The organism is Herbidospora mongoliensis, from assembly GCF_001570545.1.
GTDB lineage: Bacteria > Actinomycetota > Actinomycetes > Streptosporangiales > Streptosporangiaceae > Herbidospora > Herbidospora mongoliensis.
The window spans coordinates 1-171,251 of sequence record NZ_BBXD01000026.1; the positions used below are offsets into that span (position 1 = coordinate 1).

General features: G+C 66.0%; 149 protein-coding genes, 4 tRNA genes, 1 rRNA gene and 6 pseudogenes. 77 read left to right on the top strand and 83 right to left on the bottom strand.

Annotated elements, in window-relative coordinates:
• Both AW272_RS36130 and AW272_RS36135 read left to right on the top strand, forming a co-directional pair.
• Positions 1-649: IS630 family transposase (locus AW272_RS36130; protein WP_157519120.1), on the top strand; the 649-nt coding region annotated here is incomplete at its 5' end.
• Between the two features lie 350 nt (positions 650-999).
• Positions 1,000-1,878 (top strand): recombinase family protein, encoded by an 879-nt coding sequence (locus AW272_RS36135; RefSeq protein WP_245657897.1) that lies wholly within the window; start codon positions 1,000-1,002, stop codon positions 1,876-1,878.
• A gap of 357 nt (positions 1,879-2,235) precedes the next feature.
• Here the strand turns inward: AW272_RS36135 and AW272_RS42765 are convergent, their stop codons facing one another.
• On the bottom strand, positions 2,236-2,526 hold the full coding sequence (locus tag AW272_RS42765) for a hypothetical protein (RefSeq protein ID WP_066374635.1): 291 nt from the start codon (positions 2,524-2,526) through the stop codon (positions 2,236-2,238).
• 186 nt (positions 2,527-2,712) lie between these two features.
• Here AW272_RS42765 and AW272_RS36145 point away from each other — a divergent pair, with 186 nt between their 5' ends.
• From AW272_RS36145 to AW272_RS36155, 9 genes are all read left to right on the top strand, one after another.
• Positions 2,713-3,150 (top strand): NUDIX hydrolase, encoded by a 438-nt coding sequence (locus AW272_RS36145; RefSeq protein ID WP_066374637.1) that lies wholly within the window; start codon positions 2,713-2,715, stop codon positions 3,148-3,150.
• A 24-nt stretch (positions 3,151-3,174) separates the two neighbouring features.
• Positions 3,175-3,558, top strand: coding sequence for a hypothetical protein (locus tag AW272_RS42770; protein WP_157519122.1), 384 nt, complete (start codon positions 3,175-3,177; stop codon positions 3,556-3,558).
• Entirely contained in the window at positions 3,555-4,727 is a 1,173-nt protein-coding gene (locus AW272_RS42775) for a hypothetical protein (RefSeq protein ID WP_157519124.1), read from the top strand. The genes AW272_RS42770 and AW272_RS42775 overlap by 4 nt, the downstream gene beginning before the upstream one ends.
• Positions 4,728-4,738: 11 nt before the next feature.
• Complete coding sequence (locus AW272_RS41365) at positions 4,739-5,497, top strand: MBL fold metallo-hydrolase (protein WP_218011173.1); 759 nt, start codon at positions 4,739-4,741, stop codon at positions 5,495-5,497.
• Between the two features lie 367 nt (positions 5,498-5,864).
• Entirely contained in the window at positions 5,865-6,185 is a 321-nt protein-coding gene (locus AW272_RS42780) for a hypothetical protein (RefSeq protein ID WP_157519126.1), read from the top strand.
• Positions 6,186-7,241: 1,056 nt separating this feature from the next.
• A complete protein-coding gene (locus AW272_RS46155) occupies positions 7,242-8,132 on the top strand; it encodes a sugar-transfer associated ATP-grasp domain-containing protein (protein ID WP_369408823.1) in 891 nt (296 codons plus the stop codon).
• Between the two features lie 182 nt (positions 8,133-8,314).
• Positions 8,315-8,698 (top strand): GNAT family N-acetyltransferase, encoded by a 384-nt coding sequence (locus AW272_RS46160; RefSeq protein WP_369408817.1) that lies wholly within the window; start codon positions 8,315-8,317, stop codon positions 8,696-8,698.
• A gap of 358 nt (positions 8,699-9,056) precedes the next feature.
• Entirely contained in the window at positions 9,057-9,503 is a 447-nt protein-coding gene (locus AW272_RS36150; protein ID WP_218011174.1) for a hypothetical protein, read from the top strand.
• A gap of 76 nt (positions 9,504-9,579) precedes the next feature.
• On the top strand, positions 9,580-10,677 hold the full coding sequence (locus AW272_RS36155; protein WP_066374638.1) for an integrase core domain-containing protein: 1,098 nt from the start codon (positions 9,580-9,582) through the stop codon (positions 10,675-10,677).
• 45 nt (positions 10,678-10,722) lie between these two features.
• Here the strand turns inward: AW272_RS36155 and AW272_RS46165 are convergent.
• Together AW272_RS46165 and AW272_RS36165 are read right to left on the bottom strand one after the other, a co-directional pair.
• Positions 10,723-11,136, bottom strand: a pseudogene (locus tag AW272_RS46165) (trypsin-like peptidase domain-containing protein); the annotation flags it as partial.
• A gap of 53 nt (positions 11,137-11,189) precedes the next feature.
• Positions 11,190-11,534 carry a CU044_2847 family protein gene (locus tag AW272_RS36165; RefSeq protein ID WP_066374642.1) on the bottom strand — a complete coding sequence of 115 codons (345 nt, stop codon included), beginning with the start codon at positions 11,532-11,534 and terminating at the stop codon, positions 11,190-11,192.
• Positions 11,535-12,102: 568 nt separating this feature from the next.
• Here AW272_RS36165 and AW272_RS36175 point away from each other — a divergent pair.
• A complete protein-coding gene (locus AW272_RS36175; RefSeq protein WP_066374646.1) occupies positions 12,103-14,604 on the top strand; it encodes a helicase C-terminal domain-containing protein in 2,502 nt (833 codons plus the stop codon).
• 137 nt (positions 14,605-14,741) lie between these two features.
• Here the strand turns inward: AW272_RS36175 and AW272_RS42790 are convergent, their stop codons facing one another.
• Complete coding sequence (locus tag AW272_RS42790; RefSeq protein WP_157519130.1) at positions 14,742-14,918, bottom strand: hypothetical protein; 177 nt, start codon at positions 14,916-14,918, stop codon at positions 14,742-14,744.
• Positions 14,919-14,975: 57 nt separating this feature from the next.
• On the opposite strand from AW272_RS42790, the gene AW272_RS36180 reads away from it, so the two are divergent.
• Positions 14,976-16,076 carry an integrase core domain-containing protein gene (locus tag AW272_RS36180; protein WP_066374648.1) on the top strand — a complete coding sequence of 367 codons (1,101 nt, stop codon included), beginning with the start codon at positions 14,976-14,978 and terminating at the stop codon, positions 16,074-16,076.
• A 371-nt stretch (positions 16,077-16,447) separates the two neighbouring features.
• On the opposite strand, the gene AW272_RS42795 is transcribed toward AW272_RS36180, so the two are convergent.
• From AW272_RS42795 to AW272_RS44605, 3 genes are all read right to left on the bottom strand, one after another.
• A complete protein-coding gene (locus tag AW272_RS42795; RefSeq protein WP_157519132.1) occupies positions 16,448-17,731 on the bottom strand; it encodes a hypothetical protein in 1,284 nt (427 codons plus the stop codon).
• A 335-nt stretch (positions 17,732-18,066) separates the two neighbouring features.
• Positions 18,067-18,837 (bottom strand): transposase family protein, encoded by a 771-nt coding sequence (locus tag AW272_RS36185; RefSeq protein ID WP_066374650.1) that lies wholly within the window; start codon positions 18,835-18,837, stop codon positions 18,067-18,069.
• A 103-nt stretch (positions 18,838-18,940) separates the two neighbouring features.
• Entirely contained in the window at positions 18,941-19,198 is a 258-nt protein-coding gene (locus tag AW272_RS44605) for a hypothetical protein (RefSeq protein WP_218011175.1), read from the bottom strand.
• 137 nt (positions 19,199-19,335) lie between these two features.
• Between AW272_RS44605 and AW272_RS36190 the strand changes: the two genes are divergently transcribed.
• Together AW272_RS36190 and AW272_RS36195 are read left to right on the top strand one after the other, a co-directional pair.
• Positions 19,336-20,019 carry an integrase core domain-containing protein gene (locus AW272_RS36190; RefSeq protein ID WP_218011176.1) on the top strand — a complete coding sequence of 228 codons (684 nt, stop codon included), beginning with the start codon at positions 19,336-19,338 and terminating at the stop codon, positions 20,017-20,019.
• Positions 20,020-20,564: 545 nt separating this feature from the next.
• The gene (locus AW272_RS36195) at positions 20,565-21,233 is read left to right on the top strand and encodes a hypothetical protein (protein ID WP_157519134.1); all 669 of its coding nucleotides are present in this window, start codon (positions 20,565-20,567) and stop codon (positions 21,231-21,233) included.
• 78 nt (positions 21,234-21,311) lie between these two features.
• On the opposite strand, the gene AW272_RS46340 is transcribed toward AW272_RS36195, so the two are convergent.
• Complete coding sequence (locus AW272_RS46340; RefSeq protein ID WP_439649181.1) at positions 21,312-21,785, bottom strand: alpha/beta hydrolase domain-containing protein; 474 nt, start codon at positions 21,783-21,785, stop codon at positions 21,312-21,314.
• Entirely contained in the window at positions 21,670-22,122 is a 453-nt protein-coding gene (locus AW272_RS46345) for an alpha/beta hydrolase domain-containing protein (RefSeq protein ID WP_157519138.1), read from the bottom strand. The genes AW272_RS46340 and AW272_RS46345 overlap by 116 nt, the downstream gene beginning before the upstream one ends.
• Positions 22,123-22,208: 86 nt before the next feature.
• On the opposite strand from AW272_RS46345, the gene AW272_RS36210 reads away from it, so the two are divergent.
• Positions 22,209-23,309 carry a helix-turn-helix domain-containing protein gene (locus tag AW272_RS36210; protein ID WP_066374661.1) on the top strand — a complete coding sequence of 367 codons (1,101 nt, stop codon included), beginning with the start codon at positions 22,209-22,211 and terminating at the stop codon, positions 23,307-23,309.
• Positions 23,310-23,503: 194 nt separating this feature from the next.
• Positions 23,504-23,787: pseudogene (locus tag AW272_RS41380) on the top strand (IS30 family transposase); the annotation flags it as partial.
• Between the two features lie 39 nt (positions 23,788-23,826).
• Here AW272_RS41380 and AW272_RS46175 read toward each other — a convergent pair.
• The 4 genes and pseudogenes from AW272_RS46175 to AW272_RS36225 form a co-directional block, all read right to left on the bottom strand.
• Positions 23,827-24,063 (bottom strand): annotated as a pseudogene (locus AW272_RS46175) (transposase); the annotation flags it as partial.
• A gap of 172 nt (positions 24,064-24,235) precedes the next feature.
• Positions 24,236-29,542: a DEAD/DEAH box helicase gene (locus AW272_RS36215; protein WP_066374662.1), complete on the bottom strand. Its 5,307-nt coding sequence runs from the start codon at positions 29,540-29,542 to the stop codon at positions 24,236-24,238.
• Positions 29,542-33,447 (bottom strand): Eco57I restriction-modification methylase domain-containing protein, encoded by a 3,906-nt coding sequence (locus tag AW272_RS36220; RefSeq protein WP_066374663.1) that lies wholly within the window; start codon positions 33,445-33,447, stop codon positions 29,542-29,544. The genes AW272_RS36215 and AW272_RS36220 overlap by 1 nt, the downstream gene beginning before the upstream one ends.
• Positions 33,444-36,299, bottom strand: coding sequence for a helicase-related protein (locus AW272_RS36225; protein ID WP_066374664.1), 2,856 nt, complete (start codon positions 36,297-36,299; stop codon positions 33,444-33,446). The genes AW272_RS36220 and AW272_RS36225 overlap by 4 nt, the downstream gene beginning before the upstream one ends.
• Positions 36,300-36,618: 319 nt before the next feature.
• Here AW272_RS36225 and AW272_RS36230 point away from each other — a divergent pair, with 319 nt between their 5' ends.
• The gene (locus AW272_RS36230; protein WP_066374665.1) at positions 36,619-37,095 is read left to right on the top strand and encodes a hypothetical protein; all 477 of its coding nucleotides are present in this window, start codon (positions 36,619-36,621) and stop codon (positions 37,093-37,095) included.
• 109 nt (positions 37,096-37,204) lie between these two features.
• On the opposite strand, the gene AW272_RS36235 is transcribed toward AW272_RS36230, so the two are convergent.
• On the bottom strand, positions 37,205-38,140 hold the full coding sequence (locus AW272_RS36235) for a hypothetical protein (RefSeq protein WP_157519140.1): 936 nt from the start codon (positions 38,138-38,140) through the stop codon (positions 37,205-37,207).
• A gap of 15 nt (positions 38,141-38,155) precedes the next feature.
• Here AW272_RS36235 and AW272_RS42805 point away from each other — a divergent pair, with 15 nt between their 5' ends.
• Together AW272_RS42805 and AW272_RS36245 are read left to right on the top strand one after the other, a co-directional pair.
• Positions 38,156-38,935, top strand: a complete 780-nt coding sequence (locus AW272_RS42805; RefSeq protein ID WP_157519142.1) for a hypothetical protein — start codon at positions 38,156-38,158, stop codon at positions 38,933-38,935.
• Positions 38,932-39,567 carry a hypothetical protein gene (locus tag AW272_RS36245; protein WP_066374670.1) on the top strand — a complete coding sequence of 212 codons (636 nt, stop codon included), beginning with the start codon at positions 38,932-38,934 and terminating at the stop codon, positions 39,565-39,567. Before AW272_RS42805 ends, AW272_RS36245 begins: the two co-directional genes overlap by 4 nt.
• Here AW272_RS36245 and AW272_RS36250 read toward each other — a convergent pair.
• A complete protein-coding gene (locus AW272_RS36250; RefSeq protein WP_218011178.1) occupies positions 39,564-41,558 on the bottom strand; it encodes a B12-binding domain-containing radical SAM protein in 1,995 nt (664 codons plus the stop codon). The two genes, AW272_RS36245 and AW272_RS36250, sit on opposite strands and share 4 nt — an antisense overlap.
• A gap of 196 nt (positions 41,559-41,754) precedes the next feature.
• Here AW272_RS36250 and istA point away from each other — a divergent pair, with 196 nt between their 5' ends.
• Positions 41,755-43,401 (top strand): IS21 family transposase, encoded by a 1,647-nt coding sequence (gene istA, locus AW272_RS36255; RefSeq protein ID WP_066374671.1) that lies wholly within the window; start codon positions 41,755-41,757, stop codon positions 43,399-43,401.
• Positions 43,398-44,180, top strand: coding sequence for an IS21-like element helper ATPase IstB (gene istB / locus AW272_RS36260; RefSeq protein WP_066374672.1), 783 nt, complete (start codon positions 43,398-43,400; stop codon positions 44,178-44,180). The genes istA and istB overlap by 4 nt, the downstream gene beginning before the upstream one ends.
• Before the next feature lie 310 nt (positions 44,181-44,490).
• Here istB and AW272_RS36265 read toward each other — a convergent pair whose 3' ends face one another.
• The 8 genes from AW272_RS36265 to AW272_RS36295 form a co-directional block, all read right to left on the bottom strand.
• Positions 44,491-45,231 carry an endonuclease/exonuclease/phosphatase family protein gene (locus AW272_RS36265; RefSeq protein ID WP_169807698.1) on the bottom strand — a complete coding sequence of 247 codons (741 nt, stop codon included), beginning with the start codon at positions 45,229-45,231 and terminating at the stop codon, positions 44,491-44,493.
• Entirely contained in the window at positions 45,152-46,414 is a 1,263-nt protein-coding gene (locus tag AW272_RS41390) for an aldo/keto reductase (RefSeq protein ID WP_218011179.1), read from the bottom strand. Before AW272_RS41390 ends, AW272_RS36265 begins: the two co-directional genes overlap by 80 nt.
• A complete protein-coding gene (locus tag AW272_RS36270; RefSeq protein ID WP_066374676.1) occupies positions 46,411-47,355 on the bottom strand; it encodes a GNAT family N-acetyltransferase in 945 nt (314 codons plus the stop codon). Before AW272_RS36270 ends, AW272_RS41390 begins: the two co-directional genes overlap by 4 nt.
• Positions 47,352-48,005 (bottom strand): class I SAM-dependent methyltransferase, encoded by a 654-nt coding sequence (locus AW272_RS36275; protein ID WP_157519144.1) that lies wholly within the window; start codon positions 48,003-48,005, stop codon positions 47,352-47,354. The genes AW272_RS36270 and AW272_RS36275 overlap by 4 nt, the downstream gene beginning before the upstream one ends.
• A gap of 149 nt (positions 48,006-48,154) precedes the next feature.
• Complete coding sequence (locus AW272_RS36280) at positions 48,155-48,931, bottom strand: methyltransferase (protein ID WP_066374681.1); 777 nt, start codon at positions 48,929-48,931, stop codon at positions 48,155-48,157.
• Positions 48,928-49,566: a hypothetical protein gene (locus AW272_RS36285; RefSeq protein WP_066374684.1), complete on the bottom strand. Its 639-nt coding sequence runs from the start codon at positions 49,564-49,566 to the stop codon at positions 48,928-48,930. The genes AW272_RS36280 and AW272_RS36285 overlap by 4 nt, the downstream gene beginning before the upstream one ends.
• Positions 49,563-51,065, bottom strand: a complete 1,503-nt coding sequence (locus AW272_RS36290; RefSeq protein WP_157519146.1) for a Rossmann-fold NAD(P)-binding domain-containing protein — start codon at positions 51,063-51,065, stop codon at positions 49,563-49,565. Before AW272_RS36290 ends, AW272_RS36285 begins: the two co-directional genes overlap by 4 nt.
• A 530-nt stretch (positions 51,066-51,595) precedes the next feature.
• Positions 51,596-51,856 (bottom strand): HAD family hydrolase, encoded by a 261-nt coding sequence (locus AW272_RS36295; protein WP_218011180.1) that lies wholly within the window; start codon positions 51,854-51,856, stop codon positions 51,596-51,598.
• 160 nt (positions 51,857-52,016) lie between these two features.
• Here AW272_RS36295 and AW272_RS36300 point away from each other — a divergent pair, with 160 nt between their 5' ends.
• Entirely contained in the window at positions 52,017-52,886 is an 870-nt protein-coding gene (locus tag AW272_RS36300) for an IS5 family transposase (RefSeq protein ID WP_066374689.1), read from the top strand.
• On the top strand, positions 52,883-53,299 hold the full coding sequence (locus AW272_RS36305; protein WP_083959062.1) for a hypothetical protein: 417 nt from the start codon (positions 52,883-52,885) through the stop codon (positions 53,297-53,299). The genes AW272_RS36300 and AW272_RS36305 overlap by 4 nt, the downstream gene beginning before the upstream one ends.
• Before the next feature lie 2,038 nt (positions 53,300-55,337).
• Here the strand turns inward: AW272_RS36305 and AW272_RS36315 are convergent.
• The 6 genes from AW272_RS36315 to AW272_RS36335 all read right to left on the bottom strand — a co-directional run bounded on the left by AW272_RS36315 (position 55,338) and on the right by AW272_RS36335 (position 59,039).
• Positions 55,338-55,709 (bottom strand): STAS domain-containing protein, encoded by a 372-nt coding sequence (locus AW272_RS36315; protein ID WP_169807702.1) that lies wholly within the window; start codon positions 55,707-55,709, stop codon positions 55,338-55,340.
• Between the two features lie 24 nt (positions 55,710-55,733).
• Positions 55,734-56,021: an alpha/beta fold hydrolase gene (locus AW272_RS36320; RefSeq protein WP_066374692.1), complete on the bottom strand. Its 288-nt coding sequence runs from the start codon at positions 56,019-56,021 to the stop codon at positions 55,734-55,736.
• 39 nt (positions 56,022-56,060) lie between these two features.
• Positions 56,061-56,186, bottom strand: a complete 126-nt coding sequence (locus AW272_RS45810) for a hypothetical protein (protein WP_275527341.1) — start codon at positions 56,184-56,186, stop codon at positions 56,061-56,063.
• Between the two features lie 398 nt (positions 56,187-56,584).
• Complete coding sequence (locus AW272_RS36325) at positions 56,585-57,340, bottom strand: FAD:protein FMN transferase (RefSeq protein ID WP_218011182.1); 756 nt, start codon at positions 57,338-57,340, stop codon at positions 56,585-56,587.
• Positions 57,333-57,764, bottom strand: coding sequence for an FMN-binding protein (locus AW272_RS36330; protein WP_218011183.1), 432 nt, complete (start codon positions 57,762-57,764; stop codon positions 57,333-57,335). Before AW272_RS36330 ends, AW272_RS36325 begins: the two co-directional genes overlap by 8 nt.
• A 12-nt stretch (positions 57,765-57,776) precedes the next feature.
• Positions 57,777-59,039, bottom strand: a complete 1,263-nt coding sequence (locus tag AW272_RS36335; protein WP_245657906.1) for a ferredoxin reductase family protein — start codon at positions 59,037-59,039, stop codon at positions 57,777-57,779.
• A gap of 234 nt (positions 59,040-59,273) precedes the next feature.
• Between AW272_RS36335 and AW272_RS36340 the strand changes: the two genes are divergently transcribed.
• The 4 genes from AW272_RS36340 to AW272_RS36355 all read left to right on the top strand — a co-directional run bounded on the left by AW272_RS36340 (position 59,274) and on the right by AW272_RS36355 (position 64,012).
• Entirely contained in the window at positions 59,274-60,005 is a 732-nt protein-coding gene (locus AW272_RS36340; protein WP_066374694.1) for a response regulator transcription factor, read from the top strand.
• Positions 60,002-61,462 (top strand): sensor histidine kinase, encoded by a 1,461-nt coding sequence (locus AW272_RS36345; protein WP_066374697.1) that lies wholly within the window; start codon positions 60,002-60,004, stop codon positions 61,460-61,462. Before AW272_RS36340 ends, AW272_RS36345 begins: the two co-directional genes overlap by 4 nt.
• A 134-nt stretch (positions 61,463-61,596) precedes the next feature.
• Positions 61,597-62,889: a Dyp-type peroxidase gene (locus AW272_RS36350; protein ID WP_066374704.1), complete on the top strand. Its 1,293-nt coding sequence runs from the start codon at positions 61,597-61,599 to the stop codon at positions 62,887-62,889.
• A gap of 76 nt (positions 62,890-62,965) precedes the next feature.
• Positions 62,966-64,012, top strand: coding sequence for a YVTN family beta-propeller repeat protein (locus AW272_RS36355; RefSeq protein WP_083959064.1), 1,047 nt, complete (start codon positions 62,966-62,968; stop codon positions 64,010-64,012).
• A gap of 229 nt (positions 64,013-64,241) precedes the next feature.
• On the opposite strand, the gene AW272_RS36360 is transcribed toward AW272_RS36355, so the two are convergent.
• Both AW272_RS36360 and AW272_RS36365 read right to left on the bottom strand, forming a co-directional pair.
• Positions 64,242-64,595 carry a DoxX family protein gene (locus tag AW272_RS36360; protein ID WP_066374906.1) on the bottom strand — a complete coding sequence of 118 codons (354 nt, stop codon included), beginning with the start codon at positions 64,593-64,595 and terminating at the stop codon, positions 64,242-64,244.
• 86 nt (positions 64,596-64,681) lie between these two features.
• Positions 64,682-65,341, bottom strand: coding sequence for an FMN-dependent NADH-azoreductase (locus tag AW272_RS36365; protein WP_066374708.1), 660 nt, complete (start codon positions 65,339-65,341; stop codon positions 64,682-64,684).
• A gap of 122 nt (positions 65,342-65,463) precedes the next feature.
• Here AW272_RS36365 and AW272_RS36370 point away from each other — a divergent pair, with 122 nt between their 5' ends.
• Positions 65,464-65,838: a winged helix-turn-helix transcriptional regulator gene (locus AW272_RS36370; RefSeq protein ID WP_066374710.1), complete on the top strand. Its 375-nt coding sequence runs from the start codon at positions 65,464-65,466 to the stop codon at positions 65,836-65,838.
• A 58-nt stretch (positions 65,839-65,896) separates the two neighbouring features.
• Here AW272_RS36370 and AW272_RS36375 read toward each other — a convergent pair whose 3' ends face one another.
• A complete protein-coding gene (locus tag AW272_RS36375) occupies positions 65,897-66,112 on the bottom strand; it encodes a MerR family transcriptional regulator (protein WP_245657898.1) in 216 nt (71 codons plus the stop codon).
• A 155-nt stretch (positions 66,113-66,267) separates the two neighbouring features.
• Here AW272_RS36375 and AW272_RS36380 point away from each other — a divergent pair, with 155 nt between their 5' ends.
• On the top strand, positions 66,268-67,746 hold the full coding sequence (locus AW272_RS36380) for a catalase (protein WP_439649180.1): 1,479 nt from the start codon (positions 66,268-66,270) through the stop codon (positions 67,744-67,746).
• Between the two features lie 95 nt (positions 67,747-67,841).
• Here the strand turns inward: AW272_RS36380 and AW272_RS36385 are convergent, their stop codons facing one another.
• Positions 67,842-69,248 carry a multicopper oxidase family protein gene (locus AW272_RS36385; RefSeq protein WP_157519152.1) on the bottom strand — a complete coding sequence of 469 codons (1,407 nt, stop codon included), beginning with the start codon at positions 69,246-69,248 and terminating at the stop codon, positions 67,842-67,844.
• 305 nt (positions 69,249-69,553) lie between these two features.
• Here AW272_RS36385 and AW272_RS36390 point away from each other — a divergent pair, with 305 nt between their 5' ends.
• Complete coding sequence (locus AW272_RS36390; RefSeq protein WP_066374716.1) at positions 69,554-70,138, top strand: Dps family protein; 585 nt, start codon at positions 69,554-69,556, stop codon at positions 70,136-70,138.
• A gap of 5 nt (positions 70,139-70,143) precedes the next feature.
• On the opposite strand, the gene AW272_RS36395 is transcribed toward AW272_RS36390, so the two are convergent.
• Positions 70,144-71,094 (bottom strand): NAD(P)-dependent oxidoreductase, encoded by a 951-nt coding sequence (locus AW272_RS36395; protein ID WP_275527344.1) that lies wholly within the window; start codon positions 71,092-71,094, stop codon positions 70,144-70,146.
• Positions 71,095-71,407: 313 nt separating this feature from the next.
• On the opposite strand from AW272_RS36395, the gene AW272_RS42810 reads away from it, so the two are divergent.
• The gene (locus tag AW272_RS42810; protein ID WP_157519154.1) at positions 71,408-71,710 is read left to right on the top strand and encodes a hypothetical protein; all 303 of its coding nucleotides are present in this window, start codon (positions 71,408-71,410) and stop codon (positions 71,708-71,710) included.
• 325 nt (positions 71,711-72,035) lie between these two features.
• On the opposite strand, the gene AW272_RS36400 is transcribed toward AW272_RS42810, so the two are convergent.
• Together AW272_RS36400 and AW272_RS36405 are read right to left on the bottom strand one after the other, a co-directional pair.
• On the bottom strand, positions 72,036-72,911 hold the full coding sequence (locus tag AW272_RS36400) for an LLM class flavin-dependent oxidoreductase (RefSeq protein WP_066374718.1): 876 nt from the start codon (positions 72,909-72,911) through the stop codon (positions 72,036-72,038).
• Positions 72,912-73,068: 157 nt separating this feature from the next.
• Entirely contained in the window at positions 73,069-73,515 is a 447-nt protein-coding gene (locus AW272_RS36405) for a hypothetical protein (RefSeq protein WP_157519156.1), read from the bottom strand.
• Between the two features lie 787 nt (positions 73,516-74,302).
• Between AW272_RS36405 and AW272_RS42815 the strand changes: the two genes are divergently transcribed.
• The 3 genes from AW272_RS42815 to AW272_RS36415 all read left to right on the top strand — a co-directional run bounded on the left by AW272_RS42815 (position 74,303) and on the right by AW272_RS36415 (position 77,519).
• Positions 74,303-74,449 carry a hypothetical protein gene (locus AW272_RS42815; protein WP_157519158.1) on the top strand — a complete coding sequence of 49 codons (147 nt, stop codon included), beginning with the start codon at positions 74,303-74,305 and terminating at the stop codon, positions 74,447-74,449.
• 27 nt (positions 74,450-74,476) lie between these two features.
• Positions 74,477-76,213: a serine/threonine-protein kinase gene (locus tag AW272_RS36410; protein ID WP_157519160.1), complete on the top strand. Its 1,737-nt coding sequence runs from the start codon at positions 74,477-74,479 to the stop codon at positions 76,211-76,213.
• Positions 76,214-76,793: 580 nt separating this feature from the next.
• Positions 76,794-77,519 carry a DUF4839 domain-containing protein gene (locus AW272_RS36415; RefSeq protein WP_066374722.1) on the top strand — a complete coding sequence of 242 codons (726 nt, stop codon included), beginning with the start codon at positions 76,794-76,796 and terminating at the stop codon, positions 77,517-77,519.
• A gap of 172 nt (positions 77,520-77,691) precedes the next feature.
• Here the strand turns inward: AW272_RS36415 and AW272_RS42820 are convergent.
• A pseudogene (locus tag AW272_RS42820) lies at positions 77,692-77,940 on the bottom strand (transposase family protein); the annotation flags it as partial.
• Between the two features lie 30 nt (positions 77,941-77,970).
• Here AW272_RS42820 and AW272_RS36425 point away from each other — a divergent pair.
• The 4 genes from AW272_RS36425 (at position 77,971) to AW272_RS45410 (ending at position 83,878) form a co-directional block, all read left to right on the top strand.
• Positions 77,971-78,504 (top strand): site-specific integrase, encoded by a 534-nt coding sequence (locus AW272_RS36425; protein ID WP_066374723.1) that lies wholly within the window; start codon positions 77,971-77,973, stop codon positions 78,502-78,504.
• 551 nt (positions 78,505-79,055) lie between these two features.
• Positions 79,056-80,048: a hypothetical protein gene (locus tag AW272_RS42825; protein WP_157519164.1), complete on the top strand. Its 993-nt coding sequence runs from the start codon at positions 79,056-79,058 to the stop codon at positions 80,046-80,048.
• A gap of 1,386 nt (positions 80,049-81,434) precedes the next feature.
• Entirely contained in the window at positions 81,435-83,264 is a 1,830-nt protein-coding gene (locus tag AW272_RS41400) for an Eco57I restriction-modification methylase domain-containing protein (RefSeq protein WP_157519166.1), read from the top strand.
• A gap of 458 nt (positions 83,265-83,722) precedes the next feature.
• Positions 83,723-83,878 (top strand): hypothetical protein, encoded by a 156-nt coding sequence (locus AW272_RS45410; protein WP_245657899.1) that lies wholly within the window; start codon positions 83,723-83,725, stop codon positions 83,876-83,878.
• A gap of 222 nt (positions 83,879-84,100) precedes the next feature.
• Here the strand turns inward: AW272_RS45410 and AW272_RS41405 are convergent, their stop codons facing one another.
• The 4 genes from AW272_RS41405 to AW272_RS36450 form a co-directional block, all read right to left on the bottom strand.
• Positions 84,101-85,573, bottom strand: a complete 1,473-nt coding sequence (locus tag AW272_RS41405) for a DEAD/DEAH box helicase (RefSeq protein WP_169807704.1) — start codon at positions 85,571-85,573, stop codon at positions 84,101-84,103.
• A 404-nt stretch (positions 85,574-85,977) separates the two neighbouring features.
• Complete coding sequence (locus AW272_RS36440) at positions 85,978-87,390, bottom strand: ParB N-terminal domain-containing protein (protein ID WP_066374725.1); 1,413 nt, start codon at positions 87,388-87,390, stop codon at positions 85,978-85,980.
• Between the two features lie 678 nt (positions 87,391-88,068).
• Positions 88,069-88,635 (bottom strand): GNAT family N-acetyltransferase, encoded by a 567-nt coding sequence (locus tag AW272_RS42835; protein WP_169807705.1) that lies wholly within the window; start codon positions 88,633-88,635, stop codon positions 88,069-88,071.
• Between the two features lie 61 nt (positions 88,636-88,696).
• Positions 88,697-89,314, bottom strand: coding sequence for a flavoprotein (locus tag AW272_RS36450; RefSeq protein WP_245657900.1), 618 nt, complete (start codon positions 89,312-89,314; stop codon positions 88,697-88,699).
• A 232-nt stretch (positions 89,315-89,546) separates the two neighbouring features.
• Between AW272_RS36450 and AW272_RS36455 the strand changes: the two genes are divergently transcribed.
• The 8 genes from AW272_RS36455 (at position 89,547) to AW272_RS36490 (ending at position 99,283) form a co-directional block, all read left to right on the top strand.
• Entirely contained in the window at positions 89,547-89,810 is a 264-nt protein-coding gene (locus tag AW272_RS36455; protein WP_066374727.1) for a hypothetical protein, read from the top strand.
• Positions 89,794-90,309 (top strand): DUF6879 family protein, encoded by a 516-nt coding sequence (locus tag AW272_RS36460; RefSeq protein ID WP_245657901.1) that lies wholly within the window; start codon positions 89,794-89,796, stop codon positions 90,307-90,309. Before AW272_RS36455 ends, AW272_RS36460 begins: the two co-directional genes overlap by 17 nt.
• Positions 90,310-90,319: 10 nt before the next feature.
• Positions 90,320-91,168: a helix-turn-helix domain-containing protein gene (locus AW272_RS36465; protein WP_066374730.1), complete on the top strand. Its 849-nt coding sequence runs from the start codon at positions 90,320-90,322 to the stop codon at positions 91,166-91,168.
• 219 nt (positions 91,169-91,387) lie between these two features.
• Entirely contained in the window at positions 91,388-91,558 is a 171-nt protein-coding gene (locus tag AW272_RS36470) for an FxLD family lanthipeptide (protein WP_218011185.1), read from the top strand.
• Positions 91,559-91,778: 220 nt separating this feature from the next.
• Positions 91,779-94,769 carry a lantibiotic dehydratase gene (locus AW272_RS36475; RefSeq protein ID WP_218011186.1) on the top strand — a complete coding sequence of 997 codons (2,991 nt, stop codon included), beginning with the start codon at positions 91,779-91,781 and terminating at the stop codon, positions 94,767-94,769.
• Entirely contained in the window at positions 94,766-96,046 is a 1,281-nt protein-coding gene (locus AW272_RS36480; protein WP_066374733.1) for a lanthionine synthetase C family protein, read from the top strand. The genes AW272_RS36475 and AW272_RS36480 overlap by 4 nt, the downstream gene beginning before the upstream one ends.
• Before the next feature lie 29 nt (positions 96,047-96,075).
• Positions 96,076-98,151 carry a methyltransferase, FxLD system gene (gene fxlM / locus AW272_RS36485; RefSeq protein WP_066374735.1) on the top strand — a complete coding sequence of 692 codons (2,076 nt, stop codon included), beginning with the start codon at positions 96,076-96,078 and terminating at the stop codon, positions 98,149-98,151.
• Positions 98,152-98,224: 73 nt separating this feature from the next.
• Positions 98,225-99,283, top strand: coding sequence for a hypothetical protein (locus AW272_RS36490; RefSeq protein WP_218011188.1), 1,059 nt, complete (start codon positions 98,225-98,227; stop codon positions 99,281-99,283).
• Between the two features lie 271 nt (positions 99,284-99,554).
• On the opposite strand, the gene AW272_RS36495 is transcribed toward AW272_RS36490, so the two are convergent.
• Positions 99,555-100,106: an HAD family hydrolase gene (locus AW272_RS36495; protein ID WP_066374741.1), complete on the bottom strand. Its 552-nt coding sequence runs from the start codon at positions 100,104-100,106 to the stop codon at positions 99,555-99,557.
• Positions 100,107-100,802: 696 nt separating this feature from the next.
• On the bottom strand, positions 100,803-101,435 hold the full coding sequence (locus AW272_RS36505; protein ID WP_066374743.1) for an ATP-binding protein: 633 nt from the start codon (positions 101,433-101,435) through the stop codon (positions 100,803-100,805).
• Positions 101,436-101,903: 468 nt separating this feature from the next.
• On the opposite strand from AW272_RS36505, the gene AW272_RS36510 reads away from it, so the two are divergent.
• The 5 genes and pseudogenes from AW272_RS36510 (at position 101,904) to AW272_RS36525 (ending at position 105,720) form a co-directional block, all read left to right on the top strand.
• A complete protein-coding gene (locus AW272_RS36510) occupies positions 101,904-102,455 on the top strand; it encodes a UTRA domain-containing protein (protein ID WP_066374745.1) in 552 nt (183 codons plus the stop codon).
• An 8-nt stretch (positions 102,456-102,463) separates the two neighbouring features.
• A pseudogene (locus AW272_RS46185) lies at positions 102,464-102,874 on the top strand (EamA family transporter); the annotation flags it as partial.
• Positions 102,875-103,013: 139 nt separating this feature from the next.
• Complete coding sequence (locus tag AW272_RS45415; RefSeq protein WP_066374747.1) at positions 103,014-103,574, top strand: hypothetical protein; 561 nt, start codon at positions 103,014-103,016, stop codon at positions 103,572-103,574.
• 299 nt (positions 103,575-103,873) lie between these two features.
• Complete coding sequence (locus AW272_RS36520) at positions 103,874-104,134, top strand: helix-turn-helix transcriptional regulator (protein WP_369408820.1); 261 nt, start codon at positions 103,874-103,876, stop codon at positions 104,132-104,134.
• Positions 104,135-104,139: 5 nt separating this feature from the next.
• Complete coding sequence (locus tag AW272_RS36525) at positions 104,140-105,720, top strand: site-specific integrase (protein ID WP_245657902.1); 1,581 nt, start codon at positions 104,140-104,142, stop codon at positions 105,718-105,720.
• Between the two features lie 275 nt (positions 105,721-105,995).
• Here AW272_RS36525 and AW272_RS36530 read toward each other — a convergent pair whose 3' ends face one another.
• A complete protein-coding gene (locus AW272_RS36530; protein WP_218011189.1) occupies positions 105,996-106,565 on the bottom strand; it encodes an ImmA/IrrE family metallo-endopeptidase in 570 nt (189 codons plus the stop codon).
• Between the two features lie 30 nt (positions 106,566-106,595).
• Positions 106,596-106,973, bottom strand: a complete 378-nt coding sequence (locus AW272_RS36535; protein ID WP_066374751.1) for a helix-turn-helix domain-containing protein — start codon at positions 106,971-106,973, stop codon at positions 106,596-106,598.
• Positions 106,974-107,110: 137 nt separating this feature from the next.
• Between AW272_RS36535 and AW272_RS36540 the strand changes: the two genes are divergently transcribed.
• From AW272_RS36540 to AW272_RS36550, 3 genes are read left to right on the top strand one after another with little or no spacing between them, the layout of a single operon-like run.
• Entirely contained in the window at positions 107,111-107,371 is a 261-nt protein-coding gene (locus AW272_RS36540) for a multiubiquitin domain-containing protein (protein ID WP_066374754.1), read from the top strand.
• The gene (locus AW272_RS36545) at positions 107,346-108,515 is read left to right on the top strand and encodes a ThiF family adenylyltransferase (RefSeq protein WP_066374763.1); all 1,170 of its coding nucleotides are present in this window, start codon (positions 107,346-107,348) and stop codon (positions 108,513-108,515) included. The genes AW272_RS36540 and AW272_RS36545 overlap by 26 nt, the downstream gene beginning before the upstream one ends.
• Positions 108,512-108,904: a ubiquitination-like system serine protease family protein gene (locus AW272_RS36550; protein WP_066374766.1), complete on the top strand. Its 393-nt coding sequence runs from the start codon at positions 108,512-108,514 to the stop codon at positions 108,902-108,904. The genes AW272_RS36545 and AW272_RS36550 overlap by 4 nt, the downstream gene beginning before the upstream one ends.
• Positions 108,905-109,037: 133 nt before the next feature.
• Here AW272_RS36550 and AW272_RS36555 read toward each other — a convergent pair whose 3' ends face one another.
• From AW272_RS36555 to AW272_RS36570, 5 genes are all read right to left on the bottom strand, one after another.
• Positions 109,038-110,078 (bottom strand): hypothetical protein, encoded by a 1,041-nt coding sequence (locus AW272_RS36555; protein ID WP_066374770.1) that lies wholly within the window; start codon positions 110,076-110,078, stop codon positions 109,038-109,040.
• Between the two features lie 49 nt (positions 110,079-110,127).
• The gene (locus AW272_RS42840) at positions 110,128-110,829 is read right to left on the bottom strand and encodes a hypothetical protein (RefSeq protein WP_157519172.1); all 702 of its coding nucleotides are present in this window, start codon (positions 110,827-110,829) and stop codon (positions 110,128-110,130) included.
• A 169-nt stretch (positions 110,830-110,998) separates the two neighbouring features.
• Positions 110,999-111,355, bottom strand: coding sequence for a hypothetical protein (locus tag AW272_RS36560; RefSeq protein ID WP_066374774.1), 357 nt, complete (start codon positions 111,353-111,355; stop codon positions 110,999-111,001).
• Between the two features lie 308 nt (positions 111,356-111,663).
• A tRNA-Lys gene (locus AW272_RS36565) sits at positions 111,664-111,738 on the bottom strand.
• 70 nt (positions 111,739-111,808) lie between these two features.
• Positions 111,809-112,960, bottom strand: coding sequence for an acyl-CoA dehydrogenase family protein (locus tag AW272_RS36570; protein WP_066374776.1), 1,152 nt, complete (start codon positions 112,958-112,960; stop codon positions 111,809-111,811).
• Positions 112,961-113,045: 85 nt separating this feature from the next.
• Here AW272_RS36570 and AW272_RS36575 point away from each other — a divergent pair, with 85 nt between their 5' ends.
• Complete coding sequence (locus tag AW272_RS36575) at positions 113,046-113,444, top strand: PspC domain-containing protein (protein WP_245657903.1); 399 nt, start codon at positions 113,046-113,048, stop codon at positions 113,442-113,444.
• On the opposite strand, the gene AW272_RS36580 is transcribed toward AW272_RS36575, so the two are convergent.
• Positions 113,445-114,731, bottom strand: a complete 1,287-nt coding sequence (locus AW272_RS36580) for an MFS transporter (protein WP_066374782.1) — start codon at positions 114,729-114,731, stop codon at positions 113,445-113,447.
• A gap of 91 nt (positions 114,732-114,822) precedes the next feature.
• Positions 114,823-115,164 (bottom strand): metallopeptidase family protein, encoded by a 342-nt coding sequence (locus tag AW272_RS36585; RefSeq protein WP_066374786.1) that lies wholly within the window; start codon positions 115,162-115,164, stop codon positions 114,823-114,825.
• 73 nt (positions 115,165-115,237) lie between these two features.
• Here AW272_RS36585 and AW272_RS36590 point away from each other — a divergent pair, with 73 nt between their 5' ends.
• The 4 genes from AW272_RS36590 (at position 115,238) to AW272_RS36605 (ending at position 117,154) form a co-directional block, all read left to right on the top strand.
• Positions 115,238-116,806 carry a metallophosphoesterase family protein gene (locus tag AW272_RS36590; RefSeq protein WP_245657904.1) on the top strand — a complete coding sequence of 523 codons (1,569 nt, stop codon included), beginning with the start codon at positions 115,238-115,240 and terminating at the stop codon, positions 116,804-116,806.
• Positions 116,807-116,826: 20 nt separating this feature from the next.
• Positions 116,827-116,899 (top strand) — tRNA-Glu (locus AW272_RS36595).
• A gap of 102 nt (positions 116,900-117,001) precedes the next feature.
• Positions 117,002-117,076, top strand: a tRNA-Asp gene (locus AW272_RS36600).
• Between the two features lie 4 nt (positions 117,077-117,080).
• Positions 117,081-117,154, top strand: a tRNA-Phe gene (locus AW272_RS36605).
• Between the two features lie 80 nt (positions 117,155-117,234).
• On the opposite strand, the gene AW272_RS36610 is transcribed toward AW272_RS36605, so the two are convergent.
• From AW272_RS36610 to AW272_RS36635, 7 genes are all read right to left on the bottom strand, one after another.
• Entirely contained in the window at positions 117,235-117,675 is a 441-nt protein-coding gene (locus AW272_RS36610) for a hypothetical protein (RefSeq protein WP_066374790.1), read from the bottom strand.
• Between the two features lie 168 nt (positions 117,676-117,843).
• Entirely contained in the window at positions 117,844-121,617 is a 3,774-nt protein-coding gene (locus AW272_RS36615; RefSeq protein ID WP_066374792.1) for an nSTAND1 domain-containing NTPase, read from the bottom strand.
• 71 nt (positions 121,618-121,688) lie between these two features.
• Complete coding sequence (locus tag AW272_RS36620) at positions 121,689-122,432, bottom strand: neutral zinc metallopeptidase (RefSeq protein WP_066374794.1); 744 nt, start codon at positions 122,430-122,432, stop codon at positions 121,689-121,691.
• Positions 122,432-123,184 (bottom strand): neutral zinc metallopeptidase, encoded by a 753-nt coding sequence (locus AW272_RS36625; protein WP_066374795.1) that lies wholly within the window; start codon positions 123,182-123,184, stop codon positions 122,432-122,434. The genes AW272_RS36620 and AW272_RS36625 overlap by 1 nt, the downstream gene beginning before the upstream one ends.
• Before the next feature lie 10 nt (positions 123,185-123,194).
• Positions 123,195-124,010, bottom strand: coding sequence for an FAD-binding oxidoreductase (locus AW272_RS36630; protein WP_157519174.1), 816 nt, complete (start codon positions 124,008-124,010; stop codon positions 123,195-123,197).
• 14 nt (positions 124,011-124,024) lie between these two features.
• A complete protein-coding gene (locus AW272_RS45815) occupies positions 124,025-124,156 on the bottom strand; it encodes a hypothetical protein (RefSeq protein WP_275527342.1) in 132 nt (43 codons plus the stop codon).
• A gap of 82 nt (positions 124,157-124,238) precedes the next feature.
• A complete protein-coding gene (locus tag AW272_RS36635; RefSeq protein WP_066374805.1) occupies positions 124,239-124,874 on the bottom strand; it encodes an alpha/beta fold hydrolase in 636 nt (211 codons plus the stop codon).
• A 23-nt stretch (positions 124,875-124,897) separates the two neighbouring features.
• Here AW272_RS36635 and AW272_RS36640 point away from each other — a divergent pair, with 23 nt between their 5' ends.
• Positions 124,898-126,580, top strand: coding sequence for a polysaccharide lyase 8 family protein (locus AW272_RS36640; RefSeq protein ID WP_066374807.1), 1,683 nt, complete (start codon positions 124,898-124,900; stop codon positions 126,578-126,580).
• 66 nt (positions 126,581-126,646) lie between these two features.
• On the top strand, positions 126,647-127,420 hold the full coding sequence (locus tag AW272_RS36645; RefSeq protein WP_066374810.1) for an SDR family NAD(P)-dependent oxidoreductase: 774 nt from the start codon (positions 126,647-126,649) through the stop codon (positions 127,418-127,420).
• Here AW272_RS36645 and AW272_RS36650 read toward each other — a convergent pair.
• Positions 127,417-127,887, bottom strand: coding sequence for a hypothetical protein (locus AW272_RS36650; RefSeq protein ID WP_157519176.1), 471 nt, complete (start codon positions 127,885-127,887; stop codon positions 127,417-127,419). The genes AW272_RS36645 and AW272_RS36650 overlap by 4 nt on opposite strands.
• 278 nt (positions 127,888-128,165) lie before the next feature.
• On the opposite strand from AW272_RS36650, the gene AW272_RS36655 reads away from it, so the two are divergent.
• The 3 genes and pseudogenes from AW272_RS36655 (at position 128,166) to AW272_RS36660 (ending at position 130,234) form a co-directional block, all read left to right on the top strand.
• A complete protein-coding gene (locus AW272_RS36655) occupies positions 128,166-128,885 on the top strand; it encodes a GAF and ANTAR domain-containing protein (RefSeq protein ID WP_066374814.1) in 720 nt (239 codons plus the stop codon).
• Between the two features lie 19 nt (positions 128,886-128,904).
• Positions 128,905-129,135, top strand: a pseudogene (locus AW272_RS46190) (STAS domain-containing protein); the annotation flags it as partial.
• Positions 129,136-129,169: 34 nt separating this feature from the next.
• Positions 129,170-130,234, top strand: a complete 1,065-nt coding sequence (locus AW272_RS36660) for a quinone-dependent dihydroorotate dehydrogenase (RefSeq protein ID WP_066374821.1) — start codon at positions 129,170-129,172, stop codon at positions 130,232-130,234.
• On the opposite strand, the gene AW272_RS36665 is transcribed toward AW272_RS36660, so the two are convergent.
• The 6 genes from AW272_RS36665 to AW272_RS36690 all read right to left on the bottom strand — a co-directional run bounded on the left by AW272_RS36665 (position 130,205) and on the right by AW272_RS36690 (position 135,728).
• Complete coding sequence (locus tag AW272_RS36665) at positions 130,205-131,722, bottom strand: beta-N-acetylhexosaminidase (protein ID WP_066374823.1); 1,518 nt, start codon at positions 131,720-131,722, stop codon at positions 130,205-130,207. The two genes, AW272_RS36660 and AW272_RS36665, sit on opposite strands and share 30 nt — an antisense overlap.
• A 15-nt stretch (positions 131,723-131,737) precedes the next feature.
• On the bottom strand, positions 131,738-132,553 hold the full coding sequence (locus tag AW272_RS36670; RefSeq protein ID WP_066374826.1) for an N-acetylmuramoyl-L-alanine amidase: 816 nt from the start codon (positions 132,551-132,553) through the stop codon (positions 131,738-131,740).
• A 95-nt stretch (positions 132,554-132,648) separates the two neighbouring features.
• The gene (locus AW272_RS36675) at positions 132,649-132,894 is read right to left on the bottom strand and encodes a hypothetical protein (RefSeq protein WP_066374828.1); all 246 of its coding nucleotides are present in this window, start codon (positions 132,892-132,894) and stop codon (positions 132,649-132,651) included.
• 79 nt (positions 132,895-132,973) lie between these two features.
• Positions 132,974-134,071: a LacI family DNA-binding transcriptional regulator gene (locus tag AW272_RS36680; RefSeq protein ID WP_066374830.1), complete on the bottom strand. Its 1,098-nt coding sequence runs from the start codon at positions 134,069-134,071 to the stop codon at positions 132,974-132,976.
• Between the two features lie 244 nt (positions 134,072-134,315).
• The gene (gene bldC, locus AW272_RS36685; RefSeq protein WP_013133571.1) at positions 134,316-134,519 is read right to left on the bottom strand and encodes a developmental transcriptional regulator BldC; all 204 of its coding nucleotides are present in this window, start codon (positions 134,517-134,519) and stop codon (positions 134,316-134,318) included.
• A gap of 321 nt (positions 134,520-134,840) precedes the next feature.
• Positions 134,841-135,728, bottom strand: a complete 888-nt coding sequence (locus AW272_RS36690) for a DUF8083 family protein (RefSeq protein WP_369408822.1) — start codon at positions 135,726-135,728, stop codon at positions 134,841-134,843.
• A gap of 107 nt (positions 135,729-135,835) precedes the next feature.
• Between AW272_RS36690 and AW272_RS36695 the strand changes: the two genes are divergently transcribed.
• Both AW272_RS36695 and AW272_RS36700 read left to right on the top strand, forming a co-directional pair.
• Positions 135,836-136,921: a Leu/Phe/Val dehydrogenase gene (locus AW272_RS36695; RefSeq protein ID WP_066374831.1), complete on the top strand. Its 1,086-nt coding sequence runs from the start codon at positions 135,836-135,838 to the stop codon at positions 136,919-136,921.
• A 151-nt stretch (positions 136,922-137,072) separates the two neighbouring features.
• Positions 137,073-137,318, top strand: a complete 246-nt coding sequence (locus AW272_RS36700) for a DUF3073 domain-containing protein (RefSeq protein WP_066374832.1) — start codon at positions 137,073-137,075, stop codon at positions 137,316-137,318.
• 338 nt (positions 137,319-137,656) lie between these two features.
• Here the strand turns inward: AW272_RS36700 and purM are convergent, their stop codons facing one another.
• Both purM and purF read right to left on the bottom strand, forming a co-directional pair.
• A complete protein-coding gene (purM, locus tag AW272_RS36705) occupies positions 137,657-138,682 on the bottom strand; it encodes a phosphoribosylformylglycinamidine cyclo-ligase (RefSeq protein WP_066374834.1) in 1,026 nt (341 codons plus the stop codon).
• Positions 138,679-140,115 (bottom strand): amidophosphoribosyltransferase, encoded by a 1,437-nt coding sequence (gene purF / locus AW272_RS36710; RefSeq protein ID WP_066374836.1) that lies wholly within the window; start codon positions 140,113-140,115, stop codon positions 138,679-138,681. Before purF ends, purM begins: the two co-directional genes overlap by 4 nt.
• A 128-nt stretch (positions 140,116-140,243) precedes the next feature.
• On the opposite strand from purF, the gene AW272_RS36715 reads away from it, so the two are divergent.
• Positions 140,244-140,963 carry a DUF4190 domain-containing protein gene (locus tag AW272_RS36715; RefSeq protein WP_157519178.1) on the top strand — a complete coding sequence of 240 codons (720 nt, stop codon included), beginning with the start codon at positions 140,244-140,246 and terminating at the stop codon, positions 140,961-140,963.
• Here the strand turns inward: AW272_RS36715 and AW272_RS36720 are convergent.
• Complete coding sequence (locus tag AW272_RS36720) at positions 140,960-141,400, bottom strand: sterol carrier family protein (protein WP_066374840.1); 441 nt, start codon at positions 141,398-141,400, stop codon at positions 140,960-140,962. The genes AW272_RS36715 and AW272_RS36720 overlap by 4 nt on opposite strands.
• 141 nt (positions 141,401-141,541) lie before the next feature.
• Here AW272_RS36720 and AW272_RS36725 point away from each other — a divergent pair, with 141 nt between their 5' ends.
• Entirely contained in the window at positions 141,542-143,641 is a 2,100-nt protein-coding gene (locus tag AW272_RS36725; RefSeq protein WP_066374841.1) for a PhoX family protein, read from the top strand.
• On the opposite strand, the gene AW272_RS36730 is transcribed toward AW272_RS36725, so the two are convergent.
• Entirely contained in the window at positions 143,638-145,041 is a 1,404-nt protein-coding gene (locus AW272_RS36730; RefSeq protein ID WP_083959076.1) for an MFS transporter, read from the bottom strand. The two genes, AW272_RS36725 and AW272_RS36730, sit on opposite strands and share 4 nt — an antisense overlap.
• Before the next feature lie 87 nt (positions 145,042-145,128).
• On the opposite strand from AW272_RS36730, the gene AW272_RS36735 reads away from it, so the two are divergent.
• On the top strand, positions 145,129-145,809 hold the full coding sequence (locus AW272_RS36735) for a TetR/AcrR family transcriptional regulator (protein WP_066374842.1): 681 nt from the start codon (positions 145,129-145,131) through the stop codon (positions 145,807-145,809).
• On the opposite strand, the gene AW272_RS36740 is transcribed toward AW272_RS36735, so the two are convergent.
• The 7 genes from AW272_RS36740 to purS all read right to left on the bottom strand — a co-directional run bounded on the left by AW272_RS36740 (position 145,748) and on the right by purS (position 154,124).
• Positions 145,748-147,133, bottom strand: coding sequence for an MFS transporter (locus AW272_RS36740; protein ID WP_066374845.1), 1,386 nt, complete (start codon positions 147,131-147,133; stop codon positions 145,748-145,750). The two genes, AW272_RS36735 and AW272_RS36740, sit on opposite strands and share 62 nt — an antisense overlap.
• A complete protein-coding gene (locus tag AW272_RS36745; RefSeq protein WP_066374853.1) occupies positions 147,130-147,795 on the bottom strand; it encodes a Crp/Fnr family transcriptional regulator in 666 nt (221 codons plus the stop codon). Before AW272_RS36745 ends, AW272_RS36740 begins: the two co-directional genes overlap by 4 nt.
• Positions 147,796-147,824: 29 nt before the next feature.
• Positions 147,825-149,918: an adenylate/guanylate cyclase domain-containing protein gene (locus AW272_RS36750; RefSeq protein ID WP_066374858.1), complete on the bottom strand. Its 2,094-nt coding sequence runs from the start codon at positions 149,916-149,918 to the stop codon at positions 147,825-147,827.
• Between the two features lie 302 nt (positions 149,919-150,220).
• Positions 150,221-152,428 (bottom strand): phosphoribosylformylglycinamidine synthase subunit PurL, encoded by a 2,208-nt coding sequence (purL, locus tag AW272_RS36755; RefSeq protein ID WP_066374932.1) that lies wholly within the window; start codon positions 152,426-152,428, stop codon positions 150,221-150,223.
• A gap of 44 nt (positions 152,429-152,472) precedes the next feature.
• Positions 152,473-153,147 (bottom strand): phosphoribosylformylglycinamidine synthase subunit PurQ, encoded by a 675-nt coding sequence (gene purQ, locus AW272_RS36760; protein WP_066374859.1) that lies wholly within the window; start codon positions 153,145-153,147, stop codon positions 152,473-152,475.
• 109 nt (positions 153,148-153,256) lie between these two features.
• Positions 153,257-153,706 (bottom strand): ATP-binding protein, encoded by a 450-nt coding sequence (locus AW272_RS36765; protein WP_066374863.1) that lies wholly within the window; start codon positions 153,704-153,706, stop codon positions 153,257-153,259.
• 172 nt (positions 153,707-153,878) lie between these two features.
• Complete coding sequence (gene purS, locus AW272_RS36770; RefSeq protein WP_066374865.1) at positions 153,879-154,124, bottom strand: phosphoribosylformylglycinamidine synthase subunit PurS; 246 nt, start codon at positions 154,122-154,124, stop codon at positions 153,879-153,881.
• A 250-nt stretch (positions 154,125-154,374) separates the two neighbouring features.
• On the opposite strand from purS, the gene pdhA reads away from it, so the two are divergent.
• The 5 genes from pdhA (at position 154,375) to AW272_RS36795 (ending at position 158,986) form a co-directional block, all read left to right on the top strand.
• On the top strand, positions 154,375-155,457 hold the full coding sequence (gene pdhA / locus AW272_RS36775; protein WP_066374866.1) for a pyruvate dehydrogenase (acetyl-transferring) E1 component subunit alpha: 1,083 nt from the start codon (positions 154,375-154,377) through the stop codon (positions 155,455-155,457).
• Positions 155,454-156,428: an alpha-ketoacid dehydrogenase subunit beta gene (locus AW272_RS36780; protein WP_083959078.1), complete on the top strand. Its 975-nt coding sequence runs from the start codon at positions 155,454-155,456 to the stop codon at positions 156,426-156,428. The genes pdhA and AW272_RS36780 overlap by 4 nt, the downstream gene beginning before the upstream one ends.
• 11 nt (positions 156,429-156,439) lie before the next feature.
• Entirely contained in the window at positions 156,440-157,744 is a 1,305-nt protein-coding gene (locus AW272_RS36785; RefSeq protein ID WP_066374867.1) for a dihydrolipoamide acetyltransferase family protein, read from the top strand.
• A 212-nt stretch (positions 157,745-157,956) separates the two neighbouring features.
• Positions 157,957-158,679, top strand: coding sequence for a hypothetical protein (locus AW272_RS36790; RefSeq protein ID WP_066374868.1), 723 nt, complete (start codon positions 157,957-157,959; stop codon positions 158,677-158,679).
• 10 nt (positions 158,680-158,689) lie between these two features.
• A complete protein-coding gene (locus AW272_RS36795) occupies positions 158,690-158,986 on the top strand; it encodes a Dabb family protein (RefSeq protein WP_066374872.1) in 297 nt (98 codons plus the stop codon).
• Here AW272_RS36795 and AW272_RS36800 read toward each other — a convergent pair.
• From AW272_RS36800 to AW272_RS42845, 4 genes are all read right to left on the bottom strand, one after another.
• A complete protein-coding gene (locus tag AW272_RS36800; RefSeq protein ID WP_066374874.1) occupies positions 158,983-160,812 on the bottom strand; it encodes an acyl-CoA dehydrogenase in 1,830 nt (609 codons plus the stop codon). The two genes, AW272_RS36795 and AW272_RS36800, sit on opposite strands and share 4 nt — an antisense overlap.
• Positions 160,813-160,956: 144 nt before the next feature.
• Complete coding sequence (locus tag AW272_RS36805; RefSeq protein ID WP_066374881.1) at positions 160,957-161,403, bottom strand: hypothetical protein; 447 nt, start codon at positions 161,401-161,403, stop codon at positions 160,957-160,959.
• A 94-nt stretch (positions 161,404-161,497) separates the two neighbouring features.
• A complete protein-coding gene (locus tag AW272_RS36810; RefSeq protein WP_066374883.1) occupies positions 161,498-163,510 on the bottom strand; it encodes a molybdopterin-containing oxidoreductase family protein in 2,013 nt (670 codons plus the stop codon).
• A 4-nt stretch (positions 163,511-163,514) separates the two neighbouring features.
• Positions 163,515-164,792 carry a M20/M25/M40 family metallo-hydrolase gene (locus AW272_RS42845; RefSeq protein WP_169807707.1) on the bottom strand — a complete coding sequence of 426 codons (1,278 nt, stop codon included), beginning with the start codon at positions 164,790-164,792 and terminating at the stop codon, positions 163,515-163,517.
• Positions 164,793-165,030: 238 nt separating this feature from the next.
• On the opposite strand from AW272_RS42845, the gene AW272_RS36820 reads away from it, so the two are divergent.
• The gene (locus tag AW272_RS36820) at positions 165,031-167,406 is read left to right on the top strand and encodes a lysylphosphatidylglycerol synthase transmembrane domain-containing protein (protein ID WP_245657905.1); all 2,376 of its coding nucleotides are present in this window, start codon (positions 165,031-165,033) and stop codon (positions 167,404-167,406) included.
• Here the strand turns inward: AW272_RS36820 and mgrA are convergent.
• Both mgrA and AW272_RS36830 read right to left on the bottom strand, forming a co-directional pair.
• Positions 167,403-168,428 (bottom strand): L-glyceraldehyde 3-phosphate reductase, encoded by a 1,026-nt coding sequence (mgrA, locus tag AW272_RS36825; RefSeq protein WP_066374886.1) that lies wholly within the window; start codon positions 168,426-168,428, stop codon positions 167,403-167,405. The genes AW272_RS36820 and mgrA overlap by 4 nt on opposite strands.
• Positions 168,425-170,476, bottom strand: a complete 2,052-nt coding sequence (locus AW272_RS36830; RefSeq protein ID WP_066374888.1) for a S9 family peptidase — start codon at positions 170,474-170,476, stop codon at positions 168,425-168,427. Before AW272_RS36830 ends, mgrA begins: the two co-directional genes overlap by 4 nt.
• 455 nt (positions 170,477-170,931) lie before the next feature.
• Between AW272_RS36830 and AW272_RS36835 the strand changes: the two genes are divergently transcribed.
• Positions 170,932-171,251, top strand: a 16S ribosomal RNA gene (locus AW272_RS36835); the annotation flags it as partial.

The following is a 171,251-nucleotide window of genomic DNA, read 5'->3' on the forward strand; positions in this document are numbered from 1 at the left end:
GATCTCCACCGATCCGCTGCTGATCGACAAGATCCGGGACGTCGTCGGCCTCTACCTCGCCCCGCCGGCGAACGCGGTGGTGTTCTCCGTGGACGAGAAACCTCAGATCCAGGCCCTGTCGCGGACCGCGCCGGTGCTGCCGATGCTGCCCGGCGTCCCCGAGCGCCGCAGCCACGACTACAAACGTCACGGCACCATCGACCTGTTCGCCGCTCTCAACACCGCGACCGGCCAGGTGATCGGGAAGCTGTCGGCCCGGCACCGGGCCGAGGACATCCGCGACTTTTTGGCCGAGATTGACCGGCGCACCGAACCCGCTCTGGACATCCACGTGATCTGCGACAACCTGTCCGCGCACAAGACGCCGGCGATCCGCCGCTGGCTGCTGGACCATCCCCGCTTCCAGCTGCACTTCACCCCGACCTATTCCTCCTGGATCAACCAGGTCGAACGATGGTTCGCCGAACTCCAGCGGCGTTGCCTCCAACGCGGGGTCTTCTGTTCTGTGGACGAGTTGACCACCGCGCTGGAGAACTGGATCGAGGTGTGGAACGCCCACGCCCGGCCCTTCACCTGGACCGCGACCGCAGACCAGATCATCGACCGAATATGCCGCTACTGCTCAAAAATCTCCGGACCGGCTCACTAGTTGCGCTGTTACGTGAGCGCGAGGACGTCACTCGGCTGCTGGACCTTGTGATCACTGGTGATGGCTACGCAGCACCAGCGTTAATCGATGCCCTCAAGATGTCTGGCCGGGTTGAGGAGTGGGAGCGAGTGAGGCTGTTCGGGTTGCCAGCTCCAGAATGAGTCTGTTTGAAGCGCGGCCATCAGTACGTACCTGTTGTGCAGTTCGTCGGCTCTGGGGTAGCCGCCGTGTTTCATAGACGACGGCCTATGAAACACGGCGGCCGGGCGCGATCATCCAGGGCCAATGACGTTTCATGTGTCGTTGCAAATGACTCGACCACTGAAACGTATACATGAAACACTTCGGGGGTGAACGACGACGACTTCCGGCGCGTGGAAGCAAAAGACTGTCCGATGTCGGCCTGCGCTGCCCCCGCCGGGTCGCCATGCCGGACAAGCAAGGGCAAAGTGGCCGTGCAGTACCACGCGGCACGTTTCCGGCTGGTGCCCCATCTGGCCAAGGCGCTCAACGTTGCCACCCCCGCTGTCCGTAAGCCGGGGTCGGGATGGATCGAGCTTCCCCGCCCTGCGGCGGCCGGCGTCGAACCGGTCGGGCACATCCGGATCGGGTATGCCCGCGCATCGACCGTCCGGCAGTCCCTGGACACCCAGCTCGACTCGCTCGCAGCGATCGGCGTGACCCGGATCTTCCAGGAGAAGATCTCCACGCGCGCCCGCCAGCGGCCCGAGCTCGACAAGGCGATCGCCTTGGCCCGGGAGCTGCGGGCCTCGGGGGTGGCGGTCACGATGGTCGCCCACGAGCACAAGCGCCTGGGCCGGGGACTGGAACTGGCCGAGCTCGCCGAGCAGCTCAAGGCCTACGACGTTGGGCTGGAGTTCCTGACCGGAGAACTGCAAGGGTCACACGACCCGAGCGGGGTGGTGTTCACCGTGCTGGTCGCCCTGTCGGGGATGGAACGTGAATACATCCGGGACCGGACCCTGGAAGGCCACGAGTCGGCCCGCACCCGCGGGAAGACCATCGGCGGCGCCGGCGTCACCGACGACACCATGCTGTCCATGGCCCTGCTCCTGCGCGGACAAGAGCTGAGCCTGCGCGACATCGCCGCCAAACTCGTCATCACCAAAGGCAAAAAGAATGGCCGGCGCCCCTCCCCAGCGACGGTCATGCGAATGCTCCGGGAACACGATGAGACGACCGCTGCCGCCAACAAAACGAGCAGTTGACCAAACCCCGCCCCGGTGAAAATCAGGGCACCTTTCGTGCCGGGCCCGGACCGTGCTGCTGTCCAGCACGGTCCGTGATTCCGCCATCATCGCCATCCGTGGAATCCCGGTGTGGCAACTCCACTCCAGGAGTGTTCTGTGGGTGGCTTTCCCGCCGGAAACGGCCGAGCCGGATCACCGGGCTCGGCCGTTTCCCTTCCTGACGCCTGACAAGCAAACCGCTTTTAGTTACGGATCCGCCCCCCCTGGCACCGACCACCGCCCCCGGTCCGCGCCGCACCCGGCGCCAGTCACCCGTGCCCGGCCCCCACCGTCACGGATCATCGGCCACCGGACCGAAGGCCATGGAGCCCACTGTCAGTTGTGCACGGAGAACGTCAGGATGGTGCGGTCGTCAGGTTGCCCGTCCGCATCGTTCTGCACTCGGATCTGCCTGGCGGCGGCCTGTCCTGGCCAGAGCCGGAACATGCCGATGTTCCCCTGGCCCTTCCTCTGCGCGAGTACGAACAGTTCTACAACCGGCACCGCGCCCATCAATCCCTTGCCCAGGCGGCCCCGCTGCGTGCCGTCCCGGATCCGATCATCGATCAGGAGCGGATTGAGATCTTGACCATCCGTCGGTGGGACCGGCTCGGCGGAATCCTCCACGAGTACTCACATGCTAGTTGAACTGCATGGATGGAATTTCGGCAGGGACAGCGTTGTGGGGAAAGCGCTATCGCAGAGCGGCGGTGCCACCAGTACAGGACCGATTTCGGGGTTGATGCGGCTCGCTTAGGACCTCACACTGAGTGGAGTGGAGAAGGCGACTCATTACCAGAAGGAAACCTATCGATGCCGAATCACGAAATTCCTCTACATGTAGTCAGCGTTACCGGAATTGTAGTAAGGGATGACGGCATGATCCTAGCAACTCGAAGGGAGGACGACGGAAGTTGGGTCCCGCCAGGCGGGATCCTTGAATGGGGAGAGGGCTTTGAGGAAGGAGTTATTCGTGAGGTCCTCGAGGAGACTGGTGTCACTGTGAGCCCCATCCGCGTGACCGGAATCTATAAGAACCTCGACAGGTTCACTATTTCGATAGCATTCTTGTGCAGTGTGAGAAGTTATGGAGAGCACAGCTCCGACGAGACGGCTGATATGGGATGGTTCACTGTGTATGATTCTCAGGCTATGATGCCGCCGATCCGAGCGATCCGCGTTACGGATGCACTAAGAAATGGCGGACTCGTTGTTCGGTCTTACAGAAATACTCAAGCAGATTTCGACTAAAACCGAAGCGGAGAGAAGGGCATCATGCGCTTATATCTGCGAACACTCCGCATCCCCGCATTAGTCATGATTGGTATCACCATTGTAGTCTTCCTCTTAACTAGGCGATCGTCAATCGTGGAAGACGGTACCTTTTTGGGGCTGCTATCGCAATTTGATGGCACAGCTACCACGGTCTTCGTCGCTTTGGCGACCCTTCGATCCAGTTCTGACGAGAAGATTAAGGCTGCTTACGCCCTACGCCGTTCCATACAGATTCGTTTCGCGGGAATATTTGCGCTAATCTCATTTGTGATCGCCACCACTTCTGTGCATTACAAATTTCTCGGCGCCTGGGCGCTGGCTCTGAACGTAGCTACGGTAGCCGCCATCGCATGGGGGCTTGTAGGGGCTCGAATGGAATCATGACCCTTAGACTTGAGTACGATCTCACGCTTACCCCTCCAACCCATGTAGATCGCGTGGTGGAGACAGTTCGTACGGGGTTGCTGGCGCACCGTACAAATAAGTTTGCGGAACTCGAAATGACCTACCGGACGCGTTCGGGTGCGGACGGTCTCGCGCTGTCATTAAGCGTGAATATCGAACTACCCGATTTCGGTATGATGGAACGTGGCGCTGCTGGCCTTGCAGCCTTTCTCGGCGGCACAAGTTTCCGAGATCCGGAGATACGAAGCGCGACTCTGAGCACCTTCAGCCTGAGCCGCGACGATTCATCTTTCCCAGGCCCCCTACACGGAATAAGCCTGCTTGCAACCTCAGCCTGGACTTCGCCATTGCTTTCAGTTCCGATCCCTAAGTCCATCGCACGCAACTCCTGGGCTGACGTTAGCCGGACTCTGATTGACAGCGGAGTTCAGGTTCTTACCGATCTTAGTCTGAACCTCACAGACAACGAGATGGCCTCTCGCGTGGCCGCTGTGTCAGAGGCAGCAGATCCGCAGAGGCCGGTTGCAATCTTTTTGAATGCGACGACCCGCCTCGAATACACATTGCGGCTCGCCGAAAAAATCGTGACCACCCTCCAACCGAGAGCGCCAAATATTCGCATCGGAGTTCGTATCTGCCCCGTCGCAATGGGTTTCTCGGTTTTCGAGTACCTGCGAACTTGGAACTTACCGATTTTTGCGTATACGCTTACAGCATATCCAGCCGGACACGCCGCTTGGAGCCAAGCTGCTTACGCATCCATGGTCAATGCAATTGGAGGAGATATTGTTAATGTTGGGCTCTTGAGTCTGACCGCACTACACAGAGGGACCCTGCACGAGACAATTATGCCGTTACTCAATAAGGGAAACCTCGCCAGGGCCAGCTTGCCCGCACTGACAGGAGGCATTGAGCCGAGGGTTGCTTATGAGTATGCAAGGATCCTCCAACATCCTTTCGTGCTTCACACCATGACGCCAGTGTTTCGGGATGGTATAGACAGGAAAAGCCTTAGAAGGCGCGTTCAGGCAATAAAGGAGGCAGCCGTCGCCGGTAGGCAGTCATTTAATATAGAGGAGCTGTTTGCGGCAAGAAGTCCAATCGTGAAAAATTGGCAAGAGATTGAAGAAATTGATTCTCGAAGATGAAAGGAAATAGAGTGGATATCGTCCATGTCCTCGGTTCCGGATCGGCGAAGCCGACTGCAAATCGCATCAACTCATCATATTTGATCGAGACGGCGTGTCTTTCGCTTATCGACTGTAGTGGCAGCCCATCTCACGAGATATTGCGTCGCGGCCTCGACATCACCGTACTTCGGCACGTCTACCTGACCCACGGTCATGCCGACCATATCTATGGCCTTCCTAGCCTGATCCATTCTCTATGGATGCTTGGCCTATTCCGTGAGGAGCCTCTCGCCATCTATGGCTCACCTAAGACTCTTGAGGTGGGTAGAGCGCTACTGGCCCCTTTCGGCCTCGAAGAACGGAAGAACGCAGTCCGCATTCAATGGAACCCTGTAAACGCCTGGTCAGCTACCGACCTGAACTCTCAATACGGTCCGCCGGTTACAAGCTTTCCAGTTACCCACGGGAACGATGAGGCGGTTGGGTACCGACTCGCAGACACGATCTTCACGGGAGATGCCGTATGCGATGACCTTCTAGCGTCAGCCGTTGACGAAACGGCTAGATCGATCATCATTGACTGTGGCGGCGGGCTCAGCAGTACGCCGGGTCATGCAGGAGCCGACGACATTGCAGATTTTCTGCGGCGTCGTCCCCATCTTGTTTCGGCCCACCTCACCCATGTGGGGTTCTCGTCCGATGAGGAGGAGCTGGTGCTAGAAAAGTTCCTGGATTGCCTTGCCAGCGTTCGTTTGCTCTCTGATGGTGATCAGTTTGAGCTTAGCTGAAAGCACCAGATGTCTCCTTCCAGTTCCGGTTTTCTGCAGCATGGGCGGTTCTGGGTCGACGCATCTCAGAAGTGCATTGACTGGGTTAGGCCTTACTGTACATAACAAACCTGACATCGTATTCCACCGCCACTGGGTGAAACAGGGCTCGGACGCACGAATCAAGGAATTCGCAAGAAGAACAGGCGGCGTGCAGCTGAGTGAACGTCCCGGCCTTCACCATGTACGCGAATATCTCGATCTAGTCGCCAGTACTCCGAATACAACGGCCGTGTTGAGCACGTGGGCAGAGCAGCATCTGCTTCGTTTATGTGGTCGACGTCGCATAATCTTTCTTCTCCGAGAACCAACTGCAGCCTATCGATCTATGTGCGAGTTATCACGTCATGGCGATGTTGCAGCTCAGTATGGCGGGCCAAATTCCTGGTTTGCCTATTTCTATGCGGAGCGCTGGCGAAAAACTGCAGATGAGTATCTGGCTTTGAGTGAAGCCGGCTGGAAAGTCTCTCTATGGCCTTATGAAGATTTCCCCATGCATGCCGGACGGGATGGATTTTATGGAATTGCCAGAGATTGGCACCCATCCCCACCCCGCGTCCGGCCAATGCTGGATAGCGAAACTATAGACATCATTAAAACGATTACGAATGATGTGCGTCGCAGGCTGGGTTTTCAACCTTGGATCTAGCCTGCGGCCAGAAGGTCGCGCAAACTTGACTAAGCCGAGCCAAGCGCCATTGCATAAAGGGAACTGATATGGAGCCACAGGTAGTAGGCGAGGTTACACTTGGCCATAGGAACGCATTTGAAACGGGTGTCGTCATATACGGGCCGGCATCTATCGGGGATGAAAATTTCTTTGGCGCTTACGCCGCGATAGGCGGGATCTCCCGACAGTCGTACAGATTGAGCAGGGAAAGAGGCTTGGGCAGAGTTGAAATTGGCTCCGGCAACTATTTTGGAGAACGCGTTGTAATACATAGGCCAGTAGGTGAGTGTACCGACGTGGGCGACTTTAATTCGATTGGTGCTGGAACCCATATCGCGCACGACTCCCGAATAGGATCACATGTAACGGTATCGGTTAACTGCGCCCTCGGCGGCTATTCTGTAATGCTCGCCTGGAGCGGTCTAGGTATTGGCTGCGTGGTTCACCCTCGCACCGTAATGGGCCATTGGTCTTTCGCGGGGATGGCTGCGGCAGTTACGCGGAACGTGGGAATAGGCGAGCTTGTAGTTGGAAACCCCGCTTGCTTTTTACGGTACAACTTTGAGGCTTTCGCTAGAAGCGGACTCAGCGCCCGCGACGTCATTCATCTTCGAGAGTTTCTCGAAGATGGAATTCCCCCCTCCTCGGATTTTCTTCACCGTGCGGTGAGTGAATATAGATCAATGGAGGCAGGGGCTGTGCGTAATCGCGTCCTGCGCTCATGGGCGGATCTGCTAAGCGAGGTTCCGTATGATCCACCGTAGGGCGATCTCCGGTTTAGCTCGGATGTTTTGTTGCCATATGCATCAAAACGAGTTGGATCCGGTCGCAGTTCCATCAATGGCTGATCTAATGACACTTACTAAGGCTCTCGGCGCCGGAGGGCGGGTCATCAGATCCGTGTTCTTCGGGTTCAAGGCGGGAGTAGACGTCTGGATCTCCAGAGCTAGTTTCGCTGCCGATCACAAACTTCGCGACGCCTTGCTGCTTGCTCTGCGTACGGGCTGCGATTCGCGGGACATTGCCGCCTTGAAGATGTGCGGGAAAGACGATTTATCGCTTCTGTATGACGTAGTTCCACGCAGTAGACGTGCGGAGCATCGGGACTGGAACAATTGCCGGATCGGCGCAGCGATGCTTAATGATAAAGCTATCTGTAATGAACGAGCCCGAGGGGCGGGAATCAAAGTTCCCACTCAAGTCTCCCTCGATGGGTCAATAGTCGTCAGGTCTACAAATAGATCAAATCTTCTGGAATTCAGCCACCCAGCAGTGACTCCTAATACGTTGTGGATGTTAAAGGATCGACAGGGCCTGCAAGGCGATGCCGTTTGGGCAGGAAAGGCGTGCACTCCGCTGGTCGCCCGAGAACTTGGGGATGATGTCCTTGCAAGGATGCTGGAGCATCTTGGGAGGAGTGGCCGACTAGTGGCAGAAGAATTCCTGCGCCCGGAACGCTACTTCTCCGATGCCGGCGACACTGCATTGCCCACAGTTCGCGTTGTTACATCAAAGCTAGGCACGACAACTGCAGTCGTCGGGCTGGTCCTTTTTCGCGGCGCGTCCGGTTCACTCACATCACATCGAAAGCATGGTGGGAAGTTATATGTTATCAACGATAGTGGTGCATGTAGTGAAGGGTTGGACAAATTCGGGAAAAGGTGGGAGGCGTGCGGATTTGAGTTTAGCTCGCCTCAATTGGATGATATTCGGGTCATGTGCCTGAGAGCACATGAGCTATTTTCGTGTGTCGGGTCGATTGGCTGGGACGTAGGAATTTCAAATCAAGGCATGTTTCTACTAGAGGGCAATCCGAATTGGGGCATGAATGTGCCTCAACTGCTACCCGGGAGAAGCATGCTTCAAGACTTTACTAGTTCTCGGTTCCGTGACACCTGGACGATTTCCCGTATCCGGCGGAGGTAATTGGGTTGCTCATCAAAGGGTGCGGAGGAGAATATGCGGCCGCAGCGCTTGAACTAGCCGGACCGGTCGGCCTACGTCTTATTCGCATAGAATCGCTTCCCGGGTCACCCAATGACCCGATCTATAGCTTTCTAAGGCGATGTACGCTAAAGAGCCTGAGCGGGCTTTCGAGTTCTGGCCTAGTGGCAGAGCACCGGGTATTTTTCTTCGCTATCCATCGGAACGAAATAGTCGGTTGCACGTCGTATGTCGAGGGACGCAATACTAGGTATCTGGACCATTCAGGCTCCATGCGCACAGTAGAAGGAGTCTATCTATGCTCCTCGGAGGTGCTACCCCGATTTCGGGGGTTTGGAATAGGTGGTCTTCTCTATCGGCGACGCCTTAGAGAGTGTCAAATATCCTGGCCCTCCGCCGTCTTGGAAGTATTAGGAACTGGTTCCCCGCGCTCAGTCCACCATTTGGCGATGCCTGGATTTAGTTGGCATTTGTCTCGAGGTTTCCATGTCATTGGTCACAGCTGCGATGAGGATCTCGGTCCAGTACTCAGATGGGCTAGTTCATGACGTTCATGGGCTCTGTTCCTGGAGTTCAACTCGGTGGCAGTGGCAGCAGTTGGCAGAGACTCTTCGCATGGATGTGTTTGTCGTACGCGGGCGCGTAGCGGCAAGTCAGCAATTAGACGAACGGTCAAGGCTGCGTGATTGATGCACGCGACAAGTTGACAGCAACAGCATCTCAGCCTCGAGCGCAATTATCGACGAGTGGCTGGCGGCCAAGTGGGGCAAACTCTCACTGGTCCGCGTTCCGGCCTAGAACTGTGTGTCTGCCGATTATTCCATCCGTCCAGGTCACGGCCTTGCAGGCAGGCTTCGATTCCTGAAGAGGAACAGTGCGGCAGGATGACCGGTCATGCTCCTTCGTTTGGCCTACCTGACCGTCACGAACACCTTCGCGGCGCTGCGGTTACTGCCGATGGGAGATCGGGAAAAGGACATCGAGATCCTCGCCCTGCGTCACCAGATCGTCGTTCTCGAACGGCAACTCAGCGTCGGCGCGCGGGTGAGGTTCGCTCCTGTGTTCCTCGCCGCTCTCCTGGCGCCGCTGCCCCGAGACGTCCTGCGCCGGCTGATGCTTCTCATCCGGCCGGACACCGTCGTGCGGTGGCACCGCGATCTGATGAAACGGCGTTATGCTCGTGCCTGCGCGCCGAGACGGCGTGGACGCCCGCCAACCGTCCGCTCTATCCGCGTCCTTGTCCTGCGCCTGGTCGGGGAGAACCCCTCCTGGGGCTACCGGAGGGTCCAAGGAGAGCTCGCCACACTCGGCATCACTGCGCCTGCCGATAATTGCATCCGTGCAGGTCGGTGAGGTTTGTCTGGTTCCTCTGGGCCAGCGCGTGTCCTGGCCTGGAGCAAAGGGGCCAAACGCAGCAGGATGATCGTTTGTGTTCCTTCGTCTGGCCTATCTCACCATCACGAACGCCTTCGCCGCGCTACGGCTGCTTCCGATGAGCGATCGCGACAAAGACGCCGAGATTCTTGTCCTGCGCCACCAGATCACCGTCCTTGAACGGCAGCTCGGCGCCGACAAGGTGAGATTCGCTGCGGAGGATCGAGCCTTCTTGGCTGGACTCCTGACACCGTTGCCTCGCGAGGTTGTGCGCCGGCTACGGCTGCTTGTTCGACCAGACACCATCCTGCGCTGGCACCGCGACCTGGTGAAACAGCGTCACGCGCGCACCTGCCGGCCGAAGCGGGCTGGACGTCCGCCCACGGTCCGCTCTATCCGCGCTCTCATTCTGCGTCTGGTGAAGGAGAACCCGTCCTGGGGATATCGGCGGGTGCACGGCGAACTCGTCACCCTTCGCATCAAGATCGCCCCTTCTACCGTGTGGGAAATCCTCAAACAGGAAGGCATCGACCCCGCCCCTGACCGCGCATCCACGACGTGGGCCGATTTTCTGCGCTCCCAAGCGGGTGCGCTACTGGCCTGCGACTTCATCGAGACCGTCACCCTGAACGGCCAGCGCCAGTACATCCTGGCCGTCATCGACCACGCCACCAGGCGCGTCCGCGTGCTGGGCACCACGGCCCACCCGACCGCCACCTGGGTCATCCAGACGATCAAGAACCTCGTCATGGATCTGGAGGACGCGGGCGGCCGGGCACGTTACCTGATCAGAGACCGCGACGGGAAGTTCCCCGTCCTGATCGACGAGATCCTCGCCGATGCCGGCATCCAGACTGTGCTCACCGGCGTCCGCGTGCCCCGCATGAACTCCATCATGGAACGGTGGGTGCAATCGTGCCGCCACGAACTCCTGGACCGCTGCCTGCTCTGGAACGAACGCCACCTGCGTCACGCCCTACGCGAGTACGAGGAGTTTTACAACCAGCACCGAGCCCACCAAGCCCTTGCACAGGCGACTCCACTGCGGGCCGTCCCGGTTCCGATCACCGACCCCGAACGAATCACCAACCTGAACATTCGCCGACGAGACAGACTCAGCGGAATCCTCCACGAATACCAACATGCCGCTTGAACTGCATGGATGAGGTTTTCGGCAGGCGCACAGCTCGTTCTCCTTGAACTGCCACAGGCGCCAGTCACCGAAGGTATGCCACCCGCTCATGCGCCCTTCCACCGCGGTGGGACGCAGCCCTTCGTTCAGGATCGCGGAGTGCCCGAACGCCACGAGCCGCGCGCTGTCCACCGGCACCGCCTCCGACAGGCGAACGCACGGGTGTCCCTTCGCGTTCTTGTCCTCAACAGCGACCACGGCCAGATCCGGGAATGGCCACAGTGCTCCCTCGCCCGGGCCGTGTGGTTGTTGATCTGTCACGATCCCGTTCATTGTGTGCCCGGCCCACCGGACCTGAACCGAACTGCCCACGCCGCCGGGGACGACGTGAGCGCAGGTGAGGATGATTCCTGGAGCGATCCATGCTCCGGAGCCGCCCTCATCCGGAGCATCCTCCAGATCCCGGCCAAGCCGTACCATGCACTCGGCTGTCAGCTCATTCAGCTGTACCTGTGGGTCCGCCACGCCTGGGCCTAATCCTCGTCTTCGGCCGGTGCCGCCCCTACCGGCTCGATCGTGGTGCTGGTCTTCGACGTGCTCCAAGTCAGGCTTACCTTGAGGCTGGCCTTGCCGCCAGCCTCTGCCAGTATGCTGGTCAGCTTTCCTGACTTGAGGGTCAATTCGAGCCCGAACTCGACTTGTACTTGGTCGGGCAAAAGGTCGTCCACCGCGGCGCGAAGGCTCTTGGAGACTCCGTGGACGGTATCGCGCAGCTCATCGACATTTAGGCGGGGCATTGCGCCAGCGGTCACATTCGCGGGCCCATCCACCGCTACATGAGCCCAGATCACTTCACCACCGGGCAGCAGCACCTGCATGGCCTTACTTGTCATCGCACCCCGTCGCATGGGCCGGTAACCGGACGCTAATGAAATGTGGCAATTACACTACCGCCCACACATAACCGAGGTAACCCAAAGGCTTGTTTGCGTCCTCTCTGAATTGGGGTTGTTACGGACGTAGCCCTGCCGGCAATGCCGTCGAGTGAGCTTCATATTTCCGCAGAAGGAGGCCGCGGGGCTCGGCGCCCAAGACGCGTTCGCAGATGGGCAGCAGCGCGGCGAACGCATCCCGCGTCCCGACCGCATCCCCCGCCATCCCCGACCAGAGGGCGAGTTGGTGCCGGGTGGTCAGCGTGTCTGCCCTGGCGAACGCATTCTGCGACATGGCCACGTGACCTCGTCCTGGTGGTGGCATGAGCGGTGCGCTGGCCTCTTCTCTTACCACAACACCGTGGTTTGATGCGATAAGCGTCTGGCGCACTTGGACCAGATCGCCCGCGACATGATCGTCGTCGCGCAGGCGGCGGCGCGGGCGAGAGCGCCTGAGGTGCCAGCCCCCGCGAGAAGAAACGGGCAGCGAACCTACCGAGGGGTGGACAGCTAGGTGAGCATCAATTTCGGCGTGCTGAACAAGGGGCCAGGCCCCGAGCAAGCAGTGCAACCGCGGGACATCTTCAACGCACTGCCCAACAAGCCGCGCGGGATGGACTACCTCCGGGGTCCGCAGGACCAGGTCCTGCAGGAGTGGTGGAACCGGCGGCTAGCCCGGGATCTGGTCATCAAGATGAACACGGGCGGCGGGAAAACGGTCGTCGGGCTGTTGATCGCACAAAGCTCGCTGGCCGAAGGCACGGGCCCGGCCGCGTACCTGGTGCCCGATCACTACCTCGCCGACCAGGTGACGGCGGAGGCCCGGCGACTGGGCATCGCGGTCACGAACGACGCCAGAGACATGGACTATGCGCGCGGCCGGGCGATCCTGGTCGACGTGTTCCAACGACTCTTCAACGGCCGGTCGGTGTTCGGCGTGGACGGCAGCGCCGGCCGGGCCGCCGCAGTCCCGGCCCCAGGGGCAATCGTCATCGATGACGCGCACGCCTGCCTTGGTAAGGCCGAGCAGGCGTTCCGGCTGATCGTCCCGAGGGACAGCCCCGCCTACGACAAGCTCCTGGTCCTGTTCCAGGATGCGATCGAGCAGCAGTCACCCACCTCCTACCTGGACCTGGCCGACGAGCGTCCGCGCGCGGTCCAGATGGTTCCCTACTGGGCCTGGATCGACGGGCAACGCTCGGTCTTGGAGACGCTGCACCCACTCAGCAGCGAGGCGCCGTACATTTTCGCCTGGCCGCTGCTGGCCGACATCTTGCCCGACTGCCGTGCGGTCTTCACGGCCGACAGCCTTGAGATCGCGGCCCCCTGCGTCAACTCCGACGTCCTTCCCGGGTTCCGGCAGGCCGGGCGACGCATCTACCTGACCGCGACCCTCGCCGATGACGGCGTCCTCGTTACTGACTTCGGCGCCGACGCGGACGAGGTCGAGCACCCGATCGTCCCCGCCAACGCCGGCGACATCGGCGATCGCCTGATCCTGGTCCCGCAGCAGACGCACCCCGCCGCGTCCGAGGACAAGATCCGAGAAATCATCCTTGGCCTAGCCGGGACGCGGAACGTCGCCGTCATCGTGCCGAGTGATGCCCGGGCCGCGTACTGGCGGGAGGATGCCACGATGGTCCTGAACAAGGACAACCTGGCGGCCGGGGTGGAAGCGATGCGCGCGGACCCCGCCTCCGGCCTGTACGTACTCGTCAACCGGTACGACGGCGTCGACCTCCCCGGCGACGCCTGCCATGTGCTGGTGATCGATGGCCTGCCGGAGGCCTTAGGCGGGATCGAGCGGGCCGAGGCTGCCTACCTGTCGGGTACCCGCGTGCTGACCGCCAGACAGGTCCAACGGCTGGAACAGGGCATGGGGCGTGCCACCCGCTCGAACGAGGACTACTGCGTGGTGTTCTTGCTCGGGGCGCGGCTCGCCGAGCGGCTGCACGGCCGGGCTGCGCGCGCTGCCTTCTCCCCGGCGACCCGCGCGCAGATCGAGCTGTCGGAAGACGTGGAAGACCTCATCGGGGGAACCGACATCGGCACCCTGCGGCAGGCCGCCCAACAATGCCTGGACCGCGATCCCAACTGGCTCGCGGCAAGCAGAGGGCGGCTCGCCACCCTGCGGTACGGGGACGCCATCGTCACCACCTTCGCCAGGGCAACCCGCGCAGCCTTCGGGCACGCGGCCGCCAAGGACTACCGGGCCGCCGTCGCCGAGTTGCAGGAGGCCGTCAACGGCACCAGCGACCTGGCCGTCAGCGCCTACCTCAGGCAGCAGCTCGCTGCCTACCAGAACCATTTCGACCCGGCAGGAGCCCAGCAGACGCAGAAATCGGCGAACGCAGCCAACCGGAACCTGCTGCGCCCGCTGGAAGGCGTCAGGTATGAGAAGCTGTCCGCGCCCGCCTACGCGCAGGGGGCCGCAGCCGCCGCCCATCTCCAGAGGGCCTGCGGCTCCGGCAACGAACTGCTTATCAAGCTGAACGCGCTGATCGGCGACCTGGACTGGGGACCCCGCACCCGCGCCTTCGAACAGGCATGGGCGGACCTTGCACGCGTGATCGGCTTCGCGAGCCAGCAGCCCGAGCATGAGACCGGCCGCGGCCCGGACGGCCTGTGGGCCGTCGCCGGCGGGACCTTCTACGTCATCGAAGCCAAGAGCAGTGCCAAGAACGACCATCCGGTCTACAAGTCCAGCGCACGGCAGCTGTCCAACGCGATGGACTGGTTCACCGCCGAGTACACGACAGTCGCGACGGCAATGCCCGTCCTGATCCACCCCCGCGCGCAATTCGAGAGACAGGCAGCCGTCCCACATGGCTGCAGGGTGGTCACGACGCAGAAACTGACCCGTCTCCGCGACGCCTTCAGGAAGCTCGCAACCGAGCTTGCAGCCGACGACGCGTTCCGCGACCCCGTTCGGGTCGGCAAGCTCCTGACATCACACCACCTGACCGCCGACGCCTTCTTGAACGCCTACACCCAGCGGGCGATCCCGGCCCAATAGTTGCCCCTCCGCGCCAGCCAGGACGATGACGTCACCTTTGCTCCTGTGCGGCGGCCTCCGATCCTGACCCATGACCTGCAGACCTTGTCCCTAACTGATAGGGCCGCTCGTCCTCATCCCAGTCCGACATGTAGGCCTCAGGTTCCAAACCGGCTCGCGAGGATCTGCTGAGTGTCCTTCTCATCGAGGTAGCCGACGTGCACGACGCCGTCGCGGACGTCGATAAGCTGCCTGACCTGGTCCTGCGGCACCGTGATGCCACGGAGAACGGCCTGAACGCTGTTCCTGCCGACAATTCCATCCGTCCAGGTCACGGCCTTGCAGGCGGGCTTCGATTCCTGAAGAGGAACAGTGCGGCAGGATGACCGGTCATGGCCCTTCGCCTGGCCTACCTGACCGTCACGAACACCTTCGCGGCGCTGCGGTTACTGCCGATGGGAGATCGGGACAAGGACATCGAGATCCTCGCCCTGCGTCACCAGATCATCGTTCTCGAACGGCAGCTCGGCGTCGGCGCTCGGGTGAGGTTCGCTCCCGAGGACCGGGTCTTCCTCGCCGCTCTCCTGGCGCCGCTGCCCCGCGACGTCCTGCGCCGGCTGAGGCTTCTCATCCGGCCGGACACCGTCGTGCGGTGGCACCACGATCTGATGAAACGGCGTCATGCTCGTGCCTGCACGCCGAAACGGCGCGGGCGCCCGCCACCCGTCCGCTCCATCCGCGTCCTTGTCCTGCGCCTTGTCCGGGAGAACCCCTCCTGGGGCTACCGGAGGGTCCACGGAGAGCTCGCCACGCTCGGCATCTCGGTCGCGCCGTCCACGATCTGGGAGATTCTCAAGCAGGAAGGCATCGATCCGGCACCCGAGCGGGCGTCCACCACCTGGGCTGACTTCCTGCGCTCCCAAGCCGAGGCGCTGCTGGCCTGCGATTTCATCGAGACTGTCACCCTTGATGGGCGGCGTCAGTACGTCCTGGCCGTCATCGACCACGCCACCAGACGCATCCGTGTGCTCGGTGCCACCGCTCACCCGACCGCGCATGGGGTTGCGCAAGCGGTCAGGAACCTGGTGATGGATCTGGAAGACGCCGGCTGCCGGGCCCGCTACCTGATCCGCGACCGGGACGGGAAGTTCCCCGCGCTCATGGACGAGATCCTCGCCGAGGCCGGCATCCACACCGTGCTCACCGGTATCCGGATGCCGCGGATGAACGCGATCATGGAACGGTGGGTGCGGTCCTGCCGCCGCGAACTATTCGACCGCTGCCTGCTCTGGAACGAACACCAGCTGCGGCACGCGCTACGCGAGTACGAACAGTTCTACAACCGTCACCGAGCCCATCAAGCCCTCGCCCAGGCGGCCCCACTGCGTCCCGTTCCGGCTCCGATCATCGATCAGGAGCGGATCGCGAGCTTGACGATACGCTGGAGGGACCGGCTCGGCGGAATCCTCCACGAGTACTCACATGCCGCTTGAGCTGCACGGATGGAATTTTCGGCAGGCACACAGTCCTGCAAGAGTACGCCGATCACTACAACGCGCATCGCCCGCACCAGTCCCGTCAACAGCGGCCACCTGATCAAGACGAGCAAGTTGTGGTGCCGCTGGAAGGCCGGATTCAGCGCCGGAAGGTGCTCAGCGGAGCGATCAACGAGTACTACCGAGCCGCGTAACTGACCTTATGAAACGCCAGATCAGGCCATGTGTACGAGTTTTGAAGCGGTACAGGTCAGTATGCTCGCGTTGGAAGCCACTCTAATGATCATTTTTGTGGTCTCTGACAACTACGTCAACCAGCACCTCTGCTGTGATTCTTTGAGATGCCTTTCCTGACCCGCGACGGGCATCTACTCCGAAAGAGATAATTCGGCGGATGCCCGCAGTGTGTGATTCTGAGCGCGGGCGCGATCGGCAGCCCATACATACGTGGCAAAAGCAACTCCACCAGCCATAATATATGGTAACGAATGTAGCCCTGTGACGCCAACGGCAGCAGCACCCATGGCAGCAGTAGCCGCTGTCGCCAACCTGCGCGCGGGTCCGTCATACGCCGCCAGCCGAAGATTTACAAACGTCTCCTTGTATATATCCCGCTTGTATGCAATCCGCCTGATGGCATCCGCGTAGTACTCGAATGTGAGGGCGACAGCGCGTTGCGCACCCTCGTTCATCGGATTCGCATGCCAGTAGTCAGTGGCGGCGAAGTAGTCCTGACCCGACGGGCTTTCGCGCAACCTGACGAAAGCCTCAGTGTCCATGGTGAGGAGCACATGCCGAGGGGGTAGCCGGGCGGTGATTGTCAACTCGGCCGCGTCACTTGGCGAGTCCTCGCCCGCAGGTTCCAATGCGGCCAGCGTGGCAATACTGTACTCCGGATGGAAGTTCGGAAAATTCGGGCTTACTCCGAAAGAACGGGCTTGACTGTAAGCATAGCATTCATTCATCCAGAAACACAGCACCTGTAACGCAAGGTTCTCTTGCGAGCTTCGCGCGGCGGGAAATAATTGACTGATGTCATCAATCGGTCGGTCGTTTATTCCTACCGACTCGCCCAGAGCGGCCATGTAGTCGCCCCGCCGGAACCCGGTGGCCCGCTGTCCTCTGGCCTGATTAAGTGCCCCGTACCGCCACGGCCCCGTAATCTCCCAGATTCTTTGGACGAGTGGAGATGATAGAGGTGGCTGATCGCCGGGTGGCTGAAAGAACCTTACCAAATTCTCCTCGAATGACGCCCCAACACTGCTGGCCGGCCAAGGTATCGACCGAAAAAGCTCGCTGCGCCGCACTGCTGTATCGAGCCGCGAGGTAATGTGCTGAAGGTTCTCCTCGTATGGAAGCAGTCCTCGAATGCCGGTATCGCGAATTGTAGTGTAAGCCTGCGTGAATCCCGCGCAATCGATCTCCCGGAATGCGGGGATAATAATCCCCTGCGAAACGCCTGCTTCCAGTAGACTCGTCTGACCATTAAGCATCGCGCTGCGAAAATGTCCCATCAGCCCACGGGATATGAAGAAGAACACATCCGGGACAAGGACTGCCTTCTCGAACAGGATATTGTTCAGCAGGCTCTGTTCGAAATTGCTCTGCCAGGCCGCCGGGTCGACGAACGACTCGGCTTGCCGGTCGAGCACGGATAAATACACCGTCCCAGGCGGCAGGACAGAATTACGATCACCGGATCCCGACACGATGAACCTCGCTTTGGCGAGATATTAGGTAGCCTCGATGACATCACATCGGACTGGCTCGGGCAATACTCCGAACTTCGTTTCCGTGTTAAGAAACCGAGTGGAAGGAGCGATGTAGATCCATGGACGGTCTCTAACTGGCCGCAGAGATCAGTTCCGCGTCGGGTACCTGTGGGGTGCGGATACTCAGCCGTAGTGGTTTACCTGCGAGTTCGTGGCTCAAGCATGATGAGGTCTCGGGCATCCTGCTGACGGTGTTGTGGTCCTTTGAGCCCTTTTCATCCTGAGTGGCGATCGGTTTCGATGGCCTCCAGGGTGAGGACTGCCTGCACGATCGCGGTGGCGCGGTGCGGGCAGCAGCGGAGTTTGGCCAGGACTTTCCAGGTCTTCAACGTTGCGACCGCGCGTTCGCCCATGGCCCGGATGCGGGCGTGAGAGCGGTTGACGGCCTTCTGGCCAGAGGACAGCCGTGGCCGATACCGATGGCGCTTGAACGGGGTGCGGATGGTGCCGCCCGCGCCTTGGTAACCCTTGTCGGCGAGGACCTGCACGCCGGCGCTGGTCAGAGCGTCGATGAGGCCGATGGTCAGATCGTGCACGGCGCCGGGCAGAGCTGGGGAGGCCCAGACCAGCCGGCCGATGGGGTCGGCGAGAACCTGGACGTTCAAGCCGTGACGCCGGTGTTTCCCGGAGTAGTAGGGCTTTTGATCGGCGAGTCGGTCGATGGGGATGAGGGTTGCGTCCAGGATGGCGTAGGCAAGGCGGCCGGCTCGTGCGACGGCGGCGTGGAGATCCTCGGCCAGGGCGGCCAGGAGGTCGACGCTTTCTCGCACGTAGCGCCAGGCGGTGGCGGTGCCGATGGAGAACCCCGAGGCCAGCTGGGTGTAGGTGTCGCCGTTGCGCAGGTGGGCGAGTACCAGCAGGGCTTGCCGTCCGGCGCTCAGGCGCCGCCATCGGCAGCGGCGTTCGGCACGGCGGGCGCGGATCAGGTCGGCCAGGCGGGCCAGGGTGCGGTTCGACAGCGGAATCGCGGCACGGTAAGACAGCAACGAGGCTCCCGGTTGGGGCATCGGATCTTGGTCGACTGCTGTCTTATCGGGAGTCTCATCTCGACCTCAACCCTGGTTCCTGCGCCTCCCGTGACCAGCACCGTCACGATGGAAAAGGCTCTTTCTCTACCTCATCCTCGGGCGTGTCTTCCAGTTCCTGGTCCTGCTGGGTCGCGGTGATCGGGCCAAGGCGGCCGAGATCGTGGTGCTTCGTCATCAGCTGGCCGTATTGCGCCGTCAGGTGAACCGTCCCGATCTCCAGTCGGGAGATCGGGTCGTGCTCGCGGCTCTGTCGCGGCTGCTTCCCCGCTCGTCGTGGGATGTCTTCTTCGTCACCCCCGCGACCTTGCTGCGCTGGCACCGCGCCCTGGTGACACGCCGCTGGACCTACCGTCCAAACGCCCGGGTCGTCCCTCCACTCGTGCGGACATCCGGGAGGCGGTGTTGCGCCTAACGCGGGAGAATCCCACGTGGGGTTACCAGCGCATCAGCGGAGAGTTGACCGGCGTCGGCTTGCGGGTACCGCCCAGCACCGTACGCGACATCCTCAACAGAGCCGGACTCAGTCCGGCGCCACGTCGCACCGGCCCGAGTTGGAGTCAGTTCCTTAAGGCGCAGGCCGAGGGCATCTGGGCGTGCGATCTGTTTCACGTCGATACGATCTTCTTCAAGCGGCTCTACGTTCTGTTCTTCATTGAGCACGCCACCCGCGTGGTCCACGTCGCCGGCGTCACGGCGCATCCGACCGGCGCCTGGGTTGCTCAGCAGGGCCGCAATCTGGTCATGGGCCTGGGCGAACAGGCTGAGGCGATTAGATTCGTCATCTGCGACCGCGATGCGAAATTCACGGCGGTCTTCGACGAGGTGTTCACCTCACTTGGCGCCCGCGTCATCATGATGCCGGTGCGCGCCCCGCGGGCCAACGCGATAGCCGGGCGCTGGGTCGGCACCGTTCGAAGGGAATGCACCGATCGGCTGCTGGTCTACGACGAAGGCCATCTCCGCCAAGTCCTGCAGAGATACCAACGGCATGACAACCAGCACCGTCCTCATCGCTCACGAGGCCGTCGGCCACCTCAACCACCACATGACCGGGCTACACCCACCGATCTCGATCAGATACGCCTGCAACGCAGTGAGCTACTTGGCGGCCTGATCAACCAATACCGGCGGGCCGCATAGACGAAGTAGAGATAATCACAGGTCAGAGGCCATCTCCGGGTTTTCGCACCCCACAGGGCCAACGAGTCGCGCCGGCGCTGGCTGTGATCCCCGCGTCCGTCGTGCTGATATCGGCCGGGCTGATGAACGTCCAGATGGGCTTCGATGTCGGGACGTTGGGCGTCAACGTGCCCGGGCTGCTGTGGATCGTTTGGGGCGCCGCCCGCGGGGACACTGCCGCTGCTGCCAGGTGCCCGAGGAATTCGGCCAACCTGCCGAATCAGTGCGTGGGCTGTAGCTGTAACGCCTTTCGGACAATCGATCAAACTAAGTCGGCGCCGCCGGAAATGTGTATTTCTTGGGCACGGTTACACGCGTAAGTGCAGGTTGGGGTGTTTGCTGCTCGCCATCCATATGCGTGCTGCGCATACATCTTCCCGGCTAACGTTTTCTAGCGTACCGTCACGAACGGGGGACAGTGAACACTATGGCCCGGGTGCTCCTGTGGGGATTGTGCGCGTGGAGTTGCGGGGAAGCCTTACCCATCAGGCTGGGGGATTCATCACATGTTAGATTTCGTGTTCGGTGTCGGACAACCACTGTCGATCGGCATGGGTGTCGTGGCGGCCATAGATGCCGTGCGATACCACCCGCAGCTCTGGGAATCGGTCAACCGCAGCCAGAAACTGCGATTCCTGGTATTTCTGTCGCCTGTTCTCTCGTTCCTCCTCCTGCCGGTAGGGGCCGGGTTCACGCTCTACTACTTCGTTAAGGTTCGACCGCAACTCGTTCGCGCCGCACGTTGGCGTCCGCATCTTCGACGTGCTACCGGCTTCGGCATGACCTGGAGAGAGCTGTCACTCTGGAACAAAGTCAATGTGGTGCTCAGCTCTGTGATCGCCTGCGTACTTAGCTTCCTCACGTTCACTGGACAGTCCGGCAGCAACGACGACGTCCCCCTATGGGGCTGGATATTGATCACTCCGATTCTTTTCGTCGCCTTTTTCTTCGCCGCATATCTTGGATTGTGGTTCGCCCAGATATTCCTACCACTCTGGCTGCTGAGCCCCGAGCGACCGTTGATCGAGAATGCTGGCACGGGGGCGGCGAACGAGAGAAGGCGGGCGGCCCAGGATGACCAGGTCCGGATGGAGCAACAGCGTCGGCAGCAGCAGTGGCAAGCCGAGCAACAGCGTCAGCAGCGCGAGCGCCGCAACCGCCCACCTGGTTGGTGACGATCCCACGGGACTACGGGTGCCTCGGTTATTGATCAGGGAACTTGTTCGAGCCGGTTGATCGCCAGCTCGTCGGTATCATCCATGAGGCGCCGCGACGCCGGGCGGAACTTGCCTGCTCAGACAATCACCTCGTTGTCCCGGTGGATGCCTGGACGGAGGCTGCTCCGATATCCACGGTAGTCGCCTCTTCAGGTTCTGGACCGCGTCGGCCGGCTGCAGATAACCCTTGTGGACGTTCGACGCGTCCGCCTTGATCACGCCGGCCACGTACGCGGCCTTGCTGCGGTAGAGCCGCTTGAGCTGGGCCTCCTCGAACGGGATGTGCGTGCCGAACAGCACGCAGAACGTCTGGCCGGTCTTCTCTCCCGTGTTCAGAGCCGTCGGGGCGGTGACCTGTGACAGGCGGATGCCGCCCTCGGCCAGGCCCAGCTCGTTACGTGCCTTCGTCCCGTCGGCGTTGAACAGCAGCGGGGGCGCGGTGGGCGGCGGGGTGCCCGTCGTCACCCAGCGGGACAGGTGCGCGTACGCGGCGGCGAGCACGTGTTGCAGCGGCACGCGGCTGAACGGAGGCCGGGTCACACGTGTACTCGGGTGCCGCGCCCAGGTCGCGGGTGAGCAGCGGGCGGCGGTACTCCTGGCCGGCCCAGCCGGAGTGCGCGGCGCCGGCCACCTCCCAGCGGCGGAACCTGTCGCTGTCGGGCGGGCGGACGGGGGTGCGCACGTCCGTCTCTGACATCACCTGGAACACCGGCTCGGCGCCCGCGCGGGTGGGGGCCTGGCCGACGATGTTCGCGTAGCCGTCGAAGACGGGCTCGATCTGGGGGAGTACGGCGTCGTAGTAGACCGTCATGCGGCCCGCCGACTGTGCGCCTGCCGATAATTCCATCCGTCCAGGTCGCGGCCTCGCAGTACTTCTCTCCGAAGGCGGGCTTCGATTCCTGACGAGGAGCCTGTGCGGCAGGATGACCGGTCGTGCTCTTTCGCCTGGCCTATCTCGCTGTCACGAATACCTTCGCGGCGCTGCGGTTGCTGCCGATGGGAGATCGGGACAAGGACGTGGAGATTCTCGCCCTGCGTCATCAGATCGCTGTCCTCGAACGGCAGCTCGGCATCGGAGCCAGGGCGCGGTTCGTGCCTGAGGACCGGGCCTTCCTGGCCGCTCTCCTGGCGCCGTTGCCCAGTGACGTGCTGCGTCGGCTGCGTCTCCTCGTCCGGCCGGACACTGTCATGCGGTGGCACCGTGATCTGATGAATCGGCGTCATGCTCGTGCCTGCGTGCCGAAGCGGCGCGGGCGTCCGCCAACCGTCCGTTCCATCCGCGCCCTTGTCCTGCGCTTAGTCCAGGAGAACCCGTCCTGGGGCTACCGGAGAGTGCACGGAGAACTCACCACCCTCGGTATCACGGTCGCGCCGTCCACGGTCTGGGAGATCCTCAAGCGGGAGGGCATCGATCCGGCACCTGAGCGGGCGTCCAGCACGTGGGCCGACTTTCTGCGCTCCCAGGCTGAGGCTTTGCTGGCCTGCGATTTCATCGAGACTGTCACTCTTGATGGGCGGCGTCAGTACATCCTGGCCGTCATCGACCACGCCACCAGACGCGTCCGCGTGCTCGGTACCACCGCGCACCCGACCGCGAGCTGGGTCGCCCAGGCCGTCAGGAACCTGGTGATGGATCTGGAGGACGCCGGTTGCCGGGCCCGCTACTTGATTCGCGATCGAGACGGGAAGTTCCCGGCGCTCATGGACGAGATTCTCGCTGAGGCCGGCATTCAGACCGTGCTCACCGGTATCCGGATGCCGAGGAGGAACGCGATCATGGAGCGGTGGGTGCGGTTCTGCCGCTGCGAACTTCTTGACCGCTGCCTGCTGTGGAACGAATGCCATCTCCGGCACGCCCTGCGCGAGTATGAACAGTTTTACAACCGGCACCGCGCCCATCAATCCCTTGCCCAGGCGGCCCCGCTGCGTGCCGTCCCGGCTCCGATCACCGATCCAGAGCGGATCGCGAGCTTGACGATACGTCGGCGGGACCGGCTCGGTGGAATCCTCCACGAGTACTCACATGCCGCTTGAGCTGCACGGATGGAATTTTCGGCAGGCACAAAGCCCTTGCGCAGGCGACTCCACTGCGGGCCGTCCCGGTGCCGATCACTGACCCCGAACGAATCACCAACCTGAATATACGCCGACGAGACAGACTCGGCGGAATCCTCCACGAATACCAACATGCCGCTTGAACTGCACGGATGAGGTTTTCGGCAGGCGCACTGCTCCGCACTCTGACCTGGGACCGCGGCATGGAACTCGCCGGCCACCGATTGCTGACCGAAGCGACCGGCGTCGACGTCTTCTTCGCGGCACCGCGCAGCCCCTGGCAGCGAGGCACAAACGAGAACACGAACAAACTGATCCGGCAATACCTACCGAAAGGCATCGATCTGAGCCTGTACAGCCAAACCGACCTCGACGCACTGGCCGCCCGACTGAACAACCGCCCCGCAAATGCCTCGGCTACCGAACCCCCGCCCAATGCGTTGCCTTGACTCTTTGAATCTAAGGCGGCTTTTTTCAGGAAACTGTTCTCTTCCCGGAGTTTGCGGTTCTCCCGCTCCCGCTCCAGCTCCCGCTCGCTCTTCCTCCCGTCCGCCGGAGACGAGCCGGGTTCAACATCACCGTATTCACGCCGCCAGGCTCTCACCCAGTTATGAAGCGTCGTGTCATTGATACCGAGTTCCCTCGCCACATGCGTCACCGGACGGTCCCCGCCCAGCACCATGCGGACGGCCTCGTCCTTGAACTCCCGCGAATACGGGCCCTTACGCCGCACCAACTCCTACGTCCTTCCGGTCGCCCCAACCCTAGTTGGGGAGCTGTCCGGAATCTCTAGGGCACCCCACAAGGTGCTTCTCGGACCGCTGAGTACGGCCTCGCGTGAGGCCGTTCATCGATCGTCATGATTCTGGGCGGATACGGTCACGGGCTTCGGCGCGGCTTGCCATTCAGTGATCAAGTCGTGATTTCAGCGCGTTGATGCCATTCTCAAGATCGTTATGTCGAATTACCAAGATGCTGTATCCGGCGTCCTTCAACGAGGCGCGCCGAGCGACGTCGAGGCGAGATTGCAGGGGTGCGTCATGGATCCCACCGTCAAGGAAGACGGCGAGGTGCACACCTTCCCCTTCGTAATAGAGGTCAGCCGACGCGATGGGGTTCTCCGGGGGCAGACCCTTGTGCGCGGCGGTCGGTGCAGGCACCCCCGCAGCTCTGATCGCGGCGACCATCTTCTCCTCTGTCTTGGAGTCGAACGCGGTCACTACCTCAGACCAGTCGGCCCCGATCGGCTCAGTGGCTAGGTCGATCCGTTGCAGGATCGACAGAAAGAATGGGAATGCCAGGTTGCGGTCCAGGACGTCGTGGTGCCACTGGTTGTAAAAGCTGCGGAGGCACTCGTAGCACGACGTGTGGCAGGCGTCGGCTTGGGGATGCCCGTCTCGGTTGACGTGCAGGATGTCCAACGCCCGCTCAGCGATGGCGAGCCACATGTCCGGGTCAATCATCCGGTCGAGTACGCCGATGCCGCCCTCGTCGACCTCGTACAGCAGGATCCGCCGTGCCTGCGGTGCGCCGGCTTGCGGGTAGACCTGTCCGGCGAGCTCGTTCTCCTCAATGCCGAACTGGGTGCCCATCGCCGCCTGCAGCGCGTACATCAGGCTGTACGCATGCGTATCCGCGTTGACACCTTCGGGGGCGACGACGTCCAGCAGCAGCATGTCATGCCGGTCGTCGTTGAACAGCACGACGTTCTCGATGAGGTTCTCGCTCTGGGGCAGGCACTCGCTGCCGGCTTTGTAGTGCTCGAGGTCCGGGTTCCACAACCGGCAACGCGCGCACAGGCTGAAGGGTTCTCCGCTGCGGACGAATCCAGTGTTGGCTTGGAGTACGAACCCGAGACGGGCCACGGTGAGCTCAGCCGACACGTCGTCCCCGGCTGTCATCGTGCCTCGCCGTACCCGGGTGTTGGGCAGCCGGTACGCGGCGATTACGTTGTACCCCTGCCGCAGCCGCTCCTCCGCGTCGGCTCCGACACTGTCGCGTTGGACGGCGTACTGGTCGGTGACGGGCATCGCGTTGCGGTAGATCCGCTGCTGGTCGGTGAGCGCCTGGCAGTTGGGGCACTTGCTGGTGGTGTCGACCGCGTCACGGTCGAGGTAGTAGCCGCAGCGGCACAGGAACACCTTCGAGGTGATGGCTTCGGCGTCCCGGCCGGATGACGCGCGGGTGACCTGGTAGCGGCGGCCGAGGTGGTAGATGGAGTTGCCGGGCGCGAACTCGCGCAGCGCGATGGACCTGGACCTGACCCGTGGGCGTTCACGGTCGCTGAACCGCAGCATGAGTGCCTTGCGCGGGAATGCGTAGCTGGGAAGGAACCCTCGCTGGGCGAGCCACGACAGGGGGTGGTAGTCGCCATCGCCAGTGCGGATCTTCCCTCGGATCGCTTCAACTGCCTCTCGGCGCCGTCTCTCCGACTTGTCCAGCGGTTGCTTGTCAGCCCGGGCGTTGAGCTCGTCGAGTTCGGCCTTCAGCTCGGCGGCGTAATCCACCAGTGATCCCATCGCGTCGTCCAACGCGGCCACGAATCCGTCGACGGCCTGGCCGACCAATTGAGGGGTTACGGCAGTCGCGTCGTCGAACACGTCCTGGAACGCCGCCGTCCCGGCCTCGATAAGCGGGTCCCTGTTGGCCCCAATGAACCTGTCGAGTGCGTCGCGCATGTCCGGGAGCAGTCCGCCGATGCCTTCGTCAATGCGCGTCCAGGTGTCGATCTCCCGCGGGAGGTCATCATGTTCACCTGCCCATGCGCCCAGAATGATCGCGTTCATGTGCGCCCGGATCAGGGCCTCATTATCAAGGAGGAATCGGGGCGCTGCGATCTTGCCGGCGATGATCCGCTCTGGCCGTTTGAAGAAGTACTGGTCGTGCGAGGCAGCCCGGCCCTGGGCAGAGCAGAACGTGACAACCGTGGCGGGTTGTGCGGCACGACCGGCGCGGCCTTGTCGTTGGGCGTAGTTCGCAGGGGACGGAGGGACATTGCGCATGTACACCGCGGAGAGGGTGCCGATGTCGACACCGAGTTCCATCGTGGGTGTGCACACGAGCACGTTCAGCGGGTCGGTCTGCTCGCGAAACCGGGTCTCGATGACCTTGCGGGCATCACCATCGAGGCTGCCGGTGTGTTCCTCCGCCTCGACCCGGGTGGTGTCGGCCAATGCGCCGATGTAGGCGCTGCGGAAGAAGTCGTCTCGACCGGTGCGATCCGGTTGGACGCGAGCCTTCACGCAACGGGGGCACGCCCGTTCACGGGACAGGATCCACCGGCCGGCGCAGCGGGTGCATCGGAACCCTTGCGGCTCCTCAGCGAACCAGTATCGGATCCGTTCCTCATCGACGGCCAGCCCGCCGCTGTCAGAGACGAGGTAGCCATACCGGGTCAGGCACTCCGCAGCCTGCCGGATGAGCCGCTTCGCCGCCGCGCTCCCGGTCGCGTCCACGGGCAGCCCAGCCTCGACCTTGACCCACCGGGTCAGCGCCGTAGTCTGGGGCGCGTCGCTGCCATCAGGCATCTGCTTGCCGGCGATGCGGCGGTACTGCGCTCGCGCCCTGGACTCCTTCTGCTCGTCGTACAGGGTGCGGCGGCGCGGCAGCTCTGGCCCGCCATGGAAGAACGCGGCCTCGCTGAGCTGTTCGAGGACGTCGCTGCGGAACCGGTCCGGGTCGGTGAACGCGGCGGCAGGGCCGTCCGTGCTCGCTGACACGATCGCGCGCTGGCGTCGCATCACGTCCAGGATCACCCGCAGCAGGTCCTCCACTAGGTCGGGATCGGTGCCGGCATAACTGCGGAGGAACGGGTCAAGCCGTTCGTCCGCGGCGACCGCCGGGGCAATCTTTCCGGGCGTGAAACCTGAGTAGTTGACGACGACCAGTCCGGTGTCCTCTAGGTTCGGCTGGGTCTTCCGCGGCCCGCCGCTGGTCTCCATCAGCACACCCGTCTTGAGATACCTGAGGTAGCGTCCCCTGGACTTGCTTGCTCCCTCGTGTGGGTCGAAACCTCCCCCGCCATCGGTATTTCGGGAGAACTTCGGAACCGTGCCGGTCGCCTTCATCTGCTCAAACGCGGCGTCCGCCATCTCGCCGGTGTCCAACGCGCCCTCGCGGGTAAGGGCGCCCTTGGCGGCGAGTCCGGAAATGATCGCGCGGCGCACATGGAACCGGCGGGACATCGACCGCATGTGCGCGGCCTGGAACGAGGAGTCCTGCTGATTGTCGGTGAACGCCATCACCTGTGGCTTGGCATGCCCTGGCCCAGTGTCCTGCCGATTCAACATGCCCTCGACGAGCACGTCCGTTGCAGTGGCCCTACCGACCGTGCCGACTTGGAAGAACTTGTTGTACTCCGAGTGCGACGCGTCATACCGGACACCGCAAGAGGGGCACAGCAGCATCGGGGCCGCTACCATCACCGCATCCCGGACCTGTGCGTGACCGCAGTTTCCGTCCCATTCGCCGCACCTGCCGCACACCCGCGACAGGCGGGGCACCGCGCCTTCGCGGCCTTTCTTCGGGGTCACCCCGTTCTTGTAGGTGTCTTTGGGGTCAATCGGTGCGGAATCCTGGTCCCACTCGTCGGTCATCACATAGACCGCGTCGCCGTCCTCGGCCGCGGCGAGGAAGTCCCGGGAAACGAGGTGCTGTCCAGCGTCCTCGGCGACGTAGAAGTCCTGGCCGCAGGACTGACAGAACACGACCGGGAACGCGGGCACCCCGGCGAGCTCATCATCGGCGCACCCCCCGCACGTCGATTCGCCCTGTTCGGACAGATGCGGCGGGTCCTCCGACACCAGGCATCGCGTGACCGGCAGGCCCTGGGAGAAGAACGCGTGCGCCTTCGGGGTGAGCAGGCCCACCGGGTCGCCCTTCGGGCCGGGCGTCTTCACCGCCGAGGCCAGCATCAGGGCCCCCTCGATCTCCGCCCAGGCCACGTCCGGGGACGCACCGGGACGGACCTGCTCCACGTACCGCTCCGTAAGTAGCTTCGCCGAAAGAACCCCACCCCACAGGGCACGCTCCAGCCACGCAACCGGCAGACATGACCGCACCGCGTCGACCGTTACCGGGCCACCCAACAAACCCGGTCCAAGCAGACCAGTTGTCTCCTCGTCGGTACCGGCAGCCGCTGCCTTGGCAACGACCTCCGGGGAAATCGGCGAAGCCGCGAGGAAAAGCCCGCCGGACGCAGGGTCATCTGTCTCGTACTGTCCGTAGGACTCCCGCACGACGTGCTTAGGCAGGAACGGCTCTCCAAACAGCTTGCCCGCGAACCCGGCGATGACCGCGCTGGCTTCCGCCGGGTCGCCTGAGTCGACGGTCGCTGACGTGCCGATACACCGCAGCGATCCCGCTGTGCCCGTCCGCGCCTTGAACCGGCGCACTAGCAGCGCCATGTCTGCGCCCTGGTGACCGGAGTAGGTGTGCATCTCATCGAGGACGAGGAACCTCAGCCGTCCGCCGCGGCTGAGGGTTTCGAAAAGGGTCGCGTCCTCACGCCGCACGAGCGCGTACTCGAGCATCTTGAAGTTCGTCAGCAAGATGTCGCACCCGCCGCCGTGCAAGGTGTCCCGGTCGATGACCTCGCTGTCATAGGGCGTGTCCCGGCCGGTGAGTTGTTTGAAGTCCTTCATCGCCCCCTCGGGGGTGGTCTTCAATGAGCCGGTGTAATTGCACACCGTCAGCCCCGAACCGGCCAACCGTGCCGCGATGTCCTCGTACTGGCTGTTCGCCAGCGCGTTCATAGGGTAGATGATCACCGCGACCGGGGACCGGAACGCCCCCTCATCACGGCCCGCAGCCAACATCAGGGCGGTCGAGACAATCGGCATGTAGAACGTGAAGGACTTACCCGACCCGGTGCCCGTGGTCACTGCCGTGTTGACCCCGGCCATGACCTGCCTGATCGCGCTCTCCTGGTGCACGAACGGCGACACCGGACCGCTGCCCACATCGCCATGCTTGCGGGTGAACACCGTAAGCACACCAGGGTCCAGGACACCCTCGTCGACCAGGGACTGCAGGGAACAGCCGTCCGCGAACGGCTTCGCCAACGTGAGAAACGGCTCCCGATACAGCAGTCGACCCTCACGCCGCTTGGCCTGCACCCAGTCCCGGATGGCGGGGTTCTTGTAGAACTGGAACGAGTCGACGTACCGCTCGTAGTCCCCGCGCAGCCCGGCCAACATCGCCAACGGGTGCATCAGCGCCCTCCACCGATCTCCTCGAACGCCTCGAGGCGGAGGCGCTTGCTGCGGTACTCGCCGAACTGTTTGGTCTCGATCTTCGCTAGCAGGGCGAAGTGGTCGAGCACCGTCTCGTATTCGGCCACACTTAGGCCGTATCCCTTCGCGACCAGCGCATCCGCCGATGCATCTAGATGATTACGACGATCTGGGTTCCAAGAGGAGATGGCAACATTGACCACCGCAGCCATGGAGCGGGACGTCACCGACAGTTCCTCCGCAATTGCGCTAGCCCGTTTATCGAGTTCGCTGACGGGCGGCGCTGCGCACTGCGACGGTATCCACGTGGTCAGACTGCCTCCCGGCATGTGAATGCGTACAAGGAAGTCAAAGGTCATTGAATTCAAGATCGCCAGAGTAGTGAAGGCTTGAGCCCGCTGCACAGCCAACATCGGTAGTTTGTGTGTTGCGGGGTATGCCGGGTAGAGGCAAGCGCGCATGATGCGCCGATCAGTCCAAGACCGTCCGATGTCCCGAAAGGCCAGGAGCGTTTCCCCTTCCCTAACGACATCAGCCAGCCGTTCTTGGGCAACCTTCTCATGCATCCAGTACCTGGGTTCGACCTCGAAGTCGGGGTTGGCGTGCTGTTGATCGGTTACCCAGGGGATGTGTGGTTTGCGGCCGTAACGGTCCTTGCCAACGAAGCCTTCGAAGGTGCGGGCGCGGTGGTCCCACCGGTTGGCCATCTGGCCTTCGTAGACGGGGAGGGCGACCCGTCCGTCGGGGTGCCGGTACCGCTTGTCCTTTCCAAGGGTGAACCCGTCGGCTTCTATCGCGGGGCCGCGCAGAAGCAGTCCCTTCTCCTTCGCCCCAGACGAGTGAAACAGTGTGGTGTAGCGCAGTCCCCAGGGGTTGGCTCCGTCCCCCTCGGCGAAGTCCAGGGTTCCGAAGCGATCGTGCAGCTCCAATGCAAGCCTGATCTCCGCCGCGTTGTCGGTGGACAGGAGGGTGTGCGTGCGCGGCGCGACAGCGCGCAGCTCGTCACGGGACCACGCACGCAACGGCCTTGACGCCGCCTCGGAGACACCGAAGTTGAGCAGCGACGCCTGGACCGGGTCTGCGGAGGCGGGGCCAAGGTGAATCATGCTGAATCGTTCCACGGCGGCAACTGCAGGGAAGACCCGTTTGCCGTTGCGTTCCTGGTTGACCATGTCGATCACTTGCCGCACGCGCCGCTGGTCGAGCAGCCGCTTCCAGACCGGGGACTGGGCGGCGTCGGTCGCGATGCCGCTCTTGACGATGAGGCCGACGTGGCTGCTGGATCGGGCGGCGAGCTCGGTGAACAACACGTATGTGTTCGCCTCGTTGCTGGTGCGCGTGTACCGGCCGCACGTCTTGGCGTAGTGCGCGAGACGGCCCTGAAGGGCCTGGTAGGTCTTCCACCGAGCGAACAGCTGCGGGTCGGACTTTTCCAGTTCAGCGATGGCCGTCTTACGGGTCTCGCTTGTCATGGCTGCGATCGCAGGCTTGTGCTGCTTGAAGAACGGCTGCTCTTCGCCCTTGAACTGCTCCCAGGGCGGGTTGCCCAGGACGAGGTCGAATCCTCCGGCGGCGTAGGCCTCCGGGAACGCCAGCGGCCAGTGCAGAGGGTTGATATCTGAGAGAAAGGCTTCGGCCGCCTTTGCCAGTTCCTCGTCGGGGTGCCCTTCTAGAGCGGCGGCGTACTCGACACTGGTGGGTGGCCGCTGGTCGATGTCAGTCCAGAAGAACGCGGCGGTCCACAGGTCCGCGGTCTTCTTCCACCAGGCATACTCATCGCTGGCCCGCCACGATCGGTACGCGGCGGCCTTGCGGCGTACATCGGCGGGGGTGTGCTCGTCGGCGTGCAACTCGTTGGGAAGTGTCAGGGTGAACGCGACATCGCCCTGCTGGAACAGGTCGGCGCCGGAGGCCGTGAACTGCTCGTTGCGGTGCAGCGCCTTGGTCAACATCGCCCGCTCCGCACCCTTGGCCTTCTGCACTTCGTACGCGCCGTTGGCAATGCTGGTGGGCACGTCGAGCAGGGGCCAGCCGACGAGGCTGTCACCACACACGATGTGGTGGTCGAGGAACGTCAACGGCTCGTCCGGCACGACGCAGTGGATCCACAGTGCCACCTTGGCGAGCTCCGCGGCGAACGGATCCTTCTCCGCCCCGTAGATGCACCGTTGCAGCACCTCGCGGCGGGCGTGCGCCAGGTCTGTGTCACGCGGCTCCTGAGGGGCGCTGCGCGCCTTGGCGACGGCGTACGCGATCCGGTCCAGTGCACCGATCAGGATGGCCGCGGATCCGCACGCCGGATCGATCACGCGCAGCCCCAGCAGCGCCCGAACCTGGTCGTCGGGATTATCGCCGGCCCTAGCGAGGGTGAGCTCGATCAGCGGGTCGAGCGACCGCGCAAGCAGCAGGTCGACCAGATCCGTGGGGGTGTAGTACGACGCGAGGTCGGAGCGTTCAATGCTCAGCGGCGCCAGGTACGCCTCACCCGGCCGCACGGTCCGCCCGTCGACGACGGTGGTGATGGACGCGATGGACAGGGTGTAGTCGAGCAGGGACTCGTACACCGCGCCGAGCTCCTCGACACCGAGGTTGCGATAGTCGACGTGCATGCGGACCTGGCCGGTCTGCACGGTGCTGAGCGCCTCGATCGCTTGGGTGAGGTGCAGGTTCGGCAGTCGGGCGCCGCTGGTGAGCGGTGTCTGGATCTGGTCAAAGAGGAACCCGTTGTACGGGTACACACCGAGTTTGGCGGCATCTTCCTCGTTGCTGAAGGCCCGGAACGTGGTCTTCAGCCCTTCCCACAGATCCATCCGACGCGGTTCAGCGTGGCCGTCGGTGGCGACCGCACGCAGCCGGGTGATGCTGTACGTCTCGTCGTAAAGCGGGCCAGCGTTGTTCAGCATGCCGCGCTGTTCCGCGAACAGCAGGAACAGCACCCGGTACAGCACGGTGAGGAGTTCGCGGTACAGGTGGCGACCGGTGTCCGGGTCGGCTTCCAGCCGGTGCCGCAGCCCGGGGTTGGCGTCAAGGAACCCGTTCGCGAGGACACTAATGGCCGCACGGACCTGCGGCTGCACCCGCTTTCCAGCCGCTACACCGGCGGACAGTGCTTTGGCGTGGAGCCGTTCCAGCAGGGTGTCCGGCGTATCGTCGGCGACCGGCCCCGTGCCACCAGACTCCTCGTCGCTGTCCTCACCGTTCAGATCCTCGTTGGTGGTTGCGGCTTCCGGTTGGAGGCGCTGGAACCGGGAGGCGTGGCACAGCCGCCAAAGCGCGAGAAAGTCTGGATAGCTGGCGGCTTCGAAGATCGCTATAAGGTCGAACTCGACATACCCGCGACTACGCGTGTGGTGGTAGTCGCGCAGCAGCCGCAGCATTCGCCCGTTGGTGAGGATGCCCCACCGAACCGAGGCGGCGTTCAGACACCCCTGCAGCTCTTCGTGGGGACTGCGTCTGCCCGCAACGCGGGCGTCGAGGTCAGCGGCGGCAGTGGTGTGGACCGGTGGCGCGTGCTCTCCCACCCACCCGAGATGGCTGATGTCCCACGCATTGCCGCCGGCGACGAGCCGGGACCGCTGGTACACCGGTTGGAAACCGAGCAAGTCGAGCAGCTTGAGGACGAGCCGGTCACGGATCCGTGACACATCCATCCCGTCACGCAGTTCGTCGGCGTACGCGGACCAGATTGCGACACCCGTCCGGAACGCCGCCTCTAAGTCGGAGGCGTACTGCGCCTTTGTCGGCGACTGTCCGGCACGGTCGTTGAACGTGGCCACATCGGCGAGGAACTTGGCGTCCCCCTCGACGTCGGGTTGGCGGAGGCTATCGGTGATGACGTCGCCGATCAGTCCGCCGCTGGTGTGGACGAGGCTGACGTCGGTCACCGGGTCACCTCCGGGTAGATGACGGTAACCGCGACCAGATCCAGCGAGGTGGGTTCGACCCGTTCTAGGCCGTGCGCCCACGCCGCGGATAGCTGGGCGTGCCGACGCGATAGTTCGGTGGCACGTTGCGCAGCGACGCGGTCGAGCCGCTCTCTAAGGTCCGAAGCATGAAGGATGTCGGTCGCGTCATCGAGGACGTCGTCACGGTGGCGGGTGCCGGACCCGGCGGGCGCGGCCATCACGGCCTCAGCGTCGAATGTGGTGTTCTCGCTGGTGCGGCACCCGATCGGGACGATCTCTTCGAGCAGCACAGGCGGTTCGGCCTTCGCAACGTACCGGAACAGAACGTGCAGGACAGCGGCGTGTCCCACCTGTGCTGTGGTCGTTCGGGCCGCGACCCTGCCGTGGCAGTCCGGGAGCTGTGCTCGATCCAGGGTGATGTCAATGAGCCGACGTAGCAACGGGTGGGCCAGGTCAACGACGTCGATCTCGGGGCGGTCGATCCCGATGGAAGGGTCGAACGTGAACTGGTACCCCGCCGAAGCGAGGTCGGCCACGGGCGCGGGTGGGTGGGCGAGCCGGAACATCGCCCCTTCCTCGGTGATGTCGGCGTGCATGTCACGAAGGCACCGCAGGGTGAAGTCGCGTACCTGCTCCGTGGTGCCGGTCAACGCTCGGGACTGGTTGAGCGCGTCCTCGATCGCTGTCAGTGAGATCCTGGTCTGGCCGTAGAACGACTCATCCCGCACCCGATCGAGCTTGTCCGTCTCCGTCAGCGATGTCTCCGCCATGCGGGCGAGCTCCTCGTCCAGGTCTCTGAGGTCACTTTCCGCTTCGTTGGTGAACAGGTCCACAAGGCTGAGCTGTTCGGAGCTGGACCGGGCGCTGAGCCTCCCGCGGTATGCGGCGTCAGGGTCGGACAGGTGGAGCAGGATGTCGGTGTTCGCCAGGAACGGGGGAACGAACCCGTAGTCGGCGCGCATCTGTTCGGACTTGCGAACGATCAGATACAGCAGGCTCGCGTCCAGCGGGTCGTCGAGGACGAGAGTCCGAATCCCGACGAACGGTTCGCGCTGTTGGAACCGGTCGATGCGGCCGTTGCGTTGCTCGAGCCGGTTGGGGTTCCACGGCAGCTCGTAGTGGACGAGTTCGGCACATGCGCGTTGCAGGTTGACGCCTTCGCTGATGCAATCCGTGGCGACGAGCACAGCCCGGTCGGCCCGCTCGAACGCGGCGAACACCTCGTTGCGTTGCGCAAGATTCAGGCCGCCGTGGATCTCGAACACCCGGGTCTCTGCTGGTAACCCGTTCTTGCCCTTCCCCACGGCCCGGATCAGGTTTGTCACCAGGTAGTCGAGGGTGTCCTTGTATTTGGTGAATACGAGCACGCGTTGCGCGCGCGGGTGGGCTGCCATGCGCTCTGGAAGAAGCCGCAGGAGCGCAACCAGTTTCGGGTCCTTCCCCGGGGTGACCTTCTTTGCGAGGTCAGCGATGACACGCAGCCTTGCTACCTCGATCTCCTCTGGGAGACCGACGGATGCGTTCAGGTGTGCCGCGTCGGCTTCATCGTCTTCGGTGAAGATGAGGTCGCTGGTCGTCTCCTCCGCGAGCTTCGTCGCGGTCGTTCTAGCATCAAGGGCCGCGCCGCGGGTGAGAGCGGAGAGTCGCTTGTCGATGCTGGACCGCAGCGCCGCAGGGCTGGACAGTAGTCGTTTCTGCAGATGCGCCGCGACCCAGCGGTCGACACTGCCCGTGGCGGCGTCGTACAGGTCACCGGCGTACGCCTTGAGCTCATTGAGCAGCGCGACCATGTCAGGAGAACGCCGGAGTTCGACAATCTGCTCGTCGGCACGGCGAACTGGGAATGGAGAGGGGACACCGCGCTCGCGATACCACTCCTCGATGTCGACGCGACGACGCTGGACCACATGGTGTTCGCGAGCGGCAGCACGTTGCACGCGCGGACCATGGACCCCGTCCTGGACCAGGGCCGGGTTGAGCATCCGGAACAGCGACGCGTACGAGTCGGTGTATCCGTTGTGGGGGGTGGCGGTCAGCAGCAGCAGGTGCCTGCTCCGCGCGGCTGCTTCTTGCACGAACCCGAACCGTTCCATGTCGGGTGTAGCCCGGCCGGGTTCGGTGTGCGGCTGGGCGGCGAGATGCGCCTCGTCCACGAGGACGAGATCCCAGCCGTGGGACAGGACTTCTTCGGTGCGCGTCTTGAGGTAGTCGATGCTCGCGATGACCACATCCTGGGTGGCCCACACGCTCTGGCCTGGCAATAGGCGCCGCTCCAGTGAGGGCAACAGGTGGCCGGCGACGATCGTGGCATCGATGTGGAACATCCTGTCCAGCGTGTCGCGCCACTGGTCACGCAGGTTCGCAGGCACCACGATCAGCACCCGTCGTGCGCGCCCGCGGGCAAGCAACTCAGAGAGGATCAAGCCAGCCTCAACGGTCTTGCCCGTGCCGACATCATCCGCGATCAACAGTCGCACTCGGTCCGACCCAAGCGCCATCAGTAGCGGGACGATCTGGAAGTCGGTAGGGATCGCCCGTGAACGTTGCAACCCCAGGATGGGGGCGGTGCCATGGAGTAGGGAGAAACGGTATGCGTCGAGCAGCAGGCGCTGCTGTTGCTCATCGCCGATCGCGTTCGGGTCCGGGAACGGCAACTCTCCGGACTCGACATGTTCGAGTTCGGAGTGGAAGCGCGTGGGCCGATTATCTCTCCCGTCGAGCGCGGTGGCACCGAAGACGGACCCGTCCTGGTAGTCGACCCGCCACAGGCGTTCCCGAAGTCGAACGACTCGTCCGGGCGTCAGCAATTGCACGTCGTCGGCCTGGGTCATCCCTATTTCTTCCTCGTCGGGGACGCTGACAAGGTATCGACTTTAGGTCACTTTCTGCGGAGTTTATTCCTTTCGATCGGATATCGGTACACCTTGGCGCAGCTTGTGCAAATAGTTAAGGCGTCCAGGCCCCCGGCCTTTTGCCATGGGTGACGTGGAACGGCTGAGCGGATGAACTCGCGAGGCCGTAGCCGCTGGGACGTTTTGGCAGTCCAACGAGGTCCAGGCCAAAGGAACGCTGCTCCCTCATTCGAAAATCGGACTGTAACTAATCCAAAAATCGGACTGTAACTTGGAATGCGGCAGGCGAACTGCGCTGGTGCTGCAGCGCTGCGGGATCGGCGAAGAGTTGTCCGCGGACGGCAAGAAGGTCACACACGTTGTGTGGACCGATATGACGACGAATCCGATCCGGAGGAATTGGACCAGCCAGTTCGCCACCTGGTTTCCCGACCTCACCAGCTTCTACCAAGTCGGGTCCGGAGCTGTGCACAGCGTGCCGTGGCACCTAGAAGAGGTCCTCGCGCTCGACGCCCGGAGCGTGTCGGGAACGAGCGTGCGCATTAATCCGATGAGCATGGGCGGCGCAGTCGATGTCGCGTTGGCCGGGTGCGGGAAGGCGATCGAGACGTTCGGCGCCTTCTGGGGCATGGACGTAGAGGACTTGATGGTGAAGAACGCGACGCGGCGCCGGGCATGTGTTGTCTACATGGAGAACTACGAGAAGGCACTTCAAGAAGTGCGCACCGCTCGCGAGGTCACCGGTCGGGGGAGCGTGGAGCGGACACAGGGTTAGACCGGCTCGCCAAGAAACACAGGCAACTCTCGCTCAGCAAGGTCTGCTCTGCCGGCCTGCGAGGCGCAGTCTCTCTGCCGATCACTCGACGAGGCCGAGCAGGGTCGTCTCACCGTTCATCAGGGAAAGGCTCCCCGATCGGCCACGGGTCTGTAAGGCCGAACCACTCCGTCGGCGTCTGCGCAGAATCGGTGAAATGGATTGCACCGCGGGCGTCGGACGTCGATCGCCGCCACATCGGGAGTGCGGGCACAGGATGCTCGGGGTCCGGGTGCTCCCAGATGGTGTGCTGCTTAGTGCCCACGGAGCCGGGATGCAGGTGCTTGACAACGAGCACCGCTGACACATGGCGGTGGTCCCAATGACCCCTAAACCAGTAGCCGTCGGGCTCGCGGACGAATGCCTCCACACGGGTCTCGCCGTCAAGGCCAGGGCCGATCAGCATGGCCTCGGTACCGTACAGGGCGTTCTCCACATCGTGGTCATCCCTGGTCATGCTGCTGGACGCCACAGCGACAACGTAGGGAGCAGCGAGCCGCCCATATGCGGAACCCTTGTCGCTCAGCGCGTTCTTGATCCCCTCCTTGTCCTGCACCACGAAGGCCCCTCCGCCACCGTAGATTCCAATCGGTCTCACGCCCTCTTTCCCTCGCCTCTCGGGCGGCTTCGGGAGCGCGTGGAACTGGATCCGCCATCCGCTGGCCTCGTAGGGCATGCCTGGGAAGTCGCGGCGGCTGTTCGCGTCACCATAGACGTCCGGGTCCAGCTCCCTTAGCCACCTCTCTAATTTGGAGCGCAGCGGGCGGGCACTAAGCGGGCCACCTCCCTGCTTCTCCACGTCGATCCACAGGTAGAAGTTGGGGCTGTCGATCTTGCCGAGCGACGCGTAGACAGTGTTGACCCTTGCGGCCGCGCCCACCTCGACATCGCTTGGGGACGCTGATCGAGCTTCGAAGTAGACCGCATTGCCATCCTTCTCCGCGAGGAAATCCGGTCGGCGACTGGTCCCGTCGACTTCCGGGTGGCAAGTCACGTCGTAGCCCATCCGAAGGAGGCTCTCGTGCAGGTACAGCTCGAAGAAAGCCCCATGGAACTGTCGGTTGTCCCTAGAACGCAGCCGACCCCTGACGTCCGCTTGGGCGTCTGGACAGAGCCGAGAGAACCAATTCTCGATCAGGTCCCGGATCTGGTCCCAGAAGGGGCCTGCCACGCGATCGTAAAACTGGAAATGGCTCTCACCAGGCCGCGCCGGAGACGGGTCGGTCCGCTCAACCGCCGAGAAGATGTTCACGTCGATCATCACACCCGGTCTGCCGGTTCCGGAGCAAGGCGGATTACCGCCAGCAGAGGATTTGCGACCAAATGGGCTCTTTCAGCCTCAATTGCCCTGACCACAGGGTCACTGCTGAGCCTGCTCGCGATCACGTCTGGCAACGTCGCGCTGTTCATCACCAGCAGCGTGATCGCAGGCGCCGGGCTCGGCTTGGCCTTCCTCGGCGGCGTGCGCGCCGTCAGTGAAGCCGCACGCGCACGCGAACGGGCCGGTGTGATGGCCGTCTTCTACTTGGCCTTCTCAATCTCCATCGTTGCTGCCGGCCTCGCCCAGACCTACTACGACGCCGACGACGTTGCCCTCGCTTTCTGCACGGCAATCGCCGTTCTGTCCATGATCGGCGCCTCGGCCAGCCTGCCCCCGGCGGCAATCCGGCCTCCACTCTTGATAGGCCGCTCTGACAGGCTGGCGCTGGATATGCCGTTCGTCGGCCTTGAGCTGGAGTCCCCATCAGATTTATGCACTCATGGGGCCAGCGATGATTGTGTGGCTAGTCTGGCTCGATGACCGATCAAACGATCTCTCCGAACGACCGGGAGACGGCACTTGATCTGGACGCCATTGTTGCTTCGGGATGGGCTGTTCCCGAGTCGTTTTCGGGAGATGAGTTCGCTCGCGCCAAGGCATTTTGGCTTGAACGTCGGGCCGCAGATGCCGAGCTACTGCGGGTTCGTGCCAAGGCATCCACTCTCGTAGAGTCCTGGACCGGATGTGTCCCGCGCGATGTCGGCTCCCTCGGTATCCAGCTCAACCTGGAAAGCAGTGATCTCGACCTCGGGATCGGCTACCCGGTTGCAGGCCGGGACGGTCTTATGGCGGCGCTCGCCCCACATGTGGTCTTCAAGGACGAGCGCCGGACCCGCTTCGACACCACCCGGCTGGTGTTCGCCTTCACCCTCGACGGCATCGAGATCGACCTATCCGCGCTGACGGAGGAGGACTTCGCCGTCGCGTGCCGCATGCTGAACCAGATCGACAGCGAGATGACCGAAGCCGAGCGGATCGCCCACACCTGGGTCAAGTACCAGCTACGCCGGGCGGGCAGGGCAGAGGACTATGCGAGCTGGAAGCTCGTCACCTACGCCCGCTTCTGCCCTGAGTTCAAGTGGGTGCCGATCGCCGAGCCAACCGTGGGCTAGGTTCCACACGGATCGGCGGCGTTGATCAGCTCCCACGTCGTGTCGGACGCCCACCGGCTGGACTCGTGGACGAGCCGATCAGCGGCTTGCGACGGGAGCGCCGTCACCACGTCCGGCAGTGTGGAGTCCATGCGCTGCCGGAGGTCGGCCAACCGTTCGTCGAGCATGGCGTCCAGCCCAGCGGTGAGCAGCGGGCGCTGCGAGAGGTCGGTGTTTCGGCCGATGAGGTCGATCATGCCGGTGAGGACCGCGAACGCGGCTTCCTTGATGACGGCCCTGGCTATACGGACCTGTCGTCGCGGCTCTCCATCGAGGATCTTCTCCAGGCTCTTCAGGGTGTAGTCCAGGGCGAAATTGCGGTCCACCCACAGTTGCGCCCGATGGGAACATTCGCCGATGCGCCAGTCGGCGAACTCCGCGTCGACCCGGCCCATGGATGGGCGGACCGCTCGGGTCAGCCCGGCGGCCTCGGCCTTGCGGGTGTAGGAGGCGCCGATCAGGCACTCCATCGACACGAGCATGTAGGAGATGCCGGAGTAGAAGGGCTTGGCGGTGCTGTGCTCGGCAACGAAGGCCGGGTCGACGACACCGTCGACGATCTGCTCAGCGCTCAGGTGCGGGAGCGGGCGTAGTAACAGGTCAGTTCGTCCCTGAAAAGCGTGTGTCGCCCGCAGCTCCTCTTCGGTCATCAGGTGATCGAAGGTGATGTACGTGTAGCGGGTCGGGATGCCGAGCGCCGACAGGGTGCGGATGGCCAGCGCGTTCTGTTCCGCGGTGGTCTCCTTGTGGAAGCGCTCCAGAATCGAGGTGACGCCGGACTCCACTCCGAACAGGCAGCGGCGCAGCCCGTTGCGGACCAGGGTCCGCCACATCGAGGCGCGTTCCACATGCCAGGCGCGGTTGTGGCGAGGATCGGTGACTTGATCGATGCGGCATGACGTCTCCCATCGGAAACCGGCTTTGGCCAGTTCGGTGGCGATGGCCAGGATGCGCGGGACGGCGTTCTCGTCGCGCCCGATGGCCTCCTCGTCGACCAGGTAGAGAGTGCGGGAGATCTCTGGGTGACGCGCGAATTCCTCGTTCAGGGCTCCGAGCATCCAGGGCAGGTCCTCGGGTGCCCCTCCCGCCCATACGCCTTTGTGGCCACGTGGGCAGAAGGAGCACGTGCTCGTGCATCCACGTGTCGTCTCCAGTTGCGCCACTCCCTGGTGGGCGAAGGTGGCTTGAAGCAGATCCAGTTCGGGGAAGAAATCTTGGGCGTCACGGTTGGGGACGGTGGGGGTCCGGCGGCGACCGATGGCCACTGCGCCGCCTCGGGGCGCGCCGACGAAGCCGATGCCGTGGATCTGGTCGCGGGCCAGGTCGCCGTGCCAGTGGGCGATGACGTCGCGGATGGTCGGTTCCCCGGCGCCGCGCGCGATGAGCAGCCGAGGGTAGCGCTCTAGGAGCAGGGCCTCGTTGCGGGCGGTCAGGCTGCCGCCGGCCAGGATCAGCGGCACCTTGTCCTGGACTTCGTCCAGCAGGTGGGTCATCAGGTCGTACTGGCCGAAGGTGGCCGAGACACCGAGGACATCCGGCTGCTGGACGCTGACGGCGGTGAGGATGTCCTCCAGGGTGACGCCGAGCTGCATGTCCATCAGGTCGACGTGGCCTGACAGGGTGGAACGGGCGGCGCGGGCCAGATCGGAGATGGCCAGCGGGAAGCGCGGCAGCGGGAAGTACTCAGGCCGGTACAGCGCGGCGAGCAGTATGCGTGGCCGGGTCAGCCGGTTGACGGCGTCCGGGGTCATGTCGGCGTGGCTGATCCAGTCGCCGGGCCTGTGCAGCTGCAGGTTCTCCGCGCTCCAGGCGGGCCAGGCACGAGTCTCGTGCGGCTGCCCGGACAGGTCGGCCAGCAGCCACTGGCCGGGCTGGTCGGTCCTCATGGCAAGAAGCCGCCGCTCCAGCGTGCCGGTGAGGACGACGTCTTGGGCGGGCACGATGCCGGTCACCGCCCTCCGAAGGGCGTTGGGCTGGCTACGCGGGATTGGCTATGACAGTTCGAAATGGCTCCACCTTGACGGCTTGAAGTGGCCCCACCTGAGCACGGCGTCAATCTGGTGGGCCAGGATGTCGGCTTGAATTGGCCCCACCCTTCTTCGCACGATGCGACGCTCCTTGTGCTAGGCCGCATCAAGGAGGTTCGCGGTGGCGCTCACCAAGGCCGAACTATTCGAGCAGATCCGCCGTGACTCCTGGCGTGAGGGCCTGTCGGTCCGGGCGCTGGCCCGTAAGTACGGTGTGCACCGGCGCCTGGTACGTGAGGCGCTGACCCGCGCGGAGCCCACCCCGAGAAGGACTCCCCAGCGGCGGTCGGCACAGCTGGAGCCCTTCAAGAAAGTCATCGACGAGTGGTTGCGCGCCGACCTGGACGCGCCACGCAAGCAGCGGCACACCTCAACGCGGATCCATCGCCGACTGGTGGACGAACAGGGCATGGGCGAGGTGTCCTACTCAGCGGTGCGTGACTACGTGGCCCGGCGCAAGCCCGAGATCTGGATCGAAGAAGGGCGTGGTCCGGCTCAGGTATTCATCCCCCAGCATCATCCGCCCGGCCGGGAGGCCGAGGTCGATTTCGGGGAGCTATGGGTCCGGCTGGCCGGGGTCATGACCGTGTGTTACCTATTCGCCTACCGCATGTCGTATTCGGGCAAGGCGGTGCACAAAGTGTTCGCCACCTGCGGCCAGGAAGCGTTCCTGGAAGGACACGTGCATGCCTTCACCACCCTGGGCGGCATCCCCACCGGTCACATCCGCTACGACAACCTGACCTCAGCGGTGAGCCGACTACTCTTCCACGGCCGGGCCAGGGTCGAAAACCCCCGCTGGCTGCTGTTTCGCTCCCACCACCAGTTCGAGGCGTTCTACTGCCAACGCGGCATCGACGGCGCGCATGAGAAGGGCGGCGTCGAAGGTCAGATCGGCTACTTTCGCCGCAACTACCTGGTGCCCGTTCCCGAGGTCGACTCGCTGGCGGAACTGAACGCCCGCATCGCCCTGGCCGAGCAGGCCGAGGACGCCCGGCGGATCGGCGCCCGAATCCGCACCATCGGCCAGGACTTCGCCAGCGAGGCGCCGCTCCTGCGGCCGCTGCCCGCGGATCGGTTCGAGATCGGGTTGCGGCTCAGTCCGCGGGTTGACCGCTACAGCCAAATCACCGTCCGCTGTTGCCGATACTCGGTTCCGGTCCATCTCATCGGCCAGCAGGTGAGAGTCGTGCTGCGAGCTTCTGAGCTGGTCATCTACGACCGGCATCAGGAGGTCGCCCGCTATGAGCGGCAGACCGCCAAAGGCGGCGAAACCCTCGTGCTGGACCACTACCTGGAGGCGTTGATGCGCAAGCCCGGAGCCATGAGCGGATCGACGGCGCTGCAACAAGCCCGAGCCAGCGGCGCTTTCACCGACGCCCATGAAGCGCTGTGGTCAGCAGCGCGCCGCGCGCTGGGTGAGCCCGCCGCGACCCGCGCCCTGATCGAGGTGTTACTGCTGCACCGACACATGGACGACGGCGACGTGGTGGCCGGGATCCGTGCGGCGCTGTCGGTCGGCGCCTTCGCGGTCGACATCGTCGCGGTCGAGGCCCGCAAAGCCGCCGACGCCCGCAGCGCCGGCCTTGCCTACGACCTGACCTCGACTCCCGCCGTCACCGTGGTGCCTGCCGAGACCGCTCAGGTCACCAGCTTGACCCTGCGCAGGCTGGCCGACCTGCCCGCCGATTCCCGCCCGCTTCCCACTGTCGACGCCTACGACCAGCTGTTACGTCATCGGCCGCAAACCAAGGAGAGCGCGTCATGACCCGAGCCCGAGGCATCACCGAACAGGCCGCCGACGCGGCTGTCGACACTGCCTGCCGGATGCTGCGCCTGCCCACCATCCGTGCTCAGTTCAACGAGTTGGCCGACCGAGCCGAACGTGACCAGCTCACCTATCGCGGTTTCCTTGCCGAACTGTTCATGGCCGAATGCGAGGAACGCGACCGAAGGCGAGCCGACCGGCGCATCCGCGCCGCCAACTTCCCTCGCTCCAAGTGGCTGAGCGACTTCGACTACGACGCCAACTCCAGCGTTCAGGCTGCCGTGATCAACACGCTCGCGACCTGCGAATGGGTCAAGAAAGGCGCCCCGTTGTGCTTGATCGGAGATTCGGGCACCGGCAAGTCCCACCTGCTCATCGGGTTGGGCTCCGCAGCCGCGATGGCCGGCCACCGGGTCCGTTACGTGCTGGCCTCCAAACTCGCCAACGAACTTGTCGAAGCCGCCGACGACCGCCAGTTGACCAAGACCATCGCGCGCTATGGCCGCGTCGACCTGCTCTGCATCGACGAACTCGGCTACATGGAACTCGACCGGCGCGGCGCTGAACTGCTGTTCCAGGTGCTGACCGAACGTGAGGAGAAAAGTAGCGTCGCGATCGCGTCCAATGAGAGCTTCTCCGGCTGGACCAAGACCTTCACCGACCCCCGGCTTTGCGCCGCGATCGTTGATCGGCTCACCTTCGGCGGCAACATCATCGAGACGGGCACCCAGTCTTACCGACTCGCACACACCAGAGCCCAGCAAGACAAACAAGCTTGAGCTCCGAACGCGGCTGCAAGGCGCCGAGAGTGGGGCCACTTCAAGCCGTCACGATTACTCGTGAAGATCGGCAACTGGGCCCACTCCAAACCGTCAGATGGGGCCAAATGAAACCGTCCTAGCCACGGGATCGCGGCCAGGGCTTGGCGCTGGTCGGTGCTTAGTGAAGTGAGTCGGCCGATGGCGTCCAGGAGTAGTTCGTGGCTTGCATCGGCGCCGATGGTGAGCATACGGACCTCCGCACGAAAAGAAGGGATGACGGCATGGCCCTGCGGCGTCGAGGACGCCGGGGCTATGGGGGAGTCGAGAGTTAGGTGGGAATGCTGATGACGGCCGTCATAGCCGCGTGGTCGCTGAGGCCCGAGGTGCGGGGCTGGTGGAGGTAGCCGCAGTCGAGCGCCGCGCTGATGGGTGAGCAGAAGATGTGGTCGAAGCGGTAGCCGTCGCCGCTGCGCCGCCCGTACCAGGAGTGATCGACCGTGTCAGGGTGGAGGTGCCGGAAGGCGTCGCCGTACCCGGCGGCGGTGAAGGCGGTGTAGAAGTCGTACTCCCAGGCGCCGAACACCTTGTGGTGGGGCTGGTGGCCCGGTTCCAGGACGTTGAGGTCGCCGGCGATGACGATCGGGCCGGTCACGGCGAGGTCGTCCGCCATCCTCGGCAGATGCGCTGTCACCGCTGCTTGGAAGGCGCGCTTGTCTTGGTTGCGGCGGGCTTGGGGGCCGCGGGAGGGCACGTACAGCCCGACCACGCCGATGGTGTGATCTCCGTCCAGGTGGAGACGGACGGCCGCGCAGCGATGCGGAAGATGTACCAGCTGGATCCCGGGGACAGGTTCCTGCTTGCCGATGCGTGAGGCGACAAGGGTCAGGTAATCCGGGCCGCCGTCGGTCACATGAACGGTGAACCCGTGCTCGCCCAAGGCTTGGGTGATGGCGTGTCCGCCCGGGGCGACCTCGGTCAGCACGATCACGTCAGTGTCCTGCTCGGCCAGCCAGTCGGCCTGCCGCCGGGAGCGGGCGGGGTTGGCGTGCTGGACGTTGAGGGTCAGCATCCGTACCAGGCCGGGTCGTGTCTCGTGCTCGGCACCGGGCAGGAGGCTGAGCTGCTGGCGGTCCTCGGCGCTGGACATGGGTTACCTCGTGATCTCGTCGGTGAAGACTGACCTCGCCCTGGGCGTCCAGACGTTCCTGCAGCTGGCCCATGACCACGCGGGCCTGGCTGATCACCTCTGAAGGCGGGCGGTCGCCCAGTGCCGACAGGTTCATCGTCACCTGTTCGGGGGTGGTGAATCCGACCAGCACGGCCGCGTGAGCATACCGATCGAGGCACGCCCACAGGGCGATATGAATGAGGTCTTCTCGGCGAGGGCCGACCACTTCCTGTAGTTCTTTCAGTCCTTCGGCGATGAGGGCAATGGCCGCAGGGGTGAACCATCGCTTCCGGGAGCGGTGGTCTCCCCTTCCGAACTGCGGCGGGGCGGCCGGGTCGTAGGCGCCGGTGAGCAGGCCCTGCGCGAGCGGCTTGTTGATCAGCACGCCGACCTCGTGCTCGGCGGCGAACGCGAAGATGCCCTCCGAGCGATCGGCAGGGGACAACAGGTGGTCGCGGACCGCGAGCACGTCAGGTTGCACGGCGGCGAACACCGCGCGGAACCGGGCGATCTTGTCGTCGCGCTGATCGGGCGTCGCGTTGAGGCGGTCGAGGGCGAAGCGGTGCGGGCCGCGCATCCCGACCGCACGGATCAGTCCTTCTCGCCGGAAGGTGTGCATGGCCTCGGCCGCGGGTTCCAGCCAGCGGTCGTCGTCGCCGAAGTTGGAGTGGTGCAGGAAATAGATGTCGAGATGGTCGGTGCGCAGGTTGTCCAGGGACTGCTCCAGCTGGCGGCGCATGTGCCGGGGATCGAACCCGTGCTGGGCCGTCCCGGCGAAGTAGCCGACCTTGGACACCAGGACGATCTCCTCGCGGGGGACCTGCGCGACCAGATCGCCGATCTGCCGTTCGGAGCGGCCGTGGCCGTAGACGTCGGCGGTGTCGAACAGGCGGGCGCCCACCTGCCAGGCGACCTCCAGACCGGCGGCGGATGCCTCAGCCGAAGCGCCGGTGGACCAGCCCATCGGCAGACCGAGGTTTTCGTCCGGGCCGCCGATGCCCCAGCAGCCCATGCCGACGGCGGGCACGGTGATGCCGGATCGGCCCAGCGTTCGCTGAGGCAGTAGGGCGGGTGGCAATGTCACGAGGACCTCCTAGTGGGGGGTGCCTGGTAGTAGCGAATCTGTCCTGTCGTGGTCATGCCGAGTGTGTGCAGGTCGGCCAGGAGGGAGGGTGCGCTGCTCGGGACGATGGCGCGCGCCACCACGGCGTGATGGCGAAGCCCGGCAGTCAGAGCGGCCGTGATCAGCGGCGGTGCCACGTCAGCACGGTCGGTGGCCGGGTCGACGAGCACATCAGCCAGCAGAGCCTCGGCGGGTTCTGCGGGGTCGTCGTGGGCCAGCGGATACATCAGGGCCGCCCCGTGGAGGTCGCCGCCGGGTCTGTCCACGATGAGCAGGCCGTCGGAGACGAACCGCTCGTCTGCGCTCCAGCGCCGGTAAGTGTCCTCAGCGACCTGCCATCCGTGATCGGGGTTAACTGCTTGATACAGGCGGCTCAGGGCGTCGGCGTCGAAGGCTTCGGCCCGTCGCACCCTCACCCAGTCACGGTCGGGAAGGTTCGACAGGGCGGTGAGATCGGCTTTCAGGAGGGCGGCGGTGGAGTGAGGTTGCCATCCGGCCTGCTCGAAGAATTCGCAGCCGTGCTTCCGTACCTCGGGGATCTCGGCGGTGAGCAGGATCGTCTCCCCGTCAGGTTGGCATGTGGCTGCCTGCTGTAGCAGCGCCGTACCCAGCCCGCGCTTCTGCCATTCGGGGGCGACAACGGGACCCCATAGGCGTGCCGGTAAGCCGGGACCCGCCTGGCGCAGTGCCGCGGCGGCGGCCAAGGTGCCGTCTGTGAGGCGGGCCAGGAGTACGGTCGTCGGCTGGGCGTTCCCGCTGGGGCGTAGTCGGGAACGCACGAGGGCCGGGGTCACCGGCCGCTGGTCGGGCCAGCCGCGCATGGCGGCGTATCCCAGGTCCGCGAGCTCCTCATCCAGGGGAGTCCCGGGCTGGTAGGCGATGGTGCTGATCGGCGGTGTCATGGGCGCCTCGGTTGGGTGGCTGCTATCCCGACGCAGAGGCTGCCACGTTCGGTTACGAAGGCCGGATGTAGAGCCAGCGCGGTCGTAGGCGGGGCGGCACGGGTGAAGAGGCGAACCTGGCCGAACCCACTGCGGAAGGCGTCGGCGACCTGGCCAGGGGAGGTGAACGGGCTGGGCCTCGACGGGCGGCGCAACCGTTGCCGGGCGAGTTGTATCCGTTCCGCTGATGTCGCGGGCCAGGTGGTGGCGGCCAGGGCTTGTCCGGCCCGGCCGAGAAGGTCGTATTCAAGGTGACCAGCAGGCCCGGCGATACGGGTGGTGTACAGCAGCAGGCCGTCCTCAGATAGCAGACCTGCAATGCGATCGATCACCGCCTCGCGGCTGGCGGGGGTGGGCAGTAGTGACAGCAGCCCGTCGGTGACGATCAGGTCGAAGGGCCCGGATATCCCGGAGAGTTCCGGCGCGTGGGATTGAAGGGTGGAAACCTGCTCGCCCGTTTCCTTCGCCCACGCGTTGATGAGGGTCAACGGGGTCGGGCAGGCGTCAGCCACCGTGATCTGCATGCCGGGCTGAAGCTCGGAGAGGGTCTGCGGCATGGTCTCATCCGAGGAGCCGCACACCAGGGCGTTCGATGGCTGCTTGCCGGCCATTGCGCGCTGGTAGAAGGCGGTTTGCCAGCGGGGGTTGCCCTTCAGACCGGCCAGTCGGAACAGCCGCCACGAGGCGTGGTAGCAGAAACAGTCCGGGGAGCAGCTCTTGCGGGCGGCCGTCCAAGCGCCCCTGATCGTGAGAGAGACGGTCATTGTTTGTGCCCGATGAGGTGGAACAGGCGGGCGATCTGCCGGTAGGGGTCACGGCATCCGGCCTGCCATTCGGCTTCCAGGACGTAGTCGAAACCTTCGCCGACCGGAGCGTCGCCCAGGTGGTCGGTGAACACCCGCACCCCATACCAGCAGGAGGTCGTCACACCAGCGTCGTCGAGGATCGCCTCGACCGAAGCGAGGGTGTCGGCCCGGCTGCTCACCCCGAGGTTGCCCTCGACGGACCCGGCTCCCATCACCGCGACCGCATCCGCCCATCGGCCTTCCAACCCGGCCCGCATGGCCAGGGCGTCCGCGTTCTTAGTCAGCAACGACATCAGACCGCCCGGCCGGAGCGCCGATGCGAGATCGTTCAAGAACGCGCGCGGGTCCTCGGCGTACATCAGCACGCCGTGGCAGCAGACGAGGTCGAAGCCGTCGCCAGCCAGATCCGTGGCCTGGTCGGCGGTGCCTTCGACCAGCGTGATCCGGTCGCGGACCTGCTCGCTTTCCGCTGCGAGCCGTTCGGCGGCCCGCTTGTGCATGCCCGGATCGGGGTCCAGCAGGGTCACCCGGTGCCCGGCCCGTGCGAGCAGGACGGCTTGGTGGCCGTCTCCGCCGCCGACGTCCAGAACCCGCTGTGAGTCGGTGGGTAGATGGGTGCGCAGGGCGCGGGCAACCAATGCGTGGCGGAGCGCGCCCCGCAACGTACCGGCGTGACGGGCGTAACCGGCCGACAGATCGGCGCCGGACGCCGACGTCCAACTGTTGCTCACGGATGTGTCTCCTTCGGCGAGAGCAGCGAATCGAACAGGTCCTGGTGCTGAAGCACCAGCCGAATCGACCAGTAGCGGGTCCGAAGCAACTCGTGCAGTGCCCGGACGGCCGGCGTGTCAGGAAGAGTTCCCTCGCGAGCGGCCCGGCGCAGCGCGATCAGCTGCGGTACTCGCGCCTCGACTCCGCCCAGATCGATCGGGGGACCATGGTCGAGCCATGAGCTGAACTGCTCCCTGGTCATGACCTCCCACACCACGACGTCCCCCCAAGACCCGTCCGGACCTGCTGCGGTAACCAGGTGGGGGATGCGGAGCAGCCGAGGCTTGGGCAATGGCGGCCGCACTGGGCTCGTCACGCACGCGGCTTCGCCGCCGCGACGACCTCTGACCGTGCTCAAGTGGCCGGAGAAGGCCAGCGCGAGACCGGTGTGGGCCAGCACGACACCGGCTGGGGCGACGGCCACGGCCTCGACCCACGATCGCCGGGCCAAGCCCAGGGCGAGGCGCACCGCAACAACCGGATCATGCTCCTCGTAGGAGACCCGCCGTTTCGCCCCGCCGGTGACGACACCCGGACTGAACAGGGCGCCGGCGTCTTGAGCGGAGAAGAGTCGCTCTCCCTGGGCAGTGATCATCGGCCCGACTCCGGACCGAACCGCGCGTAGTAGCGCTCGAGGAGGCCGCAGGACTCCAGGACTCGGTTGGAGGCCGTCACGTTGTGCCCGGCGGCGAAACCGTGATCAGGAGCCGCGAGGGTCGATGCGGCCACCAGGAGGCTGGCGAGGATCAGGTCGGAGTACATGTTCGGCAGCGACTCGGCGTGGTGGAAGTTGATGGGGAAGCCGTCGCCCACGAGCGTCACCCGTGCTCCCGACTGCAGGTGAAGCCGGGTTCCCAGCACGCCTTCGTCGGTGACCTGTCGCGCTTCCTGCTCCAGCTCCGCTACCGCGAACTCCCGGTTGCGTGAGGTCGTGGACACCAGATAGCAGTCCCGGCCGATTGCGGCGGCATGTTCACCCCGTAGTCCGGTCCGGCCCGTGCAGCCGACGACCAGCAGCGGGCGATGATCGCGCAGCAGCGTGCTGACGCAACGGCTGGTGAGGTATCCGCGTTCGTGTGCCGCGATCAGGCGAACCAACTGCCGGTCGTGTACGGCCACGCGCATGCGTCGTGATCTCAGCACGTCGGCGACATGTTCGCCGATCCGTCCGAACCCCACCACCAGAGCGGGCTGGCCTTCGAGTTTCTCCTCCGGCAGGAGCCGCAGAAGGTTACGGATCGCCGCGTCCGCGATGCCGTAGCACTCCACCGTCGCCTTCAAGCGGGACTCGGCTACTGAGAAGATCGGCGCTGGAATCCTCCCCTCCCACGGCTCCAGTCGAGTGATGCCCGAGATGGTCTGTTCCACTAGGCCGATGAAGTGCGAAAGCAAGTCGGGGCGCTGCTCCAGCAGGACCGGCAACGTGTAGCCCCCGTCATCGATCAGCAGACCTCGCAGGCCGAGCGCGGCGGCACGCCGGGTGTGATCATCCAGGGCGTTCGCTGCATCCGCCCACGGCCACACCGCGATGCCCTGCTTGGCCAGGTGGGCGTCCACCCGGTCGGTGTGCTGGTAGGGGTAACCCTTGTCCAACACGGTGATGGCCTGGGCAGGCACGCCCATCGCCAGCACCGCTTCCACCATCACCAAGAAGTCGGTCATGTGGTGCACGGTCAGTACCGGCGCCACCGACGACAGGCATCTCGGCGGCAGGAACCCCGGCAGTTCGCCCGTCAGCGGCATCTGACCGCGCAGCGCGTTCATCTCGGTCGTTGTGAACGGGATCCGCCGCACCGCTGCCAGAATCGCCTGCACCTGATCAGACGACAGGCCTGCTGTCTCCTCCGCTATCAGAGTCACGGTGTAAGTGCCCGCCGCGGATGCCTTCGGCTGGGCCGGCGCGCCGACCAGCAGACGGACGCATGCCTCGGTTCCCACGCGTAGGCGCAGGCCCACGCCATCGCGGGCCATTTCTCCGATGTCAGCAACCTTGGCGATCGCCTCGATCACCGCGTCACGCGCCATCATCAGATCCATGGCTTCACCACGGAACTCGGCCGATACGACGCGTTCTACGGGGATCATGAACGCCATCCCGTGCTCAACCGCACCAGGCCGGATTGCAAACCAGCCCGGAGCGTGCGCCTGCTGTCTTCGTTGACCAAGAAGCCGATCACCACGAGTGCTCCTCACTGGCTCGGAAGGTAGAACGATCGCTCACCCTTTGCTGCTCTCGGCGGATAGACGAGAGATCGCTTGCGCCCGCCGCTTCGATTTGGGGCCGTCAGGTGAAGGAGACTGGCGGCGTCCTCGGCGTGAAGGACGACACGGGGACGCCGCCAGTGAGGAGAACAGTTGTTCTGCACCTAGTGCTCTCCTCGTGTACGACTCAGGCTGCTCCCTCCTTGCCAGCCAAGCCGTACGTCGGATGGCGTGGTGCGTCGCACCACACCACGCCGTTGGTAACGAAGGTGGGAGATCACCTCGCTGTAAGCCACCGGACCAACCGTCAACGCCTGCGGGGGCACACGCGCGAACGGCTTCACCCCGGCCCACGGAACCTGGGTTGATCGGCCCGGCGGCAGCTCATCTGGATGCGGAACTGACTTGTTTGGCATCGGTCATCACACGGCCTCGCACTTCGAGGGCTGGGTGACGGGTACGGACTCGACTAGGTCCCCGAGGCCACTGATCAGCCGTGCACCGTGCGGTAGGATCTCGCCGGCCTCCAGCCCGAAGGGGCGGATCAGCGCCGCGAACATCCCATACCGGATCGGCTGCTGGCAGTCCTTGATCATGGACCGGCCGACAACGACTATTCGATCCGGCCGGCATACGGCTGCCGTGGTGATCATCTCGTAGAAGATCCCCTCCGGCTTTCTCAATCCCAGCTGCCCCGACTGCAGGAACACCGCGAAGTGTTCGTCGATCCCCGCAGCCTGAGAGGGTCTTTTGAGAGTGAGTGCGGCTTATGCGGCTTGCCGTGCTGGTGAGGGTTGTAGCAGCGCGTTGACGTCCGGCACCCGCAGAGCTGCTGTGGGCGGCATGGGGGTCGAGAAGAGTGACCGCAAGCCGTACCGCAGCGATCTGTCGGATGAGCGGTGGGCGTTGATCGAGCCGTTCATCTCGGCGTGGAAGGCGCGGCATCCGTCCGTTTCGGGCCATCAGGGCCGGTATCCGATGCGGGAGATCGTGAACGCGATCCTGTATCAGGAGCGGACGGGGGTTCAGTGGGAGTATCTGCCGCATGATCTGCCGCCGATGTCGGCGGTGTACTACTACTTCGCGGCGTGGCGGGATGACGGGCTGACCCAGACGATCCACGATCTGCTCCGCGGCCGGGTACGAGAGGCGGCGGGCCGCCGGGAGGAGCCGTCCGCGGTGGCGGTGGACTCCCAGACCGTGCACGCCGCGGCCGGGGTTCCGGCCGAGACGACCGGCCTGGATCCGGGCAAGAGGTCCCGGGGCCGCAAACGCGGGATCGCGACCGACGTGCTCGGCCTGGTCGTGGCGGTCGTCGTGACCGCCGCGAGCGTGCATGACAACGCCATCGGGATCGATCTGCTGGACCGGGTCGCGATCGACAACCCGTCGGTGCGGACGGCGTGGGTGGACGCGGGGTTCAAGAACGCCGTCGCCGACCACGGCCAGACCCTGGGCATCACCGTCCAGACGGTGGGGCGAGACCCGGGGACCAGGGGATTCGTGCCGATTCCGAAACGGTGGGTAGTCGAGCAGACCTTCGGCACCCTGATGCTGCACCGCCGGCTGGTCCGTGACTATGAGAAGACCACCGCCAGCAGCCAGGCCCACCTCCGTTGGGCCTGCACCGACCGGATGACCCGCCGTCTGACCGGCGCCACCGCCCGGTGGCGTGACCAGCCCGCCACCGAACCGGCCGTGCTGTCGGCGTGAACGACGTCCCGCCCCCGCTGCCCGAACCGCTGCTGGCGCACCTGACCGGCCTGCGCGACGCCGCGGCCGCCGAGATCGACCGGCTCACCACCGCCCTCGACCACGCCCGCCAGCAGCTCACCCGCCTGGACGTCACCCGGCAAACGCTGCTCGACCTTCTCCCGCCCGAGGCCCTGCCCGAGCCGGAACCCGAACCGCCCCAGCTCCCAACCGCCTACCAGGACCTTCTTACCGTCCTGGCCCGGCATCCGGACGGACTCACCGCCCGCGAAGCCTGCCTGGCCCTCGGCCTGCCCCACACCCGCAAGAACACCGTCGAAGGCGTCCGCGCCAAACTCAAACGCCTCGTCGGCCGGGACCTCGCCACCGAACCCAAACCGGGACTCTTCACCATCAAGGCGTCCAAGGACTAACGAAAGACCCTCTAAGAGGGTGAACGTACGAACAAGCACAACGAGCCGTTCCAGAAGAGGCCGCGGAACGGCTCCAGTCCTGAACGACGTTCTCCTCGGCATCAATGAGTTGACCAAGGCTCGGAGCTTGGGCGACCTGGTGAAGAAGAAGCGGGGCTCTCGAGCCCCGTTTTGGGGATGCTCTGTGGTCATCAGATGGGTCCGGCTTGACGTCGACCCGCTTAACGATCTTCACCGGGTGTGCGAACGTACCAATGAGCAACCGCCGAGCAACCACGGGCGATCTCGCCTCGCTACCGAGGCCCCAAACCGGGACAAAGCAACCGGTCAAATCGGGTCATACGTGGTGGGGCGCCAGGGATTCGAACCCTGAACCTACGGATTAAAAGTATACGGACTTAGTATCAGCCAATGCCGCAGGCTATCCATTTCTATTAGACCGCCCGGATTTGCCGTTGTCAAAGTCCCCGCTGGTAGTGCGCAATGCCGCCCCGTGTCGCGTACCAATGAGCAACCGCCGAGCAACCGTGAATTACCCGGTCGGGCTTTACCGAACCACGGTGGGGCGATCTCGACCCTGGCCTTTACTGTGGAACGAACACCACCTGCGGCGCACCCTGCGTGAGTATGAACGGTTCTACAACCGGCACCGCGCCCATCGCGTCCTTGCCCAGGCGGCCTCGCTGCGTCCCGTCCCGGATCCGATCACCGATCCAGAGCGGATCACGAGCTTGACCATCCGCCGACCAGACCGGCTCGGCGGAATCCTCCACGAGTACTCACATGTCGCTTGAACTGGATGGATGGAATTTTCGGCAGGGACACCTGCCGTCGCGAGCTTCTGGATCGATGCCTGCTCTGGAATGAACGCCACCTGCGGCACGCCCTGCACGAGTACGAGGCGTTCTACAACCGGCATCGGGCCCATCAAGCCCTGGATCAGGCGGCTCCGCTACGCGCCGTCCCGGATTCCACCACCGATCCGGCTGGAACCGCCCACCTGAACGTTCGCCGACGAGACCGGCTCGGTGGAGTCCTTCACGAATACTCGCGTGCCGCTTGAACTGCACGGACGGAGTTTTCGGCAGGCACAGTGCGAAGAATTGGCTGCAGCGGGTGCGGAATAGTGCTCCGAAGCTGTTTGCGCACTGGGTGCTGCGGTACTGATCCGACAGTAGAGACGGCACGAGCCGGATGACGGGAGACTGTCACGTCCGGATCTGTGAGGGCCGGGGGCTGCGATGCCCCCGGCTACTCGGCCAGGCACAGAGTCCACCAGCCCTATCGCCCTTGTCGGCGCTGCCCGTGGTGTCGGCCCTGGGGGCCGGTTCAGCCGTATCGGCACTGTCGCGGAGCCTGGGCTGCGCGCGAACGGCCGATGCCATCGATGCTTGGTCCATACAACCTTCCTGACAACCTGCTCCAAACGCCAACAGGGCCCCGGCGCCATGATGCGCCGGGGCCCGCGAGGTTCAACACCATCTACCGGCCCTGGGGCCGATCTGCCTGTTCCGCAGTGGCCGCCCAATGGGGGCGGGGCTGCGGGGATCGCGTATGCGTGACCGTAGACCACCTTCCAATTCGTGGGACTGCGGTACCCGTGTGGCGAACATCAGCCGACAACGGGCGATCCTGATGGCGTTCAACACTCCTTTCGCTCTTTGCTGGCGCTACTTCTTCGACCTCATGCATCACTTCTTGCCGCAGCTGCTCTGTCCACGGCCGGGACCCTTCACCTACTGCTGGTCCTGGCACGTCCGACGTTGTCTGTCGTTCACTACCTATGGCAGCGCGTCCACGGCCGGGGCCCTTCAATCTCTGCCGGCCCTGGCACGTCCGACCTTCTGCCCCTCTTCACTGCATCGTCTTTTCATCCAGCTATCCACGGTCGTCCGGGCAGTTCGTCGTGATGCCTACGTCCTGCTCTGCCCTCGTGGATCCGTTCCTTGCGATGTCAGGAAACCTACCCCTACTCACTGCGGATGTCTACCTCGGTCACTATAGATTTTCGGGGCCGGAGAGATGAAGTGCTGAGCCTTCACGCTGTCGGGAGCAGTTCGGCGACGGCGTGCTCGACGCTGTCGCGCAGCTCGAAATGGGCCAGCAGGCCGGTGCGGTGCAGCAACTGCCGCAGACCATGAGGGACGCCCGCCAACAGCAGCCGACCGGTGGCGGTGTCGCGGACGCGTTGGCGGGTGTGGGCCAGCACCCCCAGAGCGGTGGAGTCGTAGAAGGTCAGTCGCGAGAGCTCCAGTACCAGCCTGGGCCCCTCGCTCATGTCCCAGACCGCCTCCACGCGGCCGGCGAACGCGGGTGCGGTGATGAAGTCCAGGTGCCCGCCGACCTCCAGCACGCTGCAATGTCCGTGATGGGTCACCCGCACCCGCAACGTCTGTCCGCGATCCTCCACCTCAGCCTCCCGGGTCCCGATTAGTCACGATTGGCGGTGTCGGTAGGTGGATGCCCCCGCGATACCCCGAGGAAGGCCATAGATGCCCGTGGTCGCGGACGAAATGCCCACCAGCACGACCCCGTCGGCGTTCATGGCCGCCAGCACCTCGTCCAGCACCCGGCCATACCAGGAAAGCCGGTCCCGGCGCGGCCGGCGCGGGTCGCTGAGTCCGGGCTGACCCGGCAGATCTACTACAGTGGTCGCCCAGCGCGCCGACAGCGCCCGCAGCCATGGCAGAGTCACGGCGGCGTTGAAACCGGTCCCGGTCACCAGTACGACCTGCGGCCGTCAGGCTCCGGCGGAGGTGAGTCACACCTGGCCGACGCTGGTGTCCAAGGTCATGTTCGTGAGCGGGAAGTCCGCGCGGGCCAGGGCTTCGGAACACCATCGCCGCACCGCGTGCTGACCACCGGGATTCTTGTACACGGTCGGCATCGCGCCAGTGTGTGCGGCGGGCTCGTGGTTCGTCCAGCCCTGATCAACCTGCCTTTGTGGAAAGTCGCGTCTGTTCGGCGGCCGACCTGGTTGGTAGGTTGATCGCAGGTGAGCCGGGAAGCCTGGTCGGCGGTTCATTCGCCGACCCCGGAGGCCACGATGCGCGCCCGTGACCTGCTCACTGAGTTCCCCACCGTCACCCTCGACACCCTGGTCATCGACGCCGCCCATCTCCGGGTTTTCGCACCCCACACGCCAACGCGGTGTTCAGCGTGCACCCGCTCATTACTCATCGCAGGGCGGTTGATCTGTGGCTTTGCCGGCTGCGCCGTAGCCGGTTCGGTCCCCTTGAACATTGACAACTCCTGGCTGCCTTCCCTGAGCCCTCTCCGGTGATCTCACGCTCGTAGCGCGGGGAATCCGGGTGTCCACCAAGACTGCCCATCCTCGGTGACGGCGATGGCCTCGACGTCGTCGAGAGACGGGATCCATTCTCTGGCGTGAGCTCCCATGGCGAACGCGGCCGTCGCGTACGCGTCGATCTCCGTGAGGCGGGGTCCGATGAGCGTGACCGAGGCGAGCCCGGTGGCGGGTCCGCCGCTGCGGGGGTCGAGGATGTGCCGTCCGCGTTCGGTGGTCCCGGAGGTCGCGACGGCCAGGTCCCGTCCGGACACGACGGCGGTGAGTCCGCCGGGACGGAACGGGTCGGCGATGCCGATCCGCCAGGGTCTCCCCGGGGCCGATTCTCCGGCGACCTGCACGTCGCCGCCGCCGTTCACACTGTGGTCGCGCAGGCCGGCCGCCCACAGGCGTCGGGAGACCTGTTCCACGGCCCATCCTTTGACCATTCCGGACGGATCGAGCCTTCCGTCGATCTGGGTGGTGAACCAGCCTTGGCTGATCGCGGCCGTTTCGTCGCATCGCCGCAGGATCACGGCCACCTCAGGGTCACAGTCCGCCACGGTCAGTTCGCCACGGCCGAGCCTGCTGATCTGGGAGCCGGGCTTGTAGGTGGAGAAGACCTCGTCCACGTGGTGGAGCCAGAGCGCGGCCTCCCGGACGGTCCGCCGGGCCTGCGCGGTGGGAGCGCTGCGGATGTCCAGGGTGAACACGGTGCCCATGACGTGTTCGACGTGCCGGAAGTGGTCAGGCACCGGCTTTGTCCAAGGCGCTCTGCAGTGAGGAGATGTATCCCTCGCTGGTGTAGGTCGCACCGGAGACCACGTCGATGTGGGCGTTCTGGGCGGACATGGTCTCCTCAACCAGTTGCGGAACGGCGAACGAGGTGATCTGGCGGTCGCGGCCGTTGCCGGACGGCGCCAGCGGGACCTCGACGGCCGTGATGCGCGAGCCCGCCATGGTGATCGCGACCTGGACGGGACCGTATCTGGTGTCGATCAGGTCCCCGGTGACGGTCGTGGACGTGGGCACGGGCCCGTTGGCGGGCGTCGTCGCGCCGGGATCGGCGGACTGGTGGATCGGCTCGGCGATGGGCCGGGGGGCTTGATGGGGTTTGCCAGACAGGAGCAGGACCATGCCGGTCACGGTCACGAGGGTCGTCAGGAATGCGCGGAGCACGGGAATCTCCTCTCAGAGCTCGAACGATTCGTGGTGGATGCGCCTTCGGGGAACACCGGCCTCGCGGAGGGCCGGTAGCGCGGTCGCGGTCATGCCGGGTGGCCCGCAGAGGTAGACGTCGTGCGCGGCGAGGTCGGGGACCATCCGGCGGAGGGCTTCGGCGGTGAGCGGGACCGCGTGGCGGGCGGGCTGGTCGGTGACGTAGTGGACGGCGGTGCCGCGGGCTGCCGCGATGGCGTCGAGTTCTCCGCGCAGAGCCAGGTCCTCGGGCCGCCGGGCCCGGTAGATCAGGGTCAGCTCGCCCGGCATCGTCTCGAACAGCGCTCGCAGCGGGGTGATCCCGACCCCCGCCCCGAGGAGCAGTGCCTTGCGGCTGCGGCGTCGCGCCTGGGTGAACGCCCCGTAGGGTCCTTCGAACCAGATCCGGGTGCCGGGCCGCAGCGTGGCCAGAGCCCGGCTGTGTCCGCCCGCCTCCTTGACGGTGATCCGCATCTGGCCGGGGAGTACGGGCGCCGACAGGGAGTAGGGGTTGGCCGTCCACCACAGGCCGGGGGCCAGGAACCGCCACCGGAAGAACTGGCCGGGTTCGGCCCCGAGTTCGTCGAGCTGGTGCCCGGTGACGTACACCGAGACGACCCCCGGCGACTCCCGCGTGATCTGGGCGACCTGTGGCCGGTGCCGCAGGGATCGGCGGATCGGGGTGAGGAATCGGTACCAGACGAGCAGGGCGCCCACCCCGATGTACAGGGCGTACCAGGCGGTCCTGGCCAGTGGCTGGGCGACGAAGTCCGCGCCGAGGGCGAGTTGGTGGGAGAAGGCCAGGAACACGGCGAGATAGGTGCAGAGGTGCAGGTAGTACCAGGTCTCGTAGCGCATCCGTCTGCGGGCGGCGCGAGCAGAGACCACACCGATGCCGAGAAAGATCAGGAAACCCAGCGTCCCCTTGATCATCTCGGGGTAGTCGAACACCAGGGTGACGGTCTGGCTCACGACGCCCGTCCGGGCCGTCACCGAGTACCCCCAGATGATCAGCAACGTGTGGGCGAGGGCGAGTGAGACCACATACCGGCCGCCCATCGCATGCCAGCGGGCCAGCCGGTCGGCGCCCACTTCGCGTTCCAGGACGGGGACCCTGGCCACGAGCAGGAGCAGGATCGCCGTGGCGTAGCCGGCGAGCAGGCCGGTGATCCGGCCGGCGTTCGTGAGCCAGCCGTCCAGCCCGACCACCGATTCGGTGTCCTGCCACCACAGCGCGATCACCGAGGCGGCGCCCACGCCGATCAAGGTGAGAATCCCCTCAGGACTGAGCCTGGGCCGGAACCCCGTCTGCTGATGTGTCCGCCGATGTCCCGGTCTGCGGACGCGGCTCCGCTCGATCGCTGTCATCGGGTCCCCCTCACGTCGATGAGAGCGACTCTGGCAGCGCAACCTCTGCGTTCCCTCTGATATCAGCCCGTGTGAGCGTGTTCAGAGGAAACGCAGAGGTTCGGGCGGGATGCTGAGCAGACCATGACCATCCATCCGCAGGAACTCCACCGCCCGGACGGCGAACCCGTCCGGGTGCTGGTCGTCGATGACGAGCCGGACATCGCCGAGGTGCTCTGCCGCGCGGTCCGCCAGGAGGGCTGGCAGGTGCGGTCCGCCGGCCACGGCGAAGCCGCGGTGGGCATCGCCCGGACGTTCCGTCCCGACGCGGTCGTCCTCGACATCATGCTCCCCGACCTGGACGGTCTCCAGGTCCTGCGCAGGCTACGTGCCGTCTCCCCGGACGTGTGCGTGCTGTTCCTGACGGCCCGGGACTCCGTGGAGGACCGCATCGCCGGGATCACGGCGGGCGGCGACGACTACGTGACCAAGCCGTTCAGTCTCGAAGAGGTCCTGGCCAGGCTGCGCGGCCTGCTGCGACGGGCGGGGATGACCCGGGCCACCGACCCCGCCGGGTTGCTGACCGTCGGGGATCTCGTGATGGACGAGGACGCCCGCGAGGTCACCCGGGACGGACGTCCCGTCGACCTGACTCCCACCGAATTCGAACTCCTGCGCTATCTCATGCGCAACCCCCGCCGCGTCCTCAGCAAGGCCCAGATACTCGACCACGTCTGGAGCTACGACTTCGGCGGCCAGGCCCACGTGGTCGAGCTCTACATCAGCTATCTGCGCAGAAAGATCGACCTCGGCCGGGAACCGATGATCCACACGGCGCGCGGGGTCGGTTATGTCCTCAAGCCGGGGACGCCGTGAGAACCCTCCGGGGTCGGCTGACCACCGGTCTCGTCCTGCTGCTGGCCGTCGCCTGCCTGGCCGTCGGCGTCGCCACCTCCCTCCTGCTCCAGCGGTTTCTGATCGGCAGACTCGACCAGCAGATCATCGCGACCGGGGGCCGCTTCCCGGCCAGCCTGGGGCACCGGGTCCAGGACCGCGACGCCGACGATCGTTACCCCGACACTCGTGGACAGGCGCCGGGAACCTTCGGCGCGCGGATCCTCGGCTCGCAGGTCGTCCAGCAGGGACTGGTCCGGAACGGGCCGGATTCCGACGACACGGCGGTGCGGCTGTCGGCAGTGGACCGGCGTTCTCTGCTCGCCGTCCCGGTGGACGGCGAGGGTCACCAGATCGAGCTCTCGACGCTCGACGACTACCGGGTCGTCGCGGTCCGCGGCGAAGGCGGTGAGGTGCTCGTCACCGGTCTGCCCGTCCACCCGGTGGAGGAGACGGTGGAGCGGCTGGTCCTGGTGGAGGCGGTGGTGTTCGTCATCGTGCTGCTCATCAGCGGGATGGCTGGCGCGGGGTTGATCCGCCTGTCGCTGCGGCCACTGCGCCGCGTCGCGACGACAGCCGTGAAAGTCACCGAACTGCCGCTGTCCAGCGGCGCGGTCGACCTGAGTCAGCGGGTGCCCGATGTCGACCGGCGCACCGAGGTCGGTCAGGTGGGCACGGCCCTGAACCGGATGCTCGAACACGTGGAAGAGGCACTGGAACACCGTCACGCCAGCGAGGAACGACTGCGTCGATTCGCCGCCGACGCCAGCCACGAGCTGCGCACCCCGGTCGCGGCGGTCCGCGGTCACGCCGAACTCGCGCTCCGCAGCCGGGAACCGCTGCCCGAAGACGTGCGGCACGCGCTGACCCGGATCGAGGCCGAATCCGTGCGGATGGGAGACCTCGTCGACGAACTCCTGCTCCTGGCGCGGCTGGACGCCGGTCGGCCCCTGCTCGAAGAGGAGGTCGACCTGACCCGCGTGGTGCTGGACGGGACGAGCGACGCCCGGGCGACCGGGCCGGACCACCGCTGGGTGCTGGAACTCCCGGAACGGCCGGTGCTGATCGTGGGGGACGGCCGGCGGCTGCACCAGGTGCTGATGAACCTGCTCACCAACGCCAGCAGCCACACACCCGCCGGAACCACGGTGACCGTACGGATAACCCGCCACGGAACTTGGGTGCGGCTGGAGGTCGAGGACGATGGCCCGGGGATCCCCAAGCCGATGAGCGACGAGGTCTTCGAACGGTTCGCCCGCGCGGACAAGAGCAGGACCCGCGCCAGCGGAGGCAGCGGCCTCGGCCTGGCCATCGTCAAGGCGGTGGTGCAGGCCCACGGCGGTCACGTCGCGCTGGAGAGCACGCCCGGCCACACCCTCTTCCGAGTGGACCTCCCCGGCGACCGCAAGGGTTCTCACCTTCCCGGTGACCCTACTTGACCTGGACATATCTGGCCTTCTCGCTGGGTACGTTCCGGCTGGAAGCCGCAGCCTGGACACTGCTCGGAATCGCCTGTGGGCCATAACCGCTCGGTGGCGCGGCACAGTGCCGAGTTCATCGCCGGGGGGAATTCATGACGGACGCAGGGCGTCGTGTCCCACAAGACGGGGCGCACCGCGGGGAGTGTCCGGCCAGTGTCTTCGCGCGGCGCTCGTTCCTCCAGGGCACAGTGGCCGCGGGCGTCGCCGGAGCGGTGGGGCTGCTGGACGATGGCGCCATCGTCGACACGGTCGGCGACAGGAACGCCAGGACGGGTGTGATTCCGTTCCACGGCTACTATCAGGCGGGCATCGCCACGCCGCCGCAGCCGATCGGGACCTTCGCCTCCTTCGACGTGACGGCCGCCGGTCGCGATGAGCTCACCGACCTGTTCCGGACGCTGACCGCGCGGGCCCGCTTCCTGACCGGAGGCGGCACGCCACCGAAGCCGTCCCCGGATTCCGCGTCCCCGGACAACGGCATCCTGGGAGCCTCGGTCGTGCCGGATGATCTCACCGTGACCGTCGGCCTGGGCGCCGGCCTCTTCGACGACCGCTACGGATTGGGCGCGCGCAAGCCGGCTCAGCTCATCACCATGACGCCGTTCCTGCACGACGACCTGAACCCCGCGCTGTCCCAGGGCGACCTGCTGATCCAGCTGTGCGCCGGGCACCGGGACACGCTGGTGCACGCGATGCTCGACATCCTGGCGCACACCGGCGGCGCGATGAAGCTGCGCTGGCACATCGACGGCCAGCGCAATCCGCCCCGCCCCGTCGGCACACCCCGGGACTGGTTCGGTTTCAAGGACGGCATCTCCAACCCCGACACCACGAACGCCATCAAGATGAACCAGGAGGTCTGGGTCCAGCCGGGCACCACCGAGCCCGCCTGGTCGGCCGGCGGCACCTACCAGGTGCTGCGCCTGGTTCACTTCGACATCGAGAAATGGCAGCGGGTGCCGGTGGCCCAACAGGAGCGGATCTTCGGCCGCCGCAAGGCCAGTGGCGCCCCGATGTACGCCGTTTCCGACGACGCCCCCGACAGCCTCGATCCCATCTACACCAACGACCCGCAGGGGCTGATCACCCCGCTGGACTCCCATGTCCGGCTCGCCAATCCGCAGACCCCCGAGACGGCGGCCACGAGCTCCATCCTGCGCCGCAGCTACGACTACAACCGGACCGTCAACGAACGAGACGGTCTCGATCTGGGACACCTGTTCTGCTGCTTCCAGCGTGAACTCGACACCTACATCGCCATGCAGACACGGCTGGAAGGCGAAGCGCTGGTGCCCTACATCAGTCCGCGCGGTGGAGGCTACTTCTTCGCCCTGCCGGGCGTGCGCGACCCGCAGGACTACTACGCCCGCGGGCTCCTGGCCTGACCGCCGGCAGAGTCCGTTCAGGACGAGAGGCGGTCCGGGCCACCGGCCGAACCCCGCGAGTCATACAGGAGGCGCCATGCGTTTCTGCCGGCCACGCCGTATCGGCAGGAAGAGCCCGAAGCCGCACCGGACAGTACTGGGATTCAGCGCTGGAGTGCTGCTGGTCTCCGGTCTTCCCGCCGCGTCGGCCGGCCCGGTCCCGGCGTCATCCGCGGTCCTCCTCCCGGGCGTCGAGGGGCGCGTGTACGTCACCAACCAGCTCGACGACACCGTTTCCGTCATCGATGCCCGGACGAACAAGGTCGCCGCGACCGTACCGACCGGTTCGGCGCCCGAAGGCATCGCGGTCGCCCCGGACGGCGGGCACGTCTACATCGCCGAGAACGGTTCGGGAATGGTCTCGGTTCTCGACACCCGGACGAACACGATCGTCGCGAGCGCGCCGGTCGGGAAGGATCCCAGCGGTGTCGACCTGAGCCCGGACGGCAGGTTCCTCTACGTCGCCAACGGCGGTTCGAACAGCGTCTCCGTGCTCGACACCCGAACCAACCGGGTGACCGCCTCCATCCCGGTCGGCAGCTCCCCGGTGAGCGTGACCATCAGTGGCGACGGTGCCACAGCCTACGTCGCCAACTCCGGCTCGGGCAGCGTGTCGGTCATCGACACCCGGACCCGCCGGGTCGTCCGGGACCTGGCCGCGGGCCGCTCTCCCGTGGGCGTCTCCGTCACCCCGGACGGCGAGTCCGTCTATGTCGCCAACGAGTCGGCGGCGAGCGTCTCGATCATCGAAGCCCGTACAGGCACGGTGAAGGCCACCGTTCCGGTCGGCGAAGGCCCGTTCGACGTGGCACTCGGACCGGACGGCCGGTCGGCCTACGTCGCCGTGCTGGGCCCGGGGAACGTCTCGGTGCTCGACACCCGGACCCGCCGCGTCTCGGCGACCGTTTCCGTGGGCCCCCCGGGCACCGACCCGTTCAACGTGGCCGTCACCTCCGGCGCTGTCTACGTCACCGAGCAGGGAGCGGGCACCCTCACGGTCATCGACCCGAAAACGCTCAAGGTCGTCGCGACGATCCCGGTCGGCAACAGCCCCTACGGTGTGGCGGCCATGGTCGTCGCGTAGGGACGGTCTGCCTCGCCGCCAAGCCGCCTGTGCCTGTGAGGCTCATGCGAACTCCTTGAAGGCTGGGGCGGGCGACTGCGCGGTGGGGGACGAGGTACCCGTCCACGTGGCCCGAAAACGAGGCGAACAGGTGCCGCAAGCCCTGCGAGGCGACCCGGGAGCTGCGCGCGACCCTGGAGGCGCTGAGAGTGGTAGGGCTTGGGTCATTTACCTGGGCGACTGGCTTTGGTCACATTGAGGCTGCCCGCAGAAGCAGGGCTGCTACAGCGAGGACGAGGATCACCCCTGGGTTGACGATGCCTTTGACGTCGCTCTTGCGCAGATGGGTGCCGATGGCGCCGATGAAGTAGAGCACCAGGCCCACGGCCGCCGCGATGCCGAGCAGGCCGTACCACAGGCCGATGACCAGGCCCGCCGCGGCTGCGATCTCACACGCCGCCAAGAACGGGTACAGCCCCAAAGGCACGCCGAGTTGTTCGGTGAAGGTCTGCACGACGCGTTTCTGGCGAGTCAGCTTGGCCCATGCGGACGGCAGCAGGCCTAGCGCGAGCAGGACCGCGATGACTGCGTAGGCAACGAACATGGTCACTCCAAGTGATTGATCACGGCAATTGTTTGAGCGGGCGGGCGAGAAGGCCGCGGTTTGTCCACCCGGGGTGAGATGGGCCGTCAGGCGGTGTTCGCGCGCAGACGCTCGGCGAGGTGCTTGGCCTTGGTGACCGCGTCTTGGAGAGCCTTGGCGCGCGAGGCTTCTGCGAGCGGGATGAGCTGGGCCATCGCGGGGTTGGTGGCGGCGAGGGTCAACTCGGGGACGATGAAGTCGACCTCGACGCCGAGATACACGGTCAAAACGTCGCGCAGGTAGTTCTGGACGTATTCGAAGGGCTCACGCGGGGTCCCCGGCGAGTAGGAGCCGCCGCGGCTGGCGACGACGACGACCGGTTTGCCCTTGACGGTCGAGTCCTCGCCCGCCGTTCGCCTCGGCAGGATCACATGGTCCAGCCATGCCTTGAGGGTCGAGGGAATCGAGAAGTTGTACATCGGTGCGCCGATCAGCACGGCGTCCGCAAGCTCCAATTCCTCGACCAGCCTGATGCGCTCTGCGAAGGCGGCGGCCTGCTCTCGGCTGTGGTCGGTAGGCGCGGCGAATCCGGCGGTGGCGGCGATGCCGTCTAGGTGCGGAACAGGGTTGGCGGCCAGGTCGCGATAGATCACGACGTTTTCCGGGTGCTGCTCCTGCCAGGCCTTGTGGAAGGCCTGCGTGACCGCGCGTGAGGCGGATGCCGACAGCGGGAAGACGGACGTGTCCAGGTGGAGCAGGGTAGCCATGGGTGTCTCCTGTGACCAGCGGCCCGGATCATCCGCCCAGGCCGCAATTAGTATGTAACTATATTTCTCACAGTAGCTTACTTTTTCTCAGTAGCAAAGGATGTGGGTAGTACTATGGGTACATGGCTGATGAGGGGACTCCCGGTGAAGCGGGGTGCGGGCGGGTCGAGGATGGCATCGGGCCCGTCTTCCAGTTGCTGGGAAAGCGCTGGACGGGCATGATCGTGGCCGCGCTGCTGCGGGGTCCGGTGTACTTCGGCGAACTGCGCAGGTCCGTCCCCGGTGTGAGCGAACGCATGCTCTCCGACCGGCTCACCGAACTCGGCGCAGCAGGGCTGATCGTCCGCGAAGTCAATGAAGGGCCACCGCTGCGCGTCTCCTACCGGCTGACGGAGTCCGGTGCCGCGCTGGAGCCGGCGCTGAAGGAATTGGCGCGATGGGCCAACCAGCATCTGAAGGACAGCCGGCCGACGCAGACGACGAGCGTAGGCGCTTGAGGTGTGATCACCATGTCAGGCGGCTGGACTCAGGTGAATGTCCATGTCAGCGTCTGGGTCAGGATTTTCGCTTCGGCGCGGGCTCGTAGATCCGGCGTCGGGTGACCACGTCGGCCGGGTCGATCGACTCGGCGACCTCCTCCAGCGTGAAACCGAGCCGTTGGGCGGCCTTGATCACAGTCAGCAGGGTGACGGTCCCCGGCGGATAGGCGCGGTGCCCGCCCGGACTTCGCTGTGGTTCGGCGATCAGCCCGCGCCGTTCGTAACAGCGCAAGGTCAGCAGCGAATTCGCCGAAAGAACCGACGAGCCAGACACCGAGAACGACCCGTGCACATCCCCCTAAAAGATCTTCATCCATCGGAATTGGCGATTGCTTCTGGGTGCCGGAGCGGTTGCGACCATGTCGGGGAAGAGAAGATCAGGGGGAAATGGGAATGAGTGAGCAACCGCCGAACACGACCACTAATGCCGGTGTCCCCGTGGCCAGCGATGAGTACGCACTCACGGCCGGTCCCGCCGGCCCTGTGCTGCTGCAGGATGTCTACCTGAATGAGAAGCTGGCCCACTTCGTCCGCGAGCGTGTCCCCGATCGTGTTTATCACGTCAAGGGCGGCGGCGCCTTCGGCTATTTCGAGGTGACCGCTGACGTCACCCAGTGGACCAAGGCCGCCTTTCTCAACCAGGTCGGCAAACGCACACCGATGCTGGTGCGCTTCTCGTCGGTCGCGGGCGAAGAGGGCTACCCGGACTCCGACCGCGATGTGCGCGGCGTCGCCCTCAAGTTCTACACCGAAGAGGGCAACTACGACCTGGTCGGCAACAACACGCCGGTCTTCTTCGTGCGTGATCCCATGAAGTTCCCCGACTTCATCCACTCGCAGGAGCGAATGCCCGACAGCGGCCTGCGCAGCAACAATATGCAGTGGGATTTCTGGACGTTGTCGCCTGAGTCGGCGCACCAGGTGACGATCCTGATGAGCGACCGGGGCACGCCGCGCTCCTGGCGGCACATGCACGCCTTCAGCAGCAGCACGTACCTGTGGGAGAACGCCGGGGGCGAGAAGTTCTGGGTCAAGTATCACTTCAAGACCGAGCAGGGCATCCAGAACTTCACCGACGCCGAGGCCAGGGCCATGCGCGCGGAGGATCTCGACTGCCACCGGCGTGATCTGCGCGAGGCGATCGACCGCGGGGACTACCCGGCCTGGCGGCTGGAGATGCAGGTCATGCCGTGCCAGGACGCGGCCGACTACCGGTTCAACCCGTTCGACATCACCAAGGTCTGGCCGCACGAGGACTATCCGATGATCCCGGTCGGCCGGATGGTGCTCGACCGCAACCCCGACAACTTCTTCGCCCAGATCGTGCAGTCCGGGTTCGAGGTGTCGAACATGGTCCCGGGCATCGGGCCCAGTCCGGACAAGATGGTGCTGGGACGGATGTTCGCCTACGGCGACTCCAACCGCTACCGCACCGGCCCGAACTACGACCAGCTGCCGGTCAACCGGCCGCTCAGCGAGGTGCGCAACTACAACAAGGACGGCCCGATGCGCGTCCAGCACTCCGACGGCCAGCCGGTCTACGCGCCCAACAGCTACGGCGGCCCCCGGGCCGACGCGCACCGCTACCGCGATCCGGGCTGGTTCGTGGAGGCCGCCGAGATCATGCGCGCGGCCTACGTGGCGCACAAAGACGACGACGACTTCGTCCAGCCCGGCACGCTCTACCGTCAGGTGATGTCGCCGACCGACCGGGACCATCTGGTCGGCAACATCGTCTGGCACCTGAGCCAGGGGGTGGAGCGCTTCATCCAGGAACGCGCGGTCAACGACTACTGGAGCAAGGTCGACCCCGACCTCGGCAGGCGCATCGCCCGCGATCTGGGTCTGGCGACCCCCGCGCGGTAGAGGGCGCAGACGCAGGCGGGTCACGAACAAGTCCAGCGCGACCCGCCATCGTCGAAGCGTCGGCAAGAACCCATCCGCCTGGAGCTGATTCTCGGTTAGGGGACCACTTCGATGTTGGCCATCATGCCGTGGTCCTCATGATTGAGGATGTGGCAGTGGTAGGGATACTTTCCGAGGTAGTTGCGGAAGCGCATCCGGATGACGACCTCCCCGCGGAGCGGGAGCTGAACGGTGTCCTGCCAGCCGCGGGCGTTGTAAGGCTTGCCGTTGATGCTCATGACCTGGAAGTCGTTGACGTGGATGTGGAAGGTGTGTTCCTCGTCGGACGTGTTGTTCACCGTCCATTCCTCGGTGGTGTTGAGCCGGGCGCGGATGTCGATCCGGTCGGCGGCGAATTGTTTGCCGCCGATGTAGAACTGGGTTGAATCGCCGTTCTCGGAGAAGGTGATGGTGCGGCGGCGGTCGATCTTGTCCTTGGCGAGGTCGTCGACGGGGGCGAAGGTCGCGGGCAGAGCCGCAGGAGTCATGGGCTCGCCGGTGGAGACCAGGGTGGCCAGGGTCGTCTCCGGGTAGTCGTCGCCTGCCGGGCCGGTGGTGTACTCAAGGGTTCGCAACGTGCTGCGGCCCGCTGCGGGGCCCTGCACCAGGACGTCGAAGCGGCTTCCCGGCGGCATGACGATCGTGTCGGCGCCCCAGGGCTCGTTGACGGGGTTGGCGTCCTGCGCGATGACGAGGAAACGAGTCCCCGGCAGATTGACCTTGTAGGCGATGTCGGCACCGATGTTGGCCATCCGCCACAGTTGCGTCTCTCCGGGCCGGATGGTGATGACGGGGTCGATCTGCCCGTTGACGGTGCGCGTTGTCGGCGCGTTGCTGTCGATGCCGGCGGTCGGGATGGCGCCGTCGCGGACCTGGAAGTCCTTCAGGGCGATGAGGCGCTGGGTGATGTTCCGTAGCTCGGGCGGCAGGTAGTTTTCGAGTCCGTCGATGATGATGGCGCCTGACAGGCCGGCCAGCACTTGCGGTTCGCTGAACGGGTGGCCGTGGGAGTGGTACCAGTAGGTTCCCGGCGCCAGGTCCTTCGGCAGCCGGTAGCTGTAGTGGTAGGTCTGCCCGGGGTGGATGTGCAGGTAGATGTTGTCGGAGTTGCCGCGCGGTGAGACGTGCCAGCCGTGGGTGTGCAGGTTGGTGTGCTCGGGCAGCATGTTGACCAGGGTCAGATCGAGCTGGTCACCCGGCCGCAGCCGGATGGTGGGCGGCATGTACTCGCCGTTGTAGGTCAACGCCCGCACCTGTTTGCCGCCCAGGTCGACGGTGCGCATCTGGGCTACCAGCCGGATCTTCAGCGTCTTGTTCCGGCTGACCAACTGGCGAGGCTCGCGAAGCGCGGTCTGGGTCGTTTCGGTTCCGGTGGGGCTCACCGTGGCGACGGGGGTATCCGCAGGGGAGCCGCCGCAGCCGCTGATCGCGACGGCCGTGGCCACGAGCAGGCCGACCAGCATCCGTCCTCTGCCTGCCGGTCTTTTCGGCCGCGCAGTTGCCTTGAAGCCGATCGCGGACATGGGTCCCCCTCACACGAACGTCAAGGGGGGCTCAAATGCTATGGCTCCGGCGGTCGGCGCTCTGGGCCGACACGCAAGCGTGTCCCGATGGCGGAGAACAGGGCTGCGGATAGTTACTCGGGCTGGTATGGACAAAAAGTGCGGAAATGCTGAAACGCCTGTTTTGAACCCTTTGTGGTTGAAAATGGCGTAGCTGAGGGGAGGCTTCAGACGAACGATTCTTTGGCGCATCCGAGGAGATCCATATGGCCAAGCGCTCTTCCAAGCCCTGCAGCCAGCCGTGGCTGCACGTCGACGGTGCGCAGATCCAGGAGTTCGGCACCGTGCGGACGTTCCCGCTCGGGCTGTCCGCGCAGGCGCGCGAGTACTCCTGCCAGCGGCTCAATCAGATTCTCGCCGACACCCAGATCCTCTACAGCCTGTACATGAAGCACCACTGGCTGATGCGAGGCCCGACCTTCTACCAGCTCCATCTGCTGCTGGACAAGCACGCCGGCGAGCAACTGGAACTGGTGGACGCGCTGGCCGAGCGGGTGCAGACGCTGGGTGGCGTCGCCGTGGGGGACCCGCGCCACGTGGCTGAGATCACCGTCATCCCGCGCCCGCCGGACGGCTGCGAGGAGGTCCCGGCGATGCTGTCGCGCCTGGTCGAGGCGCACGAGACGATCCTGATCGCCTGCCACGACGCGGCCGCCCGCACCCAGGAGAAGGGCGACGACGGCACCAACGACCTGCTGGTCTCCGAGGTCATCCGCACGGGCGAGCTGCAGACCTGGTTCCTGATCGAGCACCTGGTCGACACCCCGCTGGTCGAGTCACCTCGCACCTGACGCGGTTACGCGAGGGGTTTGCCCAGTTGTTCGGCCACGGCGGCGATGTCCTCGCGGCCGTGGCCCGCGTCCACCACCTGCTGGAGCGCCTGCCGCAGCAGGCTGCCCAGACGGGAGGGGCCATCGCGCTCGTCGGCCAGCAGGGTGAGATCCTTGAGCGCGAGAGCGAGCGGGAATCCCGGCGGGTAGCTGTGGGCCTGGATCTCTTCGGCTTTCTGCATCGCGTACGGCATGCTCAGGGGTCCGCCGTCGAGCACCTGCAGCACCGAGGCGGGATCCACGTCCAGTTGCCGGCAGGCGAGCAGGGTGTCGGCCATAGCCACGACCGACGCCGCCATCCAACTGTTGACGATCAGCTTCACCCGGGAGGCCCGGCCCGCCGCGCCCACGTACAGAGTGCGCGTGCCGAGCACGTCCAGGACGGGCCGGATACGTTCGAGCGCGTCCTGGGCGCCGGAGACGATCAGCGTCAACGTGCCGTGCGCCGCCGGTTCACTGCTGCCCGAGACGGGGCAGTCGAGCATCGGCCGTCCGGCTTCGGCGGCCTGTCGTACCAGCCGGTCGGCCCAGGCGCCCCCGACGGTGCTCATCTGCAGCCAGACGGCGTCCTCGCGCATGGCGGGCAGGAAGCGGTCGGCCAGCGAGGCGACCACGTCGCCGGTGGGCACCATGGTGATGACCACGTCCGCCCCGGCGACGGCCTCCTCCGGACTGGCCGCCGCCGTCACGCCCACGGCGGTGAGCGCGTCGAGCTTGTCGACGGACCTGTCCCACGCGTGCACGTCGAGACCCTGGCCGGCCATGCGCCGCGCCATCGCCGAACCCATCAGCCCCGTCCCGATGACCGCGATCTGTACCTTCTCCATGACGATGCCTCCCACGAGGGACTTGCCCCGCCAGCGTTCACATGTCCGCCGCCAGAGGGCAAAGCCGGCCCCAGGATGCCTATAGGCAATTAGCCCGAAAGCGTGGCCTCACCGGAGAGGACGATTCGCTGACCGGCGCTCCGGCGCGGCAAGTCGTCACGACGCGTAATTGGTCGAATACCCTTGCTAGCCTCGACGCTCGTATACGAGGAGGTATCCGACGACATCTGGGCATGGGCGACCAGCACACCTACAGCCGTACGCGTGATGGTGCGGAGCGCCTCTGCCACACATGGGCCGGTCGTTCTCCGGCCGAGGCCCACTCAGGTATCCCATCCCACAACTCTTCGCGGAGCCAGGTGAGCGGCGTCCAGGAGACTCCAATCAAGCAGGACGTACAAAAATGATCATGATGCACCTTGCCGTCTTGGCTGTTGCCTCGACGATCGCCGCCAACTCGACTGCGGGCGCTATGACCGACATTCCCAACGGCAATGGCAACACCTACAACAGTGGCAATTACCGAGGCGACAAGGTGGGTGTGAACAGCGGTAACTTTTCTAACATCAGAAACTCCCCTAACAGTGGCAACGAATCTGTCAGCGGAAACAACGCACTCGGCCCTCAACGCATCGTCGTCAGACGCGTCATTGTTAGACGCGTTATCGCCAGACGCGTCATCAACAAACGCCTCAAGATCCATTAACGCCCCGATCCATGAGGTGTCCGGCTTCCATCCGGTGACGAAGCCGACCAGGCGCTCTACTCGGTCCGGGTCAGCGGTAGAGGATCTTCTTCTCGGCGCCACGTCAGCCACGCCGTCGATCGCACTGCCGATGTGGTCCGCGGTCCACACCTTGAGGTCCCCACCGGGTAAACGTCGAAGGTTCCCGGCCCGGAAGGCGTAGGAGGAGCCAGTTGCCTGCTCAGGTCCTCGACCCATACCGTTCGAACCCGATGTGACGCTGACCTGGCCGATCAGGCCCGCGCCGCCCGCGCGTCCTGCTGGGGCCTTAGGGCATCGTCTGTTTTCAAGTGCCGCTGAGCGCCTCGGCGAAGCGATCCACCTGGGTCACGTCCGAGGCCCAGCAGTAGAACATGACCTCGTCGGCGCCGACGTCCCCCATCCGGGTGGACGTGTCGCGGATCTGGCCCGGCGTGGTGAGCAGGCCCGCCGCCGCGCCCTCCGCGAAGCCAGCCGGCAGGTTCATGTACTGGGGGCCGCTGTAGTAGTCGTACAACCGGTCGCGTGCCTCCTTGATCAGGTGATCCGGCCCCAGGGCGGCGTTGACTTGGGCGACCAGCCGGGGGCGCCCCGTCCGTCCCTGCGCCTGCCACTCCCTCTCGGTGGCCCGGAACAGGTCCTCGGCGTCGGACAGGTGTGCCGCGCACAGGAAACCGTCGCCCACGCGGGCGGCGCGACGGATCCCGGCCGGGCTGAAGGCGCCGAACAACATTTCCGGGCCACCCCGGCGGCCGGGCTCGGGCCCGATCGGGCCGATCCCCTCGGCGTACGGCTCGCCCGACCAGACACGGCGCATCGCTTCCAGCATCTCGTCCAGCCGCGCCCCCCGCCGATGGACGTCCACACCCACGGCCGCGTAGTCGTCCCGGCGCGCCCCCAACCCGATGCCGAGCGTGAAGCGCCCTCCCGACATGCGGTCCAGGGTCGCGCACTGCTTGGCCAGCAGCGCCGGCTCGCGGAGCGGAGCCAGCAGCACCTCGGTCTGCAGGCGGATTCTGGCAGTCGCCCCCGCGAGCACGGACAGGGCCACCAAAGGCTCGGGATTGTCGTAGACGAGCCGGTCCAGCAAGGCGAGCGTGCTGAACGGTCCCTCCTCCGCACGCCGAGCCCACTCCAGCAGGGCCCCAGGTTCACTGATGGGCAGGCCGAGACCGACTTTCATGAGTCCCCCCGAGCGTTCTCACCGCCGGCGAGCCGCCGCCGGTTGCGCCGCGCACCCGTTCACCGTGCCCGCCGCGCCCCCGCTGACGCCTCGTGGCGCATCTCCGGCCACAACCTTTCCGCCTCCTTGGAGCGGTGGTCACCGAGTCAGGCCCTGTTCAGTTGGCGCCGACGACCTTGAAATCCTGGTTGACGAAGATGTGATGCGGCCAGTTGACGCCGACATTGTGGACCTGGTAAATGCCTTCGCTCACCTGCACAACACGGTTGACCACGCCCCCCTGATAGGTGGCCAGCGCAGCTTCCGCCGCCTTGATCGCTGTCGCTCCGCTGACGATCGTCCCCTCGCCCTCGGTGTAGTTCGCGGGGATCTGACCCTCCTCCTTCGGCGCGGACGGTGCACCGCGCTGGAAAGCGACCACCTGCGCCGGGGAGTAGGCCGAAGCTTGGCCCCCAACCGGTTGGACGATGACCTGCGTGGCCGTAATGGCCGTTCCATTGACCGTCCCGAGTACGAGGACGGGTTCGCCCGTCGCGACCGCACTGGCCGAGGTTGATGTCGTCCCCTTCTTGTATGTCGTGGAAGACGCCTCGGTAATGGTCACCTGTTGATCCCCCGACGTCGACAATGTGAAGCCCGACGTGGACACGCTGCTGACCGTGCCGACTGCTCCCCCTGCCGCCGATCCCGACCGGGCGTTGGAGCCCCCGCCCCCGGATCGGGGACCGCCGCTGGGGGCCGCGCCGTGCCCTGCGGGGGAGGAGGACGCGGCCGCCGTCGAGGGAGATGTGACTGTTGCCGAGGGGGATGCGCCGCAACCGGCGGACAATCCGATCACCGCAGACATCAGCGCAGCGGCGAGTTTGCGGGAGAACATTGAAACCACTTTCTGTCGTTCGATGGAAACGCGCCCAGCCTCGCAAGTCACGCTTCGGCTCCCCGCAGAAAAGGGTGAAGGCTTCCTGTGCAAGAGACGGCCCTGCTCAAGCCCATGATCGCGGGCGCGGTGATCAACCGTCGCTCTGCGATCCGGGCCTCGCATGAAGGGCGTCTCCAACTGAACGAGCGCACTTTGGCCATCGCCGGTCACGGGCCCAAGGGCTGCGCGAGGCGACCGGGCGAACGGGCCCCGACCTGGAGGAAGCGGCGAGGCTCGGATTGAGCGGTAGACGTTAACCCCGATCGACCTGTAGATACGCGCTTGTCTCCCCCCGTGACCGAAATCCCGCACCAGAGGATGACGACGAGCCCCAGCCCGGGGACTTCGCCTTCAATATTCACGCTTCTCTACCGAGGTCCACGCGGACACGGCGGCGGCGGGCGAGCCGCCTCTCACCCACCGATATAGGCGCATTGTCCGGTCTGGACCCGAACATCCTGTTACCCGACCGGTGATCGGCGACGACGGCATCGCGTCCGCCGACTTCGGGCCCATCTTCGCGGAGTTCGAAGCCGATATCGAACCGCGGGAGCGCTCCCATTCGCTGCCGGAAATGTTCCGATATCCCGTGCCGCAATACCCGCAGAGGCTAGCCTGAGCGCATTATCGGGCGATCATCCGAATCGTGCGGGGTGAAGCGGTGATGGTTCGGCGCGCGCTGGGATCTCACGAATTCGAGCACATCGGTGAATACCGGATCGTGTCCCTGCTGGGCGAGGGTGGCCAGGGTGCGGTTTACCTCGGGCAGTGTCCCGGCAGGGCCGATGTGGCGATCAAGGTGTTGCACGCGCGCTTCGCCGCCGACCCCGAAGTCAGGCGGCGGTTCCTGCGCGAGGCGGAGGTGGCCGCGAGCGTCGCCGCCTTCTGCACGGCCAGAGTGCTCGGCACCGGGTTCGCCGGTGAGCGCCCGTACATCGTCACCGAATACGTCCCCGGACCCTCACTCGACGAGCTGGTCAGGACCGGCGGGCCGCGGACCGGCGGCGGCCTGGAGCGGCTGGCGATCGCCACGCTGACCTCGCTGGCCTCCATCCATCGGGTCGGCATCGTGCACCGCGACTTCAAACCGGGCAACGTGGTGCTCGGCCCCGAAGGGCCGGTCGTGATCGACTTCGGCATCGCCCGCGCGCCCCACCACATGACCAGCAACACCCAGCTGGTCGGCACTCCCGCTTTCATGTCGCCCGAGCAGCTGACCGACAGGCCGCTGACAACGGCCTCCGACATGTTCTCGTGGGCTGGCACGATGGTCTTCGCCGCGACCGGCCGGATCGCCTTCCCCGGCCAGACCATCCCGGCGATCCTGCACGCCATCCTGTCCGGCCGGGCCGACATCTCGGGCGTACCCGATCCGCTCCGGCCGCTGGTGGCCGCCTGCTTGAGCAAGGACCCGGAGGCACGCCCGGCCGCAGGGCTGTTGCTGCGCCAGCTCACCGGCGACCACCCCGCGTCCACACCTCCGACAAGACAACCGGAAAGACCGCAGGCCGAAAATCGGCGCGGACGGCATGCGGCGGCCCAGCCGTCGCAGGCACCCCGCGGGGCGACGCTCGTCGAGGAGGCCGCCGGTCAGGTCGCCGGACTACCAACGCCGGAGCCCGATCTGCGGTCGACCCGGCCGTCCCGGTTCGTGGTGCCCAGGTCGCTGCGCGCGATGTCCCGCAGGTCAGCGCTCGCCCTGGCGGCCGCGGTGCTGCTCGTGGGGTCCGGAGCAGTGCTCGTGCCGTCCGTCTTCGGTGGTGGCGCGGCGGCCCGGCAGCCGCTCGATCTGGAGGCGTTCCCCCAGGTAGACTCCGCCGACCGGTTCGCCGCCGACACCTCGGGGAAGTACGTCACCTTCCAGCCGAACCCCGCAGAAGAGCTGCCCGTGACCAAGACCGGCGGCGGCGCTTTCGCCGGAACCGGACCGATCCCCTTCTTCGGCCTCGTCGCGGGACCTGACATGCCGTCCTCGGGCGAAACCGTCAGCGTCGTGACCGTCGGCACCTTCACCGAGGTCGGCGAAGCCGAGGACAGCCTCTTCGTCGGCTGGGTGAAGGACGGCGACAACTACGTGACCGCCTGGTACAACCACACCCGCAAAGACTCCGGGATCAACGTCCGGGTGGACGGCACGTTCCTCAGCACCCCCGGCGAGACCCTCCTGTCCCTCAAGAAGGGAGACCGCTTCGCGTTGCGGGTGTCCGATGCCACGGTCACCGCCTATGCCGAGATCAGCGGGGTGTGGCGTCGGCTGGGCTCCGCCACCATCGGCGACGTGCTGTCCGTCGCGCGGACTCGAGAGCAGTACCGGTACGGATTCGGCGTGCGAGGCTCCACCGGAACGATCAGCATCGGCGGACTGGAAGGGCGTAGCGCCTGAGGCGAGGCGACCCGCCGGTCCTACAGAACCCGGCACGTGTGGGCGGCCGCCAGGACGAGATAGGCGCTGGCCGTCTAGGTATCCCCATATTTCACGGCCTGCCTGCCAATGAATACAAAGAACAGCTCGATTGGCTTCTGCAGTATAGGAGGCAGGCGTCCAGTCGTACCCGAGGGAGAGGACGGTGAGCAGCGAGGAGATCGGGGCACGCGATTGGTCTACGGGTTGAGAGTTGCCGACCGGCTGATTCGAGTTCATCTAATGCGGCTCCGCAAGAATCACCTTCCCACCTGTGCACCTACGTCCCCACCAGCAGACCCGGTTCGATCCCATCGTGGTGGTGGTCGTTCCTGCCTATCTCAGATGCCAGCCTTCCGTACCATCCTGGCCAGCCATCCGGAGAAGTCCCGCACTTGTGGTCGAGAAGTTTCGCGCCCGCTGGGGCGTCTGGGTGAAACGGCGCCAGCGCAAGCCAGCGGACGTCCCTTTGGGTGATGTCGGTTATGCCGATTTCCTCACGGAGTCCCTATACTCGCGTGACAGTTGGTGTGGAACAGTCCAATTAGGGGCGTAGAGCCGCATGGCCGACGAGATCAAGTACGAGTACACGACCGTGCGGACAGTTCGCGGCACCGACGGCTTGGTGATCTCGAAGATGCGGAAGGACGGCTGGGAGTTCGTCAGCCAGACCCCGGGCACGCTTCGCTCCACCCTTGACTTCCGGCGGCCGAAGAAGCCGCAGCCGTGGTTCCTGATCGGTGCATTGGCTGCCGTCCTCGTGATACTCAGCGTCGCCATCGGAACCGCCGCCGCGCTCAGCGGTGGGGGCGAGAGTAGCGACGAGTCGGATAGGTCGACGGCTGCCATGAGCGAGGAGCCTTCCGTTACGTCGGCTCCGACCGTGGCCGCGTCGGGTGCCGCTGAGGTGATCACACCTCGGAACAATCCGGAGTTTGCGGCGCTATTGAAGGCGGACTCTTGCGATGACGCGAACCTGGACTTCGCGGCCAAGTACGAGGGCCGGACAATCGCGTTCAACGGCTCGATCGTCAACATGGCGCCCCACGGGGACTACGACACCCGCTACGACTTCCTCCTGGGCCCGGGCGACAAGGGACCGAACACGGGAATCGGCCCGGCCTTCAAATATGAGGACGTCAACGTCTTGGAACTGAAACTGACCGGCAAGAACGTCCCCGACACCATCGGCGTGGGCGACAAGTTCCGCTTCGTCGCCGAGGTGGGCGAATTCAACGCGGACCAGTGCCTCTTCTTCCTCGACCCGGTCTCGACGAGAGTTCGCTAGTCTCGCTGGCTCAACCGCCACAAGGTGCGGGACCTGACTTTCGTCAGGGGTGGTTCTGGCGGATCGTCGCATCTTTCCGTGCGGGCCAGCTCCATGGCCAGTTCCCGCTCACCGGTACCCACGCCCCCGATCGCGGCCGCGATCACCGCCCGGGTCCCGCACTGAGCTCTTTTCATCCTGAGTAGCGAGTGGTTTCGATGGTCTCCAGGGTGAGGATTGCCTGCACGATCGCGGTGGCCCGGTGCGGGCAGCAGCGCAGTTTGGTCAGGACTTTCCAGGTCTTCAACGTTGCGACCGCGCGTTCGCCCATGGCCCGGATGCGGGCGTGGGAGCGGTTGACGGCCTTCTGGCCAGATGACAGCCGCGGCCGATACCGGTGCCGCTTGAACGGGGTGCGGATGGTGCCGCCCGCGCCTTGGTAAGCCGGGGAGAACTCGCCGGCCTGCGCTGGGTGGATCTCAGCCTGGAGACCGCCGAACTCGCCGTCGTCCGGCAACTGGTGCAGGTCGGTGGAAGGCTGGTGTCCTTCCCGCCGAAGAGCCAGGCCAGCAGGCGCACGGTCGCGCTGGATCCGCAAACGGTCCGGCTACTGCGCCGCCACGAACGCGAGCAGCGAACGGAGGGAAGGTTCTGTGACGGTAGGGCGCAGGTCTTCACTCGGATGGACGGCAGCCCGGTGGCGCCGGACTACTTGACTTACCGGTTCCATAAGCTGGTTCGCGAGAGTGGGCTGCCACCGGTGCGGCTGCATGACCTGCGGCACGGCGCCGTGACGATGGCGCTGGCCGCGCACGTGGATCTGCCGGTGGTCCAAGACCAGGTGGGGCACGCCAGCATCGTGCTGACCGCTGACACCTACACCTCGGTGTTGCCGGAGCTGCAACATGAGGCCGCCAGGGCGACGGCGCGTCTGGTGATGTCAGCGGCCCGCGGAGCTGCCCGGAAGGTGCGGCGGGGGAGGCGCGGGTGGATGACCCAGGTATGACCCATCTGTGTCCCAGGCCATGATCGGGGGATCTTGGACCTGGGAGGATGCGCAGGTCACAGTGGTGGGGCGCCAGGGATTCGAACCCTGAACCTACGGATTAAAAGAAACCGCCGAGCAACCATGAACTACCCGGCTGGGCTTTACCGAATCGCGGGGACGTAACCCCGACCCCGGCGCGCACTTCAATCTGGTGCTGGACGGACTTACGACGGCCGTCGAGTGTTGTCTAAGCCTTGATCTTGAAAGCGCGTCTTTCAAGTGCACTGGGATTCGGCTTTGCAATGCCGCGTGAACTGCGGACCAGCCGGGCTCCAAGAAGCCCGGCCTCTGCGTTCGAGAGCAGTCGCCGCCTACGACTGCCTTAGGGGGCAGTACGGCATCTTCCCGCTCGATGTGGATCCGAGGACCCGTACCAACCTGCAGGAGCACGGTTTGAAGGCCGAGCTGGCAACAGCAAAGTACGCGAACGAGCTCCTGCATCGGGTGCGGAATCTCACGAAGAACGGCTTACCAGAGCAACTGGTCCCTTCCCATGGGACCCTATCCCTATGAGTTCTGCACCGCCTGCGCCTCGTCGATCTCGATCGAAGCCTCCGACCGTCAAGCGGAGCGTCTACTTCTACCGCGTTGACGCCGGCGCAGATGAATCTGGGATCGCGAGGAACATCGATGCGGAGTTGTCAGCAGGGCTGAAAGCAATAGATGACCTCCCCTTCGACACCGACCTCCGCCGCTACATGAGTCAGTCCGACGGTAGCAGTATTTGCGCTTGGATCGACGAGTTGTCGGGTGACGTGGCGAAAATCCGGCTGGGTACGATCCGCAGAAATGCTCTTCCTCAATCAGAAAGAGGAGGAACTCTTCGGCACCTAAATCTCGGGGACGACGAAGGGCTATGTGAGACGTCCCACATCTGCATATTCCCCGATGGCATTGTCGGTGTAGAGCACAACTTCTATGGACCGCGAGCCAAACGCCTCTCCACGTATATGACACATGTACTTTCCGATGCCGCACCTTCATTCGCTCTCGAAGCCTTGCTGCGAAATGACATCGCCGAGCAACTAGAGGGGGGTAAGTCTGTTCGAAAGTTGACGATCCGTGTCCGCAGGTCCTATGTGGCGGCCATTCGGGACGCGAATGAATCTCTTGGCAAAGCGCTGGATGCTGCAGCTTCCGGAAGTGACGCGGCAGTTGTGGGTTTGCTGCTCCAGCCCGAACCATACAAGCGTATGGATCTAAACTCCGAACTAATTCGCTTCTTGAGGAGGATGATTCGTAGGGACGATCTTCGTGAGCAAACGCAGGAACTCAAGGCGACGATAGTCGATGACGAGACCGGTCGCGCAGATGAGATCAACCTGCTCGAAGATCAGCTCATAAGTAGGAGAAAATTCCTCCGCCAAAATCAGCGGTCTCGAGTCCTTAACAGCGAGGACGCCTACCGTCAGATCGCCTTGGCTTACAGAGAGTTGCATCAAGATCTTTTGTCGGCCTCATCAGCTAGTGTCTTCTTTGAGGGTTCCAACCACGTCCCCTGAGAGGTGCACTTCGATGACGCGTCGGCGGTTTCCTCCTTTCGCCGTTGAACTCGTCACTTTCGCTCTCGTTTGCGTTATCTTTTATTGGGCTTCGCAATCGTCGGCTGTGGACAAGGCGATTTTCGACATCCTGAAAGATCGCCGTAAGGAAATATATGCAGCTGTGATCGGTCTCCATGGAGGCCTCCTTGGATTCATCATTGCCGCGATCACGATTGCCCTGAGCTTTGCGAGCTCCCCTCGATTTGAAATCTTGCGGCGCAGTAGACAGTGGCCACGTCTTTTTAACTCCTACACTCGGAGCATGAGATGGACCGCGATGACGACGATCCTTGCGCTCGGGGCCTTTCTCATTGACAGGGAAACTGCGGCAAATCGCATATTATTTATCCTTAGCTTTACAGCGATTGCATTTGCTGCTGCCGCGGTGAGCCATATGTTGTGGGTTACCGAGAAGACGGTGCAAGTAGCAATATCTGCAAGGACTAGAGATCCTGGAGCTTAGCCCAAAATAGGCAATTCTCCATAAGGTAGAACGACTGCGGTGCGGTCCCGGAACCTAGAGTTCTGCTACTTTCTCTGCGCGGTCCAATACCCAGCGTTAGACATCCTCCCGTCCGAAACTCGTACTGCGCGATAAGACGGAGTCGGATGTGTATCACCCGTACCCCCAGAGGCCCAGGAGTACGGCCGGCCCACCATCGGGCCTCCTCCATGGAGCCCCTCCTAGCGGTAGATGCCAGGTTTGAGTGCGGCACCTCAGGCGGGAAGGTCGGCGGGGAGTATCTAGAACTCCCTCAAGCAGAGGGACGGTCGTTGACAACGGATCTGGTCCACGAGCCAGCTGAGCGTTTAGCTAGACGCGGAAGATCCCAGCTCAGAGGGACCTACTTGGGTGAGCCGTTCCAGCTCCCGAAGCAAATCTCGCAGTCTTGAGCAGCCCGGTCGATCGCACAAGGCACAGCCGTGCATGCGGAGAGAACGAGTGCCTCCATAGAGCCGATAGAGGTTGCATTGCAGCCCATGGCGGCGACAGCATTCGTTATAGTGATCAACTCCTGTCGCTGCAGCAGGCCCCGTGTGGTCAGCCGGGTCCTGGACCCCGTTCGCACGTTCGCCTGGCGAACCTCCTGGTCGCCCTTGCAAAGTCTGAGGCACGCAGCGAAGAGGGGGCGACTGGAAGAGAACAAAAGCACGGGTTGAACAGATGGAATAACTAACCCTCGGGGGTCACTCCAGGGTTAGGAAATTGAGGCGTGTGATATTTAGATTGGCAGTCACGTTCAATTGAAAATTCAGTCAAGATCACCCCTATTGTGATACGATGTTACCGCAGAAATATATAGGAACCCCGTGCTACGGGACGAGGCAAGGCAAGGCGCTAGATTGTCGAGCGACGAGATTCCCCAGCATAACGCGGCAATTGGCTCTGTTCCTGCCCTACTTGCATGGTGTGTCGAGCAAGCAAAGTCGCTTGACGCGCTTGACGAAGAAGTGGTTCGTGGTGCTGAAAAGTACGAACGTAAAGTACTCAATGCCCTTGGGGGAGTTGCAAAATCCCTAGTTATTTATGGCGGCCTTGACACCAGCGGCTGGCCGCCAGAGATTAATAAGTGGATGGACCACGCCCCCCGTGTCGTTGACACACAGATTGCAGCTGCAATCGCGGATCGCATCCGATCTGGGGAGGATGTCCTTGGATCCCTCTACGGGCGAATCGTCGCAGGGAAGAATCGCCGGAAGCTAGGTACTTTTTTCACGCCGCGGGACATCATGAATTACATCGCTAATCTCATGATAGAGAATAATGTTAGGGCTAATGCGATTGCGGATCCCGGTGCCGGGGTCGGCGCCTTCAGCGAGGCTGCACTTGATCTATGGCCTGAAGCGGTGGTTCACGCTGTTGATGTTAATCTAGTTACTCTTGGCTTGCTGGCTGCCTCGCCTGATTCGTCGCGGCAGAATAGATCCAGCAATCTCCGTATCTGGAGGCAAGAATTCCTCGGATGGCTGCTTGGAGAGTGGGATAAGGAGCCTGGTCCTCGGCTTATCTTTGGAAATCCACCCTATACTCGCCATCAGTTGTTGAATATGGAAGAAAAGCAGGCTGCTGCGGTAGCGTCAGGAAGCCTTTCTCCGTCGGGAAGGTCGGGGCTATCTACCTACTTTCTTGCGGCATCTCTCAATTCACTTCGCCCCGATGATAGCCTTTGCCTTCTCTTGCCCGTTAACTGGCTAGAGGCAGACTATGCCCGCTCTGTCCGCCGTCACTTGTGGTACGAGACCAAGAGATCGGTCGACGTGCATTTGTTTCCGGAGAAAAAGGATGTTTTCCCCGGTGCCCAGGTATCGGCAATGGTCTTGTTTGTCGGCCCAAGAATGAGTAGTGAGTCCGACCAGCCGATTAGAATATATGAGGTAGAAGAGTCGAATGGCGCCTTCATGGCAGGTGTACCCATGGAGGAGAAGCGGATTGGGGATCCGCCTAACACGCTTATGCCAGCAGCATTTAGGCGTGCCGCCGGCAACTATGCGCCGAGCGAGGAAATGGTCACTCTGGGCGATGTTGCGACCGTTCGGCGAGGAGTGGCTACGGGGAATAACAAATTTTTCCTGCTAACAAATAAGCAAGTCGCTATATTGCCTGAAGGGTCATATACTCCTGCAATCGCGAGACTGCGAGAGATGGAAGAGGATTGTTTTACGAAGGAGCTCCACGATAAGCTTCAAGAGGAAGGTGAGCGTTGTTGGATGTTGCAGGTCAAGAAGGAGGATAGATCAAACGCGGCAGTAGATGCGCTTCTTTCGTCGGGTGAAGCAGAGCTTGTGCATACGGCGTATCTCTGCAAGACCCGACCTGTATGGTATGAGCTAGAGAGATTTCCAACCCCTCATCTTGTCCTTAGCCCGATGAGTAAAAAAGTCTTCCGCGTAATGGTTAACGCTATCGGAGCGATACCTACGAATACGCTTTATGGCATTCGGCTCTTCGATGCTGTTGACTCTGTTGAGAGTCGTCGACAATTGGCCGAGTGGCTTCGGGGCCCTGACGGCCAGGATGCGCTAACAGCGATTGCTCGCAGGCATGGCGATGGGCTCCTCAAGCTGGAACCTCGGGCACTTCTAGGCGTTAAGATTCCAAAACGCATTCTTCGATATTCTGAACAGAGTCATACTGATACCCGACCCAAACCTCTTCGAGTCACTTTGTGGTGAGAGGAGGGCTGGTGTAATTGACACTCCTGGGATGCTTTGGGTTTGCAGGCATTCGCTCGAGCATGAACAGGAGAGACCGATCAGAGCGGCGGGGGTAATCCTGGCGTCAACAGAGACGTAGGGATCAGGGCTAGGGCCTCCGTCCACCGTCCACCTTGATCTACGGGAAGATAGGGGCTGAGAGTAGCTGCTCGACACCATCCCAGAATTCTTATCTCATCGCCCAACGTAACTCTGGAGCAGGCGACCATAGACCATTCCGTAGGGTTGCTGCGACCTACGTCGTATTCGTTGCGCGTCAGGTAGAACCTGAACGAAGACAGGAGTTCTTCCGCCGTTTGGGTCTTAACCTCTAATCGGCGTATGCTCGATCCGTCCAGAGTCGGAGCCGTGATGTCGTAGCCAAAATAGTCAGATATAAGACTAACTCGCGTGCATTCCGTCGCGAGGTCCGGCCTGTGCAGCGTCTCGAACTCGCCTTGCAGTTCTATCAGAACAAATTCTTCTCCAGCAGCGCCGACATTGCTGCGATCAACTTTCCTGTTGCGCTCGGCAATCAAGCGCTCGATAGTCGCCGCAATGGTATCTTCATCGCGGGTGGCAGTGAGACTTGATAGCGCTGGCATCGGCAGAAGCTTGCCGTTCTCTAACCGAAGAAGGCCTGCGGCGATGAGAAGGCCTTCCCCCATTGTCAGGGTGGAAGGCGGAAATGTCTTTTGTGTAGCGGTCGTTCGATAGCTGCTTCGAGCATCTTCGTGTGCGTTGCCGGCGCTGTCGATGAACTTAGCGACCTGGATGGCCGCAGCAATTTGATAACGCGTTGGACTAGCTGTCATCTAGGACGCACCGCTCGCCAAATGAGTTAATACTTCTTGCAGGTCCAACTCGTCGTCGAGCTCCAGCCCGAAGTACTCATCGTCTGGTAGCGCCAGCGGTACAAGTCCGGGATCAGCCAGCATTTGTCCAAGCCGAACCATTTTTGCCCTGACGCGATTGTGGATACGCTCGTCGATGGTGCCCTCTGTGGTCAGTAGGTAGATCCGAGTCTCCGTGTCCTCGGCAAGGCCGAGACGATGGATACGGTCTAGCGACTGGAGATACTGACCAGCATTGAATGTTCGGTCGATATAAATAGCATCATGGCATTCATGATGCAGGCTGACGCCCTCAGCCATTGCTGCCGGGTTGGCTAGCAGAACCTTGCAATCAGAGTCCCGACGGAACCGCGTGAGTTCTCGTTCTCGAGTACGTACGCCAGGGTCCGCATCGTCGGCACTGGGGATGCCCCCGTAGACAATTGCTGGCTTTAGTCCCGCGAGTTGACGTTCCAATGCAAGTAGGTTCCCCGGAAAGTTCGACCAGACAAGTGTCTTACGGTTCTGTTGGGCATTGCGAAAGACGATCTTGCAGGCTTCTGCAATCTTTGGGGGTATCTCGTACTCTGAGTATGTTTCGATCATGCGACCCAGAGGGCTACCAGGCGGGATTGTCAGTGGCGGGAAACGGTATGCCCGGGACGGGTTTGCGCTACTTGCCAGCAATTGCGGGCTGGACGCTGCTTGAATGAGATACATTGTCACCTCACCCAGCCGAGCGAACATCTCGGCGTCCCTTCGGCCGAGGTCGACCAGTCCGGCATACCTCTGGACCATCGCGTCGTAAATGTCTTTCTGGACCGGCCCCATTTGTATAGGGGCGACCGGTACAAACGTGACGGGCGGCAACCTCAAGTCAGCCTTCGTGGTTCGCACGTAGAGCGGTTCAATGAAATTGTTCAAGGCGTTCATCGAGTCGGTTGTTGGCTCTGCTACAAGGGCTGCCCGAGGTGCTGACTTCGACGCCATACCGCCAGGCCAGAGGATGTCAATTAGAGCGACGAGATCGCGGGGATGGTTGGGCGCGGGGGTGCCAGTAAGAATGTCGCGGCGAGCGGCGAGCGGAGCCAATGCGAGTAGTCCGCGGCCCCACTCGCCCATACTTCCGCGCTTGGCCCGGTGCGCTTCGTCGATGACAAGATGAACGCTGTGGTCACCCATCCATGAAGCCAGATCCGGAAGGGCATTGCGTAGCTTCTGGTAGTTCACAATCACAACATCTGGGTTGTGTTCAAGGGGGCCAGTCCAGCGTGCGGTGGTCAGGGGTGGGTCGACCACTTGAAGCGCCTCCTCTTCCCATGCCTCGAAGGCAGATAGGGGCGCCACAACCAGAAGTTTGTCCACGCGTCCCGCGCCGCGTTCGCCCAGGTGAAGGGTGTAGGTTACGGTCGTCTTCCCCGCACCAGGTACAGAGAAGTTCGCGCCGTGGCGCATGTGCCAGAGCCTGTTTGCATCCCGGACTTGGAATGGCCGAAGCTCTCGTGTGAGCCGGTGGCCGCTTGCTTCCCAATCGGGTTCAGGGCGGGGGCGGTTCTTGGAGTCGAGCAGATTGGTAACGGCTTCTTGGTCGCTCCTGAGCCGTAGAAGTAGAGCTCTCACGTCATCGTCTGGGACGAGGCGTGCTCCTAGTCGGCGTAGATGCGCTTGGAGAGTGCCAGCTCTACTGACCAACTGGTCCGCGCCAACTAGCAGTGGTCGGCCCTGGCGAGGTAGCGACCCCGCAATGAGGATCGCGATCTGGGACCAAGCTGAGTCCGAGAGGTTCGTTCGTGTGACCGCAATGGCGCGTCCATCGTCGGCCATACGCATCGTCAGCACGGGTGTGGCGGTGTTCGCAGTCATGAGTGCCTGGCCGTAATCTGCTCCAGCGCTTCACGTGCTTCATCTATCTGAACTACGAGGTCGTCAAGGAGTGAGGTGACCCCTTCAGCGGCTTTGGCGAATTCGACTTGGTCTTGTACGTCGTAAATCGCCTTGTTTGCAGCGACCAGGGCTGCGTGGGCCTTCTCTATTAGTCTCGATGGTGCTTCCAATTTTTCGCCGGCGTCAATGCGCATGCTGCTGTCTTTTAGACCGGCATCGGTGGTGTCCCTGAGAACCTTGAGGATTTCGTTGCCGCTGTGCCTACTACCATCCGGCAACTCCACTACTCCTCGCGGGCCGGCATTTGTGGCTGCGATCGTGAGATTAAGCAAGGAACGAACCGCGTTCCCGGCAGGCTTGTCTTCTGAGGACCGTCCGAAGTCCAGCAGGTCCAGGCCGTCGCCTCCAGGGTCGGTCTTCGGCTCGAGTGCAGGCTTCGTATCGGTAGCCGCTGCAGCGATCTTGGTGCCTATCTCTCCGCCGTGCGTCAGCGCATTCATCAGATGCTTGTTCACCCATCCCTGGGTGGCCACGCGCAGATTATGGACTGATCCCATATCGAGTAAATGGAGATGGAGCCACTCGCGGATGTGGTCATCTCCTGCCTCTGGTCCCTCACGCTCATCGATCGCCTGAACGCGAGTGTCCAGTTCTCTCCAGTTCTGAAGTGCTCCCTTCTTGCGGCCACTGCCGAACGACTTGATCGGTATCGGCGGGTCAACCAACACTCGTGCACGATCCATGAGTGCAAGCAGGCGGAAGCGTAGTACGACATCTTTCGGATTCAGCCGTTGACGCTTTGCGATTTGCTGCTCGGTCATTTGACCTTCCTCATGGAGGGTTCGCAGCATCATGAGTTCGCTTACGAGGTCGTAATCATCCTTGTGATCACGCTGTTTCTGAACGACTGCCTCAAGGTCGTACAGTTCGCCGGGTCCGGTGTCGGACGGCAGTACAGCGACGCGGATGGCGTCGTTACGAAGTTCACCTTCCGCCAACAGTTCCCTCATGAGAACGCAGCGGGTGTTCGCGTTGATCAACACCCCGGACCGGGTGATGATGCCGGGCTCGTCCTGACCTTCCTCCCTCAGAGAGCGCTTAAGCTCTTCGGCGAATTTGTGTGACTCGCTCACAAGCTCCGCGATGAGCTTTTGGGCTGCCGGGCTCTCTGGGTCGGCGGCCACCGCTTCGCTTGAAGAGTGGTCGGCCAGCGCGGGCGCGATCCGGAAGCTTTTCGCGTTGAGGATCGGGACCGAGAGCGGAAGGGTTACCACCGGCAGGTTCGTACTCCCGCGGCTCAGCGGGAAGGGGCGCCGCTCGCCGTTTTCTAGCTGACCATGCGCCTCGAGAGCCTTCAGGATGTGCTGCCTGCGTGCGGCCTCAGTCATCGGCCATCCTCCACTTGTTGTGCATGCCACGACACATCCAGAAGGTTAGAGGGGCCCACCGACAGAATCCCTGTCTTTTGTGGCCATCCCTGGCATCACATGGCGTTTGGGTAGCTCATCGGTTCTTGCCACGCGGCTTACCTGGGCTTCTGTGAGGCTGGCAGGTGGAAAAGATTGCGCCCTGGTGCAGGTAGGCAGGGGTAAGAATGTTCTACGGGTGGCCCTGGCTCTGGTGAGTCAGGCAGCCGCGCCGCATGGGCTTGCTGTCGCTACAAGTGCCGAATCGCATCATGTATTGGATTTGGAGAGGCCTTAATGGGGGTTATTTGTTAAGCCCGAAATTATTGGATCTCCCGCCGGGTGCTTGGGCGCCAGCGAGTTCCGTCAGATGCTCATCGACGATTGCCGGACCCTGGGTAGGGGGTGCTAACGCGCCGTCGTTGGTTCCTGATCTTGCGCCGCTTGTAGCGCTCCTGGTCGACACCGCAGCGGCGCTATCCGCGCCGGGCTCGTGTCGGCTGGCTGGTTAGCGCGTTCGCGGCCGGTATGAGAAGTCCGGCGTCTTCGCAGGGGAGGAGTGCGTGATCGGGTTGGAGTATCCCGTGTCGGCAGCCAGTCCGGTTGCGCTTGGTCGACCCGGTGACCGAGAAGGGCGGACAAGCCTGGGGGTGGTGGCCCTTATCCGTCGATCTTGGGCATCGAATCCGAGATCATGATGTCGAATGACGGTGATGGGATCGGTGGGTCCATGACTTCATGTCCGACCTTTCGCCAGCCCCAGTGCCGATAGACAGCACGGGTCTCGGTCGCTGTCGGCCGGACGGCCAGGGTCGCACGCTCCGCGCCTGACCTGCTCAGAAGCTCGTCGTGCACCAGGCGGCCGATGCTGCGTCCGCGCCAGTCAGGAAGAACCCCGAAGTCGATGATCGCGAAGGTTCTCGCCCCGGTCTCAATGGCGAACTCCTCTTCGAGAGGCTCCTGTAGACCCTTCCACCACCGGGTCTCGGGCGGCAGCAGATGGCCGTAGCCGAACCCCACGTGCTCTCCGCTAACGTGCGCGAGCGTCAGCAGAAAGCCGGGCCGATTGAGCAGCTTTGGAAAGTTCGCTCGTTGGCCGGCGAACCCCGCATCGTCCGTATGGAAAGGCGGAAGCCGAAAAACTTGCTGGTAAAGCGCACTTACCGTAGGGCCGAAAGGAAGCGCGAGGCTTCCTGAAAGCGTTTGGGTTGCGATCCCGGCTGTCACGTCGCTGAGCGTAGGCGGAAGCTGAGTGGGTGGCGATAGGGCCTGGATCACGCCACTCGGCTCATCGGCCGCCGCCGATCCGATTCGTACAGATAGTGCGGATCCTGCCTATTTCGGAGTGCAGTTCCGACCAGGGGAACGAAGCTGCGCCCGGCTCGCCAGAGTTGGGCAGGGGCAGTCGCTCGACATCCCACACGAAGGAAACTCCGCAGGTGGTCAGGCGCTCCACGCTCGGCATGAACGCAGGGTGGCGGGCCAACGCGGTGTTGGGCCAGGGGGCCGCGACCAAAGGCAGTCCGAGGCCGATCGCCTCGTTCAGCAGCCCCAGAGCTAGGGTGTCACTGATTCCCAGCGCCCACTTATTGATCGTGTTGAAGGTCGCGGGTACTACGGCTATGGCATCGGCCAGCGGCAAGACCGGAGGCTCTTCGGGTCGCTCGTATTCCACCCGTACCGGATAGCCCGTCAGTTCAGCGAGAAGAGCGCGATCGACGAACCTCGCGCCTGACGGCGTGCTGATCACGCAGACCGTCCAGCCATCGGACTGCAACGACGTGACCAGATCTGGGAGCCCTCCGGCCGGGCGCCCTCCACAGCCGATCACATACAGAACGGGCTGTTTTCCCTCGGGCATGGTGTCAATCTCCCGGCCTGTTCGAGCCCTGTTGCTGTCGTCCATCAGTGCGGATTGTTCGATCGGGCTGCACCTCATGGCCAAGACCGGCTTCTTACGTCTGGCAGATGATCGACATCGCTCGCATGAGGGCGATCCGAACTCCACCAGTATCACCGCGCAGAAAGCGTCCTGACCGTCATGGACATATGCCTATTCCGCGCAGTGATTGACGAGCCAAGACGGGCTCGTCAATCGTCGTGCACATCCGTGCAACGCATGGCACCTGGAGGCAGCCGTGAAGCTAAAGTTTCTAGGGATCTACCCCAACACCCCGGACGACGGCTCACCGACCATCTGGCTGGACGAAGACACCGGGGACCTGGTGATCCAGTCGTACAAGGCCGACGAGGCGACCTTGCGGACCTGCCAGGAGGTCGGATCGGTGCCTGGGCACACGACCGACGTCCCCGAGCACGAGACCGTGATCCGTCTCCCGGCCAACATGCTCCAGTTCCTTCCTCGGCCCGACAGCGAGGTACACGGTGACAGCAATTCGTGAAGCGCTCGCGTCGGCCAGACGTTCAGCGGTGCACCTGGAGATGCGCGACAGCTACATGCTCGACGACCCCGCGTTCCTCGCGTGGCAGCGTGGAGAACGGTCCGACCCGAACGACCGGGCCTCATGGTGGCGGCCTTGGCTGGACGTTGTAGCCGAAGCCACCCAGCGCGGCGTGGTGATGAGACGAGCGCGGATCATCTCCGAGCCGATCCACCCGTACATCCGCTACGAGTACGACGGGACCTTCACCAACATCGCCGCCGGCGAGCAGGTCCGGTGGCTGCCGCGTCGACGCACCACCGACCTGCTGCTGCCCGGCGTGGATTTCTGGGCCTTCGACGACGAATTGGTGATCTTCAACCACTTCACCGGCGCCGGGCAATGGGCAGACCCCGGAATGGAGCTGTGCAACGACTTTCACGTGGCGAAGGGCTGCGCCGCGGCGTTCGAGGCCATCTGGGATCGAGCCATCCCGCACGACCAGTACCAGCCCGACTGAACCTCCGTCCATGCGCGCAGCGGCGTCATCGAGCGTCCAACGGGCGCGACAAGTTCTCGCAGACCGGCTCGCCGAACTACGCCGCGACGCCAATCTCACCGGGCGCGAACTGGCCGCCCGGTGCGGTTGGCACGCCTCGAAAGTCTCGCGCATCGAGAACGCGGTAACCCCGCCATCGGCGGAGGACATCCAGCTGTGGACTGCCCATTGCGGCGCTGACCAGCAGGCCCCGGATCTCATCGCGTCGCTGCGCGTGGTGGAGGGTATGTGGGTCGAGTGGCGCCGGATGGAGAGGGCCGGGCTGCGCCAGGCCCAGGAAGCCAGGCTGCCGCTGTACGAACGAACGCGTAACTTCCGGTCATACTCCTCATGGCTGATACCCGGCATGATCCAGACGCCGGCCTATACGGAAGCCGTCCTGCGGGCCGTCCAGCAGCGCCGTGGCCTTGTCGACGACGTCGACGAGGCGGTGGCCGCACGCGTCGAACGTCAGCGGATACTCCGCGAAGGCGATCACCGGTTCGCCATCTTGGTGGAGGAGTCCGTTCTCCGCGCAGGCATCGGCGGCACTGCGGTGATGGCCAGCCAGCTTGAGCACCTCCACGCGGTCAGCGCGCTGCCCAACGTCAGCCTCGGTGTGGTGCCCATGCGGTCAGATCGCAGCCGCTGGCCGGTCGAAGGTTTCTGGATCTACGACGCTGCTCAGGTGAACGTCGAGCTGGTGTCCGGCTACCTGACCATCACCCAGCCGAGCGAAATCGAGCTCTACGTCCAGGCATTCAGCGAGCTGGCAGCTCTGGCGCAGTATGGTGCCGCCGCCCGGTCTCTGATCGTCGCCGCCCGCAACGCGCTCGCGTAAATCGCCGTGCAACTTCATAGAAGATCGTTGAGCGCGAGGTGTCGTCGTCCCTAGCGTCTGAACAGGTGGCCGTCATGTGGAGGCCGGCGGGGAGCCGATAGCCGTCAGCGCATCGGCCGGTGACGTTGGTCGAATCTCACGTCGTCGGCGGCGCGGTTGATGGCCCGCCGTTCTGCACATTCCCTGGCAACCGTCGCCCCTACCGAAGGAGTGATCGGCATGGCAGCAGCAGCACCGACCGTGTTGGACGCACCGAAGCAGCAGGGTCGCCTCGACTCGGCGGCCTTCGAGCTGGACATCACCGTGATCGAGCAGGCGGACCTCGGCGGTCTGGTCCGGCTGACCGACGACGGGTGCGGCAGCACTTGCACGGCCTGTACCACCGGCTGAGCTGAACGACCTCGCGTCCGGGTGCTGGTCGGCGGCAGATGCTGGCCAGCACCGAATCTCGCTTCCGGAGGTGACTGTGCCCTCGGCATCGTTCAAGGTCGTAGGGGCCGCTCTGTTGCGAGCCTGCGCGCACGCGCCCTTCGCTCTGCCCGCATGGCCAGACATTGAGGAACCGTGGACAACAGCGAGCGTCCAGGCCGCGCAGACTTGGTTGCGGCAGGTGTGGGAGATCGGCCCGGTTGCCGAGGCCATCAGCCATGCCAGCCCCGATCTGGCCCGTGCGGTGCAAGAGCAGTATGCCGCCGACCCGGCCGAACTGGATGCCCGCCGGGTCCGCCGCAGCCTGCTCTCGGTGAGTCGATACCTGCTTCGCATGACCGGGCGCCCCACTCCGTTCGGGCTTGTCGCTGGCGTCGCCCCAGCAGAGTTCGGCCCGGCCACAGTTGCGGGAGCGACATGGGGCGATGCCCACCGGGCGGTAGCTCAACCGGCGGCCGGATGGCTGGCCGAGGTCATCGACCGGCTCGAAGCCACCCCCGATGTGCTGATCCGGCTCGATGTGACCACGAACTCCACTCTGACCAAACGCGGTGACGACGTGGTCGTTCCGCACCAGCCACGTTTCGACGGTGAGCGTGCCGTAGTTCCCACCGAAGTGACGATCAGGCTGACCTCGGCGGTACAGCTGGTGGTCGAGTCGGCCCAACGCCCGATCCCTGTTGCGGAACTCGTGGCGAAGCTCCAGGCCGAAGCCGCCACCGTTTCCATCGAGCGAATCACCGCGATGGTGTCCACGCTCATCACCCGCCGGGTGCTGATCACCAACCTGCATGCTCCCAGCACCGAGACGAACCCGCTCGACCATCTCGTGCGGGTACTCGACACTGCCGGTATCACCGATCTCGATGAGATCGCCGAACTCACGCGGTGCCTGCGTGATTCCCTTCACCTGCTCGGCGAGCACAACACCGCACCGCCCGCCGGTCAGGCCGAGGTACGGCAGCAGCTCGTCGAACGGATGCGGTCGCAGTCCCCTTCCACACGGCACCCCCTGGCTCTGGATCTTCGCCTGGATGCCGAAGTCGTCCTGCCGCAGCAGGTCGCCGCCGATGTGCAACAGGCTGCGCTCGTGCTGGCCCGGCTCAGTGAATACCCCTACGGCACCCCGTCCTGGCGGGACTACCACCGAGCCTTCTACGAGCGCTACGGGATCGGGGCCTTGGTCCCGCTGCTGGATCTCGTCGATCCCGACTGTGGCATCGGGCTTCCGGCCGGATATCCCGGAACGCTCATCGACCCTCCACCGCCGCACGTGAAGGAACGCGACGAGTTGCTGCTGTCGCTCGCGCAGACCGCCGCGATCGAAGGCCAACGAGAGGTCCAACTCGACGAGGCCCTGATCGCCGCGTTGGACGTCGGCCCCACCGAACCACGTTTGCCGTCGCACCTCGAAATCGCCGTCCGGGTCAACGCCACGGGGCGGCAGGCATTGCAGCAGGGCAAGTACACGCTCGAGATGGTGCAGGTCTCCCGCAACGTCGGTGGGCTGACCGGCCGCTTTCTTCCTGTCCTGGACCCCGGCACCGTCGAGGAGCACACCGCGGCGATGACCGCGCTGCCAGCCCCTGACGAGGACACCTTGCTGGTCCAGGCGTCGTTTCCGCCGTTGGACCCGGCGACCGCGCACGTCACCCGAGCACCGCATGTCCTCCCGATGGTGCTCAGCCTCGCCGAACACCGCCCGGCAGGCGATGGGTCACTCACCGTGCGCGACATAGCCGTCGGGTGTGACGGCCGTCGGCTTTACCTCGCGGTCCCGGCTTTGGGTCACCGGATCGAAGTGTCGGCGCTGCACTCGCTGAACCTGCGGACCCACACTCCGCCTGTGGCGCGATTCATGATCGAGGTCACCCGTGCTCAGTGCGCGTTGGTCACCGGCCTGCGCTGGGGCGCCGCCTCCAAGCTGCCATTTCGCCCCCGGATCCGCTACGGCAGGGTGATCCTGGCACCGGCGACTTGGCGGTTGCTCGCCACAGACCTACCAGGTCCGGACATCTCGGCTGCGCAATGGGACGAGGAACTGGCTGACTGGCGAGAACGGCGCCGGATGCCGGCGCACATACGCCTTGTCGTCGACGACCACCGGCTGACACTCGACCTGAGCCAACCAGGGCATCGGGTACTGCTACGTCGGCACCTGCGAGTCGCTGCACACGCCCTCCTGACCGAGGTCGTGGACCCGCTCGGGGCAGGCTGGTGTGCCGACCGCGCGCACGAAGTGATCGTGCCGTTGCAAGCAACCGCTCCGCCGCCCTGGCCACGGCTGCCCGTACCGTCACCAGGCAGGGTCATCCACCGTTGTCACGGTGATGCACCCGGCGCGTCAACCGTGCTGTACGCGCAGCTCTACGGCGACATGCGCCGCCAGGACACGCTGCTCGCTGATCACCTCCCCGAGCTGCTCGCCTCATTCGACGTCGAGCCGCACTGGTGGTTCCTGCGCTACCGGGACGCCGACCGGCTCGACCCGCACCTACGCCTGCGGCTTCGGCTCACCGATCCGCATGCCTTCGGGCCCGCTGCACGGATCGTCAGTGAGTGGGCGGAGCGCCTGCACCGGGCAGGGCTGCTGCGCGAAGTTCGATACCCGACCTCCTACACCGAGACCGGCCGGTGGGGCTCCGGCGCGGCACTCGGCGCCGCCGAGCGGGTGTTCGCCGCAGATTCGCGCACCGTGCTCATCCAGCTCCAGCAGGCAATCCGGCCGCACCGGCAGGCGCTGATCGCCGCACACACCGTCGCCATCACCGTCGCCTATCTCGGTGACGTGGCCGCCGGAATGCGTTGGCTCATCGAGCATCTCCCCGCAGCCGCACCTCGGACAGCAGTTCCCCGGCCCGTGTTCGCTGAGGCGGTACGAATCGCCAACCCCCACGCCGGATGGGCTGCGCTTCGTGCCGCACCTGGCGGTGCCGCGATCGTCGATGCATGGCGGCCCCGAGAGGCGGCGTTGGCCGACTGGCACTCCCTCCTCGCCGAACCCGGGCCTGATGTCGCCGGTATCAGCGGCGATGACGCGCTACGGCACATCCTGCACGGGCACTACATCCGCGCCTATGGCATCGACTTCGACGACGAGCCGATCTGCCTGTACCTGGCTCGTGCTGCCGCGCTCGCCTGGCGGGCCCGAACCGGGAAGGCCGCCACGTGAACCGCGACCACCCCGTACTCGTCGTAGCCGAAGCTGTCGCGGATCACCTGGCCGATCCTGCAATCGCTGATTCGCTGGCTGCTGGCCGGACCTGGTGGCCACATCACCTCGCCCACGGTGCGGCCGGGATCGTGCTGCTCCACAGTGAGCGGGCCGCTGCCGGGCTGGCCCCATGGCAACGCGCGCACGACTGGCTCGCTTACATCGCTCGGACCGCCGCCACCAGCGGGACGAACAGCCACTTGAACTACGGCGTACCAGCGCTCGCCTTCGCGCTCGCCACCGTCGCCGAGCAGTTGCCCGGCGCCTACCAGTCCACGCTGCGCCAGCTGGACGCCACGGTCGCCGAAGACGCCCACAATCGAGCGGCCGACCACGACCGCCAGCTCGCCGCCGGTCACCGTCCCCTCCTGGCAGACTTTGACGTCGTCCGCGGGGTGACCGGACTCGGCGCCTACCTGCTTTACCGGACGCCCGACAGCCCGGCGCTCGCAGCGGTGTTGTCCTACCTGGTGCGGCTCACCGAACCCGCTACACACGCCGGGCGAACCGTCCCCGGCTGGTGGACACCGGTCGGGCCGCACGGCGACCTCGACCAACAGTTCCCGGACGGACACGCCAACGTCGGCGTCGCTCACGGCATCGGCGGACCACTCGCCCTCCTGGCCCTGGCGGTCCGCGCCGGGATCACCGTGCCCGGCCACACGGAGGCCATCACCGCGATCTGCACATGGCTGGACCACTGGCGCGCTGACACCGCCACCGGACCGGCCTGGCCTTACTGGGTCACCCGCGACCAACACGATGGTGGCGCACCTGCCTCCCATGAGCACCCCCAGCGCCCGTCCTGGTGCTACGGCACGGCCGGACTCGCTCGCGCGCAGCAGCTCGCTGCGATCGTCCTCGGCGACGTCGATCGGCAACGGGCGGCGGAGCGGGCGCTGGTCCTGGCCCTCAACGATCCGGCTCAACGCGCCGCCACTGTCGATGCCTCCCTATGCCATGGATTCGGTGGCATGGCGCATCTGGCTACGCAGATGGCCGCCGACGCTGACCTGGAAACCGCAGCACAACTGCGAGCCGCCGCCGAGGCCATGCTCGACGCCGTCCATCCTCCGGACACCGATCCAGAGATCACCACGGCCGCACTGCTCCACCCCGAGGGTCGTGGCCCAGGGCTCCTGGAAGGCGCGGCCGGTGTCGCCCTGGCCGTACAGGCACCAGCTGCCGCGATGCTGCCGCAGACGGGGTGGGACGCCTGCCTGCTCATCCGCTGATCCATCGACCATCCGAGGGAATTGCATCGATGACGAATCACCTCTGGCAGCAGGCCGACATCGCCACCAATTCCGAAACCGGCCGTCAGATCCTGGCCCGCCTCCTCGCCCCCGAGCTCGACCGTGCTGTGCAGAGCGGGCTGCTCACCGGCTGGTGGTACATCCGCAAGCAGGTGTGGCGGCTCCGCGTCTGCACTGACGCCGCCGGCTTCGCCACCGTCGCCGACCAGCTCGACAAGCTCGTCGTCGACGGGCAGATCCTTCACTGGCACCCGAACATCTACGAACCCGAGATCATCGCCTTCGGTGGCTCAGACGGCATTGACTGCGCTCACCGCCTCTTCCACGTCGACAGCCACCACCTGCTCGCCCGTGAACGCACCCCGTCACCGCTGGGCCAGCGGGAAATCACCGCCATGCTCTGCGCTGTCCTGCTGCGCGCCGCGGGACTCGACCGCTACGAACAGGGCGACGTGTGGGCCAAGGTCGCCGAAGAACGACCGATCGACCTCGTCGATCCGGCCGTGTTCGATGAGCAGCGCCGCGCGCCTCTGGTGACGGCCATGACGCGGCTGCTCAGCGTCAACCCGGTCGGACTGACCGAATCGGACGGTCCGCTTGCCGGATACCGGCCCTGGATCGACGCGTTCGAGGAGACCGGTCAAGCGCTGCTCACGCTGGCCCAACGTGGCCTGCTGACGCGCGGGCTACGCGCCGTGCTGGCGCACCACATCATCTTTCACGCCAACCGGGCCGGGATCTCCGTGTCCGATCTATCCACTATGGCGGCCCTCGCCATGACCGGCACCTTCGGCTTCGACGCCGTGGTGTTGCTCCGGCCAGGGTCACCACCGACCTTTAAGGTTTCCCAGATGACTACCGTAAGTGATCAAGAGGCAACTCCCGAGGCCCTTCGCGTCGCGATGACCGAGAGGCTGGCCGGGGACCAGGTGATCCAGAGTCCTGGCGTGCGCGCCGCGTTCGCAGCTGTTCCCCGCCACCTGTTCGTTCCCCACGTTCCGGCACGAGACGCCTACGCCGACGAGCCGGTCTACACCAAGACCGCTGGCGACGGTGCCAAGATCAGTGCGGCCAGCCAGCCCCGCATCGTCGGCATGATGCTCGAACAGCTCGACCTCCGACCCGGTGACCGGGTGCTTGAGGCCGGCGCGGGCACCGGTTACAACGCCGCCCTCATGGGGCACCTGGTCGGCGAGGCCGGACACGTCACCACCATCGACGTCGACGCCGATCTCGTCGACGGCGCCCGCCAGCACCTCGCCGCGGCCGAGGTCGGCAACGTCGATGTCCTCCTGGCGGACGGCGCACTCGGCCACCCGGACGGCGCCCCCTACAACCGGATCATCGCCACCGTCGGCGCCTACGAGGTCCCCACCGCCTGGCTTGACCAGCTCGCCGCAGACGGCCGTCTGGTCGTCCCGCTCCGGCTGCGAGGCGCCGCATCCCGCTCCATCGCATTCGTTCGCACCGGCGAGGGATGGCGCAGCGTCGACTCCCAGCTCGCCGTCTTCATGCCGCTGCGCGGGCTCGGGGACGACGCCCGGCGGATCGTGGCCCTCAACTCCGAGCGGGACGTGACGCTCCAGGTCAACAAGGACCAGGACGTTGACGCCGGCCAGCTCGCCGACCTGCTCGACACTCTGGCCGTGACCGTGTGGACCGGCGTCGTCTTCCCGCCGATGGTGCCGTACGAGTGGCTCGACCTGTGGCTGGCGCTGCGGCTCCCGAACTCCATCATGCGGATGAACGCGGCCGAGGCGGCGATCGACCGCAAGCAGGTCGATCCGATGTTCCCGTGGGGCGCGATGGCCACCGTCGAAGGACCGAACCTCGCCTACCTCGCCCTGCGTCCGGCCACGCCGGTCGACGGGCAGAAACGGTACGAGATCGGCGTCACCGGCCACGGGCCCGCCGCCGTGTCCCTGGCCGACCGCATCGCTGCGGAGGCAACCACCTGGGATGCTCGGTTCCGGCACCGCGCTGTTCGCTTCGAGCTGTCCGACACCGCCCCGACAGCCAACCCGGACGAGGGCCAGTTCGTCATCGACCGGCCGCGCCACCCCATCAGCGTCATCTGGGAATGACGCGATGGACCCCACCGGGCCGATAGCACAACGCTTTCCTCTGATCGCCCGGTCGCGTCCACCGTGTACAGCCTTGTCCGCGAGGATCACCGCTCTCGCTGAACTCGCGGACAGGGCTGCCCAGGATGGCGACCGGACCACCGCATCACGTGTCCACAACCAGGCCGCCCTCATCGCGTCGGATTGTGGGCAGCCCGACCTCGCCCGTGCCTGGTGCCACCGCCACGCACTCGCCTATCTCGCCGGGCCGGTCGACGACTCCCAAACAGCCCGCAACGCTCTCGAACCCCTGGTCAACCTAGCCCGGCTCCACACTCGCGCCGGCTCCGGAGATGCTGCTGTCGCTCTGCTCGACGACCTCTACCAGTCTGTCCTGAGCCGAATAGACACGGTCATCGACGGCCTGACTGTCCCTGCGGCCGCACTTACCAACACCGCCGACGGCCACCGTGAACTCAGCCGCTGGCTGTGGAGTGTGCAACTGGCCGACGGCACTCGTGCCCTGACCGTCGCTGGCCGCTGGTACGAAGCCGAGACCTGGCTGCGGTGCCACAACGGCATCGGTACGCGAATGCTCGACGGACGCCAGGTCGCCATCATCGCCCGCGCCACCTGCGGCGAGCACTCCGATGCCCTGCAATTGCTCGCCGACACCGAACCTGGTGAGCCGTGGGAGGCCGCCGTGAACGCCTGCCTCACCACGCTGATCCGAGCGGACATCCAGCAGTTGCGCCCATCTGACCTGGCTGGCGTGGTGTCCCGGTGCCGGAACGTACAGCCGGACGCCACGCTGGTGGTCTTCCGTACCCGGCTGGCGCTGTCGCTCATCGACGCCATCGGCGACCTCAATCATCCAACCGCGCAAGCCGTCGCACACGACATATTCCGTGCCGTCCTCGACGCCCGCGATGGCTATGCCGCCCGTGACCTCTTGGCGCACCACGACTGCATCTCGGCAGGAACTGCTGAACAGGCCCAGGACCTGGAGACCGTGCTAGACCAGAGTGGCCTCGGCCGACCGCTGCCCACGTCAACGATCGATCTGCTGGAGACGGCCCTCTCCGTCAGCGAAGCCGTCATCACACAGTTCGCATCGCACAGAGCCAGCGAGCCTCAACAGCCGGGAAGGTGAGGTAGGTGATCCGCCGGCATCACCGACTGATGTGGTGGACGCCGATCAACTCCACAGTGTCGTACATGCCGTTCCCTCAGGTTGGACGGCGGGGAGGGGAGCATGCTCGGCCCTCCCCGCCGCCAGCCGCCAGACCTGCCGTCCGCGCCTGCGGGGGCTACGCGCAGGACGGCTTCGCCCAGGCCCACGGAACCTGGGGTTGGTCGGCGGCGGTTCATCGGAGTGAGAGTTGGGTTCCGCGTCGGTCTTCGCTCTCACCGGGGGGCGCTAGTCAGCTCGCGGACTGGCTGACAGGGGTGCGCTCGATCAGATCTTCCAGTCCGCGGATCAGCCGTGCGCCGTGCGGGAGGACTTCGCCGGCTTCCAGCCCGAGGGGGCGGATAAGCGCCGCGTACATCCCATACCGGATTGGCTGCTGGCAGTCCTTGATCATGGAGTGTCCGATGGTGACGATCCGGTCCGGGCGGCATACCGCAGCCGTGGTGACCAGTTCGTAGAAGATGCCGTCCGGCTTGCTCAATCCCAGTTGCCCTGACTGGAGGAATACGGCGAATAGCTCGTCGATCCCCGCTTCCCGCAGTCCCCATCGCCGGTCCAGGCCGGGGTTGCTGTCGGTGGCCAGCACCAGCCGGAAGCCCGCCGCGTAAAGTCCGTGCACTACCTCGGCGTGTTCGGCCTTGACCGGGGGCATCCCAAGCGCCGGGTTGATGGCGGCGTCTTTGTCGGTCAGGGCCGCATAGTCGAGTACCAGGCAGGCGATGCCGTTCAGCCACGACGCCGCTCCAACGGGTTCGGTCCGCGATTCCTCCGTCTTCTGTGTCATGGCCTCTCTTTCTCTCTGTTCGTCGTGACTCCGGTGAGCATCACGACCGCCTTGTCTCTGGGGGATAGGGGGCTGCGGGTTGAAGGTCGTCAACCTGGACGATGAGCTGGGTCGCCAATGCGTATGGCAGCAGGTCGGCCCGGCTGAAAGACACCTCCACGTTGTGCTCCCCTGTGGGAACCGCCTGGTAGAGGCCAGCGCCGCAGCGTGGGCCAGGGGTGTACATGTCGGCCAGGACCGCAGCCACATGGGACCGGCCTGCTGTGTACACCGCTGAGGAGATTCCCAACCGGGGGCAGCTGTCCAGCGCTTCGGGGATGCAGGTCCTACAGGTCGGGGGTGCGCTGGTCAGGCCACTCGTCTCGTCGATCTCCCGGAACGCCGTCGCGGTCATGATCCACGGAATGCGGCCATCATCGTCCGGCGCCGGTTCTCCGCATACCTGGCACAGCAGTCTCTCCATCGCTGCCCACTGACGCCGTGTATTGAGTAGCCGCCACTGAGGCAACCCCGCCCGTGTCTGCAAACAGCGCGCTCGCAACACCCCGCTCACCACATCGCCCCTCTGGCTGAGGCGATAGGACAACCGGACGCCTCCGATCGATCGCTTCACGAACCCGATCGGGGTGGAGACCAGCTCACCGGAATACGCGATCACGAACGGGACGCGCAGCTTTGGTTGCACCATCGGCCACGTCACGACGAGATCGCCCGTTCCGCGCACGGTCGCGCGGTACCGATTGCGGGTGGCGATCCCTCGTAGGCCGTGATGGTCGCCGCCGTCTGCTCGGACTTGGGCACCGTCACTAGACGTAACGTGTCGGCTCCCGCACCCGCCTCCACCGTCGCGTACACGACCTTCCCGCCGGGGAGCGGACGCCGGTAACCCCAGGCCCGTGACAGCGCGCCAACCAGCAGCAGTCCCCGGCCGCCTTCCTCTTCCTCTGTGGGGTTGACCGCCTTCGGCGGCATGCGGGAGCGGTCCCAGACCTCTACAACGATGCCAGTCCGGATCTGGTAGAGGCCCAGGCCAACCACCGTCGGCGGTTCGCCGGACTCCCCGGCGTTACGGCTTTCGGCGGCCAGGGCGTCTGCCGTCGCCTTCAGAGCGTTGGAGATGAGTTCCGCGGTGATGAGCTCCACGCTCTCCACCAGGTCCGGGCGCTGCCACTGATGGAGCAGATCCCGAACCAAGGCGCGCGCCACGCGTACGGAGATCGGGTGCGCAGACAGCTTTTCGTAGGGCCGCCGAATGCCTTCGACGCTGCCCTCTGCCTCGTACCTACGACGCTCTCCGGTGCCGGCCTCGGTGCGTCGCTCCTGTGGCACTCCTGGTAAGCCTGCCGGTGAAGAACCATGTCGTCCGCCGTTGTCCCGGGCGATGTCGTGCACCGTCGGGTCAGGTTGTTGCTTGTGTCGAGTAGTTCGGAAGCCATCCACGGGTCGCACCTCCCAGAGCGCGGTCACAGTTCGGCGGCCACGCGGCAGTAGCCTGAAGATTCGTCTTTCGCGGCAGACCCGTTATCCGCAGTCGCCCCGTAGGTTTCGGTGACTCGTTTCCGTGCTGGCCGGGGAGTCCTGGCGGCGCCTCGGCGTCGAGCAGCATGCCGGGCGCCGCCAGGCGAGGAGAGCGTTACTCCGGCCATTGGTGCCCTCCTCGAGTACGGCCTGGCTGTTCCCTCCTTGCCAGCCAGGTCGTACGTGGGGACGTGGGGCGCCGCACCGCACCACGTCTGGGTCACAGGTTTTGGGGTGTTAGTACGCCGAAACGGATGAGTTTCGATCTCGGCTTCGCAGATGCTGTCCGCGTTTCTCATACGACTTGGAAGCGACCGCTACTCGCCCAAATACCGTGAATCCGGGCTGTCGCCATTCCTGCTTGAGTGCGCGAAGCAGGGAAAGACCGGCCGCTTCGAGGTGCTGAGCATCGAACGAGCTGTTCCGCCGGCAGAAGTTTCTTCGCGTCTCCGGATCTCCGCCACTGAACACAGCGTTCTCGTACGCGAAAACATATTCTTCGCCGATGCCGACCCGGTTCATCGGGTCACGACGTACATCCCGTGGGTCATAGCAGAGGGGACCGGCCTTCTCAATCCCGACGTAGGCCATCCCTATGGAATCCACGGGATTCTGGAAGAGCGCGGCCACATCATGAAAAGGCAGCAAGAGGATGTCGGGGCGCGAATGCCGAAGGTCGACGAGGTTGGATACCTGCAACTCCCTCCCGGTGTGCCAGTGCTCGACACGGTGCATATCAGTATCGATCAGGATGGTACGCCCTATGAAATGACAAGATTTGTCTCGCGCTCTGACCTTGCTGGCCTGTCCTATGAGATGCCTATTGAATGATGAAGGGCATGGATCGAGTGGGAGGTGCGAATGTCGGCCGCCTGGCGCTTCTGGCGATCCTTTGGGGCTCAAACTTCCTATGGATCTCGATCGCTCTGCGAGGACTCTCCCCGGCCCAGGTGGCCTTCGCTCGACTGGCCCTCGGTGCACTGGTCCTTTTGATCGTGGTGCGGGTGCGAAACTTAGTCTTCCCTGCTAACGGCACCTTGTGGTTTCACCTGACCGTCGCGGCGCTATTCGCGAATGCGATTCCATACACGCTGTTCGCGGTGGCTGAGCAATCGGTCAGTTCTAGTATCGCCGGAGTGATCAACGCCACTACGCCGATTTGGACGATCCTATTTGGGCTGTTCACGGGCTATGATCGTGCGATCTCCCGCTTGAAGCTCGCGGGATTCGGCATCGGCTTCGCCGGCACTGTGGTGATCTTCTCGCCGTGGCAGTCCAGTTCTGAGATTGCTAGCTGGGGAGGAGTCGCGGCCCTCATCTCTGCGGCAAGCTATGGAGTCAGCTATGTGTACATGAACCGCTTTCTAGCTGGCCGCGAACGGCAAGGTTGTGGTCGGAGACGCCCGCGCCATCAGCGCGCTGCTGTCCGATGCGGTTGGGCAGGCGGCGTTGGTTCTCACCTCGCCGCCCTACGGAGCCGCCACACACGGTCACGTGCGCTCCAGCCGCGACAGCGGCCAGCCCGGGGTCCGCAAGTGGAACCACCTCTACTCGCGGGACCGGGCCAACTTGGCTCATCAAGGTCTGCCTGGTCTGCTGGAGGGGTTCGGCCGGATCCTGTCGGGTTGTGTCCGGCTGCTGCGGCCCGGCGGGGTGGTGGCGGTCACCGTCCGCCCCTATCGGGAACGCGGAGAACTCATCGACCTGCCGGGCCAGGTCCAGCAGGCCGCCGGACAGGTTGGTCTTGTCCTGACCGACCGGATCGTGTGCCTGCTGTGCGGGCTGGGCCAGGACCGTCTGGTGAACCGGGCGTCGTTCTTCCAGCTTCACGAGGCCCGCAAGGGCTGGGCGCGGGGTCTGCCGATCCACGCCACCGCGCACGAGGACCTGCTGATCTTCCGCAAGGCTCCGGCCGGCCCGATCCAAGCAGCGCCAGAGCAGAACCCATAGCCATTCGGGGACTGACTAGTCCCAGGGCAATCGGCGTTCTGACCAGCGGATTTTGCTTGACGGCGGGTGTGGAGGTGGGCGTCGATACCGCCGCCACCGACCGGTGCCGCCACGTGCCCAGGGGGCCGCTGTACCCGACCTACGCGGGTCCAGCGCCCGGGGGTGCCGGACGGGCCGGTCGGTGGCGCAGCGCCCCGCACACGCCGCCGTCACCGTGACCGGCCGCCCTGTCGGCCGCCCGGCCGATCGAACCCATAGACGGCCGGTTTCGTGTCCCACCGCTTCCGCAGAGGTGATCAGTGAGGACGAACACGCGAAGCCTGCCGAACCTCCCCGGCAATCTCGGGGAGGCGGGGGCCGAGGTGGTCGACGTGGTGACCGCCGGACGACTGCTCGGCATGGGCCGTACCAAGGCCTACCGCCTGGCCCAAGACGGTGAGTTCCCGTGCCGGGTCCTGCGAATCGGCGGCCGGTACGTCGTCCCGGTCCGTGGTGTGCGGGCGCTGCTCGGATACGCCGACGACGAACCCCGTCGCGGCGACGAGCACGAGAAGGGATGACCTCGGTGGCCAACGGAACCACCTACAAGACCTGCACATGCCGCGACGAGAAAGGAAAACGGCTCGGCGCCAACTGCCCGAAACTCCGCAGACCGAGCCGAGGCGGAGACCGCTGGAGCAGCACCCACGGCAAATGGGCCTACCAACTCGAACTACCGCCACACGCCGACGGCACGCGCCGCAACCCCCTGCGACGGACCGGATTCGACACCCAGGAAGAAGCCGAAGCCGAACTCGACCACGCCCGCGGCCTGCTCGCCCTGGACGAAGACGCCCACGTCAAACGACGCATCACCGACCTGATCCTGGCGGTGCTGAAGAACACCAAGAAACTCCCCGACACCGAGGAGGTCCGGCGCAAGGCCCGCACGCACCAGGACCTCAACCGGCAGATCACCGTCGCCGAATGGCTCGAGGAGTTCCTGGCCCGCAAACGCCGGATCGAAGCCACCACCCGAAACGGCTACGCCGCCCACGTCCGCATCTACCTCACCCCCTACCTGGGGGACATCCGGCTGGACCGCCTGCGGGTCTCCGACGTCGCCGGGATGTTCGACGCGATCGAGGAGTTCAACGACGTCATCGCCATCGAGCGGGCCAGCGGCGACCCGGAGCGGATCAAGAAGGTGCGCTATCGGCGGCCGGTCGGAGCCTCCTCGATGCACCGCATCCGCGCCACTCTGCGGCACGCCCTCAACATCGCGATCAAGCAAGACCGGCTGCGGGACTTCAACCCCGCCGCCGTCGTCGAACTCCCAGCCGTCACCCGGCCCAAACCCGTCATCTGGACCGACGAACGGGTTACCCGCTGGCGAGCCGACTACAACGCCCGCACCGACCTGGCACGCCGGGCACGAGCCAGGGTGGACGTGATCGGCTGCTACATATCCACCCCGCGCCCCTCACCGGTCATGGTGTGGACACCCGCCCAGACCTCAACCTTCCTGACCCGCGCCGAACGCCACCGCCTCCACCTGCTGTACCGGCTGATCACCCTGCGAGGACTTCGCCGAGGCGAGGCGGTGGGCCTGCGCTGGCAGGACGTCAACTTCGCCGGCAACACGATCGGCGTGCACTGGCAGATCACCCAACTCGGCTGGCAACCCGTCCAGGGCAAACCCAAAACCGACGCCAGCGACCGCGTCATCGCCGTCGACGCCGAGACGATGAGACTCCTCAAAAAACACCGCGCCAACCAGGCCAAGGAACGCCTGGCGGCGGGAGACGCCTGGGCCGACAGCGGATTCGCCTTCACCGACGAACTCGGCCGGCCGCTACACCCGCAGATAGCAACCGACCAGTTTTACTGGATCGCCTTCGAAGCGGGCCTCCCGCCGGTCCGGCTGCACGACCTCCGCCACGGGGCCGCCTCCCTGATGCTGGCGGCGGGCGTCGAGATGAAGATCGTGCAGGAGACACTCGGCCATGTCTCCTCGACTTTCACTCGCGACACCTATACCAGCGTCTACCCGGAGGTCGCGGCAGCGGCGGCGGAATCGACGGCAGCCCTCCTGGCCACCCCGTCCCCGTCAGTTCTTTCTCATGGGCGACGCAAACCGAGTTCCGCGCGACGCTTCAGACACTGATCCGGTAGTCACGAGGTGCTCAAGTAAGGCTGATTTCCAGATCAGCACAGGCCCGCTTCGAACTCGAGGCGGGCCTATGCTGTCTTCGGTGGGTGGGGGTGCATGAAGGACATGGGTCGACGCCGATATCTCGCCTATTTCGAAGCGCTCTGGCCCGCTCTCTGACAACCGAGTCGACTGTTGGACTGCGGGTCTGAGGGTGGTCGGCGCTGAGTCGGATGGCTGAGATTTGCCTCGCATTGCGGACTGGCTGGCCCGTCGTAGCAGGATGGAGTTCAGTTCGAGGTAGCGGTTGCCGACTTGCCGAAGCCGTATTTGAGTTCGGCTCGTTGCGCCCGCACACGCTGGCCCTTCATCTGCATCTGCGCGAACTGCTTGCTCACCCCGTAAGCCTCGGCGACGCGCGTGTTGTCCCAGCCGTCGAAGGCCATCCGCGCGGCTGCAGCGAGTGGAATCAACAGCTCGCCGGCCATGAACTTAGCTTCGTTCTCCTGTTTCTCATCGAACTGGCGCTTGTGGTCCTCTCCGAGGATCACCCTGTCGAAGGGGTGTTCCAGCAAGAAATGGCCGAGTTCGTGGGCGATGTTCGACCGGCGCCGGGCGAGGGAGTGGGACTCGTTCTCCACGATGAGACGTGCCGTGCCCAGCGGAACCAGCGCGGCGGACCACGCGGCCGCATCACCGAGGGTGAAGTGACCAAAGGCTTCCGGGCTCACACCGTGATCGAGTAGATCCCCGATTCCGTAAACAGGGATCCCATGGGCGTCGGCCAGCGCGTACGGATCGAGTGGATCTGTCGGGCTCAGCCCGAGCTCTGCCCGCTCCTCGAGCACGACCTCGCGCATCAGCGGCTGCGTCCACCCACCTCGGGCCATTTAGCCCTCCCGGCCTTCTCGTTCGACCCGGAACCGCCGGGCTGCGGCGGCGATGACCTCTTCGAGGTACGCCACATCGTTCTCTGACAGATCACGACGCGCCCGCAGCAGGGGGGCGATGGAGGCCACGAGTTCCGGCTCCTCGTCGTCTGTTCGCATCGGATCCACGTAGAAGGACTCGGCTGGCATCCGCAGCCAGGTGGTCATCGCCGCGAACGCCGTGACGTCCGGCTTCAAGCCGCTGGCCATGCGGGAGATCGTCGACGCTGACACGCCGATCTCCTTGGCCAACTGCCGCCACGATAGGTCCCTTTCGGTGCGCGCGGCATCCAGGGCCGCGTGCAGCGCCTTCACGTTGACCCCAGGGCTGTCGCTCATCCCGGGTGCCCCTGACTTCTACCAACGCTCGATATGTCGCTCACCCCTGCCACAGTAGCAGTGCTCGAAACTTCGAGCACTGGTCTACATCTGGCGCAGGTGTGGACCGGGCTCGCCATGCGCCACAGGAGAAACCCATGTCTCACGACGACCACGGGCGTCCGCCCGTCTCGATCATCGTCAACACCCGCTCGCACCCCTGGCGGGAGAAGGCCATCACTTTCGAGCAGCTCGTCGAGCTCGCCTACCCGGGCCAGCCGCCGACCGACCAGGACACCTTCACTGTCCGGTACAGCCGTGGCCACGACGGGCACGGAGCCGGAAGCCTGACCGCCGGCCGCAGTGTGAACGTCAAGAACGGAATGGTCTTCGATGTCGTCCGCACCTCTCGTTCGTGATCCGGACCTGTCCCGCCTGCTCGACGACGGCTATGACGTCGTGGTGCAGGCGGGGCACCTGCTCGTCCGGCACATTCCCTACGTCACCGAGGCCGGGACCGTCCAATACGGATTCCTCGCCTACCCGGTCACCGTCAGCGGCGACCGGGTCGTCTCCGACACCGACCACCGCATCTGGTTCGGAGGCTCGGCACCGTGCGACGAGCACGGCCGCAGGCTGCCGATGGTCAACGACGAGTTCCGGGCGATTGCCGACGGTGTCCAGGCGAACTTCATGCTGTCCTCCAAACCGGGCCCGAACGGCTACCCCGACCAGTACACCAAGGTCACCGCCTACACCCGGATGATCGCCGACCAGGCACAGGCACTGGACCCGATGGTCACGGCCATCCCGGGAGCGGCCTGGCAGGAAGTCGAGGACGACTCGCCCTTCGTCTACCGCGACACTGCCACCTCGCGGGCCGGGCTTGCGACGGTCCACCGTCGCTTCCGGGGCCACCACATTGCGATCATCGGACTCGGCGGCACCGGCGGGTACATCGTGGACCAGGTCGCCAAGACCGAGGTCGAGTCGATCCTGCTCATCGACGGAGACCACTTCGACAACCACAACGCCTTCCGCGCACCGGGCGCGGCACCGCTGGAGACACTCCGAGAACGCCCGAACAAGGCCGCCTACTTCGCGTCGGTCTACTCCCGGATGCACCGCGGCATCACGACGCACGAGCACTACCTCGACGAGGACAACCTCGAAGTCCTGTCTGGGGTCACCTTCGTGTTCCTGGCCTCGGACGACGCGCTGAGCAAAATCCCGATCATGGACTGGCTGGAGACCCGAGGCGTGCCGTTCATCGACGTCGGCATGGGCATCGAGGAGATCGATGGCAAGCTCACGGGCCTGCTGCGAGTCTCCACCAGCCTGCCGCAACGTCGCGCAGAAGCCCGTCGCAGAATCCCGGCCCCGGCCCCGGAACGCGACGACTACGGCCGCAACATCCAGACCGCCGACCTCAACGCGCTCAACGCACTTCTCGCTGTCGGCCGCTGGAAACGCCACATCGGCGTCTATGCCGATATGACCAACGAGGCCTTCACCACCTATTCACTGATCACGAACGAGATCGCCAACGAGGACCTGCCATGACTGCGGTCGCGTTCCTGCGCCCGGAGTTCGTCGAAAGCTTCCCTCCGGAGATGACGCACGGAGTCCTCTACGTCTCCATCCCCTACGCGACCTGCGGACACCTATGCGCCTGCGGCTGCGGACAAGAGATCGTCACCCCGCTGTCACCCGCACAGTGGGCACTAACCTACGACGGCCAGAACGTTTCCCTACGTCCTTCGATCGGTAACTGGGGGCTGCCCTGCTACTCCCACTACTGGATCAAGGAAGGCGCGGTGCGGTGGAGCCGCCGCTACACGGCCGACGAGATCGCCGACAACCGGGCTCGCGACCGAAGAGACCTGCGGGAGCACCTCGATCAAGACCGCCCAGGCCCGATTTCGAAGATGATTCGCCGCCTCTGGCCATAACTCTGCGAGGTGAAGCCTTCAACCCACGTGCGACTTCGGGGCGAAATGGGAACTCCGACCTCGGTCTGATTCCGCGTGAGGTGAGGAACCGATCGCGTCATCGGTCGGCGGCATCGAGTTCAGGGGACGACTGTCATGTCGGGTTTCCTGTTGGGTCATCGAGCAGATCGAATCGGAGGTCCACGAAGATCTTGTCGATCGGTACATCGTGGGCGCGACAGTACGACACGATGTCTTCCCACTGCAGGTCGCCGGGATGTGGTCGCGTGGCCACGTATGGGCCGACGAAGGTGTCGAAGTGCATGTCCTCGTATTCGATCTTCGCGAACCTCCGTCCGATCAGCTGACCCACCCGACTGACCACCTCCTGCTCGGTCATCCTTGTGAAATCCATCAACTCCTGGATTTCAACGGCGTATGTTGCACCGATTTCCACTTGCCCGACGAGGTCACGGCCGTGTTGCAAGAGGAGGGCGAGCATCACTCGGGCAGGTCGGCTGAGGCTCTGGATGCTCTCCGCGAACGTGGCCATAGCCGCGACATTGCCGTCCCGGATCTCGGAATCGTCATCGTCTTCCCACTGGTGATGGGCGAGAAAAGCCTTCAACGTGCGAGCAGGACTCACGGCGGTGTCCTCGGTCCGATCGGCGACGAGAACCGGTTCGTGGCCGGCCAGAACCGAGATAGCCTCCGGGCCGCAAAAATGCTCGACCCAGTGTCGGCCGAAGAATTCGTCCACGAGACGTGGGTGATCTTTCAGTAAAGTTGAAACTTCCTGAGAGCCCCATGAAACGAAGACGATTCCAAGCTGTGCCAGTCGTTCACTCTGCTTCCGGATTTCGGTGTCAAGCTGTGTTTTGCGCAGATCGAAGGAAGTGGCGAAGTAGAACGAGGCGGTCTTGTCTGCCCATTCGCCGACCAGGAAATCGTTGACAGCTTTCTTGATCCTTGCGGCGGTGAGAGTCTTGACCCGACGTGACTGCAGGACGGCGTAAACCCTCTCTCCGTCTCCCTCGTTCGTCGGAGGCACTGAGCGCCGCGCGTAGACGTCGATCCCATCCTGCGCTTGCCCTGCCACACCGAACAGCCTGGCATCGACACGTTCGACAATCTGCAATAGCCGTTGGAACAGATGCTCAGCGTCGACCCATTCCAGTTGGTCGATAGGCAACATCTGGGGCCTGGTATTGATTGGCGGCATAGGTTTCATCGTTTTAAATTTCTTATGGCATGAGGTGCAGGGCCGCGCCATCCCAGTAGAGATGCTCGGCATCGGTCCACGAGGTCGGGTAGCGGTTCAACCGGACGGCTTCTGGCGTGAATTCGGGGAACACATCGGGAGGCAGAGGTTCACCTGTATAGCTGTTCACCCACTCTGTGGCTACAGGGCTGGGCTTCCAATCTGGGTCGCCGATGAGAACTGCGGCGACCATCTTGGGTTTGAGAACGACGGACTCGCCTGGAACCCGCCATTCACGTTCCCAGCTGAAATCCAGTAACCCACGTCCGTCAGTCCGGATTGGATTTCCCCAGACCTGCACGTCTTCGGGCCACTGCTGGTGGGCCGACTCGGGGGGATAAGCGATGCCTCCGCCACCGGCCGCGATGACATCGGCGCGGCGAAGCAAGATGCCCCAAGGGGGCATCCCCCGCTCGGCGAGCATGTGTAAGAGATGATCGCCAGGGCTCTCGGACAGGCACACGGCTGGCCCGTGGGCGCGGAAAGGAGTGAATCCGCGGATGGTTTGAGTGGTGAGGATGGAGTTCAAGCGCTCCTGAGGGGTCATCGCCCGAATCGGAGGGGGTACGTGGGGAGTGATCGGCGACCATGCCTTCCGACCACAGAAGTGGATCAGAAAGTTGCTCTGGCCGGGTCCGGTAGAGGACAGAATCGGCGGCAACGGAGCATGGTCGGGATACGTCATGATGCTTATGATCTCGTTATTTGAGAGCAGGCCGGACCAAACGGCTCAATGGGGCAACCGGGGCGGACTGCCTTATTGGCGGGCAAGCACAGCCAGTGCTCAAGTGAGCCGCCCTCTGGCCGCCATGTCCCTTGAGGTGGCTGAGATGGGCGACGCGCAGTTCGCGTGGCTACCGGCTTCTGGTCCATACGGGCTGCTCGCAGCGTCGCGTGACGCCCCTGATGCCGGTGCACATCTTGATCACGTCGATGTGGCTGAAGATGGTGCTCTTCTCGCTGCATCCCCACTCGGCTCCGTTGGTGTCGGCGACGGTATGGATGCCGAGGATCGAGGTGGCGTACTCGGCCTCGACATACAGGTTGTCGGCCTTGTTGTCGCACACCACGATGTGCTGGCGGTCCTCCGAGACATGAATGCTCCCGGCGGCGGTCGAGTGGCCCCATTCCGGGCCGGGATCAGCGGGCGCTGCGGACGCGGCGACCGTCGCGGCGAGGACAGCCGAGAGGATGAACGCACGAACAAGCACAACGATCCGTTCCAGGAGGGGCCGTCAAAACGGCTGCCATCCTGAACGACCTTCACCCCGGCCTCGGCGTGTTGACCAAGGCTTGACCCCAAGCCGACCTGGTCCAGGAGGGCGGCGCTCGTAAGCCCGCCTTCGAGTGATGTTCTATGGCCGTCAGATCGATCCGACATGACGCCGGCCCACTTAGCGATCTTCGCCCTGGCATGCGGACGTACCAATGAGCAATCGCCGAGCAACCAAGGCCGATCTCGCCTCGCTGTCCGAGGCCCCAAACCGGGGCATAACCACCGGTCAAATCGGGACAAGAGTGGTGGGGCGCCAGGGATTCGAACCCTGAACCTACGGATTAAAAGTCCGGAGCTCTGCCATTGAGCTAGCACCCCTTGCCATGCAGGGTACAGCGATCGGCTCACCGGAGCGAAGCAGTTCCCTGTGATCAGCCTACCGGCCGCCTCACCGATACGCCGCCACCCCGGTCAGCGCCTCCCCGAGCACCAGCGTGTGAATCTCCTGGGTCCCCTCATACGTCAGCACCGACTCCAGGTTGTTCATGTGCCGGATGACCGGATACTCCAGCGTCACCCCGTTCGCCCCCAGGATCGACCGAGCCTCCCGGGCCACATCCAGAGCCGCCCGTACGTTGGCCAGCTTCCCGAACGACACCTGCTGCGGCCGCAAGACGCCCGCGTCCTTAAGGGAACCAAGGTGCAGCGCCGTCAACCCGGCCTGCCCAAGAGCAACAGCCATCCACGCCAGCTTCTCCTGCGTGAGCTGAAAAGCGGCGATCGGCTTCCCGAACTGAACCCGCGTCTTCGAATACTCAAGCGCCGCCTCGAAACAAGCCCGCCCAGCGCCGACAACCCCCCAGAGGATCCCGAACCGAGCCTCCGACAGACACGCCAGAGGCCCGCGAAGCCCGACGACATCCAGAACGGAAGAAGCCGGCACCCGCACGTCGTCGAAGTACAGCGACGAGGTGACAGAAGCCCGGAGGGAAAGCTTCCGATGGATCAAGGAAGCCGAGAACCCGGGAGACGACGTGGGCACCACGAAACCGCGAATCCCCTCGTCGGTCTGCGCCCACACCACTGCCACGTCGGACACCGACCCGTTGGTGATCCACATTTTCGACCCGTTGAGGATCCAGTCGCCCGAGGGGTCCTGTTTCGCGAAGGTCTTCATGTTCGAAGGGTCGGATCCGTGATCGGGCTCGGTCAGCCCGAAGCATCCGATGGCCGTTCCGGCGGCGAGCTGCGGCAGCCACTCCTCTTTGACCTCAGAAGAGCCGTATTTCCACATGGGAAACATCGCCAAAGATCCTTGAACCGACACAAAAGACCGCAACCCCGAGTCCCCGGCCTCCAGCTCCCTACATGCCACCCCATAAGAGGTGGCATCAAGCCCGGCGCACCCGTATCCGCTCAAATGCATGCCCAGCATGCCGAGCGATCCCAGGACCGGCCCCAGGTCACGGGCCGGGAAAGTCCCTTCCTCGAACCAGGTCGCCACATCGGGGAGGATGGAATCCCTGACGAACCCCTGAGCCGTGTCCCTGACCAGTCGCTGGTCTGCGGTCAGCCGGTCATCGAGGTTGAGAAGGTCCATGAGTGCAGGGTATCCGGGCCGCATCGGGGTAGGGCCAGGGGGAATCCCGATGTGCCATAGACGACAAAAGGGGCACGCTATGGACATGAACGAGATACAGCCCAGTGGCCACGTCAAGCAACTCCGCCGGACTCGAAACGGCCGGATCGTCGCCGGTGTCTGCTCCGGTGTCGGACAGTACGTCGGCATCGACGCGAACATCCTCAGGATCGTTCTCGCGGTCGCGTCGTTCTTCGGCGGCCTCGGCATCGGCGTCTACGCCGTCGCCTGGCTCCTGATCCCGAGCGAGGAGAAGGACGCCTCGATCGTCCAGGACCTCATCGACAAGAACAAGGACAACCCGGTCTGGCTCGACGTCAAGAACAAGACGCAGGAAGGGTGGGCCAAGGCGACCAAGTCGCCGAACGGCCACTCGGCGCCTTCACAGCCGGTGGACCCGTACGCCGCCCACCCTTACGCCCAGACGAAGCAGCCGAACGACTGATCACGTGGTGTGCACCTTGGCGATGATCTCCGTTCGGGACTCCGTCCACGCGATGGCCAGGATGGCCGCGGCACTCAGCCCGGCCACCCCGGCCAGCGCCACCACGGGTTCCGGACCGAGGACCTGCGCGAGCGCGCCGCCGATGAGGATGCCCACCCCCTGTGAGGCGAGCAGGCCTGACTGAACCAGGCCGAACGCCTGACCCCGTCGTTCGGGGGGCACGCACTGGACGAAGGCGGCATTGGCCGCCAGCTGGTATGCGCCTCCCACGCCGGACAGGACCCACAGCACCAAGACGACCTCCAGTGGTGGACGCATCGCGCACACCACCAGCGGAGCGCAGGTCAGCATGGCCATCCAGCCCATCGTCTTGAGACGGGTGCTGGGATTGACGAACCTGCTGAACAGGAACGCCCCGAGAACCGTGCCGGTCGGCATGGCCGCCATGAGCAGGCCGGTGATCACGGGCACCGGGAGACTGCCGTCGTCGAGCTCCGCCGCGTAGGGCACCGCGATGCCCTCGGGCAGCACATAGAAACCGCAGAGCCAGGCGAACAGCACGAGGGTGCGCAGCCGCCGGTCGCCGAAGACCAGCTTGGCGCCCGCGGAGGTCATCGTCCACATCGAGGGTTTCCCCCCGTCTGCCGACACGGTGGCCGACCTGCGGCTCACCCCGGCGACGATGATGAGCGCCGACGCCAGGAACGTGGCGCAGTCGAGCGCCAGCGCCCGATAGGGGCCCAGACCTGCGATGACGGCCCCGCCGGCCGCGAAACCGAGCATCTGGACGGCCTGGTTCGTCATGTTCTGCAGAGCGCTGCCGGCAACGTACTTGTCGCCTTCGAGAATCTCGGGCAGCAGGGCCGCCCGCGCGGCCGAGAACGGCGCGCTGAGCAGGACCACCATGAAGACCAGCACGCACAGTGCCCAGAACGGCGTGCCGGGGATCGCCATGATCGCGACCAGCAGAGCCCGCACGACGTCACAGACGAGCATGACGCGGCGGCGCGGGTAGCGGTCGGCGAGACCGGCCAGCAGGGGACCGCCGAGGATCGGCGGCAGATAGGTCAACGCGTAGACGGCCGCCGTGGCGAGCGCCGACTGGGTGCGATTGAACACGAGCACGGCGAGCGCCACCTGCGCGAGCTGATCGCCGAGCAGGGACAACCCCTGACCGAGCCACAGGGCCCGGAACTCCTTGATCGCGATGACTTCGCCGTAAGTCGCTTGGCGCTCCGCTGGACGGCGGTGTTTCCCCGGCAGTTTTCCGGGCTTCGTGGCCGCCATTTCTCTCCGCTGAGCTCAGGCCATAGCTGACAGACTGTGTTCAGTATGTCACCTACAGTGCCTATCGCGCTCGTGAATAGCAACCCTGCGACTACCATCCGAGTTCGTGAAGCCGATCGTCGTCGATTCCGAAGTGGTGGGCGATCTCGTGCACGACGGTGATCTGCACCTCCTCCACCACGTCAGCCTCGGTTTCACAGATTGCCAAGGTGGTATTTCGGTAGATCTCGATGCGGTCGGGAAGCACTCCTGAGTACCACTCGCCCCGCTCCGTGAGCGGAATGCCCGTGTAGAGACCGAGGAGGCCCTCTTCTGGCGGATCGTCTTCGACCACGACGACCACGTTGTCCATGACTTTGGCCAGATCAGGCGGTATCAGGTCGAGTGCCTCGGCCACGAGCTCTTCGAACTTGCCTCTCGAGACGTCGATCACACGTCAAATCTACTTCCCCGTGGTTTTCGGGTAGACAGGAAGGAACGTGGATTTGCCGAAATGGGGGGAATCCGTGATCCGGTTCCTGAAGGGCCGGTTTGTACGGGTTCTGACGATTATCGCAGTGGCCCTGGCCGGAGCATGGCTGGGGCTTTTGTTTGGCGCGTCCGTACAGACCCCCATCGGCCCCGCCGACATCAACATGGCCCTGCGCCCCTCCCTCGACGGAGGCACGGTCGTCGACGTGCGCCCCCTGGGAACGCTCCGATTCGACACCCACTCGGGCCCGGTGCGGCTCAACCTGAGCATCGAGGCGGTCCATCCCGACGCCGCTGAGGAGATCCTGCAGAACCCCCGATGGGCCGACCGGCTGCCGGAGACCATCGAGGCCGACCTCATGGGCGGGGTGCAGGACCTGCTCATCAGGGCCGCGATCTGCGCGATCATCGCCGGATTCGTGGCCGGCCTGATCGTCTTCCGCGACTTCTTCAAGGGTCTGTGGAGCGCCCTGGGCGCGATCCTGGTCGTCGCCGCGATGGCCGTCACGGCCGCGCTGAGCTTCAACCCCCAGGCGATCGCCGAACCCCGCTACACGGGCCTGCTGACGGGAGTCCCCTCCCTGGTCGGCAACGCCCAGTCGATCGTCACCAAATTCTCCGAATACCGGGGCCAATTGGCCAAACTCGTCACGAACATCAGTCGTCTGTACGAAGCCGGCTCGACCCTCCCCATCTACGATCCCGACCCCGACACGATCAGGGTTCTGCACATCTCCGACCTGCACATCAACCCGGTGGGCTGGAACGTGGTCCGATCCCTGATCGACCAGTTCAAGATCAACCTGGTGGTCGACACCGGCGACATCAGCGACCACGGCACCAAACCGGAGAACTCCTTCGTGGAGGACATTGGCGAGCTGGGGATCCCCTACGTTTTCGTCCGCGGCAACCACGACTCCATGGCCACCCAGAAGGCGGTCGAGAAGCAGAAGAACGCGATCGTCCTCGACGACCGGGTGGTCGAGGTCCAGGGCCTGCGCATCTACGGCATCGGCGATCCCCGCTTCACCCCCGACAAGTCCACCGAGGTCGACGCGGATCCCGCGTCCCTGGCCGCCCTCGGCCGCCAGAAGGCCGCCGGCGTCTCTCCGCCCGAGTGGCCGCGTTCCTCCTCGACCACGGCGCCGCAGCGCGCTCCGGTGGATCTGGTGGCCGTCCACGACCCGACCATCGGCCGGGCCTTCTACGGGTCGGCCGCGCTCGTCCTGACCGGTCACGTCCACGCCCGGTCGTCCGAACTCTCGCCCACCGGAACCCGGCTGATGATCCAGGGATCGACCGGCGGAGCGGGCCTGCGGGGCCTCGAACACGAGGAGCCCACGCCTCTGCAGGCATCGGTTCTGTACTTCAGCAAAGACACTCACAGGCTCCAGGCCTGGGACGATGTCACCGTCGGAGGACTCGGGGAACAACGAATCGCGGTGGAGCGTCGTATCGAGGCCGATCCAGGTCGTACAATTTTCCCGGAGCCAGGGAACGTCCCGTCGCCGACGGGAACGATCACTGACACCCCGTCGCCGGTCGCTTTGGCACGGAGGGCAAACGTCCTCTATGCTTCAGAAGTCCCCGACGGAGCGCGGTAAGGACAGAGAGCAATCTCTGCGCCCCCATCGTCTAGCGGCCTAGGACACCGCCCTTTCAAGGCGGCGGCACGGGTTCGAATCCCGTTGGGGGCACGGAAGGGCCAGGAAAACGGCAGGTCGAAGACCTCCGAAGAACTGGTAAGCTACAAAAGCCGGAAAGCGGAAACGCCGAAGGCGAGTAAGACAGCAAGACGAGGTCCTGTAGAGCAGTTTGGAGTGCTCGCCACCCTGTCAAGGTGGAGGTCGCGGGTTCAAGTCCCGTCAGGACCGCTTGGGTCAGGTAGCTCAGTTGGTACGAGCGACCGCCTGAAAAGCGGTAGGTCGGCGGTTCGACCCCGCCCCTGACCACATCTCTTGTTTGAACGAAAACGCCCCGACACATTGTGTGCCGGGGCATTTTTGATTTCACGGAGAACTATTCTCGCCGGTCAGCCGCAGCGACTGTCCGATGGGGGAGCGCTGGTGAACGTGATCGATTTCCGCAGGCTGATCCGGGCCTGGATCACCAGGCAGCCGCCCATCTCGTAGGCGTTGACGATCTCGGCCCTGGCGCGGTCGTACACCCAGGAGAAGGCCACCAGGCAGGCCGTGGCGACGACCTTGTTCGGGATCGGGAGGCAGATGAGCTGCAACCCGGCCGAGGCGGTCCACTCCCGGGCGTCCAGGGTGGTCTTCATCTTCGCGGTCCGGGCCTGGCTGAAGTAGTACCGGCAGGTCAGTCCCGAGCACTGGATCCGCCCGGAGGCGGCCGCGATCTGGGTGGCCGTCGCGGCGGCAGACGGGGCGGGCGGCTGGAGGAAGGTCAGGGCCAGGACGAGGGCGGCGATGACGGCTGCGGCCGTGCGTCGGCGTGGTGCTGTCGCGGGCATTGAGGGATCACTCGCTTTCTGGTGGCTTCCGGCTTTCACCTCACCCACGGTCGGGGAGCCGGCATCCATCCGGGCAGACCTGTCGGACGGGTTCGCCGGGGCCACGACGAACCCGCAGGCAGCGGGCCACGCCGGTCGGCGACCGGTCGTCCGGCGGCGTCGGATGGGTCAACAGACCTGCTGGAAGTCCCGGTCCGCGGGCAGGTGCGCCGCCCATTCGCCGGGGGTGAACGAGCGGCCCGCGGTCTGGCAGACGAGCTGGAGCAGGTCGGGCGGCGGGGTCACGTCCCAGAGGCGGATCCGGCCGTCGCCGGCGCCGGTGGCCAGGGTGGTGCCGTCGGGGCTGAACGCCACGGAGAAGACGATGGCGGGATGCCGGATGGGCGGTGCGATCTGCTCCTGCGTGGAGACGTCCCACAGCCGGACGGTCTGGTCGTCGCCCACGGTGGCCACGGTCTCGCCGTCGGAGCTGAAAGCCACGTCGTACAGATGGGGCAGCGCGTGACCCACCAGGGTCCGGCCGCGCTGCCGCTGGGTGGCCACATCCCACAGACGCGCCATCTTGTCGTCGGAGACCGCCGCGACGGTCTTTCCGTCAGGGCTGAAGGCGACGCCCTTCACCCAGTTGGCGGATCCCATGATGGGCCGGCCGATCGGGGCGCCCGTGGCGGTCCGCCACAACCGGACGTCGCTGTCGAGGCCGCCGGTGGCGAGGGTCTCACCCCCAGGGCTGAAGGCGACTGATCTGAGCCACGTCCTGTGGCCGGTGAACCGCCTGATCTCCTGTCCGGTGGCGACGTCCCAGAGGTGGGCCATGTTGTCGAATCCCGCCGTGGCCAGGTTGCGGCTGTCGGGGCTGAAGGCGACCGCGGTGACGACCGGACCCTGGGGGGCCAGGTCGGGGACGAGCTGTGCGTGGGTGTCGAGATCCCAGATCCTCGCCACACCGCGGCCGTCGCCGGGAACGAACTGATTGTTGACTATCTGACGTTCTCCGGCGCCCGCGGCCAGCAGACGGCCGTCGCGGCTGATGTCGACGCCGTTGACCTCCCAGGGGAGCAGGAGCGGCGCGCCGATCCGCTCCCGCGAGGCGACCTTCCACAGCCGGACGCTGCCGTCGTAGCCGGCGCTCGCCAGTGTGGCGCCGTCGGGCGAGAAGTCGAGATCGTTGACCTGCCCGTCGTGATCGCCGAACTCCCCGTCGGCCAGGCGCGGCAGGGACACGTCCCACACCCGCGTGGTCTGGTCGGCGCTCGCCGTGGCCAGACTGCGGCCGTCGGGGCTGAACGCGACACCGAAGATCTCGTCGCCGTGCCCGTCGAGCGGCTGACCGAGCACCGCGCCGGTGCCGACGTTCCACAGGCGGGCCGTCCAGTCGGCGCCGCCGGTTGCCAGGAAGTCGCCGTCCGGGCTGAAGTCGACGGTGTTGACGGCGCCTTCGTGCTGCCCCGTCATCTCGGTGACCAAATCGCCGGTGCCGGCATTCCAGAGCCGGGTGACTCCGTCGACATGGCCGGTGGCCACCAGCCCGCCGTCGGGGCTGAAGGCGGCTGACGTGGCGGACAGGCCGGGGCCGGCGCGCAGTTCGGCGATCATGCGGCCTTCGGCTACGTCCCACAGGCGGGTGGTGCCGTCCTCGGCCGCGGCGGCGAGGACCCGGCCGTCCTTGTCGAAGGCGACCTCGAACACGAGGGAGCCCTGGTCGAAGGTGGCGATCTTCTCGTGACTGGAGGTGTTCCACAGCCGGACCGTGCCGTCGTCGCCGGCGGTCGCCAGCGTCGTCCCGTCGGAGGTCAGGGCGACGGAATTGAGCGCGCCCGAGTGGGCGTCGATCGGCCGGCCGAGCGGCTGCCCGGTGGCCGCGTTCCACAGCCGGGCCGTGCCGATCTCGTCGCCGCTGGCCAGCGTCCCGCCGTCGCGGCTGAAGGCGACGGAGGTGATGTTCGCCTTGTGGCCGGACAGAGGCCGGCCGACCGGGTCGTGAGTGGTCGTGCTCCACAGGATGATCCGGGTGTCGCCGCCGGTGGCCATGATCCGGCCTCCCGGGGCGAAGGCCACGGCCTGGACCCAGAAGGTGTGGCCCGGCAGCACCGCCCTCAACGGGTTGGCCAGCACGTGGAGCATGGCCTGCCGGGTCTCGGGGGTCGGCGCGACACTCCACGCCGTCGCGGCCAGTCGCAGGGCGGTGACGGGGTCGGTCGTGGCCGTGTACATGGCCTGGGCCGACAGTTGCCGCGAAAGCGATAAGACGGCCTGCTCGGTGGCGTCGCGGTAGAGGACGATCGCGGAGATCGCGGCGATGAGCGAGACGACCAGCAGGGTGGCCAGGACGGTCGTGGTGGCCCGGCTGCGTCGGCGGCGGGCCAGGGCGGCCCGGCGGCCGGCCGTCAGGAACTCGGCGGCGACGGAGCTCACGTCGTGGGCGGTGGTGGCGTTGATCAGGCGGGTGCCCGAATAGAGGTAGGCGGGGTCGCGCCCGTTGCGGTCCCAGTCGACGGCGTCGGCGGTGAGCTCCTGCCGGGCCAGCAGGTCGGCCCGGTCCTCTTCGAGCCAGATCCGCAACCGGGGCCAGCCCCGGATGAGGGCCTCGTGGGTGATCTGCGCGCTCTCGGCGTCGACGGTCACCAGCCTGGCCCGGACGAGATGGTCGAGCACCGGACCGCCCGCCCCTTCGGAGACCAGGTCGGACAGGGGGAGCCGCCGGGCGGTGTCCGGTGTGTCGGCGCCGACCTGGACCAGCCGGGTCAGCAGGTTTCGCGCGGTACGCCGGTCGGCCGGATCGAGGTCGTCGACGACGGCGTCGGCGGTCTGGGCGAGCGAGCCGCTGATGCCGCCGGTGGCGCGGTAGCCCGCCAGGGTCAGCGTCGTGTCCTCGCGGTGGTTCCACGTCTCGCGCAGGGCGTGGGACAGCAGGGGCAGCACACCGACCGCTTCGGCATGGTCGCGGTCGCTGCGCAGGTCCTCCAGCAGCAGGTCGGCCAGGCCGTCCTGCAGGGTGAGCCCGGCCACCGAGGCGGGCGCCTCGATGACCTCCAGCAGGGTCGGGCGATCCATCGGCGCCACGACCACGGGACGTTCGAGGGCGGGCACCAGCGCCGGGTGGGCGGCGCACTGCCCGAAGAAGTCGGCCCGCAGGCCCAGGACGACCACCTGCGCGCCGCCGTCTTCGGCGAGCTCGGCCAGGACGCCGATGAAGGCGCGGCGCTGCTCCTCCGGGGCGGCGAACACCTCTTCGAACTGGTCGACGACCACGACCCGGCCCGCCCATGCGCGGCGGGCCAGCGCGGCGAGCTCGTCCGGGTGCGTCGCACCGAGCTGCCGGCACAGGGTGCGGACCGGATCGGCGCCCGGCTCGAAGATCGTGCCGGGGCGGCCGGAGCCTCGGGCGAGCGCGGGCAGCAGGCCGGCCCGCAGCACCGACGACTTCCCCGACCCCGACGCCCCGGTGACCACGAGAAGCCCGCCGAAGCCCGCCCGGTCCAGGAGTGTCCCGACCAGTTCGTCCCGTCCGAAGAAATACCGCGCGTCGGCGGACCTGAACGATTCCAGCCCCCGGTAGGGCGGCTCCGGAGCCGACGGCCTGGGCGCTCTCGCGGCCGGGCGGGGCGGCGGCGCGTCCGCGGCCTGTTCCAAGGCGTCCCGATAGGCGTCGTCCCAGGTGCGCCGGTCGTCGAAGCCCGCGGGAAGGGGCCGCTCCTTCTGGGCGATCACCCGGAGGCAGGTGTCGACCAGGACCTCGACGTTGGGGCGTTTGGGTAAGCCCGGATCAGCCAGGCTGATCATGTCCCCGATCGTGCTGTGCGCGAGCCGGATCGGCTCCTGCCCGGGGTGCCGCCGGGGCGTTCTGGAGCTCGCGATCTCCAGCTGCTTGAGCGACAGGCCGGTCGCTTCCTTCAGCTCGCGCAGCCGGGCGGCGAGCCGTGCCTTGGCATCCTCGACCAACGGGACTCCGCTCGGCTCGCACGCGCCGGTTGTTCACAGGCCAGGCCTGAAAACCCTCCGTAAAGAGTAGGTCACCCGACCCTCGGCTCGCCCGCGGTGAAGGTGTTGCACGACTTGGCGTCCCGCGACTCGAAGCCGCGCATGAACCACGTCTCCCGGTTGCGCGGGGAACCGTGGCTGCCGTTGATTCCGCCGTCGTCGTCGAGGGCCATCATGCGCCGCAGATCGCGCAGGTCGGAGTCGGGGCGGCGCAGGGATTTCCACGTGCTCCCCAGGAAGACGCCGGCCAGGCACTCCGATTGGAGTTCGATCCGGCGGGAACGCTCCAGCTCCTCGTCCTGGCCGGAGGTCGCGAGATTGACCTCCGCCCACAGGATCCCGGTCATGTGCTGAACGTGGTGGCCGTATTCGTGGGCGGCCAGGAGGAAGGTCGAGAGGTCGTGGGGTGTGGCCAGCAGGCGCTGGTCGAGCAGGACGTCGAAGCGGCGGTCGGCGGGGCAGTACTGGCCCTGGATGTTCTGCCGCCACGTCACCCCGCACCGGACCTCGGGCCGGTTGACGAAGCCGACGCCCGCCGGCGGCATCGGCACCCCGACCGCCGCCATGTGGTTCGACCAGGCGGTGTTCAGGCAGTCGGCGATCGATCGGAGGTATTTCCTGGTCAGGTCGCGATTCCCGGGGGCGACGCGTTTCTCCGGGCAGTCGATCTCGGCCATCTGCCCGGCCCGGTAGAGCAGGTTGCCGGTCAGGACGGGGTCGTCAACGGGGTAGGCGGTGCCGCCTAACAGCAGGAGCGAGACGAGGATCGCGTGCATCAGGCCACTTTGCCTGCTTTTGCGGTCCAAGTGTTGCAGGCGCCCGGTCTGCGCGTCGCGAAGCCGTCGTCGAGCCACCTCAGCACGTTCTTGCCCTTGCCGTGGGTGCGGCTGTGGCCGGTGCCGTCGAGCTCGCGCAGGTACTGCCAGTCGGCGTCGCTGCGCCCCAGCGACGGCCACACCGCGCCGAAGAACACCCCGGCCAGACATTCGGCCTGCAGTTCGTTGCGGCGGATCTGCTCGTAGAGCTCGGCCTTGGAGTGGTAGGGGTGCGTGCGGTACGCGTCGGCCATGCCCGTCAGGTTCTGCAGGTGGTGGCCGAACTCATGGGCGATCACCAGGTAGAGGTACAGGTTCGACGAGTCGGCCAGCGCGCCCTTGTCGAGCAGGACCATGAAACGCCGTTCCGAGTCGCAGTAGCGGCCGGCGGCGTCGCCCCACTTGCGGCCGCAGAACGCCTTCGGCCTGGTCTGGAAGTTGATCCGGACCGGGGCGAAGGGCAGCCCGTTCTTACGGAAGTGCGCACCCCATGCCTCGTTGAGGCATTTCGTCACCGCGATCGCGTACCGGCGGGCCGAGGCCGCGTCGCCGTCGCGTAACGGCGGTTCCGGGCAGTCGGCCGGTGCTAACTGACCCGTTCGGTAGAGCGCGTGCTGGGTGAGGACGCGGTCGTCGATCGGGTAGGCGTTCGCCGGGGCCGCGCCCAGGACCAGCAGTAAGGCGAGAGCGGTGACGAATGGGGTTAAACGCACACAGGCGATCCTAGGCGGGTGACACGTTCTGGTTGAGGTGGAATACGTTCTCGGGATCCCATTTGCGCTTCAGCTCGGTCAGCCGTGCGAGGTTGTCCCCGTACGCGAGCGGCACGCCCTCCTCGGCCAGGTGGTTGACCTCGGCGCCCACCGACCAGTCGCGGGTGGCCTGCCAGAGTGCGTCCACCCAGGTCACGTGGGGTTCGCTCGCCACGCCCTCGGGCCAGGAGGCGGCGATCTCCAGGCACCAGGCCGCGTTCCGGTGGAAGTAGGCCGTCTCGGACGGGCCGACGCCGGCGATCGCGCCGCCCAGCGAGGCCAGCAGGATCAGGTTGCCCGGCGACGACGGCTCGGCCCCGAAGCCGGTCAGGGTCTCGATCAGCGATTCGGTCAGCGGGCCGCCCAGGTGGTGGCGCATCCGGTAGGGCGTCGGCGCGGCCTGCGCGTCGTTGGTGTGCTGGAGCACCGCGAACGTCGTCGGGCCGACCAGGTCGGCGAGCGGGGTGCCGAGGCCGCGCAGCCAGGCCAGGTCCTGCTCGCCCGAGACCCAGCAGGCGGCGATGACGAAGACCGGCAGGCCCGGTTCGGGGAGGAAGGGCGGCGCGGCCAGGAACGCGGCCAGCACGCCGGCCTCCTGCGGCGCCTCCCACGTGTTCAGCGCCCGGAGTATCTCGGGGGCGTCCTCCAGCGCGTAGAAGATCATGCCGCCGACGACCTCGTCGACCGGGCGCAGTCGCAGCGTGAACTCCAGCACGATCCCGAAGTTGCCGCCGCCTCCACGCAGGGCCCAGAACAGATCCTGGTTCTCATCAGGAGAGGCGGTCACCACGCCGCTCGCCGTCAGGACCTCCGCCGACAGCAGGTTGTCGCAGGCCAGCGGGCGAGGGCGGCCGGGCGGCGGTCGATCGCCCGGTTCCAGACCCTTCTCGCCAGGTGGTAGTCGTCATGGTCGGGGGTGATGAGCTCGTACATGCGTCACTCCTTGAGCTCCCCAGTTGAGCTCCCCAGTCTGAACGAGTTCGGCCGGCGCCAGCGAGTGGCGAGGGGGTGACGGTCACCCCTGGTTGATGAAGTCGGCCACCTCCTTCGGGTGGCTCAGCATGGGCATGTGACCCGCCGGGACCTCGCCCGTGACCGCGCCAGGAAGGCGTTCGGCGACCATGCCGCGCATGAAGTCGATGGGGAAGAAGCGGTCTTCCGTGCAGAACAGGAACCGGGCCGGTACGTCGGGCAGGGCCTCCAGCGGCCAGGGCTCGACCATCGGGCCGCCCGACTGGTCGCGGCCGGAGGCCTGGCCGATCGCGATGCCCTCGGGGTCGACGCCGTTGTAGAAGGTGGCGATCTCGTCGCTCATGTCGACGCCGAGCGCGGTGAAGCCGCTGGCCTCCCACCACTCGCCGCCCGTCTCCCCGGGCTTGGGGATCATCGCGGTGACGAACACGATCTCGCGGACCGGGACCCGGGCGGCGATCAGGGGAGCGGTCAGGCCGCCCAGCGAGTGGGCCACCAAGACCATGTCGTCGCGGTCGCCGATGGCCTTGACCGCGACGTCGGCGTATGCGGACAGGCCCGCCGACTCGTCGCCGGTCGGCAGGTCGAGGGCGATCACCTCGCCGTCGAGCAGGGGCGCGAGCCGGTCCCAGTAACCCGGGCCGGAGCCGCCACCGGGGATTAGAACGTAAGTACGCATACACCTACCCTAGGCTGAGGCGCATGCTCTCGCGGCGCGCTTTCGTGGCCGGGGCCCTGCTGGCGTCGTCGGGCCGGTCCGACGACGTGTGGGCGACGCTGGAGCGCAACTGGGCGTCGGTGTCGTCCCGGGGCGAGCCCCGTTCGCCGGAGCACGCGTTGGCCCGGGAGTTCCTGCGCACCGGCGATCCGGCGGTCGCGCGCGAGGTTCGCGAGGTCGTCGACCGGGCCGTGCGCGAGATCTACCACGCCGGGGCGACCAAGGCCGGGAACTGGTGGAACTGGGAGATCGGGCTGCCCAGGCGGCTGCTCGACGCCGCGATCCTGATCGGCCACCGTGACGACGACCTGATCGCGGCGGTCGACCACTTCGTGCGGCCGTGGCGGCTGCAGTTCTACTCGGGCACCAGCACCGGCGCCAACCGCACCGACCTGTGCCTGGTCACCCTGCTCAACGGCATCCTGTCGCGAGACCGGCGCAGGATCGCGCGGGCCGCCGATGCGCTCTCTCCGGTCTTCCGATACGTCACCGAAGGCGACGGCCTCTACCGCGACGGCAGCTTCATCCAGCATTCGACCGTCCCCTACCAGGGCACCTACGGGGCCTCGATGCTGCACGGCATCGGCTCGATCCTCAGAACGCTGCGGGGCACCCCGTGGGAGATCACCGACCCGGCGCTCCAGAACGTCTTCGACAGCGTCGAACACTCCTTCCTGCCCTTCCTCCATGAGGGACGGATGATGGACCTGGTCAGCGGGCGGGCGATCTCACGGAAGGCGTCCGGAGACGAGAGAAGAGGCCGGGCCCTCCTCGACGCGATCGACCTGCTCGGCGTGCCGGTCCGTCCACAGCCGATCGGCCACCGCCTCATGCGGGCGAGCGCCCGCGCGGTCCACCGCCGGCCGACCTGGGTGGCGGCGCTCAGCATGTCCTCCGACCGGATCGCCCACTACGAACACGGCAACGGCGAGAACCTTCGCGGCTGGCACACCGGCGCCGGAATGCTCTATTGGTGGGGCGAAGGCCACGGCAGCCACTACTCGGGCGACTTCTGGCACACCGTCGACCCCTACCGGCTCCCCGGCACCACCGTCTCGACCAAGCGCCTCCCCGACGGCGCGGGCGGCGCCTGGGGCGAGAGCTGCCCGCCCGCGACCTGGGTCGGCGGCGCCTCCGACGGCACCTACGCCACGGTCGGCCAGCATCTCTTCGGCCTGGAGAGCACCCTGGAGGCCCGCAAGTCGTGGGTCTTCCTCGATGACATGGTGGTCTGCCTGGGCGCGGGCATCACCTGCCGCGACGGCGTGCCGGTAGAGACGATCATCGACAACCGCCGCACCCGCGCCAAGCTCACCGTGGGAGACGGCTGGGCCCACCTGGAAGGCCACGGCGGCTACGTCTTCGACGGCTCGCTGCGGGTGAGACAGGACGACTACACCACGCTCTGGCTCGACCACGGCACCGACCCGACCGACGCGAGCTACTCCTACCTGCTGCTCCCCAACGCCGATGTGGCCACCACGAAACAGGCCCGCGCGACCGTCGTGGCCAACACGCCCGACCACCAGGCGGTCACCGCGGGCGGCCTGACCGCCGTCAACTTCTGGCGGCCCGGCACGGTCGCGGGCATCACGGTCAGCGAGCCCGCGGCGGTCCTCTACCGGCCGGGACAGACGCTGATCGCCGAGCCGCAGAAATCTTCTTGAGCCGATGTCGAAATCGCATCCCGCCGGTCGACGCGTCAGTGAGGCCTACCGACAGGGAGAAAACAGATGCTTCAGGACAAGAACGCGATCATCTACGGCGCCGGCGGCATGATCGGTTCGGCGGTGGCCGAGGAGTTCGCCCGCCAGGGCGCCCGGGTGTTCCTCACCGGACGCACCCGCGAGCCCCTCGAAGCCCTCGCCAAGACCATCGACGCCGAGTTCGCCGTGGTCGACGCGTTCGACGAGGTCGCCGTCGACGCCCACGCCGCCGAGGTGGCCGCGCGGGGCGGCATCGACATCTCGCTCAACCTGGTGCCGCGTGGCGACGTCCAGGGCACGCCGCTGATCGACATGTCCGTCGACGACCTGCTCAGGCCGGTCGAAAACGGCCTGCGCACCACCTTCATCACCGCGCGAGCCGCCGCCCGCCACATGACCAGGCGGAAGCGGGGCGTGATCCTCACCCTCGACAGCGGCAGCGGCTCCGGGGTGAACAGCCCGATGATGGGCGGCACCGGCCCGGCCGACGCCGCCATCGACACCTTCGTCCGCAACCTGGCCTACGAGATCGGCGCCGACGGCGTGCGGGTGCTGGGCGTCTGGGTGGCCGGCATCCCGGAGACGTTCACCCCCGAGAAGCTGGCCGCCGTCAACCCCGACATAGCCCTCGACGAGACGGCCATGAACAGCCTGCTGGAAGGGCTGGCCCAGATGCGGATGCTGAAGCGATCGCCGAGGCTCGCCGAGGTCGCCTCGACGATCGCGTTCCTGGCCTCCGACCACGCGGCCGGAATCACCGCGTCGTTCGTCAACGTGACCGGAGGGATCTTCCCCAGCTAACGCACCTTCTTGGCCCTGCCGAGCTGCTTGATCGTCTTGGGGTTCGCGCCCTTGGGCAGGTCGGCCACGGTGATGGGGCCCTTGCCGTGGTCGACCGACATGTTGGGGGCGCAGAGATTGGTGGTCAGCCGGCCTTCCCATTTGTAGGCGAACACCAGATAGCGCACGCCACGGGAGAAATGAGTCCCACAGGCCGCCGACTGCGTGTGCGTGCTCACCGTGACCTTGGCCTTCGGCTTCCCCTTGTACGAGTGGTCGGCCCGGAAGGTGTACACCACCGGCTTCACCGGGTCCCACCGGTCCTTCGGCCGCTTCACCGCCTTGACCGTGCCGGTGAACACCACAGTCGAATGCTTCAGGTGATAGGGCACCTCCGGGGCCATGCAACTACAGGCATACGACGGGGTCGACCCGAGCACCACGGTGCCCGAGACGAGTGCGAGAACGATCAGGATTCGACGCCACATGTCCCTGAAACGGGCCGCAAAGTCGAACGGTTCGGACGAAAAACCACTACGCTTGGCCACCAGTGAATCCGCCGTGTGTCCGCGGGCCTTTTCTCATGTCAATGGGGTGGCTACGTGTCCGGGCACGGCGTTGAGTTCTCGCTCCCTGATGTGCCGCGTGGTGCCCTCATGCCCGAGGGCACGACTGAACGCGTGCCCTCAGGGCAGGTGAGATGACCACGAAATCACCTCTCCCCGACCGCGCCGGCGCACAGGTGAGGTTCACGGGAGGATACGGAATGACCCATATCGATCCGGAAGCGCTCGTCGCGAGCCTGCGACGACTGCAGAAGGCCGCTCCGGCGACCGGGATCGTGTACCACCTTCAGCGGATCGTGCAGGTCGTCGACCGGATCTTCGGATATTCCGGGGCCGGTCTGATGTTCGCCGACCCCGATCGCACCCTGCGATACCTGTTCGCCACCGACGAGGCCGGCCGCAGTCTCGAACACGCTCAGGCGACCGTGATGGCCGGGCCCTGCGTGGCCTCCTACATCACCGACAGCGCCGTGACCACGTTCGACGTCCGCAAGGACGACCGCTGGCCCGACCTCGCGGCGCTGCTGCACCCCGACGTGCGGGCGGTAGCGGGGGTTCCGGTGCGTCTCGGCGGCGAACCCGTCGGCACGCTGAACGTCTACCAGGACACCACCCACGACTGGGAGGAATCCGACACAGAGGCGCTGCACGCCTACGCCCACGTGATCGAGCAGGTCATCGCCGCGGCGGTGGAGGCGGATGAGAAGTCTCAGCTCGCCGACCAGCTGCAATACGCGCTCGACTACCGCGTGGTCATCGAAAGGGCCGTCGGCTATCTGATGGGCAAGCACGACCTGACCGCCAGCCAGGCCTTCACCGGCCTGCGCAAGCAGGCCAGGGACAGCCGCCGCAGGGTCGCCGACCTGGCCGCCGAACTACTCGGAGAGCAGGGCCGTGGAGATCCGGACCACGCGATCTGACGGCCCGTTTGGGATTAATGTGACGATCACTCTCAGAGGCGATCTCGACGTCTTCGGCGCCGTGGAGCTCCGCCGCGCCGTCTGGCGGGCCGGGCGGGCCGCGCATCTGCGGCTCGACCTGGCTCTGGTGACGTTCATCGACGTCGCGGGCGCCCGGACACTGCTCTGGGCGTACCGCAGGGCCTTCGGGCGGGTGTCGATCGTGAACCCGCCCGGCGAGGTTCTGCGATTGCTGCGCCTCCTGGAATTCGACCGGTACCTGGGAGTGGATACGCTGGCCGGTGATGTCGTACCGAATGCTCTTCACGTGGGTCCTGCGCCGCACCGACGCGGAGAAGATCCACCATTTGACGATCAGACTGCTGGCGACCCTGTCGGTCCTGCCGGTCGTGAAGCGGATCCTCCACGCCTGGCTGGCCCCGCGTGACGAATCGCTGCGGGTGCGGGCGTTCGGGGTCCACTTCCCCTCGCCGTTCGGGCTCGCGGCCGGGTTCGACAAGAACGCCGAGTGCGTCCCTGCGCTGGCCGCGCTCGGGTTCGGCCACGTCGAGGTCGGCACGATCACCGCGCACGCCCAGCCCGGCAACGCCCGGCCCCGGCTGTTCCGCCTGGTCCCCGACCACGCGATCATCAACCGGATGGGCTTCAACAACGAGGGCGCCAAAGCGGCCGCCCGCCGGTTGAAGCGGGTCCGCGGCGTGCCCGTGGTCGTCGGGGTGAACATCGGCAAGACCAAGGTCGTCCCCGAAGAGGAGGCGGCCCGCGACTACGTCGCCAGCGCGAAGATCCTCTCCGGGCTGGCCGACTACCTGGTCGTGAACGTCTCCTCGCCCAACACCCCGGGCCTGCGCAACCTCCAGGCGGTCGACCTGCTGCGCCCGCTGCTGACCGAGGTCAAGACGGTCGCGGGCCGCACCCCGCTGCTGGTGAAGATCGCCCCCGACCTGGCCGACGAGGACATCGACGAGCTCGCCGAACTCGCCGCCGAACTGGGCCTGGCCGGGATCATCGCGACCAACACCACGATCAGCCGCGCCGGCGTCTCCAGCACCGAAACGGGCGGCCTGTCCGGCCGCCCGCTGAAAGACCGTTCGCTCGACGTGTTGCGCCGCCTCCACGCCAAGGTCGGCGACCGCCTGGTGATCGTGTCCGTCGGCGGCGTGGAAGACGTCGACGACGTCTGGGAGCGCCTGCTGGCCGGGGCGACCCTCGTCCAGGGCTACACCGGCCTGATCTACGGCGGCCCGCTGTGGGCCTCGACCATCAACCGGCAGCTGTCCCGCCGGTTGAAGCGCCACGGCCTCTCTTCGGTGAGCGACCTACATGCTCGGGCGGGTCGAGTCGGCTGACAGCGTCAGCTCGTCGAGGTGCCGCATGACCGCGATCACATCCATGCGCCCCGGACTGTGCGGCCGTGAGCGCTGCCAGGGCCTCGGCCCGTCGAGCGGGCGGTAGTTGACCCCCACGGCGTCCAGGCGCCTGAGATGGCGTTCCAGGCGGCCGGAGAAGTCAGCTGAGGCGGGGCGGCCGGTCCAGGCGATCTCGGCCATGGCGCACCCGCGGGGCCAGGCCTTGTAGTCGAGGGTGCGGCCGTCGGGGATGTACTCCGACCAGAGCTGGAACTGGGCGCCCAAAACCCTCTCCGTGGAGACGTCGAACGCGGCGACGTCTCCCATGGTGATCGTCTCGCCCAGGGCGGCCGGCTCCTCGGCCGACGCGGCCTCCGCGTAGTCGAAGTAGAGCGGGAACACCGGCGTCAGAACCACGTCGTGGCCCGCCGAGATGGCCCGTTTGGCGACGTTCATACCGCGCCAGGGCATCACGATCGTGTCCTGGCGGAGCATGCCGCTGACGAACGCCTCGTCCCACACGACCGCCCGGCTGCCGCGTTCGGCCAGCAGGTCGGCCAACTGGCGCAGGAACCAGGCGTGCAGATCGCCCGGCGTCGCGAGCTGCCGGTCGCGCTGGAACTCGGTGATCGCGGGGGAGGCGGCCCAGGCGTCTAGGACGCACTCGTCGCCGCCGATGTGGAAGAACGGGGTCTCCCCGAGAGCGCCGATGATCTCGTCGAAGACGGTGGCCAGGAACTCGATCGTTTTGGGCAGCGGCGACAGGATCGCGGGGGAGATGCCCCAGCGCTCCAGCACCCGGTGACTCTCCGACGGGTCGGCGCCGAACTCGGGGTAGGCGGCCAGGATCGCCGACGCGTGGCCCGGCACGTCGATCTCCGGCACCACCGTGACGGCGCGCTTGCGGGCGTAGGCCGCGATCTCGGTCAGATCGTCGAGTGTGTAGAAGCCGCCGTGCGGGGTCTCGTCGTAGGCCTCCGGCTCGCCCTTGCGTGAGGTGATCGTGCGGGCCCGGTGTGACCCGATCTCGTGCAGGCGCGGGTAGGCCTTGGATTCGACCCGCCAGCCCTGGTCGTCGGCCAGGTGGAGGTGCAGCCGGTTCAGCTTGTGCATCGCCAGCAGGTCGATCATCCGCAGCACTTCGTGCTTGGGCAGGAAATGGCGGGACACGTCCATATGCGCCCCGCGCCAGGAGAGGGCCGGGGCGTCGGTGATCCGGACACACGGCACTTCATATTGCTCGAAGCCGGAGACCGCTGCCCGGAAGGCGCTCGCGGGAAGCAGCTGGCGCAGGGTCTGCGTCGCGTAGAAGGCGCCCGAGGCGTCACCCGCGACGATCTCGACTCCAGCGCCCGTCACGGTGAGGGTGTAGGCCTCGGGGGCGACGTGGTGACGTACCGAAACCGGATCTTCCCCGAAACCGGGCGTCAGCGTGCGGACGCCCGGGAGAGGTTCGACGGACCGGGGGGCAGGCAGGAAGTCGTGCATGCCCCTGATCATGGATTACTTGAGGTAGGTCTGGAAGCTGCTCGCGAGCGCTTCGGCGAGGTCCTGCCGCCACGACGAGCTCTTCAGCTTGGCCGCGTCGCCGGCGTTGCGCATGTTCCCCGACTCGATGAAGATCTTCGGCACCGTCGACAGGTTGAGCCCGCCCAGGTCGCTGCGGTAGTCGAGCGCGTTCTTGCCGATGTAGTTGGCGTAGGGCATGCCGGTCTGCTTCTTCACGGCGTTACGCACGGTGAGACCGAGCTTGGCCGACTTGGCGACCGCCGGGTCGACTGGGCCGTTGATCTTCTTCGGCATGATCACGTGGAAGCCGTGGCTGGTGGAGGCGGCCCCGTCGGCGTGGATCGAGATCGCCAGATCGGCCTTGGCCTTGTTCCCGATCGCGGCGCGCTCGGTGATGCACGGCCCGACGCTCGTGTTGTCCTTGCGGGTGAACTTGACCGTGGCGCCGTCGGCCTTCAGCAGCTTGGCCAGCCGCTGCGAGACGTCCCAGGTGAAGGCCGCCTCGGAGTAACCGTCGTTGGTCGCGGTGCCGGTGGTGTCGCAGGCCTTCTTCTGGGTCAGCACGTCGACCTGCTTGTTGATCAGGTCGGGACGCTTGTAGTTACCGCCGTTGTGCCCCGGGTCGATCACGATGACCTTGCCCGCGAGAGGCTTCGCAGGAGCCTGCGCTGGCGCGGCGACCGCTTCAGAGGTGCTCTTCGAAACAGCGGCCGGGGCGGACTCGGCACCTGCGGCCGCCCCGCCACCGCACGCGGCGGTTCCCAGGCCGAGCACGGCCAGAGCGGCGGCGAGCGCCGGACGAGTCTTCATCACGGTGGTTCCTCTCGCAGGCGGGCACTTACAAACACCCAACCTACGCGTTCCCCTGCCGTGACCTGGCCGTTATGTGAGTAAAGGATGGATTGTCACCAGGCGGGCTCGGCCAGCTCCTGCCGTTGCAGCAGGGCCGCCAGTTCGCGGGCCTCCTCGGCGTCGAGACCGAGGACGACCCGGGGACGGCCCCACGGATGGTCGATCGAATGCGCCACGTAGCTGGCCACCGACTCGTCGCCCGTTTCGGCGCGGCCCCGGGAATGGCGCCAGTTGCCCCAGGCCTGTTCGAGCTCGGCCGCCGCACGCTGGGCGCAGGAGACCAACTCAGGATCACGCATTGAATTCCCCCAGATCTTCACCGTCCGGCGTCGTGGCCCGAGTCAACACGGAACGTGACCCGACGCCGGACCGGTTGACCTAGCTTTGGGAATCTGTTGGCGCGGGGCCAGTGCTCCGGCGGGTGATGAGCTGCGGTGTCACCTGACGCAGGCGCGAGTTCTTGCCGGGCTCGGCGATCCGGTCGCTGAGCAGCGCGGCGGCCGAGCGGCCCATCGCGCGGCGCGGCTGGTCGACCGAGGTCAGCGAGATGTGGTGGACGGCGGCCAGGTGGGTGTTGTCGTAGCCGACGACCGACAGGTCTTCGGGGACCCGCAGCCCGAGCTCGCTGGCGGCGGTGAGCACCCCGAGGGCGACGACGTCGTTGGCGGCGAAGATCGCGGTCGGCCGGGGGTCACGCTCGAGCAGGGCCAGCGCCGCGCGGCGGCCGCCCTCCTCGGTGAAGTCTCCGTGCTCGACCATGATGTAGGGCGCCAGCGCGTGACGGCGCATGGCGACCAGGTAACCCTCGCAGCGACAGCGGGCCGCGGACGACGGAGCACCCTCGATGTGGGCGATCCGGCGGTGTCCGAGCTCGACGAGATGGTCGACCGCCAGTCGAGCGCCGAGCTGGTCGTCGTCAACGACGATGTCAACACTTTCGAGGTCGACGTCGCGTTCTCCGACGACGACGGTCGGGGTGTAGGCGGCGGCCTCGGCGAGGGTGTCGCTCGAGGGGGCGACGCCCAGCAGCACGAGCCCGTCGACGCGCAGTTCGAGGAAGGCCTCGACCGCCTCGTCTTCGAAGGCCGGGTCCCAGCGGCCGGAGCCGATGAGCAGCCGCAGGCCCTCACCGTGGAGGCTCTCCTGCAGGCCGTCGAGGAACTCGGCGTAGAAGGGGTTGTGCAGGTCGGCGACGAGGGCGCCGACCAGGTGGGTGCGGCCTTCGACGAGGCTGCGGGCGACCGCGTTGGGCCGGTATCCCAGCTCCCTGGCCGCTTGAAGAACCGCCTCACGGCGATGTTCGCTCACGTGCGGTGAGCCGCGAAGGACCAGCGAGACCAGGGACTTAGAGACGCCCGCGCGCTCGGCTACGTTGCGAATCGTCGGCCGTGGCCGTGGACTGAATCCGTCGAGTCCGGTAGGTCCGGGTACCGCGATGTCGCGCCGGGCAGTGGTCTGCATGGACGGTCCTGACATGGTTCTCCCCACGATGCGCGGATGTGCACCTGCCAAGAAGAACGATCGAGGGCCGAATAAGGTACGGGTGACTTGTCTCGATCCTTGAGAAGGAGTCAGGAAGAAGCGGGCGGGGCCACGGAACCGGTGGGGTGGCGCCGGGCGGGCGGCGCCTTGTCCACACCCCTACTGCAGGTGTGCGGCTCTTGGACGCGCTCACTGACGCGAGCGCGCCGTCCCCTCGTGGTTGCGACCCCCCGCTGCGTTACTCCGAACGCTGCTGCGGAATCCCCGCGAGCAGCGCCCTCACCTCGGTCTCCCGGTAACGCCGGTGCCCACCGAGCGTGCGGATGGACGTCAACTTGCCGGCCTTCGCCCACCGCGTGACGGTCTTGGGGTCGACCCGGAACATCGTTGCGACCTCCGCCGGGGTGAGCAGTGGCTCTGCCTCGGGTGTACGAGCTGACATTAGTGCGGCCTCTCCTCCGTGTGGACCGGCGACAGCGATCCTGCGACTTATGTTGGCGCTTGTCACGGATGTCCCTCAAAGATCCATAACGTGCGGTTTCATGGACCATTTGCGGCATCACCCGATGTGACCATACAGCCACGTAGCGCGATTGGCGAGCCCTGTGGGCACAACGTCTCGACCACGTGTTGATGTCACGCTCGGTGATTCTAGCGACACGTTTCGTGGTATCGCAGTGAAAACGGCAAACTACTCAGTTCGCAGTTGTGAGATCGTGCATCTCCTGACCCAACGTTGCAGGTCAGCGCACGAGCAAAAGGGTCAGTTGGCCGATTCGAGGCTCTGGACTGACCGCCAGCGGAGGATCACTCGCTGGTACATGGCGTAGGCAAGTTCTTCCTGACCGTTGTCCAAACTGGTCAGAGCGGCGGCCAGCTCGGCCACCGATTGATCGGCCTGGAGGGTCTCGTCGTCCATGAGGTGGACGATGCCGCCGTAATCGAGTTCCACCAGCGAGTGAGGGTGGAACTCCTCCAGCCAGCGGCCCACCTCTTCGACGTCGGTGAGCGTGTCGACGTCGCCCATGTGACGGCGGATGACCACCAGGGCGCGGGCGACCCGCTTCCTTGCCTGGGCCATGGAGGTGACGTAGAGCATGTTCCTGGCCGGGGCCATGGTCACCCCGGTCGGGGTCTCCGGCTGTTCCTCACCGCGCAGGACGAGCCACCGCTCGGCGGAGTCGAAGGGCACGAACCACGGCGTCGGGACATGCCAGGTGCTGGTCATGATGTGCATGCGCAGCGAGGGCTCGCCCCGCTTGAAGGCGTCGAACTCGTCGGCCGTGCGTTCGGCGACGGGATTGGGGACGAAGCGGTTGGCCAGTTTGGTCGGCAGGCTGCCCCGCCACGAGGCGAACGCCAGCCACGACCGCAGCCGGGTCTGCCACGGGCACACGTAGAGCACCCCGTCGACCCGGCGCAGATACGCGTTGTGACTCTCCGCGGCCGGGGCCGGCGCCGGTGGCACCCGCAACAGCCGGCGGACCGACTCCTCGTGCTCGACCGAGAGGGCTCCCGCGCGCCGGGGCCGCCGCGGATTCTGGGCATAGGCGTTCCACCGGAGGCGATCCTGCTCGGAGAAGGCGCTCAGCGGCTCATAGACGCGGAGGTAGGCGGCGTAGGGCAGCACCATCGCATCGTGCCATGCCACGCGGCGTCCCGCAGCGCCGGGCGTTCCGCAATTCATGATCGTAGCTACGCTGGAAGACGGAACCGCCGCAACGGAGCGGCGGCCACAGACGATCAGGAGTCACCAAAGTGACCGACGTCTTCGGGCTCTCCCACAAGGATCAGACCCGTCACGAACAGGTCGTGTTCTGCGCCGACGACAAATCCGGCCTGTACGCGATCATCGCCATCCACAACACCGCCCTCGGCCCCGGCCTGGGTGGAACACGTTTCTATCCCTACCCGGACGAATCCGCCGCGCTGGCCGATGTGCTCAACCTGTCACGGGCCATGGCCTACAAGAACGCGCTGGCCGGTCTCGACCACGGCGGCGGCAAGGCCGTGATCATCGGCGACCCGGCGACGGACAAGTCCGAGGCCCTGCTACGGGCCTACGGCAGGTTCGTCCAGTCACTCGGCGGACGCTACTACACCGCCGCTGACGTGGGCACCTACAGCGAGGACATGGATGTCATCGCCCGCGAGAGCTCCTACGTCACCGGCCGCACCGTGGCCAACGGCGGCGCCGGCGACAGCTCGATCCTCACCGCCTACGGCGTCTACCAGGGCATGCGGGCCGCCGCCCACCACGCCTTCGGCGCGACCTCCCTGCGCGGCCGCCGGGTCGGCGTCGAGGGGGTCGGCAAGGTCGGTCACCGTCTGGTGGAACACATTCTCGCCGAGGGCGGTGAGGTCGTCGTCTGCGACGTCGACGAACGGGCGGTCGACCGGGTCAGGCAGCGGCACCCGGAGGTCGAGGCGGTCGCCGACTCGGCGGCCCTGAAGCGGAGCGACCTCGACGTGTACGCCCCCTGCGCCCTCGGTGGCGCCCTCGACGACACGGCCGTGGCCGAGCTCCGGGCGAAGATCGTCTGCGGCGGGGCGAACAACCAGCTCGCCCACCCCGGCGTCGAGAAGCAACTCGCCGACCGCGGCATCCTCTACGCCCCCGACTACCTGGTGAATTCGGGTGGAGTCATCCAGGTCGCCGATGAGATCGCCGGATTCGACATGGACAGGGCGAGGGCGAGGACGGCTCAGATCTTCGACACCACCTTGAAAATCTTCGCCATCGCCGACGACGAAGGCGTTCCACCGGCCGTCGCAGCAGATAGGCTGGCCGAGCGCAGAATGTCGGAAGTCGGGCGGCTTAGGGCTATTTGGCCGGGCCGATGACCGCAGCCGCGCATACGGCGTACCGAGCGGGGCGCAAAACAGGTACGGTTGTAGGCGAACGAATGGCTGACGTCCAAAGTCAGGTGACGTCAGTGCGTGGTGCGTTAGCGACGAGGGGTCGGGCACGACCCCGCATGAGGGGGTCGAGCCAATGGGGCGCGGCCGAGCCAAGGCCAAGCAGGTCAAGGTTGCCCGCCAGCTGAAGTACAACAGCGGCGGCACCGATCTTGAGCGCCTGCGCGCGGAGCTCGGAGTCGAGGAGCCTGTGGAGCCTGTCGATTCCGACCGCAGTGACGAACCCGACCCTTATGACGAGTTGGCCGAGCGGTACGCCGACTACGCCAACCCTGATGACGAGGACGATGAGGATGATTCCTCATCTGGGGGCCGTCGTTGAGCGGCACTTGACCCAGCGTTGATCACGCCCGGCGCGGTTCGCCACGCCGGGTGTCTTCTGCGCGGCCTCGTGAGGGTCTCGCGCTCCGGGTGACCGGAGTGCATACAGTCATTTCCATACGAGATCGAAAGCGCCGTCCGGGGCACCCCGGGCGGCCTTTCGTATTTCTCCAGGGAGGTGACTCGTCGTCGCCGGATGCCGATATTTACCGACATCGCCGGGTCGCCGACTGGTTCGCCACGCCCGGCGGACGCACCCTCTGAACGGTCGTCTCATCCGGCCCTGACGGGGCTCCGGCGGCGGAAATGCCGCCGGGCCACGTCACCATTGCATATCGATCAGCGGTAGCGCGCTTCGCCCGTGCCGGGGACGATCTCGCCGAGCACCCACGACGGAACGCCCCGGGTCTCCAGTAGTTCGAGCGCCCGGTCGGCGTCGCCCGCCGGGAGGATCGCGGCCATGCCGACGCCCAGGTTGAAGGTCTTGTCGAGCTCGTTCCGCGGGACCTTCCCGGCCTCACCGAGGACGGAGAAGATCGCCGGAGGAGTCCAGGACCCGCGGTCGAGGACCGCGTCGACGCTCCCGGGCAGCGAGCGGGCCAGATTGGCGGTCAGGCCGCCGCCGGTGATGTGGGCGTAGGCCCGCACCGGGACGTGGCGCATGAGGGCCAGGCAGTCGAGCGAGTAGATCCGGGTCGGCTCGAGCAGTTCCTCGCCGAGGGTCCGGGACAGCTCGGGGATCTGTGACTCCAGGCCCAGGCCCGCCGTTCTGATGATGTGGCGGACCAGTGAGTAGCCGTTCGAGTGGACCCCGGATGACGCCATGGCCACAACCACGTCACCCGCGCGGACCCGGTCGGGCCCGAGGAGCTCGTCGGCCTCGACCGCGCCGGTGCCGGCGCCCGCGAGGTCGTATTCGTCGGGGCCCATCGCGCCCGGGTGTTCGGCGGTCTCGCCGCCGATCAGGGCGCAGCCCGCCTGGCGGCAGCCCTCGGCGACGCCCCCGACGATCTCGGCGATGCGCTCGGGCACCACCTTGCCGCAGGCGATGTAGTCGGTCATGAACAGTGGCTCGGCGCCGCAGACCACCAGGTCGTCGACGACCATGCCGACCAGGTCGATGCCGATCGTGTCGTGCTTGCCGAGCAGACCGGCCAGCATGACCTTGGTGCCGACCCCGTCGGTCGAGGTCGCCAGCAGCGGCCGGCGGAACTTCAGCAGCGCCGACACGTCGAACAGGCCCGCGAAACCGCTGACGTCGTCGACGACTTCCGGACGCCGGGACCGGGCCACCTTCGACTTCATCAGCTGGACGGCGCGATCACCGGCCTCGATGTCGACACCGGCTGCGGCGTACGAGGTCATGCGCGGGCCTCCAGGACGAATTTGCCGACCTTGTCCTGGTCGATCGGGATCGGGTAGCTGCCGTCGAAACAGGCCCGGCAGAGCTTGTCCTCGGCGATGGTGGTGGCCTCGGTGAGGCCCTTCATCGAGACGTAGCCGAGAGAGTCGGCGCCCAGGTGCTCGCGGATCTCCTCGACGTCCATCGAACCGGCCAGGAGCTCGGCGCGGGTGGCGAAGTCGATGCCGTAGAAGCACGGCCAGGCCACCGGCGGGGCCGAGATGCGCACGTGGACCTCGGTCGCCCCGGCCTCACGCAGCATCTTCACGATCGCCCGCTGGGTGTTGCCGCGCACGATGGTGTCGTCGACCACGATCAGCCGCTTGCCCTGGACGATCTCCTTCAGCGGGTTCAGCTTCAGCCGGATGCCGAGCTGCCTGATCGTCTGGGACGGCTGGATGAAGGTCCGCCCGACGTAGGAGTTCTTCACCAGGCCCTGGCCGTAGGGGATCCCGCTCTGCTCGGCGTAGCCGATCGCGGCGGGGGTGCCCGACTCGGGGGTCGGGATCACCAGGTCGGCGTCGACCGGGTGTTCCCTGGCCAGCCGGCGGCCGACCTCGACCCGGGTCGCCTGGACGCCACGCCCGGCGATCGTGGTGTCGGGGCGGGCCAGGTAGACGTATTCGAAGAGGCAGCCCTTGGGGTCGGCCGGCGCGAACCGGCGCGACTGGACCCCACGCTCGTCGATGGTGAGGAGCTCGCCCGGCTCGACCTCGCGCACGAACTTCGCGCCGACGATGTCGAGGGCGGCCGTCTCCGAGGCCACCACCCAGCCGCGCTCCATCCGGCCCAGGACGAGCGGACGGATGCCCTGGGGGTCTCTGGCCGCGTAGAGCGTCTTCTCGTCCATGAAGACGAGTGAGTAGGCGCCACGGACCTTCGGCAGGAGGCGGGCGGCCGCCTCGTCGATCGGCTCGTCGCGGTCTTTGGCCAGGATCGCGGTGAGGATCTCGCTGTCGGTGGTGGCCCTGATGGTGCCGGGGGCCACCCGCTCGGCGAGTTCACCGGTGTTGATCAGGTTGCCGTTGTGGGCCAGCGCCAGGCCGCCCACGTCGGTCGAGCTCAGCGTTGGCTGCGCGTTCTCCCACACACTCGAACCCGTGGTGGAGTAACGGCAGTGGCCGATGGCTAGGTGGCCCTTGAGGGTGCCGAGAATCGACTCGTCGAAAACCTGGGCCACCAGGCCCATGTCCTTGTAGACGAGTATTCGACTGCCCTCGCTGACCGCGATGCCCGCGGACTCCTGGCCGCGATGCTGCAACGCGTACAGGCCGTAGTAGGTGAGTTTCGAGACGTCTTCCCCTGGAGCCCAGACGCCGAAGACGCCGCAAGCGTCTTTCGGGCCCTGGTCGAGGGGGTCAAGGTCATGGCTCAGATGGCCGTCGCCCTTCAGCACATGCTTGAGTCTATTTCGGCCTTCTGGCTGCTCGCGCACCCGGGTGGACGATCCCCGGCGAAACGATCACCAGTGCTTTGCTGTGTCGGCCGCCGTATCGCCCGCTCTGTGGGGGAATTGACAGGAGCATGACGACTCCTGACGAGCCGAGGGACGACCAGCCCAAGCGGCGCATGCCCTGGGACGTGCCGCCCGAACAGGCCCCTGGCAGGCCGTCGCCGGACGCCGAGGACACCGCCGTTTTCAGCGCCCAAGAGCCGTATCCCCGGGACGCCCGGCCGGATCGGCCCCAGAACCAGCCGCAGAACCAGCCCCAGGGTCAGCCACAGAATCCGCCACAGAACGAGCCGCAGTATCCGCAGCGGAACCAGCCCCAGAACCAGCCCCAGAGTCAGCCGCCGTATCCGCCGCCGCATGGGCAGATCTACGGTCAGCCCGCCTCGCAGCAGCCGGCCTCCTACCCGCAGGCGCCCTACGAGCAGGCGCCCTACGGCACCCAGGCGCCGGCTAGGGGCGGGCGGCTGGGCACCGCCGCGCTGGTGCTGGGCATCGTGGCGATCGTGCTGCTGCTGGTCTGCGGCCTCGGGCTCCTGGTGGCGATCGCCGGAGTGATCGTCGGGATCATCGCGATCACGAAGAGGTCCAACAAGGGACGCGCCGTGGTCGGCCTGATCCTGAGCATCCTGACGCTGGTGATCGGGGCGATCATCATCGCCGTGGTGGTCAACTGGGCCAACAAGAACAACATCGCGGAGTGCTTCGACACCCGGCTGCACCCGACCCAGGAGTCGTCGCAGCAGTGTGTGCAGCGGAAGCTGAACGCGCCGGTCTCGGAGGGTGGTTACTAGACGACCGGGAGGTAGGGCGACAGGTCGGCCCGGCCGCCGCTCGCCCTGACCCGCCCGTCGGCCAGCGCCGCCGGCCACTCCTCCCGGCCGGTGGCCAGCGCGATCCACGTCCGGGGGTCGGTCTCGACGACGTTGGGGGGAGTGCCGCGGGTGTGCCGGGGGCCCTCGACGCACTGGACGGCGGCGAACGGCGGCACCCGCACCTCGACGGTCCGGCCGGGCGCCCTGGCCACGAGTTCGTCGAGCAGGAACCGCACGGCCGCGCGCAGCGCCTCGCGCAGGGGCGGCGTCTCCCGTTCGTACGCGGACAGAACGGCCGCCACCACGGCGGGACCCGCGGCGTCGTCGGCGCCGGCGAACGGCGGCAGGCCCAGATCTGCCAACTGAATATCGAGAGCTGCGCGAACGCGCGAAGGGTCCTGGCGGCGGGACGGCATGTGACCAGTGTGACGCGAGTGGAGCGTTCACCATCGAGGCGAATGATGTTCACCCTCGATTCGGTCGCCGACAATACGGTCCCGGCGGGGGCCCACGCCATGTGAGCCGCTCCCCTTACCGCGCGACCCTTTGGAGGAGCCGTGACGAACCCCTCACCGCGTCGATCCCTGCCGCTGCTGACCCCTGCCCACCCGGGCGGCCGCAGCGCCATGACGTGTAAGTACCGCTGTGGCGACGCCTGTTTCCACGAAGTCCCCAACACGAGTGACAACGCCTACTTCGGTGACGTCGTCACCGACATGTCCCGTCGCGGCGCGCTGCGCGCGGGTGCGCTGGGCGCGCTGGTCCTGTCGGCGGGTGCGGCCGCCGCCGCTGCCGCGACCCCCGCCGCCGCCGATGACAAGTTCACCCTTGACTGGTGGAACAAGGGAGGCAACTGGAACAGCGGTGGCTCCCACCCCTACAAGGGCGGCCTGAGCTTCTCTCCCGTCGCGCCCAACACCAATGACCAGATCACCGTGCCGAACGGCTACCAGTCGGCCATCGTGGTCCGCTGGGGCGACCCGGTCGTCCCGGGTGCGCCCGCCTTCGACTTCGAGGCGCAGACGGCCGACGCGCAGGCCAGGCAGTTCGGTTACAACTGTGACTTCGTGACGCTGTTCCAGCTGGGCCGTGACCGTGGGCTGCTGTGGGTGAACCACGAGTACACCAACGAGGAGCTGATGTTCCGCGGCTACACCAACGGCGACAACGCGACGCCCGACCAGATCAAGATCGCCCAGGCCGCCCACGGCGGTTCGGTCGTCGAGGTCAGGCGCAGCGGCGGCTCCGGCCGCTGGGAGCTCGTCACCTCCGGCCCGCGCCGCTACAACCGCCGCATCACGGTCGACACCCAGATGAAGTTCACCGGCCCGGCCGCCGGTTCCAGCTACCTGAAGACCGCCGCCGACCCGAGCGGCCGCTTCGTCAAGGGCATGCTGAACAACTGCGCCGGCGGCACCACCCCGTGGGGCACCGTGCTGACCGCCGAGGAGAACTTCAACCAGTACTTCGTGAACGCCGCCAAGGCGCCCGCCGAAGCCCAGGCCGGACTCACCCGCTACGCCATGCCCGCCGCTCTGGGCGGTCGTCGCTGGGACCGCGTCGACGAGCGCTTCGACCTGGAGAAGAACCCCAACGAGGCCAACCGCTTCGGCTGGATCGTCGAGATCGACCCCACCGACCCGACCTCGACCCCGATCAAGCGCACCGCGCTGGGCCGCATGGCCCACGAGGCGGCCACCACGACCATCAGCCGCGACGGCCGTCTGGTCGCGTACATGGGCGACGACTCGCGGTTCGAGTACATCTACAAGTTCGTGTCCAAGGACCGCTACGTCCCCGGCAACGACCGCCACAACCGGACGCTGCTCGACAACGGCACCCTCTACGTCGCCCGGTTCACCGGTGACAGCCCGGCCGCCCAGATCGACGGCACCGGCAAGCTGCCCGCCGACAAGGCGTTCGACGGGGTCGGCAAGTGGATCCCACTGGTCAGCGGCACCCGCTCGTTCGTCTCCGGCATGACCGCCGAGCAGGTCTTGGTCTTCACCCGGCTGGCCGCCGACAAGGTGGGCGCGACCAAGATGGACCGTCCGGAGGACATGGAGCGCAACCCGGTCACCGGCACCGTCTTCGTCGCCCTGACCAACAACACCGCGCGCACGCTGCCCAGCCAGGTCGTCGACGAGGCCAACCCGCGCTTCAACAACAAGCACGGCCACATCCTGGAGATCGCAGAGAACCGCGACGACGCGGCCGCGCTGACCTTCGCCTGGAACCTGCCGCTGGTCTGCGGCGACCCCACCGACCCGGGCACCTACTTCGGCGGCTTCGACAAGACCAGGGTCTCGCCGATCTCCTGCCCCGACAACGTCGCCTTCGACAGGGACGGCAACCTCTGGATCTCCACGGACGGCAACGCCCTGGGCACCCACGATGGTCTGTTCGCCATGCCGGTCCGCGGCAAGGACAAGGGCCATGTCCGTCAGTTCCTCACCATGCCCAAGGGCGCGGAGTGCTGCGGTCCGCTGATCTCCGAGGACCAGAAGTCGGTCTTCGTCGCCGTGCAGCACCCGGGTGAGGGCACCGGCGCCTCGCCCGCGACCCCGATCTCCCACTTCCCCGACGGCGGGAACTCGCAGCCCCGTCCGTCGGTCGTGGTGGCCTGGCACAAGCAGGGCAGGAAGATCGGCAGCTAGACCAGGACCGGGTCCCGGTCCTCCTCGGTGATCGTTTCCACCGGGCGGCCTCGGCGGAGGGCGTACAGGGCGATCGGGACCCCGACCAGGACGATCGCCGCGGCGATGAGCAGCGTGAACTGGTAGGCGTCCAGAAACGCTTCCATCGTCGGGGCGGTCTGCCTGGCGTTGAGGATCGCGCCCAGGATGGTGATCCCGAGCAGGCCGAAGACCTCGCGGGAGACGTTGAGCATCCCCGAGGCGACCCCGGCGCGCTCGGCGGGCACCGCGCTGATGATCACATCGCTCAGCGGGACGAGCATCCCGCCGCCCGCGCCGAAGACCAGGAACCACGGCAGCAGTTCGAGGTAGGTCGTGCCCACGCCCGTGGTCGACAGCCCGACCATGGCGACCGCCATCAGGGCCAGCCCGGCGGCCACCGACGGGCCGGTGCCGATGCGCCGCGCGAGCAGCGGCGAGAAGACCGCGACGGCCGCCATGAGCAGCGCCATCGGCACGAACCCGGCGCCGGCCTCGGTGGGGCTGAAGCCCAGCGCGCTCTGCAGGTAGATCGCGGTGAAGAAGTAGATCCCGAAGACGCCGAACGCCCACATGCCCATCGACAGCAGCCCGCCGCTGAACATCCGGGCGCGGAACAGGCTCAGGTCGATCATCGGCTGACGGCTGCGCGACTCGATCAGCAGGAACGTCACGAACGCGGCGGCGGCCAGCGCGAACGAGCCCAGGATGAGCCCGGAGGTCCAGCCCTCGCCCTCGCCCTCGATGAGCGCGAAGGTCAGCGCGAACAGGGCCAGCGACGAGGCGAGCACGCCGGGGATGTCGATCCGCACGCCCCGCTGACGCACGCTCGCGGGCAGGCTGATCGCGGCGATCACGGCCACCACGACGGCGATGGGCGCGTTGATCAGGAAGATCCATCCCCAGCTGATGTTCTCGCTGAGCACCCCGCCGGTCAGCGGCCCCACGGCCAGCGCCAGCGCGGAGACGCCGCCCCAGATGCCCACGGCGGTGGCGCGTTCGCGCGCGTCGACGAAGGTGGACCGGATGAGCGCCAGTGACGTGGGCGTGACCAGGGCGGCGCCCACACCCTGCACCACCCGTGCGGCGATCAGCGTCTCCTGCGACCCGGCCAGGCCCGCCGCCACCGAGGCGGCCGTGAACACGCCCAGGCCGATGAAGAACATCACCCGGAGCCCGAAGACGTCGGCCAGCCGTCCGCCCGCGAGCAGCAGCCCCGCGAAGGCCAGGATGTAGCCGCTCACGATCCATTCGAGCCCGGCGAGCGTCAGCCCCAGCTCCCGCTCGATCGTCGGCAGCGCGACGTTGACCACGTTGTTGTCGAGGTACGTCATGAAGGTCGCCAGCGACACGGCCGCGAGCACCCACCATCTTGATCGCACTTGAAGTGCCCCCTCTGGCTATACGGTGTACTTGTACGGCGTACATGTACAGTGCATAGCTCAGCTTGTACGTCGTATAGTTGTCAAGTGGCAGCTGAGAAACTGAGCCGGGATTCAGTCGTCGACCGCGCCATCGACCTGATCGACGCCGAGGGTCTGGAAGCCGTCACCGTGCGGCGTCTGGCCCAGGAGTTCGGCGTCACGCCGATGGCCCTCTACTGGCATTTCAAGAACAAGGACGAACTGCTCGCGGGTGTCACCGACCACCTGCTGACCCAGATCCTCGCCGAGGTCACCGACGCCGACTGGAACGTGCAGGTGCGCGCGATGGTCGAGCGCCTGGTCTCGCTGCTCGACCGGCACCCGGCGATGGCGCCGCTGTTGCAGACCGTCGACAAGCACGTCCTCGACAGCTTCAACATGGCGACTGACATGGCCCTCGAACTCCTGAAGAGGGGCGGCTTCACCGTCCAGGAGGGGTTCCTGGTGTCGTCCTACCTGCTGTCGGGCGCGATCGGCCTGGTCGGCGGCGCTCCCGTGTGCCCGCCGCCGCTGAGCGGGGCGGAGGCCAGGGAATGGCGGCGGCGCAAGCGTCTGCAGATCGAGAACCTGTCGGCCGAGCGCTTCCCGATGCTGATGGAGTTCGCCAAGACCTTCGAAGAGGAGGCCGACGCGAGCGACTACTACACCTACGGCGTCGACCTGCTCATGGCCGGGGTCGAGACGATGGCCGCGCGAGCGCCGCACACAACGCTCCTGCGAGACTGACGAAGAACAGGCTCGTGTACGTCACCCGAAAGCCCCCCATCAGCTGCTCCACGGCCGAAGGGGACAGCAGCGAGATGGTCGCCTGGTAGACCTGCGCCCGGATATCCGGTGTGACCGCACCCGTGAGCAGGGTCAACGTGGCGCCGATGCTCAGCGCGCCGCCGATGTTCTGGATCATCAGCCGGAACCCGTTGACCACCCCGAGGCTCCCCGGAGGAAGCGCGTTCATGACCTGCGTCGTGTTCCCGGTGAGAAAGGTCCCGTTCCCGCACCCCGCGAGGAACAGCCCGGCCGCGATGACCGGATAGGGCGCTTCGGTGGAGAGCGCCAGCACCGCCATCCCGACGGCCGCGAGCACCGCTCCGCCGACCGACACCGCATAGGCGCCGTGTCTGCGCGCCAGCACCCCCGCCAGAGGGGAGGCGAGGGCCATCCCGGCCGGCACCGGCAGGATCGCGAGGCCGGCCTGGAGCACGTCGACCCCGCGCGCCGCCTGGAAGTAGAGCCCCGCCAGGAGGACCAGGGACGACCGCGCCAGTGCCGCGCAGAACGACGCCAGGTTCGAGAACACCAGCAGCGGCGCCGCGAACAGCGCCCCGTTCAGCACGGGGTCGGCGGCCCGGCGCTCGATCACGACCAGCACCGGAACAAGGCACAGCGCGACCGCCAGCCCGACGAGAGACCCCTCGGTCAGCGCGTAGAGCGCCGCTGACAGCAGCGCGAAAATCACCAGGTTCCCGGCGGCGTCGAGCGGCGCCCGCTGTCCCGGACGTCCCGGCCGTAAGATCACCAACCCGGCGACCAGGGCGACGAGCCCGGCGGGCACGTTCACCCAGAAGATCCACCGCCATCCGAGCGTGTCGGCGATCAGCCCGCCCAGTGTCGGTCCGGCCAATTGGGCGATCGACAGGGTCCCGATGTAGACGCCCATGCCCTGGCCGAGCCGATCGGGCGGGAACGCGTCGGTGATGATGACCGTCCCGTTGGCCAGGATCATCGACGCCCCGACCGCCTGCACGGCCCGCATCGCGATCAGCCACCCGACGTCGGGGGCCAGCCCGGCCAGCCCCGACGCGACGGTGAAGAGGGCGAACCCGGCGAGGTAGATCCCGCGCCGCCCGAGCAGGTCGGCCACCCGGCCGAAGAACACCAGGGTCGCCGTGCTCACCAGCATGAACGACAGCAGGATCCAGTTCGCCGCGAACGGCGACGCGTGGAAGTGCCGGACGACCACGGGCAGCGCCACGTTCAGCGTGCTGCCCGACATACCGATGAGGACCAAGCCCAGGCCGGTGACCAGACAGACCCGCCAGGCGTAGTTCACCGCGCTCTCTTGCGCAGCCCGTCCAGGTCGTAGATGATCACGCGGCGGCGGCCGGTCTCCAGCAGGCCGCGGTCGCGCAGGGTCCTGAGGGCCTTGCTGACGGCCTCACGGGAGGCGCCGGTCCATCCGGCCAGTTCGTCCTGCGAGAGCGGCAGCATCACCCTGACGCCGCCGCTGGTCTGCTCCCCGTAGCGTTCGGCGAGCTCGACCAGGCGGGTGGCGACCCTGCCGGTGGTGTCGAAGGCGCCGTATTCGACGCGCTTGCGGTCGGCGTCGCGCAGGCGGCCGGTGATGAGCTGGAGCAGGAGGACGGCGATCCGGCCGTGCTCGCGCAGGAACGCCGCGAAGTCGCGGACGACGATGGCCTCGATGGGCTCCAGCGCGGTCACGGTGCCCGACCTGGGGCCGCCGTCGACGGCCGACATGTCGCCCAGGAGGGCTCCGGGGCCGCGTACCGCCAGCACGACTTCGGTGCCGCCCGCCGTGTGGGACGACACCTTCACCCGCCCCGAGGTCAGCACGATCACCCAGTCGTTGGTGTCGCCCTCGGTCATGACCGTCTCGCCGCGATCCCATTTGCGGGGCCGGCCGGCGGCCCGGAGGTCGGCGATCTCCTCGGCGGTGAGGAGGGCCAGGAACTCCCCTGGCTCCGGTGATTTCATATCGCCAAGTCTTGGGTCAAGCGCGTTCATTAGTCCATGTTTCGCAATACGTAGGCGTGCACGGTGTTCTCCTTGCCCTTCAAGGACAGATCGCCCAGGGAGACGACGTCGGCGCGGTCGAGGAGGTCGTAGGTCGACTGGCCGATCACGACCGATCCGGGTTCGGCCAGCGCCTGGAGGCGGGCGGCCACGTTGACCGCGTCGCCCATCGCGTTGAAGCCCCGGAACTCGGGGCTGCCGATGTTGCCGACCAGCGCCAGGCCGGTGTTGACCCCCACCCGGAACTTCGGCCACTCGACCTCAGAGAGTAGCCCGGCCTCCTGCTCGCGCAGCACCTCGGCCGACACCCGGGCCGCCGCCTGCTGCATCTCCAGGCCCGCCTGGGCCGCCCGCAGCGCGTGGTCGGCCTGCGGCGCGGGGGCGTTGAACAGAGCCAGCAGGGCGTCGCCGACGAACTGGACGATCGTGCCGCCGTTGCCGAGGATGCAGGGCACCGCTGCCGTGTGGAAGCGGTTCAGCATGTCGACGATCTCGCCGGGCGAGACCTTCTCGGAGAAGGAGGTGAACCCGCGCAGATCGGCGAACAGGGCGGTGACCTCGGTCAGCGAACCGCCGAGCGCGGCCTTGTTGGGGTCGGCGAGCAGGCTTTTGGCGACGTCGGGAGACATGTAGGCGCGGAAGAGGGTCTCCAGCTCCGCGTAGAGCCGGGCGTTCTCCAGCGTGATGGACAGCTGCGTGGCCAGGGTGGCGGCCAGCGCGGCGTCCTGGGAGGTCTGGCCGACCGGCACCGACAGGGCACCGGCCAGATGGCCCTTAACTGTCAGCGGGTGGACCACCGAACCGGACATCTCCACCGGGGTTCCCCGGGTCAGCACGGCCAGCTCCTGACTGGTCAGGACCGGCGCGCCCCGCGAGCCGAGCGGGGTCAGCGCGCCGTCGCTCATGACGCTCACCCGCACGTCGCCGTACGCCTCCCGGATCCGCCGCAGCGACACCGTCAGCAGCTCCGACTCGGGCAGGCCCACCCGGGCCCGGCCACCGACCTCGACGAGCGCGCCCAGCCGCTCGGACAGTTCCCGCTCGCTGGCCAGCGCCTCACCGGCCCGGTCGAGCACGGCCGCCTGGCCCTCGGTCAGCTTGAACCGCCCGGCCAGCCTGGTGGCCACCGGGACCCCCGACTCGGTCCGGCGGCGCAGGTGGGAGACGAGCTCCTCCAGGGCCTCTTCGTACTGGGCCTGGATGCGCCGGGCGGTCGCCGACAGGGTGACCGCGTCGAACAGGCCCCGGCTGGAGCCCTCCCGCCGGAACTGGATGTACGCCGAGTAGGCCACGAAGAAGAACGCCAGCGTCAACAGGGCGTGCCAGAGCCACCAGGAGATCGCCCAGTTTCGGTGCTCGATTCCGGCGACCATCACCTCGGCCAGCAGGGCGTAGGCGGTGATCAGGGAGATCAGCACGGCGGCCGGTCGCTTGCGGTGCAGCTGGAACAGCATGGCGGCGGCGGCGACGTACAGGAAGACCCCGATCAGCCCCCAGTAGCCGAGCCCGATGCCCCCGGGCGGGAGCTTGCCGGTCAGCGGCGTCAGGCCCGGCACCAGCGACGCGACGCCCCAGCCGACCAGCAGCACGCCCACGGCCAGGCGCAGCGGGAGCTGCAGCCTCAGCACCGTCTCGCCCTGCCTGTCGTTCAGCGGCAGGCCGGACAGGAAGGCGAACACCGAGGCGATCATCAGACCGACGGGATGGGCCAGGTCGAAGCCGACCGTGGCGCCCGGCAGGATGACCGCGGGGGTGCTCAGCGCGTGGAGGGTGAAGAACCCGGCGCTGCTCAGGAAGACCAGCGACACCAGCAGGAGCCGGGCGTCCTTGCGCCGTGCCGACGCCTGGCTGATCAGCACTCCGAGGACCAGGTTCACCCCGGCCACCACCAGGACCAGCCAGAAGTGGCTCGGGTTGTGCTGCCAGACGTGGTCGAGGTCGACGGTGTGCGGGTCCTCGTCCACCGGGTGGGCCAGCAGCAACCACAAGCCCAGCATCGGCACGATCAGGTGAATGAACCAGACGACCCCCCTGACCGGCTGCGTCGCCGGGGGTAAGAAGAGGTCTTGGTCGTTCGAGGCCACGGGGGTCCTCCGGAGTAAGCCTTGGCTTGAAGTGCGGGTTCATCCCGAACGGAGCTGATTATCCCGCCGGGTGGGAGCACGGCCAACGCGAAAGGGCCGTACCAGGGATTAATACGCGTTCACCGATGCGAAGACGTGATGTTCCAAAGCCATCCAACAGCACACCTGGCCCGTCTTTCTCTCTGTCACCTGCTGTCACAGGCACTGGGGTCGTGGGGGCCCCGATGCCTCGTACACATGACAAGAGCCCCTCCGGATCGGCGCCGGAGGGGCTCTTCAATTCTTTTCTGTACGACCTGAGCTCAGCCGAAGACGCCCGGAAGTGTGGCCTCGTGGGACATCCGGAGCTCGGCGATCGTGGCTTCGAGCACGCCCTCGACGACCAGGCGGTCGCCGCCGGTCTCGCCCAGGCCGTAGCAGGGCACGTCGAGACGGGCGCACAGGTCGGTCAGCGCCTCGAAGTTCTCCGGCTTGAGGCAGACCAGCGCCCGCGCCGACGACTCGGCGAACAGGTCGACGAACGCGTCGCCGCCCGGCAGCGAGACGGTCGCCCCGACGCCCTGCGACAGGCACGCCTCGGCCAGCGCGATGCCCAGCCCGCCGTCGGACAGGTCGTGGGACCCTTCGAGCAGACCCGACTTCGCCGCCTCGGTCAGCACGGTCGCCAGATCGCGCTCGGCCTCCAGGTTCACCCGGGGCGGCAGCCCGCCCAGGTGGCCGTGGGCCACGTGGGCCCACTCGGATCCGCCGAACTCGTCGTAGGTCGCGCCCAGCAGCACCACGCGCAGGCCCGCGGCGGTGAAGCCCGACCTGACCCGCTTGGCGACGTCGTCGATCACGCCGAGCACGCCGATGACGGGCGTCGGGTTGATCGCGGCCGAGCCGGTCTGGTTGTAGAAGGACACGTTGCCGCCGGTCACCGGCACCCCGAGGGTCTTGCACGCGTCGGCAAGACCGCGCACCGCCTCGGCGAACTGCCACATGACCTCGGGGTCTTCCGGCGATCCGAAGTTGAGGCAGTTGGTGACCGCCAGCGGGGTGGCCCCAGTGACGGCGACGTTCCGGTAGGCCTCCGACAGCGCGAGCTGCGCGCCGGCGTAGGGGTCGAGCTTGGCGTAGCGGCCGTTGCCGTCGGTGGCCAGCGCGATGCCCCGGGTGGTGTCCTCGGCGCCCGGCATGATCTCGCTGACCCGCAGCAGCCCGGCGTCGGCCGGCTGGGCGAGCACGGTGTTGCCGCGCACGTAGCGGTCGTACTGGGAGGTCACCCACTCGCGGGAGCTCAGGTTGGGCGACGCGATGAGCTGCAGGAGCGTGGTCCGCAGGTCGGTCGGGCGCTCCAGCGTGTCGGGGGTGTCGAGGTTGAGGTCGTGCTGGCCCAGCGGCTCGTGGAGGGGCCGCTCGTAGATCGGGCCCTCGTCGGCGGCGGTGCCCGGCGGGATGTCGACGATCACTTCGCCGTCCCACGTCATGACCAGGCGGCCGGTGTCGGTCACCTCGCCGATCACGGTCGCCGGGACGTCCCACTTCGCGCAGATCGCCAGGAAGGCGTCGATGTCGCCGGGCGTGACCACGGCCATCATGCGTTCCTGCGACTCGCTCATCAGGATCTCCTCGGGCCGCAGCGTGGGGTCACGCAGCGGGACGAGGTTGAGGTCGACGTCCATGCCGCCGGTGCCCTTGGCGGCGAGCTCGGTGGTCGCGCAGGACACCCCGGCCGCGCCGAGGTCCTGGATGCCGACGACCACGTCGGCCTGGTAGAGCTCCAGGCAGCACTCGATCAGCAGCTTCTCCATGAACGGGTCGCCGACCTGGACGGCGGGCCGCTTGGCCTGCGACTCGTCTTCGAAGGTCGCCGACGCCAGCACCGAGGCGCCGCCGATGCCGTCGGCGCCGGTGCGGGCGCCGAACAGGATGACCTTGTTGCCAGGCCCGGGGGCCACGGCCAGCTTGATCTGGTCTTTGCGGAGGAGACCCACGCAGAGCGCGTTGACCAGCGGGTTGCCGATGTAGCAGGGGTCGAAGACGACCTCGCCGCCGATGTTCGGCAGGCCCAGGCAGTTGCCGTAGTGGGAGATGCCCTCGACCACGCCGGGCAGCACCCGGCGGGTGTCGCCCTGGTCGAGCCCGCCGAACCGGAGCGAGTCCATCACCGCGACCGGCCGGGCGCCCATCGACATGATGTCGCGGACGATCCCGCCGACCCCGGTGGCCGCGCCCTGGTGCGGCTCGACGTAGGAGGGGTGGTTGTGCGACTCGATCTTGAAGGTGGCCGCCCAGCCGTCGCCGATGTCGACGACCCCGGCGTTCTCGCCCATGCCGACCAGCAGCGCCTCGGACTTGGGGGCCTTGGTGCCGAACTGCCGCAGGTGCACCTTCGACGACTTGTACGAGCAGTGCTCGCTCCACATGACCGAGTAGATGGCCAGCTCGGAGCCCGTCGGGCGGCGGCCGAGGATGGCCACCACGCGGTCGTACTCGTCTTGCTTCATGCCGAGTTCGGCGAACGGCATGCGCTCGTCGGGGGTCTGCCCGGCCCGCTTGACGGTGTCGAGATTCACGCGTTCACCAGCTTCGAGACGATCGAGGAGAAGAAGCCGCGGCCGTCGACCCCGGGAGCGCCCGTCAGTTCTTCGACGGCGTGTTCGGGGTGCGGCATCAGGCCGACGACGTTGCCTGCCTCGTTGGTGATGCCGGCGATGTCGTTGAGCGAGCCGTTGGGGTTCGAGCCGCTGTAGCGGAAGACCACTCGGTTTTCGGATTCCAACAGAGCCAGGGTCTCGGCGTCGGCGACGTAGCGGCCCTCGCCGTGCTTGACCGGGAGGGTGATCTCCTGACCCTCGGCGAAGTCGCTGGTCCAGGCGGTGGTCGCGTTGTCGACGCGGATGCGCTGGTCGCGGCAGACGTAGTGAAGGCCCGCGTTGCGGACCAGGGCGCCCGGCAGCAGATGGGCCTCGCAGAGGATCTGGAAGCCGTTGCAGGTGCCGAGCACCGGCAGCCCGGCATGGGCGGCCGGGACGAGTTCGGTCATCAGGGGCGCGAACCGGGAGATCGCCCCGCACCGGAGGTAGTCACCGTAGGAGAACCCCCCGGGGAGGAAGACCGCGTCCACCCCCTTGAGGTCGTGGTCGGCGTGCCACAGGGGCACGGCCTCGGCTCCGGCCAGTCGCAGCGCCCGCGCCGCGTCCTGATCGTCGAGTGTTCCGGGAAAGGTGACGACGCCCACCCGCATGGTCCGAGCCCTCCAAAGTGCGCGCGCGAAGACCCCGGCTCTTTACTGTCCGGCGGTCGTTGGCGGTACGCCTCAGGTTATCGGACCACGTCGGGTGGCCTAACAGCGGTCAGACGGCAGCGAGCTCGCGGTCTTTGGCCATCGAGAGAGCGATGGCGTCGTGATCCCAGTCGAGTTCCTTGCAGAGGCGCACGGTGGTGCCGCTGCCTGGGGTGATGTCGAAGGAGATCTCATCGACCACGGCCTGCATGATGAGGATGCCGCGTCCGTTCTCTACCTCGCCCGAGGGATATCGCTGCGGGATCGCGGTGAGACCGCGACCGCCGTCTACGACCCGGAGCTCGCACCGGCCGTCGTCGATGGCCGCTTCGACCTGATAACGGGCGGACGGGCCACCGTGGCGGACGGCGTTTGCGCACGCCTCGGAGGTGGCGAGGAGGATGTCGGACACACAGTCCTCCGTCACGCCGAGTGAACGAAGGGCGTCTCCGATCACACGACGGACCATCGGGATGCCCATGGCATCCCTTGGCAAAGCGAGCGAGAACTCGATGTCCACGGGGTTCCCTCCCCGGTCGTCGGCGGTACCTAAGCAGAGCTTCCCTGTGTGATGGGGGCTAACCGCAAAATGACGCTCTTGTTATTTAGGCAAGCCAGGGAGCCCGTTTACGGACGCCAGATGCGACCCTTATGCCCCTTTGCGGAGTTCGGGTCGTGTGGAATGTACTGTTTTACCCCTCGACCCGGACGACGAAGTCTTCGATCACCGTGTTGGCCAGCAGGGTTTCGGCCATCTTCCTGACCTCGGCGATCGCCGCGTCATCGGCCGGACCTTCGAGTTCGACCTCGAACCGCTTGCCCTGACGCACGTCCGAAACCCCCGAGAACCCCAGCCGGGGGAGCGCGCGGGCGATGGCCTGACCCTGAGGGTCGAGGATCTCCGGCTTGAGCACGACATCGACGATCACGCGCGCCACTTAGGGTGCCTCCTGGCTGAGGATGGGGAGTGAGCGCGACAAGCTTATCCACAGGCTGTGGATGGTGTGGCAGCAGGTCGGAAGGGAACCGGAAAGGTGTGGAAATGGGTGTGGAGGCCAGAAGATTTGTCTGCCACCATGTCCGCATACGCGGACGTTCCACCACCAATCGGGACGGAAGCGTAGAGACCCGGCCAGAGCATGATGGTGACCCCATTTGTGTGCGGCCCCGAATGCCCAGGAGTGGCGCATGACTGCCCCTACGACACCCCCGGAACTCGTTCAGCTCCTCACACCCGAGGGGGAACGGGTCGAGCATCCTGATTACGACATCGACCTGACCGCCGAAGAGGTCCGCGCGCTCTATCGCGACCTGGTCCTGGTGCGGCGGGTCGACCTGGAAGCGGTCGCCCTCCAGCGGCAGGGAGAACTGGGCCTGTGGGCCTCGCTGCTCGGGCAGGAAGCCGCCCAGGTGGGTTCCGGCCGGGCGATGACCGACGCCGACATGGCGTTCCCCACCTATCGCGAACACGGTGTGGCCTGGTGCCGCGGGGTCGACCCGCTCCACCTGCTCGGCCTGTTCCGCGGCGTCAACCACGGTGGCTGGGACCCCTACGAGCACAACTTCCACCTCTACACGATCGTCATCGGCTCGCAGACCCTTCACGCGGTGGGCTATGCCATGGGCATCCAGCGCGACGGCGCCGAGGCCGCCTCGCTCGTCTACTTCGGCGACGGCGCCACCTCACAGGGTGACGTGAACGAGGCCTTCATCTGGGCATCGGTGTTCAACGCGCCGGTCGTGTTCTTCTGCCAGAACAACCAGTGGGCGATCTCCGAGCCGCTCGAGAAGCAGACGAAGATCCCGCTCTACAAGCGGGCCAGCGGCTTCGGCTTCCCCGGCATCCGGGTCGACGGCAACGACGTGTTCGCGTGCCTGGCGGTCACCCGGGCGGCGCTGCGCAACGCGCGCGAGGGCAACGGCCCGACGCTGGTCGAGGCGTTCACCTACCGCATGGGCGCCCACACCACCTCCGACGACCCCACCCGCTACCGGGTCGCCGACGAGCTGGAGGCGTGGAAGCTCAAAGACCCCATCGAGCGGGTGAAGGCCTACCTGTTCCGCAGCCAGCTCGCCGACCAGGAGTTCTTCGACAAGATCGAGGCCGAGGCCGAGCAGCTCGGCAAGGACCTGCGGGCCCGCTGCCTGGCCCTCCCCGACCCGCAGCCCACCGCGATGTTCGACCACGTCTACGTCGAGCCCCACGCCCTCATCGATGAGGAACGCGAGCAGTTCACCACATACCTGAGCGGTTTCGAGGGGGCCCAGTGACCACTCTGACTTTGGCGAAGGCCCTCAACGAGGGTCTGCGCGCGGCGATGGACGCCGATTCGAAGGTCCTGGTCATGGGCGAGGACGTCGGCAAGCTCGGCGGCGTCTTCCGGGTCACCGACGGCCTGCAGAAGGATTTCGGCGAAGACCGGGTAATCGACACCCCGCTCGCCGAGTCGGGCATCATCGGCACCGCGATCGGCCTGGCGCTGCGGGGCTACCGCCCGGTCTGCGAGATCCAGTTCGACGGCTTCGTCTTCCCGGCCGCCGACCAGATCATCACCCAGCTCGCCAAGATGCCGCTGCGCTCCCTGGGCAAACTCAAACTGCCCGTGGTCGTACGCATCCCGTGCGGCGGCGGCATCGGCGCGGTCGAGCACCACAGTGAGTCGCCCGAGAGCTACTTCACCCACACGGCCGGCCTGCGCGTGGTGGCCTGCTCGAACCCGGTCGACGCCTACACCATGATCCAAGACGCGGTCCGCTGCGATGACCCGGTGGTGTTCTTCGAGCCCAAGCGCCGCTACTGGGACAAGGCCGACGTCGAGTTCGGCGCCCCCGGCCTCCCGCTCGACCAGGCCCGGGTGGCCCGGCCGGGCGACGACGTCACCCTCATCGCCTACGGTCCCATGGTGAAGACCTGCCTGGAGGCCGCCGCCGCGGCCGAGGAAGACGGGCGCTCGGTCGGCGTCATCGACCTGCGGTCGCTGAACCCGCTCGACATGCCGGTCGTCCGCGACGCGGTCAACCGCACCGGCCGGTGCATCGTCGTCCACGAGGCGCCGGTCTTCAACGGTCTCGGTGGCGAGATCGCGGCCCGGGTGACCGAGCAGTGCTTCTACCGCCTGGAGGCGCCGGTGCTGCGGGTGGGCGGATACTCCACGCCCTATCCGCCGTCGCGACTGGAAGACCACTACCTGCCCGACCTCGACCGGATCCTCGAGGCCGTCGACCGCGTCTTCGGTTACTAGGAGCCGTCCGGATGAAACGTGACTTCAAGCTGCCCGACGTGGGCGAGGGGCTGACCGAGTCCGAGATCGTGCGCTGGCTCGTGGCCGTGGGCGATGTCATCAAGGTCAACCAGGAGTTCGTCGAGATCGAGACCGCCAAGGCGGTCGTCGCGCTGCCGTCGCCCTACGAGGGCGAGGTGGTCGCCCTCCTGGCGGCCGAGGGCGAGACGGTCGACGTGGGCAACGTCATCATCACCATCGACGACCTGACGGAAGAGGCCCTGACCGAGAGCCTCGTCCCGGAGGAGCCCCAGAAACGGGAACCGGTGCTGGTCGGCTACGGGGTGAAGCAGGGCCCGAGCAAGCGCAGAGCCCGCAAGGGCCACTCGGCGCCGGTTTCGCCGGTTGCCGAAATGCCTGCTCCGGTGCCCATCTCGTCGGCTGTTCCGGCTGTTCCGGCTGGGTCGGCACACCGCGTCGCCGTGCTGGCCAAGCCGCCGGTGCGGAAACTGGCCAAGGACCTCGGGGTCGATCTGACCGTGGTCGCGCCCAGCGGGCCGAACGGGTCGATCACGCGCGACGACGTGCTCGCCGCGCAGGGCGCGCCGGTCGTGCGGGCCGTGCCCGACGTCGAGGCGGCCGGGGAGCAGGAGCTCATTCCGGTACGCGGGGTGCGCAAGGCCACCGCCGCCGCGATGGTGGCCAGTGCGTTCACCGCGCCTCATGTGACCGAGTTCCTGCAGGTCGACGTCACCGAGACGATGAACGCCGTCCGCCGGCTCCGGGAGCTGCCTGACTTCGCCGAGGTCAAGGTCTCGCCGCTGCTGCTGGTGGCCAAGGCGCTGGTTACCGCGATGAAGCGGCATCCCCAGGCCAACTCCACCTGGACCGACGACGCGATCATCATCAAGAGGCAGGTCAACCTGGGCATCGCGGCGGCGACTCCGCGCGGCCTGGTCGTCCCGAACATCAAAGACGCCCAGGCCATGTCGCTGCCGGAACTGGCCACGGCGCTCAAAGAGCTGACCGAGCGGGCCAGGGCCGGGAAGTCCACCCCGGCCGAGATGTCCGGCGGCACCGTCACGATCACCAACGTCGGTGTCTTCGGCATCGACGCGGGCACCCCGATCATCAACCCCGGCGAGTCGGCGATCCTGGCGTTCGGCCAGATCAGAGACATGCCGTGGGTGGTCGACGGGCAGATCGTGGTGCGCAAGGTGACCACGCTCGCGCTGTCGTTCGACCACCGGGTGATCGACGGCGAGCTGGGCTCCTACGTGCTCAGGGACGTCGGCGCGATGCTGGAGGATCCGCTGCGCATGCTCGCCTGGTCGTAGGCAGCGGGGGGTTGATCGCAAGAGTCCTGCAAGTCGGCACCAGTGATCCCCAAGTGACTCCTTCTACCGTCGGAGGCGGGTTCCCGTCGGGGGTGTGCCGCATGTCCCCGGTGCCCCGGGAGCCCGCTGATCGTCGCGCGGCGAGGCGGCGCCGGGCCCCCTCGGAAAGGGCCTCGCCGCGCGGCACGGCCTGCTGAGAGGAGCAGGAGTCAGTGATCACCCACGGCGTCGCCGACTGCCTCGTCCGGGTGGACGACGTCCACCTGCCGGTCGCGGAGGCCGTCACGATGGTCCGCCAGTTCTCCCATCGTGACCGCGCGATCCACGACGAGATCGTCGACCACTGCCTGATCAGGGCCGAGGTGCGCGCCGACGTCGAACCGCTCACCGAAGACGACCTCCGCGCCGCCGCCGAGGAGTTCCGCGACGGGGTGCCCCTGCGCGACCGGGCCGAGACCCTGGCGTGGGTGGCCGAGATGGGCATGAGCGGCGGCCAGTTCGAGGGGTTCATCACCCTGATCGCCCGCCGCCGCCGGTTCCGCCGCCGCAAGGAGGCCGAACTGGCGCCCGGCTACCTGGCCCGCCACCAAGACGACTTCGACCAGGTCAGGGCGATGTGGGTGACCAGCGCCCACCCGGTGAACGGCGAGATCCTGCGCGGCCTCGGCGGCCTGCTCGGCTGCCCGGAGGCGGCCGTCGTCGTCGGCACCCGCCGGGCCCGCGACCTGCCCGCTCCGCTGCGGCACGCGCCGCGCGACACCCTGATCGGTCCGGTGCCTCTCGACGGCGGCTATCTGACCGGCCTGGTCCTGGAGCGCCGCCCCGCCGGAGCCGACCCCGAGACGCTGGCCACGGCCGGGCGGGCGGCGTTCGGCGAGTGGCTTTCCGGCCGTCGTGAGCGGGCCTCCATCGAGTGGCACTGGACGACGTCCTAGGCTGGCGCCCATGTTCCGTCACATTGTGCTGCTGCGCTGGATCGACGATGCCACCGACGAGCAGAAGGCCGCCGTCGTCGCCGGGCTGGAGACGCTCCCTGTCGCCATTCCTGAGATCAAGAAGTACGTGATCGGCCCCGATGTCAAGGTCAGTGAAGGCACCTTCGACCTCGGCATCGTGGCCGACTTCGATTCGGCCGACGACTACGTCGTCTACCGCGACCACCCCGTCCACCTGAAGGTGATCGCCGACGTCATCAAGCCCGTACTGGCGGACCGGGCGGCGGTGCAGTTCCCGCTCGGCTAGAAGGCGCTCTCCGGCAGGTCCATCAGCTCCTGCGTGGTCGCCGCCAGCATGCGCCGCTCCGACTCGATGCGGGGCAGCACGTTGCCGGCGAAGAAGGTCGCCGCGGCGACCTTGCCGGCGTAGAAGTCGTTGTCCTTCTCGGCCACCTCGCCTGACAGGGCCGTGAGGGCGATCTCGGCCTGCCGGAGCAGCAGCCACCCGATGACCAGGTCGCCGAGGGCCATCAGGAACCGGGTGGTGTTGAGGCCGACCCGGTAGACCTCCTTCGGCGACTCCAGCGACGAGATCGCCCAGCCGGCCATGGTGTCGGCCATCGCCTTGACCTCGTCGGCGGCGTCGCCGAGCAGGCCGCGCTCGACCTTGAGGCGGCCGTTGCCTGCGTCGGAGCCGGCGAACGCCTTGATCTGGCCGAGGAGCTCGCCCAGCGCGGCGCCCTGGTTGCGCAGGACCTTGCGGAAGAACAGGTCCAGGCCCTGGATCGCGGTGGTGCCCTCGTAGAGGGAGTCGATCTTGGCGTCCCGGATGTACTGCTCGATCGGGTAGTCCTGCAGGAAGCCCGACCCGCCCAGGGTCTGGAGCGACCGGGTGAGCATCTCGTAGGACCGCTCGGAGCCGACGCCCTTCACGATCGGGAGCAGCAGGTCGTTGATCGCCTCGGCCATCTCGTCGCGGCGGCCCTCCGACTGGGCGACCTGGACGGCGTCCTGGAAGGTGGCCGTGTAGAGGACCAGCGCCCGCATGCCCTCGACGTAGGACTTCTGGAGCATGAGCTCCCGGCGTACGTCGGGGTGGGCGGTGATCGGGACGCGGGGGGCTGTCTTGTCGGTCATCTTGGTCAGGTCGGCGCCCTGGAGACGGTTCTTGGCGTAGTCGAGGGCGTTGAGGTAGCCCGTGGAGAGCGTCGCGATGGCCTTGGTGCCGACCATCATGCGAGCGTTCTCGATCACCGTGAACATCTGCTTGATGCCCTCGTGGCTGTCGCCGACCAGGTAGCCGATCGCCGGGTGCCTGTCGCCGAAGGTGAGCTCGCAGGTCGTGGAGACCTTGAGGCCCATCTTCTTCTCGAGGTTGGTGACGTAGACGCCGTTGCGCTCCTTGAGGTCGCCCGTCTCCAGGTCGACCAGGAACTTGGGCACCAGGAACAGCGACAGGCCCTTGGTGCCGGGGCCGTGGCCCTCGGGGCGGGCCAGCACCAGGTGGAAGATGTTCTCCGCCATGTCGTGTTCGGCGCTGGTGATGAAGCGCTTGACGCCCTCGATGTGCCAGGTGCCGTCGGGCTGCTCGACCGCCTTGGTGCGGCCGGCGCCGACGTCGGAGCCCGCGTCGGGCTCGGTCAGCACCATGGTGGAGCCCCAGCGGCGTTCGACGGCCAGCTGGGCGAACTTCTTCTGGTCGTCGTTGCCGAGGGTGTGGAGCACGTGCGCGAACTGCGGCCCGCAGGCGAACATCCACACGGCCGGGTTGGCGCCCAGGACCATCTCGGCGATGGCCCAGCTGAGGGAACGCGGGCCCGGGGTGCCGCCCAGCTCAGGCTGGAGTTCCAGCCGCCACCATTCGGCCTCGACCCAGGCGTTGTACGACTCCACGAAGCTCTTCGGCATCGTCACGCTGCTCGTCGCGGGGTCGAAGACCGGGGGATGCCGGTCGGCGTCGGTGAACGACGCGGCGATCGGTCCTTCGGCCAGCTTGGCGACCTCGTCGAGGATCGCGTGGGCGGTCTCCTCGTCGATCTCAGCGAACGGCCCGGAGCCGAAGAGTTCACCCCGGTTGAAGACCTCGAAGAGGTTGAACTCCAGATCGCGGATGTTGCTCTTGTAGTGGCCCATCACCGCTCCTCCGATAAGAGTGCTACTGATGAGTAACTCTACCGGAATGCTACCCGCCAGTAACCCCCCATAAGCGGTTATTTCTCACACTGGGATGCAGCCGCGCCGGACGGCTAGGGCTGCCCGGCGCACCTTCACCACCAGCTAGTTCTTCGCCGCCCGCCCTCGCATGGCCATGGCGACGATCCCGGTCATCAGGTAGATCAACGCGCCGCCGCAGAGCGCGTCCCACGCGGCGCCGAAGACGCCCTCGCCGTCGAGCACGAGCTGGACCGGGTAGAGCAGGATCGCCGCGCCGGCCGCTGGGTAGAGCGCGAACCGCCACGGGTGGCGCAGCGACCAGTTCCGGGCCTGCTGGGTGACCCGGTCGCCGATGTTCGGCTTGGAGATCGCGCCGACGGACGCGACCAGAGTGAACAGCGTGACACTCACACCGAGGGCGAAGGCCAGATCGACCGATCCCGTGATGAGTCCCATCAGCAGGGTGGTCGCCGCGACGCCGCCGCCGGTGACGGCCGCGGCCTTCCAGGGCGCGCCACGGAGGGCCGCGCCGGCGAGCGACATCTCGTCGCGTCGAGTCAGTTCGTTCATACGTACAGAGTGCGCAATCGGGCGGTCTGTCCGCATCGGGGAAGCCCCTGAGCGCTCCCTGAGGCATCCTGGAGCCCATGTCACGGCGAGGGGTTCAGACCGCTGGGCTGATCTCCACCAGGTTGTCGTGGTAGACGGGGCCGTTGCCCAGATCGGCGTCGCGCTCCTCGACCACGGCGTTGGCGTTGGCGCCCCCGCTCAGCTTGGGCCAGTGGCCCTTTGGCGAGGCGGCGACACCGGGGCGGACCTTGTCGGAGACCTCTACATGCGCCTCGAACGCGCCGAACTGATTCGAGACCCTGACCTTCGACCCTGAGACCAGGCCCCGGCGTTCGGCGTCCTCGGGGTTGACCACGACGGTCGGGCCCTTGGAGCGCCGGAGCAGTTCGGGGTTGTTGGCGAAGATCGTGTTCAGGAAGGTGTGGGAGGCGGGGGTGATCAGCGTCAGCCTCCCGTCCTTACGGGTGCGGGCGCTCCGGGACGGCACGTAGGTGGCGACCCGCGACAGGCCCGCCTTCTCGGCCAGGTCGGAGACGAACTCGAGCTTTCCGCTGGGGGTGGGGAAGCCGTGGGTGAACGGGACAAAAGGCTCGGCCACGTCGAGCCGGGCCCAGCCGCGTTTGCGCAGCTCGTCGAGCTGGATGGTGGGGGTGCCCTCCAGGAGTTCGGCCGCGATCTCCAGGTCGGTGGCGTGGAGGGCCGGTTCGGTCAGGCCCATCTTCGCCGCCAGGCGGCGGAAGGTCTCGGTCGTCGACAGGGCCTCACCCGCCGGCGCGACGGCCGGTTCGTTCCACATCAGGTACATGTGGCCGTAGCCCTCGTGCAGGTCGAGGTGCTCGATCTGCATCGTGGCGGGCAGCACGATGTCGGCGTAGTCGACGGTGTCGGTGGGGAACTGCTCCATGACCACGGTGAACAGGTCCTCCCGCAGGAGCCGCTGCCGGATGCGGTTCTGATCCGAGGTGGAGCCCATCGGGTTGGCGCCGTACACCCAGAGGCATTTGACCGACTCGTCGAGGCTGTCGGCGAGCCGGGTCATCGTGAGGGACCGCACCGGGTGGGGGAGCAGCCCGGGGCGGTGGTCGACCTTCAGCGGGACGTGGGCCGAGGTGGAGAAGGCCAGGCCGCCGCCCGGGTGGCGCCAGTCGCCGGTCACGCCGGGGATGCAGGCGATCAGCCGCATCGCCGAGCCGCCGCCCTCGTGGCGCTGGATGCCCATCGTGGCGCGGATGCCGGTCGGGCGGGTGTGCGCGAGCCGCCGGCCCAAGGAGCGGATGTCCTCTTCGGGCAGGCCGGTGATCTCGGCGACCCTCGACGGCGGGTACTGCAGGATCTCGGCTTTGAACTCGTCCCAGCCGGTGGTGTGGTTCTCCAGGTAGTCGCGGTCTTCCGCGCCTTCTTCGAGGACGACGTACAGAAGACCCAGCGCCAGCGCGCCGTCGGTGCCCGGCGCGATGGGGAGGTGTTCGTCGGCCTGCTCGGCGGTCCGGGTGCGGATCGGGTCGATCGCGACGATGTGGGCGCCGTTCGCGCGGGCGTCCTGGATGAACTTCCACAGGTGGTGGCCCGTGGTCAGGGTGTTGGTGCCCCACAGGAGGATCAGCTTCGACAGCGCGAAGGTCTCGGGGTCCATGCCGCCGGGGGTGCCCATGGTGAGCCGCAGCCCGTCGTTCCCGGCCCGGGAACAGATGTTCATGTTGTGGAAGGAGGCCCCGAGGGCGTTCCAGAACCGTCGCCCGGCCATGCCCGACTCGCCCTGGATGAAGCCGAGTGTGCCGGTGCCCTGGTAGGGCCAGATGGCCTCGCCGCCGTGCTCGCCGACGATCTCCGTCAGCTTGGACGAGAGGATGTCGAGCGCCTCGTCCCAGCTGATGCGCTCGAATTCCCCGGAGCCCTTCGGCCCCACCCGCTTCATCGGATGCAGGATCCGGTCAGGCGAGGCCGCGTGCTCCAGGTAGCGGTTCACCTTCACGCAGAGCGCGCCCCGCGTGTAGGGCTGCTCCTTGTTGCCCCGCAACGAGGTGGCCTTACCGTCCTGGACGGTCACCACCCACGAGCACGTATCCGGACAATCAAGGGGACATGCCCCCAGAACCCGCAATTCCATTTCGTCATCGTACGGGGCTCCCGCTGAAGGCAAGCCGCTCCACGATGTGGGCAACGGCGTCCCCGCTCACGTCCAGGACCTGCCGGTTCACGTTCTCGATCGTGTCGCAGAGCTTGTGGTAGCAGGGGTCGTACGACTGGTTGCCGACGCCGCCGTACTTCTGGGCCTGGTCGAGGGTCTTGATGTCCTCGGCGCCGGTGAAGATGCCGCCCGACGGGATCCCGGCCTTCATGAACGGCCCGTAGTCCGACCGCCCGTCGAACGCGACCTCCTCGGCGGGCAGCCCGCGCCGCTGGTAGAACTCCCAGGCGGCCGTCTCGATCGCGTTGTCGCTGTCGTAGATCCCGTTGGCGTGGTTCTTGGTGGCGACCATGTCGAGGTTGACGTACCCGGCGATCTTGGCCTTGTCCTGCGGCGACAGGCCCTTCACATAGTGGGTCGACCCGACCAGGCCGACCTCCTCGGCCCCCCAGAACGCGAACCTGACCGCCCGCTGGGGCCGCATCCGGGCCATCTGCTCGGCGATCTCCAGCACCACCGCGACCCCGGAACCGTTGTCGTTGATCCCCGGCCCGGCCTCCACCGAGTCGAGATGGGCCCCCAGGACCAGCACGTCGTCGGGGTCGCCCTGAGCGGTCTGCGCGATCACGTTCCTGGTGACCTTGGTGGAGGACGTGGTGTTGGTCTCCACCGTCACCTGGCCCTCGATCTCCGCCTCGGGGGCCACGCCGACGACCGGCAGCTTCGCGCCCGGCGCGCCCAGCGATCCGCGCAGCTCGCCCGGCTTGGAGTTGACCACTATGAGCGCGCCCGCGCCGGCCCGGCCCGCCCAGTCGGCCTTGACCTTGAACGAGCACTCGCCCCGCCCGGCCACCGCGATCGAGCCGCGCCGGAACCCGGCCCAGTCGGACAGACGGCAGCCCGTGCCGACGTCCTGGGCCGGTCCCGAGGCCCGGCCCGAGGGGGAGTACACGAAGGTCACCGCGCTGACCGGGCCACTGGCCGTGGTCAGCACGGCGGGGGTCACCTCGCGGTAGTGCGGCAGGGTGAAGGTCTGCGAGGTCACCTGATAGCCCGCCGCGCGGAGCACGCTCTCGACATACTGGGCCGAGGCCTCGTAACCGGCGGTGCCGACCGCCCGGTTGCCGTGCAGCTTGCCTATTTCGGCCAGGTCCTGAACATGGGCGAAGACATTGGGTTCGGAGACCGCCTCGACCAGACCCGGATCGGCGGACATACCCGTCGTCGTCAGCACCAGAGCCGCAATTACCACAATGCGCACAGATTCCCCCTTGATGAACGGGCCGGGGGAAGGCGGCACCAGACTGGCAGCGCGCGAGCGTTCAGGCCAGGTTCGAGGGTTACGGCGCGTCGGCGCGAAACGGGCCGGGATCCATAGACTCAACCTCGAGGGGGCTCGGGGGTCGCGTCGCTGTGCCGTGACATCCGCTTGTGGACACTGGCAACAAAGATCGCAGACAATCACGGTGGTGAGGGGCATCAAGGAAAAGGACGACCCAGTGACGTCCCCGGACTCCGGGGTCGTCCTCGTCGTGGAGCCCTTGCTGCCGCAGCGCATCCGGCGTCCGTCCGACCTGCTCCGGTTGCTGATGACGCTGCTGGCGGTGACGGCGGTGGTGCTGCTCGCGCTCGTCGCGCAGCGGACTCTGAACGGCCTGGAGACCGACGTCCAGGCCGGCACCGGCCGGGCGCCCGAATGGCTCTCGTCGATCGCCGGCCTGCTCGGCGGCGTCGCGGTGCTGGCCGTGCCGGTCGCTTTCGCGGTCGAACGGGTGTTCCACCGCGACGGCATGCGAGTCGCCCAGGGGTTGATCGCGGCCATCCTGGCCCTGCTGCTCTCCTACGCGCTGGGCGAGTGGGTGGTCAGCGCCAGCACCGCCGAGCTGCGTGAACTCTTCACCGGCAATCGCGACGTCGAGCCGCTCAACACGGTCCTCACCCCGGCGATCGCCTATGCGACCGCCGTCCGCATGTCGCGCCGGCCGCGCTGGCGGGCGCTGCTCTGGTTCGCGCTGACCCTCGACTTCTTCGCGCTCTTCACGTCCACCAAGATCACCGCGCTGGGCGCGATCGTGACCTATCTGGTGGGCCTCGCGGTCGGGTTCGCCACGCTCTACGGCGTCGGCAGCGCCAACACCCGGCCGCCGGGCAGCGCCGTCGTGGCCGCGCTGAAGCGCCTCGGCTTCTCGATCGTCAGCGCCCGCCGGATCGAAGACGACAGTTCCGGCGGCCGCCGTTACATCGTCGGCCTGGCCGACACCACCCGCCTGGCGGTGACCGTCCTCGACCGCGACCGCCAGGTCGCCGGGGTCGTCTACCGCCTCTGGCGGCGGTTGCGGCTGAACAGTGAGACCCGCCGAAAGGCCATCCGGTCACTTCGGGCCGAACTCGAACGCGAGGCCCTGATGGCCTACGCCGCCGAGGCCGCCGGGGCCAGCACCCCCCGGCTGCTCGGCACCAGCGAGGTCGGCACCGAGGCGGCACTGCTGGCGTACGAACACGTCGACAGCCGCCCGATCGAAGACCTGCCCGACGACGAGCTCAACGACGAACTGCTGACCCAGACCTGGGAACAGGTCCGCCTGCTGCACGCCCGGCGGCTGGCCCACCGCCACCTGACCGGCGAGTCGATCCACCTGTCGCCCGACGGCCGGATCGTGCTCGTCGACGCCAGATCGGGTGAGATCGCCGCCGGCGACCTGCTGCTGCGCCTCGACATCGCCCAGCTGCTCGCTTACCTGGGCCTGCGCGTCGGCCCGGAACGGGCCATCAAGAGCGGCGCGGCCGTGCTCGGCGCCGACGCCATCGCCTCGGCGCTGCCGCTGCTCCAGCGCATCGCGCTGGCCCGGGAGACCCGGTCGGCGGCCCGCAAGGAGAAGACCCTGCTGCCCGCCCTGCGCGAGCAGATTGTCGCCCTGAAACCGCAGGTGACCGTCGAGGAGGTCCGGCTCGAACGGTTCCGCCCGCGCACCCTGGTCACGATCATCGCCAGCGCGCTGGCCGCCTACCTGCTGCTGTCCCAGCTCAGCCAGGTCAACCTGGTGACGGTGATCACCACCGCCCACTGGGGCTGGAGCGGCATCGCCCTGCTCACCGCGGCGGTCAGCTACATCGCCGCCGCCTCGATGCTGCGCGGGTTCGTCCCCGAACACCTGCCCTACGGCCGCACGATCCTGGTCCAGCTGGCCGCGTCGTTCGTCAAGCTGGTCGCGCCGGCCGCGGTCGGCGGTGTCGCGATCAACACCCGTTACCTGCAGAAACGCGGAATCCCCTCGGGCCAGGCGGTGGCCAGCGTGGGGGGCTCGCAGCTCGTCGGGCTGGCCTCCCACATCCTGCTGCTGGTGCTGTCGGGATATCTGACGGGCACCCAGGCGGCGCCCTCGCTCACGCCGTCACGCGGGATCCTGATCACCCTGCTCGCCGTCGCGGTCGTGATGGTGGTCATCCTGGCCGTGCCGCCGCTGCGCCGGATGATCTCGACCCGGGTCAGGTCGCTGTTCAGCGGAGTGGTGCCCCGGCTGCTCGACGTGCTGCAGTCGCCGGTCAAGCTCGTCGAGGCCGTGGGCGGGACGGTGATGGTCACGGTCTCTTTCGTCATCTGCCTGGCCGCCTGTGTGAAGGCGTTCGGCGGTGAGCTGAGCATCACCGCCGTCGCCGTCGTCTTCCTCGCCGGGAACGCCATCGGCTCGGCCGCGCCGACGCCGGGTGGCCTCGGCGCGGTCGAACTGTCACTCACGGCCGGTCTCACCGTCGCCGGGCTCAACCCGACGATGGCCACCTCGGCCGTTTTGCTGTTCCGCCTGATGACCTTCTGGCTGCCGGTCCTGCCCGGCTGGGCCTCGTTCACCTGGCTGCAACGGCACGACCAGCTTTAGCCGTCGCTGCTGCGCTTCCACAGGTTGATGCCGGCCTCGACCGCGTCCTTGTCGATCGCGTCGAGCTCGTCGGCCGTGAACTCCAGGTTCTTGACCGAGTCGAGGCTGTCGTCGAGCTGCTTGACGCTGCTCGCCCCGATCAGCACCGACGTGACCCGCTTGTCCCGCTGCGCCCACGCGAGCGCCAGCTGCGCCAGCGTCTGACCCCTGCTCTGGGCGAGCTCGTTGAGCGTGCGCACGTGGCGCAGCGTCTCGTCGGTCAGCGTCTCCGGGTCGAGCGACTTGCCCTGGGAGGCGCGGGACCCCGCGGGCACGCCGTTCAGGTAGCGGTCGGTCAGCAGGCCCTGCGCCAGCGGGGAGAACGCGATGCACCCGACGCCCAGGTCACCCAGCGTGTCGAGCAGCCCGCCCTCGATCCACCGGTTGACCATCGAGTAGGACGGCTGGTGGATCAGCAGCGGCGTGCCGAGGCTCTTCAGGATCTCGTACGCCTCCACCGTCCTTTCCGGGGAGTAGGACGAGATGCCCGCGTACAGCGCCCGGCCCGACCGGACGGCCGTGTCGAGCGCCCCCATCGTCTCCTCGAGCGGGGTCTCCGGGTCGAACCGGTGGCTGTAGAAGATGTCGACGTAGTCGACGCCCATCCGCTTCAGCGACTGGTCGAGGCTGGCCAGCACGTATTTGCGCGACCCCCACTCGCCATAGGGCCCCGGCCACATGTCGTAACCGGCCTTGGTCGACAGGACCAGCTCGTCGCGGTAGGGCCGGAAGTCCTGGGCGAAGATCGTTCCGAAGTTCTTCTCCGCCGAGCCGAAAGGCGGTCCGTAGTTGTTGGCCAGGTCGAAGTGGGTCACCCCGCGATCGAACGCCCGGCGCAGGATCGCCCGCTGCGACTCGATCGGTTTGTCGTCACCGAAGTTGTGCCAGAGCCCCAGCGACACCGCCGGCAACTTCAGCCCGCTGCGTCCGGTCCGGTTGTAGGGCATCGGCCCATAACGGTCGGCGGCGGCGACATACGTCATGCGGTCACTCCCAGTCGGTCGAGAATCCAGGACAGCGCGAACGCCTCCTCGTGCCACGCGTCGTATCGCCCGCTGCGACCCCCGTGCCCGGCGCCCATCTCGGTCTTCAGCAGGAACGGCCCGCCCTGAGCGGTGTCGCGCAGCCGCGCGATCCACTTGGCGGGCTCGTGGTAGAAGACCCGGGTGTCGTTGAACGAGGTGATCGCGAGTATCGGGGGATACGTCACGTCCCGCACATTCTCGTAGGGCGAGTACGACTTCATGTACTCGTACACCTCGGCGTTGTGCAGCGGGTCGCCCCATTCGTCCCACTCGATGACGGTCAGCGGGAGCGACGGGTCGAGGATCGTGTTCAGCGCGTCGACGAACGGGACCTCGGCGAGGACCCCGGCGAAGTCGTCGGGGGCGAGGTTGGCCACCGCGCCCATCAGCAGGCCGCCGGCGCTGCCGCCCCGGGCCACGATCGGGCCCGACCAGTCGGTCTTGAGGTGCCTGGCGACCGCGACGAAGTCGGTGAAGGTGTTCTTCTTGTGGAAGAACTTGCCCTCCTCGTACCACCGCCGGCCCATCTCCCCGCCGCCCCGGACGTGCGCGACCGCGAAGACCAGCCCGCGGTCCAGCAGCGAGAGCCGGGCGACCGAGAAGTAGGGGTCGATCGAGGTCTCGTAGCTGCCGTAGCCGTAGAGAAGGGTGGGGGCGTGCTTCGGGGTGCCCTTCTTCACCACGAGCGAGATGGGGATCTTGGTGCCGTCTTCGGCGACGGCCCACTCGCGGAACTGCTCGTAGTCGCCGGGGTCGTAGCCGCCCAGGACCGGGCGTTGGCGCAGCAGGATCAGGTCGTGGGAGCGGAGGTCGTAGTCGTACACGGACGGAGGCGTGATCATCGAGGTGTAACCGAGCCTGAGCCGGTTGGTGACGAACTCGCCGTTCCCGCTCGGGGCCACGTCGTAGAGCGGCTCGGGGAACTCGATCTCGTAGGGGTCCTGGTCTTCCGGCAGGATCCGGAGGCCGGTCAGACCGTCCCTCCTGAAGTGGACGACCAGGTGCGACTCGAAGGCGTCGACGTCGAGCAGCCGCGTGTCCTCCTGGTGGGGGATCAGCGGCGTCCACGCCGTCGGATCGGCGACCGGGGCACTGGCCAGCTCGAAGTTCTCGGCGTTCTCGTTGTGCAGGATCAGGAAGCGCTCGCCCTGGTGGTCGAGGTGGTATTCGAGCCCCTTCTCACGCGGGCGGACCACCTTGAACTCGCCGGCCGGGTTGAGCGCGTCGAGGAACCAGACCTCGCTGGTGATCTTGCTGTGCGCGTTCAGCAGCAGGTAGCGCTCGCTGCGCGACAGCCCGACGCCGACCCAGAACCGCTCGTCGTGCTCGTGGTAGACCTCGACGTCTTCGGCCTGCCCGAGCGTGTGGCGATGCACCCGGTCGGGCCGCCAGGCGTCGTCGACCGTGGTGTAGAAGAACGTGCTGCCGTCCTTCGACCAGGAGCCGCCGTAGAAGATGCCCGCGATCTCGTCGGCCAGCAGCTCGCCGGTTCGCAGGTCCTTGAAGCGCAGGGTGAACCGCTCGTCGCCGTCGTAGTCGGTCGAGTACGCCACCATCGTGCCGTCCGGGCTGACCTTGCTCACCCCGAGGCCGAAGTAGGGACTGTCGCCGGCCAGCTCGTTCCCGTCGAGGATGACCTGCTCGTTCTCGAGCGTCTTCCCGGGTTCGACGATCGGAGGGTCTTCCCCCTCGGCCGGTACGCGGCACTGGATGCCGTACTGCTTTCCTTCCTCGGTACGGGAGTAGTACCACCAGGCCCCGAGCCGCGTCGGGACCGAGAGGTCGGTCTCCTGCGTGCGCCCCTTGATCTCCTGGAAGATGGAGTCGGCCAGCGGCTTGAGGCGACCGGTGACCTGCTGGGTGAAGACGTTCTCCGCCTCCAGATGGGCGACGACGTCTGGGTCGTCCTTCTTCGCGAGCCAGGCGTATTCGTCGATCACGGTGTCGCCGTGATGCGTACGCTCAACAGGGTTTTTCTTCGCCGTCGGTGGCTGCTCACTACTCACCCGGTCGAGTCTAGGCACCCGTCCTTTGATCACCGGGGCTTGTTCACTAGGCGCTTCTTTGATCTTCCGTGGGAATGCGCGGGGCGGTGTCGTCGTTGGAAATGGTCTGACGGCCTCTGCGGGGCTGCTAATCTTTGATCTGTCGGGCTAGCGCCTGGCAGACCCCCTCCAACACATCCGGGGAACCGGGCGGATTTGACATCGCCCAGGACGCGGGTAAGTTAGAGGGGTTGCTCTTCGGCAGGAACCGGAAAAAGTGCCAGTTTGACACTAACCGGAACCGCTGAAAAGATAAAGGCACAACAGCAAGACGAAACACAAGCTTAAAAAAGCAAGTCCGTTTCTTGAGAACTCAACAGTGTGCTAAAAGCCAGTGCATGATGCACAAACCCCGTCATTTATGACGGATTCCTTTGGTTGACATTATGTCAGCCGGGAAAATTCTCTGAAGACATCTTTTGGAGAGTTTGATCCTGGCTCAGGACGAACGCTGGCGGCGTGCTTAACACATGCAAGTCGAGCGGAAAGGCCCTTCGGGGTACTCGAGCGGCGAACGGGTGAGTAACACGTGAGTAACCTGCCCCTGACTCTGGGATAAGCCTGGGAAACTGGGTCTAATACCGGATATGACGTCTTCTCGCATGAGATGGATGTGGAAAGTTTTTCGGTCAGGGATGGACTCGCGGCCTATCAGCTTGTTGGTGGGGTAGTGGCCTACCAAGGCGACGACGGGTAGCCGGCCTGAGAGGGCGACCGGCCACACTGGGACTGAGAC

What these genes read in the sequence shown, in the direction of transcription:
- AW272_RS36145 (WP_066374637.1), top strand. Translation starts at nt 2,713, where the DNA reads ATGCCGAATCACGAAATTCCTCTACATGTAGTCAGCGTTACCGGAATT.
- AW272_RS42770 (WP_157519122.1), top strand. Translation starts at nt 3,175, where the DNA reads ATGCGCTTATATCTGCGAACACTCCGCATCCCCGCATTAGTCATGATT.
- AW272_RS42775 (WP_157519124.1), top strand. Translation starts at nt 3,555, where the DNA reads ATGACCCTTAGACTTGAGTACGATCTCACGCTTACCCCTCCAACCCAT.
- AW272_RS42780 (WP_157519126.1), top strand. Translation starts at nt 5,865, where the DNA reads ATGTGCGAGTTATCACGTCATGGCGATGTTGCAGCTCAGTATGGCGGG.
- AW272_RS46155 (WP_369408823.1), top strand. Translation starts at nt 7,242, where the DNA reads ATGTGCGGGAAAGACGATTTATCGCTTCTGTATGACGTAGTTCCACGC.
- AW272_RS36165 (WP_066374642.1), bottom strand. Translation starts at nt 11,534, where the DNA reads ATGCAGGTGCTGCTGCCCGGTGGTGAAGTGATCTGGGCTCATGTAGCG.
- AW272_RS36180 (WP_066374648.1), top strand. Translation starts at nt 14,976, where the DNA reads ATGGCCCTTCGCCTGGCCTACCTGACCGTCACGAACACCTTCGCGGCG.
- AW272_RS36195 (WP_157519134.1), top strand. Translation starts at nt 20,565, where the DNA reads ATGTTAGATTTCGTGTTCGGTGTCGGACAACCACTGTCGATCGGCATG.
- AW272_RS46345 (WP_157519138.1), bottom strand. Translation starts at nt 22,122, where the DNA reads ATGGAATTATCGGCAGGCGCACAGTCGGCGGGCCGCATGACGGTCTAC.
- AW272_RS36215 (WP_066374662.1), bottom strand. Translation starts at nt 29,542, where the DNA reads ATGCACCCGTTGGCGATGTTGGCCGGGCTGCGCGGGGACTACGAGCGG.
- AW272_RS36225 (WP_066374664.1), bottom strand. Translation starts at nt 36,299, where the DNA reads ATGACCCAGGCCGACGACGTGCAATTGCTGACGCCCGGACGAGTCGTT.
- AW272_RS36235 (WP_157519140.1), bottom strand. Translation starts at nt 38,140, where the DNA reads ATGGGCTACGACGTGACTTGCCACCCGGAAGTCGACGGGACCAGTCGC.
- AW272_RS36245 (WP_066374670.1), top strand. Translation starts at nt 38,932, where the DNA reads ATGACCGATCAAACGATCTCTCCGAACGACCGGGAGACGGCACTTGAT.
- istB (WP_066374672.1), top strand. Translation starts at nt 43,398, where the DNA reads ATGACCCGAGCCCGAGGCATCACCGAACAGGCCGCCGACGCGGCTGTC.
- AW272_RS36265 (WP_169807698.1), bottom strand. Translation starts at nt 45,231, where the DNA reads ATGCTGACCCTCAACGTCCAGCACGCCAACCCCGCCCGCTCCCGGCGG.
- AW272_RS36270 (WP_066374676.1), bottom strand. Translation starts at nt 47,355, where the DNA reads ATGACACCGCCGATCAGCACCATCGCCTACCAGCCCGGGACTCCCCTG.
- AW272_RS36275 (WP_157519144.1), bottom strand. Translation starts at nt 48,005, where the DNA reads ATGGCCGGCAAGCAGCCATCGAACGCCCTGGTGTGCGGCTCCTCGGAT.
- AW272_RS36285 (WP_066374684.1), bottom strand. Translation starts at nt 49,566, where the DNA reads ATGATCACTGCCCAGGGAGAGCGACTCTTCTCCGCTCAAGACGCCGGC.
- AW272_RS36290 (WP_157519146.1), bottom strand. Translation starts at nt 51,065, where the DNA reads ATGGCGTTCATGATCCCCGTAGAACGCGTCGTATCGGCCGAGTTCCGT.
- AW272_RS36300 (WP_066374689.1), top strand. Translation starts at nt 52,017, where the DNA reads ATGGGGGTCGAGAAGAGTGACCGCAAGCCGTACCGCAGCGATCTGTCG.
- AW272_RS45810 (WP_275527341.1), bottom strand. Translation starts at nt 56,186, where the DNA reads ATGCCGACCGTGTACAAGAATCCCGGTGGTCAGCACGCGGTGCGGCGA.
- AW272_RS36340 (WP_066374694.1), top strand. Translation starts at nt 59,274, where the DNA reads ATGACCATCCATCCGCAGGAACTCCACCGCCCGGACGGCGAACCCGTC.
- AW272_RS36350 (WP_066374704.1), top strand. Translation starts at nt 61,597, where the DNA reads ATGACGGACGCAGGGCGTCGTGTCCCACAAGACGGGGCGCACCGCGGG.
- AW272_RS36355 (WP_083959064.1), top strand. Translation starts at nt 62,966, where the DNA reads ATGCGTTTCTGCCGGCCACGCCGTATCGGCAGGAAGAGCCCGAAGCCG.
- AW272_RS36360 (WP_066374906.1), bottom strand. Translation starts at nt 64,595, where the DNA reads ATGTTCGTTGCCTACGCAGTCATCGCGGTCCTGCTCGCGCTAGGCCTG.
- AW272_RS36365 (WP_066374708.1), bottom strand. Translation starts at nt 65,341, where the DNA reads ATGGCTACCCTGCTCCACCTGGACACGTCCGTCTTCCCGCTGTCGGCA.
- AW272_RS36370 (WP_066374710.1), top strand. Translation starts at nt 65,464, where the DNA reads ATGGCTGATGAGGGGACTCCCGGTGAAGCGGGGTGCGGGCGGGTCGAG.
- AW272_RS36380 (WP_439649180.1), top strand. Translation starts at nt 66,268, where the DNA reads ATGGGAATGAGTGAGCAACCGCCGAACACGACCACTAATGCCGGTGTC.
- AW272_RS36385 (WP_157519152.1), bottom strand. Translation starts at nt 69,248, where the DNA reads ATGCTGGTCGGCCTGCTCGTGGCCACGGCCGTCGCGATCAGCGGCTGC.
- AW272_RS36390 (WP_066374716.1), top strand. Translation starts at nt 69,554, where the DNA reads ATGGCCAAGCGCTCTTCCAAGCCCTGCAGCCAGCCGTGGCTGCACGTC.
- AW272_RS42810 (WP_157519154.1), top strand. Translation starts at nt 71,408, where the DNA reads ATGATCATGATGCACCTTGCCGTCTTGGCTGTTGCCTCGACGATCGCC.
- AW272_RS36400 (WP_066374718.1), bottom strand. Translation starts at nt 72,911, where the DNA reads ATGAAAGTCGGTCTCGGCCTGCCCATCAGTGAACCTGGGGCCCTGCTG.
- AW272_RS36415 (WP_066374722.1), top strand. Translation starts at nt 76,794, where the DNA reads ATGGCCGACGAGATCAAGTACGAGTACACGACCGTGCGGACAGTTCGC.
- AW272_RS42825 (WP_157519164.1), top strand. Translation starts at nt 79,056, where the DNA reads ATGAGTTCTGCACCGCCTGCGCCTCGTCGATCTCGATCGAAGCCTCCG.
- AW272_RS41405 (WP_169807704.1), bottom strand. Translation starts at nt 85,573, where the DNA reads ATGCGCCACGGCGCGAACTTCTCTGTACCTGGTGCGGGGAAGACGACC.
- AW272_RS36440 (WP_066374725.1), bottom strand. Translation starts at nt 87,390, where the DNA reads ATGACTGAGGCCGCACGCAGGCAGCACATCCTGAAGGCTCTCGAGGCG.
- AW272_RS36450 (WP_245657900.1), bottom strand. Translation starts at nt 89,314, where the DNA reads ATGGACGACAGCAACAGGGCTCGAACAGGCCGGGAGATTGACACCATG.
- AW272_RS36465 (WP_066374730.1), top strand. Translation starts at nt 90,320, where the DNA reads ATGCGCGCAGCGGCGTCATCGAGCGTCCAACGGGCGCGACAAGTTCTC.
- AW272_RS36470 (WP_218011185.1), top strand. Translation starts at nt 91,388, where the DNA reads ATGGCAGCAGCAGCACCGACCGTGTTGGACGCACCGAAGCAGCAGGGT.
- fxlM (WP_066374735.1), top strand. Translation starts at nt 96,076, where the DNA reads ATGACGAATCACCTCTGGCAGCAGGCCGACATCGCCACCAATTCCGAA.
- AW272_RS36495 (WP_066374741.1), bottom strand. Translation starts at nt 100,106, where the DNA reads ATGACACAGAAGACGGAGGAATCGCGGACCGAACCCGTTGGAGCGGCG.
- AW272_RS36510 (WP_066374745.1), top strand. Translation starts at nt 101,904, where the DNA reads ATGCTGTCCGCGTTTCTCATACGACTTGGAAGCGACCGCTACTCGCCC.
- AW272_RS36530 (WP_218011189.1), bottom strand. Translation starts at nt 106,565, where the DNA reads ATGCGCGAGGTCGTGCTCGAGGAGCGGGCAGAGCTCGGGCTGAGCCCG.
- AW272_RS36535 (WP_066374751.1), bottom strand. Translation starts at nt 106,973, where the DNA reads ATGAGCGACAGCCCTGGGGTCAACGTGAAGGCGCTGCACGCGGCCCTG.
- AW272_RS36540 (WP_066374754.1), top strand. Translation starts at nt 107,111, where the DNA reads ATGTCTCACGACGACCACGGGCGTCCGCCCGTCTCGATCATCGTCAAC.
- AW272_RS36545 (WP_066374763.1), top strand. Translation starts at nt 107,346, where the DNA reads ATGTCGTCCGCACCTCTCGTTCGTGATCCGGACCTGTCCCGCCTGCTC.
- AW272_RS36550 (WP_066374766.1), top strand. Translation starts at nt 108,512, where the DNA reads ATGACTGCGGTCGCGTTCCTGCGCCCGGAGTTCGTCGAAAGCTTCCCT.
- AW272_RS36555 (WP_066374770.1), bottom strand. Translation starts at nt 110,078, where the DNA reads ATGTTGCCTATCGACCAACTGGAATGGGTCGACGCTGAGCATCTGTTC.
- AW272_RS42840 (WP_157519172.1), bottom strand. Translation starts at nt 110,829, where the DNA reads ATGACGTATCCCGACCATGCTCCGTTGCCGCCGATTCTGTCCTCTACC.
- AW272_RS36570 (WP_066374776.1), bottom strand. Translation starts at nt 112,960, where the DNA reads ATGGACCTTCTCAACCTCGATGACCGGCTGACCGCAGACCAGCGACTG.
- AW272_RS36575 (WP_245657903.1), top strand. Translation starts at nt 113,046, where the DNA reads ATGAACGAGATACAGCCCAGTGGCCACGTCAAGCAACTCCGCCGGACT.
- AW272_RS36580 (WP_066374782.1), bottom strand. Translation starts at nt 114,731, where the DNA reads ATGGCGGCCACGAAGCCCGGAAAACTGCCGGGGAAACACCGCCGTCCA.
- AW272_RS36610 (WP_066374790.1), bottom strand. Translation starts at nt 117,675, where the DNA reads ATGCCCGCGACAGCACCACGCCGACGCACGGCCGCAGCCGTCATCGCC.
- AW272_RS36620 (WP_066374794.1), bottom strand. Translation starts at nt 122,432, where the DNA reads ATGCACGCGATCCTCGTCTCGCTCCTGCTGTTAGGCGGCACCGCCTAC.
- AW272_RS45815 (WP_275527342.1), bottom strand. Translation starts at nt 124,156, where the DNA reads ATGTACGAGCTCATCACCCCCGACCATGACGACTACCACCTGGCGAGA.
- AW272_RS36635 (WP_066374805.1), bottom strand. Translation starts at nt 124,874, where the DNA reads ATGCGTACTTACGTTCTAATCCCCGGTGGCGGCTCCGGCCCGGGTTAC.
- AW272_RS36640 (WP_066374807.1), top strand. Translation starts at nt 124,898, where the DNA reads ATGCTCTCGCGGCGCGCTTTCGTGGCCGGGGCCCTGCTGGCGTCGTCG.
- AW272_RS36645 (WP_066374810.1), top strand. Translation starts at nt 126,647, where the DNA reads ATGCTTCAGGACAAGAACGCGATCATCTACGGCGCCGGCGGCATGATC.
- AW272_RS36650 (WP_157519176.1), bottom strand. Translation starts at nt 127,887, where the DNA reads ATGTGGCGTCGAATCCTGATCGTTCTCGCACTCGTCTCGGGCACCGTG.
- AW272_RS36655 (WP_066374814.1), top strand. Translation starts at nt 128,166, where the DNA reads ATGACCCATATCGATCCGGAAGCGCTCGTCGCGAGCCTGCGACGACTG.
- AW272_RS36660 (WP_066374821.1), top strand. Translation starts at nt 129,170, where the DNA reads ATGTCGTACCGAATGCTCTTCACGTGGGTCCTGCGCCGCACCGACGCG.
- AW272_RS36665 (WP_066374823.1), bottom strand. Translation starts at nt 131,722, where the DNA reads ATGCACGACTTCCTGCCTGCCCCCCGGTCCGTCGAACCTCTCCCGGGC.
- AW272_RS36670 (WP_066374826.1), bottom strand. Translation starts at nt 132,553, where the DNA reads ATGAAGACTCGTCCGGCGCTCGCCGCCGCTCTGGCCGTGCTCGGCCTG.
- AW272_RS36675 (WP_066374828.1), bottom strand. Translation starts at nt 132,894, where the DNA reads ATGCGTGATCCTGAGTTGGTCTCCTGCGCCCAGCGTGCGGCGGCCGAG.
- AW272_RS36680 (WP_066374830.1), bottom strand. Translation starts at nt 134,071, where the DNA reads ATGTCAGGACCGTCCATGCAGACCACTGCCCGGCGCGACATCGCGGTA.
- bldC (WP_013133571.1), bottom strand. Translation starts at nt 134,519, where the DNA reads ATGTCAGCTCGTACACCCGAGGCAGAGCCACTGCTCACCCCGGCGGAG.
- AW272_RS36700 (WP_066374832.1), top strand. Translation starts at nt 137,073, where the DNA reads ATGGGGCGCGGCCGAGCCAAGGCCAAGCAGGTCAAGGTTGCCCGCCAG.
- purM (WP_066374834.1), bottom strand. Translation starts at nt 138,682, where the DNA reads ATGACCTCGTACGCCGCAGCCGGTGTCGACATCGAGGCCGGTGATCGC.
- AW272_RS36715 (WP_157519178.1), top strand. Translation starts at nt 140,244, where the DNA reads ATGACGACTCCTGACGAGCCGAGGGACGACCAGCCCAAGCGGCGCATG.
- AW272_RS36720 (WP_066374840.1), bottom strand. Translation starts at nt 141,400, where the DNA reads ATGCCGTCCCGCCGCCAGGACCCTTCGCGCGTTCGCGCAGCTCTCGAT.
- AW272_RS36745 (WP_066374853.1), bottom strand. Translation starts at nt 147,795, where the DNA reads ATGAAATCACCGGAGCCAGGGGAGTTCCTGGCCCTCCTCACCGCCGAG.
- purL (WP_066374932.1), bottom strand. Translation starts at nt 152,428, where the DNA reads ATGCCGTTCGCCGAACTCGGCATGAAGCAAGACGAGTACGACCGCGTG.
- purQ (WP_066374859.1), bottom strand. Translation starts at nt 153,147, where the DNA reads ATGCGGGTGGGCGTCGTCACCTTTCCCGGAACACTCGACGATCAGGAC.
- pdhA (WP_066374866.1), top strand. Translation starts at nt 154,375, where the DNA reads ATGACTGCCCCTACGACACCCCCGGAACTCGTTCAGCTCCTCACACCC.
- AW272_RS36785 (WP_066374867.1), top strand. Translation starts at nt 156,440, where the DNA reads ATGAAACGTGACTTCAAGCTGCCCGACGTGGGCGAGGGGCTGACCGAG.
- AW272_RS36795 (WP_066374872.1), top strand. Translation starts at nt 158,690, where the DNA reads ATGTTCCGTCACATTGTGCTGCTGCGCTGGATCGACGATGCCACCGAC.
- AW272_RS36800 (WP_066374874.1), bottom strand. Translation starts at nt 160,812, where the DNA reads ATGGGCCACTACAAGAGCAACATCCGCGATCTGGAGTTCAACCTCTTC.
- AW272_RS36805 (WP_066374881.1), bottom strand. Translation starts at nt 161,403, where the DNA reads ATGAACGAACTGACTCGACGCGACGAGATGTCGCTCGCCGGCGCGGCC.
- AW272_RS36810 (WP_066374883.1), bottom strand. Translation starts at nt 163,510, where the DNA reads ATGGAATTGCGGGTTCTGGGGGCATGTCCCCTTGATTGTCCGGATACG.
- mgrA (WP_066374886.1), bottom strand. Translation starts at nt 168,428, where the DNA reads ATGACGTATGTCGCCGCCGCCGACCGTTATGGGCCGATGCCCTACAAC.